Source organism: Janthinobacterium sp. MP5059B, from assembly GCF_001758645.1.
GTDB classification, from domain to species: Bacteria; Pseudomonadota; Gammaproteobacteria; order Burkholderiales; family Burkholderiaceae_D; genus Janthinobacterium; species Janthinobacterium lividum.
Genome location: NZ_LRHX01000012.1, coordinates 57,672 through 234,809 on the forward strand (window position 1 = coordinate 57,672; position 177,138 = coordinate 234,809).

Sequence of the window (177,138 nt, forward strand, 5' to 3'; positions counted from 1 at the left end):
CACTTCATTCATTTGCATGGTATTCATTTCCTGGGGCGGCCACGGCGGCACCGCACAGATTGCGTAGTACGCGCTTCCCGGCCCGGGAAACGCCCATCGTCCAATTTGTAGTAAATTTACCTTATTGCTTCACCTTCCTCTTGATTTCCATCAATAAAAATCCCGCCCAAAGGGCAAGCAAGGGCTAACGAGCTGTTTGCCACGGCAACAATATGAAAATTTACTACGCATTTAAGCGAAAGGCAATCAACTTTTGTCTTTCGAGGCTGAAAAGTGACGGCGCAACACACAGGGCCGGCGCTCTCCTGTATGCTGCGGTTCAAACAAGGATGTAATCCACATCTTATGAATGATACTCATGCGACTGACTGCCTATACCGACTACACCCTGCGCACCCTGATGTACCTGGGTGTGCACCGCGACCGCCTCGTGACCATCCAGGACATCGCCGACCTGCATTCCATCTCGAAGAATCACCTGATGAAGGTGGTGCACCAGCTGGGCCTGTCAGGCATCGTGGAAACGGTACGTGGGAGAAATGGCGGCCTGCGCCTGGCGCGCGACCCGGCCGAGATCAATATCGGCACCGTCGTGCGCGAGACGGAAAGCGATTTTTTCATGGCGGAATGTTTTAACAAGGAAAACAACACTTGCCCGCTGACGCCTGATTGCCTGCTGAAGGCCAAGCTGGGCCAGGCCACGGCCGCCTTCCTGGCCGTGCTCGACACGGTGACCCTCGCATCGATACTCGAAGCGACGCCGGGCGCGCCAGCGCCGATGGCAGGCGTGATCCGCCTGCACGTGGAAAATACCTGATAATTGTCAGGATCAGGCAGGCAGTCCGGATGGGCGATAGGCGCGATGTGCGCCACGCTGCATCGTGGTGAGGGGGCTGCGCATCAGAGCATGCTTGCTATTTTTTACTTTTCTGCTTTGCCTGTTTTGTCTGCTTTTTCGACTTTGTTTTTGAACCGCTGCTCTTGGCACTGGTGGCGGGTTCCTTCCTCCCGGCAATCGCCTTCGCAAAATCCGCATTAAATTTCCCGCTATCTATTAACTCATCCACAATCCCTGGATAATCCTTCAACTCGGGCACCCAATCCCTGATCTCTTTGAAAAGGCCTGCCATATGCCCTTTTTGCCGGTATTTGACCACCATCTCATTCCATTCCTTAGCATAAGTGTCTGGTTTTGAATGCTGAGAGAATGTCTGGTAGAAAATGGCGTTGGTGCGGAACGGGTCTGCCAGCTTACGATCGAAGCTTTGCCTTAATGGGTTATGCTCCTCATGCAGCCCATTATGGATTTTACGTACGTGGGGGCGGTCACCGGGTTTGTCCGGGTGTATGAAAGCATCCGTATTCGATTGAAGATCGTCGCTATTAAAAAATAGCGGCCGCGTTACGCTGGACCGCATTTTCTTGGCATGATAATGAAGTTTGCTGAATTCACCTGCCAATTCTTCGCTTGTCTTCCCGCGAAGCAAGGATTTGGATGCCTCATTGTAAGCGGCGAAGCCGGCATTCAGATTCTCGGGCAAAAGGGCTGCTGCTGTACCGCGTTCCTTTAAAAATACAATATTAGGTTGATCAGCATCAGGGTAAAGCAATGACGAAGGGGAAGCGCCAAGCGACGGCAGTACCGACCCTGGCAATTTGCTTTGCTCCTTGTAATGCCTGAATTTCTCGGGGTCGAGCACGGTGTTGAGATTATCGGCGCCAACAAGTTCCCTCCCGTCGGCCTGTGACACCCCCAGGCCGGTTGAGACGGAAATATGTTTTGGCGCATGCCAAGTTCTGTAGACAAGCCGGGTTTCTTCAAATGCCTTGTCGAGCGTATCGCTAGCCTCATGCTTATCGATATCTTTTTCAAGCAGGCTTCCAAGTTCCTGCAATTGCGGTGCTGACAAGCTTTTCAATTGATGATAAAAATCAGACAGCAGGCGCACTTTCTCCGCCTGTTTTTGCTCTGCCTCCATGTCCGACCCATCGACCGCGGCAAGCGCCTGCATGAATTCACCATACGTGTCTTCGGAATGGTACGGTTGCAACGGCTGGTGCTGGGGAGCCACGCTACGCCATTCCACGCCCAGCTCGATCGGATGTTGATCGCCATCCTTGTACTGCATCTGCGGGCCTATCATATTGGGGTTTTCGTCCAATTCCGGCAATGCGCGTCCCGTCGCCACGGACACCCACGGGTTGAGTTTTGCCTGGATCTCGAAGCGCCCATTCGACACAGGCACGATGCGCGTTGCCTGCGGACGCAGCACGCCCAGCTGATGGGCGATCGCCACCGGATTGCCTGCGCCGCCGATGCCCGGCATCCGCACCCGTCCATTGCCGATGCTGGCCGAGCCCGATTGCAAGGCGTCCGCCACCGGCCTGCCAGGCGCAGTGGCCGTCGCTTCCAGCGATTGCGCGAGATCGCGCAGGTGCATGGCACCGACGTCGGGCCGCTGCGTCATTTCCACCTCGCCATCGCGCAGCCTGCCTTGCCGGGCCCTGGTCAGCATATCGTGCACGCGGGATGGATCGGCCGTGCCATGCATGGCATGGCTGCCCGCACCGCCAGCCCCATCCACCATGCCCGGCCATTTACGCGAGCCTGTGGCTTGCGGCCGCTCACTGCCGGAATGGAATGCCGCGGCCAGCTGCCCTGCCCCGCTGCCAGCGCCGGGCGCGACGAAACGATCCTGGCGTTCCTGTTTTTTTACCGCGTATGTGTGCTTCATTGGCTCTTTCAAGTTGCACTTACTATAAGTAACAACAAGCGGACCTTCTCTGCGCGAGAGTACACCGGCCGGCCAGATCCTGCAAATCGCAGACAAAAAAACACCCCTGCGAAAGGGGTGTTCAAGGTGTAGAGCGATTCAAATGCTCAATGCGCGCTGGCTCCAGCCGCGCCGATACCCGTTTCCGAACGCATTTGCTGCGCTTCGTAGCCGGCGCGGTCGATGCGCGCGCGGGGGCTCTTGTCGAGCACGGAGAACAGCCAGATGCCAACGAAGCCGGCCGTCATCGAAAACAGCGCCGGCGACGCGTAAGGGAACAGCGCTTCGCCATGGCCGAGCACGTCGACCCATACAGACTTCGACACCACCGTCAGCGCGACAGCCGTGGTCAAGCCCAGGAAGCCGCCGATGGTGGCGCCCCGCGTGGTGCAATCCTTCCACAGCACCGACATGAACAGCACGGGGAAGTTGGCCGAGGCGGCGATGGCGAATGCCAGCGAGACCATGAAGGCGATGTTCTGCTTTTCAAAGGCGATGCCCAGCACCACGGCGATGATGCCCAGCACGACCGTCGTCACGCGCGACACTTTCAATTCGTTGGCGCCCGTGGCCTTGCCTTTCTTGATGACGGTGGCATACAGATCGTGCGACACGGCCGACGCGCCCGACAGGGTCAAGCCCGCCACGACGGCCAGGATGGTGGCAAACGCGACCGCCGACATGAAGCCGAGGAAGACGTTGCCGCCCACGGCCTTGGCCAGGTGCACGGCCGCCATGTTGTTACCACCCAGCAGCTTGCCGGCAGCATCCTTGAACTCGGGATTGGTACTCACCAGCACGATGGCGCCAAAGCCGATGATGAAAGTCAACACATAGAAGTAAGCGATCCAGGTGGTGGCCCAGAACACGGATTTGCGCGCTTCCTTGGCGCTCGGTACCGTGAAGAAACGCATCAGGATGTGCGGCAAGCCGGCCGTGCCGAACATCAGCGCCATGCCGAACGAGATGGCCGAGATCGGGTCCTTGATGAAGGAACCCGGGCCCATGATGGCTTCCTTGGTCGCGTGCACGTCCACCGACTTGGCGAACAGCGCTTCCGGGCTGAAGTTGAATTGCGCCAGTACGGCGACGGCCATGAAGGTGGCGCCGCCCAGCAGCATCACCGCCTTGATGATCTGCACCCAGGTGGTGGCCGTCATGCCGCCAAACAGCACGTAGATCATCATCAATGTACCGACCAGGACGACGGCGATCCAGTATTCGAGGCCGAACAGCAGCTTGATCAGCTGGCCCGCGCCCACCATCTGCGCGATCAGATAAAAGGCCACGACGACCAGGGTGCCGGAAGCCGAAAAGATGCGGATCGGCGCCTGCTTGAAGCGGTAGGCGGCCACGTCGGCAAAGGTAAAGCGCCCCAGGTTGCGCAAGCGCTCGGCCATCAAAAAGGTGATGATGGGCCAGCCGACAAGAAAGCCGATGGCGTAGATCAGGCCATCATAGCCGTTCAAAAAGACGGCCGCGGAAATGCCGAGGAAGGAGGCGGCCGACATATAGTCGCCCGCAATGGCCAGGCCATTCTGGAAACCTGTGATACCGCCGCCGGCCGTGTAGAAATCGGAGGCTGACTTGGTCTTCTTGGCCGCCCACTTGGTGACGAACAATGTAAAAATAACGAAGGCGGCGAACATGATGATCGCCGTCCAGTTGGTCGGCTGCTTGACCGCCTGGCCCAGGTCGGCGCCGGCCGCGAACGCGGCATTGCTGGCGCCCAGCAGCGTCAGGGCACTCAGGCAAGACACGCCGCGCAGCGCATGCTTGGCGGCGCTCATGCTTGCACCCGTGCCTGGATGGCGTTGCTCAGATCGTCGAACTGCTTGTTGGCGCGGCGCACATAGATGCCAGTGACCAGCACGGTAAACACGATGACGAACAGGCCGATCGGCATGCCCCAGGTCATCACGCCGGCGCCCGTTTTAGTGGCCAGAAATTCCTTGTTGAAGGCGATGAGCAGGATGTAGCCGTAGTACACCAGCATCATCAGGCCCGTCAGTGCCCAGCCGAAGCGGGAACGCACCTTGACCAGCTGATGATAGCTGGGGTCGCTCTTGATTTTTTGAACCAGATCGTCATGCATTGTGTTGCCTCCTGTTATGTAAAAGCTGCTCTTTTGTTTTCGAGCTTGGATTCACAGTACAGTGCGAGGCTTACCCGCCCCTTACGGCAGTGTTTTTTCTCGCGGGGACAACACAATGCAGAAAAAAATCAATTCAGTGCGGCCGCCGGTCCGAAGAACTCGTGGTGCGTCTGCTGTTCCGGCACGCCCAGCTCGCGCAAGTACTGCTTGATAGCGCGCATGAATGGCTGCGGTCCCAGGAAGTAGGCGTCGACGTCGCGCGAAACCGGCAGCCAGTGACCGAGCTGCTCCTTATTCAGCAAGCCGACGGCGTCCGGCGCATCCTGTTCGCCGCCATGTTCCGCGTAGCAGTAATAGCGCTGCAGCTGCGGGTGCTGCGCGGCCAGTGCGTCGATCTGCGCGCGGAATGCATGCACGCCCTGGTTGCGCGCCGCGTGGATGAAATGCACGGGACGCTTGCCGCGCAGGGCCGCCGTCAGCATGGCCAGGGTCGGCGTGATGCCCACGCCGCCGCTGATCAGCACCAGCGGCTTGTCGCTATCCGTCAGCACGAAGTCGCCCGAGGGCGGCGTCAGCTGCACGGTGTCGCCCGCCTGCACGTGATCGTGGAAGAAATTCGACACCTTGCCGCCCTCTTCGCGCTTGACGCTGATGCGGTAGGTCTGGCCATTGCTGGCGGCCGACAGGGAATACTGGCGGCGCATGGGCACGCCATCGACGGTGGCCAGCACGCCGATATACTGGCCTGGCGCAAAGTCGAGCACGGCCTGGCCATCGGCGGGCGCCATCAGGAAGGACGTGATCTCGCCGCTTTCCACCGTCTTGCTGCGCACTAAAAAATCGCGCGCGCCGCTCCAGCCGCCCGGTGCGGCGGCCTGCGCCTTGTAGATGCGCCCTTCTTCGCCGGCCAGGATGTCGGCCAGCTGGCCATACGCCGCGCCCCAGGCGTCGATGACGGCATCGCTGGCGACCTCTGCGCCCAGCACTTCGCGTATCGCTTGCAGCAGGCTGGCGCCCACCAGCGGATAGTGCTCGGCGCGGATCTGCAGGGCCACGTGCTTGTTGACGATGGTGGCCACCAGGTCGCCCAGCGCCGCAAGCTTGTCGATATTTTTGGCATACATCAGCACGCCATTGGCCAGCGCGCGCTGCTGGTCGCCGCTGTGCTGGTGCGCCTGGTTAAAGTACGGCAGCACTTCGGGATGGTCGCGGAACAGATTCTTGTAGAAGTGGCGCGTCAGCGCTTCGCCGCCCTGCTCGAGGATGGGGACGGTGGCCGTGATGATGGCGCGTTGTTCTTGGGTCAGCATGTAAAACTCCTGTGTATATTTGTAAGCGGTCTCAGGCCAGCGTTTCAACGGCTGGATATAACTCGTGGTCTTCGCGCCGCATGCGCTGGAACAGCGCGTGCAGCACGGTATTGGCTTCGCTGCGGAAGGCTTCCGGTTCGGCTTCCAGGCGCACGGGCGTATTCCAGCGGCCGGCGAAATCCAGGTAGGTGCCGGCGATGCCTTGCATTTCGTTTTCGTACCGGCGTCCCAGTTGTGCCACCTTGGCCACGCCGGACGCTTGCGCAGCCGGATACAGGTAGCGCTGCTCGACGGCCAGGTGCAGCTTGATCAAGCCGCTCATGGCAATGATCTGTTCGGCAATGGCCTGCGCCTGCGCAGCCACACCGCCGCGCGCCAGCCGGCGCAAGTCGTCAATGGCGGCCAGGATGTCCAGGTGCTGCTGTTTGAATTTGTCGATATTCATGGCGTGTTTCTCTTGTTGAGTGTTCCCAGTGTAGTGGAATTCGCTTAAACATGCAAATTACATGCATCTTTAAATGTATAAGTGTTTCCTGAAGGAATCTGGAACGACATGCGCCACTATGTGCGCCAGAGAACACAAGCTACGGCCATGTCTGCCTATAATTTATTTATCACAGCACAGGCCCGTTTGCGGCCGTGCCGCACCCTCCACTCCAGCCAAGGATGAGCATGAAAAACAAGACGGGCACGGGCCAGGCGCAGCAACTGGCAGGCATCATCAACGAGCACCATACGGAATTGCTGGACGGCTGGATGGCCGGCCTGATCGCCCGCCTGGTGCGGCGCGACAAGATCGCCGAGAACGAGCTGCGCCAGCAGGCATCGCAATTCCTGCCGCTGCTGGCGGGCGCGCTGGAAAGCGGCGACTCGTTCGACATCGAAGGCGGCGCCTGGGACGATACGCGCCAGCTGATCGCGGAGATATCGCAGTCGCGCGTGCGCCAGGGCTATTCGCCGATCGACACGGCCAGCTTCATGTTCTCCCTCAAGGAGCCGCTGTTCGCCTACCTGCGCAAGGCAATCACGGCGCATCCGGAGCAACTGGGCGACGCCATCGTCAGCACCAGCAAGCTGTTCGATGAACTGGGCCTGCTGACCATCGCCATCTACCAGAAAGCGCGCGAACAGGTGATTCTGCGACAGCAGCAGGAATTGCTGGAGCTGTCCACGCCCGTGGTGCAGCTGTGGCAAAACGTGCTGGCCCTGCCCCTGATCGGCACCCTCGACAGCGCGCGCACGCAGGTGGTGATGGAAAGCCTGCTGCAAAAGATCGTCGACACGGGCGCCCTGATCGCCATCATCGATATCACGGGCGTGCCTACCGTCGACACCCTGGTGGCGCAGCATCTGCTGAAAACCATCGCCGCCGCGCGCCTGATGGGCGCCGACTGCATCATCAGCGGCATCCGCCCGCAGATCGCGCAAACCATCGTGCACCTGGGCGTCAACCTGGAAGACGTGATGACCAAGGCCACGCTGGCCGACGCTTTCGTCGTGGCCCTGAAACGCACGGGCTCCAGCATCACCTACCAGCAGCAACAACACTGAGGCGCCTATGGAAAGAATCCCCATTTTACGCATGGGCCGGCTGCTGCTGGTGACGATCCAGGTGGACATGCATGACCGCCTGGCGATGACCTTGCAGGACGACCTGACCACCCGCATCGTGACGGACCGCGCCACGGGCGTGCTGATCGATATTTCCGCGCTCGACATCGTCGACTCCTTCATCGGCCGCATGATCAGCAACACGGCGGCGATGGCGAAAATCCTCGACGCGCGCACCGTCGTCGTCGGCATGCAGCCAGCCGTCGCCATCACCCTGGTGGAACTGGGGCTGACGCTGGAAGGCGTGAGTACGGCGCTCAACGTGGAGCTGGGCATCAAGCTGCTGGAACGGGGCGGCGCATGCGCATGACGGAGGCGCCGTGCTAGGCGCGCAGGCACACGAGAGCGCGCAGATCCTGGCCCTGCACAGCGACGAAGACGTCGTGCGGCTGCGCAAGCTGGTACGCGACAGCATGGTCGCCATGGGTTTTGGCCTGATCGAGCAGACCAAGATCATCACGGCGGCCAGCGAACTGGCGCGCAATACCCTGCGCTACGGCGGCGGGGGCGAAGCGCGCATCGCGCGCGTCTGCGATGGCGCGCGCCAGGGACTGGAACTGCGCTTTGTCGATGCGGGACCGGGCATCGAAGATATTCCCCTGGCGCTGACCGATGGCTATACCAGCGGCGGCGGGCTGGGACTGGGGCTGGGCGGCGCCAAGCGCCTGGCCGACGCATTTCACATCGACACGGCGCCCGGCGCGGGCACCACTGTCACCATCGCGAAATGGAAGCTGTTTTGAACCACCTCGACCAAGCCCCTGACATTGCCAGGCAACGCAGTTTTCCCATCGGCGAACCGAGCGAGATCGCCGCGGCCCGCCGCGCCGGCAACGAACTGGCGCGCCGCATCGGCTTCGACGACGTGCGCACGGGCCAGCTGGCCATCATCATCAGCGAGGCGGCGACCAACATCGTCAAGCACGCGCAGCGCGGCGAAATCCTGCTGCGCAAGGTGCTGCGCGGCGGCACCAGCGGCATCGAAGTGCTGGCCATCGACAACGGCCCCGGCATGGCCAACGTGCGCCAGCACATGCAGGATGGTCATTCCACCACGGGCACCTACGGCGTGGGGCTGGGCGCGATACGCCGCCTGAGCCAGGAATTCGACCTGTACACGGCGCCCGGCAAGGGCACGGTGCTGATGATGGTGGTATGGGGACAGCACGCCAGCAGCGCCATCCCGGCCAGTCCGAACTGGCAGATCGGCGCCGTATGCCTGCCGCTGGCCTCGGAACAGGTGTGCGGCGACGCCTGGAACGTCGTATGCGAAGGCCATGAACTGAGCCTGATGGTGGCCGATGGCCTGGGCCACGGCCCCCTGGCGGCGCGCGCTTCGGAATGCGCCAGCGCCCTGCTGGAACACAGCACGCCCGGCTTGCCGCCCCTGCCCGCCTCCTTCATCGAACTGGCCCACGGCGCCCTGCGTGCCACGCGCGGCGCGGCCCTGGCGGTGGCGCATATCGACAGCGCACGCCGCGAATTGCGCTATGCGGGCGTGGGCAATATCGCCGCCTGCGCCTTCGACGCACAGCAGCGCCGGCATCTGCTGTCGCATAACGGCATCGTCGGCAGCAATCTGCGCAAGGTGCAGGAGTTCTGCTTTCCATGGCAGCAGGCCACGACACTGATCATGCATTCGGACGGCTTGCACACGCGCTGGGACCTGGAGCGTTATCCGGGCCTGGCGCAATGCCACCCCAGCCTCGTCGCCGCCGTGCTGTACCGGGATTTTGCGCGCGGGCGCGACGACGTCACGGTGGTGGTGCTGCGCGAACATGAGGAACACCAGGCTGTAACAGCTGAAACAGCGGAAGGAACAGGTGCGGCATGACACAACGCATATTGACAGCCCATATCGGCAGCGAACTCGATGTGGTGGGCGCGCGCCAGCGCGCGCGGCAGATCGCCGCCCTGTGCGGCTTCGGCGTGCAGGACCAGGTGCGCATCGCCACGGCCGTATCGGAACTGGCGCGCAACGTCTACAACTACGCCGGCAGCGGCAAGGTGCATTTCGCCATCGATGGCCAGACGGCGCCGCAGGTGCTCAGCATCCGCATCGAGGACCAGGGCCCCGGCATCGCGCAGCTCGACAAGATACTGGCCGGCACCTACCGCTCGCCTACGGGCATGGGCCTGGGCATCCTGGGCGCCCAGCGCCTGATGGACCGCTGCCATATCCACAGCACGCCGGGCGACGGCACGCAAATCACCCTGCACAAGCTGTTCCCCCGCGACGCGCCCCTGCTCGACGGCGCCACGATCGGCGTGCTGTCCGGCAGCCTGCAGGCGCTGCCGCCGGATATCACGCTGTCCGAAGTGCAGCAGCAGAACCGTGAACTCCTCAGCACCCTGGCCGAACTGAAGACGCGCCAGGACGACCTGCTGCAGCTGACACGCGAACTGGAAGACACCAACCGGGGCGTGGTGGCGCTATTCGCTGAGCTGGACGAGAAAGCCGACCACCTGCGCCGTGCCGACCAGATGAAATCGCGCTTCCTGTCCAACATGAGCCATGAATTCCGCACCCCGCTCAGTTCCATCCGCGCCCTGTCCAAGCTGCTGCTCGACCGCATCGACGGCGAGCTGTCCGAGGAACAGGAAAAGCAGGTGCGGTTCATCCTGCAAAGCGCCGTCAGCCTGAGCGAACTGGTCAACGACCTGCTGGACCTGGCCAAGATCGAGGCGGGCAAGGTCGACGTGCATGCCAACAGTTTCCAGGTGGCCGACCTGTTCAGCGCCCTGCGCGGCATGCTGCGTCCGCTGCTGGTGTCCGAGTCGCTGACCTTGACCTTCATCGACCCCGACCCGGCACTGCACATCCACACGGATGAAGGCAAGCTGTCGCAAATCCTGCGCAACTTCATCGCCAACGCCCTGAAGTTCACGGAAGCGGGCGCCATCATCGTCAGCGCCACGCCCTTGCCGGAGCAGGATGCCATCCGCTTTTCCGTCTCCGACACGGGCCTGGGCATCGCCGCCGAAGACGTGCAGCTGATCTTCGAAGAATTCAGCCAGGTGGAAAACCACATGCAGCGCAAGGTCAAGGGCACGGGCCTGGGCCTGCCCCTGTGCCGCAACCTGGCCACCCTGCTCAATGGCACGGTGAGCGTGGAAAGCACGCCGGGTGAGGGCTCGCTGTTTTCCGTCGTCCTGCCCGCCAGCTACCATGCGCCCGAAGGCAGCCTGCCGCCGTGCACGCCGGCCAACGACAACGGCAACGATCAGCGCATCGGCGTGCTGGTGGTGGAAGACAATCCACCCGTGCGCCTGCTGTATGAAAAATTTTTGGCCGGCAGCGAATTTCGCGTGGTCCCCGCGCGCAGCGTGCGCGAAGCGCAGGAGCGCTGGGAGCAGCAGCGCCCGGCCGCCGTCATCCTCGACATCATGCTGCACGGCGAAACGGCCTGGCACTGGCTGGCCGAACTGAAAAACGACCCGCTGCGGCGCCAGGTGCCCGTCATCGTCGCCACCGAGATCGACGACGTGCGCAAGGGCCTGGCCCTGGGCGCCGACGCCTACTACGTCAAGCCGCTGTCGCGCCAGCAATTGCTGGCGACCCTGCGCGCACTGATCGGCAACCAACACCACCGGCAAGAGCCGGTTCCGCCGCAAGGCACAACCACCTGGGACAATGCGCATGCTACCGGATAACAACAGCGATGCTCTGATCCTGAACGTCGATGACAGCGACGGCGCACGCTACGCCAAGTCGCGCATCCTCAAACGCGCCGGCTTCAAGGTCATCGAAGCCTCGAACGGGGGAGACGCGCTGCTGCGCGCCCGCCAGGACCACCCCAACCTGATCCTCCTCGACGTCAAGCTGCCCGACATCAACGGCCTGGAAGTGTGCCGCCAATTGAAGGGTGGCACCGAGACGAACACCATCCTGGTGCTGCAGACGTCCGCTTCCTGCATCGGCTCGGCCGACAAGATCCGCGCCCTCGACGGCGGCGCCGACAATTACCTGGTCGAGCCGATCGAAGCGGATGAACTGATCGCCAACGTCAAGGCGCTGCTGCGCCTGGGCCGCGTCGAGCGCGCGCTGCGCGACGTGGACCGCCGCAAGGATGAATTCCTGGCCACTCTCGCGCATGAATTGCGCAACCCGCTGGGTCCCATCCGCACGGCGCTGGCCCTGCTGTGCAAGCTCGATCCCGTCGTGCCGGCCATCCAGGACAATGCGCGCCGCACCATCGGCCGCCACACGGACCACCTGGTGCGCCTGGTGGACGACCTGCTCGACGTGTCGCGCATTTCGCAGGGCAAAATCTCGCTGCAATGGGAAAGCGTGAGCCTGGCCAGCGTCATCCGCAGCGCGCTGGAAACGAGTTCGCACAGCGTCGAGGCGCGCGGCCATGCGCTGGACGTGAACCTGCCCCAGGAAGAACTGTGGGTCTGCGGCGACGCCGTACGCCTGTCGCAGATCGTCGCCAACCTGCTGCTCAACGCGGCCAAGTTCACTGCGCCGGGCGGGCGCATCGCCATTAGCGCCGGGCGCGAAGGCGACAACGTGCGCATCCGCCTGAGCGACAACGGCATCGGCATCGCCGCCGCCAGCATCGACAGCATCTTCGGCCTGTTCGAGCAGAGCGGCCATTCGCCCGACCGGGTGCAGGATGGCCTGGGCATCGGCCTGTCGCTGGTGCGCAACCTGGTGACCTTGCACGGCGGCCAGGTCAGCGTGCACAGCCCCGGCGTGGGACTGGGCAGCACCTTCGAAGTCATCCTTCCGCTCGACGCCAACGTGCCGCTGCCGGCCGCGCCAGTGCCGGAGGCGGCCACCGGCGGCAGCCAGCGCATCCTCGTCGTCGACGACAACTGCGATGCGGCCGACACCCTGGCCGAATTGCTGGAAATGTACGGCCACACGGTGCGCACGGCCTACACGGGGATACAAGCCACCGAGCGCACCCTGGAATTCAAGCCCGACATCGTCTTTCTCGACATCGGCCTGCCCGACATGAGCGGCTACGACGTGGCCGTCAAACTGCGCCAGCTGCCGATACCGCAGCAATTCCTGCTCGTCGCGCTGACCGGCTACGGCCAGGAACACGACCGCCAGGCGGCCCTGCAGGCCGGTTTCAACGAACACTTCGCCAAACCCGTCGATTTCGGCAAGCTGGCCATGCTGGGATTGCATATCGCCCCCTGAGCGGGGCGCCGGCTGCCTGCGGCCGGGGCGTCGGCTATAATCGGCGGCCGCCTCACCTCTGGAACCATGACATGACCACCCGCACGCCGCTGCTGCGCATCACCATGATACTGGGCGCCCTGCACGCCCTGCTGGGCTGGCTGCTGTTGCCTTCGCTGCCCGTCGGCCTGGCCGGCTGGCTGCTGGGCGGCCTGGTCTTGCTGGCGTCGACCATGCTCATGCCGATGACGATCTTCGCCCGCGCCGTCACCAACGATGCGCGCCTGGCCGACCGCCTGATCTGGGCCGGCTCGCTGTGCATGGGCTTTTTTTCCTCGCTGTTCGTGCTCGCCGTGCTGCGCGAACTCACCTTGCTGATTCCCGCCGCCCGCCAGCACGCGCAGGCGTCCGCCGTAGCCGTGCTGCTCCTGGCCCTGCTGGCCACCATCGTCGGCTTCATCAACGCCCGCCGCGTGGCGCGCGTGCGCGAAGTGACAGTGCCCATCGCCGGCCTGCCGGCCGCCTTGCAGGGCTTGACCATCGTGCAGCTGAGCGACATCCACGTGGGCGCCACCATCAAGCGCGCCTACGTGCAAGCCATCGTCGCGCGCGCAAATGGCCTGCAGCCCGACATCATCGCCATCACGGGCGACGTCGTCGACGGCACGGTGGCGCAACTGGGCAGCCATACGGCGCCGCTGGGCGAGCTGCGCGCGCGCCATGGCATCTTCCTCGTCACCGGCAACCATGAATACTATTCGGGCGCCGCGCCGTGGGTGGCGGAATTTCGCCGCCTGGGCTTGCGCGTGCTGATGAACGAACATGCGGTGCTCGAACACGACGGCGCGCGCCTGGCGCTGGCCGGCGTGACCGATTTCAATGCCGCCTCCTTCGACCCTGCCCAGAAAAGCGACCCGCAGGCCGCCATCGCCGGGGTACCGGCCGATATCCCCCGCATCCTGCTGGCGCACCAGCCGCGCAGCGCGCCCGAGGCCGAAGCGGCCGGCTACGACCTGCAACTGTCGGGCCACACGCACGGGGGCCAGTTCTGGCCATGGAACCTGTTCGTGCCGCTGCAGCAGCCCTACGTGGCGGGATTGCACCGGCAAGGCCGGCTGTGGATTTACGTCAGCCGCGGCACCGGTTACTGGGGTCCGCCGAAACGCATCGGCGCGCCGGCGGAGATTACGCTACTCAGGCTGGTGGCGGAGTAAGACTCACTCCGCCCAGCTGGCCATCCACGCCTCGAAACGCGCCACCACCGCCGGCGGATTCAGGCGCGCCATGGCTCCGTCCACCGCTTCGCTGTCGCTGACCTCGAACAGCAGCACGCTCCCGTCGCGCCGGGCGCCCGCACCGAATATCCCTTCGGCGTCCAGCTGCGCCAGCGCCGCGATGCAGGCGTCGAACACCCCAGTGCGAAAGGTGGTGAAATCCACGTCGAACGGCAGCCCGCGGTGCGCCTGCAGCAGCAAGCGGTAGGCGCTGTCGAAGTACGCGCCGCCTTCGTCAAACGCCCATTCGGCTGGGTTCCATAGCATCTCTTCGCCGTATTCCGAGGCAGCCAGCGCTTCGCGGCTATTCGCCATGCAGCCTATCGTCATGGCGCTGTCGTCGCTCACCAGCGCGAAGGCGTCGATGTGCTGGTCCGGATGCGCACGGCGCACGGCATCGACAGCCTGGCGCGCGGCGTGCGCCACCAGGGTTTGCAGCAGCGCGAAATCGAAGACGGCCGGGTCGATCAGCATGGCGCGCGCCATGGCATAACCGTCGGCCAGCGCTGCATGGCAGTGGGCCAGGTAGGCGGCGTGCGCCTGCGCCTCGCTGGCATAGTCGTTGCGCGTCTCCGCGCCCCAAGTCATGGCCGCGCCGCTGGCCGTCCAGACGCTCGTGCCGAATACGCGCGCTTCCCGGAAGCGGGCCGGCTGATCGCCGTCAAAGGTGTAAAACAGGCTGTAGTTACTATGCATGGGAATTGTTCATCGTTTAATCGGGCCGTATCTGCGCGGCGAAATCGCGCTGGCGGAACTGCTCCAGCAGGAAATCGACGAACACGCGCGTCTTCGCGGGCAAGAGCTTCTTGCTGGGATAGTACACGGACAGGGGGCCGGAATCGGCATGCCAGCCAGGCAGCAGCCGCACCAGGGCGCCGCTGCGCAGATAGGCCAGCGCGTGCGGCATGGGCAGCAGCGCCACGCCGACGCCGAGGATGGCCGCCTGCGCCATCGCTTCCGGATCGTCGAAGATGGCGCGCGGCCGGCATTCGGCCACGCCTTCGCCACCCGAGCCGTCGCGCAGTATCCAGCTGCGCAATCTGCCGCTGCCGGCCGAGCGGCGCGCCACGCCGTCGAAGTGGGCCAGGTCGGACGGGTGCACAGGCATGGCCTTGCCCTGCATGAAGGCCGGCGACGCCGTGGCGACGATGTGGGCGTGGCCCAGTTCGCGCGCCACCACGCCGGGCGTCAGTTCGATGCCGCCACCGATGGCGACATCGAAACCTTCGCCGATCAAGTCCACTTGCCGGTTGTCGAAATGGCAGTCGGGGATGACGCCAGGGTAGCGCGCAATGAAGTCGCCCAGCAGGGGCACCACGTAGCTGCGTCCGAACGACGGCGCCATGCTGATTTTCAGTATGCCCGCCGGCTGGCCGCCCTCTTCCGCCACGCCGGCGATCGCCTCGCGCAAGGTGGACAGGGCGCCGCCTATCTGCTGCAGGAAGCGCTCGCCCCCTTCCGTCAGGGTCAGGCGGCGCGTGCTGCGCTGGAACAGCCGCAATCCCAGGCTCGCTTCCAGGCGCGCCACGTTCTTGCTGACGGCGGCCGGCGTCAGCCCCAGGCGGCGCGCGGCGGCCGAAAAACTGCCCAGCTCGGCAGACAGCACGAAGGATTGCAAGTGATTGAGAGCGTCCATGCGCCTATTCTACCCGCTCATCTGATAGTAATGGTTGAAAGTAATTGTAGCGATTCATGGCTAGCGCGGCAGGAATGAAAGGCAGATACTGAACTCCTCGACTCCTCACTTAGAAAGCACATCATGCAAACCCAAACCACCACCAGCACCTCTTTGCCACTGCAAGACAAGATCGCGTTTGTGACGGGCGGCTCGCGCGGCATCGGCGCCGCCATCGTGCGCCGCCTGGCCAGCCAGGGCGCCAACGTCGTCTTCACCTATCAAAGCTCCGCCGCCGAAGCGCAGGCGCTGGCCGGCAAGGTGGAGGCCGCAGGCGGCAAGGCCCTGGGCGTGCAAGCCGATGCGGCCGACGCCAGCGCCCTGACGGCGGCCATCGACAAGGTGGCGGCGCAGTTTGGCGGCATCGACATCCTCGTCAACAATGCGGGCGTGTTCCTGCCTGGCGCCATCGATGATTTTTCGCTGGAAGACTTCGACAAGACCTTGAACGTCAACGTGCGCGCCGTCTTCGTCGCCATCAAGGCAGCCGTGGCGCACATGCAGACGGGCGGGCGCATCATCAATATCGGCAGCACGAATGCGCACCGCATGCCGTTCGGCGGCGCGGCTGCCTACGCCATGAGCAAATCGGCGCTGAGCGGCCTGACGCAAGGCCTGTCGCGCGACCTGGGCCCGCGCGGCATCACCATCAACAATGTGGAACCGGGCCCCGTCGCCACGGACATGAATCCGCCCACCGGCGACTTCGCCGACCTGATGCACGGCCTGATGGCCCTGCCCCGCCACGGCACGGCCGATGAAATCGCCGGCATGGTGGCTTACCTGGCCAGCCCGGAAGCGGCGTTCGTCACGGGTGCCGGGCTGAAGATCGATGGCGGTTTTGCCGCCTGATCCAGTCCGAACATCAGCGAGCGGTGTGCTGCCACGCCTGCCATGGCGCCATCGGCCACCGCGAACGCCACGCTGCCAGCCATGCGGCCCGCATCGCCGCAGCAAAAGACGCCGGGCACGCTGCTGGCCTTTTGCTCGTCGGTGCGCACGAACGGTCCCATGGCACCGTCTTCCAGCAAGCAGCCCAATTCGCCGGCCAGGGAAGTGGCCAGGCGGGTGCGGGTCGCCACGAACAGGCCGGCCATGACGTGGCGGTTGCCGTCCGCCATGACCACGTCGGCCACGCCGTCGATCCGCGCCACGGGCGCGCGCACCACCGTCACGCCGCGCGCGGCCAGTTGCGCCAGCTGCGCCGCATCGGGCTCGAATGCGCCATTCAGGAAAAAAGTGACCGTGCCCCAGTCGGGCAGCATCAGGGCATGGTGCATGGACAGGGGGCCGGTGGCCAGCACGCCGATGGCGCCCTGCTCCAGTTCATAGCCGTGGCAATACGGGCAGTGAAAAACGCTGCCGCCCCAGCGTTCGGCCAGTCCATCGACGGGCGGCAGTTCATCGATCACGCCGGTGGCCAGCACCAGGCGGCGGCCGTGAACGACACTGCCGTCCGCCAGGGTCACGCCGAAGCCATCGCCATCGCTGCTGGCGGCTGCCTGCGTGGCCGTGCCGTCCAGCCAGGTGACGGTGGCATACGCCAGCAGCTGCGCCTTGCCTTCGGCCGCGATGGCGGCCGTCCCGCTGCCGTCCTGGGTCAGGAAACCGTGGGAATGGCTGGCGTATCGGTTGCGGCGCTGGCCGCCGTCGATCACCAGCACGCGGCGGCGGGCGCGCGCCAGTTGCGTGGCCGCGGACAGGCCCGCGTAGCTGCCGCCGACGATGATGGCGTCGAACGGGACGGCAGGCGTGCCGCTGCCCGCGCCTTGGAGTTCAGGAATGTGCATGCGGTGCTCCTCTGTGGTTGGCGTATTGTTGGCTGAAACGGTCGGCCAGGTCGGCCAGGGTGACGGCGCCAAAGCGCTGGATCAGCAGCGCCTCGGCTTCGTCGAAGGCGCCGGCCAGCGACTGGTTGACCACTTGCTCGACCAGGCAGCCCGGCTGGTCGACGCGGTTTCCCATGGCGAAGATGGTGGGCGAACCCACGGCCACGTAGATGTCTTGCAGGGTCACGCGGTGCAGGTCGCAAACGATGCGCCAGCCGCCGCCATGGCCCTTGCCCGACGCCACGTAGCCGCGCTCGCGCAAGCCTGCCATCACGCGCCGTACCAGCACGGGGTTGGTGTCCAGGTAGCCGGAGAGTTCCTCGGACGTCATCGGGCGTCCCGCATGGGCCATGTGCAGCAGCACGTGGAGGATCGATGATAGTTTGCTGTCGCGTCTCATGTAACTAATGATAGTACATAATCTTCGCAGATGCAATTTAGTTGCAATTTTTGCGGCATAAAAAAAGGGCCAGACCTTGCGGCCTGGCCCCAGCTTATGCGATCAATTCAAGCTTACACCGGCTTGCGCCGCCGTCCCTGCCACCATACCAGCAAGGCCAGCAGCACCAGCACGCCGACGATGATGCCCGCGCGGGCCAGGCCGATCAGGTTTGACGGCGCGCCGCCATTGCGCAAGGTCGTCACCTGTTCCGCCGTCACCTTGATGGCGGGATTGCCGTACATCTTCTGCACGTAATTGCCGAGGGTGACGATCTGTTCGTCCGACAGGGTCTGGCGGAAGGCAGGCATCAAATGACCCGCATGGGCACCCCTGCCATCCTGCCGCTCCACGCCATCGAGTATCGCCATCACCAGGTTGTTGCTGTTGCTGCGGCCCGTCACCGAGTTATGGAACAGCGGCGGCAAGCTGCCGTCGAAACTGCCCTCGCCCCTGGCCTGGTGGCAGCTGGCGCACTGCGCATCGTACAGCTGCGCACCCGACATCTGGTTCAGGTTTTGCGGCAGCGGCACGCCACGGATGGCGTTCAGCTCGTCGCCCGCCTGGCCCCATTGCGTCACCGGTTTCACGTCCGCCTTGTCGCGGATGGCAGGTACGCTCTTGATGTAATGCGCGATGGCGTTCAAGTCCGCGTCGCTCAGATGCTTCAGGCTATGGTCGATGGCTTCGGCCATCGGTCCGGCCGCCTGCGCCTTGTTGGCCGCGCGGCCCGTGCGCAGGTAGCCGGCCAGTTCCTGCTGGCTCCAGCCGCCGACACCGCTGTTGATGTCCGACGTGATATTCGGCGCATGCCAGGTGCCCAGATCAGCGCCGCCCAGTTCCTTCGACAGCTGTTCCGCCATCAGCGCATTGCGCGGCGTGTGGCAGGTGCTGCAGTGGGCCAGCCCCTGCGCCAGGTAGGCGCCGCGGTTCCACTCCATGCTTTTCGATGTATCTGCCACAAACGGTTTCTTGTCGAGGAAGAACAGATTCCAGCCCGCCATCGACAGGCGGATATTGAACGGGAATGGCAAGTCCGTCTTTTGCGCCGGCGCCGTGTCCACCGCCGCCACGCCATGCATGAAGTAGGCGTACAGGGCGGCCGTATCGTCATCCGTCACCTTGGCGTAGGCCGTGTAGGGCATGGCCGGGTACAGGCGCGCGCCATCTGCCCGCACGCCATGGCGCACGGCGGCGGAGAACTGCGCCAGCGTGTAGTTGCCGATGCCATGCGTTGTCGACGGCGTGATATTGGTGGCAACGATGGCGCCCAGCGGCGTCGCCAGCGCCAGGCCGCCCGCCATCGGCTTGCCGCCGGGTACGCTGTGGCAGGCAATGCAGTCGCCGGCCGTGGCCAGGTAGCGGCCACGTTCGATCGCCTGCACGTCCGCGCCAGGGGCTTGCGCCGCCAGCACCGGCATGGCCGCGAGGGACAGCAAGGCGGCACCGGCCGCCAGTCTGAAGGCCGCCATCATGCTGTGCCTCCCTGTTGTTCGTCGAGGATGTGCTTGACGGTGCGCAGTGCCACAGCCAGGCCGTTTTCCGTCGAATTGCAGGTGCCGGACGTGGGCAGCACGCCGGTGCTGCACAGGAACAGGTTGGCGTGATCGAAGGTGCGGCCCCACTGGTCGCACACGGCCTTGGCGGGATCGGAACCCATCGACAGGGTGCCGCAGATGTGCTGGTTGTTGGCGAACACGCCTTCCTTGCTGTGACGCAGGTTGGTGCCGCCCATCAGTTTGGCGATCTGCTCGAAATCCTGCTTCGAGCGCTCGTGGCCACGCTTGGTGTACTCGTCGATCGCATAGTGCGCCTGCGGCTTGGGAATGCCCATGGCATCCTTTTCGCTGCTCAGGGCGATGCGGTTTTCCGGGTTCGGCAGCACTTCCAGCACGTTTTTCAGGCTCATTTCACGCGCCGAGCGGAAACGCAGCTGCTGCTCGAATTCCTCGCCAAACACGCCCTTGCCGATCAGTTCCTTGGTGGCCCCGTCGACGCGCGAGATGTTCGTGAAATCCAGGCGGTACGGCGAATGCTGGCTGCGGAAGTCACCGTCGCGCATGGTGTTGATGGAATTGGGGCTTTGCGGGCCCCGGCCCAGCCACAGGTCTTCATCGGCGTCGAAGGTGATCGAGGTGCTCGGGTGGTCCATCAGATTGCGGCCCACCATGTCGCTGCTGTTGGCCAGGCCGTTCGGGTATTTGTCCGAGGCGGAAACGAGCAGCAAACGGGGGCTTTCGATGCCGTTGGCCGCCAAAATAAAGGTCTTGGCCGTGACGCGGTGGCTGTTCTTGTCGACGTCGTAGTACAGGGCGGCCGTGATGCGGCCCTGCGCGTCGTGCTCCAGCTTGTAGACGTTGGCATTGCAGACGATCTTCACGCCCGCGTCTTCGGCCTGCTGCGCGGCGATGCCGCCGTGGTATTGCGCGTCGATGGGGCAGATCGGCTGGCAGCTGTTGTTGCCGCAGCAGGCCGGACGGCCATCGTAGCTGACGCTGTTGCGCGCCACCGTGTTGCCGACCACCTTGAACGTGGGGTCGAGGCGTTCGCGGATGCGGCGCATGGCGTACGGCTCCGTCACGGGGTCCATCGGGAAGGCCTGCCTGCGAGGCGAACCCGTATTGTCCGCACCGGAAACGCCCATGATGTCTTCCGCTTCCTGGTAGAACGGTTCCAGGTCTGCGTAGCTGATGGGCCAGTCGACGCCCACGCCGTACAGGGTATGGATGCGGAAGTCGTTCGGCACATTGCGCCACGCCTGCGCGGCCCAGTGCCACGAGGTGCCGCCGAACTGGCGGATGTATTCGGCCGGGTACGGATACGGGCCGGCCTGCACCAGGTAGCCGTTATCCTTCGGCTGGTAGATCGGGTGCGGCGCTGTGGCCACCGATGGATACGGCGACATCCAGTCGCTGCGGCGCGTCGTGTTGCGGAAGCGGGCGACGATTTCGCCGCGCGACACGCGTGGGCCCGCTTCCAGGATCAGCACCGAGGCGCCGGCCAGCGCCAGCTTGCGCGCGGCCAGCGAACCGATGATGCCGGAGCCGATCACGAGGTAATCGGCGGAGAGTTCTTCAGCCATGATGGCTCCTTAAATTGGTTTTCTGGCCCAGCTGCCGTAGGCGCCGTAGGAGTACGTGGGAGGCTTCAGCACGTCTGCCACGACGGCCGCGTTCAATGCCTGCTCGTAGGCGACGCAGACGGCCGCCTCGCCCGTGCCGACGATGCCCAGGTACCAGGCGCTGGCGATCTGGCGCGGCAAGGCCGCCAGCGGCGACTGGGCCGGGTCGAGTCCGTCGAGCGCTTCCTGCAGGCCGGCCGCCTGCAGACCCTGCGCATTGATCAGGGCCAGCAGCGCGCGCACCTTCACGGGGAAGGCCGCGTCCTGCGCCACCAGCGCGTCATACAGGCGCCTGGCCAGCACGGGGTCGAGCACCTGGCGCCCGACCAGCATGGCCGACACGCCCAGGAATGCGCCCTGCTCCGCACTGGCGACCGGTTCGGCCAGCGCCCAGGGGATCAGCGCTGCGGCCGAAGCCGACAGCAAACTGGCCAGCACCATGCGGCGGCCGGGATTCAGAGGGCCGCGGCCCTCCTTATTGTGTGTAGCGTCCAATTGAAGCTCCCGTGAGTTCAGCAACCGTTCAGAAAGAATGCTTGAGACCGACCATCACCACCGTCTGGCCGCCGTTTGACGATGGCGTGCCGTTTTGCGAATCGCCGACCGAGGCGACGGCGTTGACGATGCCGCCGTCCTGGCCCAGGGTCTGGCCGCGCGCCAGCTGGCGCGCTTCGATCAGGTAGATCGCGGTGCGCTTGGACAGCGCGTAATTCTGTTCGAACGACAGCTGGCGGTAGCGCGCGCGGTCCGACACGCCGTTGGCGTGGCTGGCGAAGGTGTCGCTGTAGCCGGCGGACAGGAACCACTGCGGCGTCAGCTGGTAGCTGGAGATCAGGCCGGCCGTGTTGAAGATGGCCGTGTCGCGGAAGGCCGAGCGGCTGCCCGCCTGGTACTGCACGTTGCTGGCATTGGCGCCCACCATCCACTTGCCCATGGTGTAGCGCGCGCTGGCGGCGATGAACGCTATGCTTTCCGCCGAGGCGTAGCCCTGGTTGATGGCGGAGATGCCGAAGCTGCCCGATGCGTTGTCGCTCCAGCCGGCGCCATTCTGTCCATTTTTCAGTTTCAGGTAGCCGAGCGCGAATTCGGCTGGCGACGCGCTGTACTTGACGGCGGCGCTGAAGCTGCTGCCCGCGGCATTGCCGTCGGCCGCCTCGCCAAAGCCGTATTGCGCGCTGGCCTGCAGGCCGCGCCATGCGGGCATGCTGTAGGTGACGGAATTGCTGATGCGCACGGTCGTATCGAGGCCGTCGATATCGCCCGGGTGGGCGCCGGTCGCGCCCGTCAAGACATTGCTCGACGCCAGGGAACCCACCAGCAGGTAGTACGGCGTGTACTGGCGGCCGGCCGTCACGGTGCCGTAGGCTGCCGATTGCAAGCCCACGTAAGCCTGGCGGTTGAACAGGGAGCTGGCGGAACTTTGCGCGCCCGTGTCGCTTTCAAAGCCGTTTTCCAGCAGGAACAGCGCCTTCAGGTCGCCGCCCAGGTCTTCCACGCCCTGGAAACCGATTTTGCTGGCAGACAAGCTGCCGCTGCGCATGTAGGTATTCGAATTGCCGCCCTGGTTGCTCGCGTATGCGGTGGCCGCATCGACCACGCCATAAATGGTGACATTGCTTTGGGCGCAAACGTTTGCGCCGATGAGCGTGGAGACGGCCAGCGCCGCAGCGCGCATGCATGTAGTGTTCATTTTTTTCCTGACTTTCCTGTTTTATCTGGCGAAATACGGGCGTGGCGCCCGTTGCCGCCCCATCCATCGATACGGGCGTCCGCTGTTCTTCTTGATTTGGATCAAGTGCGGCAAATTATACGCTTATTTACTAACATGTAAGTGATTGACTGTAAGGCATAGTCTTATAGCAAAATCGGCAGGAGCACGGCCGCATGCCCCGCAACGTGCGGAAATGCGGGGAACAGATATGGGGAAAGCAGCGGCGGCGCGTGTCGGAAAACACGCGCCCGGTGGATAGTCAGGCGGGCAAAAAAACGGGGAAACCGGGAAGGTCAGCGCAGGATGGCGGGCGCCACCGGCAGGGTTTCGAGGGCAATGAAGGCTTCCAGGGTGCGGCGCATGTCTTCGAACACCTGCTTGCCATAGGCCGCTTCCAGGTGGGCATATTGCAGGTCGATGAGTTTACCCATCTGCATCAGCAAACTGGCGCCCGCTTCCGACAGGTGCACCTTGCGGCGGCGCTGGTCGCCTTCGAACTTGCTGCGCCCGATCAGGCCGATTTCTTCCATCCGCGCCAGGATGCCGCTCATGCTGGGACTGGAAATCTGGCAGATCTCGCACAGCTCGCGCGGTTCCAGGGTCGGACTTTCATTCAGCGCGCGCATGATGCGCCACTGCTGCTCCGTCACGCCGAAGTGATTGAGGATGGGGCGGAAATGCTGCAGCAGGCTGTCGCGGGCCTTCAGCAGCAGTTGCGGCATGTTCGGATAACGGATCGGTAGCTGCAAGTGGAACTCCTGGGTGGCCAGCACAATGAGCGTCATTATACGACTCGCCCGCGGACAATAGCGGCAAAATTCCCCCTCCATGCCGCTCCGGATGGCGCACGCCGTTTGCCGCTGGCATGCGGCGTGCCATCCCCTGCCATCGCGTCAGCCCCTGGCTTTTCTCTGCTCCGGGATGAAGTGTTCGCGCACGGCCTTGGCCAGCAAGTCCGGCGGCAGCAAGCCCTGCCCCAGCAGGAAATTATTGAATGCCAGGCGGTCGAATCTGTCTCCCAACGCCAGCTCCGTTTCCGCGCGCAGCTGCAGGATGCGCGTGTAGCCATAGAAATAGCTGCCCGCCTGGCCCGGCGCATTGAAGGTGTAGCGGTCCAGCTCCTGGCGCGCCATCGGTTTCGACAGCATCACTTCTTCCGTCAGGATACGGCCCGCCTCTTCGCGCGTGACTTGCCCCAGGTTCAGCATCGGGTCGAGCATGGCGCGCGCCGCGCGCAGCATGCGGAACTGCAGCGCGATGAACTGGCCTTCGGCCGGCTCGTAGGGAATCATCTCCGCCTCCGCGTACAGCGCCCAGCCTTCCACGTTGACGCTGTTGAACGCGTACAGGCTGCGCGCCTGCGACACGCCCCGCTCCACCATGGCGCTGAACTGCAGCTCGTGGCCAGGGCGGCCTTCGTGCGCGCTCAGGGTCCAGGCGGCGCCGGCGAAATTGAAATCGTCATAGGCTTCGCCCTTGCCGCTGGCAGCCGGATTGCTGACGGGGAGGACGAACTGGCCGTGCTCGCCCATATTGCCGATCAGCGGAGGCGGACGCATATGCGGCGCCGGCTGGGCCGCCGATTCGGCCGCGGATGCCAGGCGCATGGTCATGGCGCGCGCAGGAATATCGACCACGCGCTGCCGGGCGATGCGCTGCTCCAGCTGCGTATTGACGCCCTTGTAGTGCGCCTCGAGCTGCTCGTTGGGGATGGAATCGGCCTTCAGCGCGCGCAGCACCTGGCGGTAATCACTGCCGTCGACGTCCTTCAAGGCCAGCTTGGCCGCCACCACGGGCGCCAGCGCCTGCATGGCGGCGCGCGTTTCCAGGTAAGCCACCTGCGCCCGTTCGACCAGCGCGCGCGGTTCGATATCGATGCCCACCTGCTTCAGGCGGAATGCGTACAGCTCGGGCGCCATGCGGAAATCCGTGCGCGACAGGGGCAGCACCACTTGCTTTTCCCACGCCGCGTATTCGTTCAACTGCAGCTCCATGGCCGCCAGCGCAGGCCCGGCGCCAGTGATTTTCATGTCGGCGAACAGCTTGCGGATGCCTGCGATATACGTCGGCACGTTTTCCAGCGACTGCTCCACCTGCAGCCGCACGGGGCCCGCCAGGCCAGGCTGGCCGATTTGCTCCGTGAAGCGCGCCTTGGCCTGCTGCGTGATCGGCGTGCTGCCCGGGAACTGGCCCACATAGCGCTGCAGGCGTTCGAGCGCCTTGGCGCGGCGCGCGGCCGGGCGCTGTTCCTGCAGCAGGCTTTGCATGCTGCCAAAGACCATTTGCGGCACATCGACCCACGGCAAGGTGTACTTGGCTTCCAGCTGGATGTCCGTGATTTCCTGGTCGACAGCGCCGATCAAGATTTCCAGATCCTGGCGGATGCGCTCGTCGCGTTCCAGTTCCAGCTTTTGCTGCAATTGCGCGCGCGCCTTCTGCATGGCCGCCACATGGCGCTCGGTGATGTTCGGCCCCAGGTCGGCGGCCAGGCCGTCGTACTGGGCCAGGCCCGTGTCGGAGGCGTCTTCGGGCGAGAACTGCGCCTGGGCCGCCAGCACGATGGCCGCGTTGCGGTTGCTCGCTTCCACCCAGGCCGATGAAGCGCTGGCAGTTGCAGGGGCGGCGGCCATGGCGGGCATGGCAAACGAGACGGAAAGTGCGGCTACCAGCACGGTCTTGGACAATTGCGGAGTGACGGACATCGGGGGATTCCTTCCTGAGGTGAGCGATGAGCGAAGCGGCGAGTATCGGCCAGCCTCGCATGCCTGTCAATTCAGGCCGTTCAGCGCGGGCAGGTTCCACGGCGTGACGATCTGGATCGCGGACAATGGCGGCGCCTGCGCCAATGCCGGCAGCGCGCCTTGCGCCCGCAGGATTTCCTGGCAGGCGCGGCGCATGTCCTGGCCCAGGTCATGGTGCAGCACGGCCTGAATGGCGCCCGACTTGAGCAACGCCACGTTGTCCGCGTCCAGGTCATGACCGATGAAGACCTGGCAAGGCCGGTCCGCCTGCGCGAATGCCTGCACGATGGCGGCATTGCCGCCGCCGATGGAATACACGGCGGCGATATCCGGATGATCTGCCAGGGCTTGCCGCACCAGCGCGCCCGTGGCGCCATCGATGCCATGGCCTTCGCTCACTTCGACGATGCTCAAATGGCGGTGCCGTTCGCGCAGCGCGCGGCGAAAGCCGATCTCGCGCTCTTCCTCGCCATGAAAGCGGTTGCTGCTCAGGGTCACCAGCACTTGCTGCTGCCGCTTACCCGCGCCCAGCCACTGGCCGATCAGGCAGGCGGCAGTTTCGCCCGCCGCGCGGTTATCCATGCCCACATAGCTGCGGCGCGCGGAAGCTGGCAAGTCCGTCACCAGGGTCACCACGGGAATGCCGGCCGCCGCCAGCCGGCTCACCGCCTCGGCCACTGGCGGCAAGTCCGGCGCTTTCAGCAGCACGCCGTGGCTGCCGTTCTTGCGGATGCGTTCCAGCAGGTCGACGATGCTATCCACGTCCAGCGTTTCATGCAGGTGAAAGCGGGAGCGCAGCACGGCCGGATGCAAGGACGGCAGTTCCGTTTCCAGCGCCACGCGCACGGCGTGCGTAAAGCGCTGCGGCGCCACCATCAGCACGTCGAGCATGAATTTTCTGCCGGCCAGCCCCACCTGCGTGCTTTGCCGCGCCAGCTCATCGAGCGCCTGCATCACGCGGCGCACGGTATTGGCGTGCACGCCGCCGCGCTGTTTGATCACGCGGTCGACCGTGGCCACGCTGACGCCGGCCTGCAGTGCCACAACCTTGACGGGAAACGGATGCGTCATGCCATGTCCGATCTAATTGATGGTTTTTTGATTGATTTCTTGATGAAAAATGCGGATTTTCATCCCTATACTGATACTACAACATACAACATCAGGAGACACCGCATGCCCACCACAAACGCCGGCTCAGCGCCGCCCAACCCCTTCTGGCTGTCGCAGCAAGACTGCCGGCTCGATGATTTCATCCGTACCGTCAGCCAACGCACGGCCCTGGCCGACTATCCCCACGCCGCTTCGGTCGATGCGAATATCCTCGTCTACGACTGCGACGCCGTACGTGCGCTGGCCGCCAGTGCGGCGTCGCTGCGCGCGCTGCAGGCAGAATGGGGCAAGGCGCTGATGGATGGTCCCGGCGTCATCGTGCTCCAACGCGCCGTGGACGACACGGCGACTCTGGAACAGGTCAGCGGCGTGTTTCGCGCGCTGATCGCCGAACAGCATGCCAGCGGCCAGGCGGGCGGCGACCACTTCGCCAAACCGGGCGCGAATGACCGCATCTGGAACGCCCAGCAAAAACTGTGTCTGCGCGCGCCCGAGGCGTTCGCGCGCTACTACGCCAATCCCGTCTTCGCCTGGATAGCCGAGGCCTGGCTGGGGCCCGCCTACCAGGTGACGGCGCAAGTGAACGTCGTCAATCCCGGCGGAGCGGCCCAGGCGCCGCACCGCGACTACCACCTGGGCTTCCAGAGCGGGGCCAGCTGCGCCGCCTATCCCGCGCCCGTGCACCAGATGTCGGCCCTCTTGACCTTGCAGGGCGCCGTCGCCCACTGCGACATGCCGCTCGAATCGGGGCCCACCCTGTACCTGCCCTATTCGCAGCGCTACCCGGCCGGCTTTCTCGCCTGGCAGCAGCAGCCTTTCCGCGACTATTTTGCGCGACATTGCGTGCAGCTGCCGCTGTCCCAAGGCGACGCCGTCTTCTTCAACCCGGCCCTGTTCCATGCGGCAGGCCACAACCGCTCGTCCGATATCCGGCGCATGGCCAACCTGCTGCAGGTATCGTCGCCATTCGGGCGCGCCATGGAAGCGCTGGACCGCCGCGCCATGAGCGCAGCGCTATACCCGGCGCTGCAGGCGCTGCGCGCGCAGGGCGACTTGAATGACCTTGGCATAGGCCACGCGATCGCCGCCTGCGCCGAGGGCTATGCCTTCCCCAGCAACCTTGACCGCGACCAGCCCATCGGCGGCATGGCGCCGCCCACGCAGCAGCAGCTCATGCACGAAGCGCTGGCACAACACTGGCCCGCTGCCCGCTTCCTCGATGCCCTGGACAGCCATGCCTGGCGCCAGCAAGCCTGATCCCATCCCCCGTCACCTCCGGAGCAAGCTCATATGCAAGACCTCAACATCGGCCTGATCGGCGCCGGCTACATGGGCAAGGCCCACACCATCGCCTATAAAGCCGTGCGCAGCATTTTTCACACGTCGCTGAACCCCGTGTGCGCCTGCATCAGCACCAGCAGCGAAGCAGGCGCCGCCCGCAGCGCACAGGAACTGGGCTGGCAGCGTTCCACTGGGGACTGGCGCGCGCTGGTGGCCGATCCCGCCATCGGCGCCATCGTCGTCGCCACGCCGCCGGCCACGCACAAGGAGATCGTGCTGGCGGCCCTGGCCCTGGGCAAACCCGTATTTTGCGAAAAGCCGCTGGGCATGACGGCCGCCGAATCCCTGTTACTGGCGCAGGCGGCGGAAGCAGCGGGCGTGGCCAACATGGTGGGCTATAACTACATCCGCACGCCGGCCAGCCAGCTGGCGCGGCAGATCATCGAGTCGGGCGAAATCGGCGAGATCATCCACGTCGCCGCCGAACACGTGGAAGACTACCTGCATGATCCACGCGCCCCCGCCTCGTGGCGCACGCGCGAAGCTACGGCGACCAGGGCCGGCGCGCTGGCCGACGTGGGCTCGCACCTGCTCAACCTGGCCCTGCGCCTGGGCGGCCCCGTCGACTCGCTGGTGGCGGACATGAACACCGTGCACGCGCAGCGGCAAGGGCCGGATGGCATGGAGGCGGTGGAAAATGACGACCAGGGGAATGTGATGCTGCGCTTTGCCAGCGGCGCGCTGGGCGCCCTGACCTTCAGCCGCGTGGCGGCCGGGCGCAAGATGGGTTACACCTACCGCATCACGGGGACGAAAGGCGCGATCGCCTTCGACCAGGAAAACCAGAATGAACTATGGCTGTACGACGCCAGCCGCCCCGCGCAGCGCCAGGGTTTCCAGCGCCTGCTGATGGGACCGGCCCACCCCGACTACCGGGCATTCAGCCAGGGCGCCGGGCACGGCACCGGTTACAACGAGCAGATCGTCATTGAAGCGCGCGATTTTCTGCAGGCGATCGCCAGCGGCCAGCCGGTCTGGCCCACCTTCCGTGACGGCTACGAGGTGGACCGGCTGATCGACGCGGCGCTGCGCTCCGTGCAGGAGCGCAGCTGGATCACGCTGCGCTGACAGCAGGAGCGTTATCAGTACGCCAGGCCGTAACCGAACCTGTACAGCGGATGGGCCGTGTCATACGGCACGTCCGATTTCTGCACCTGCACTTCGGCCATCGACGATGGCAGTTCGAACGGCAGCTTGCCTTGCGGCTTGGCCTTGCCCGTCAGGACGTCGAACAGCGCGCCGTCGCTCACGCCAAAGTTGGCGAGGATGGCGCTGGCCTTGTCCTGCACGTTGCCGAGGATGGCCGGGCGGTCCAGATACACGGTGACCACCGTCTTCGGCGCGTACTTCGCCGCGTTCTTGATCGCCTCGTAGTCGGCGTCGCCATCGGCGTAGTTCAGGCGCCCCTCGTGCTGCATGCTGCCGAAGATGTAGTTCGGGTGCAGTATCTCGAATGGCGCGGCCACGCGCAGCAGGGCCACGTCCGCTTCCTGGGGCGTGGCGACCACCGTGTAGCCATACTGCTTCGCCACGGCCGCATCGATGCCGTACAGGTAGACCTTCTTGACGCTGTCCGCCAGCGGCAAGACCTTGTCCTTGTTTTCCAGCAGGACCAGCGAGCGGCGCTGGGCATCCAGGCCCGCCTCGATGAAGTCCGCCTTGCCCACGGTGGTGGCCGCCGCAGCCGCATCGACGAACGGATGCTCGAACAGGCCCTGTTTGAATTTCTGCACCAGGATGCGGCGCGCCGAGGCGTTGATGCGCGCTTCCGTCAACTGGCCCCGCTGCACGGCTTGCGTCAGGTACGGCGCTTCCGTCACGCCGCCAAACTGGTCCATCCCCGCCGTCACGGCCTTGACATAGCGCTCGGCCTTGGTGGCGTCCTCCATGCCCCACGGCGTGCCGAAGCCGATGAAGGACGGCGCCACGCCAGGCGCCGTGCCGTTGCGGCAATTGGCGTCGCAGTCGGACGTGATGCCCCAGTCGGACAGGATCACGCCTTCAAAACCGTATTTGCCGCGCAGCAGATCCGTCAGCATGGTCTTGCTGAAACCGGCCGCCACCTGTTCCAGGGTGATGCCGTCGATGGTGATGTTCCCATCAGGCAGAGCGTAGGTCGGCATGACGGAGGCCGCCTTGGCCGTGAAGGCGCCCTCGAACGGTTTCACGTGGTAGGCGAAGTTGTTGCCCGGGTAGGTCATGTAGCGGCCATAGTAATTGTGGCCGTCGAAGCCCTCTTTCGTGGCGCCGTAGCCGACCCAGTGCTTGACGACGGCCACCACGCTGCCATCGTGCAAGCCCGTGTTCCCATCCTGGAAGCCCTCGATGTAGTGCTGCACCATGCGCTTGGCCAGGTCCGCGTCTTCGCCAAAGGTGCCGTTGATGCGGGACCAGCGCGGCTCGGTGGCCAGGTCGGCCTGCGGCGACAGCGCCTGCGTGATGCCGACGGCCAGGTATTCCTGGCGCGCGATATCGCCGAAACGGCGCACCAGCGCATCGTCGCCGATGGCGGCCAGGCCCAGGGTTTCCGGCCACTGCGAGAACCCCTTGGTGCCGGCGCTGGCGCCCACCGTGTACTGGAAATGGTGGCGCGGATCCGTGCTGATGGAGACGGGAATGCCGTGGCGCGACGTTTCGCTCAGGGCTTGCACCTTGTTGTACTGGGTCGCCATGTTGGCCGCGTCGCCCGCCATGCGCGTGATGAAGGTGTTGACGTACTGCTTGACGATCAGGTCCTGCAGGGCCGTCAAGTCGTACGCGCCGCCCTGGCCGATGCCGGTGGGGTCGGCCACGGTGGGCGCGGTGCCGTGCATCATCAGGCCCGCTTTTTCATCAAGGCTCATGCGCGACAGCAGGTCGTCGGCGCGCGCCTCGGCCGACAGGCGCCAGTCTTCGTACGGGTCGATCTTGCCGTTGCGGTTCATGTCCTTGAAGGCATAGCCGTCGACCTTGAGCTGGGCATAGGTGGTGGCGCCGAACACGGGCTGCTTGTATTCCTCGCTGACGGTGTCGTTGCCGCAGGCGGCCAGGGCAAGCGTGGCGACGCAGCCGGCGACCATGCGGGCCATCGGTTTCAAAGTGCAATTCATCATTATCTCCAAGACTGTTTTTGTAGGTATCAAGGCGCGGCAGCAAGGCCGGCCGAAAACAATATAGCGTGAGAATGCGTGAGTTTCTTGACCGCGCAGCACGCGTTTTATACCCGCGAGAACAATTTTTGGTTAGACGGCACGACAACCAACAATCTCCTACAAAGTGCTAATATTTGTGAAAAATTACTACAACAAGCAGGAGACACCCTTGCACAAACCCGATACGCGCACGGTTTCGAACCGGATCGCGCAGCAATGCGCGCGCGCCATGCAGGCCGATGGACACGATCCCGCCGACTTTTTTCAGCAAACGGGCATCACGCCGGCGCAGCTCACGGAACCTGGCGGGCGCATCAACGCCGAGCGGCACCGCCGCATGACGGCCTACGCCCAGCAACTGCCGCAGCACCGGGCCCTTCTCGACCTCGACGTGACGCACTGGTTCGCGCATTACTCCGGCATCGCCCACGTCTGCTTCAACCGCCCCACCCTGCGCAGCGCCCTGCACGAGCTGCTGCACTTGCGGGGCCTGATCGGCGAGTTCGACTTCATGCTGATGAGCGAGAATGGCACGCGCATCGAGATCGAATACCTGTCCGAGTTCTGCCCGGCAGGCGGCGCCATGCAGGCGCTGGCCAATTTCCGCATGCTGTCGCTGGTGGCGCGCGCCTACGACGATGGCGCGCCCACCGCCTTCCATGCCGGCTTCCAGGGCAAGGCGCCGTGGTTCGCGCCGGCCATTTCCGAGTGCTTCGGCGCCACCGCCACCTTCGGCCAGGCACGCAACACGCTGACGTTTGACGCGCCGGCGCTGGACCGGCCTTTCGCCCAGTTCAACGCCATGCTGGCGCCGCACGCGCTGCGGCACGCGCAGGGGCAATTGCAGCAGCTGCAAGGCGCGCAGCTGTTTTCGGCCCGCGTGGAGCAAGCCATCATCGATTTGCTGGGCCGGCAAGGTGCAGGAGATGCCGACGGCGCCTCGCTGCTGCCGGCCCTGTGCGACGGCCTGGCGATGAACCGCTGGACCTTGCAGCGCCAGCTGCAGCAGGAGCAGACGTCGTTCCGCGCGCTGGAACTGCGCGCCAAGAGCCGCGAATCGCGCCGGCTGCTGCGCGAAACGAGCCTGAGCGTGGTGGAAATCGGCGAGCGCCTGGGCTTTTCCTCGCAAAGTGCGTTCACCCGCTTCTTCAAGAACCAGTTCGAACTGCCGCCGGCGCGCTACCGGCAGGATGCCGCCGGCGCCTAGAGAAAGAGACAAGTGGCAAGCAACAAGAAACAAGCAAACCTGCAAACCACGAAACGGCCCAAGTCAGGGAGACAGGCTCCCCGGGCCAAGCGGGCCTGAAAAATGTCGAGGGCAAGGCGCAGCGACGCAGACAGTACGCACGTACGGCAAGGAAGCTGCAACGCCGCCATCGGCATTTTCTCAGGCCCGCGTCTCCAGCCCGCTGTTCTCAATCTCTACCCGGCCGTATCCGGAACCAGATCGCATACATGGCGGGCAGAAACACCAGGGTCAACACCGTTCCGGCAAACGTACCGCCGAGCAGGGTGTAGGCCAAGGTGCCCCAGAAAACCGAATGGGTCAGCGGGATAAACGCCAGGATGGCCGCCAGTGCCGTGAGGATCACGGGACGCGCGCGCTGCACGGTCGCTTCAACCACGGCATCGAACGGCGCCAGGCCGGCCGCCTCGTTCTGGTGGATCTGGCCGATCAGGATCAGGGTATTGCGCATCAAAATGCCCGACAGCGCGATCAGGCCGACCAGCGCATTGATGCCGAACGGCTGCTGGAACAGCAGCAAGGTGGGCACCACGCCGATCAGGCCCAGGGGACTGGTGAGGAGCACCATGACCATCGCCGAGATCGAACGCACCTGCAGGATAATCATCAGCAGGGTCAGCGCCAGCATGATGGGAAACAGCGGCAGCATGGCTTGCATTGCCTTGGCCGATTCCTCGATGGACCCGGCCTGCTGGATACGGTAGCCGGCTGGCAGCTTGTCGATGACGGCTTGCAGACGGGTCGAAATGGCGCCCGAAACGTCCGGCGGCTGCAGGCCGTCGGCGATGTCGCCGCGCACGGTGATGGTCGGCTGGCGGTCGCGCCGGCGCATCACGGGTTCTTCCGAGCGCACCTCCACTGTCCCCACCTGCGACAGCGCGATGCGTTCGCCATTCGCGCCGGCCAGGGTCAGGTCGGAGATGCGCGCCGGATCCAGCCGCACGTCGCCGGCCGCGCGCGCCACCACCTGCACCGTGCGGATATCTTCGCGCACGGCGGTGACCGGCATGCCGCTGAGCAAGAACTGCAGTTGCTGCGCCACGGCGCCGGACGTCAGGCCCATCGCCTGCAAGCGCTCCTGCTGCAGGCTGAAATACAGGGTCGGCGTGCGCGTGCCCCAGTCGGTATTGACGGTACGCATCATGGGACTGGCCTGCATCACGCGCTGCACCTCGCCGGCAATGCCGCGCAACACCGCGGGATCAGGGCCGCTGACCCGGTAGGCGACGGGGAACGGCGAATACGGGCCGAACACCAGTTGCGTGACGCGTACCCTGGCCTCGGGCGCCAGCCCGGCGGCCACGGCCACGCGCAGGCGCTGCTTCAGGGCGTCGCGCGCCTGCTGGCTGTCGGTGCGCACGACGATCTTGGCAAACGACGGGTCGGGCAATTCCGGGCCCATCGCCAGGTAAAAGCGCGGCGCGCCCTGGCCGACATAGGCCGTGACGATCTTCGCCTCGGGCTGGCCCGCCAGCCACGCTTCGACCCTGGCCGCCGCGCCGCTGGTCTGCCCGATCGCGCTGCCGTACGGCAGTTGTACTTCGATCAGTACTTCAGGACGGTCCGAGATCGGAAAAAACTGCTTCTTGACGATGGCCATGCCCAGCACGGCCAGCACGAACAGCCCGATCACTGTGCCGAACACCAGCCATTTCCGGGCGATCACGCGTCCCAGCAGCCGGCGAAAGCGTTGGTAGCGCGGCGTGTCATACAGGCCTTCGTGGCCGCCTGCGACCTGTTTGAGCTCGGGCAGCAGCTTCACGCCCAGGTAGGGAGTGAACACCACCGCCACCACCCACGAGGCGATCAGGGCGATGCCGACGATCCAGAACATATTGCTGGTGTATTCACCGGCGCTGGAGCGGGCAAAGCCGTTGGGCATGAAGCCCACGGCCGTGACCAGGGTGCCCGCCAGCATGGGCGCAGCCGTGTGGCTCCAGGCGTACGCGGAGGCGGCGATGCGGCTGTAGCCCTCTTCCATTTTCACGACCATCATTTCGATGGCGATGATGGCGTCGTCCACCAGCAGGCCGAGGCCCAGGATCAGGGAACCGAGGGTGATGCGGTCAAAGTTCTTGCCGGTCGCCGCCATCACGATGAATACCACCGCCAGGGTCAGCGGCACGGCGGCGGCCACCACGATGCCGACCCGCCAGCCCATGCTGATAAAGCACACCAGCATCACCACCAGCAGCGCGGCGAGGAACTTGAGCATGAATTCGTCGACCGCCGCACCGATATTGACGGCCTGGTCGGTGACCTTGGCCAGGCTCATGCCCAGCGGCATGGCGGCGCCGATGGCCGTCACTTCCCCTTCCAGCGCCTTGCCCAGGTCCAGCCCGTTCCAGCCGTCGCGCATGACCACGCCCAGCAGCAGCGCCGGCTCGCCGCCATTGCGCACCATGAAGCTGGCCGGATCTTCCTGGCCACGGCGCACGGTGGCGATATCGGACAGGGTCAAGGTGCGCCCCTGCGCCACCACGGGCGTATCGCGGATCTTTTGCAGCGCCTCGAGCGCGCCCTCGAGGCGGATGAATACCTGCGGCCCGCGCGTTTCCACCGAGCCGGCCGGGCTCAATGCATTCTGGCCGTTCAGCGCGGCGAACACGTCTTGCGCCCGCACGCCCAGGGTGGCCAGGCGCTCCTGAGAAAACTCCACGTAGATGCGTTCAGCCTGTTCGCCGATGATATTGACCTTTTTGACGCCAGGCACATGCAGCAGCCGCTGGCGCAAGGTTTCCGCCTCGCGCACCAGCAGGCGCTGCGGCTCGCCTTTGGCTTTCAGTGCATACAGCGCAAAGGTGACGTCGGCGTATTCGTCATTGATCATGGGACCGATCACGCCGGCCGGCAAATTGGAAGCCTCGTCGCCGGCCTTCTTGCGCGCCTGGTAAAACTCGGCCTGCACCTGCTCCGGCGGCGTGCCGTCAAGCAGGGTCAGTGTCGTGAAGGCCAGGCCTGGCGTGGTGTAGGTCTCGGCCCGGTCATACCAGCGCAGCTCCTGCAGGCGCTTTTCGATCTTGTCGGCCACCTGGTCCTGCATTTCGCGGGCGCTGGCGCCTGGCCAGGCCGTGACGATGGTCATCACCTTGACCGTGAAGGCCGGGTCTTCCGCGCGACCCAGCTTGAAGAACGACAGCAGGCCGGCCAGCGAAATGAGGCAAATCAGGAACAGGGTGACGGAACGCTCGCGCACGGCCAGCGACGACAGGTTGAAGCCCGCCGCGCTCATGGACGCGCTCCGGCGCCAGCGGCCATTGGCGCCTGCTCGACCCTGACCCGTTCGCCCTGATGCAGCAGATGGGCGCCCAGCGCGACGATGCGCTCGCCCGCCTTCAGGCCACTGACGTCGGCGCCGTCATCGTGCAGCCCCTGCACCTTCACGGGCCGCCAGGTGACTTGGGCCGGTGCACCGGCGATGACCCACACGCCCTGCCCCTTGCCCCCATCGTACAGGGCCGCCAGCGGCACTTGCACGGTGCCGCCGGCCGTTTGCGCACCGGGCAGGCGCAAGGTGACGGTGGCGCCCAGCGGCGCGCTTGACAGCGCCACATCGAGCACATAGCGCGCCTCGAAGGTCCGCGTTTGCCGGTCCGCCGTCTGCGACAGCTGGCGCAAGGTGGCCGGCACGCTGGCGCCCGGCCGGCCGAACAAGGTAGCCTGGCCGGTGGAGCCTAGCGCGGGGCGCACGGTTTCCGGCAGCTGGATCGCCGCTTCGCGCCGGCCGTCATGGGCCAGGCGCACCACCACCTGCCCGGCCGCCACCACCTGCCCCGGTTCGGCCAGGGTATCCATCACGACGCCGTCGGCGTCGGCCAGCAGCACCGCGTAATGCAGCGCATTGCGCGCCACCCCGGCCTGGGCTTCGGACGCCTTGAGCTGGGCGCCGGCCGCGTCAGCCGCCGCCCTCACCTGGTCGTAATTTGATGCCGAAATGGCGCCGGTACCGCGCAAGTCGCGATAGCGCGCTTCTTCGTCCGCCGCCTGGCGCGCGCGGGCGCGGTCGGCCGTGACGGACTCCTGCCGCGCCTGCGCCAGCAGCTGCAAGTCGTCGGCGTCGAGGCGCATCAACGGCTGGCCGCGGCGCACGGACTGGCCGGCGTCGACCAGCCGTTCGCGCACCTTGCCGGAAACGCGAAAACCGAGATCGCTCTGCACGCGCGGCGCGACCACGCCCGTAAAGCTGCGCGCGCCCGGTTCGGCGCCCTGCACCGCGACGGCGCGCACCAGCGGCGTGGCGGTGCGCGGATCGGCCTGCGCCTTGTCGGCACAGGCGCTCAAAGCCAGGGGCAAGGTGGAGATGACTACAGATGAAGCGAGGCGGCGCCAGCGCATAAGAATCCCATGAACGAGTGATCAGGGTTCTCATTCTGGTACCAGTGACCAAATAAGTCAATGGTCACAATCTGACTGGAAGGTTATGGCGACAGGCTGCGCAACACCAGACTGGACAGTTGCACCACCGCCGTTTCGCTGCTGTCGACGCTGTGTTGCAACAGCAAGGGATTGACGTAGGGGCGCATCACCAGATAGATCGCGCTGGCCGTCTCGTCGAGCGGCGTCTTGCGTTCGAAGTCGCCTGTCTGGCGCCCTTGCTGCAAGATATCCTGCAGCAAGGCGCCCATCGCCAGCTCGTAGGCCTGCACGGCTGGCCAGCGCTCGGTGGCGGCCGAGGCGGCGATATCGTACAGCTTGCGGTCCTGGAAAAACAGCCGCAAGCTGGCCTCGACGCTGGCCCTGAACATGCGCCGCAACTGCTCTGGCGGCCGCTCGGCCGCCGCGACCGCGCTTCTTACCTCGGTTTCGATCTGGCGCAGGCAGCTGGCGCAGATATGCTCGCCGATGGCCTGCTTGGATTCGAAAAACTTATAGATATAGGCCTTGGAAAAGCCGATCGCCCTGGCCAGGTCGGAGACAGTCGTCTTTTCATAGCCGTAGCGGCTGAAGTAGTCAGTGGCGGCGGCAACGATCTGGTCGCGCACGTCGTGGCCGGCGGGGCCGCGCGCAGGGCTTGGTGTATCGGGTGTAGTGGAATTCATGGAGACAGCTTAACGCGCCGCGCCGGAATGCACAATAAGTGACCAATTTGTATTATAGTCACACATTATTCTCTTTTGAACTGGAAGACCCCATGTCATTGCCGCGCCTGCGCCTCCCCTTTCTGCTGTTCGCCGCCGGCCTGGCCGCTGGCTGCACCGCCGGTGCCGATTACCGCCCGCCCGAGCTAGCGCAAGCGGCGCAGTATCCGCACCGGGCGGCGCTCGGCGCGCGCGAGGGTGCCAACACTGCCGACGCTGCCGAATTGCGGCAGTGGTGGACGGCCTTCGGCGATCCGCGCCTGACCCATCTGGTGACGGTGGCGCTGGCGCAAAACCTCGACCTGGCGCAAGCGCAGGCCAGGGTCAGGCAAGCGCGCGCCGCCACCGGTGCGGCCGACGCAGCGCTGCTGCCGTCGGCCAGCCTTGGCGGCCAGGCGGCGCGCGCCTACCAATCGGTGCAGACGCCGCTGGGCCAGGTCCTGGACGCGACGCCAGGCCATGATCGCGCCGGCAGCGCGCGCGAATTGAACCTGCAGGCGTCGTGGGAGCTCGACCTGTTCGGCGGCCTGCGCCGCGAACGCGAAGCGGCGCGCGCCGATTACGAAGCCAGCGAGGCGGGATGGGCTGCCACGCGGCTGGCCGTGGCGGCGCAAACGGCCGACCTGTACCTGTCCATCCAGGGATTGCAGGCGCGGCTCGACCTGGCGCGCCGGCAGGTCGACACGGAGGCGGCGCTGCTGGAGCTCGCCACGCTGCTATATGACAAGGGATTGGTAAACGAGCCGGCGCTGCGGCAGGCCGAAGCGTCGCTGGCGCAAGCGCGCGCCGTCGTGCCCGGCCTGGACACGGCGCGCGAGGTGGCGCTGCATGCGCTCGATGTGATGCTGGGTGCCGCACCCGGCACCTACGGCGATGAAATGGCCGCGGCAGGGGTAATGGCGCGCGCGCCGCGCATCACGGCCGATGGTGCGCCGGGCGAACTGCTGCGGCGCCGGCCCGACCTGATCGCCGCCGAACGGCGACTGGCCGCGGCCAGCGCACGCACCGGCGCGGCCGTTGCCGAGTATTACCCGAAACTGAGCCTGGGTGCCCTGTTTGGCAGCGCCACGTCCGGCGGCGCCCTATTCGGCAGCGGCTCCGGCCAGGCCGCAGCCATGCTGGGCCTGCGCTGGCGCCTGTTCGATTTCGGCCGCATCGATGCGCAGATCGAGGCTTCCCGTGGCCGGGAAGCCGAGCTGCTGGCGGACTACCGGCTCGCTGCGCTGCATGCCGCCGAAGACGTGGAAAACGCCTGCTCGGCCCTGCTGCGCCACGAAGAACAGGCCGCACTGCTGGCGCAAAGCGTGCAAGCGTTTGAGCGCGCCCGCGCCGCCGCGCTGGCAGCCTACGAAAAAGGCGTGGTCAGCCTGCTCGATGTGTTGCAAGCCGACACGAGGCTGCTGCGCGCAGCGGACGCGCGCGCGCAGGCGCAAACGGCATCGGCGCGCGCTGCTGTCGCCACTTACCGGGCGCTGGGCGGCGGCTGGCAGGCACCGCAGGCCGCAACAGAAGCGATGGCAGCCAGGTAAATCATCGAGCTGGCTTAATCGTCGGCTGGCAACTGCTTCGCTGCCTTGGCATCAAACGCCAGCCGCGCCGCATCGATGGCGTCGCGGTGGCCATGGGCCCAGGCGCCCAGTGCGCTGATGGGGATCAGCAGCGAGCGGCCCAGGTCCGTCAAGGCGTAGTCGACGCGCGGCGGCACGGTGGGGAACACGGTGCGCGTCACCAGGCCGTCGCGCTCGAGCCCGCGCAGGGTCAGCGTCAGCATGCGCTGGGAGATGCCGCCGATCAGGCGGCGCATCTCGTTGAAGCGCTTGGTGCCATTGCCGAGCAATATCACCACCATCACGCTCCATTTGTCGCCCACGCGCGTGAGGATGTCCGTGATCGGGCGGCAGGAAGCGGCCACGCCCGCATGGCCGCCTTCGTCGCGCATGCGCCGTTCCAGCTCCGCCCCTTGCGCGGCGGCGTCGCCAATAGTCACATCCGTGTGCCCCAGTGTGGAAAAAGTGCCTTCTTGTGCGTTCATTTGATAGTCACTATATTTAACTCGGTTACAAAAACATACCACCCGATCATACCACCCAAGAAGGCTCACATGAACATCCTGCATATCGATTCGAGCATCCTCGGCGAGCATTCCATCAGCCGCCAATTGTCCGCCGCCATCGTCGCCCGCCTGCAAGCGGCCGCGCCTGGCGCCACCGCCCAGTACCGCGACCTGGCCGCGCAACCCTTGCCGCAATTTACGGCAGCCCCCAGCGCCGCCGACGGCGCAGTGCTGGTCGGCGCGCTGGAGCAAGTGCTGGCCGCCGATGTCATCGTCATCGGCGCGCCCATGTACAACTTTGCCATCCCCAGCCAGCTCAAGTCGTGGCTCGATGCGCTGGCCGTGCCCGGCAAGACGTTCCAGTATGGCGCCAGCGGCCCCGAAGGTTTGTTGGGCAGCAAGCGCGTGATCATCGCCTCGACGCGCGGCGGCTATTATGGCGCCGACACGTCGATGGCGGCCCTGGAACACCAGGAAAGCCATCTGCGCGCCTTCCTCGGCTTCCTCGGCGTCACGCAGATCGAGATCGTGCGCGCCGAAGGCGTCAAGGTCAGCGACGCAGCCAGGGCGCAGGCATTGACGGGCGCCTTCGAGCAGATCGGCGCACTGCAAGCGGCCTAAGGAGTGCCAGCTGCGCCGCAAGCCGTTGCGGCGCAGCCCCATGGTGGCCGGCCGGCAAGGAAGCGCCAGATGCGCTAAGCTGCCGGAACCCCAACCACAAGGACCACCATGACCCTGATCGTCGTCGCCACCATCGATGCCCAAGCCGACCATATCGACGCCGTGCGCGCCGCCCTGGAAGCCGTCGTGCCGCCCAGCCGCGCGGAAAGCGGCTGCCTGCGCTACGAACTGCACCTCGACAACAAGATTCCCACGCGCTTCATCATGCTGGAAGAATGGGCCGACAAGGCGGCCCTGACGGCGCACTATGCGACACCCCACTTCCTGACCCTGGTGGCCGCCACTGAGGGCAAGGCCGTCAAGATCGACGTGGCGGAATTGAGCAAGCTGAAGTAAGGCCGGGCGCGCTGCGCTAGCGCGTGGCCAGATTGAAAAGTTGCCATCTATAATATGGCAACTTTTCTTTATGGCCATCATGACACCATTTACCAAGATACGCGGCGCCGCAGCGGCAGCCGCCCTGACGCTCTGCATCAGCGCATCGGCGCAATCTCCCCTCCCCCTGGCCAAGCTGGTGGGCGAATACAATCTTGCCTCGTCGGCGACCGTGCCGGCCAGTACCTGGGGCTATTCCAAAGGACGCATTTCGGTCAAGCAACTCGATGACCGGCATCTGCTGATCGCCCTGTCCTGCGAATGGAAACGCGAGCCGAAGGCCGTCTGCGGCGACTATTTTTATGCCCAGCAGCGCGACGACGGCCTGTACCTGCAAGACATGAATACCTTCGCCATGCGCCTGTACTTCGATCCCGCCTCGCGCAAGCTCACCATCATTTCGCGCGGCGCCGATGCCAAGCAAAGCGTGCGGCATGACGTCTTCGCCACCACCACGGCGCCCCTCACGGACCCCGCTTTGGTGCGACGCATGAAACGCGAGCTGTCGAATGCCGACAGCAAGGAAAACCGGCGCGTGTTCGGACCCTACACCAAGTGGGACTATCAGGAAAACCGCATCGAATTCCAGCGCCAGGACTTGACGACGCCGTGATGTCGCGCCTGATCCAGCCCCTGCGGCGCCAGCTGCTGCGCCTCGCCGGCGCCCTGCTATGTTCGCCCATGCTCGCGCGCGCAGCCGACGGCGGCGGCCTGCCCCGCGCCGTGCGACAGCGCATCCTGGCCACCCTCGACGCTCCGCTGCCCAAGGTGCTCAATGTGCACCACCTGGCGTTGATACGGCGTTTCAACATCGGCTGGTCGCCCGTGGAAAGCGGCGCGCCCATGCTCAACCCGGCCTATCCGCTGGGAAAAGGAGACACCCTGGAACTGGCCATGCAAGCGATCGCCAGCAAGGATGCGGCGCTGGCCGCGCAGCGCCTGATGGAAGCGGCACTGCTGCTGCCCCACTTCGTGCAGATGGCCGACCTGAAGCCTGGCAGCTATGCCAACGGCAAGGCGCCGTTCACGTTTACCACCCGGCACCTGCAACTGCTGCGCCAGCAGTCGTGGCTGCCGCTGGAAATGCTGGGCATGGGAGCGGAAGACTACCTGGCCGAAGGCTGTTGGCCCACCCCGTCCGTCGACGGCAAGCGCCCGTATGGAGACTTCACGAATTACCCGGTGGAAATGGCGCAGGCACTGGGCCTGCCCGTGCACCGCCGGGCCGACGGTAGCCTCGTCATCCGGCCCGCGCTGGAAGCGGAACTGGAAGCGCTGCACCAGCAGACCATGCCTGCGCTGCAAGTGTTCGTGCGGGAAGCGGGGTTGAGGCGCAATACCGTCTAAGGGTGTCCCGGACCAACTTGCCCGGCGCTATAGGGAATCGAGCCTGGCCAGCATCGTGGCGGCCTGCTGCCGGAAAGCGGCGACCGTCGCCTCATCCATCTTCTCCAGCTGGCGATACGCCATGCCGATGCGGGGATTGCGTTCCAATGTATCCGCGTTGCGATGGAAAAAATCCCAGTACAGGGCATTGAATGGGCAGGCGCGCTCGCCGATGCGCGCCTTTTTATCGTAATGGCAGCCTTTGCAATAATCACCCATGCGGTCGATATACGCGGCGCTGGAGACATACGGCTTGGTGGCCAGCAACCCGCCATCGGCGAATTGGCTCATGCCGACGGTGTTGGGCAGCTCCACCCACTCGAAGGCATCGATATAAATGCCCAGGTACCAGCCATGCACCCTGGCCGGATCGAGGCCGGCCAACAGCGCGAAATTGCCGATCACCATCAGGCGCTGGATATGGTGCGCATGGGCCTGTTCCAGCGACTGGGTAATCGCCTGCGACAGGCAATGCATCTTTGTCTTGCCATCCCAGAACCAGGAAGGCAGCGGGCGCGCATGGCCGAAGAAATTCTTCTCGACATACCCGGGCATATGGGCCCAGTAGACGCCGCGCACATATTCGCGCCAACCCAGTATCTGGCGGATGAAACCCTCGACTGCGGCCAACGGCGCATGGCCCGCCTGATAAGCCGCTTGCGCCCTGGCGACGACTTCGCGCGGATTGAGCATTTTCACGTTCAGCGCGAACGACAGCAGGGAATGAAACAAGCGCCATGCCTTGACGCTCATCGCATCCTGGAAGTCGCCAAAGTGAGGCAAGGCCCGCTCGATGAAGGCATCGAGCTGCTGCAGCGCCTCATCCCGGTTCAGCGCCCACGCCAGCCGGTCGGCATGCGGCGCACCGAAGCTCTTCACGCCTGCGGCGACGATGCTTTGCCATAGCCGTGAATGATCATGTACGGTGCGCGCATCCTGCGGCTCGGCGGGCGTGCCGCGCCAGGGTTTACGGTTATCGTGGTCGAAGTTCCACTGGCCGCCGACAGGCTTTTTCGCGTCTTCCATCAGCACCTGATGCTTACTGCGCATCTGGCGGTAGAAAAACTCCATCAGCCATTGCTTGCGTCCGGCGAAAATATCGGCAGCCTCATGGCGGGCCGTGTAGAAATGGTCGCTGTCGACCATCAGCCATGGAATGTGCGAGCGGCGCCCTGACTGGTACAGCTGCTGGTCGAGGCGCCACTCGTCGGGTGCCTGGTATTCGAAGGCGCAAGCGTCATAGTGACGAATCAGCGCCTCGATATTCTCCGGTATCGACCGCGTGCTTTCCATGTCGTCGATGGCGATGTAATGCACGGTGTGGCCAAGCTGGCGCAGCTGGCGCGCCAGGTCACGCATGGCGGCGAAGATCGCCAGGATTTTCTGCGCATGATGCAGCACATAATCGGTTTCTTGCCGCACTTCCATCAAGACATAGATGGTGGCGCCATCGACTTCGGTGAACCAGCGATGCTGCGCATTGAGCTGGTCACCGAGTATCAGGCGCAGTGTGGGCTTCGGTGAGGTCATGGTTATCTTTTAATGGTTGCATTCGCCATGGGGGCGGCGACTATCCTTGCGGCGCCGGCACTGGAGCGGGCTGCGGTGCCGGGGCTGGCGCCGGCTCCGGCACCGCCTTGCCATGCGACTCCTGTCCGCCCTCGCCTTCGGCCGGCATGGCCAGCGGTGCCGGCGGTGCGCCTTCCTGCAGCAGATTGCCCGGTTCTTCCACCGGTTCGTCCTGCGGCTCCTCGACCGGCTCCACATGGCGCAGCGGCGGTGGCGGCTTGCCGCCGGGGAAGATGGCGTCGCGCGACAGCTTGCCCGTGTCGAGCGCCGTCTTGAAGAAGTCGCCCACCACCAGCACGGCGTTGTGGCCGCCCTGGCCCCAATAATTGCTGCGCATGGTGACCCGCGCGTCATTGAAACCGACCCAGGCGCCGCCCACCAGTTCCGGGTGCATCAGGATAAACCAGCCATCCGCATTGTTTTGCGTGGTGCCGCTCTTGCCGGCCACGTCGGAGCGGATACCGAAGCGGCTGCGGATGGCCGTGCCCGTGCCACGGTCGATGACGCCGCGCATCATGTCCGTCAAGGTCGACGCCGATGCTTCCTGCATGGCGCGCTTGGGCTTGTCTTCGCCGAAGCGGGCGATGACCTTGCCTTCGCGGTCGGTGATATGCGTGACGACGAACGGCAGGCGGGCTTCGCCCTGGGCCGCGATGCTGGCGTAGGCGTTGACCATTTCCAGCAAGGTGACGGGACTGGTGCCCAGCGCCAGCGAGGGCACTTTTTCCAGCTTGCTGTCGCGGATACCGAGCGCGCGCGCCAATTTGATGATTGGCGGCAAGCCGACGTCCTGCATCACCTGCGCCGTGATGGTGTTTTTCGAGTAGACGAGGCCGTCGCGCATGGTCATGTCGCGCCCCGTGGTGCCGCTCATGTCCGTCGGGCGCCATATCGTGCCGTCGGCCGCCTTGATATCCATCACGGCGTCGCGGTAGACGTGCTCGGGACTCAAGCCCTTTTCCAGCGCGGCGCCATACACGATGGGCTTGAAGGTGGAGCCGGGCTGGCGCGCCGCCTGCGACACATGGTCGAACTGTTCACGCGCAAAGTCGCGGCTGCCCACCCAGGCACGCACGGCGCCCGTGGCCGGATCCATGGCCGTAAAGCCCGCTTCCAGGCGTGTCTTCGACTTGCGCAGGGCCGCCATGAAGGCGCGGTCGCCTTTCAGTTGCGCCAGCGCGTCGTCCGGCGTGGCGCCGGCGGCCGTCAGCTTGCGGTAGTCGCCCGACTCGCGCACGAAGGCGTCCAGCAGGGCCGGATGCGATTTCCAGAAATAATCGAACGGCACGCTGCCGCCCTGCATGCCCGCGTACATGCCTGTCGAGGTGGATGACGGCACGCCCGCGCGGCTCCATTCCACGTCGGCAATCGCCTGCAAGGCATTCGCCTGGCGTTCGACGGCGCGCTCGGCCGCCTGCTGCAAGTCGTAGTCGAGCGTGGTGTGCACCACGAGGGCGTCGAGTTCCAGGTTGTAGTCGTTCTCGTCGGCCCACTGGATCAGCCACTTGCGCACATAGGCCGTGAAATGGCTATCCGATTGCGCCCGTTCGCTCTGGCGCTCGAAATGCAGGCGCAGCGGGCGTTTGATCAACTGTTTGTAGCGCGCCTCGTCGATGACGTCATGCTTGCGCATCTGCCCCAGCACCACGTTGCGGCGTTGCAGCGAGCGTTCGGGATTGCCGACCGGATTGTAATAATTCGTCCCCTTGAGCATGCCGACCAGGGTGGCGCTTTCCAGGATATCGAGGCGCGAGGCGGGCTTGTCGAAGTAGGTGCGGGCCGCCATCTCGATGCCGTAGGTGTTGTACAGGAAGGGTACGGTGTTCAGGTACGCTTCCAGGATTTCCGTCTTGCTGTAGGTGGCCTCGATCTTGAGGGCCGTGATCAGCTCCTTCAGCTTGCGGTTCAGGTTGCGCGAACGGCCGATTTCTTCGGGGAACATATTGCGCGCCAACTGCTGCGTGATGGTGGAACCGCCCTGGGGATTGCCTCCCGCAGTGTGCAAGATGGCGCCCGCCGTGCGCGTGAAGTCAATGCCGTGGTGGTCGTAGAAGCGGTGGTCTTCCGTCGAGATCAGCGCGCTGATCACGTTCGGCGAAATCTGTTTCAAGGTGACGCGTTCCTGCAAGCCCTGGTCGAAGCGGGCCAGTTCCTGCCCATCCGCGCTGACCATGGTGCTCGGCGCGGCCGCGCGCGCCTGGCGCAAGTCGTGGATGCTCGGTGTCAGGGGAATCAGCAGCAGCATGTATGCAGTCAGCAGCGCCAGCACGGCCAGGAAAGACCATAAGGCCAGCACCAGCGCGCGCCGCACGGGCGGCAAGGTCATCAAATGCGCGCGGCCGCGCCGGTACAGCGCCACCGCCCTTGCCCACCCCGCACGCGCCACGCGCCATGCCTGCGCGCGCGCCCGTATGAATGCCTGCCGTGCTTTTTCCTGAAACTGCTCCATGCCTGATGCCATGCCTGTACCTTGTCTGATGCCGGAAAATCCGTTTCAGCAAGTATATAGGGCGGGCAACAAAGCGGGCCGGAATTTACGGCAGGCAAGCATCCAGGCGGGCCAGGGTGACGCCGACATAGGCGCCAATGCAGCGCGCGTCATGCGTCGTAAACGGGTTTTCCAGCTGCAACAGGCCGCAGTCGCAGATGACGGGATCAACCTGGGTCACGACGCCCAACGCCAGGTAGCGCCAGCCATCGAGGCGCTGCAGGCGTTTTTCTTCACCCGGGTTGGCGCGGAAGATGGCGTCCCAGTCATCCATCTCGCCGGGCATGGGCCACAGTTCGAGCTGGACGTGCGCGCCGGCGGCCATCTGCCCGCCACCGAACTCGTCCATCACATGCAGGCGCTGGCCGCCCACCTCGATGATGGCTTCCAGGTACTCGCCCTCGGTCGCGATGAAGGTGGCGGCGACGATGCTGGCCGTCACTTCTGCGCCTGCTCCAGCAGGGCCGGCAATTCTTTCAGCATGGCTTCGCGCGTGCGCAAGCCCGCAGACTGCTGGCCTTTCTGCTCGTCCTGCACCAGGCGCGCAAAGACGATGCTGCGCTCGCCCTTGCTGGCCCAGCCCACGAACCAGCCGTAGCCATGTGCTTCGTCGAAGCTGCCATCTGCCTTGCGCGGGAAAGCGGCGCCCGTCTTGCCATGCACTTGCCAGCCGTCCACGTCTGCCAGGCGGGTCAGGCGCTGGGTTGCTTCCATCGCCTGCTTCGTCACGGGCAGCTGGTAATTGACCAGCTTGCGCAAGAAACCCAGCTGTTCCAGCGGAGAGATTTTCAGCGAAGAGCTGATCCACGAGCGTTCCAGGCTGTTGTCCTTGCCCGGGTCGCCCGAGAGGTCTGCATTGCCATAGCGCAAAGCCTTGGCGTATTTCTGGAAGCGTTCGGCGCCCAGCGCCTGCGTGATCTGCTGCGAATACCAGACGACGGAATACTGCATCCAGCGCGACGGGTCCGTATCCTGGCGCCAGGCTTCGCCGCCCCAGTCCACATAGCCCTGGCGGTATGGCAAGCTGGGCTTGTGCTCGTCCTTGAGGAAACCGGCGTCATAGCCCATCAGGCTAAGCGCGATCTTGAACGTGGATGCGGGGGTGACGCGGTCGAGGCAATTGCCCTCTTGCAGCAGGACGGCGCCCGTTTTGGCATCGGCCATGGCGGTGCAGATGGTGGCGGCCTGGGCCGCCGTGATGGAAAGGGCCGACAAGGCGGCCAGGAACGCGCTTTGCAAAGAAAGATTCATGCGTTTATTTAAGTAAAAGGTGGTCGTCAGTGCCCGGCCAGATGAATGGCCGGGAGCCGGTAGGCGGCACACGCCGCCCACCGCTATTCTACATGCCGATATTGACCACACCCTCGGCGGAACTGCGATAAGTTGCACTGCCCGCTGCCGCCTGCGCCAAAACCAGCTGTTCGCCATCCGGCGTCGCAAGCCGGGTCAACAGGAAGTCCGCGTTGGGCATCAGCCCTGTCGCCAGGATGGTGCTTGCCGAGGCCGGTCCATTCCAGCTCATGCGTGCCGACGGCGTCGCATCGCGGTTGAACGCCACCACCGTCTGCGTGCCGATCAGCACGGCCTCCGTATGGCTGTCCGCCACCAGGCGGCGTGCCGAACCAGTGCCTGCGCTGCCGCTGCCCAGGTCGTTGTCCGCCACGTGCAGGACATGCAGGAAGTACTGGGTGCCGCCAGCGGGCACACTTCCGTCCGCCTGTACTTCCAGGCGCCAGGCGCCGATATCGACCGTGACGCTGGTGTCATAGGCGTCCGTCACGGCCCTGGGCGGATAATTGCGCCATTTATAGCTATTATCAGCTTGCAGAACACGCACTGTGAATCGGCAATCGCCGGTGGGCCCGCCGGGCAGCAAGGTACCCGGACCGAAGGCGGAATCGGCACTGATCTGGTCGCATTGTCCACCCGCGTTCAGCCCCCCTACCTTGGTAATCACGGCCTTCTCGGGCAGCAAGGTCTGGGCGATCAGCATGCCGCCGCCGTTGCGAATGGTAATGCTGCGTGCATCGGTGGCCGCATAAGTAAAACGGTACTGCCCATTACCAAGTGCGGTGGCCGCCACTGCGGCAGCGGGTTCGTTGACCGTATGCAGCAAGAAGGTGGCGGGTGCGGCTTTTGTACGCACGCTGTCAAAGGTCAGGACGATGGGCAGCGAACCGGTCGCCGGCGCCGGCAGGTAGACGACGCTGCGCAGGAAACCATTCGCCTGATCCAGTTTGGATGAAGTATAGGCTTTGCTCGCGTTGCCGCGAGCGTAAGTGTAGCCAGGAGCATATTCATAATTGACAATGCCATCCAGGGCGTTCATCGCGCCAGGCTGGATTTCTTCCAGGGTCGGGTATGCCGCACGCGCACTGCCCACCCATTGCCCGCCGTCATTACTGAAGTCCACCTTGCTCGTCCCGCTGCCGGCCCGCTGGAAGCGCTCATTGGCATCAAACGCAACGACTGTATTATGAGCAATGCTGCGCGTATAGTAATTGGCCCAATGGGCGCTGCCATAGCTGTCATACCTGCCTGAATCGACCAGCAATGGTCCCTTGTAATTGAGAGAAATGCTGTTCTGATCCAGATGATGGTGGTTATCCGTAATGAATGAGGTCGACTTGAATTCCAGTACCGCCGCATCGGGATAAGTCCAGCGATCCCGCATCAGCACCTGCCCCGAACGGCGAAAGTGACGCGACAAATCCAGATCGGCAGGCTGATGCAGACTTGCCTGGTCGACCGGCCAGAACAATTGCTCCAGTACGTACGCCTGGCGATTTCGGCCAGAGCGCTGACCATGCACCTGCTGTTGATAATAGTCCCACGCATTGCCGTCAACGGCATGGGCGGCGGCCCATAACGCAATGCCGCCCACCAGCGCATCGCTCGACAATGTAAGAAAATTGTCGCCACTGGCGGGATAGGTTTTATCGCCGCGCTGACCATATATATACGGATAGATGGTTTTCGGCAGCCACTGCGACACTTGCCCCATCTCTCCTGCATTTTGCACAGAGGTACTCCAGAGCAGCAGGCGGGATGGCAAATCGCTGAGGCTATAGGAAAATCCGGAATGATATCCGCCATCGATCGATATATTACGGCGCACTGCCAGGAAGCCTTCGTTGAAATGGCTATACGCTGTTTCTATCATCGGCAGGACGTCGTCATTCTGCGGCCCGGCAATCGCCAGCAGGCCGACAGCGGCGCCGTAGACACTACTGAAATTCATGCCTGCCATATAGGCGGTAGCGATGGAAGGCTGGGGCGGCGAGGCGTGGCGATTCCAGTTTGTGAAAATGGGTTTGACGGCGCAGTCGAAAGAGGAAGCCGCCATGCCTTGCTGGCCACATATTTCGCTCAGCAGGTTGGTGCCGCCTGGTACTGCCGGTGCAGTAATGGTGTTCCTGATGGTAGTCGCGATGGCCGTTCGATAGCTGGCTTGCGTACTATCGTTGGGTACAGCACTTGCCCCCAATTCCGTGTACAGCCAATCATACAGGATGCCCAATGCGATGACTCTGCCGGCCATGGACATGTCGCCGCCTGCGTTCAAAGGGACAATACGCAGCTTGTCGATATAGTTTAATATCGCCGCATAATAGACGGGATCTTGCGTTATCTTGTACGCCATTCCCAATTGTTGCGCAGATTCGACCATCCCATTTCGATTGCCGACTGCGGTACTGCAAATCCTTGGGGATGTCCATGGCGTAGCGGAGGTTGGGCACGTATTCAGCGACGCGACGTCCAAATCTACCAAACGTGAAAAATCAGACCACGCCGCCGCCAGCACCACATCGAGCTGACCGGGATAATTGACCAGGATATTTCCCTGGCCATCCTTCAATATAAAATTACTGATCGGTTCAGTGGCTCTGCCAGGAAATCGAAACGCTGTCTGATCCGGAGAAAAATCGACTTTCCCCGAACCACTTTCAGACAGCCAGTCCAACCACATCGACATATTCGCACCACCAACTTTCAGGCTCGTGGTTTTCAGGCTGCTATTCCAGCTAAACTCAATTCGCGTTGCTACGCCTATGGGTATTTCAATGGTTCTATATGCAATATAACGTGATTTCTGTGCACCGATGGCCTGCTGCATCATCCCAATCTGAATTCTGGCAATCTCCGGCGTATCACCGCCAACGTGTCGTACAAATATGCCACTTCTCGCATTATTGAAGTCGGATTCACCAAAAACAGGCTGCTCCACAGAATCCACCGCCGGGTTTCTTTCGGCCGCAGTAAAGTCAAATGCAATGGTTCCGCCTGCAGCAGGAAAGACGGCTGGCCCCAGAGGCAATCGGCTCTTCAGATTATCGATTGCCGCCTGGGTTGTTAATATCCGAGGATGTTGTGGAGAAATCGATAGCGATATCGCGTCTGCATTCAAACCTGCAAAGCATAAAGAAAAAAACAATAATATTTTCCCACTAGCACACTTTTTTTGAGAAAGTCGTCCAGTTCTCGTTTGCATAGCATTGAAGACTTCCCGCATACACCACCCATATCAAATATCACTTAATTAATAAAATACTATCATCAATTAATGACGATATCATTTTTTTAAGTATTTGAGGGGATTATTATGAATGTACCCGCACCAGAAGTAGCCGCTCCAGCATTCTTCGTCTACCTGTTCCGGCCATGCTAACTTTGGTGTTTGTCTGGCGACAGGGTTTCCAAATCGCGTCGCAGCCGCTCCTCCTCAAGCTCATCCATCCCCAGCTTTTCCTCATCGATCAGCGCATGCTCTCGCCGCTCCCGTTCCAACTCGTGCTCCAGGCTGTCATCGTTGACTTCCCGCTCGATTTTCTCCGGCATGCTGTCCTCCTTCAGGGGGCTTGACTAAAAAACTCAGGCGATGTTGCCAGCCTGCGCCACGGCATCGTGCGGATGCAGGCTTTCCATATGCCGCACGCTAACGCTGGCCTGCGCGTACCTGGGCGCCAGCGCCGCCTGCACGCGGCGGGCCGCGTCTTCCACATACATCAGATTAGCACCATTCAGGCGCGCAAACGCCTGTTCGTCCGCCCGTTTCACGGCTGTCTGCAGCGGCGTCGCCAGCGCCGCTTCCACCAGGTCGATCAGGGGGAACAGGTCCAGCTCCGCCTGCTGCGTCAATGGCACGGTGACCGTTGCCGTGCTGCGCTGGCTGTGCGGCGTAGCCAGGCTGGCGTGTTCCTGCAGCCAGGCGCGCGCGGCCGCGCCGTCGATGCCGCCCGCGCCGAACTGCGCCGCAAAGGCGTCGGCCAGCAGTTGCCGCGACAGCGCCGCCGAACACGGACAGGTCGACGAGTAGCCGATCTCCACCGCCAGGGATAGCGCAAAGCCCTGTGGCGAGCAGCTGGCCTGCAGGCGCACGGGATACGATTTCCAGCCCGACAGTCCCGCCGTCAGCAGCGCCGGCTGGCGCCGCAGCAGGGGAAAGGCCAGTGCCATGCGCGCCTGCGTGCTGCCGCAATCGGCGTGACTGTCCACCATGCGCCGCAGCACGGCGGCCAGGCCCCCGGCATCGAGCGGCTGCGCTGCGGCAAACGCATCGAGCAGCAGGTACAGGCGCGACATGTGGATGCCCTTCACGCGGGGGTCGGGTAAATCCACGTGCACGTCGGCCCAGGCATGCACTTGCTGCGCCTGCCCGCCCTCCTCCAGCCACAGCGGCAAGGCGATGCCCTGCATGCCGACCCACTCCAGCGGCAAGGGACTGCCCAGATGGGGGCCGGCCGCCACGTCGGGCAGGGGCGAGGAAATCGGATCGCGCTTCATGTTGGTGGCTCCATATGCAAACAAGTTGCATATCATGGAGAAAAATAATCACATTTGCAAGCAACTTGCATTAATGCGGCAAATGGGCAGATCAGCTAGCCTTGCGAAACGTCAAATTGATGCGCTGCGGACCCAGTACCGCGTGTTCGCCCTCCTTCAGGGGCGCCACGCCGTGGAAGCGCAGGCGGTCGGTGCCGCCCCACACCACCACGTCGCCATGCAGCAAGCCGATGCGCGCAGCCTTGTCGGCCCGCTCCGCTCCGCCGAACAGGAAGGTGGCGGGCAAGCCCAGCGAGACGGAGACGATGGGCGCGGTGAAATCGCATTCATCGCGGTCCTGGTGCAGGGCCATGCGCGCACCGGGCGCATAACGGTTGACCAGGCAGGCGTCGGGAGCAAAGCCCGGATAGCCGGCCACCAGCGCCGCCTGCCGTGCCAGGCGCAGGAACACGGGCGGCATCGGCGGCCAAGGCAGGCCGCTGGCCGGATCGAGCCGCGCATACCGGTAGCCGCGTCCATCCGTGACCCAGCCGAGAGGCCCGCAATTGCTCATGGCAACGGACATGCGCAAGCCGCCCGGCGTGGCCATGTGACGCGGGGGCGCCGCCAGCACGATGGCGTCCAGCGCCGGCAGCACCTCGTCCAGATACGGCAGCGCAAAACCGCGCAGCAGCACCGAGGCGGAAGAGCCAGGCACCAGCGGCGCCGGCCCGGCCGGGGCCTGGTCTTCATCGGCAAACAGGGACAGGTTCATGCGGCCTATTTTAGCCGCGCCACGGAAAAAGCGCGCGCGGCTGCCCCATGGTGCGCTACAGTAGCGCTTCCAGCCACTACTACCCGCCTCCACGATGGATCATTACGCCGATTTGCTGCAAACCCTGGCGCAACAGGAAGATTCCCTGCAATTCGAACGCTTCGACAACGATGCCGCGCTGGCCGTGGGCCTGTGGATCGTCGAGGAAGTGCGCAAGCGGGGCAAGGCCGTCACCGTCAACATCACGCGCAACGGTCAAATCCTGTTCCACCACGCCATGACGGGCGCCACGGCGGACCAGGCGGACTGGATACGCCGCAAGAACAATACGGTGCAGCGCTTTTGCCGCAGCTCCTATTACATGGGCATCTCGTATAAAAGCCGCGGCAGCACCTTCGAAGACGTGAAATACCTCGATGACATCGAGTACGCGGGCCACGGCGGCGCCTTCCCCCTGCTGATACGCGGCGTGGGACTGGTGGGCACGGTGACCGTTTCCGGCCTGGCGCAAGCCGACGACCACGCACTGGTGGTGGCCGCGCTGCAGGCGCAGCTGGAACGCTAGGTTTCCAGCGCCCGGCGCAAGGCGGCGCGCGCCAGCAAGCGCGTGGAATCGAGCGTCGGCAGCGGCGAATTGGCGTCGCTGATGATCAGCGGGATTTCCGTGCAGCCGAGGATGACGGCGTCGCAGCCCTGCTCCCGCAAGCCGGCAATGACGGCCTGGAAGCGCGCCACGCTGTCCCCCTTGACCACGCCCGGCACCAGTTCTTCCATGATGATGCGGTTGATCTCGCTGCGCTCGTCCTCGCCGGGCCGCACGCAGGCGATGCCGCGCGCGGCCAGCCTGTCCGGATACACGGCGCTGTCGACCAGCCAGCGCGTTCCCGTCAGGCCCACCCGCCGGACACCGCGCGCCGCCGCTTCGCTGGCCACGACGTCCGCGATATGCAGCCATGGCAGCGGCGAACGGGGCGCCATCAGCTCGAATGCCTGGTGGATGGTGTTGTCGGGGCAGATCAGGAAATCGGCGCCGGCGGCGGCCAGCTTGCGCGCCGACGCCAGCATCAGTTCGGCCACGCCTGCCAGGTCACCCCTGTGCAGGCAATCCACGTAACGCGCCAGCGACGGCGTGTGCATCGATACTTCCGGGTGTTCATATGCCCCCAGCGCATGCGCGCCCTCTTCGCAAATCGTGCGGTAGCACAGGGCTGCGCCTTCGGCCGAGCAGCCGACGATGCCGATATGCCGTGTCATGCGATCTTCCTTTTCAATTAAATACGCTGGCCGCCATCGATGGGGATTTCCGCGCCCGTGATATACGAGGCGCGCTCGCTGCACAGGAACTCCACCAGGTCGGCCACTTCAGCCGTCGTGCCCAGGCGGCGCAGGGGGATTTGCGTGTCGACGATGTGCGAGGTGCCGGGCGACAGGATGGCCGTATCGATCTCGCCGGGCGCGATGGCATTGACGCGCACGTTCAGCGGCGCCATGTCGTTGGCCATTTCGCGCGTCAGCGACGCCAGCGCCGCCTTCGAACTGGCATAGGCCGAGCCGGCAAACGGGTGCACGCGGTAGCCGGCGATCGAGCACAGGTTCACGACGGCGCCATGCGCATTCGACAATTCCTGCGCGAAGCCGCGCGTCAGGGCCAGCGGCGCAAAGAAATTCGTGTTGTACATTTCCTGCCACGTCTGCATGTCGGTGGTCAGCGAATTGACGCGCGAGCCACCCGGTCCCTTCGGCGACACGCCCGCATTGTTGACCAGGGCGTGCAGTTTCGAGTCGCCCAGCATGGGGCGCAGCGTCTCGACCATCTGCCCGATCTGGCTCAGGTCCGACAAATCCATGCATACATGCGTGTTGTGCTCCTGGCTGCGCGGGCAGCCGCCGGGAATCGGGCTGCGCGAGACGGTGATGACCCTCCACCCCAGGCTGCGGAAGCGCTCCGCGACGGCGTGGCCGATGCCGCGGCTGGCGCCCGTAACGATGGCGGTTTTCTGTTCAATCTTGTGCTGGATGTTCGTCATGTTCTTCCTCGTCCTGTTCTTGTCCGGTTGCGCCGGCGTGGATGCGTTCCTGGCGCATGACATAGGCCAGCATCTGCGTCCCGCCGTCGAGAATGTCCTGTTCGATGGCGCGCCGCGCGGCCGCGCTGTCGCGCTGGCGCAGCGCGCTGATGATGGCGTGGTGGTGGCCCACCCGCATGTCGGGCGAAAAACTGGCGTATCCGGCGGCGATCAGGGGCGCCGTCTGCATCCACAGGTGGTCGACGAAGCGTTTTAAGGTCGGCATGCCGGCCGCCTGCGCCAGGCCCAGGTGAAACGCCTGGTTGCATTGCAGGGCCGCCGCCAGGTCGTGCCGCGCGATGGCCTCTTCATTCGCCTGCAGCAGGCGTTCCAGGTCGGCCAGGGTGGCGACGTCGATACGCTGCGCCGCCTCGGCAGCGCCCAAGCCTTCCAGTTCCAGGCGCAGCGCGCGGATTTCCAGGTAGCGCGCCACGCTCAGCACGGGCACGCGGAAGTCGCGCGGCGAGCGCAGCACCAGCGCCTCTTCCTGCACCAGCTGCAGCATGGCGTCGCGCACGGGCGTGACGCTGGTGCCCAGCTGCAGCGCCAGCTCGCGGATGCGCAGCCGGTCATTCGGCTGGAAGCGTCCGGCCGCCAGCGCTTCACGCAGCATGGCGTACACGGACTTGCCCAGGTTGACGTGCACCAGACTGTCCAATGGATGGTTCATGCGTTTTTTTGATCCTTGAAAAATTATGATGCATCATACATCAATGTGAAAAACAGTGTTTTTCCATGCGTGTGCCAGAGACAGGAAGCGCCGCCAGACCGTACAATCAGCCGCCACCGTATCGAAAGGAATGCACTTGAACTGGGATTATCCGCACGCCCATACCCTGCCCGTCACGCCCGAACCGGGTGACATCGACGGTTTGCAGCACACGAATAACGCCGTCTACGTGCGCTGGTGCGAGCATATCGCCTGGCACCATTCGGCCACCCTGGGGCTGGACCTGGACGATTACCGGCGCCTGGACCGGGCCATGGCGATACGCCGCGGCGAATACGATTACCTGCTGCCGACGCGGGCCGGCGAAGCGCTGACACTGGCTACCTGGCTGTGCGCCAGCGATGGCCGCTCCAGCATGGAACGGCGCTTCCAGCTGATCCGCGACAGCGACGGCGCCACCGTCGTGCGCGGACGCTGGGAATTGATCTGCATCGAATTGAGCAGCGGCCGCGCGCGCCGCCTGCCGCCCGAGTTCCTGGCCACGTACGAACCGGCCATCGTCGCGGCCGGCGCATGAACGCGGACGCCTGGAGCGCCGTTTTGCGCGCCGTTCAGCGAAGATGCGGGGCTTTTCTTGCGCCTCCGCAGTGCAACATGCATTTCGCTCCTGATTTGCCCGTTCATGCTTTAGAATCAGCGACCTCAGCCCCGTAAAAACAGGATAAAACATATGACGGCAGTCGGGATTACCGAACCACAAGAGCTCAAGCGCGGCCTGAAAAGCCGCCACATCCAGCTCATCGCCCTGGGCGGCGCCATCGGCACCGGCCTGTTTCTGGGTATCGCGCAAACCATCAAGATGGCCGGCCCCTCTGTCCTGCTGGGCTATGGCATCGCCGGCGTCATCGCCTTCCTGATCATGCGCCAGCTGGGCGAGATGGTGGTCGATGAACCCGTCGCCGGCTCCTTCAGCTATTTTGCCGACAAATACTGTGGCCACCTGCCCGGCTTTTTGTCGGGCTGGAATTACTGGGTGCTGTATGTGCTCGTCAGCATGGCCGAACTGACGGCCGTCGGCATCTACGTGCAGTACTGGTGGCCGGGCGTGCCCACCTGGGTCTCGGCGCTCATCTTCTTTTGCGTCATCAACGCCATCAGTCTGTTGAACGTCAAGGCGTTTGGCGAGATGGAATTCTGGTTCGCCCTCGTCAAGGTGGTCGCCATCATCGGCATGATCGTCTTCGGCGCGTACCTGCTAGCCTCCGGCGATGCGGGCCCGCAGGCGTCGGTGGCCAACCTGTGGCAGCACGGCGGATTCTTCCCGAATGGCTGGCAAGGCCTGGTGATGGCCATGGCCGTCATCATGTTTTCGTTCGGCGGCCTGGAACTGGTGGGCATCACGGCGGCCGAGGCGGACGATCCGAGCACGACGATTCCACGCGCCACCAACCAGGCCATCTACCGCATCCTGATTTTCTACATCGGCGCGCTGGGGATTTTGCTGTCGCTGTACCCGTGGCAAAACGTCGTCACCGGCGGCAGCCCGTTCGTGCTGATCTTCCATGCGCTCGACAGCAACCTGGTGGCCACGGCCCTGAACGTGGTGGTGCTGACGGCCGCCCTGTCCGTGTATAACAGCGGCGTGTACTGCAACACGCGCATGCTGTTCGGCCTGGCCAAGCAAGGCAATGCGCCGCGCGCGCTGCTGCACCTGAACCGCCGCGGCGTGCCGCTCGTCGCGCTGGGCGTATCGGCCCTGGCGACGGGCGCCTGCGTGGTGGTGAATTACTTCATGCCGGGCGAAGCGTTTGAAGTGCTGATGGGACTCGTGGTGTCGGCGCTGATCATCAACTGGGCCATGATCAGCTGGATCCATTTGCGCTTCCGCGCGCAGAAAAAAATCGAAGGCAAGACGACCTTGTTCCAGAGCCTGGGCTACCCGTTCACCAACTACCTGTGCCTGGTCTTCCTGGCCGGCATCCTGGTGATCATGTATCTGACGCCGGGCCTGCGCATCTCTGTCTACCTGATACCCGTGTGGCTCGCGGCGCTGGGCGTCGGTTACTGGATCAAGCAAAGCAAGGCCAAGGCATAGGCTGCTTGCGCCGTATCAAGCTGAAGAAAAAAAGCCCGTCTTCGCAGGAAGACGGGCTTTTTTCTTCAGCTTGGTTTTAAAACTGGCCGCGCAGGGTCAGTTGCCAATTGCGCGGCGTGCCATAGTAGTTGGCATTCGTCACTGAGCCGACGCGCTCGTAATACACGCGGTCGAACAGATTGTTGACATTCAGGCTCAAGGTCCAGCGCGGATCGATCCGGTATTGCGCCATGAGGCCAACGACGGCATAGCCGCCCTGCGTGAAATCGTAGGCATTGCCGTCGACCTTGCCCGCCACGTAGGTACTGCTCTGGATGATGGCATTGCCGCCCACCTTCCATTGCGACAGCGCGCCCGGCAAGGCGTAGGCGCTAGTGACCTTCAACATATGCCTGGGCGTGATGCTGCTGTAATCGGTGTGCGTGCTCTCGTCCTTGGTCTGGTTGTAGGTGTAGCCGGCCGTGCCTTGCCAGCCCGTGCCGAGCTCGCCGCCCAGCTCCATGTCGACGCCCCGGCTGGTGACTTTGCCTTGCGCCAGGTAGCAGCAGTTGCCCGCGAACGGATACTCGGTGTACGGGTAACGCATGTCCTGCACCCCGGTGCCCGTGCGCTGCACGTCAAAGACACTGAAGGTCGCGTTCAGCAGGCCATCCATCAATTCGCCCTTGAGGCCAGCCTCGATGCTCTTGCCGCGGATCGGCGGCAGGGAAGTGCCAGGCAGAGGCGCCGCTTTCAGCAAGGCTTGCGGTTTGAAGATGGAGGAATAGCTGAGGTAGGCAGACCACTTGTCGCTCACATCGACAATCACGCCGCCATACGGCGTGAGCTTGGTCGGTTCGCTGAAGGGCGTGTCCGTATCGAGTTGCAATACCCCTTGTTCATCGGCCAGATACGTCACCTGGCCAAAGCTGTAGCGGCTGGCCCGCGCGCCGGCGATCAGGTGCAAGCGGTCAGTGGGATGCAAGCGCAGCATGCCGTACACGGCCTTCTGTTCCTGCGTCCATGGCTCGAACACATAGCTGAGCGGTACGTCCAGGTCAGGATTCCAGGCATTGCGGTGGAACACATCGGCTGGCACGACCCAGTTATCCACGGGCTTGCCCGTGCCCCAGCGCGCCTTCACCCGCTGCCAGTCGACGCCAGCCAGGAATTCATGGGTGCGGCCCAGCACGGCAAATGTGCCACTGAGGCTGATATCGGCCACGTCCTGCCGGTTCTTCACCTCGTAGCGCCCGCCTCCCCACAAGGGGCCCTGACCAGTCTTCGGATCGACGGCGCCGTTGGCAAACGCCGTATCCGAGATAATATCCATATTGCTGTGGGTCAAATTGACCTTGAGTTTCCAGCGGTTGGCGAACTGGTGTTCGAACTGTCCGAACACCTCGCTGGCCGTGCGGTCATTGAAAGCCCACGGCTGGGTCAAGCTGGCACTGCGCGGCAAGCCGATATTGCGGCCGTCGCTATAGCGCGGCAAGCCGCTGCCGTAGCCATTGTCATTTTGCCGTCCATAGCTGGCGCCCACGGTCAGCAGGCTGCTGCGCCCCAGATCCGCTTCCAGTACGCCGTAGAGCTGCGGCTTTTCCACGCTGCGGTCATCGAGGTGATAGTCGCGCTGTTCATACACGGCCACGGCGCGGCCCCGCAGTCGCCCCTCGTCGGCCAGCGGGCCCGTCATGTCCACGGTGGCGCGGCGGTTATTCCAGCGGCCCAGCGATGCTTCGGTAATGATCTGGCGCTCGGCCAGGGGCTTCTTGCGCGCCAGATTGATGATGCCGCCCGGATCGCCTATGCCGCCCAACAATCCCGATGCGCCGCGCATCACTTCCATGCGGTCATAGAAGGCCATGTCTTGCTGCGCATCGTAGGAAAACGCGCCCAGCGCCAGCGGCGAACCGCCATCGATCTGCATGCTGGTGATCTGGAAGCCGCGCGAATAGAAATTGTAGGCATTGAAGCTGGCGCGGTTGGCAACGATGCCCGGCGTGAGCTTCAGGGTATCGCTGATGTCCACCAGGCGCTGGTCATCCATTTGCTGGCGCGTTACCACCGAAACGGACTGGGGAATTTCGCGGAACGACTGGTCGCTCTTCGAGGCGATGCTCGTCACGCGGCTGGTATAGGAGCCGCTACCTTCCGTGGTGCCATCGTGTGCGCGCCGCTCCATGACCTTGACGGCAGGCAAGACCTGCGGTGCCGCGCCAGCCTCGGCACCCGCTTTCCTCAGCAGATAGCCACCGGTGGCGCCGGGAATGGCGTGCAGGTCCGACCCGGCCAGCAAGGCGGCCAGGCCATCCTGGAGCGCATACCTGCCCTGCAAGCCAGGCGATAATAGGCCTTCCGCCAGGGCCGGCGCGAACGACAGGGTGATGCCTGCCTCGCTGGCGAACTGGTACAGCGCCTGGCTCAGGGGCCCGGCGGCTATGGCGTAGCTGCGCTTGGCGTCGGCCGCCTTGGCCGCTTCGGCCGCCTGTGCGCCAGCCATGCCCACGCCGGCAAGACCTGCCGACAACAGCGCACCGCGCAGGGCGGCTGCCAGCAGATGGAGCCGGAAGCGGTGCGCAGGCTGGCTGGGGGTGCGTGGAGGGTGAAGCTCGATTACTGTTTGCTGCATAACAATCCCTTGGATAATGTCAGTCGAAAAGCTGCTCTCTCTGACTTGCCGGACGGGATGTAAAAAGGGGCCAGTTTTTTTTGATTTCCTGCTACAACAATGGCATCAGCTGGCTGGCGCCGCCACCACGGTGAGCCAGTACGGCGTGCGCGACAGGATGGCGACGGGCAAGGTTTGCTGCAGTACATCGAGTGCCTGGTCAATATTATCGGTTCGAAAGATGCCCGAAATGCGCAAGCCCGCCACGGCTGGATCGCAGCGCAGGATGCCTCGGCGATAGCGGGCCAGTTCCAGCAAAAAATCATCGAGGCGCATTTTGTCTGCCAGCAGCAGGCCACGCTGCCAGGCCGTTTGCGCCGCCCCCGAGCGTTGTGCCGCCCCGATGGCCTGTGCGCTGAAACTGGCATGAAAACCGGCCGGCACGACCACGGGCCGCGCCACGGCACTGGCGCGTACTTCCACCGCATGGGCCAGCACGGCGAGTTCCGTGCGTCCCGCGTACTGGCGCACGGCAAAGCGCGTTCCCAACGCACGCAGGCTGCCTTGCGCCGTGCGCACCCGGAACGGCCGCGCGCGGGCATCGCTCGCCGTCTCGATCAGCATCTCGCCTTCACGCAAGATCACCAGCCGCTGCTGCCCGTCAAACACGACATCGGCTGCCGACGCCGTATTGAGCGTCAGCACGCTGCCATCGTCCAGGATAAAACTGGCTTGCTCGCCCGTTGCGGTGCGATAAGCGGCACGCTGGCTGTAGTGCCATGCCAGCGGCGAAACCAGTGCCACGGCGGCCAATACCTTCAAGGCCGCGCGCCGCTCGCGCTGCCGCCCCAGAGTGGCTTGCCCGATATCGGTCGGCACGGCGCCGAAGGTGCGCGCCAGTTCATTGGCCGCTTGCCACGCGCGCTCGTGCTCCGGACTCTGCGCGCACCATTGCGCCAGCCGGACATGCTCGCGCGCCGTCATCTCGTCGCCATGTAGCTTGACCAGCCAGGCGGCGGCATCGTGCACGATGCGACGATCGACGGGTACCGTACTCACAGCATCAGGCTCAGGCACTGTGCGAAGCCTTGCTGCATATACCGCTTCACCGTGCGCAAGGGAATACCCAACCGCTCGACGATCTGCGGATAGGTCAAGCCTTCCAGCTGCGACAGCAAGAACACGCTGCGCACCTTGGCCGGCATGGCATCGAGCATGGCATCGAGCCGTTGCAAGGCTTCCAGCACCAGCAGGCGCTCTTCGGGGGAAATGGCGACGGCATCGGGCTGGCCGGCCAGCGCAGCCAGCCAGGCTTGCTCCAGCGAGCGGCGGCGGAACAGGTCGATCATCAGTCCATTGGCGACCGTGCGCAAGTAAGCACGCGGTTCGCGCATGGGCACTGCCGCGCCCTGCTTGCCGGTACGGTAGCCCGTGACGATGCGCACAAATGTATCGTGCGCCAGGTCGGCCGCATCGAAGGAACAGCCGAGCTTGCGCTGCAGCCATGTCCTGAGCCAGCCATGGTGTTCGCTATACAGCACCGTGATGGTCGAGCCATGGGGGTCGGCAGAAACAGGCGCGGCAATCATGCGGGCACTTTCAGGAGAGCATCAATAATAAATGAGAATCATTATTAATTGTAGCCATATGCGCGTGCCCGCGCAAGTTTCCCCGAGCAATGATGCTGGTTTGCTCCCTAGACCGCGCCCGCAGTCTTGTCGTCCTCCGCGGGCAGCACATCGGCTTGCCACAGGCTGATGGCATGGCCCGCATACGACTGCAGCAGCACGTCATCGCCCAAGGTCTGCAATAATTTCTCGCGCTGCTCCGCCTTTTTCTCGGGCGTCATGCCCTGCTCGCCCGTCTTGTATGGCCCCAGCACGGAGACCAGGTCGCGCATCAGCGAATGGTCGGTCGGCGTGGTGACATCCGACTCCACCTTGCCCAGCATAAATTTCGTGATGTGGGTCGACTGGCTGGCCGCCTGTTGCAGGCTGGCCTTGACCAGCTTGCCATCCTTGTAGCCTATTTGCACATCGCTGCTGGCCGTATCCTCGATCTGGTGATACGTGTAGTTTTGCGACTCCACCCTGTCGGTCAGGCGCAGGGCCACGCCCGGGACCAGCGTTTCGTGGAAACTGGCGCTCAGCTTAGATTGCTGCTGCTGGCGGATCGAGCGGTCATTCTGGCTGGCGCCGGTAATACTGGTCTTTTGCGACAGTTCGTACTGGAATCCATCTTTTTCCGACGAACGCATGGGATTGCTGAATGCCGCCGTTTGCGTGACCGATGCGCTAAAGTCCGGCAAGCCCGTGACCATGGCGCGGTCTGCGGCGGCCAGCTGCCATTTCCCCTGTTCCGGCAGGCCCGTGCTGGCTGGCGACACGGGCGCATTGCTGTGCACGGCCGTAAACGCATCCTTGAACATGGACATCAGCGCGGCGTCGCCGTGGCCGCGCCAGGAAGCCTGATCGATCTGCTTGATGTAGCTGCTCATGGCCTTCGCCTGGCGCTCCTTGCTGCCCAGGGCGTTCAGCTGGCTGGCGTCGACTTTCACGTCCAGCGAGCCCGCCACGCCCGTGAAGCTGACCTTGCGCTGCGTGCTGTCGGCCTGAAAATCCAGGGTTTGCGTGCTTTGCGGCTCGCCGCGCACCAGCACTTCCGCGTGCAGGTTCACCGATCCCAGCACTTCCTGGTCGAATTGCATCAAGCCGGCCAGCCTGACCTTCGGCGTGCCCTGCGCCATGCCGTCGATGGCTTGCTGGAACGCTTCCGACAAGTCACCCAGGGCCTTGACCTCTGCGTCGCCGAGTTCGCCGCTGGTCGTCATGCGCACGGCCAGGCCGTCATCCTGGCTGTCGAGCGACAGCTTGACCTCGACGCCGCTTTTGGTGGTGATGCTGAGGCTGACCTTGTCCTGGCCATTGCCATGCAGGCTGGCCGGCGCGATGCCGCCCACCTCGGCGTAAGCGGCAGGCTGCGTGCGCGCCGGCGGCTGCAGCAGCGCTTGCGACACATTGCGCACGCCGCCCTTGAGCTGGTCCAGCAAGGCTGCGCCCAAGCCGCCGAAACGCCCGCCAAACGATGCGTACGGGGCAAAATTTTTCGTCATCTGGTCGCTGACGTCGTCGCGCGACGGGCTTTCCCACACCTTGGGCGATGGCAGCAGGTAGGAGATGGCCGGCATCTCCCCTCCTTCCGCCCCAAAGGCAACGATGGTCGATGGCGTGGACGCCGGCACGGCCGGCGCGTCCGCCCGGCTGGCCGTGACGCCAGACACACGGGACGGGGACGCATTCCAGCTCGGGATCGGGGAGACGGAAGTCATGGTGATGTAGCCTTGTAAAACAAAAACAGATACATGGATAAAATATTGCCCATTTTAATTTTCTGGCAACCCCTCATGCGCCCGCAATCCAGCACCGCCACGGATTGAACGTGTTGGCGAGCAATTGCATGGCAATACTGCATTAACGGCAAGAAACGGCAAAGCATGAGCGTCGGGGAAATGAAACATTTTCATGCCGCTGGCCTCGCCTGCTCCCAACAAGTTCAATCACAGCAGGGAATGTCCATTAAAATGCCACTATGGAACACAAGATTCTGCGCGCGCCGCTGGCCAGCTTTACCGACTTGTTGCTCGATGCCGTGTGCATGGTCGACGTGGAGGGGCGCTTTGTCTTCGTCAGCACCGCCTGCGAACGCATCTTCGGCTACACACAGCAGGAAATGATCGGCAAGCGCATGCTCGACATGGTCGCTCCCGCCGACCGCGCCCGTACCCTCGCCGCCGCGCAAGCCATCATGGATGGCCATGCGCAGACGCACTTTGAAAACCGCTACCTGCGCAAGGATGGCAGCCTGGCGCACATCATGTGGTCCGCCCGCTGGTCCGCCGCCGACCAGTTGCGCGTGGCGGTGGCGCGCGACATCACCTTGCTGAAACAGGCCCAGGCAAAGCAGGCCGCGCTGTACGCCATCTCCGAAGCCATGCAGGCGACGCAAGACTTGCCCGCCCTGCTGCACCGCATCCAGCTCATCATCGGCGAACACTTGCCCGCGCGCAGCCTGACCTTGCTGCTGCATGACGAACACGGCATACAGCCTCCCATGACGTCCCATGCCGAGGACAGCGCGCCCCAGCCAACGTCGTCCCTGGCCAGCCTGCTGTGCGACGAAGTCCTGCGCAGCGGCCGTCCCCTGCGTCTGCAGGCGGGACAACTGGCTGGCCTGCCGGCGGCGCTGCAAACGGCAGCCTGCGCCCTGTCATCTTGCTGGCTGGCCGTGCCGCTATATTCCTCCATGGGCAGCATCGGGGCGCTGGCCTTGCAGGGCGGCCAGGATGCCGTCATCGGCACGGAGCAAGACCAGGATTTGCTGCAATTTGTCGCCAAGCAACTTGCCACCGCCATCGAACGCCGGCAGTTGCAGACGCAGATGCAGTTCATGGCCATGCACGACGAGCTGACCCGCCTGCCGAACCGCCGCCTGTTCCACGACCGCCTGCACACGGCGTTCGCGCGCGCGCACCGCCAGGAAGGCCGGCTGTCGCTGCTATTCCTGGACCTCGACAACTTCAAGCGCGTCAATGACGACCACGGCCATGCCTGTGGCGACCTGCTGCTGCAAACGGTGGCGAGCCGCCTGCGCGATTGCATGCGCGAAACCGACACCCTGGCCAGGATGGGCGGCGATGAATTCGTCGTGCTTCTGGAAAGCAATACCGCGCCGGTGGACGTCAGCCTGATCGAGCAAAAGATCCATGCGGCCCTGGCCACGCCGCTGCACCTGGGCAACGGACAGCAATTGCAGATCGCCGTCAGCATCGGCGTGGCCCACTATCCGGAAGATGGCGACACCATGCAACTGCTGCTGCGCCACGCGGACCGGGCCATGTATGCCTCGAAGGTACTGGCGGCCGCCTCGCGCTAGCGGCCGCCAGCTCCTGGCGATAGTGCCTCTATGCTATACTTTTCGGCGATGCTAAGACTCTTCAAAACATGGCTGATCCTGCTGCTGATCACGACGGTGCCGCTGCAAGCGGCCGCCGCGGGCGCGACGCGGCTGTGCGCGCCGTTCGCTGACGAGCCTGCCACCGCGCTGACAGCGGCCTGCCAGCATCATGCTGCGCAGTCATCCGCGATGCCGGACAGCGCCAGCACGCCAGAAGACAACAAGACCCCTGCCAAGCACCCCGCATGCGGCGCCTGCGCCGGCTTTTGCCTGGGCGCGCTGATGCCGCCTTCCCTCGCCCTGCCTGCCGCCGCCTGCAGCGGCGCGCAACAAGTCACCATCGCCACGGCCACCTTGCTGGCGGGATTCATTCCCGACGGCCCGCGCCGGCCGCCGCGACCGCTTTCCGCTTAAATTCCAAGCTCGTCCCAAGCAGGCCACCAAGGTGGCCACGATAACCTTACTGCGTCTGAAAGCAACACATGATCAAACATTTCTTGGTGCGCGGCGCCTTCGCCGCCATGCTGGGCCTGCCCACGTTCGCCATGGCAGCCCTGCCCGTCATCGAAGTCTACAAGAGCGCCTCCTGCGGCTGCTGTTCCGCATGGATCAAGCACCTGGAAGCGAACGGTTTTACGGTACGCGCGAAAAATGTCGAGATGCCGGCGCAATACCGCAAGCTGGCCGGCATTCCCGACGCGCTCGGTTCCTGCCACACGGGCCTCGTCAACGGCTACGCCATCGAAGGCCATGTGCCGGCCAGCGAGATCAAGCAGTTGCTGCGCGAGAAACCCAAAGCCAAAGGCCTGGCCGTGCCGGCAATGCCCATGGGCTCGCCAGGCATGGAAGGACCGCGCAAGGATGCGTATGACGTCTTGCTGGTCAAGAGCAATGGCAGCACCGAGGTCTACAAGCACTACCAATAACCCTGAGGGGAAATGAAAAACGCCGCCGGAATCGCTTCCGGCGGCGTTTTTTTATCAGGCAGCAGTCAGGAACTGACTGCCTTCATGACTGCATCAGATGCTGTCCAGCACGGCATTCAGGCTGGCGCTAGGACGCATGACCGCTTCCGTCTTCGCCGGATCTGGCAGGTAGTAGCCGCCGATATCCGTTTCCTTGCCTTGTACCGCTTTCAGCTCGGCAACGATCTTTTCTTCGTTGTCCGCCAGGGCTTTGGCTACTGGCGCAAAATGCGCTGCCAGTTCCGCATCGTCCTTCTGCGCCGCCAGGGCTTGCGCCCAGTACATGGCCAGGTAGAAATGGCTGCCGCGGTTGTCCAGCTCGCCGGTACGTGGCGATGGCGACTTGTTGTTGTCCAGCAGCTTGCCGGTGGCTTCGTCCAGGGTTTTCGCGAGGATTTTGGCCTTCGCATTGCCCGTCTTGATGCCCATGTCTTCCAGCGACACGGCCAGGGCCAGGAACTCGCCCAGCGAATCCCAGCGCAGATGGTTTTCTTCCACCAGTTGCTTGACGTGTTTCGGTGCCGAACCGCCGGCGCCCGTTTCGTACATGCCGCCACCGGCCATCAGCGGCACGATCGACAGCATCTTGGCGGAGGTGCCCAGTTCCAGGATCGGGAACAGGTCCGTCAGGTAGTCGCGCAGGATGTTGCCGGTCACCGAGATGGTGTCCAGGCCGCGGAAGGCGCGTTCCAGCGTGTAGCGCATGGCGCGCGTCTGCGACATGATCTGGATGTCCAGGCCCTTGGTGTCGTGATCCTTCAGGTAAACCTGTACCTTCTTGATGACTTCATTCTCGTGCGGACGGTAGGAATCGAGCCAGAACACGGCAGGCATGCCCGAGTTGCGCGCACGCGTGACAGCCAGCTTGACCCAGTCGCGGATCGGCGCGTCCTTGACCTGGCACATGCGCCAGATATCGCCCTCTTCCACCGTTTGCGTCAGCAACACTTCGCCCGTTTCCAGGTCGGTGATGTTGGCGATGCCGCCTTCCGGCACTTCAAAGGTCTTGTCGTGCGAACCATATTCTTCCGCTTGCTGCGCCATCAGGCCCACGTTCGGCACGGTGCCCATGGTCTTCGGATCGAAGTTGCCATGCCATTTGCAGAAGCCGATCATTTCCTGGTAGATGCGCGCGAAAGTCGATTCCGGCATGACTGCCTTGACGTCTTTCGGACGGCCATCGGCGCCCCACATCTTGCCGCCGATACGGATCATGGCTGGCATCGACGCGTCGACGATGATGTCGTTCGGCGAATGGAAGTTGGTGATGCCCTTGGCCGAATCGACCATGGCCAGTTCCGGACGGTTGGCGTGGCAGGCGTGCAAATCTTTCAGCACTTCATCTTTTTGCGACGCTGGCAGGGTTTCGATCTTGTCGTACAGGTTGCTCATGCCATTGTTGACATTCACGCCCAGCTTGTCGAACAGTTCCGCATGCTTGGCGAACGCGTCCTTGTAGAAGATGCGCACGCAGTGGCCGAAAACGATCGGGTGCGAGACCTTCATCATGGTGGCCTTGACGTGCAGCGAGAACATCACGCCCGTCTTGAAGGCGTCGTCGATTTCTTTCTCGTAGAACTCCAGCAGCGCTTTCTTGCTCATGAACATGCTGTCGATGATTTCGCCCGCTTGCAGGGAAACCTTCGGTTTCAGCACGATGGTCTTGCCCGAGGCCGTGACCAGTTCCATCTTGACATCGCGGGCCTTTTCCAGGGTCAGCGACTTTTCGCCATGGTAGAAGTCGCCATGATGCATGTGCGAGACGTGCGTTTGCGACGATTGGCTCCACTCGCCCATCGAGTGCGGGTGCTTGCGTGCATACTCTTTGACGGCCTTCGGTGCGCGGCGGTCGGAATTGCCTTCGCGCAGGACCGGGTTGACCGAGCTGCCGATGCACTTGCCGTAGCGGGCTTTCAGGGCCTTGTCTTCGTCCGTCTTCGCATCTTCCGGATAGTCCGGCAGCTTGTAGCCGCGGCCTTGCAATTCGCGCACGCAGGCGATCAGCTGGCCTTGCGAGGCGCTGATGTTCGGCAGTTTGATGATGTTGGTGTCCGGATTCTGGGTCAATTTGCCCAGTTCAGCCAGGGTGTTCGGGACTTTTTGCGCGTCCGTCAGGAATTCTGGAAATTCAGCCAGTACACGTGCCGCCACCGAAATATCGCTGGAAACGACGTCCACGCCAGCCGGCGCGGTGAATTTTTTGATAATTGGCAGCAGGGAATACGTCGCGAGCAGCGGCGCCTCGTCAGTCAGCGTGTAGATGATTTTGGATTTTTGTGTTGCCATGTTCATTCCCTTGTATGCGGTGATGCCTGGTGGTTAACTTTCTTCATTCCAAACACAGGACGGTTAGCCTTGCTTTGGACGGCTAGTGTGCCGGCGGTGACGCCGTGCTTGCCCACCACGTATTTTAGACTGTCCTGCCGCTGTTTGTGTATCCGATGGCGACGAATCTTATATAAGACAGCAAATATCCGGATCTAAAGGCCCAGGATGGCCATTTTCCGTGCGGAAATGCCCTCCAGGCATGCGCGCGGCATGGTCATGAGCGTGGCAGCAATGACTATGCTAATCATTATAAATCGTAATGATTCTCATTTATAATGTCGTGCATGCAATTCCTCCCGACTAACTTCATACACTCGCCCTCGATGCCCATTCCACAGTCCCCACTCCCCCATCCCCGCCTCACCACCCGGCTGATCCTCGCCGGCCTGCTCGTTGCCAGCGTGACGCCGCAGGCGATCGCCCAGGCGGCGGCCGATGCATCCGCCCCGCTCGCCACCGTGCTGGTGAATGGCCAGGCCGAAGCGGATGCCGGCGGACAGATCGCCAAAAGCGCGCGCGCCGGCCTGCTGGGCGAAAAAGACTTGCTCGATACACCGTTCAGCGTCAACAGCTACACCAGCCAGCGCATGCTCGACCAGCAGGCGCTGACCCTGGCCGAGGTGCTGGGCGGCGACCCGTCCACCCGCTTCACTGGCCAGATCGGCGGCGTCACGGATTCCTTCTTCATCCGCGGCTTTCCACTCAACGAAGGTAATCTGAGCGAAGTGGCGTTTGACGGCGTGTATGGCGTGTCGCCCAATTACCACCTGTTTACGGAATACCTGCAAAGCGTGGAAGTGCTCAAGGGACCGGCCGCCCTGCTGTACGGCATGTCGCCGAACGGCGGCGTGGGCGGCGTCGTCAACGCCGTGCCGAAACGCTCGCTGCCGCGCGACCTGACGCGCCTGACCGTCGATTACGGCTCGGGTTCGCAGGCTGGCGCGGCCATCGACGTCAGCCGCCGCTTCGGCGAGGAGCGGCGTTTCGGCATCCGCTTCAATGGCTTGCACCGCCAGGGCCACACGCCGCTCGACCACCAGACCTCGCGCGCGGAAGTGGCCGCTATCGCCCTCGATTACCAGGGACAACGGCTGCGCGCCTCGCTTGACCTGATCGAACAATACCAGTGGATCGACGCGCCCACGCGCCCCTTCCTCGTGGCCGCGCGCCTGCCCGTGCCGGCAGCGCCCGATGGCCGCCGCAATATCGCCCAATCCTGGGGCTGGTGGAAGTCCAACGACCTGGCCACCCTGGGCAAGCTCGAATACGACCTGAACGACAAAGTCACCGTCTTTGCCGATGTGGGCGGCACGCGCTCCGACGTATCGCGCTATTCGGACCAGACGCCGACCATCACCAGCGCGGCGGGCGACATGACGGTCACGCCCATGAACTGGAAATTCCGCGTGCGGCGCGCCAGCGGCGACACGGGCGTGCGCGCGCGCTTTCGCACGGGCGGCATCGAACATGCGCTGGTCGTGATGGGCAATGTCTACCGCGACGAATTTGGCAGCGTGAGCAATTCCGGCAAGCTCATCACTTCGAACATCTACCATCCCGTGGCCGTGCCCGACCCCGGCATTCCCGCGCCGGCACGCGCGCCGAAGCTGTCCGCCTCCACCCTCTCCAGCCTGGCCGTGGCCGATACCCTGGACATGCTGGACCAGCGCGTGCAGCTGACGCTGGGCGTGCGCCGCCAGCTGGTCGAAGCGAAAAACTACCATGCGACGACGGGCGCGCTGACCACGCACTACAAGCAGGGCGCCCTGACGCCGCTGGCCGGCATCGTCGTCAAGCCATGGCGCCACGTGTCGCTGTACGCGAACTATATCGAGGGCTTGAGCAAGGGCGATATCGCGCCGAACATCGCCAGCAACGCGGGCCAGGTCTTCGCTCCCTACAAGAGCAAGCAGTATGAAGTGGGCACGAAGGCCGATTTCGGCATGGTGCTGGCGACCCTGGCCGTGTTCCAGGTGACTAAACCCAGCGGCCAGTTGTATGGCCAGGTGTACCGCATGGACAGCGAGCAGCGCAACCGGGGCTTGGAACTGAACCTGTCCGGCGCCGCCAGCAAGACCGTGCGCCTGCTCGCCGGCATCACCCTGCTCGACGGGCGCCTGGTGAAGACCAACAACGCCGCCACCATGGGCAAGCGCCCCGTCGGCGTACCCACATCGATGGCCAACCTGGGCGGCGAATGGGATGTGCCGTACTGGCCAGGCTTGACGGCCACGGGCGCCGCCAGCTACACGGGCAAGCAGTTTGTGGACCAGACGAATCTGCAGTCGGTGCCGTCATGGACCAAGATAGACCTGGGCCTGCGCTACCGCACGGCCATCGCCGGCAAGGCGACGACCTTGCGCGCCGGGCTGATGAACGCGTTTGACCGCCATTACTGGGCCGGCGTGGCCTCGTATGGCACCGTTTCGCAATCGGCGCCCCGCACCGTGCAACTGTCGGCTGCCGTGGATTTTTGACGGGCGCCGGCATCCGGCATCGCCCGGCTGGCGCGTGCACTGCGCGCCAGCCGCAAAGTCAGAAACAATAAAAACAGCAAGAAGCAGACCAAGCCACCGCCGAAGGTGCCAGGACCCACTACTGATCCTGGCATCATCGGCAAACGGCGACACTCCCGCAGCGGCTCGATACGCCGCACCGCACCGCATTCCAGTCCTCCCTGCCACTTCCCGGCGCAATGCCGCCGCCATCGCGCATGCAGCGCTGCGTGAACACAATCACAACACCGAACGACAACTACATTGATATTTATCAAATTGAGTGCCCGATGCCTGGGCTACTGTCGGTGCCATCTTTGATTTGAAACAGAAACTCTGCTGCCAAGAATCGACCGTACCAGACACAACGCCAGTTCTCGCCAGGCTTTTCACTCCCCAGCCGATAACGCTCGCCAAGTGCGGTAACACCCTGCGTTCCCCCTCCCTTGCCTACACGTGCTGGGGAAACTTTTGCTAGCGATTTTGCGGCTTTTTGATTAATGAACGTTAAAAAGGAATTTCGTATGAGCACGTATTCTGACATTTGCATCGTTGGCGCCGGCATAGGAGGCTTGACTTGCGCCAACAACCTGATCGACGCCGCCGCCGGCAGGAACCTGCGCATCCGCGTATTCGACCTGAATGCCACAGTAGGCGGCCGCATCCAGTCGCGGAAAATAGATGGCGAGGAAATCGCCGAACTCGGCGCCGCCCGCTACTCGCCGCAGCTGCATCCGCATTTTCAGCAACTCATGCAGGGCAGCGGCTTGCCGCATGCGGTCTACCCGTTCACCGAGGTCATCTCCCACGATAGCGTGCTGGAAGAGCTGAAGGCAACGCTGGATGAGCTGAGCCCGATGCTGAAAAGGCATCCGAACGATTCCTTCCTCGAGTTCGTCAGCCATTACCTGGGCGCCGCCAAGGCCAGCCACATCATCAAGGCGACCGGCTATGACGCCCTGCTGCTGCCGATGGTGTCGGCGGCCATGGCCTACGACATCATCAAGAAGCACCCGGAAACGCAGCACTTTACGGAAAACGCCGCCAACCAGTGGCACTATGCCACCGACGGCTACCACGAATTGCTGTGCCAGTTGCAGCACCAGGCCCAGGTCGCCGGGGTGGAATTCAGGCTCGAACACCGCTTGCTGTCCGTTGAAAAATCGGGCGCCGACCATGTGCTCGCCTTCAGCCACCATGGCGACACGCAGATGCACCGCACGCGCCATCTGGTGATGGCCATCCCGCCGTCCGCCATGCCGCGCCTGAACCTGGATTTCCCGAACGCCTGGAGTCCGTTCCAGTACGACTCGCTGCCCCTGTTCAAGGGATTCTTCACGTTCGACACAGCCTGGTGGGATGCGCTGGGGCTGACCGACAAGGTGCTGATGGCGGCAAATCCCCTGCGCAAGATCTACTTCAAGAGCGACAAATACGTGCTGTTCTACACCGACAGCAAAAGCGCCACCTACTGGCGGGACAGCCTGGAGCTTGGTGAAGACGTGTACCTGGAGCGTGTCCGCAGCCACCTGGAAGAAGTCCTGCCGCTCGATGGCCAGCCGCTGCCGCAGATCAAGGCGCACTTTCACAAGTTCTGGCCGCATGGCGTCGAGTTTTGCGTGGAGCCGGAAGCCGACCACCCGGCCATCCTGCTGCACCGGGACGGCATCATCTCCTGCTCGGATGCCTATACCGCGCATTGCGGCTGGATGGAAGGCAGCCTGATCAGCGCCCAGCATGCCAGCGGCCTGTTGCTGCAGCGGCTCGATCAACGGACGGAAGAAGAAGCTGCCAACGATACCTTCATCACTTCCTCGACCGAGCGCGCATGAGCCTACTTGACTTCCCCCGTCTGCATTTTCGGGGTTTTGCCCGCGCCAATGTGCCGACGGGGAATCGCAATACGCACGGCAACATCGATATCGCCACGAATGCGGTATCGATGGCGGGCGAGGCTGTCGACCTGAGCCGGCCGCCAGCCGAATTCCATGCGTACCTGAAACAGCTCGCCCCCCGCTTCAACGCACAGGGCAAGCCCGATCCGGACGGCATCTTCAGCCAGGCGGCAGGCTATAATTTTTGTGGAAACAACCATTTCTCGTGGGAAAACGCGCGGATCACGGGCGTCCAGCTGTGCGATGGCGAAGTCGATACCCAGGACGCGCTGGTGGGCGCCAAGCTGGGCCTATGGGGCCACTACAACGAGTACCTGCGCACGACGTTCAACCGCGCCAGGTGGATCGACAATAACCCGGCGCAGCCCGACACCACGCTGATCTACGCGGGCCAGTTCACCTTGAGCGACAAGCTGGCCACGCCCAATACGCCCACGCTGTTCACGGCCGACATCGCGCAGGCGCACTCGGTGCGCTGGCTCGGCAGCGGCCATATCACGGAACGCAGCGGGCATTTCCTGGACGAGGAATTCGGCCGCGCCAGGCTGTTCCAGTTTTCCGTGGCCAAGCAGGACCCGCATTTCCTGTTCAATGCAGACCTGCCGCTGCCGGCCAGTATGCATGCCTTGCAGCAAGCCCTGGCCGACGACGAGGTGCTGGGCCTGACGGTGCAGTACTGCCTGTTCAATATGTCAACGCCGCAAAAACCCGATTCGCCCGTGTTCTACGACCTGGCCGGCAGCATCGGCCTGTGGCGGCGCGACGAGCTGGCCACCTATCCGGCCGGCCGTCTGCTGCAGCCGCGCCAGGGCAGCCTGGGGCCGGTGCTGGTGAAAGTGCATGCGGACCGCATCTCGTTAAACATGCCGACCGCCATTCCCTTCACTACGCGCGACATAGGCGCCGTCTCGGAACAGCATCCCACGCATGCCCTGGGCGGCAAGCAAGCGCTGGGCGACCTGCTGCTGCATGACGGCGCCGGCACCGTTCTGGCGCGGATTCCCGAGCAGCTGTACCGCGACTACTGGCGCAATCACGGCGTCTTCGACGTGCCGCTGCAGCACGCTGGCGCGGCGCCAGGCTCGCTCAGCCTGGGCAGCGCGCAGGCGCAGTGGGACGAAGCCGACTGGGTGCTGCAATCGGACAGCAACCAGCTGTACCTGGAAGCGCCGAACCGGAACAAGCACGAGCAATTTCCGCAGACCATCACCGTACAAAGCCGCTTCCGCGGCGAGCTGGCGGCGCCTCCGTCCTTGGCGGAGGCGGAAGACGGCGCGCTGCTGGCAGTGGAGCAGCAACCGTCGCCGCTCGGGCACGGCTACACGGCGCTGACGCTGACGGGGCGCAAGCCGGGCGCGACCCGCATCATGCTGGGCACAGGCAAGGCCAAGCAATACCTCGGCGTGCGCGTGCTGCCCGACGACTGGGACCTCGACGACGTACCGGCCGAACAGGTCGACTACGCCTTCCTCTACCGGCATGTGATGAGCTACTACGAGCTCGTGTATCCCTTCATGTCGGACAAGGTTTTCAGCCTGGCGGACCAGTGCAAGTGCGAAACGTATTCGCGCCTGATGTGGCAGATGTGCGATCCGCAGAACCGCGACAAGAGCTACTACATGCCCAGCACCCGCGAACTGTCGCTGCCAAAGTCGCGCCTGTTCCTGAAATACCTGACGCAGGTCGAGGCGGCAGCCGCGGCCAAGGCGGCGGCACCGGAACCGGCCACGCCGTATGCCATCGGCTGCAAGGCGGAACTGATCGACGAGCTGAAAAAAGCCATCGATCTGGAACTGTCGCTGATGCTGCAATACCTGTATGCCGCGTATTCGATTCCCAATTATGCGCAGGGGGCGGCCCTGGTGCAGTCCGGCCGCTGGCTGCCGGCCGAGCTGGAGCTGGCCTGCGGCGCCGAAGACCGGCGCCGCAACAGCGGCACGCGCGGCGCGCTGCTGGAAATCGCCCATGAAGAAATGATTCACTACTTATTGGTGAACAATGTGTTGATGGCGCTTGGCGAACCGTTTTACAGCGGTACACCGCTGCTGGGCCAGCAGGCGCGCCAGCGTTTCGGTCTGGACACGGAATTTGCGTTCGAACCTTTTTCCGAACACGTGCTGGCCCGCTTCGTGCGTTTCGAATGGCCCGACTACATTCCCACGCCGGGCAAATCCATCGCCACCTTCTATATCGCGATCCGCCAGGCCCTGGCCGAGCTGCCCGGCCTGTTCGGAAGCGGCGGCGGCAAGCGCGGCGGCGAGCACCACCTGTTCCTGAAAGAACTGACCAACCGCGCCTATCCCGGCTACCAGCTGGAAGTATCCGACCGCGACAGCGCGCTGTTCGCCATCGATTTCGTCACGGAACAGGGCGAAGGCGTGGCCGTCGATTCGCCGCATTTCGCCTCCTCGCACTTCCAGCGGCTGCGCGCCATCGCCGGCAAGTTTTCGGCCTGCGACAAGCCATTCGAACCGGCGCTGCCGGCGCTGAAGAATCCCGTGCTGGAAGCGCGCACGGACTGCAGCGTGGTGACCGATCAGAAGGCGCGCGCGCTGATGCAGCTGTATCAGGGCTGCTATGAACTGACCTTCCTGATGATGGCGCACCATTTTGCGCAGCAGCCGCTGGGCAGCCTGCGCCGCTCGCGCCTGATGAACGCCTCCATCGACATCATGACCGGCCTGTTGCGCCCCCTGTCTGCGGCCCTGATGAACATGCCGTCCGGCCTGCCTGGCCGCCATGCGGGACCGCCCGTGCCCGAGCCGGTCAGCAGCCGGGTCAGCGGCGACTACAGCCTGGGCTGCGACATGCTGGCGCAGAAATGCCTGGCGCTGGCGCAGTACGCGCGCAGCATTGAGAGCGATGCCATCGGCATGGCGCCGATAGAAATGTTGGAGTTTTTTAATCAGCAACTTACCGATTTATCTCGGGGAAAGATGTCAAGAGAGGCTTGAAATGCATAAAATCATTATCGTCGGCGGAGGCCTGGCAGGCAGCCTCAGCGCCATTTATCTGGCACAACGGGGGCACGATGTCCACGTTGTCGAAAAGCGCGGTGATCCGCTGCTGGAGAATGCCGCCAACGCCGACCCCGTCAACTCGCGCGCCATCGGCGTGAGCATGACGGTACGCGGCATCAAGGCCGTCCTGGCCGCCGGCATCAGCAAGCAGGAGCTCGACCAGTGCGGCGAACCCATCGTCGGCATGGCATTCAGCGTGGGCGGCCGGCACCGGATACGCGAGCTGACCCCGCTCGAAGGCCTGTTCCCCCTGTCGCTGGACCGCACCGCCTTCCAGCGCCTGCTGAACCGGCATGCCGCCCTGCACGAGGTGAAGTATTACTTTGAGCATAAATGCCTGGATGTCGACCTGGAAAGAAAGATCGTGCTGATCCAGGGCCCGGACGGCGCCTTGCAGAAGCTGCATGGCGACCTGGTCATTGGCGCCGACGGCGCCCACTCTGCCGTGCGGCGCGCCATGCAAAGCGGCATGCGCCGTTTCGAGTTCAGGCAGAGTTACTTCCGCCACGGCTACAAGACGCTGGTGTTGCCGAACGCGGCGGATCTGGGTTTCAGGAAGGATTTGCTGTACTTCTTCGGCATGGATTCCAAGGGCCTGTTTGCCGGCCGCGCGGCCACCATCCCGGACGGCAGCATCAGCTTTGCCCTGTGCCTGCCCTACACCGGCACGCCCAGCCTGGGCACGCTCAACCGCGAAGCCATGGCCGACTTCTTCAGCCGCTACTTCGGCACCCTGCCGCCGGACCGTCGCAAGGAAATGCTGGACCAGTTCATGGCGCTGCCCAGCAACGACCTCATCAATGTCCGCTCCAGCACCTTCCACTACAAGGCCAATATCCTGCTGATCGGCGATGCGGCGCATGCCACCGCCCCGTTCCTCGGACAAGGCATGAACATGGCGCTGGAAGACGTCCACGTCTTCGTTTCCCTGCTGGAAAAGCACGGCAATGCCCTGGGCCCTGCCCTGTCCGAATTCACACTGCAGCGCAAGGTGCAGGCGGACGCCATGCAGGACATGGCGATCGCCAACTATGAGGCGCTGAGCAATCCGAACCTGATTTTCTTCCTGCAGACGCGCTACACGCGCTACATGCACAAGAAATTCCCCCGTGTTTATCCGCCAGACATGGCGGAGAAACTGTACTTCACATCGGTTCCTTACGATGAATTGCAGCAAATCCAGAAGAAACAAAACGTTTGGTACAAACTTGGAAGGGTAAATTAATGAAAATTCTCGTCATCGGCGCAGGCCCCGCAGGACTGCTCTTTGCCAGTCAAATGAAACAGGCCCAGCCCGGCTGGGATATCAGCATTACGGAAAAAAACACCCCGGAAGAAGTGCTGGGCTGGGGCGTGGTGCTGCCTGGGCGGCCGCCGCGCCACCCCGCCAATCCCCTCTCCTACCTGGAGCAGCCGGAACGGCTCAATCCGCAGTTCCTGGAAGAATTCAAGCTCGTGCATCACGACCAGCCCAACCTGATGAGCACCGGCGTTACCCTGTGCGGCGTCGGACGCCAGGCCCTGGTGCAGGCCCTGCGCGCCAAGTGCGTTGCGGCCGGCATCGCCATCCGTTACGAAACGCCGCCGGCGGACAAGGCGCAGCTGGAAGCCGAGTACGACCTGGTGGTGGTATCGAATGGCGTCAATTACAAATCGCTGGAGTTGCCGCCAGCACTGGCGCCGCACATCGATTTCGGCCGCAACAAATACATCTGGTACGGCACCACCCAGCTGTTCGACCAGATGAACCTGGTGTTCCGCAGCAATGAGCACGGCATATTCATCGGCCATGCCTACAAATACTCGGACACGATGAGCACCTTTATCGTCGAATGCAGCGAAGAGACGTACGCCAAGGCCGGGCTGGAGGCGCTGTCCGAGCGCGATGCCGCCGCGTACATCGCCAAAACGTTCAAGGCCGAACTCGGCGAGCATGGACTGCAGAGCCAACCGGGCCAGGGCTGGCGCAACTTCATGACCCTCAGCCACGACCAGGCCTGCGACGGCAAGTTCGTCCTGCTCGGCGATGCGCTGCAATCGGGGCATTTTTCCATCGGCCATGGCACCACCATGGCGGTGGTGGTCGCCCTGCTGCTGGTCAAAATCCTCAATACCGAAGACGGCAAGGCCGCCGCACTGGACAGCTTCAATGCGCGTGCCGTGCCCCTGGTGCAATTGTTCAAGGAGCACGCCAACAGCAGCCGCCTGTGGTTTGAAAGCGTGGGCGAACGTATCGAACTGAGCAATGAAGAGCTGACCGCCAGCTTCGACGCCCGCCGCAAGGACTTGCCGTCGCTACAAGAAGCGCTGATGGCCAGTCTTGGCTACGCGCTGGGCCGCTAAGGGAGATACCATGCCGACACACGTCTCCCCGCCGCTGCTGCCGATGCAATGGAGCAGCGCCTATGTTTCCTACTGGACGCCGATGCAGGCGGATGACCAGGTCACGTCCGGCTACTGCTGGTTCGACTATGCGCGCAATATCTGCCGCATCGACGGCCTGTTCAACCCCTGGTCGGAAAAGGAACATGGACACCTGCTGTGGATGTCGGAAATCGGCGACGCCAGGCGCGAACAAAGCCGCAAGCAGAAAGTGGCCTACGCAAGGCAAGCGGAGGCGGCTGGCGAGCAGCTGCAGGGCACGGCGCTGGCCGATGAGGTGACCCCGTTCCATGAGCTGTTCCTGCCGCAGGCGGTGCTGCTGGACGGCGGTGCCCGTCACGACGGCCGCCACACCGTGCTGGGCCGGGAGGCGGACGCCTGGGTAGTCGAGCGGGCGGGCAAGCCGCCATCGGTCTTTTACCTGGAGGCCGGTGGCAACCGCCTGCTGCGCATGGTCACCGGCAATGACCCGCAGCACCAGTCGGTACGCGACTTTCCCAACCTGTTTGTCGGCGACATTCCGGACAGCGTCTTTACGTCTTGCAACACCTGACCGGGCCGTGGCGCGCGCGAGGGCCGCATGCGGCCGGAGCGCGCGCCACGCCTGGCAAGTGTTTTTGTTATTACTCTCGAAGGATATTGATATGCCGCTGGTTGTTTACATTTTGGGGTTGACGATCTTTTCGTTAACGACATCCGAATTCATGGTGGCGGGCATGATGCCGTCGCTGGCCCTGGCCATGGACGAACCGGTGACACGGATCGGCTATCTGATCTCGCTCTACGCCATGGGCATGGTCATCGGCGGACCGCTGAGCACCATTGTCCTGCTCAAGCTGCGCTTACCGAACAAGAAGGGACTGCTGTGGCTGCTGGGCTTTTATGTCCTTGCCCAATCCGTTGCCGCGTCCGCCACCAGCTATGACATCCTGGCCATCGCGCGGGTGGTCACGGGCGTGGCCGCCGCCACCTGCTTTGGCCTGTCCCTGGCGATCTGTGCCGAAATCGTCGCTCCCAACGCGCGCGGACGCGCCGCCGCCGTCGTGATCGGCGGCCTCATGCTCGCTTCGGTGGTGGGCGTGCCGGTCGCCACGCTCATCGACCAGCACCTGGGGTGGCGCGCCAGCTTCTGGCTGGTGGTGCTGCTGGCGCTATTGTGCCTGGTGCTCATCACCATGCTGGTGCCGCGCGCCAAGCCATCCGAAGTCGTCAGCCTCGGCAATGAACTGGGGGAGTTCCGCAACCGCCACCTGTGGGCAGCGTACGCCAGCAGTGGCCTCATCATCGGCGCGATTTTCGCGGCGTTCAGCTATTTCGCGACCATCCTGACGGAAATTACCGGTTTTCCAGCATCTTCAATCCCCTGGCTGCTGGGCATCTACGGCGTCGCCAACGTGGTGGGCAATGGCGTGGTCGGCCGTTATGCGGACCGCTACACCACCGTCATCATGGTGTGGGGCATGGTCATCCTGAGCATCAGCCTGGCGCTGTTCGCCGTCTTTGCGCACGACAAAACCATCAGCGTCGCCTTGCTGGTGGTCACGGGCCTGGTCGGCATGTCGATGAATCCCGCCATCATCGCCCGCGTGATGAAAACGGCCCATCCGGGGCCGCTGGTCAACACGGTGCACACGTCCGTCATCAACATCGGCCTGGGCGCCGGTTCCTGGCTCGGCGGCCTCGGCATCGCCGCCGGCTATGGCTTGCGCTCCCCGCTGTGGGTCGGTGTCGCACTGGCCGTGCTTGGCCTCATCAGCTTGCTGCCCTACCTCGGGCACAGGTCGCGCGATTCGGTGTTGTCGCATTAGCGGCTGACGGGCGGCTGGCATTGCCAACCGCCCGTCAGCACAGCCCCGATGCGTAACGCCTTGTTTCCATCGCGGGATGCTGCTGCGTCATCGTTTCGTTCCTGAGCGGACGGCAACCTGTCTTGACGGCCACGCCCAATCCCGGCAAGATCATGCCGCTGGCGGACAAGCTGCCGGCAACAGCTACCCTCTAGGACTGGAGCGACCACCATTGGGCCAGGAATATTCCACGGCGATGCGCGACCTGCTTGCCGCGCGTGACATCAGGCATGCCCGCACGCCCCCCGTCAGCGGGCTGACGCGGCAGCATTTCAGCGTCGCCAGCGAGCACAAGGAACTGCAGCTGCTGGCCTGGCGCGATTATCTGGGCCGGTTTCTTGACTTGCAGGTACGGCGCCAGCAGTTGGACAATGGATTTCACGCAGAACTCGACACTTACCTGCTGCCGGACATGGCGTATCTGGATAGCCGCACGGATGCGGTGACCCAGCTACGCAGCAATCAGCGCATCTCCACCGACAGCATGCGCGATTTCGTCTTTCACATCGCCGTGCAGGGCATTATCGAGACCAGCACGGCACGCCCCAGCGCTAAAGCGCAGCAATACACGCCAGGCATACTGGCCCTGGACATGAACCAGCCCATGAGCATGGCGCGGCCGACGCGGGCGCATGTACTGGCCTTCTTCCTGCCCCGTGCCGCGGTCAGCGCGCACCTGCCCGATGCCGAAGCCATCCACGGCCGCATCGTCGGCTATACCACGCCGCTGACGCGCATGCTGCCGGGTTACCTGAAGATCCTGTGCCAGCGCCTGCCAGCGCTGCCGGCAGACCAGCAAGAGCAGACGATACGCACCTGCGCCCGCCTGATCATTGCCGCATTTGCCAAGCAGCAGCGCCTGGAAGAGCATGGGCGCGCTGCCGCCCGCGCCGCGCTGCAGGGACAGATCGAACACTATATCCAGGCGAACCTGCACGAGGAACACCTGACGCCGGACGGCGTGATGCGGGCATTCCCCGTCGCCCGCTCGACCATCTACCGCCTGTTTGAATCCCAGGGGGGCCTGGCCGCCTACATCCGCCATTGCCGCCTGCGCGACGCGGCACATGAACTGACCAGCATGCGCCATCTTGCCGTGACGCAGATCGGACTGGGACTGGGATTCAACAGCGCCTCCGATTTCTCACGCGCATTCAGCCGCGCGTATGGCATGTCGCCGCGCGACTACCGTGAACAGTTCGGAATGATATTTCCTCAAAATAATATTTTGAAAAAGTGAAACAGGGTGTCAAGTCGGCGTGAACCAGGGAGGGAGAATCAAGCTCCCTACACGCCCGCGACAGCTGCGGGGCCGGTTCCTACTCTCGACGGAGTTCAGCGCCCATGCTTAACGACAACAACGATGCCAGCGACGCCACCCTCGCTCTGGCGCCATACAATGAAAAGGCGAACGCCGCCATCGTCAAGGCGGTACGCGCCAGTGACTGGACAAGGACGGCGGTGCGCTACGGTGAAATTTGCTTGACTTTAGGCAAGCCGGAGGAGTTCACCGAAGTCTGGAGCCAACTGGACCTGAGCAAGTTCCCCCCCGACCTGAATAACATGCCGTGGATCGGCCTTTACCAGTTCACGGGCAGCGGGCAGCGCGATGCGAATTGCCTGCCTGTCGGCGATATCGCGGTGTCCACCAGACTGGCTCCGCCGTATCAGCCGCCCCGGGCGTCTCCCATGTTTTACCTGTCACCGTGCCCGGAAGCAACGCCTTCCGCCCTGGGTCCCGCATTGGCGCATCCGACGGGGTTCCGTTTTCTGGTCAATGACAGGGGCTCCAAAAACCCCAGGGACATCTGCTACTGGCAACCCATTGCGCCGGATGGCTATTACGCGCTTGGCATCTGCTTTAACCCCAGGGAGCCGGACATAAGCAAGTATTGGTGCGTAAGAAAAGACCTGTGTATGTCCGTCGACAAGATCCGGGTGTGGCAAGAACACGGATGGCAAGGCAGCGGCAGCGTGGAAGCGCCGAAAGCACGGCCGGACAAATGGAAGGATGTTCAGGATGGATACGTCCTGTTGTCGCCGCTGGCGTATACCTATGGCGGCTTGCCGGCATTTTACCTGCGCCTGCCCATGGCCTGCCTCGACGTGGAACCATTTGATTTTCCCGCCCCGCAAAAGCCGGAGCTGGACCCGGCAATTGTGGTCAACCACAAGCTGAAGGCCGGCTTGAGCCCTGTCGTGATCGTGCCGTTTACCGCCATCCCCGGTGATGCCAGCAACGTACCCGACCAGCCTTACACGTCGCCCTTCTACTTCATCGCCGCCCAGCCTTACTATTTTTGCTACAACGTTTTATCGCCGACCGGGGGCGGCACCACGACGACAACCTACCGCGTGGGCGTGACGAAAGAAGAATCCACGACCTTCGAGCGGTCGACGTCGATCACCACGAATGTCGAGGTCGGTGCCGTGTTCGAAGGTCCCAGCGCCTCGGCATCCCTCTCCATGACCAACACGTTTTCATTGACGCAGCTGAGCGGCCGCACGGAAGAGACCAGCGTCGAATACTCGGAACAGCTGATCTTCAAGGAAACAGCGCGTGTATGGCAATGGCAATTGCTGACCGACCTGGTGGTGACGCGCTCGGATGGGACACAGATCAGGCCGATCGCCTACCGGAATCAGGACCGGACCAACATTCCCCCACCGGACAAGGCAAGCCAGCCGGAAGCCATGAAAAATTGAATCGCCTTTCTTTCCCAGCAGTACAACAGTGTGTTTGACATTTCTCATCCAACCAGGAGGTTCATATGAAACTGCAACGTCTGTTTTGCCTTGTCGCCTTGATTTCGGCCGTATCGATGGCGGGTGCCGCCAAGCAGGACAAGGAAACACCCAAGGAAAATGCGGCGGCCAGCCCAGCCACCGCCAAGGCAGAGAAGGATGCCGCCGCGGACCAGGTAGGCCACGCCCCTTGCTGGTCCGCGCGGCAATGCAGCGGCAAATCCAGGCCCAATTTCACGATTGAAGCGTGCAGGCGGGGCAGCTTCGGCAAGTCGTGGGGACCCGCTCCCGGTCCGGGCTGCCGGACTTTCTGACGACGATGCCTGAGCCTGCCCTGCCCGGCGGGCAACCTGGCTGCGTGTATTGCGCCGTTCTAGTTGCTGACTGGACTGATGCGCCCCGCCCGCGTCGCCAGCCAGCACAGGATGGCGCCGCCGCATACCATCGCCGAGCCTTGCCAGAAGGCCAGTGACAGCGGCGTGCGCAGCAGCAGCGACGACAGCGCGGCGGACAGCACGGGGATGAAATACGAGGCGCCGGCCAGGATCGTGACGTTGCCGTGCAAAATGCCCACGTTCCAGGCGCCGTAGCCAAAGCCCATGGCGCCGGCGGCCAGCAGCAGGTAGATGACGGCCTCGGAAGTAAACGCCATGGGGCCGCCGCCTTGCAGCAGGTATTTGATCCACAAGCTGATGGAAACGAGGATAAAGAACAGGGTCACGCCATTCTTGCCCTGCGCGATGCGCGCCGTCACGGTGCAATATGCGGCCCAGATCAGCGCGCCGGCAAAGGCCAGGCCATAGCTGAGCGGGTTGCCGCGCACGTTGGCCACGGTGCCGGCCAGGTCGAAGCCCTGTTCGCTGCCCAGTACCCAGCAGATGCCGGCGACGGACAGCAGGAAACCCGGCACGATGAGGAAATTGCTCTTCTGTCCATTGAACACGATGGCCGCGACGATGGTGAAGGTTGGCCACAAATAGTTCACCATGCCAACCTCGATGGCCTGGCGCGCCGTGCCCGCATAACCTATCGACAGCGCCAGGCACAGTTCATAGGTGACGAACAGCAGGCTGCCCCAGACCAGATAGCGGCGTGGAAATTCGCTCGGCCGCGTATAGCCCACGGACAGCAGCAGGAACACCGAGGCCACGCTGTACATCATCGCCGCCCCGCCCGTGGGTCCCAGCAGGTCGGTGACGCTGCGGATCAGCCCGATAATCGAGCTCCACAGCAGAATGGCGCCCAGCCCGGTCAGGGTGGCCTTGTTGGTATTTTTCATGTTCATGTCATTCAGGTGATGCAATCAAATGCCCGGTGTCGTTCGCCAGGGCAGTCCGCAGTGACAATTGTTGAGATTCCATCAATTATTTGCGGATACTATGTCTTTCAATAACTAAACTTAAACAGGTGCATTCATGTCCGTTCCCAAGTTAGTGTCCGCCAGCCTCGCCGTGTTGTTCTGCGCCACCGCAGCCGCCGGCACGCCAGCCTACCAGCCCTTCCCCAAGGGCTATGGCTATCTGGAACCGGCGGAAACCCGCGCGCTGCAGACGGCCGTAAAGACTGGAGACAACGCCGTCGTGCGCGCGCACGGCTGACGTTTGTGGGCGGGCATCATGCAACCGGCCGCTGGCCTGGACTGGCCAGTCTGGTACACCTGGCCCAACGGCACTGACGCGTTTGCCGACACCACGGCATTGACCGCCACGGCGGCAACCGACACGGCGGGCGCGAAGCCATCCAAGCGCCACATGGGCCGCCTGGGCGCAAGCACCTTGACTCCCGTCAACCTGAAAAACACGCCAAGCTACCCGATTCCGGAACAGGTCATCAAGGCCTATCCGCGCGCCATCACGTACGCAAAGGATGGCAAAGTCAGCGGCATCCTCGATGGCATCCACTTCGCGTTCAACGGCGATATCATGATCGCGACGGAATCGCTGAGCAAAGAAGCGCTCGATTTCATCCGCGATCCCAAACAGCCCGTCTACAAGAAAAGCACCCTGGACGCACTGTACAGCAAGGACGACCCTGCCAAGCGCGTGCATAACCTGAATGCGCCAGCCAGCTATGTCGTGACCAAACACATGTATTGGCCAGTGAAAGCCAAGGGTCTGACCGCCTTGCCCGTGTGGCACGACGACTTCAGCGCCAAATATACCGGTTATGCGGGCTACGAACAGTGGCATACCGCCGTTGCCATCGACCCGGACGGCAAGCAGGTCGGCCGGATGGCGAAGGTCAGCTACCTGCATGGCGTGTACAAGCACGGCGGCACGACGCCATGGCCAAGCATCACCAAACTGGCCAAGGTGTACGGCTTGCAGGACTTCTACCACCACAAGGTAAGCGACGCCGACTGGGCCAGTTTCGACGATGCCGACAAGGCCATCATCAACGCCGCCAGCTACTGGCTGAACGGCCAGCCATTCGGCGCAGGCGACTATCTGGTCACCGTCGCCATGCACATCAATACCAAGGAAATTCCCAGCTGGGGCCTGCAAAGCGTGTGGTGGTCGGACCGCCCCGACAGCATGCCATACGCCGCCAACCGCCCGGCCGACATCCAGGCCACGGGGCCATGGAAACACTATCTGCTGACAGAAGCCTACGGCATCCCGGAAAAAGGCAATCCGGCACTGCTCCCCGTCGCCACCAACCCGTACATCGAACTGGTGACGCACCCCGTCGGCACCAGCTGCTACACCTGCCACGCCAACGCGGGCTGGCCCAGCAGCTTTAAAGCCATGACACCAGGCGTGGCCAGCTATCAAAATCCACAATGCCCGAACCTGCGCGCCTCGCTCAACCCCAGGAGCTCCTGCCTGGCACCGTTCACCCTCACGGATTTCCAATGGATCATCCCGGATCGGGCGGTGGGGAACTAGCATACGCAAGAAATTGCCGCAGTGTAAATTGATGCCGGGAGGCGCATCCTGACGATGCAGGCCGCCCCCTGAACAGTCATCTTTTCCCATACGCCATCATCCCGCCGAGTTCCTGGCCGCCCTGCTCAACAGCCAGCCCATGGTTTTTCATAGCCGCTACTCTCTGGTGTAAGATGGCGCGCCGGCATGACGTCGAGGTAAGGTCCGTCGATGTCTGTACGAGAGGATGGGAAGCATGCCTGGAGCCGATGGCGGACTGGCGGTACGCCTTGGTTTGAATAATATCAACGGGATGGTGAAAGAAGCGGCCTGGCGCATCGAGGAAGCCCGCGCTGCAGCCCCTTCAAAAACACGCGCGATGCGGGGATATGAAGGCCCTGGCGTCGGTCAATGCCCTGGTGACGCTGACGGGCAACCGGCGCATGGCCATGTAGGATGCCGCGGCGAGCGTGCCGGAGCGGGATTGGATGCGCGCGACGACCATTGCCGAACCCGTGCTGGAGCTGGCGCCGCCCACGGAAGCCGATGACATCGTGGCGGACCACCGGCATGTCGGCCTGACAGTGGGCCGGCATCAGCTTGCTCTCTTGCGCGAGCGCCTCAATAAAATGCGCTTTGTGCCGTCAGATATCCTGAACACCTTCAGCGATGGCCAGCTGACCAGGGGCTGCGTACCATGACGTGAAGGTATGACGTACATGCTGTTTCCTACGTGGTAATCAATGGCAAAAAGGTCTGCTTTGGAGCTATTGTGTTGAAGAAGTCAAACGGCAACAATTTCTGAAGGTCTCAGACCTTCAGGCAGTCGCTGATCGTTCAACAGCGGCAGTTCTGGCCAGTCTGGGTTGGCAGGATTTCTATCGTAACGTCAACGTACCCGCGTTTTTCAACACAATAGGCCATAAGCGGTCACTCGTGCGAGCAAGAAAAAATGGAAGATAAAATCATGCTCTTGCGGAAGATTCAATCAGCTATTCAGCAGATTCAGCCTCTGGCAGCGAAAGGCTGGCCACCTGGGCAATCTATCCTACGACAACTAGGTTGGAGTGAGGGATTTGTGTCTGGAGGTCCTTCCGACCCAGCGCCAGGGCCGCTGTCCATGGGATTGATTGCCACTCGCGAACTCGACATGTACGGCGACAATCCCGATCTCGCCTTGTTGATCAACGATATCCAAGACGCTGTGAATTCACTTCATTGATCCGCCTACTTCGGTAATTCTATGACCGCTTCGGGTTGCAGAGCAGACATTCGGCTATGCGGGCGCGTTCTTCAATGCGATTTTCATCTTGAGCCGCTCCCGATTCCTTCCAACCGCACCTGTATCAATTCCAGTAAAGCCCGAACCCGCGCAGTCACGGAATGACGATGGCTGTACACGCCAAGCAATTGCAGCGGCGCAGGGCACAGGTCCAGCGGTACTTCCTGCAATCGGCCCGCGGCAAGATCTTCCTGGCATGGATAGGCCGCCACTATCGCAAAGCCGATGCCTTGCCGCGCGCCCGCCAATGCCAGTTCTCCGCTGTTAACGCGATAGCGGCTACGCACGGATACCTTCACGATTTCGCCTGTGGCGTCGAGAAACTGCCAGGGCTGGCCCTTTAACGCACTCAAGGTGGTAATGCAAGGCAATGACCTAAGTTCGCGCACTTGGCGCGGTATCCCAGTTTTGGCTAGCAGGGCCGGCGCTGCGACCACGATGCTGGGCAGCGTAGCGAGTTCGCGGGTGATGAAGGTACTGTCGTCCTGGCGCCCACGATGGAAGACGATGGACAGGTCCATGTCTTCCCGGAGAGCTTCGAGACCGGTCAGGCGCGTATCGCATTCCAGCTCGACGCCGGGATGGAGGCTGCAGAATTCGGCCAGGATAGGAGCTAGCAGCCTTGGCGCTTCGCCTGGCATGCACATCCTTAGGGTGCCGCGCAGTTCACGCTGCACTGCGCCAAGCTCTTCCTCGGTGGAGAGTAAGGCGTCGAGCAAGGGCTTGGCGCGTTCGTAGAGTAGCCTGCCAGCTTCCGTCATGCGCAGATGGCGGGTGCTGCGTTCCAGCAGGCGGACGCCCAGCATGCGTTCCAGCGAGGCGACGTGGCGGCTGACGTTAGAAGATGGCAGGGTCAGCAGGCGTGCCGCGCCAGCAAAGCTTTGTTCATCGACGACCGCCACGTAGACACGGACGGTATTCAGGTCGAGGGCATTGCGCATGATTATCCCGATTAAGGTATGAAAGCCGCCCATTTTCACATACTAGTACTCCACAGTGGCGGAATTTAAGATGCCGTCTCGTCCGATGTATCGCCGTCGGCGGCGCGTCGGGACGGGTTGAATAGGAGAGCTTCAGCATGGAAATCGGAATACTTGGCGGCGGCATTGCAGGCTTGAGCGTGGCGCTTGCCTTGAGCAAGCAGGGGTACAGTCCCCGCGTATATGAGCGCCGGGCGGGGCCTGCGACGATGGGGGCTGGCGTTACGCTCTGGCCCAACGCCGGCTTTGTGCTGGAGGAACTAGGGCTGCTGCAAGACATCGCTGCAGTGGGAGGCCGGCCAGTGGCCATGCACCGCCAGGATGCCGCAGGCAATTCTTTGGGGAGCATCGATATTGCGCTGCTAGACCAGATTATGGGACATCCGACCCATACGATTTTGCGCCGGGACTTGCAGGCGGTACTGCTGGATCATGCGGCACAGGCCGGGATCCCGGTAGAATTCGGGCATCAGGCGGTGGCGATCGACCTCGATGCTAGCGGCAAAGCCGTGGCGCGGTTCAAAAACGGGGTAAGCATTCGTCCGGATCTGCTGATCGGCGCCGATGGCCGCATGGACTCGGTGGCACGCCGGTTCGTCGCGGGGGACAACACGCCAGTTTATCAGGGCTTCGTGAACTGGGTGGGTGTGGCGCAGGGAAAGAGTGCCTTGGTGGACGATATCGCGATTCAGGATTATTGGGGTTCGGGGGATCGCTTCGGTTGCGTGGCGGTCCGGCCGGATTTGGTCTACTGGGCGGCGGCGCAGGCACGCCCATTGCCGGGGGCGACGCCCGCAGCGGATATGCGTAAGGAGATTGAGGATCTGTTCGCGGGATGGCCGGAGCCTGTCACCCGCATCATCCAGGCGACACCGGCGCATGCCATCCGACTGATTGCCGTGCACGACTTGGAGCCGCTGCACACGTGGAGCCGGGCCAATGTGCTGCTCGTGGGGGATGCGGCGCACGCGCCGTTGCCGACATCTGGCCAGGGCGCCTGTCAGGCGCTGGAAGACGCCTGGCATCTGGCGCGGTGTCTGGTTGGGGCGGACGGCTGCCTCGATGCAGCCTTGCTGCGCTTCGCGGAGATCCGCGGGCCGAAGACCGCGAAGCTGGCCGAGCAGGGTCGCGTTTTCGCGCGCGGTCTGTTTGCCACTGATCCTGAAACCTGCCGCATTCGCAATGAGCGCGCCAAGGCGTCCGATCCCTTGCGTGACGTGCATGCCTTGGCAGCAGGATGGGCGCAGGGTTTGCCAATGGCCGGCTGCACGGATGGCACGCCGGTGGACAGCGTTGGCTTCGGCAGTCTGTACCGTCTCTGAAAGACTGTGCCAATGTAGACACCGCATGGCGTCTCCGGCCGCGAGACGCCTCACTATTGAGCAAGCCTGGCATTTTCGGACTGAATCGCCATCAGTAGCTTAGACTCTCCTGATGCATGGTTGTCGAAAGAAGAAGAGCCGATGATCGTGTTCGGGTCTGGGGTCTTGCCAGGCACCTGGAGTGCAATTTAATAGCAGCCTGATCCAACGACGAGATCGGGTCTGGCCTGTCTATCTCCCCTGCCCTGCTGAGACTCCTGCCGCGTCTTAGCAAAAGCCGGCCTTTGAATCGCCACCAGTAGCGCATGCAAGGCGCTCTACTGTTGCATGAAGGATCTTCTTCATGCAGCAGCCTTAAAGAAGCGCAAGATCGCCGCGACGGTGCGCGGCGGTGGCGTGTAGTGGGAGATCGGGCGGCAACGCGGTCTTTCAATCATCTGAAGATCCCACCGGAAACAGATGTTCAGCCATGAAATCAACGAACGCCCGGACTCTGGGCAACACTTGCCGATTAGACGGCCACAATAGCCAAAAGGTACTGGACGAACCGGCCCATTCGTCCAGCACCGTCACCAGCTCTCCGCGATCCAGGGCCGGCCTGACCGCGAAATCCGGCAGGTAGGCAATGCCGTGGCCCTGGATGGCCATATGCCGCAGGGTCTCGAGGTGATTGCTCGTCATGCTTGCTGCGGGGCGCATGTCGACGTCCTCGTCGCCGCGCCGCAGGCGCCATTTTTCCAGCAGGCCGGTGCTTGGGATGCGATGCAGCAGGCAAGCGTGCCGGGCGATGTCCTCGGGCCGTTCGGGCGTACCGTACCGCTCAAAATAGCGTGGCGCGCCCACGCAGACAAAGCAGCTGATCCCCAGGCGCTTGCTCATCAGGCGGGAATCGCTCAAGTCTCCAGTGCGCACTACCGCATCGAAACCTTCGTCCACGACGTCCACCAGCCGGTCGCTGAAATCCAGGTCGAGTTCGATCTGCGGATAGTGGCTGGCAAAGGCAGACAACACTGGCCACATCAATCCGCTGACCAGCGGCAGGCTCACCCGTAGTCGGCCTTGCGGGCTTGTCGTCGTGCTGGCCAGTTCATTCTCGGCCGCCGCGATCTCGGAAAGGATACGTCGGCAACGGTCGAGGAACAGCGCGCCTTCCGCTGTGAGGCTCACGCTGCGAGTACTGCGCTGGAACAGGCGCACGCCAAACTTCTGCTCCAGCCGTGCTACTCCCTTGCTGACCGCCGACGCGGAGATACCCAACCGCTGTCCCGCTGCCGCGAAGCTGCGCAATTCGGCGACCTGCACAAAGATCGTCATGCCGCTGTGGCTATCCATTCCACCTTCCAATTGATGACCAATCAGTCATGTTAATCATGATATCTGCACTATTTTCCCATGAATAGTTCCATTGTATCCTCAGTTATACAGTAGGGCTGACGCGGCATTGCCGCCACAGCCATGAATCCGAGAGCGTGAGTCACTCTCGGAGGAAGCCTGGAGTGACTCGCCATCTTTAAGGGATACCCGATGAGTACCACCACCATCGCATCTGCGTCGGACGCGAGGGTTCATAAGACCCCGCTGATCGTGACCGGCTGCCTGACCGCGGCGGTCATTCCGTTGAGCATTGCCAGCCCCGCTGTGGTCGTTCCCTCGATCAGCCAGGCGCTTGGCGGCAGCGCGGTCGAGCTAAACTGGATCATCAACGCCTACATCCTGACCTACGGCAGTACGACGCTGGCCGCAGGCAGCCTGGCCGATACCTATGGGCGCAAGCGGGTCTGGCTGTCTGGGATGCTGTTGTTCGCCTTGATAACGGCGGCGATTCCCTTCATGCCGTCCGTGCTCTGGATCGACATCCTTCGACTCATCCAAGGCCTGGGCGCGGCTGCAGCCTTTGCGGGCGCGATGGCTGCGCTGACACAAGAGTTCGATGGACACGCCCGCACGCGCGTATTCAGCCTGATCGGTACGACTTTCGGTGCTGGAGCGGCATTCGGCCCATTTATGGCTGGACTGCTGATCGACACCCTGGGATGGCAATGGGTGTTCTTTCTGCCGGCGCTCGTCGCCATGCTGGCATCCGCACTCATTGCACCATTTGCCCGCGAGACGCGCGCCCCCGACGCCACGGGACTGGACTGGCCCGGCGCCATCAGCTTTACCTCCGGTCTGGCCCTGCTGACCTACGGCATCATTCTTGCCCCCGAGCGAGGTTGGAGCCATGCCTGGGTCCTGGCTTGCCTGGCGAGCGCCCTCATGTTGCTGGCCGCCTTTGTCGTCATCGAACGCCGGCAGACCAAGCCCATGCTCGACCTGTCTCTGTTCGTCAATGCCCGGTTCGTCGGAGTGCAGGTGCTGGCGATTGCGCCGGCCTATGCGTACATCGTGCTGCTGGTCATGCTGCCAGCCCGATTCATCGGGGTCGAAGGATACAGCGCACTGGCAGCCGGGCAGATGATGATTACATTGTCCGCGCCGCTGCTAGTGGTGCCCTTCATTGCCGGTCTGCTGGCGCGCTGGATCAACGTTGGCGTGCTCTCTGGCATTGGCCTCGCCATTGCGGCAACCGGACTTGCCTGGTTGGGCTTGACGCTATCCGGCGATGCGCAAAGCGCGCGTTTGCTGGCGATGCTGGTGATTGGCATCGGCATCGGCCTGCCTTGGGGGTTGATGGATGGTTTGGCCGTGAGCGTTGTTCCCAAGGAACGGGCGGGCATGGCGGCCGGAATCTTCAATGCGGTACGCCTGGCCGGCGACGGGATGGCCATCGCCGCCGTGGGGGCCCTGATGTCCGCCAACATTCTTTCTGGACTGGTGGCTTCAGTGCCGAATGGCACATCAGGGCAAGTGGCGAATGCCGACCTGGTCGAAGCATCGAGCCGGTTGGCGATGAGCGATCTACCGAATGCCCTGGTGCATTTGCCGACGGCCGGACGGTCGCTGCTGTTGCAGATATACGAAGACGCATTCCGTTTTCAGCTTCTTGTCCTTGCGGGCGCTGCGGCAGCGACGGCGATCCTGGTGCTCCTGCTGTTGGGCAGGGTAAGACGGCATGACTGATCGCAAGGAATTAAGACATTTACGATACTTCCTGGCCGTCGTTGAAGAACGACACCTCGCCCGCGCCGCCGAGCAGCTGCACATCGAGCAATCGCCGCTGTCGCGCGCCATACAGGAGCTGGGAGAAGAACTGCGTGTTGTGCTGCTCGCCCGCACCACGCGCAGCACACGGCTGACTCGCGCGGGCAAACTGTTCCTCGATCATGTACCGCGCGTCTTCGCCGCCTTGCAGCAGGCAAGCGATAGCGTGAAAGCGACTGCAAACGGCTTCCACGGCCAGTTGCGCATCGCGTTGTCCGACGGCATCACGCCGTCGCGCTTGAATTGCCACCAGTAGCTTAGACTCTCCTGCCCCATAGTCCTTGAAAGATGAGAAACCCATGGATCGTGTTAGGTCCTGGGTGTTCTGCCAGATTCCTGGTGTGCAATCGCGTGGCTGCCTGATCCACCGATGTGATCGGGGTTGGGTCTATCTTCCCTGCCCCGCAGAGACTCCTACCGCGCGCTAGCAAAAGCCAATCCGGCTTTGGCGGGCTCCTTTAGGATCTCTTCCATGGCTAAACACCTTGCAACGTTATAGCTGAGGTTTTGCGGTGCGCCGACTTTGACTTGATGCGTTGGCGGTAGATCGACAAAGTATTCCGTCATCTCCGATCGATCCAAATTTTGCGCAGCACGGCTTTACCCTGAGCATCTACGCCATGAACCTGAAAAACGTTCTTTGCCAGGTCAATGCCTGCAGTAGTCATCTTCATGGTGGACGCTCCTTTCGGTTAGGGAGATAGCCCCCCTATTTTGGCACCTAGATGCCTGTTTGAAAGAGGGCGTCCATTCCATTAGAACCTTCCGCGATACCGCACGAAGGTTGATGTCGTTCAAAAGTCCACGTATCGGGGCAGCAAGTCTTGATCGACTAATCGGATTTCGATGGAGTTGGCGATCTTGACGTGCTCGGGATTCTCGTCAGAGAATGGCGCGTCGGTGACACTGACGATGATCGTGCCAATCTGCTTCTTGTCGGCTCCCAGAACCGGCACTAGCGCGCGAGCCTCGGGTACTTGCTGAACAGTGAGTACCCGAGGCAGGTACAACATCCAGCCGATTCCTGGGCGGTCTTTGAAAACCTTTTTGTCAAAGTAGCCGGCCGATTCAATCGTCACGAGGGCGGGATGCCATAGTGCTATGGACTTGTGAATTAGGCTTGTGACGAGTCGCCAATCTTTTGCGAAGGCGCCAGGCTTTGCACGCAGTACCACCATACTTGTTTCCGGTATGGGTCGGCCAACGTACTGAACAGACGCACCTTCGCTGCCGTCGCGGCCATTCCACATGCTGACGATACGCGGGTCCACATCGTGCTTCAAGGATTCAGTCAGCACTGCAATTGCTGCTGTGCTCGGGCCAGCAGGCCCAAAGACTTTGTAAAGTAGCGCTTCTGCTTTTGTGTTGCCTTTGAGAAGCCATCCATCCAATATCGGTGAACAAGCAAGAAGCTCAGGTACGAGCCCATGCAGTTCATCCAACATCGTCTTGATCTCAAGCGCGCTGGCATGACGGAATATAGTGGTGAATTCGTAGGGACGTTTCATGGATTGAATACCGTTTCGATTGGAAGCCGCATGGTCATGAGTGCTTTTGAGAAAAACCGATAACTTTTAGATTGCATGAAGTACCAGCGGAGTTGAACCGGTGGCATCGGCTTTGCGACGGCAGATTGCCTGACTGCCTCTGCCAACACTGGTTCATCACCTTTCCACCACTCATGCGGATCGCCGTCATCGTCAAAAAATTGATCATATTTCGCTTTGGCCTCCTTGAGCATGCACTGGCTGGAGTCAAAGCCGTCGAAGGTCACGCCGCCAAACATCCATTCGGTGATGAAGCCTGGCCCGACCGGCAGACCGGCAATGCGCTGCTGGTAGGCAATTGACGTGTTCGACCAACCCGCCGTGGGCCGGTTAAAGGGCACGCCAGTGTCTGGAGGGCACTCCCTGCACTTCTCTTTGCTCTTGGTCTGGGCATCGGTGCGCGCGACCGGCGTGGCTTTGGCTTCATCGGCTTCTTTCTGCCGCTTGCGCACAGCTTCGCCGGCGGCACCCGCAGCCACGCCGACACCTAGTGCCGCGAGCGCGCGCACCGCCACCGCCTCAATTGCAGGAATGGCCAGAGATCCCATCAGTGCGTCCTTTCCAGTTTCTTGTTCAACACCGCAAGCATGTCGTCCAGCCGCTGTTCTGGCGTAGCGCCGGGCTTGTGCAGGTAGGCATCGATCAGCGGATCGTTGTGTATGCCCTGTGCATCCGCCGCCAGGTACATCAGGCACACGATATGCGGTGTCGACGTGAAACCGATGCGTATCGCGTAATCATTCGCCGCTTGCATGCGGTCTTGCACTGCGGCGCGACCAGGGAGGGCCAGCATGTCGGGACGCTTGGCCAGAAACTGATCGCATACGGCAGTCGCGAACTGGCGCGCGTCGCGTGCCTGCAGTTCTTCCCACTGGGATTTACTGAGCTTGAGCATGCTGCCTTCCAATCCATGTCCGTTGGCCCTGATGCAGCAAATGCCATTCGTGGATATGGCCAAAAAAAACTTCACGCTGCCCCGGCTCCAGCAGTTCGGCCAGACTGATCAGCACACGCGGGTCCCAGAAACGCAGCAGCGCGGTACGCCCGTCCGGTAATGCTGTATCGAGGTTCAGTTGCAACAGTTGTGCCAGGCCGGTGATCGTTTGAGGCGCAATCAGCCAAGTGACGGCGGGGGCTGCGTGTTCCAGTGACACCAGTGCGTCAAACAACGCATCGCTGGCTTGCTCGGCATCGACCAGCCATGGCCCGGCATGGGCCAAGGCCGCGTCCGGGGTGCCAGCGAACAAGGAATGGCAACCCTCCCGCGTGGTTAAGGATGTGCCGATTTGTGTGCGATACTGCGCGCCATCGACCAGGGCGTACAGTCTCAACGCAGGCGTGGACTGTTGTAGCTGCGCGAGGCGCGCCACCACATCGATTGGCGCGGTCACTCGCGCACCACAATCGCGCTGCCGGTGGCCGCTGCCTTGAGCAAGCAGTCCAGACATACGCCCGACGTGGTGCGCGACGCGATCAGGGACGCAGCGGCTAAGGAATCGGCTTTGTCGTCGGCAGCAGGATCGCCGATTGACGATTCGCTCGACCAGATCGTCGTGATTTGGCCGGAAATCAGTTTTGCACCGCAAGCGGTCGAATCCATGTGACGCGCATAACCATTACCAGTGCCGTCCACGACGTCGGACGGTCCAGAGGTGATGGGGAACGTGCCCTTGCATTTGGGGCACACCGTCATGTCGCCGACGCGCGCTATATTCTTGCCATTGATGTCACAGGTGAAATCGGCGCTGATGACCGTGCCGCCATGACTGGTCTTGTCGCCCATGACAATGAAAGGTCTGCTCAAATGATGCTCCTGAATGGGTGCTGCAACGCAATAAGTTGCATTTATAGCATATTTTTCAGATACATCAGGTTAGCACGATTCAAAATTAACAATAATGCGGTTGGATCAAAGCGCAATGAACTTTTCTTTGTTCTAAATGCGAATTGTGACATTGATGCCGATGTAAAGGTAGACTTGAACCTTCCCTAGCATAACGGATGGTAAATGGTATTATTTTCGATCGAGCAACCGCGGCAGAATGCCTGCTACTGAGCGCTATAACGACACAGTTGGCTTCGACAGCCTACCCCTCAACTTGAGGCGCGAAATGGGATCGACGATTTTGCATGCTGGCGTTGGAGTTGCCATCACGACTGACGCGACATGGCACCTGGCGGTATCGCGCCAAAACAGAAGCTTGCCATGGCCGCTTACCCCCTACTTTTAGAGTGCTCTAAAAATGGGGAATTACCCCGCCAATCAATAAGCGAGAAAGTTAATCATGTTGGATAAGAAATGGTGGCATAACGCCGTCGTGTATCAGATCTACCCACGTAGTTTTCAAGACAGCAATCACGATGGGGTCGGTGATCTGGCCGGCATCATCGGCAGACTGGACTACCTGCAACATCTGGGAATCAACCTGATCTGGCTGTCGCCAGTGTACCGGTCGCCGATGGACGATAACGGCTACGACATCTCCGACTATCAGGATATCGCCGCTGAATTCGGCACATTGGCCGAGATGGAGCTGTTGATCGCAGAGGCGGCCAAGCGCGACATCCGTATTTTGATGGATCTTGTGGTCAACCACACCTCTGACGAGCATGCTTGGTTCGTCGAGGCGAAGAAATCCAAGGATAGCCCCTACCGTGACTACTACATCTGGCGCAATCGACACAGCGCTACGCCCACCTACAGATTGATGCTCAACGGGCGGCGCTTCATAGGCTGTCAGCGCTGGTTCAAAAAAAGTAAATCAAACCCAGAAATCACACCTACAAAAAAAGCCGCCTATCGGAGACAGGCGGCTTTTATGTAAGTACTTGATTTTATTTCGAATTCTTGGTGGGAAGTGCAAGTTTCGAACTTGCGACCCCTGCAGTGTGAATGCAGTGCTCTACCCCTGAGCTAACCTCCCGAAGCGAGGCGAATTATCGCATAGGTGTTGCGGCATCTGCAAGGGCTGGCGAGAGGAAATTTATCGTGCCCCGCTTCTTTCTCAGGCGGCCGCTGGCGGCGCCGTGACGGCGGTCCAGATGCACTGGCCTTTGGCGGCCTTGTCGAGGCCGGCGATGGTGGCTTCGTGGGCGGCGAGCTCGTCGGCCGTGGCGCTCTGGAAGATGACTTCGGCCAAGGGCACGATTTCCAGGGCGGCGCCATCGGCGGCCACTTCCACCTCTTCTTCCATGCTGAGACTGTTCTGGCCGCGCGTCATGGCCAGGTAGACATCGGCCAGCAATTCGGAGTCGAGCAGCGCGCCGTGCAGCTTGCGGTGGGCGTTCGAGACGCCGTAGCGGTCGCACAGGGCATCGAGCGAGTTGCGCTTGCCTGGATGCATTTCCTTCGCCTGCACCAGGGTGTCGATCACGCCATGCACTTGCTCGTGGACTGGCGGCAGGTTCAGGCGCTTGAATTCCGCATTCAGGAAGCCGATATCGAACGGGGCGTTGTGAATGATCAGTTCGGCGCCGGCGATAAACGCGCGAAACTCTTCCGCGATTTCCGCGAATTTTGGCTTGTCGCTGAGGAACTCCGTCGTCAATCCGTGGACGGCCAGCGCCCCCTCTTCCGAATCGCGCTCGGGATTGATGTATTGATGGAAATTATTCCCCGTCAACATACGGTTGTTCAGTTCAACCCCGCCGATCTCCAGGATGCGGTCGCCCGTGCGCGGGTTCAGGCCGGTGGTTTCAGTATCGAGAACAATTTGACGCATGGCAGATTCAGTCGTAAAAGCAAAAAGCGAAGGGCACAGTATAGCAAACCTGTGCCCTCCGGTTACGGCCTGCCCGCTGCTTCAGGGCAGAAATTTAATTATCAGGCACGTACCGTTTCCACGCCGAGGTTGGCCAGCTGATCGGCCCGCTCGTTACCGGGATGGCCATTATGGCCGCGCACCCAGCGCCATTCCACTTCATGCACGGCCTGGGCCATATCGAGCGCCTGCCACAGGTCGACGTTCTTCACGGGCGCCTTGGCCGCCGTTTTCCAGCCGCGCGCCTTCCAGCCGTGGATCCATTCGCTGATGCCCTTCTGCACGTACTGGCTATCGGTATACAGCACTACCTGGCACGGACGTTTGAGCGCCGTCAAGGCTTCGATCACGGCCTTCAATTCCATGCGGTTATTCGTCGTATTCAATTCCCCGCCGTAAATTTCTTTCTTGGCGCCATCGGCAACCATCAGCGCGCCCCAGCCGCCCGTGCCCGGATTGCCCTTGCATGCGCCATCGGCATAAATCTCAACCTTATCCATCTTGCTGTTCCCGCCTTTTATTCGTGACCGGTGCGCCTGCGGGCGCCGTCGCCGGTTTCTTGGTCCACGCCGGACCGATCAAACGCATCCCTTTGACGCGCTTGATCGCCTGCACTATATACACTGCGCCCAGATATGGCCACCAGCGCGCACCGGCCTTGTCCATGAAGGCGTTGCGGCGCAGCCATTTTTCTGTCCTGCAAGCAGGTGCGTAGCAGCCGAAGTGGCTTTGGCTGACGCCCATGTTCAGCAATTTTAACCAGTCTTTCATGCGCGGCATAGAGATCAGCTCGCCCGCCTGCGGCAGGTAATGGCGTCCCGTGACCCGCCCCAGCCCCTGGCGCGCGCCCCACAGGCTGGCCGGGTTGAAGCCGCAGACGATCACCCTCCCCTCCGGTATCAGCACGCGTTCGACTTCGCGCAAGACCTGGTGCGGCTCGGCAGCAAATTCGAGTACGTGCGGCAAGACCACCAGGTCCAGGCTTTGCGAATCGAACGGCAGCTCATCGAATGCCGACACCAGCGTCAGGCGGCGCTCCTGCGGCGGAAGCGAAGGCAGGCGCGCATCGAGCAGCCATTTGTTGGGCATGCGGTTGGCCGCCAGCGCGTCGAGCTGGGGCAAACCGATCTGCACGGCATTAAAACCGAAGATATCGACAGTCAGGCTGTCGAGACATTGCTGCTCCCAGGCGCGCACGTACAGACCGGCCGGCGTCTGCAGCCAGCCGTCAAGCGCTATAATGGATTTTTCGGATGCCACACTGTCCATTCAGTTTTCTCTTTTGCTCATGACCAATTCCCCTGAACACGCTTTATCGGTACTTGCCGTGCCCGCCTTTGCCGACAATTACCTGTGGCTGATCCATGACGGCCGCCATGCCGCAGTCGTCGACCCTGGCGACGCGATGGCCATTCTCGATGCGCTGCAAGCCCATCAGTTGACCTTGACCGCCATTTTACTCACGCATCACCACGCCGACCACACGGGTGGCGTGCCTGAATTGTTGCAGCATTTCGCCGTCCCCGTCTTCGGCCCGCGCAATGAGGCTATCACAGCCATCACGGAACCGCTTGCCGAAGGCGATGTCGCCTATGTGCCCGAGCTGGGTTTGCAGATGACCGTCATCGACGTGCCCGGCCACACCAAGGGGCATATCGCCTACGTGCGGCAGCGCGACGAGCGCAGTGGCGCGCCGTGGCTGTTTTCCGGCGACACCCTGTTTGCCGGCGGCTGCGGCCGCCTGTTCGAAGGCACGCCGGGCCAGATGGCCGATTCGCTGGGCAAGCTGGCCGCCCTGCCCGACGATACCGAGGTATTTTGCGCGCATGAGTACACCTTGTCCAATCTGCGCTTCGCCAACGCCGTCGAGCCGGGCAATGTGGCCTTGCAGGAACGCATCGCCATCGACACGGAAAAGCGCCAGCAAGGTTTATCGACCGTGCCATCGACCATCGCCTTGGAGAAGGCCACGAATCCCTTCCTGCGCTACCGTGAACCGGCGATCTTGACCAGCCTGAAGGTGGAAGGCAAGCTGGCCACCGACGCTTCTCCCGTGGAAGCATTCGCGGCCTTGCGGATGTGGAAGAATAATTTTTAAGCGGATCCCTCTGCAATAAAAAATCCCGGCAGATGCTTTATGGCATCGCCGGGATTTTTTTATAGATCTATTTGATCAGGATCAGATTTCCTCGTACAGCGGCAAGGTCAGGAATTCGGCGAACGATTCCGACGTCGACATTTCCTCGAAAATCTGGCCGGCGCGCACATAGGTCGGACCGTTGCCGCCCGGCGCATCGCGCTGCACCTTGGCCAGCTCTTCCGGAATCATGGCGCGCACCATCTCGGCCGTGACCTTGCGGCCATCTTCCAGCACGCCTTTGCTGGAACGGATCCACTGCCACACTTGCGAGCGGCTGATCTCGGCCGTGGCCGCGTCTTCCATCAGGTTGTGGATAGGCACGCAACCATTGCCGGCCAGCCAGCTACCCAGGTAATGGATGCCAACGTTGATGTTGTAGCGCAAGCCCGCTTCCGTGATCGGCGCTTCCGGCTGGAAGTTCAGCAGATCAGACGCTTTCACATCGATGTCGGGACGCTGTTTCTCGATCTGGTTCGGCTTGTCGCCCAGCACTTTGGTGAACTCGCCCATGGCCAGTTCCACCAGGCCCGGATGGGCAACCCAGCCGCCGTCGTAGCCGTCGGTGGCATCGCGCGCCTTGTCGTTGCGCACGCCACCCATGGCGATATCGTTCTTTTCCGGATCGTTCTTGATCGGGATCAGGGCTGCCATGCCGCCAATCGCTGGCGCGCCCCGTTTGTGGCAAGTTTTCAGCAGCAGCAAGGCGTAGGCGCGCATGAACGGCGCCGTCATGGTGACTTTCGCGCGGTCGGCCAGGCAGAAATCCTTGTCCAGCTTGAATTTCTTGATGCACGAGAAGATGTAATCCCAACGGCCCGCGTTCAGGCCCGAACTGTGTTCTTTCAGCTCATACAGGATCTCATCCATCTCGAACGCCGCCAAAATGGTTTCGATCAGCACGGTCGCCTTGATCGTACCCTGCGGCAAGCCCAGTTCATTTTGCGTCATGACGAAGATATCGTTCCACAGGCGCGCTTCCAGGTGCGATTCCATCTTCGGCAGGTAGAAATACGGACCAGCGCCGCGCGCCAGTTGTTCCTTGGCGTTATGGAACATGAACAGGGCGAAATCGAAAATGCCGCCGGAAATGCGCTTGCCATCGACCAGCACATGCTTTTCATCGAGGTGCCAGCCGCGCGGACGCACGACGAGGGTCGCGATCTTGTCGTTCAACTTGTAGGACTTGCCATTTTGCTCCAGCGAAATCGTCTTGCGCACGGCATCGAACATATTGATCTGGCCCGTCAGCTGGTTATCCCAGTTCGGCGTGTTCGAATCCTCGAAGTCCGTCATGTAGCTGTCAGCGCCGGAATTGAAGGCGTTGATGACCATCTTGCGTTCGACGGGGCCAGTGATTTCCACGCGGCGGCATTCCAGCGCCTTCGGGATCGGCGCGATCTTCCAGTCGCCGTCGCGGATGTGCGCGGTTTCTGGCAAGAAATCAGGACGCTCGCCCGCATCGAGGCGCTTGGCCCGTTCCACGCGCACGGCCAGCAATTCCTGGCGGCGCGGTTCGAATTCGCGCGTCAGCTTGGCCACCAGCGCCAGCGCCGCCGGCGTCAAAATCTGTTCATAGCCGGGGGCGATTTCCCCTGTGATTTGCATGCCTTCTGGAAGTGCGATCGTATTTTGGGTCATGAAGTTCTCCGGTTTTTAATAAATATAGGCAAAGGTAATCTGGTGATCCAAGTATATGCTGAACGACTGCGCGGACAAGCTGGACAGAGCCGCAAAAACACTCTGCCGGGCGGCGCGTTTGTTCTATAGTATTGCACTATAAGGCATGGAAACGAGATTAAAAATCACTTCATCTATGCGTTTTTATCACAAGTGATGGCATTGCAGGAGCACAAAATGGGCCAGTTCAGACAAATATCAACGTTCGTGGAAGTGGTCGCCAAAGGCAGCTTGTCGGCTGCCGCCCGTGCGGAAGGGATCGCCCCGGCCATGATAGGCCGGCGCCTCGATGCGCTGGAGCAGCGCCTGGGAGTCAAATTGCTGCAGCGTACGACGCGCAAGCTGGCCTTGACGAATGAAGGCGCCGCCTTCCTGGAAGATTGCCAGCGCATCCTTGGCGAACTGGAAGAGGCGGAAGCGGCCGTGGCCGAGCGCAGCGTGAAGGCCAGCGGCCATTTGCTCATTTCGGCACCGGCCGGCTTCGGCCGCCAGCACGTGGCGCCCCTGATTCCCTCGTTTGTCGCCGAGCACCGCGACGTGACGGTGTCGCTGAACCTGAACGACCGGCTCGTCGACCTGATCGGCGAAGGCATCGACGTGGCCATCCGCATCGCCAGCCTGTCCGATTCTTCGCTCGTGAGCACCAAGCTGGCCGACAACCAGCGCGTGCTGGTCGGCTCTCCCGCCTACCTGAAACGGGCGGGCACGCCGCGCATCCCGGCCGACCTGGCGAAACACAATTGCCTGGCGATCAGCAGCGAAGGCAGCCAGCGGGGCTGGACCTTCCGCGAAAACGGCAAGAACGTGATTCTGAAGGTGGCGGGCAATATGGTCTGCAACGATGGCGAAGTGCTGCACGACTGGGCACTGGCCGGCAAGGGCCTGGCCTGGCGCTCGATGTGGGAAGTGGGTGCGGAGATCGCCTCGGGGCAACTGGTGACGGTGCTCGATCAGTTCGCCGCGCCGGGCAACGACATCTACGCCGTGTTCGCCCAGCGCCGCCACTTGCCGCTGCGCATACGGGCATTCGTGGATTTTTTAAGGCATTCATATGCCCAGCCAGATTACTGGCGCGAACGGGCTATTTGAAGACGCGGGACCAAACCTGCTGCGCGTCGGCATAGGCGGCCTGTGATGCTCACTGGCTCGCCCCCCGTACTTTACCCGCTCGCGACGGTTTTGTCCGGCGTCGTGACGTATGAGGAAACAACCTTGGCAGCCGGATCAGCATTAGTTGGCGTAGGTTGGCGTAGGTTGGCGTAGGTTGGCGTAGGTCGGCTTAGCGTAGCGTAAGCCGACACATCCCCATTGTCGGCTTACGCGCAAGCGCTAAGCCGACCTACGTGGCGATGCAAACATGCCAAAAAGAACGCGCAGCCCACGCAAAACCGGTGCCTCACGGAAATTCAGGCGAAAAAAAATCCTCGGAGACCGAGGATTTCTTTATTTCGTTTGATCCAGCGTATTAGATTGGCTGAATGTTCGAAGCTTGCTTGCCTTTAGGGCCAGCGGTCACTTCAAAAGAAACGCGTTGGTTCTCTTGCAGGGACTTGAAGCCGTTCGACTGGATAGCCGAGAAGTGAGCGAACAGATCTTCGCCGCCTTCGTCAGGGGTAATAAAGCCGAAACCCTTCGAATCATTGAACCATTTTACGATGCCAGTTGCCATTACAATTTCCTATTTCAGTTAAGTTGGGCTTGCGCCCGTTATATCGTTTGAAGCAAGAAAGAAATGACAGACAAACTGCACTACTACCTCGAATCCAACGATGCCCAATTATACCAACAAAACTGAGAAAAACCATTCTTTCGCAAAATAAACTTGCGAACACTACTTTAATAGCCAAATCCCCGTCTTGCGGCGCCCTGTACCAGCGGCATGGACACACTATATCCTAATCTGCGACGCGGGTGCTTTGCGTTGCATCAAATGAATCATTGCAACCACATTACTATGACGCGGTCACTCACGCGGTGAAGTGAGTGGCAGCCGCATCGCGCCCTGCCCAGTCCAATAGCGCCACCACTTGCGCCCGCACGGCGGGCCATTCCGCCACCGCTTGCGCAGGGGCATTGAGCATGGCACGCACCAGCTGTTCGATGCGCCGGCATTCCTGGCCCAGCGCGGCAAAGCCAAAGGTAGCGGCAGAGCCGGCCACCGCGTGCAGCGCGCGGTGCAGCTCCGTCAAGGGTTCCAGGCGGGGGCCTTCGCTGTCGCAACGGCCGCTTGCCTGCGTGATCGCCTGCAACAGGGCCGGCACGCCAGCCGCATATTTTTCATTCAAGGCACGCAAACGCGCGCGGAAATCCGGATCGATCAAGGTTGCCATCGCAATACTCGCCTGAGTTGGCTTACTTGGTGCCGAAGATACGGTCGCCGGCATCGCCCAGGCCCGGCACGATATAGGCGTGGTCATCCAGGTGCGAATCGAGCGAGGCGCAGAACATCTTGACGTTCGGATGCGCGTTCTGGAACACGGTCACGCCTTCCGGTGCGGCCACCAGGGCCAGGAAAATGATCTGTTCGTCCGTGACGCCGCGCTTCTTCAGCACGTCGACGGCATACACGGCCGAATTGCCGGTCGCGACCATCGGGTCGCACAAGATAAAGGTGCGCTCGTTCAGGTCAGGCAGGCGCACCAGGTATTCCACCGGCATGTGGGTAGCAGGATCGCGGTACACGCCGATGTGGCCGACGCGCGCCGATGGCACCAGGTTCAGCAAGCCATCGCTCATGCCGATGCCGGCGCGCAGGATCGGCACGATGGCCAGTTTCTTGCCAGCGATGACGGGCGCGTCGATGGTGACCAGCGGGGTCTTGATTTCGCGCGTGGTCAGCGGCAGGTCGCGCGTGATTTCATAGCCCATCAGCAAGGTGATTTCCTTGAGCAATTCGCGGAAGGTGCGCGTCGACGTATCGTGCTCGCGCATGTGGCTCAGCTTGTGCTGGATCAAAGGGTGATCGGTAATGAACAAATTCGGGAAGCGTGGATCTTGTTTCATGTTATTTTTCTTTCTCTGCTATCTGGCGCGGCGGCAAGCCTGGGCCGCAGGCGCGCTGTGTATCGATAAAATGATGGATTGCAGCATTATCCCAGCCCCCAGCCCGCCTGTGGCCGGAATTTTCGAAATAATTGCGTACCCGGGCCGAGGCAAACTCAGTACTCGCGCAGCGCGCGCGCCAGGATCGCCGCACAATCGGTACCGGCCGACAAGCGTCCATACGCTCCGCCCGGCGCCTGCGCCAGCCGCGATTGCAGGAACGCTTGCGCCACGAACGGTGGCGCATGGCGCAGCAGCAAGGCCCCCTGCACTGCCAGCACGATGCGCTCGGATAATTGCCTCGCGCCAAATTCGTCCGTCTGCGGCCCGTCGAGGTCGGCCAGCAGGCGCGCGCGGTAGTCGACCAAAATGGCATCGTCATCGCCGGCCAGCGCCAGCTCTGCCGCCAGGGCGTCGCGCGCGGCCGGCGACTTGCCGAAGGCGCGCAAAACGTCGAGGCACATGACGTTGCCCGAACCTTCCCAGATCGAATTGACGGGCAGTTCGCGGTACAGGCGCGCCAGCGGCGCATCTTCCACATAGCCAGTGCCGCCCAGCACTTCCATCGCCTCAAAGCCGAAACCGGGACCGCGCCTGCAGATCCAGTACTTGCCCGCCGGCGTGAGCACGCGCGCCAGCATCGCTTGCTGCGGATCATCCTTTTCATCGAAACAGCGGGCCAGGCGCAGCGCAAAGGCCGTGGCGGCTTCCGATTCCAGCGCCAGGTCGGCCAGCACGTTCTGCATCAGGGGCTGCTCGGCCAGCGGCTTGCCGAACACGGCCCGCTGGCGCGCATGGTGCAGCGCCTGGCTCAAGGCGGCGCGCATGATGCCGGTGCTGCCCAGCACGCAATCGAGGCGCGTGTGGCTGGCCATTTCCAGGATGGTGGGTATGCCCCGCCCCGGCTGCCCCACCAGCCAGCCATAGGCATTGGCAAACTCCACTTCGGAAGAAGCGTTCGAGCGGTTGCCCAGCTTATCCTTCAGGCGCTGCACGCGGATGGCGTTGCGGCTGCCGTCGGGCAGGTAGCGAGGCAAAAAGAAACAGGACAATCCGCCCTCTTCCGCTTGCGCCAGGATCAGATGCGCGTCGCATTGCGGCGCCGAGAAAAACCACTTGTGGCCGACGATGCGCCAGGCGCCGCCGGCCTCGCTGCCAAACAGGGCTTGCGCCTCGGCCGGCGGCACGGGCACGGCGCGCGTGGTGTTGCTGCGCACATCGGAGCCGCCCTGCTTTTCCGTCATGCCCATGCCCACCAGGGCGCCGCGTTTCTGCTCCACGGGCAGGGAGCGGGGATCGTATTCGCGCGAGAGGATTTTCGGCAGCCAGCGCTGCGCGATGTGCGGCAGGTCCAGCGCCTGGCGCAAGGCAGGCACCGAGGCATACGTCATCGTCACGGGACATTGCGTGCCGTTTTCCACCTGCCCCACTAATAGATAGGCCGCTGCGCGCGCCACCTGGGCGCCGGGACCGGGCGAGGCCCACGGCGAAGCATGCGCGCCCGCGCCCACGAGGATGGCCATCAGTTCATGCCAGGCCGGATGGAACAGCACCTCGTCGATGCGGCGCCCGGCGCGGTCGAACTGCTGCAACTCGGGCGTGTGGATATTCGCCAGGCGCGCCAGCGCATAGGTCTCGGCGCGGCCCAGCTTTTCGCCCAGCGCATCGATCTCCTGCAACGCCGCGCCGCCGCCCTCGCGCAGCAGCGCTTCGATCAGCGCCGGATCGCAGGCGAACAGATTGACATTTTCAAAAGGCGTAGCCTGGTTGAAAACTTCATGCGTGTCAAAGGCATTCATGGGAGTCTCCCGCGATTTGTTATCATGGCGCCCTTGCCGTCGCTGGCGCACCGTCAACACCGTCTGCCAGCCAGACTAGCGCAAAGCGCATGGCGGGGCAAGCGCGCCAGTGAAGGCAGGCGCAGATAAATGTTTCTATGTGGAATGAAAATGCCTGTGGATGTCGCGCGGCATGATTTTTTTCATGGAAGGCAGGAATATTTACAAAACCTGAAGCAATGTTGCTCTATTTCATGTAATCGGGTGCTTTTCAATGATACATTTCGTGTGGATCGCGTTCCGATAGCCGCCCTTTCGGCCCCTATGGCACGCCTCACGCACGATGCACTCTTTCCGTTGGCGCCCTGCCCTGCAGCGAGCGCCGGCACTGATAATAAAAAGGTAAAAGCCAGCACGATGTTTTCCAGTACCCCATCCGCCGCCCACCGCGAGGCTCGCCACGAGTTGGACAACCTCATGGAAGAGGCAGGCGACGTCGTGTTCCGGCTCGATACGGACGGCCTGATCCTGTTTGCCAGCAAGCGTGCGGCCACCCTGTTTGGCGCGCCATCGGGCCTGTCCGGCCACTTGCTGCTGCCGCTGGCCGCCGAAGCGTCCCGCGCTGCGCTGCAAGCGGCGCTGGAAGACGCCCTGGCCGAACCGGGCCGCCTGGAAGTGCGCCTGCAAACGCCGGACCAGGAAATCTGGTTCGAGCTGCGCTTGTCTTCTTATATGAATGCGGCCGGCGTGGCCGAATTGCTGGTGGTCGGGCGCGACACGTCGGCCCAGCACAATACGGAAGAACGGCTGCGCCACATGGCCACGCACGATGCGCTCACGGGCTTGCCGAACCGTTTGCTGCTGTCGGACCGCATCCGCATGGTGATCGCCCAGGCCGCCCGTTCGGGCCAGGGCTTTTCCGTCGCCACCATCGGCCTCGATGGCTTTAAAAAGGTCAACGATGGCCTGGGCCACCCCGTCGGCGACGCCGTGCTGCGCCTGGCCGCCGCGCGATTGCGCAAGACCCTGCGCGACAGCGACACCCTGGCGCGCGTGGGCGGCGATGAATTCGTCGCCGTGCTGCCCGGCAGCGCCACGGACGCGCAGATCAAGCTGGTGACGGGCCGTCTGCTGGCCACCCTGCAGGCGCCGTTCGAAGTGGACGGCCACACGATCTACGTGGGCGCCTCCGTCGGCGTCTCGATCTATCCGCTGCACGCGGAAGATGAAGTGCGCCTGGTGGCGCTGGCCGATGCGGCCATGTCGCGCGCCAAGGAAACGGGCAAGGCCCGCTGCCTGGTCTACAGCCCGCGCCTGAATGGCCCGTCGGAACACGATATTTCGCTGGAAGCGGCGATGTTCCACGCCGTGCGCGAAGGCGAATTCCTGCTCTTTTACCAACCCATCGTCGACGCGCACACGCGGCAAATCCAGGGTTTCGAAACCCTGATGCGCTGGAAGCACCCGACCCTGGGCCTGGTGCCGCCCGTGCGCTTCATCCCGATTGCCGAAGCCAATGGCCTGATCAACCTGCTGGGCGCCTGGGCGCTGAAAGCGGCCTGCGTGCAGCTCAAGCAGTTCCAGGAAGTGGCCAGGCGGCCGCTGTACATCTCCGTCAACATCAGCCCGCGCCAGTTCCGCAACGACAAATTCCTCGACGTGCTCGATGACGCCATCGCGTTTTCTGGGCTCTCGGGCGAACACCTGGTGCTGGAAATTACGGAAGGCACCCTGATGATCGACCCCGTGCATGCGGAAACCATCCTCGTCAAGATGACGGAGCGCCGCGCGCGCATCGCCATCGACGATTTCGGCACCGGCTATTCCTCGCTCGCGTATCTGAAGCGCTTCCCCATTTCCGTGCTGAAGATCGACCGCACCTTCATCAAGGACTTGCCCGAATCGAGCAAGGATGCGGCCATCTGCAACACCATTCTCGACCTGGCCAAGCATTTGAACCTGTCCGTGGTGGCCGAGGGCGTGGAAACCGAGGAACAGATGCATTTCATGGAGTCGCGCGGCTGCCAGTATGTGCAAGGCTACCTGACGGGCAAACCGATGCCGGCCCACGCGGCGCTATCGGCCTTGAGCGACAAAACCTATGCGGCGCTGGTGCCTGCGCCGTCTGCCAATGAACCGCGCGGAGGGGTGCAATGAATCCAGGTCATTTCACGGCGCCGACACAGCTCGGCAAAAACACCCTGGACCTGCTGTGGGCGCGCACGCGCCAGCAGGGCGACATGCCCGGCTTCGCGAAAGCCATCAGCGCCATCCTGGGCGCCATGCGCGGCGAGGATGACCACGAATTCGACATCACGCAAACGGTGCTGTCCGACCCTGTCCTCACGCACAAGGTGCTGCGTCTGGCCAACAGCGGCATGTATTCGGCCTTCGGCCAGCGCGTCAATACGGTCTCGAAGGCCGTGCTGGTGCTGGGCATCGACGCCATCGGCCACCTGGCGCTGGGCCTGAAACTGATCGAGGAGCTGTCGCAGGCGTCGCCCGATTCCGTCAGCGCCCACGTGGAAATGGAAAAGGCCGTGCTGGCCGGGATGGTGGCGCAGCAGGTGGCCACCAGTGCCGGCAGCCTGCAGGCGGAACAGGCTGTCGTCTGCTCGATGCTGCACACCCTGGGCCGCATGATGGTGACGTTCTACATGACGGACTTCTGGGCGCGCATGCAGGCGCATGCGGGTCCCGGCAACGAGGCGGCCGCCGCGCGCGAAATCCTCGGCCTGTCGTTGCCGGAAGTGGGCTATGCCACGGCCGCCCACTGGGGCTTGCCGCAGCACCTGATCAACGGGATGCGTCCGATGGATCCGTCGCCGGACAACTCCCCCGTCAGCGGCGCCGACTGGATGGCAGGACTGTCGACGATGGCGGCGCGCTGCGCCGACTCGCTGTGGCATGACGATGCGGCCGGCGCGGCGCAGGTGCACGCACTGATCGACGATTATGCGGGTACCCTGGGCATCACATCGACCGATCTGGTGATCGCCGTGGACAAGGCCAAGGCGATGGCGGCGGCCGACCTGTCGATTGCGCCCCTGTCGAAACCGGCCGAGCGGCGCGCGCGCCAGCTGGCATCGACGCGCATGCGCGCCGAAGGCAACCGCGTATTAATAGGCGGCCTGGCCGACCTGCGCGGCGCCATCGGCAGCGCCAGTCCGGGACAGATGGTCTCGATGGCGCTCGAAACGCTGCACCAGGGCTTTGATTTTTCACGCTCGGTGGCGTTCGTGCGCAACCACAGGGATCATCTGTATTCGGCGCGCATCAGCATGGGCGAAGGCATGGCCGACCTGCAGGACCTGATGGTGTTTGGCGACGCGTATGAACCGAACGTCTTCCACGCGGCCCTCAACAGCGACCGCGTGATCTTCATCGACAATGCGCGCGACCCGAAATTTGCCGCCAAGCTGCCGCAATGGTGGAAAGCCACGCTGTCGGAAGCACGCAGCTTTGTCGTGCTGCCCCTGTCGGCCAACGGCCACCCCACGGGATTCCTGTACGGCGACTGGGACGACAGCTTCCCGCCGATCCAGCTGAACCAGACGGAGTTCAACCTGATCAACGATATCCGGGCGTTATTGGTGCAGTCGGTGGAGATGCGGCACCAGCTGGAGCTGGTGGCAAATAAGGTGGCGTGACAGGAAGCGCCGACTATGGTGTCGGATTACGCGCAAGCGCTAATCCGACCTACATGGCATGGGGCGTAGGTCGGATTAGGGCCGCAGGCCCGTAATCCGACAACATTCAGCTTATTTCAACTTCGGCGTCGATACCGACACATCGCCGCATTGCGCGCGGTGCATCAGGGCGTGGTCGATCAGGACCAGCGCCAGCATGGCTTCGGCGATCGGCGTGGCGCGGATGCCCACGCACGGGTCGTGGCGGCCGAACGTTTCCACCATCACGGGATTGCCTTCTTTATCGATCGAGCGGCGCGGCGTGCGGATCGACGAAGTCGGCTTGATGGCGATCGAGACGCTGATATCCTGCCCCGTCGAAATACCGCCCAGTACGCCGCCGGCGTTATTGCCGATAAAACCTTCCGGCGTCAGTTCGTCGCCGTGCTCGGAACCCTTTTGCGCCACCGAATCGAAACCGGCGCCGATTTCCACGCCCTTGACGGCATTGATGCCCATCATGGCGTAGGCGATGTCGGCATCGAGCTTGTCATAGATGGGCTGACCCAGGCCGACAGGCACGTTTTGCGCAATCACGTCGATGCGCGCGCCGATGGAATCACCATCGCGGCGCAACTGGTCCATCGCCGCTTCCATGCGCGCGATCAGGTCCGCGTCGCCGCTGGCGGCAAAGAATGGATTCGCATGCACGTGCTCCCAGGACTGGAACGGCACGGGAATGTCGCCCAGCTGACTCATGCAGCCCTTGAAGGTGGTGCCGTATTGCTGCAGCAGCCATTTCTTGGCGATCGCCGCCGCACCCACCACGGGTGCCGTCAGGCGCGCCGAGGAGCGCCCGCCGCCGCGCGGATCGCGCACGCCGTATTTATGCCAGTAGGTGTAGTCGGCGTGGCCGGGGCGGAAGCTTTCCGCGATATTGCCGTAATCCTTGCTGCGCTGGTCTTCATTGCGGATCAGCAGGGCAATCGGCGTGCCCGTCGTCACGCCCTGGTACACGCCGGAGAGGATTTCCACCGTATCGGATTCCTGGCGCTGCGTCACGTGGCGCGAGGTGCCGGGCTTGCGGCGGTCCAGTTCAGGCTGGATATCGGCTTCCGACAGGATCAATCCTGGAGGACAGCCATCGATCACGCAGCCGATGGCCGGACCATGCGATTCGCCGAAAGTGGTAACAGTAAACAGCTTGCCAAAAGAATTGCCGGACATAGTAGGAAGTGTAAGGACTGGAAAACTCAATTCTACCAGCCTGCGGGACATGCCATGCCGCTAATGCCGCAGCAAGGCCGGATATTCCCCACCGATCTCGCCATTTTAAAATCCCGCGTATTTTTTCATATAAAAAATACCAAATAAGAGTTGCAATCATGCAATACAAGAAATATTGCACTCCACAGGATACTTAAAAAAACATTTTGCTTATTAAATAGCTATATACTTGGATGATGGGCGATCAGAAAATGGGCGAGTCTCGGCAACACTTGAGTGCTGCTTTTTCGATGTGCCCTGAGTGCATCAGAAATGGCCAGGGCCAGGCGCGCCGCCGAAGACAGTCGCGAGTACGGCGAGGCGGTGCAACAACGCCATGGACATTTCTGATGTGCTCACATCCCGTACTGAGTCATCCTGGAGAAGCTATACATGCCCGCACCGATCATCCCCCTTGACGCCAACAAGGACGATCACGACGACCTGGTATTCCTCGATGAGCAACCAGCGCCGTCGCTGGCCGTCGCACCGCGCAGCGTCTGGCGGGTGATGATCATCGACGACGATGAAGACGTCCACTCCACCACCACTTTCGCCCTGGGCAACCTGGAAATGCAGCACCGCCCGCTGGAATTCGTGCATGCGTATTCGGCCGGCCAGGCGCGCGAACTGCTCAAGCATGAAGACGACATCGCCGTCATCCTGCTCGACGTGGTGATGGAACAGGATGACGCGGGCCTGCACCTGGTGCGCTACATCCGCGAAACCCTCAAGATGACGGACGTGCGCATCATCCTGCGCACGGGCCAGCCCGGCTACGCGCCGGAAATCGACGCCATCCGCGATTTCGACATCAACGACTACAAGACCAAGTCCGAATTGACGCGCATCAAGCTGTTTACCACGGTGACGGCCGCCATCCGCTCGTACGAGCAGATCCGTTCGATCAGCAGCAGCCGGCGCGGCCTGGACCGTATCGTCCACGCCAGCACGCAGCTGATGGCGCTGCATGGCGTGCAGAATTTCTCGGCCGGCGTGCTGGCGCAGATCGCCGACCTGCTGGGCATCCGCGCCGACGGCGTGCTGTGCGTGCAGGACTTGCAGGACAGCGGCGCCAGGGAGCTGCTCGTCTCGGCCTGCACAGGCAGCTTTTCCAGCTTGCCGCACAGCGCCCTGTGCGGCCTGCAAAACCCCCGCGTGATGGCCGCCATCGAACACACGCTGGCGCAGCGGCGCAATGTGTACGCGCATGACTACGCCACCCTGTACTTCGCGGGCAAGGCCAGCCGCGACGCGGCCGCCTACCTGGTGCTGCCGCGCCCCCTCTCGGCCATCGATGAAAGCCTGCTGGAAGTCTTCTGCAGCAACGTCGCCGTGGGCCTCGACAACGTCGAGCTGGTGTCGCACCTGCACAATGCCGCCTTCTACGATCAATTGTCGAAGCTGCCCAACCGCACGCGCCTGGTGGAGATCCTCGACGCCACCCTGGCCGGCCCCGCGCGCGACGACGCCACCCTGTCGCTGGTCGACCTCGACCATTTTGCCGAGACCAACGACGCGCTGGGACACCAGTTCGGCGACATGCTGCTGGTGGCCGTGGCCGGACGCCTGCAAACCCAGCTGGGGCCCCACCTGACGGTGGCGCGCCTGGGCGGCGACATCTTTTGCGTGCTGGGCGACTCTTCGCAAGTCAACCCAAGCAAGATCCTGGCCCTGTTCCAGGCGCCGTTCTGCATCGATGGCCAGGACGTGCAACTGTCCGCCACGCTGGGCCTGGTGCGGCTGGGCGAGCATGCGGGCACGGGCGCCGACGCGCTGAAGGATGCCGATATCGCCCTGAAACGGGCGAAAAGCCAGCAACGCGCCGGGCACTTCTATTTCTCGCGCAGCATGGGCATCGAAATCCGCGAACGGGTGCGCATGATGCATGCGCTACGCACGGCCTTCAGCCAGGACCAGCTGTTTGTCGTGTATCAACCGCAGATCGACCTGACCACGCGCCGTCCCGTGGGCGCCGAAGCGCTGCTGCGCTGGCAGACGCCGGACGGCAAGTTCATCTCGCCCGACCGTTTCATCCCGATTGCCGAGTATTCGGGCATCATCATCGACCTCGGCGAATGGGTGCTGCGCACGGCTTGCCGCGAACTGGTGCTGCTGCGCGAGCAGGGCCACCGCAATTTCGTCATGTCCGTCAACGTGTCGCAAGTGCAGTTCCGCCACCCGCTGTTCCTGGAAATGCTGCGCGCGGCGCTGGAAGAGACGCAGGCGCCGCCCGAATTCATCGAGCTGGAAATCACGGAATCGATGGCCATGGAAGAGCCGGACCTGCTGATCAAGATGCTGTGGCAGATCAAGCAGACGGGCGTGAGCATCGCCATCGACGACTTCGGCACGGGCTTCTCGTCCCTGTCCTACCTGCAGCGCCTGCAAGTCGACCGCCTCAAAATCGACCGCGCCTTCGTCACCGAGATCACGGGCTCGGCGCGCGGCAGCAGCATCGCCGAAATGGTCATCCAGCTGGGCCGCAACCTGGGCCTGGCCGTGATCGCCGAAGGCGTGGAAGACGAGCGGCAAGCACAAATCCTGCAGGCGCTGGGCTGCCCCATGGCGCAAGGCTTTTTGTTCGCCCGCCCGATGACGGCCACGGCGCTGGGAACTTGGCTGAACAACGAAGCGCTGCAGGGCGCCGCATAGGCGCCACCTTGGCTAGCCAATGCAAAACGCCGGCGGTTGCCGGCGTTATTTTTACTGCATGGGCGAAACTTAGTCGGTGGTTTCAGCCGGCCAGTCGCGGATGTAGGCCTTGAGCATCTGGTTTTCAAAGCTTTGCGCTTCCAGCACGGCGCGCGCCACATCGTAGAAAGAAATGACGCCCAGCAAGGTCTTGGCATTCATGACGGGCAGGTAGCGCGCGTGTTTTTCCAGCATGATGCGGCGCACTTCATTGACTTCCGTGTCCGGAGTCACGGTGATCGGGTGGTCATCCATGTGCTTGCGCACGGTGCCGCCGCCGATCTGGCCCGCGTTTTCATGCAGCGCGTTCAACACTTCGCGGAAGGTCAGCATGCCGACCAGGTCGCCAAATTCCATGACCACCAGCGAACCGATGTCTTTTTCAGCCATGGTATTGGCCGCGTCAAGCAGGGGCTGGTCAGGCGTGACCGTGTAGAGGATATTGCCCTTGACTTGGAGAATTTCAGATACTTTCATATTGGCCGTCCTGTCCGCGTGATTGGTATTTTAGTTATTCTAGCCCTTACTGCGACTGTAGCCTATGCCTGCGGAAAAATCCAGCCTTGCGCGCAATCAAATCGAGGGGGATTGCGCGCCACTTTGCATCACGTTCTGCGGCGGAACCAGCCGGCGATGGACAGGCGCTCGCGCGCCGTCGGCAATACTTCGTGCAGCATCTCGCCCGACATGAACATCGCCATGCGGCCCGCTTGCGGCAAGACGTCCACCACGGGCCCGCCCTGCGGGTGCAGGCGCAGCGCGCCGCCGTGCTCGGGCAGCCAGTCGTCGTTCAGGTACAGCACGACGGACACGGTACGCTTGTCGTCGTCGCGGAAACGGTCCAGATGGGCCCGGTAAAAGGCGCCCGGCGCGTACAGGGCAAAATGGCTTTCGTACTCTTCCAGTCCCAGGAACAGCTCACGGTTGAGCATGCAACGCAGCGCTTCCATCTGTTCCAGGTAGCGGTCGCAAGCGGCTGAGCGGCCCGTTTCCAGCCACTCGATATGGTCGCCGCGGATGTCCGGCTGCAGCAGCGGCGCATGGCCGCTGCCTACGCCTGCGCCCTTCATCTTGCCGCTGAGCATGGATTGCACGCATTCGGCGGCCAGCTGGCGGCTCAGTTCGGGGGAGATGAAATGCTCTTGCATGAGCCAGCCTGCGTGGCACAGGCCGTCGACGATAGATGGTCCGGGAACGGCAAGGGCGCCGTCGAACGATATTGCGGGCATAAAATCTTTCCTGGTGGACATGCGATGAGAGTTCGCCTGAAGCCCAGGATTTCGCTTGCACGCAGCAGCCTCTCCTGCGGCGCGGCGCACGCGCGCAGGTAAAACAGCCCGAATATCGCTGATCCGGTATCCTACCACCGCCGTGCCGCGCCGGTCACTTTTTTTACACTTCAGGTTACACGCGCAGCCCGCCAGCACGGCGCCATGCGCCCTGCACAGGAGCTCTTTTGCTCGGCTGCAAATCAGGTTACGATCTTGCCACTATAAAACTTGGCGGAGACACCATGAGCGGCCCGAAATACCCCGGTTTCGATACTTTATCCCTGCACGCGGGCGCCGCGCCCGACCCGGCCACGGGCGCGCGCGCCACGCCCATCCATTTCACGTCCTCGTTTGCCTTCAAGAGCTCGGAGCATGCGGCCTCGCTGTTCAATATGGAGCGGGCCGGCCACGTGTATTCGCGCATCTCGAATCCCACCAACGCCGTACTGGAAGAGCGCATCGCCGCCCTTGAAGGGGGCGTGGCCGGCATCGCCACGGCCAGCGGCCAAGCCGCCATGCATCTGGGGCTGTCCACGATCGCGGGCGCGGGATCGCACATCGTCGCTTCGCGCGCCCTGTACGGCGGCTCGCACAACCTGCTGGCCTATACCCTGAAACGCTTCGGCATAGCCACCACCTTTGTCGATCCGCGCGACGTGGACGCCTGGCGCGCCGCCATCCGCCCAGATACAAAAGTGCTGTTTGCGGAAACCCTGGGCAATCCCGGCCTCGACGTGCTGGACATCCCGAGCATCGCCGCCCTGGCGCACGAACACCAGTTGCCGCTGATGCTCGATTCGACGTTTACCACGCCGTATTTGCTGCGCCCCTTCGAGCATGGCGCCGACCTGGTGTTCCACTCGGCCACCAAGTTTTTATGCGGCCACGGCACGGCCATCGGCGGCCTGCTCGTCGATGGCGGCACCTTCGACTGGCAGGCGGCGTACGACAGGACGGGCCGTTTCGCCGAACTGTGCGAACCGTATGAAGGCTTCCACGGCATGGTCTTTGCCGAGGAATCGACGGTGGCGCCGTTTGCCCTGCGCGCGCGGCGCGAAGGCTTGCGCGATTTCGGCGCCGTCATGAGCCCGCACAACGCCTTCGCCATCCTGCAGGGCATCGAAACCCTGGGCTTGCGCATGGACCGCCACGTGGCCAACACGCGCAAGGTGATTGAATTCCTGCTGGCCAATCCGGCCGTGGAATCCGTGTCCTATCCCGAACTGCCGTCGCATCCCGACTACGAACTGGCGAAAACCCTGCTGCCGAAAGGCGCGGGCGGCGTGTTCACTTTCCGCCTGCGCGGCGACCGCGCGGCGGGCCAGCGCTTTGTCGACAGCCTGAAGATCTTCTCGCACCTGGCCAATGTGGGCGACGCCAAGTCGCTCGTCATCCACCCCGCCTCCACCACGCATTTCCGCGTGCCCGACGATCAGCTGGAACAGGCCGGCATCACGCAGGGCACCATGCGTTTATCGGTGGGCCTGGAAGACGCCGATGATTTGATCGAAGACCTGGCCCGTGGCCTGAAACTGTCGCAGAAAGGCGCCTGAGATGCTGTTCACCATCGACAATACCGTCGCCTACTGCTACACGGGCGGCAAACCATACAACCCGGGCCAGCCGACGGCCGTCTTCATCCACGGCGCGCAGAACGACCATTCCGTGTGGGCCCTGCAAACGCGCTATTTTGCCCACCACGGCTGGAACGTGCTGGCCGTCGACTTGCCCGGCCACGGGCGCAGCCTGGGTACGGCAAAGGATAATGTCGCAGACCTGGCGCGCTGGGTACTGGCCGTGCTGGATGCTGCCGGCGCGGCCAAGGCCATGCTGATCGGACACAGCATGGGTTCATTGATCGCGCTGGAAGCGGCGCACCTGGCGCCGGAGCGGGTCAGCCACCTGGCCATGCTGGGTTCCACCTACCCGATGAAGGTCTCGCCGGCGCTGCTGGAAACGTCATTGAGCGATGAACAGGCGGCCATCGACATGGTCAATATCTGGTCGCATTCGTCGATCGCGCAAAAGCCGTCGTTTCCCGGCCCCGGCTTTTACGCCATGGGCGGCGCGCGGCGCTTGAAACAGCGCATCGCCGCCCTCAATCCCGATCACGTGTTTCACACGGATTTTTTTGCCTGCAATGCCTACGCGAACGGCGAAATCGCCGCCGCTTCGGTACACTGCCCGACTTTATTCATTTTCGGCGCGCGCGACATGATGACGCCGCCCAAATCGACCCGGCTGCTGACAGCGGCAATCGCGCATAGCACGGTGGTGCAGGTCGACAGCGGGCACGAATTGATGGCCGAGCAGCCCGACGCCGTGCTCGACGCGCTGTTTGCGTTTGCGCAGGCAGCGTGAGCACATGTTTTTTTAGGATAGATGGACGATGTTGCTGAATACCCTGTTTTGACGAATTTTGTACTTTGGCCGCGGGCAGCGGCACGGAAGATGAACGCTACGAACGCTATAAATGGCTGGAACAGCTGCGCTTCACCAACCCGCTGGCGGACGAAGGCGGTCCCATGGCCGGCATTCCGTATTACCAATGGTGCCGGCTGCCGCAGGCGCTCGTCGTGGCGGGCCAGCACACGGATCTGCTGGTCGGCACCACGAGCTCCCAGTACCTGGTCTTCGAGGGCCGCCACGCGGCAGCCTTCGCGGCCGAACTGGGCCTGCAATACGACGCCAACAACCGCATCGACCGCCCCGGCGGACTCGACGAGCTGCTCGACGCCTATGAAGAGCAGGCGGACGGCAGCTGGAGCACCCTGCCGGATGAACCGCCAACGCCACAGCTGGCCGGCTGGGACGACGTGTACTTCCGCGTGCGCGACCTGAGCGACGGCAGGACCATCCAGAGCGTGACGACCATCGCCTACGAGAGCAGCCGCTTCCCTGGCTACACCCTGCTGGGCACGACGATGGTGGGCGTCGGCGCCATCATCCACGACGACGAAACGGCGCAGCATATGCAGCAAATCTTCGCCGACTGGGCCATCCAGCGCGATTGCGCCGCCACCTGCCCGGCGTCGTCCACGCCCTGGCCCCACACGCCGCGCCAGGTGCCGCCCTCTCCGTTCGACTTTAGCCGCAACCTGGCTTACCTCGACGCCCTGCTGGTCGCCTATGTCCGCGCGCAGGCGCAGGCGGAAAACGATGGTGGCGACGCGGCCTACTGGGCGTGCGTGGCCGCCAGCACGGCTTACCAGGTCTTCTCGCTGCGCTACACGGCAGGCTTGCCCTTGCCTGACGTGGAAACGGCGCTGGAAGCGGCCGTTGCCGCCTGCGAAACGGCGCGCACGGCCCTGGCCGATGCCTACGATGACGACGCCTTGCCCGCCTTTGATTTCGAACAATTGACGGATTATGCGCGCACGCTGCAGCTGCTGGGCGCGACCCTGCTGTTCGGCCGCCACGACCTAGCCGCGCGCCTGACCGCCCTGCAGACGGCCTTCGATGGCGAAGATGGCGTGTACGAAGCGCTGTTGTCCGCCATCGATCCGCAGCGTCCCGCCGTCGACGAATGGTATTTCGCCGAGCCCTATTCGGCCCTGTACGAGTGCCTGGACGCGGACGATCCCGCGCAGCAGCGCGAGCACCTGCGGCATTACCTGGCTACCTGGCATGGCGCGCTGGTGCGCGAAGACTGGTTCAACGGTCATTTGCGCGCGCAGGGCCTGGGCGGCTATTACGGCCTGTGGGCCTTCGAGGCCGCCGCCGCGGCAAAGCAGCTGGGACTCGATCGCGGAGCGCTGGCGCACTGGGTCATGCCGCCGGCGCCCTGACCATCCAACATTTTGAACGAAGAGACATGATCAATACCGCAGCCCTGTTCAGCACCGCCTTTTTGCCCGGCCAAGCCGGTTTCGACGCCGACGCCATCACGGGCCTGGCCGAATGGCGGCTGGACATACCGATGCTGTTCAAGCTGCTCGTCGGCGCCGGTGCTCAAGCCACCGCCTGGCCCATCTACGGCGATGGCGAGGACTGCTCCTGCGTGCTGGCCGCGCCAATGATCCAGGCGCAAGCCAGCTGGCAAGCCTTGTCCTCCCTGATGGACAAGCCGCGCGACGCGGCCGCCATCGTTGCGCGCAGCGCCATCAGCACCCTGCTGGCGGGCGGCCAGCCGTGGCTGATCCTCGATTGCGTGCAGCTGATCCCGCACGATATCGACACGCCGGAGTACGCGGCCAGGCTCGAGGGCCTGCGCGCCGAGGCGCAAGCCCTGCACCTTGCCCTGCAGCGTGGCGAGCGGGAAGCGCTGGCGCCCCTGCTGGCCGCCAGCGCCGCATCGCCCGCCACCGGCTACTGGTCGGCCACGGCCGTCGCGCAACTGGCCGATGTCGAGGAACTCGCCGCGGACGAACTGCCTTTCCTGCAAGGCCTGGAAGTGGTGGGATGGGAGGAAGACGTGTTATGCCATGAAGTGAGCGCCGCCGGCGAACCGGATGTTACCGGCCTGGTCACGCCCTATGGCCGCTGGATCGTGCCGCTGTCGCAGCGCTATGTCGACCTGGGCGTTTACTACGCGGACGATGGCTGGATCACCTTTGCCACGGCGGATGCCCCCGATGCGCACGGCGTGCTGGACCTCAACGGTACGGTGGTGCTGCCGCCCGCCCCCGGCGCCCTGTATGTGATCAGTCCTCATCTGTTGCAGCAGATCGATGCGGACGGCGCCAGCCGCCTGCTGCGCCTGCCCGATGGCGCGCTGCTCATCGACAGGGTGGATAACATGTGCGAGCGCGAAGACGGCTATATCGACATCGAGCGCCAGACAGGCAATGACGACGAGCGCAATGTCTGTGGCGTGCTCGACAAGACAGGCAAGGTCGTGGTGCCGCCAGCCTACAGCTCCGTGCAGGATTTCGGCACGAAGAAAAAAATCGCCGTCGTCAGCCAGCGCATCGCCGGGCGCTTCCTGTTTGGCCTGGTCAATAGCCAGGGCGAGCTGCTGGCGCCCTGCCAGTACGAAGCCATCGACTGCGCCACAACCTCGTCGCCGCCCAAGCTGCGCAAGAACCTGATCTTCGCCATCGATGCACAGGGGCTGGCCTGCATGCTGACACTGGATGGAAAACAGGCCTTCACGCCCCTGTATCCACCGGCCCACCATCTGCGCGGCGTGGCCGTGCAAAGCGATTTTTTATATGTCGTCAAGGATGGCATGGCCTGGAGCATGGATTTCACGGGCCAGCTGCTGGAACAGTTCGACACCGTGGAAAACTTCAAGGCGGCCGTCACGGCCCAGCTGAGCGCGGCCCTGGGCCTGAGCAAGAAAAAGCCCGTCAGGCGCCGCAGCTTTACGCCGCCGCAAATCCTGGCAAAGGCCGACCGCGAGCAGTTGCGCGCCATGGCCGCCCTGCTCTTGCTGGGCGATGCGGAACTGGCCGCACGCTGCGTGGACATCACTTTGGAAGAGCTGGCGGAGGACGACCCCGAAGAAGAATACGAAGGCGACACGCCCGAAGCGGCGTGCTTCTTCCTGCTCTGGTCCACGGCCGCCGATGTGCTGGGCCACGGCACCACCCTGGACTGGAAAGCCGTCGATGAAGTGCCGCGCATCGGCCAGCATATCGGCCTGCCCGCGCTGCGGGACTTCCGCTGGACGGAGCGCGAAGATGACGATGCGATGGCCGAAGGCCTGGCCGCCATCGCCGCCCACCTGGCGCCGCACCAGCTGCGCCTGGTGAACGTGCAAGGCGGCGAGGACACGTATTACCTGGGCGTGGTGCGGGAGCAGGATGCGGCCGCGTTCAGCAAGGTGGCGCTGCAGGCGGCCTTGCGGCCCGTGGTGTACTAAGACCGCTCAGTTAAGACCGCTCAGTTGCATTTGACGGCGCCGAAATGCTGCGCCAGGGTCAGGCCCAGCCCCTGCTCCACGGCGTTTTCCACCTGCGCCGCCAGAGCGGCTGCATCGATGGCCGCCTGGATATCGCGTTCATTGGTGGAGCCGGCCGGATAGCCGGAGTTCACGCGCATGCCGCCAAAGACGAACAGCCGGTAGACGTCGGCCAGGCTGATGCGGTTGACGTTGCCCAGCAGGACCCAGTGGTCGGAACTGTCGGCCACGCGCTTGCCCCACTGTACCCGCACGGCGCCCTCCACGTTGACTCTTCCTACCCAGCCCTGCTGCACCATCTTGTCGAGCAGGGTTTCCATCTCTTCGAAACCCAGGCGCGTGCTGCGGCGGATCTCGGCCGCGCCCACCAGGGCCGAATCGGCGCAGTGGCAAGCCTGGTGCAGCACTTTCAAAATGGCGACAGCATCGACGAATTCGCTGCCAGGCACCGCTTCGTACCACCAGCGTTCATATTTCACGACGGGCAAGGCAGCCACCAGCAAGGCACCCACCAAGGTGATCATCCAGCTCAGGTAAATCCACACGAGGAACAGCGGCAAGGCGGCCAGTGCGCCGTAGATGCGCGAATAGGTGGGGAATTCCTGGATGAATTCGCCGAAGCCCCGCTTGGCCACCTCGAACGCCAGCGCCGCCAGCAGGCCGCCCCAGGCTGCGTCGCGCCAATCCACGTCGCGGTTCGGCACGGCGATGTAGAGCAGGGTAAACGCCAGCATGGTCAGGCCAATCGACACCAGGGTATAGAACACGGTGCCGAGGAACGGCACGGCGCCCACCACGCCGCTGGTGGCGATGAAGACGCGCGAGGTCACCGTCAGCGACACGCCGACCAGCAAAGGCCCCAGGGTGACGATGGCCCAGTAGACCAGCAGGCGCTTGGTCCAGCGGCGCTCCTGGCGCACGCGCCAGATGCGGTTGAAGACGCGCTCGATCAAGCCCATCATGCCCACCGAGGTGACGATCAGGGCACCGGCGCCGATGGCCGACAGGCGCGTGGCCTTCGAGGCGAACGTCGTCAGGTAGCCGAGGATGGTGTTCGATATGCCCTTGGGCATCACGCTTTGCACGAAATAATCTTCCAGCGCGTGGCGGAAGGTATTGAACAGGGGGAAAGTGGTGAAGATCGCCAGGGCCAGGGTGAGCAGCGGCACCAGCGCGAACACGGTGGCAAACGTCAGGCTGCCGGCCACTTGCGGCAGGCTTTCTTCGCGCACGCGGCGGCGCGCGAACTGCAGCAGGTCGCGCGTTTCGGACCACGTCAGGCCGCGCACGACGGCGAGCCCCATGCTCAAGGTGCGCCACAGGTATTGGAAGATGGGGAATATATATTTTGAAAACATGTGCTAAATCAGAACGGCGCCATGACAGCAGTCGTATCAGGCTGTAAAGCGCCCTATAATACCAATGATGAAGCCAACCAATCTGATTATTCTCGTATTGTTTTATTCACGCCATGGCGCCACGCGCCAGCTGGCCGAGTTGATAGCCCAGGGAGTGGAAAGCGTGCCTGGCTGCGATGCGCGCCTGCGCACCGTGCCCGCCGTCTCGACGGTGGCCGAAGCGACGGCGCCGGAAGTGCCGCTGGACGGCGCGCCCTACGTGGAACTGGAAGACTTGCAGGAATGCGCGGGCCTGGCCCTGGGGTCGCCCACGCGCTTCGGCAACATGGCCGCCGCCATGAAGTATTTCTGGGATGGCACGGCCAGCGACTGGCTGGCCGGCAGCCTGTCCGGCAAGCCCGCCTGCGTGTTCACGTCCACGGGCAGCCTGCACGGCGGCCAGGAATCGACCCTGCTGTCGATGATGATCCCCCTCTTCCACCATGGCATGCTGGTCATGGGCCTGCCCTACACGCATCCTGAACTGATGACGACGTCCACCGGCGGCTCGCCCTACGGCGCCACGCACTGGTCGGGCATAGACGGCGACAAGGCCTTGAGCGAAGATGAAAAACGCCTAGCCATCGCCCTGGGCCGGCGCCTGGCGGAAAATGCCGCGAAACTGGCAGGCGCATGATGCACGGCGTACTGCACAAGTATTTCCACTGGGGCGCCATCGCCAGCCTCGTCAGCCTGATCGTCTGGTGCGTGCTGTGGGAAACCGTGATCGCGCCGCTGCAGCCGGGCGGCTCCTGGGTCGTCCTGAAGGCCGCGCCCCTGCTCATCCCCCTGTACGGCGTCATCAAGCGCGACGTCTACACCCTGCAATGGTCGTCGATGGTGATCCTGCTGTACTTCACGGAAGGCGTGGTACGCGGCTACAGCGACACGAACGCCACCTCGGCCCGGATGGCCTGGGGCGAGGCGGCCATCGTCTGCATCTATTTTGTCTGCGCCGTGCTGTATCTGCGCCCGTATAAAAAGGCGGCCAAGCGCATGGCCAGGGAACTGCTGGAAAAAGTGAATAAAGTGAGCATCAAGAAATGAGCGACAAGCCTATGACTGACCAAGCCGACTTCCTCGCCGCCTGCCGCGACCTGCTGGGCGACACCTACGTCCTCACCCAGGACGCCGACACGGCACCCTTCCTCACCGACTGGCGCGACAGGTTTACCGGCAAGGCCCTGGCCGTGCTGCGCCCCGCCACGGTGGAGCAAGTGGCCGGCGTGCTGCGCGCCTGCGCGCAATGGCAGGTTCCCGTCGTGCCGCAAGGCGGCAACACGGGCCTGGTACTGGGCAGCATACCCGATGCGGCCGGCACGGCCGTCGTGCTGTCGCTGGCGCGCCTGAACAGCATCCGCGCGCTCGATCCCGTCAACCGCACCATCACGGTGGACGCGGGCTGCATCCTGCAAACCATCCAGGAAGCGGCCAGCGCCGCCGGCTGCCTGTTCCCCCTGTCGCTGGCGGCCGAGGGCAGTTGCACCATCGGCGGCAACCTGGCGACGAATGCGGGCGGCACGGCCGTACTGCGCTATGGCAATACGCGCGAGCTGTGCCTGGGCCTGGAAGTGGTCACGCCGCAGGGCGAAGTCTGGAGCGGCTTGCGCGGTTTGCGCAAGGACAATACCGGCTACGATTTGCGCGACCTGTACATCGGCGCCGAGGGTACTTTGGGCGTGATCACCGGCGCGGTGATGAAACTGTATCCGCAGCCGAAAGCCTGCATCACGGCGCTGGCCGCCATGCCCTCGCCCGCCCATGCGCTGCGCCTGCTCTCGCTGATGCAGGACCATTGCGGCGCCAGCCTGACGGGTTTTGAACTGATGTCGCAGTACTGTTTGCAGCTGGTGGCGGAGCAGTTCCCGCAGCTGCCGCGCCCATTCGCCGAAGCGCACGGCCAGTATGTGCTGCTCGAACTGTCCAGCAGCCAGTCCGAGGCGCACGCCGTGGAATTGCTGGAAGCGAGCATCGGCGCGGCCCTGGAAGACGAGTTGATCGAAGACGCCGTCGTCGCCAGTTCCGTGGCGCAGTCCGGGGGACTGTGGCAGCTGCGCGAACACATCCCGCTGGCGCAGGCGCAGGCGGGCAAGAACATCAAGCACGATATCTCGCTGCCCATTTCCCGCATCGCCGATTTCATCGCCGTCACGGATGCGGCCCTTGAATCGGCCTTCCCCGGCTGCCAGCTCGTGTGCTTCGGCCACCTGGGCGACGGCAACCTGCATTACAACGTGGCGCCGCCAGCCGGCATGACGGACCAGGATTTCCTGTCCAACCAGGATGCCATCAACCGCATCGTGCACGACCAGGTGCACGGCTTTGGCGGCTCGATTTCGGCCGAACACGGCATCGGCGCCCTGAAAAAGGACGACCTGGCCCGCTACAAGTCGCCGCTGGAACTGCAGCTGATGCGCGCCGTGAAGCAGGCGCTGGACCCGCAGAACATCATGAACCCCGGGAAGATATTGTGAAGCCGTCGTCCCTCCTGCTATGCGCCATGGCCTTGCTGGCCGGTTCCGCCAGTGCGCAGGACGTCTACAAGTGCGTGAAGGATGGCCAGAGCAGCTACAGCGCCACGCCCTGCACGGCCGGCCAGCTGCAAATCCTGGAAATCCCCGCGCCGCCGCCCGCCGTCGACAAGGGCGCGACCACGCGCCAGGAACGGGTAGCCAGCCAGATGGAAGCGGCGCGCAAGCAGCGCGAGAAGCTCGAAGACCAGGCCCGTGAACGGGCCGCCAAACAAAAGGACATGCACGAGAAGCATTGCGCCCAGCTGCGGCTGGAGCAGAAATGGGCGGCGCAGGACGCCGTCGGCGCCGGCGACAAGAACCGCGATGCGGCGCAACTGAAAGCGCGGCGCGCCGGCGAACGCCTGGCCGTCGAATGCCTGAATTGATTGCGCCGCTGGCCAGCCCGGCGACGACGCGCCTGCTGTCGCGCTGGCTGCTGCTGGGCGAATGGCGCGCGCATCCCGTGCGCGCCCTCGTCGCCATCCTCGCCATCGCCATCGGCGTGTCGCTGGGCTTTGCCATCCATCTGATCAACGCGGCCGCCTTCAATGAATTTTCCACGGCCGTCAAAAGCCTGTCCGGCCAGGCCGATGTGCAGGTAGCCGGGCGCGAAGCGCTGTTCGACGAATCCATCTACCCATGGCTGGCGCAGCGCGACGGCGTGGCCGTGGCTTCGCCCGTGCTGGAGCTGCAGGCTACGGTGGCCGGCAAGAAGGACGGCGGCCCGCTGCATGTCCTCGCGCTCGACGTCTTCCGCGCCGGCTTCATCTCGCCCGACCTGATCGGCGCGCCGGCCGAAGGCCAGCCTTTCGACACCCTGGCCGACGACGCCCTGTTCTTATCGCCGGCCGCCCTGCGCTGGCTCAATGTGGCCGAAGGCGGCCAGGTCGCCCTGCAATCGGGCACGGGCACGGTATCCCTGCGCGTGGCCGGTTCGCTGCAGCGGGCGCGCGCCGGCCAGCGCATCGCCGTGATGGATATCGGCGCGGCGCAGTGGCGCTTCGAAAAAACTGGCAAGCTGTCGCGCATCGATTTGAAACTGCGCCAGGGCGTGAACCGCGACGCCTTCCAGGCGGCTCTTTCCCGCGCGCTGGAAGCGCAATACCCGGGGCGTTTCCAGGTAGGCCAGCCCAATGACGAAAACCAGAATAGCCGCAACAATAACCTCAGCCGCGCCTACCGGGTCAATCTGACGGTGCTGGCCCTCGTCGCCCTGTTTACGGGCGCGTTTCTCGTGTTTTCCACGCAGGCCCTGTCCGTCATCCGCCGCCGCGGCCAGTTCGCGCTGCTACGCGTGCTGGGCATGGAACGGGGCCAGCTGCTGCGCCAGGTGCTGCTGGAGGGCGCCAGCCTCGGTATCGTCGGTGCTGCGCTGGGCATCGCCGGCGGCTATGCCATGGCGGCGGTGGCCCTGCGCTTCTTCGGCGGCGACCTGGGCGCCGGCTATTTCGCGGGCGTGCAGCCGCAGGTGCAGTTCACGCCCGTCGCCGCCTTCGTCTACTTCGCCCTGGGTCTCGGTGTCGCCTTGCTGGGCTGCGCCGCGCCCGCACTGGAAGCGGCGCGCGCCGCCCCCGCCATCGCCCTGAAATCGGGCAGCGAGGAAGTCGTGACGACGCGCCTGGCGAAAACATGGCCCGCACTGGCTTGCCTGCTGCTGGCCGGCGCCTTGACGTTCTTGCCGCCCGTGTTCGAGCTGCCCCTGTTCGGCTATCTGTCCATCGCGCTGCTGCTGATCGGCGCCATCGCCCTGATGCCGCAGCTGGCGGCCGTCGTCTTCCGCTTCCTGCAGCGCGCCTGGCTGCGCACGGAGACCAGCCTGCATGCGCCCGTGCGCAGCCTGACCCTGGCCCGCCTGGCGAACGCCTCGGGCCAGGCTGGCATCGCCCTCGGCGGCGTGCTGTCGAGTTTTAGCCTGATGGTGGCGATGGCCATCATGGTGTCGAGTTTCCGCGTTTCCGTCGACGACTGGCTGCTGCAGATCTTGCCGGCCGACGTGTATGCGCGCACGTCCGCCAGCGGCGGGACGGCCGGCCTGAATCCGCGCGAACAGGCGAGCATCACCGCCCTGCCCGAGGTGGCCAGGGTGGACTTCCAGCGCCTGCGCTCGCTGTCGCTGGCGCCCGACCGCCCGAATGTGGCGCTGCTGGCGCGTCCCGTCAATCTGGCCGATCCGGGCAAGAGCATGGTGCTGGTGGGCGATACACTGCCCGTGCCGGCAGGCAGCCGGCCCGTGTGGCTGTCCGAAGCGGCGGCCGACCTGTATAACGTCAAACCTGGCCAGTCCATAGCCCTGCCGCTGGCGGGCGGCTTGCACACCTTCTTTGTTGCCGGCATCTGGCGCGACTATGCGCGCTCTTCCGGCGCCATCCAGATGCCGCTGGACGACTACCGCGCGCTGACGGGCGACCTCGATGTCAGCGATGCGGCCCTGTGGCTGGCCAAGGACGCCACGGGCGACGCGCTGCAACAGCGCCTGAAAGCGCTGCCGTTCGGCGCCAACCTGGAAGTGTCGAATCCGTCGGCCATCCGCGCCCTGAGCCTGCAGATCTTCGACCGCAGCTTCGCCGTCACCTATCTGCTGGAAGCCATCGCCATCGTCATCGGCCTGTTTGGCGTGGCCGCCACGTTCTCGGCCCAGACCCTGGCGCGCGCGCGCGAATTCGGCATGCTGCGCCACGTGGGCGTGACGCGCGGGCAAATCTTGTCCATCCTGGCGCTGGAAGGCGGCGCGCTGACGGCACTGGGCATCGCCACCGGTTTCATCCTCGGCCTGTTGATCAGCTTTGTGCTGGTCTTCATCGTCAATCCGCAATCGTTCCACTGGACCATGCAGCTGCACCTGCCGTGGCCCTTGATCGCCACCGTGGCCGGCGCCCTGCTGACGGCAGCCGCCGCGACGGCGCTGATCGCGGGCAGACAAGCCATGTCCGCTGGCCCCATACGCGCCGTCAGGGAGGACTGGTAATGCGCCGTTTGACTCTTTTACTCGCGTTCTGCAGCGTCGCCGCCACCGCCGCGCCGCCCGCCTTCGCCCCCGTCACGCCGCTGCCGGCCGGCCAGACCCTGCGCATGCCGCACGACTTCGGCGCCCATCCCGCGTACAAGACGGAATGGTGGTACGCCACGGGCTGGGTCAAGACCGCCGCTGGCGAGCAGCTGGGCTACCAGGTGACCTTCTTTCGCAGCGCCACGGCCACCGATGCGGACAACCCCAGCGCATTTGCGCCGAAACAGCTGATCATCGGCCACGCGGCCCTGTCTGACCCGAAAGTAGGCAAGCTGCTGCACGACGAGAAAAGCGCGCGCGAAGGTTTCGGCCTGGCCTACGCCAAGGTGGGCGACACGGACGTCAAACTCGACGACTGGCGCATGCAGCGGCAAGCGGACGGCAGCTACCGGGTCAGCCTGGCGGCGCGCGAATTCAACTTGCAGCTGACCCTGGCCCCCACCCAGCCCGTGCTGCTGCAGGGAGAAGGCGGCTACTCGCGCAAGGGCGCCCGGCCCGCGCAATCGAGCTACTACTACAGCGAACCGCAGCTGGCTACCCGTGGCACGATTGCGCGCGCCGGCGGCAAGCCGGAAGCCGTGACGGGCACTACCTGGCTCGATCACGAGTGGTCCAGCCAGGTGCTTGACGCGGATGCCAGCGGCTGGAACTGGATAGGCGCCAACCTCGATGATGGCGGCGCCCTGATGGCCTTCCAGATCCGCAGCAAGACAGGTGCTAAACTATGGGCACACGCGACATGGCGCGACGCGTCCGGTAAGATGACGCAGTTCGCGCCCGGCGACGTCGATTTTACGCCCACGCAGCTGTGGCGGTCGCCGCGCACGCAAGCCGAATACCCGGTCGCCACCGAGATCCGCACGGGTGCCACGCGCTGGCAGATCAAGCCGCTGCAGGCAGACCAGGAACTCGATTCGCGCCGCTCGACGGGGGCCGTGTACTGGGAAGGCGCCGTGACGGTGGAGCGCGGCGGCCAGCCGGTGGGCCGCGCCTACCTGGAAATGACGGGCTACGTGCAGCCGATGAAGTTATAAGCAGTACAAAATACAGTAAATACTAAGCGAAAAACAATGACAACCAGCACAGAAACAGGCAGTACGAGTACAGCAACCGCCGCAAGCACCGCACCGACTCCCGACACCGGCACCAGCCGCGAACTGAAAAAAGGCAGCCTGGCCGCCTTCAAGGGCTTGATGCCCTTTCTGACGCCGTACCGCAAGCAGTTCTTCCTGGCCGGTATCGCGCTGGTGGTGGCCGCCGCCTCGACCCTCGCCATTCCCGCCGCATTCAAGCAGATGATCGACCTCGGCTTCGGCGGCGCGGCCGGATCAAAAAGCATCCAGCACGTCGACCTGGTGTTCCTCGCCCTGTTTGGCGTGGCGTCCATCCTGGCGCTGGCCACGGCGGCGCGCTTCTATACGGTGTCATGGCTGGGCGAGCGCGTCACGGCCGACATCCGCAGCGCCGTGTACCGCCACGTCGTCACGCAAAGCCCCGCATTCTTTGAAACCACGCAGACGGGCGAAGTCCTGTCGCGCATCACCACCGACACGACCCTGATCCAGGCCGTGGTCGGCACCAGCATTTCCATGGCGCTGCGCAATGTGCTGCTGTTCCTGGGCGGCCTGGTGATGCTGTTCGTCACCAGCGCCAAGCTGGCCGGCATCATCATCGGCCTCTTGATCCTTGTCGTCGTGCCCATCATCGTGTTTGGCCGCAAGGTGCGCAAGCTGTCGCGTGATTCGCAGGACCGCATCGCCGACGCGTCGGCCATGGCCGGCGAAATCCTCAACGCCATGCCCACCGTGCAGGCGTTTACGCACGAGAAGATCGAATCGAAACGCTTCGGCGACTCCGTCGAAGGCGCCTTCATGACGGCCATGCGCCGCATCCGCGCCCGTGCCTTGCTGACCATGATCGCCATCCTGCTGGTCTTCGGCACCATCGTGTTTGTCTTGTGGCTGGGCGCGCGCGCCGTGCTGGAAGGCTCGATGACGGGCGGAGACCTGGGCCAGTTCATCCTGTACGCGTCCATCGTGGCCGGCGCCATCGGCGCCCTGTCCGAGGTGATGGGCGAAGCGCAGCGCGCCGCCGGCGCCACCGAGCGCCTGCTGGAACTGATGGCCGTGAAATCGGAAATCGCATCGCCGGCCACGTCGCTGCCGCTGCCCGCGCGCGCCGCGACTGGCGCCGCCCTGTCGCTGGACGATGTCATGTTCTCGTATCCGTCGCGTCCGGACACCCACGCGCTGGACCACGTCAGCCTCGACATCCGCGCCGGCGAAACCGTGGCCGTCGTGGGTCCGTCGGGCGCCGGCAAGACCACCCTGTTCCAGCTGTTCCTGCGTTTTTATGACCCGCAAAGCGGCAGCATCCGCCTCGATGGCGTGGACATCAAACAGCTCGACCTGCACACCTTGCGCGACGCCATCGGCATCGTGCCGCAAGATACGGTGATCTTCTCGGCCGACGCCATGGAAAACATCCGCTATGGCCGCGCCGGCGCCAGCGACGAGGAAGTCATCGCCGCCGCGAAGATGGCGGCCGCCCACGAATTCATCGAACGCCTGCCGAACGGCTACAAATCCTTCCTCGGCGAACGGGGCGTGCGCCTGTCCGGCGGCCAGCGCCAGCGCATCGCCATCGCCCGCGCCCTGCTGAAAAACCCGCCGCTGCTGCTGCTCGACGAAGCGACCAGCGCGCTGGACGCGGAATCGGAACGCCTGGTGCAAAAGGCGCTGGAAGCGGCCATGGTGGGCCGCACCACGGTCATCATCGCGCACCGCCTGGCGACCGTGCAGCGGGCTGACCGCATCATCGTCATGGAAGACGGCAAGATCGTCGAGACGGGCACGCACGCCTCGCTGGTGGCCATGAAAGGCATCTATGCCAACCTCGCGGCACTGCAATTTCATCACGCACAAATCAATTAAACAGAACCATCATGAACGCACTTTTCCACGCCAACCTGGGCATCACCGATTTCTGGACCTTTTTATTGGGGACGATCTTCATCGTCATCCTGCCCGGTCCCAATTCCATGTATGTGCTGTCGGTCGCCGCCCAGCGCGGCGTGCGGCCGGCCTATCAGGGCGCCTTCGGCATCTTCGCCGGCGATCTGATATTGATGGTGCTGTCGGCCTGCGGCGTGGCCTCGCTGCTGAAAGCCAGCCCGGCCCTGTTCTACGTGGTGAAATACATCGGCGCCGCCTACCTGGGCTGGATCGGCCTGCAAATGCTGATCGGCTGCTGGCGCAAGCTGCGCGCGCCAAGCTCCGTCGACGGTGAAGCGGCAGCGGCGCCAAGCCCCGTCAAGGAAAGCGATCCATTCCGCAAGGCGCTGATCATCAGCCTGATGAACCCGAAGGCGATCCTGTTCTTCATCTCGTTTTTCATACAGTTCGTCGACCCTGCCTTCCCGAACCCAGTACTGTCCTTCATCGGCCTGGGCCTGATCTGCCAGGTGATCAGCTTTACCTACTTGACGGCCATCATCTTTGTCGGCGCGCGCCTGGCCGAGACCTTCCGCCGCCGTCGCCGCCTCTCGGCCGGCATGGGCGGCGGCGTGGGCGCCATGTTCATCGGCTTTGGCGCGAAGCTCGCCACTGCCACACTGTAAGGAATTCCCGTGAACGAACTTGAGCTGCGCCAGCGCTGCCATACCGTCCTGCCTGGCCACCGCCAGCCCACGCCAGCGGCCACCTTCGCCGCCATGGCCGCCTGGTGCGACGCCAACCACGTTGCGCACGACACCTATGGCGAAGGCGCGCTGATCGAACAGTTCGAGAACAAGATCGCCAGCCTGCTCGGCTTCGAGGCGGCCGTGTTCTGCATCACGGGCACCATGACGCAAGTGACGGCCCTGCGCCTGGCCTGCCAGGACCGGGGTTCGCCCCTGGTGGCGCTGCACCCGACCTCACACATCCTGCGCCACGAACGGGGCAACCATGAACTGCTCGAGCACTTCAAGGGCTTGATGCTCGGCGACCCGCACCGCCCGTGGACGGTGGACGACTTGCGCGCCGTGCCCGATGCGCTGGGCGCCGCGCAGGTCGAGCTGCCGATGCGGGAAATCGGCGGCCAGTGTCCATCGTGGGATGAATTGAATGACATCAAGCGGCACTGCCGCGAGCACAACATCCATTTGCACATGGATGGCGCGCGCCTGTGGGAAGCACAAGCCGGTTTCGGCCAATCCCTGCCCGCCATCTGCGATGGCTTTGATTCCGTGTACGTGTCGCTGTACAAGGGCATCGGCGGCCTCGGTGGCGCCATGCTGGCCGGCAGCCGCCCGTTCGTCGAGCGGGCGCGCGAGTGGTTCCGCCGCCAGGGCGGCAATATCGTGCACCGCACGCCGTACGTGGTGGCCGCCGCCATGCAGTTCGACGCGCGCCTGGCCGCCATGCCGCAGTATTTTGCACGCACACAGTGGCTGTACGCGCTGCTGCGCGACTTCCCGTCGATTGCCGTCAATCCCGCCCAGCCGCAAGCCAACATGCTGCACCTGCACCTGCCCGTCTCGCGCGAGCGGGCCGTCGCCATCCGCAATCAGCTGGCCGAAGACCACGGCATCTGGCTGTTCGGCCGCGCCAGCCACGCAGCGCTTCCCGGGCACAGCGTGGTGGAATGGTATGTGGGAGACCAGTTGCTGGAACTGCCGGACGACACCGTGCGGCTGGCATTGACCTTGCTGGATCAGGCGATGCGCGGCACGGCATAATCGGCGCAAGCCGGCAGCGCCACAGTCGCGACACCCCAAAAAAAAGCGCCCGAAGGCGCTTTTTTCATTTCATGGCGGCCGGGTTGGCCGCCACTACCTGCTTAGAACTTGTAGTTGTAAGCGAGACCGATCAACTGCATGCGGGTCTTGAACAGGCCCTTGGTGGTTTCACCGTTGCCGGTGCAGCCAGGGGTCACCGGCGAGCAGTCATTCTTGTAGTTGACAGTGGCATCCTTGAAGTCGATGAAGCTGTAAGCCAGGTCGAGCGAGGAGTTGGCGTTCAGCTTCCAGTTCGCGCCGATCGAGTACTGCATGCGGTCGCTGTCCGGCAGCGCTGGATGACGCAGCTCGGCGCTGCGCACTGGCGCCTGGTCATGCGCGATACCGGCGCGCAGCAGCAGGTTTTCGCTGTACTTGTAGTTGGTGCCCAGCGACACGCGGTAGGTGTTCTTCCACTGCTGGCGGATGCGCTCCGGGCCTTCGGCCGTCGGCGGGAACTGGATGTCCAGGTTCTGCAGGCGCGAAGTGCGCGTCCAGGTAACGTCGCCCATCAAGGCCCAACGATCATCCATCTGATGGAAGGCGTTGACCGACAGGGTTTCCGGCGTGCGCACTTCGACCAGCGCCTTGGAATTGACCTTGTTCGATGCCTTGGCGATGAAGGCATTCACGGCGGCGTTGTCCGACACTTGCGAGAAGTCCCAGATCGTGTCGCCTTTCAGCTTGTGCGAAATCGACGAACGGTAGGAAATGCCGAAACGCGTGCCTTCATTCATCTGGTACAGGTAGCCCAGGTTGAAGCCGAAGCCCCAGTCATCGCCATCCATCGAGGCATGGCCATCCTTGGCGCCCTTCAGTGCGGCGCCGGCTGCCTGCGCGGCGGCCAGGCCCTGCGTCTTGGCGATATTGGCCAGGAAGGCTTGCGACGCGGCTGGCGCGTGCTGGGCCAGGAAGGCCACGGAACCCGGCACGTCGACTGCCTGGCCCAGTTCCGCCTTCATGTGTTCAGCGGTGACGCCGAAGCCGAAGGAGTGGTGTTCATTGACCTTGAAGGAAACGGAAGGATTCAGGGCGATGGCTTCGAGCTTGATGTTGGTGATCGCATAGCGGCCGCTCCAGTCATTGCCGTAGTCGAGCTTGGCGCCGTATGGCACGAACAGGCCCATGCCGACCGTCCATTGATCATTGACCTTCTTGCTGGCATACAGGGCTGGCGCAAAGACGGCGTCCGGCGCATAGTCCTTGGTCGTGCCGCCCGGCGTGCGGCCGGTGAACGTCCTCGAACCCGTGTCTTCATAGGTCGAATGCGGTACCACCAGGGTGCCGCCGCCCATGAACTGCGTGCCTTCCAGGCGCGACAGACCGGCCGGATTGTAGAAAATGGTCGATGCATCGGCCGCTTCGGCGCCGCTGGCATCGGCCGTGCCCTGGGCGGAAACGCTTTGCGAACCGAAACGGTAGCCCGATGCTTGTGCGGTGGAGGAAATGCCGGCGAATGCGGCAACGATCAGGAGGGGCAGATATTTATGTTTCAAGTTAGTCTCTCTTTATTATATGAAATTGTCTTCGGCACACTATCGCGGGCATATCCAGCTGCCCCGTCTTGCACTTTTCTTGCCGCCGTGAACTCCAATTCACTGACGGCATGAGCGAAGCATATAATATTTTTTAGAAAAAAGCGAACGTTCGCTCTTTTTATGAAACGGCGTTGTTTTTCTTGCGCATACGACCTTCTACAGTGCCAGCGCAGGGGCTGGAAGCGGTATCAGAAAGCGCTGATGCATCAGCGACAGCATCTGTTCGGCGGGCACGGGGCGCGAGATGAAATAGCCCTGCACCTCGTTGCATTGCAGGGCGCGCAGGATGTCGAGCTGCTCGCGCGTCTCCACCCCTTCGGCCACCACGCTCATGCCCAGCGCATGCGCCATCGACAGGATGGCGCGCACGAACACTTCGCCCTGCTCCGAGCGGCCCAGCTCCATGGTGAAGGCGCGGTCGATCTTCAAGCCATCCATGGCGAACTTCTGCAGCTGCGACAGCGAGGAATATCCCGTGCCGAAATCGTCGACCAGCAGGCGCACGCCTAGCGCGCGGATGGCGGACAGCTGCTCCACGGCGCGGTTCTGTTCATCCATCATGGCCGATTCCGTGATTTCCACCTCGATCAGCCGCGCATCGATGCGGTGGCGCGTCAGGGCCGAGGCCAGCACCTGGTGCACGTCGCCACGGCCGAACTGGCGCGCCGAGACGTTGATGGACACGGGCACCAGTTCCAGCCCGCTGGCTTGCCAGCGCGCCATCTGCAGGCACACCTTTTCGATGACGACTTCGCCCAGCTGCGAAATGAGGCCGCTGCTCTCGGCCACGGGGATGAATTCCAGCGGCGGCACCATGCCATGCTGCGGATGGTGCCAGCGCACCAGCGCCTCCATGCTGCACAGCTGCCCGCTCATGGCATCGACCCGCGGCTGGTAGACGACGAGGAACTGGTCCTGCTCCAGCGCCGCCACCAGGCTTTGCTCCAGTTCGCGGCGGTTGCGGATGGTTTCAAACAGTTCCGGCTGGAAGAAACGGTGATGGCCCTTGCCCGCCACCTTGACGGCATACATGGCGATATCGGCGTTCTTCAGCAGCACTTCCGTCTCGGCGCCATCGCGCGGATACAGGCTGATGCCGATCGACGCACCCATCTTGTGGCGCTCGCTGCCCAGGTAAAACGGTTCATCGAAGGCGATGGCGATGCGCTGCGCCACCTGCTCGGCGCGGCTGTCGTCCTCCACCGGGTCGAGCACGACGACGAATTCGTCGCCGCCCAGGCGCACCACGTGATCGCCGGGCCGCAGCACCGCTTTCAGGCGCAGCGAGGCGGCACGCAGCACCTTGTCGCCCTCGGCGTGCCCCTGCGTGTCGTTGATATCCTTGAAGCCGTCCAGGTCGATGAACAGCAGCGCCAGCATGTGCCGCGCGATGGCGGCACGGCCCAGGGCGCCGGGCAGGAATTGCTGCAGCCAGTAGCGGTTGGGCAAGCCCGTCAAGCCATCTTCATTGGCCAGGCGGCGCAGGTCGCGCTCGTGCTCCTTGGCCGTGCTGATGTCTTGCAGCGTGACGGCCAGGCGGTCGCCGCTGCGCACCAGGCGCCGGCGTATCCAGCGCAGCTTGAAGGGGTTGCCTTCCGGCAGCTCGATCTCTTCCTCGGAAAAGCCGGAGACCATGGCGGCCCGGTAATTATGGATCAGGTCGCGGAAATACGGCTCGTGGGCGCGCGATTGCAGGCGCATGCCCAGCAACTGTTCGCGGCGCACGCCAAAGTAGCCGGCGCCCGGCTCGTTGCAGTCGACGATCTCGAAATCGAGGATGCTGCCATCCGTGCCGCGCAGGGCGGCAATGATGTAGAAGCCGTCGCTCGTGCCTTCGGTGGCCATGCGGTAGGCATTGCGCACGCCCTCGGACTGGTGGTGGCGCCACGCCAGGCGCAGCGACAGCACGGTGGCGACGGCGGCAAAGGCCAGCAGCAGCAAGGTGACGGCAAAGGCGATGCCGATATATATCGTGCGCGTTTCCTCGTAGGGATGCAGCATTTCGCCGTCCGACAATCCGACCACGGCCGTAAACGGATAGGCTTTCAGCGCCTGCCAGCCCACGTAGCGGCTTTGCTGGTCGGAAAAAGCGATCCTGCCGCCCGAATGCAGGGCACCGCTCTCCGTTTCTAGGAAGCTGGTGTCGAGAAACGGCGTGTCCTCGCCGCTCGGGGTCGGCAACACGCGCGAGCCAAGGCGCGTGCTGAACAGCTCACCCTCCTCGCCCACCATGGCCGACATGCCGAACTTGCCAAAACTGACGCTGTTGTAGAATTCGGAAAAATAGCTGGAATGGATGGAGATCAGCAGCACGCCGTCAAAATTGCCATCCTCGTCTTCCAGCCGGCGCGTGAAATGCACGAGGCTTTCATCGGCGCCCGGCACCGCCGCCTCGCTGGCAGCATTGGCCCTCCCCAGCGCGATGCGCAGCGCACTGGAATTGCTGCGCCAGTGGCGCAACAGAAAATCGCTGCGCTCGTTGACCCGCAGGCGCTGCAGCGGCGCCGTGGCCGTCACGGCGTGGCCCTTGCGGTCGAGGATGGCGACGATGGCAAATTGCGGCAAGGCATACATGCCCTGCGTCTTCAATTGGTCGAGACGCAGCTGGCCGCGCGAATTCTCCCACTCGTATTTGAGCTGCAAGGTCAGCTGGTCCATCTGCTCCAGGGTGCGCAGCAGATACTGGCCATACGCTTTCGACAAGGAAGACACGCTGTCGAGCGCCTGCTGCTGCGCCACCTTCTTTTCCGCCTCCAGCTGCAGCAAGGTGGCCGTCCACAGTACGGCGCACAGGATCAACCCCAGCAAGGGCCAGGCCAGGATCAGGCGCAGGTTGGCCTTGAGAAAATCGGCCCTGCTCATCTCCACCACGGCGGCGTTATTATTATTTACAAATTGTCGCAAGAACATGGTGCAGCATCTGCCGTTTCTATGTATTTCTTCAAGGACACACAAATTACCACAGAGTCATGTTTGCAGGTAAGACAGCAGCGTAATTATGTGTGCGGGCCGCAGCCCGCCTGTCGCGCCTGCGTTACAATCACCATCCTTACCGTTGGAGAAATACATGCAGCAATATCAAGATTTGATCAAGACCGTGCTCGAAACGGGCAGCTGGCAAGACAACCGCACAGGCATCCGCACCCTGAGCGTGCCGGGCGCCATGATGCGTTTCGACTTGGCCAACGGCAATTTCCCTGCCGTGACGACCAAGAAACTGGCTTTCAAATCCGTGATCGGCGAATTGTGCGCCTTCCTGCGCGCCTCGCGCAACGCGGCCGAGTTCCGCGCACTGGGCTGTAAAGTCTGGGACCAGAACGCCAATGAAAATGCGCAATGGCTGGCCAACCCCTACCGCGAAGGCGAGGATGACCTGGGCCCCGTGTACGGCGTGCAATGGCGCCAATGGCCCGCGTATAAACTGCTGGACGCCGACCAGCCGGCACAGATCGCCGATGCACAGGCTAACGGTTTCACCCTGATCGCCCCGATCGCCGAAAACGGCGTGCAGAAAGTGCTGCTGTACAAGGCCGTCGACCAGTTGCGCGAATGCCTGGACACCATCATGCACAACCCCGGCAGCCGCCGCATCCTGTTCCACGGCTGGAACCCGGCCGTGCTGGACGCCGTCGCCCTGCCCGCCTGCCATTTGCTGTACCAGTTCATCCCGAACGCCAGCACGCGCGAAATCTCGCTGTGCTTATATGTGCGCAGCAACGACATCGGCTTGGGCACGCCGTTCAACATCGCCGAAGGCGCGGCCCTGCTGCACCTGGTGGCGCGCCTGACGGGTTACACGCCGCGCTGGTTCACGTATTTCATCGGCGACGCGCACATTTATGAAAACCACCTCGACATGGTGGAAGAACAGCTCAAGCGCACACCGTTCCCGGCGCCGCGTTTCGTCATTTCCGACCGCGTGCCCGACTTTGCCAATACCGGCAAGTACGAGCCGGAATGGCTGGAAAAAATCGAGCCATCGGATTTCTCGCTGGAAGGCTATGAACATCACGCGCCCATCAAGGCCGCGATGGCCGTCTGATGGCGGTCGCACCGCTGGCAGCCCTGCACCGCAAGCTGTTTGATGAAACCGACGGAAACAAGTTTGCCCGCCTGAAGGACAGGCTGCTGAAAAAGCATGCTGCCGACGAACGGCAAGCCGTGCTCGCCATCCTGAGCGCCTACGCCAGGGACGGCCAGCTGCTGCACTGGCGCGCCTTCCTGATGACGGATATCGTCGCCCTGGCCGAGCCGGGCGAATACGGCGATTTTTTCAGCTGGAGCCTCGATATGGACGGCCTCGCCTACTGGGGCGTAGATGGCATGCTCAAAAGCATGGGCAAGGCGGCGTATGCTCCGCTCGTGGCCCTGGCCACTGCGGAAAATGCCAAGCTGAGCGTGCGCGCCAAGGCCGTCAAAAGCCTGGCCGTGTTCAGCCGCCAGCCTTTCGATGCGGGGTTGCCTTACGATCCCGGCCACTGGAAGGCAGAACAGCTACGGCTGGCCGACGTGCTGGCCTGGCAGCACGACGCTTATCCGGATGGCGCAGGCCATGCCGTGCCCGCCACCCACGCGTCGCTCGAGGATCCCCGCACACCGCTGGAAAAAGCCGCGGCCAGGCTGGAGAAAAAGCTGGCCGCCAGTCGCAAGAAGGAGCAGGACCTGGCGCAGCCATCGAACTGGCTGACCATCGCCAGCGCCGCCGACATGGCCGGCATCGCGCAGCGCTGGGCCTTGCCGGAGCACTACCGGCGCTTCCTGGCTTGCCATTCGCCGCTGCGCGTGTTTATCGACAGCCGGCAGTATTTCCAGGGTTTGAGCCTGTATGGCGCGGCCGGGCTCATCAAGGCCCAGCACGGTTACGCCTGGAATCCCGTCAGCGGTGAAGCCATCGCCGGCTGGCCGGAGCAGTATCTGGTGATCGCCGATGCGGGCGCCGATCCATATTGTCTGGACCTTGGCGCCGTCGCCGATGGCGATGCCCCCGTGTATCGTGCCGAACATGGCATGGGTACATGGCGCTTCGAGCGCCATGCGGACAGTTTCATCGACTTCCTGAACGAGATCGCGACAGCGACCTAGCCTGCTTCGCCTCCCGGACCGCCCGGGCCAGGGCCGGGGCCGCCTGAGCCGCGTCCGCCCGGCGGGCCGAAACGCGGTTCGCGCTCGCCCTCTTTCGCCGCCGACGTGGCGCCGCCCAGGCGGTACGACAGCCCCACATAAATCATGCGTCCATCGAAGCGCCGCGTGCTCGTCTCGCGCAGGGAAGCACTGTTGATGACGGTTTCCATCTTGTTGCTACTGAACACATCGGTCACATTCATGACCAGGCTCAACTGCGGCGTCACCGTATGGCGCCAGCTCACATTCAAGGTGTTGTTCGGCGAGCGGTAGCCCTGTCCCGACAGCATCTTGCCTTGCATTTGCAGGGCCAGCTGCAGCTGGTTGGCGGGATTGACCTGGTAATTGAGGCGCGCGCGGCCGCTCAGGGCATTCGCCGTGCGCGTGCTGCGGTTGCCCAGGTCGTCCGAACTCGTCTGCTGGCTGCGCGCCAGGTTGCCGCTCGTGTTCAGGGTCAGCGATGGCGTCAGCTTGCCGCTGACGCTGAATTCCAGGCCGCTCGAATGGCTGCCTTCACCGTTTTCGCGCGTGGTCAAGAGCACATTGTCGCTGATAAAGTAGCGGTAATCGACGATGGCGTCCGTGTCGCGCCGGTGGTAGGCGCGCAAGCTGCTTTCCAGGCCCGCGATCTTCGTTTCATAACCGATCTCGAACGAGTCCGTCTGCGTGGGTTTCAGCTTGGGATTGCCGGCCGACACATTGAACTCGTCGCGGTAGACCACGTAAGGATTCAGGTCGCCCGCATTCGGACGGCGGATGCGGTGCGCATAGCTGAAGCGCAGGTTGCTCTCGTCGCTAACCTTATAAGTAGCGAACAGGCTGGGAATATAGTTGACGTAGTTGTTGCTGGCCTCGACGCCGCTGGTGATCTGGCGCACGTTCAAGTCCGTGTATTCGGCGCGCAAGCCGGCCAGCGCGCCCCAGCGCTCGGTCAGGCGCATCTGGTAGGAACCGTACAGCGCGATGGTGCGCTCGTCTAGCTCGAAACGGTTGCTGCGCATTGGATTGACGGTCTCCAGCAGGCTGCCCGGATTGATGTCCGTATATAAGGTATCGAAACTGCTCTTGTTGTCGGCTAGCTTGTAGCCCAGCTTGGCCGTGCCGCCCGCCAGCGGACGCTCGTAGTCGCCGCTGAAGTCGACGATGCGGTTGCCCGTCTCGCTGTGCTGGCGCGCGCGGCTGTCGAAGGCATTCACGGGCGTCACCGCGTAGGTATTGGCGTAATCGCTGTCGCTCTCGTTGGTCGACGACGAAACGCGCAAGTCGATCTTCAGCGATTCTCCCGGCAACTCTCCCTTGTGGTCGTAGCGCGCGCCCCAGCTGTAGTTGCGGCTGTCGCCGTTGCGCACGGTGCTGCGCACATAGTCGCCGATGGTGCTGCCCGTGCTGTCGCCATTGATGTAGCGGTCGAGCGAGCGCTGGTCGTTGCTGCGCCCGTTATACGACACGCTGGCGGCCAGGGTATCGTTGGCGTTCAGGTTGTAATTCACGGTGCCGTGCAAGCCCAGCGAATCGTTCAAGCCATTGTTGCTGGACTGCTGGCTGCTGGGGGCAAATGCCCCCGTGCCGCGTTCCAGGCGCTCGCGGCTGACCTCGCCCACGGAATTGCGGCCGTCGTGGCGTACATTGATGCCGCCCTGGTAGCCCCACGGCCCTTCGTTGTAGGTGCCGGACACGGCACTGTTGTAGCGCCCCGCGATGCCCGCATTCGCATTGACGGTGGCAAAGCCGCCCGGCTTGCGGTTGCGCCGCATCACCAGGTTCAGGATGGGGCCGCCACCGGCTTCGTTGCCGAACTGGGCACCGGGATTGTTGATCACTTCCACGGACTCGATATCGTCGGCCGCCATGGCGTTCAGGGTGGCGCCGCGCGAATCGCCCTGCAACATGGCTGACGGCTTGCCATCAATCAATATCTGCACATTGCTGCTGCCGCGCAGGGAAACGCTGCCATCGGGGTCGACGGCCACCGACGGCACATTGTTCAAGGCATCGGCCGCCGTGCCGTTGCTGCTGCCCACGTCGGACTTGACGTCGTAGACTTGCCGGTCGATGCGGCCCGTGGGACGCTCGGCCGTCACGCTGACGGAAGGCGGTGCATCAATGGCGGGCGCCTTGGCCGGCGCCGGCTTGACGACGGCGTCGCCGGTGGCCGCGGCCTGTGCCTGAGCGGAAACATTGGCAGACAGCAGGCTGCCGCCAGCCAGGCAGCAGAGAACAATTTTATGCATGAAATAAATAGCCCAGGAACTGTGAGGCGCAACGCAAACGCGTGGCAACCGGGAATCGAATGCCATGATTCTAGGGGCCAACGCATAGGCAAACAATTGCAATTTACTTCAATTTACAAATCTCTTGCGCTTGTGGCATTACAGCCTCACACCTTGGGGAGCAGCTAGGTCAGCAAGCCATTGCTACGTGCCAGTTTCAGCCAGCCCGGATACTCCGTCATCAGCAAGTCATACAGTTCCTCATCGCTGTGCTCGTCGGGCGAGCTGACGGAAAAGTAATTGGCATTATCGACCAGGCGTCCCTGCAATTCGTCGAGCTTTTCCAGGAAGGGGAAGTCGGAATCGGCAAAGGCGGCGAGGAACTTGCTTTTCGATTTGCGCCCTTTGCCGATGCCCATGAATTGCCAGAAGATCGGTTCATTGCTGGCCCAGCGCAATTGTTTCTCCGTCGTCGCCTGGTCGCTGGTGCCGCCATCGGTAACGAACATGACGTACACGGGCAATTCGGCCGCGACGGGGCGCGTGCGCTCGCCGCCGGCCGCGTCAGGGAAGTAAAACGCGCGGATCGCCTGCATGGCGGCGCCATAGCGCGTGTCGCCTTCCAGCGGGTGGCGGATGATCGCCCGTCCCACATAAGTGTTGCAGTTGCTCAAGTCCATGGGTGCCGGATGATGGACGTTCTTGCCGAACAGGAAAACATCGATCTCGCCATCGTCGTCGAACTTGCAGCCCAGGGCCAGGATGCGTTCGGCAAAGCGCTGCACCAGCCCCTCTATATACAGCCGCCCCATGGAACCGGAAATATCCAGGCACAGGCAGACCTTGGCGCGGTGGTCAAGCAAGCCCACTTTTTGCAGCGACACGCCCGCCTGCTTGACCAGGCTGACCAGCTGCGGCGCTTCGCGTTCGACGCGCTTTTCCAGGTTGATCTTCGCCTGCATGACGGCAGACGCCGCCGCAGGGCTAGCAAGAGCGGCAGGCGCAGCCTGGTCGACTTCGCCGCCGAAGTGGCGCACCAGGGAGTCGAGCCCCCCCATTGAAACCTTGCCCCACGGCCATGCAGCGCCAGCCGCCATCCTTGCGGTACAGTTCGGCCAGCATAACGGCTTTTTCTTGCGCGAAATCACTACCCGCGAAGGCGAAGCGGGCCAGTTCGCGTCCTCCCGCCTGCAGGCGCACGTGGCCAGATTGCAGCTGCGACATCACGCCGCCGCCATCGATGGATGCCGTCACGACGAGACGGTCTATGCTGGCCGGCAAGCGCGCCAGTTGCATGGCAAATTCGGTCATGTCGCCAGCGCTGCCCGAACGCGCTTCCACGCCGCCGCATGGCGTGCGCGGCTGGTTGAAAAAGGTCATGTAGCGCTCGTCGGACAGTTTGCCGTTGGCATCGAGGCCGAAACAGGCCACGTCGAGCGCCAGCCCCTGTGCGGCCACGCCGACCTGCAGCACGCCGTCGGGAACGAGATTGGCCAGCGGCAAGCGCTGTCCTTTGGACAAGGTTTCCATCAGTGTCTCCTAGGCGATGTAGCGGCGCGGATTGTCCGCATTGAAATCATCTTCGTCTTCCTTGTCCTCGCCCTTGAAGACGACGGGACCATTGAAGGCCAGCTGCAGGTTCTCGCCCTGCCAGCTCAGCCACGGCGTCGCTTCGCTGCCCGGTTCCGACGTCTTGCCCGACGGCTCCAGAATGATGCTGTCGGGCGTGATGCGCGCCATGCCGATCACATAGGTATAGACGGAATCGTCGTCGGCCGCCTTGGACAGGCGGAAATCGAACGCGCACTCGACGATCTGCTCGCCATATTGCATGACCATCTTCGGCCGCATGGAAGCGACGGAGACGGCGCCATTGGCCAGCGCCGAATACACGCTGAAGACAAGCCCCACGGTGCCGCCGTAATGCTGCGCCAGAGCGGGATTGACTTCCACGGTTTCCGTGGCGGGCTCCTTGCCCGATGCGCCCGCCACGTCGCCCAGGTGGCGCACGAAGGGCATGGCGCCAAAGTTGCCGGGCGTATCGGGCGCCTGGATGAAGCGCATCTGGCCATTCGGCAAGAGGATGCCGACCCGCAAATCAAGGTCGTCGTTGTCGTCGTCGCCATCGCCGTTATCGACCCAGGTAGCCTTGACGGTGAGTTTGCCCGGCGCGCCGGCGCCCTTTTCCAGCGACACCTTGTGCGTCTGGCCTGCCTTGGTCAGCGAGATTTTCGACAGGGAAATCTTGGGTGATGGCGCCGTTTCCGCTGCCGCCTGCGCCACTTCACCGCCAAAATGGGCGACCAGCGCGTCCAGCCCGCCGTTAAAACCCTGGCCCACGGCCATGAAACGCCAGCCGCCGTCCCTGCGGTAGAACTCGCCCAGCATGACGGCTTTTTCTTGCGCAAAATCAGCGCCCGCATAGGTGTAGCGGGCCAGTTCGCGCCCGCCGTCGAGCAGGCGCAGGTAACTGCTGCCCAGCTGCGCCATGGTGGCAGCGCCATCGATGGCGGCCGTGACGACCAGGCGCTCGATGGAGGATGGCAAACGCTCCAGCTGGTAGCTGAAACCGGCCGCATCGCCGGACGGCGCCACGGTTTCCACGCCGCCACACGGCGTGCGCGGCTGGTTGAAGAAAGTCATGTAGCGGTCGTCGGACAGCTTGCCGTTGGCATCGAGGCCGAAACAGGCAAAGTCCAACGCCACGCCAGCGCTGGCGAGGCCCAGTTGCACGACATTGCCCGTGACGAGGCCGGACAGCGCCAGGCGCTGCCCCTTGATCAGGTTTTCCATGCGATTATTTATTCAGGTGTGGGAGCTTCGGACAAGGGCTCAAGGCAAGGCCCGTCGTCCGAAGACAGTACGAATGTACAGTCAGTCCATGGCGGAGCAACGCCGCCATGGACTGACGTTCTGGGTTCTATGCAAAGCTAAAAGAGCTTCGGACAACGGTTCAGGGCAAGGCGCGTCACCGAAGACAGTACGAATAGTACGGCGAGGTGACGCAACGCGGCCATGGGCCGTTTTCCGGAGCTCTTAAGCGTTGATACCAAAGGAACGTGCAAGTGGGCCCAGGCCGCCCTTGAAGCCTTGGCCGATGGCCTTGAATTTCCATTCGCTGCCGGCGCGGTAGATTTCGCCGAAGATCATGGCCGCTTCCGTCGAGCCGTCTTCCGACAGGTCGTAGCGGGCGATTTCCGCGCCGTTGTCGCCATTCAGGCAGCGGATGTAGGCCTTGCCGACCATGCCGAAGTTCTGCTTGCGGTTTTCCGCGTCGTGGATGGTGACGGCCACGGCGATCTTGTCGATATCGGCAGGCACGTTGGCCAGGTCGACGGCAACCTTCTCGTCATCGCCATCGCCGCCGCCCGTGGTGTTGTCGCCCGCGTGGACGATGGAGCCGTCAGCCGACTTCAGGTTGTTGTAAAAAATGAAATCGGCATCGGAGCGGGCCTTGCCATCCGTTTTCAGCAGGAAGGCGCTGCCGTCCAGGTCAAATGCGGCGCCATCGGTGGCGCGCGGGTCCCAGCCCAGGCCAATCACGATTTTCTTCAAGCCAGGAGCTTCCTTGCTCAGGTTGACATTGCCGCCTTTTTGCAAACTGATCGCCATGGTAATTCCTCTTTAATGTGGGGGTTGCATTCGGTGTTTCAGGTCACGTCGCCAGCGTACCGGCTTGATGAGCCATGAGCCTACCATAAAGTTACTGCTTGCCAGCCGCGCACTATTGAAAATAATGCCATGCGGAAAAGACCGTGCCGCTGCCCCAATGCGCAAAATGACGGATAATGCCGCTCGACAAAAATTTTTACCATCCTGACCCCAGGCTTGTCCTTGAACAATACCAAGATACGACTCGACTGCATTCCCGGCACCCTGTGCGACGAGCGCCTGTGGTCGCGCCTGGCGCCTGCCCTGGGCGACGCCTTTGATCTGCAGCACATGCCCCTGCACCAGGCGCGCACGCGCCCGCAGATGCAGCAGATGATCGCCAGCCACAGCGCTCCTCAAGCCCATCTGGTGGGCTTTTCGCTGGGCGCCTACCTGGCGCTCGAACATGCGCTGGCACACCCGCAGCGCGTCCAGTCCCTCACTTTGATCGCCAATTCGGCCAAAGGTTTGCTGCCGGCGGAAATTGAAGCGCGCCAGCGCATCGTCGCCATGCTCGAGCGCAATGCCTATGCGGGCATCACGCGCCAGCGCCTGCGCGAACTGCTGCACCCGTCGCACTTGGAAGACACCGGCATCACGGGCCTGATCCGGCAGATGGGGATCGACTTGGGCAAGGACGTGCTGCTGGCGCAATTCATCACCACCATCGCCCGCCCCGACCTGATGGCGCGCTTGCCGGAACTCGGTTTTCCCGTGCTGATCGTGGGTGCCGAAGAGGACAAGCTCGTCGATCCCGACGATCTGCGCGCCATGGCGGCCCGCTTGCCGCAAGCCACCCTGCACCTGCTGAAAGACAACACCGGTCACATGATTCCGCTGGAAGCACCAGGCGCGCTGGCCGACGCCATGCGTGCGCATCTGGAGACCGCCGGCAATTTCAACGATAATGGCGGGCATCGGGCATCGCCCCCACCTTTTTCACGGAACCAATGAGCTTACTGACCATCATCGTCGCCACCGACCAGCAAGGCGGCATCGGCATCGACAACACCCTGCCGTGGAAACTGCCGGAAGACCTCGCGCATTTCAAGCGTCTGACGACGGGCCATCCCATCCTCATGGGCCGCAAGACCTTCGATTCCATCGGCCGTCCGCTGCCGAACCGCCGCAACATCGTCATCACGCGCAATCCGGACTGGCGCCATGAGGGCGTGGAAGCGGTGTCGTCGCTGGAAGCGGCCATCGCGCTGCTGGACGGCGCCGAAGGCTATGTCATCGGCGGCGCGGAAATCTACCAGCAGTCGCTGGCACTGGCGCAGCGTTTGATCATCACGGAAATCGGCCAGACGTTTGACTGCGATGCCTTTTTCCCCGCCGTTGATCATGCCGTGTGGCAAGAAACCGCGCGCGAAGCGCATGTTTCGGAGAAATCCGGCCTGCCTTACGCCTTTGTCACGCTGCAACGCAAAGCCTGATAAGGTTATATTGACTAGCAGAATGTTGCTGTAATACCCCTGTCACACCCATGCGTCACGCTAGCGCACGCTTGTGACGCTTTGCTACGATATTTTTTTCCCGCAGACGCCGCATTTCTGCGAGAATCCCGTTCTTATTTTTTTTCTGCGGCTGCCGGGTTGCACTACCGCCTGACCGTCGCGCCCTAGTCCGCCCCTTCACATCTGTCAGGGGCGGCTTGCTTTTTTGGAGACATGCATGAAATTTCGTTTCCCTATCGTCATCATTGACGAGGATTTCCGTTCTGAAAATACGTCCGGCCTGGGCATTCGCGCCCTTGCCGCCGCAATGGAAAAAGAAGGCATGGAAGTGCTGGGCGTGACCAGCTACGGCGATTTGTCGCAATTTGCCCAGCAGCAATCGCGCGCGTCAGCCTTCGTGCTGTCGATCGACGATGAAGAATTCGGCGCCGGTTCCATCGAGGAAACCGATCACGCCTTGAAATCGCTGCGCGCCTTCGTCGAGGAAATCCGCTACAAGAACGCCGATATCCCTATTTATCTGTACGGCGAAACGCGCACCTCGCGCCATATCCCCAACGATATCCTGCGCGAACTGCATGGTTTCATCCACATGTTCGAAGATACGCCGGAATTCGTCGCGCGCCACATCATCCGCGAAGCGAAATCCTACCTGGACGGCCTGTCGCCGCCATTCTTCCGCGCACTGGTGCACTACGCCAACGACGGTTCCTACTCATGGCACTGCCCCGGCCACTCGGGCGGCGTGGCGTTCCTGAAGTCGCCGATCGGCCAGATGTTCCACCAGTTCTTCGGTGAAAACATGCTGCGCGCCGACGTCTGCAACGCCGTCGAGGAACTGGGCCAGCTGCTCGACCATACGGGCCCTGTCGCCGCGTCGGAACGCAATGCCGCGCGCATCTTCAATGCCGACCATTGCTATTTCGTCACCAACGGTACGTCTACCTCGAACAAGATGGTGTGGCACTCGACCGTGGCGCCGGGCGACATCGTCGTCGTCGACCGCAACTGCCACAAGTCGATCTTGCACTCGATCATCATGTGCGGCGCGATTCCCGTATTCCTGATGCCGACGCGCAACCACCTGGGCATCATCGGCCCTATCCCGCTGCATGAATTCACGCCGGAAAGCATTGCCCGCAAGATCGAGGCGAATCCGTTCGCGCGCGAAGCGAAGAACAAGAAGCCGCGCATCCTGACCATCACGCAATCGACTTACGATGGCGTGATCTACAACGTGGAAACCCTGCGCGAAATGCTGGACGGCAAGATCGACACCCTGCACTTCGATGAAGCGTGGCTGCCGCACGCCACCTTCCACGATTTCTACAAGAATATGCACGCCATCGGCAAGGACCGTCCGCGCGCCAAGGAATCGATGATCTTCTCGACCCAGTCCACGCACAAATTGCTGGCCGGCCTGTCGCAGGCCTCGCAAATCCTCGTGCGCGAATCGGACACGGTCAAGCTGGACCAGGACGCCTTCAACGAGGCTTACCTGATGCACACCTCGACGTCGCCGCAGTATTCCATCATCGCTTCGTGCGACGTGGCCGCGGCCATGATGGAAGCGCCGGGCGGCACGGCCCTGGTGGAAGAGTCGATCATGGAAGCGCTCGATTTCCGCCGCGCCATGAAGAAGATCGACCAGGAATGGGGCCAGGACTGGTGGTTCCAGGTGTGGGGTCCGGCCACCTTCAACGACGAAGGCATGGGCCAGCAGGAAGACTGGATGATACGCGCCGAGGATGACTGGCACGGCTTCGGCGACCTGGCTCCCGGCTTCAATATGCTCGACCCGATCAAGGCGACCATCGTCAACCCGGGCCTGTCGCTGGATGGCCAGTTCGGCGACACGGGCATCCCCGCGTCCATCGTCACGAAATACCTGGCCGAGCACGGCGTGATCATTGAAAAATGCGGCCTGTACTCGTTCTTCATCATGTTTACCATCGGTATCACCAAGGGCCGCTGGAATACCCTGCTGACCGCCTTGCAACAGTTCAAGGACGACTACGACAAGAACCAGCCGATGTGGCGCATCCTGCCGGAATTTGCGGCGGCCAACCCACGCTACGAAAAAATGGGCTTGCGCGACCTGTGCCAGCAAATCCATGATTTCTACAAGGCCTACGACGTGGCCCGTTTGACGACGGAAATGTATCTGTCGGACATGATCCCGGCCATGAAGCCGTCGGATGCCTTCGCCAAGATGGCGCACCGCGAAATCGAGCGCGTGGCCATCGACGAACTGGAAGGCCGCATCACGTCCATCCTGCTGACGCCGTACCCGCCGGGTATTCCGCTCTTGATCCCGGGCGAACGCTTCAACAAGACCATCGTCGACTACCTGCGCTTCGCACGCGACTTCAACGAGCGCTTCCCCGGCTTCGAGACGGATGTGCATGGCCTCGTGAAACGCGAAGTCGATGGCAAACGCGGCTATTTTGTAGATTGCGTGAAATTGGATGAGAACGCCTAAAAATCGTCCATGGCGGCGTTGCATTGCCCTGAACGTTTTTAGCCATTCTCGTGACGTTCGTTGAACTTCATTAAATAGCGCCGCCTGATGCAGATCAGGCGGCGTTTTTCATTGTGGGCCAGCGCGCACGCTTGCGCCAGATCAAACGGCTCGGGTATCGGGCTCCTAAGATGGGCGACTCGTGCCCTCGTGATGGCTGGCATATGACGCTCAAGGTGTGGCTGGAAATCATGCAGCAGGCGGCGGCTGGCAGTGGCGCCTTGCTGATGACGGCCTTGAAGCAGGCTCAGGTAACTGTAGCCCGGCGGCACGATGGCGAGGAAGACGGCGCGGGCATCGTGCTGTTTGCCGAGACCGACAAGGCGCTGCTGCAAGCGCTGCCGGCGCTGTGCGGCCATGCCCGCGTGCTGGCCATTGCCGCCTGTGGCCGCCCCCCCAGCTGCGCGCAACAGCGGGCCCTGATGGCGGCAGGCGCGCTCGATGTGCTGCTGTGGCCTGGCGGCACCGTCGATGCGGGCCAGGTGCTGGCGCGCCTGCAGCGCTGGCAGGCCGTGGCGCAGATGCTGGCGTCCAGCGCCGTGCGCCAGCATCTGGTGGGCGACAGCGCGGCCTGGACCGCCTTGCTGCACCAGGTAGTGGAAATGGCCGCCTTCAGCCAGGCGTCGATGCTGATCACGGGCGAGACGGGCACGGGCAAGGATTTACTGGCGCAACTGGTCTACCGCCTCGGCAACTGCAGAGGCGACTTCACCATCCTCGACTGCACCACCCTGTCGCCGGAACTGGCCGGCAGCGAACTGTTCGGCCATGAACGGGGCGCTTTTACGGGCGCGGCAGCTGCGCGCGACGGCGCTTTTGCCATGGCCGACGGCGGCGTGCTCTTCCTCGATGAGGTGGGCGAACTGCCGCTGCTTCTGCAGGCGCAGCTGCTGCGCGCCATCCAGGAGCGCAAATACAAGCGCGTGGGCGGCAATACCTGGCAGCCGACGCAATTCAGGCTCGTCTGCGCCACCAACCGCGCACTGGAAGGCGAGGTGGCGCGCGGCGCCTTCCGTGCCGACCTGTATTACCGCATCGCCGGCTGGCGCTGCCAGATACCGCCCTTGCGCGAACGTCAGGACGACATCCTGCCGCTGGCCCGCCATTTCCTCGCTGAACTGGCCCAGCAGCCGCCGCCCCCGCTGGACGCCGCCGTGCGCGAATACCTGCTGCTGCGCGACTATCCGGGCAATGTGCGCGAACTGCGCCAGACCGTCACACACATCTGGCACCGCCATTGCGGCCCCGGCCCCATCACCATCGGCGCCCTGCCCCAGGAAGAACGGCTGCTGGCGCCGCACTGGCCCGACCAGCACTTTGAAGCGGCCGTGCGGCGGGCCCTGGCCCAGGGCTGCACGCTGTCGCACATCACGCGCTGCGCCACCGACACGGCCATCCGCCTCGTGCTGGCCGATGAGCACGGCAACAACCAGCGCGCCGCCGCCCGCCTTGGGGTGACCGACCGCGCCCTGCAGTTACGCCGCAAGGCGGCCGCTTGCGCTGCACAAGCGGCCACCACCACTGTCGCGGCAGCGCCGGTCACGCCAGCCGCGCGGTAAGCCGCGTCACGCCAGCCGCGCCAGCCGCAAGAAATTGCCGCCCGTGATCAGCGCCATATCCTGCGGCGGCAAGCCCAGCAACTGAATCTTGTGCAATTCCAGCCCCGGATGTAGCCAGGGACCATCCGAACCGAACAAGACCTTGTGCGGTCCCGCGCGGCGCACGGCCTGCTGCAGCAAGTCAAAACGCCGCACGCCCGAGCTATCCGTATGGATGTTGCGGTGGCGCACCAGATGGTCGATCAGCGCCAGCTGCGCGGCCCAGTCGTCGCCAAAGCTGCCCAGGTGCGGCAGGATGAAATCGACGTCGGGATACTGCTGCGCCAGCAGCTCGGCCACGGCCACCTCGCCGGCCGGGTCGTACAGCACGGGCAAGCCGAAGAAACGGGCCGCCTCGCACACTTCGCCGCTGATGCGCGCGTCCAACCGGTGCGCCTTGACGCCGACAAAGCCGTACCGCTCGACGGCCGTGCGCACCAGGTCCATGATGCGGCCCCGGTCGCGCCGCGCATGCACGAAGGCAAAGCCGTAGAAACGCTGCGGATCGGACGACACCAGGCGCGCCACGCCATGGTTGGCGATGGCGTAATCGGAGTGAAAGGTGGCGAACAGCACGCTGCGGGCGATGCCGGCCGCCTGCGCGCGGCGCAGGTAGGCTTGCAGCGGCGCATCGCTGTCCCACGGCCCGCTCAAGCCGTCGCCCGGTCCCGCATGACAGTGGCAATCGATGATCATCTTGTCGCGCTATTGCCAGTCGCCCATGACGACGATGCGGTTGCCGCGCCGGCGCCAGCGCCCGCTCTCCTCCTCGCTCTGCGGCGCGGCCGAACGAAAATGCGGCAGTTGCTGATGCAGGGCCCGCGTCAGCGCGCTTTCCACGGCACGCGCGCTGCCGTCGCCGTCGGCAGCCAGGCGTGCCGCCTGCCCCGCGATGCGCACGAAGCGGCGCGCCAGCTCCAGTTCGCGGTCGGCCGGCGCCTCGGCTTCCATTTCCAGTTCCAGCGCATTGCTGGCGGCGCGTCCCAGGGCCGAGCCGAGCGCCGTGCCCACGCCCGGTATCGGGATCATCGAGCCCAGGGCGCCGCCGACAAAGGGCAAGGCCGTCTTGGCCACGGCCTTCAAGGCGCCACCCAAGGGCTTGGCCACCTTGGCAATGGTCGAGCCCACCTTCTTGACACCCTTCCACACGCTCTTGAAGACAGTGCCGAGAAACTGTTCCAGCTCCGCTTCGCTGGACACTTGCAGCAATTCCATGGCCAGCTGCAGTTCTTCCTCTTCGCTGAAGACGGCCGGCGCGCGGCCCTTGCCGGACCAGTCCTGGCCGAACTCCAGCACTTCAAACGCAGCGCCGGCCCGCTGCCGGCATTGCGCGCATTCGCATTCGAGTTGGTGCATGATGTTCTCCTTCGCAGTCGTCAAAGCGCTGTCGTCAGCCCCACATTTCACCCAGCACGGCCAGTTCCAGTTCGCGCCGCTGGTTCGTCAGCACGCCGCGCTGGTTGGCGAACATGTCGTCGTGGATGCGCTGTTCGATCCGGCGCCGCTGCGCCGCCGAGGACAGGGGCGCCACATACACCTGGTGCGCGCTCACGTCGACGGCCAACATCTGGCCGCACAGCCGGTGCTGCAGCAAACGCCGGTGCAGATCGTCCGTCTGGCCGCTGTAGGCACGGCGCCTTCCACCCGCATCGAACTCGATGACGTACAGGCCCGGCCCCCGGCCATTCGCGTCGCGCAAGGCGTCGGCGAGCGTCCCCAGCGCCTGGTAGCGCAGGGCGGCCGCTTCCGGCACCCGGCCCATGGTGCCGGCCAGGGTTGGCGGGACTTCGCCCTGCTGCTGGTCATCGTCCTGCCCCTGATCCTGGCCCTGGTCCGTATCCACTCCCTGGTCCGGCCCCTGCTGGTCGCCAAAGGCCGGTTCCGCCACAGGATAAGCCGCAGGATAAATGGTCGGATAGATGGGCGCATAGCCGCCCCAGCCCCGGTAGCGCGGCGGCAGGTAGGGCATGGGCTGGGGAGCAAAGCGGGGCAGACGGCGGCCCTGCCCCTCGTAGCGCGGTGGCGCGGGACGGCGCGCGCCTCGCAGCGGCGGCCTTGCACGCAGGCCGCCTCGCCCGCCGCCAGGACGCATGCGCTCTTCCTCCCATTCTCCCTCTTCCTCCCCTTGCCACTCCTGCGACCACTCTTGCGACCATTCCTGTTCGCCGGCCGCCCCTGGCTGCCCCGCAAAAGGCAGTATTTCAAACGCTTCGTTCATATCGCCTCCTGATGTGATGTTCAAGCAAGCCCATCGCCTGCTCCAGTTGCCGCGGCGTCTGGTCGGCCCGCAGCAAAAAAGTCAGCGCGCCGGGACCGTCTCCCGCTTGCGCCAGCGCCAGCACGCCCGCCGCGCGCAAGGCTTGCCGCAAATGGGCGCGGCCGGGCAAACGCTGCACGGGAAAGCTGCCACCGCAGCAGGCAATGCCGGCCGCCGCCATCCCTGTCCGCCATTGCGCCACCCTGTCCGCCAGCCTGGCGCGCAGGGCGTCGCCATGGCGGGCATTGAGCGCCATGGCGCGCCGCGCCGCCGCCAGCACGGCTGCCGAAGGCGGACTGGCATGCACGCGCGTCTGGCTGTGCGCCGCGAAGCGCCGCAGCAGCTTGCGGCTGCCGGCCAGCACGGCCAGCGGCACGCCAAATCCCTTGGCCAGCGAGGCGCCGACGATCACGTGGCCGCCGCCCTTGTCGTAGCCGCCCGGCAAGCCATGCAGCCGCACCGAGCCGCCACCGGCCGTGCCCGCCACGCCCAGCACCTGCGTGTCATCGAGCAGCAGGTAACCGCCTCCCTGGCATGCGAGGGCCGCATAGCCGGCCAGCGGCAAGACCTGTTCGCTGCCCGGCACATAACCATCGGCCAGGATCAGGGGGCGCCGCCCTTGCCTGCCCCAGGCCGCCGCCAGTTGCCGCAACGCCGCCATCTCGCCGCTGGGAAACAAGCGCAAGGGCAAACCCAGCGCCTGCGCCCGCTCGGCGCCCCAGCGCGCTATGGCGTAGCTGCCGCCATCGACGAGGATCACCAGGCGCTCGGCAGCCAGCATGCCGAACAGGTCCCAGAACAGGTGCAAGGTCGACGGCAGCACGCAGGCCGCCTCGCAGCCTTGCAGCGCAGCCAGGCTTGCTGCCAGGGCCTGCGCGCCGGGCGGCTCCTGCAGCGCGGCCGGCTGGCCCAGGCTCAAGCTGCTCCACGGCGCCAGCGCGGCCGCCGGATGGCGCATGCCCAGGTAGAGGGCGCTGGTAAAGTCGAGCATGCACCCGCCCCGCCCCCGTACTAGACACTGCGCAGCTGCTGGCTCAGGCGCTGGCGCAGCAACACCGAGGGCATCGTCGACTCGATCGCCGGGTCGCTGCTGTCGACGGACAGGTCGACCCCGGTGGCGGCGCGGTAGCCGTGGATGTAGCCTTGCACTTGCGGGCGCCAGAAGCGCGCCCAGTTGAATGCCTGCGTCGGTTCATAGATGTCGCTCCAGTTGCCATAGCGCACGGACAGCAGCAATTGCTCGCCGAAGATGGCTAGGTTACGGAAGTGCATCACGCTCGTATCCGTCCAGCCCTGCAATTTCTTCATGGCATCGACCCTGTCCATCCACGGTTCCGGATACGCCACCATCACGCGCGTAGGCAAAAATTCACGGAATTCGGGGCGCGCCAGCATCCATTGCTGCATCAGCATTTCGATGCGCGCCGTCGACGGCAAATCGCCGAACTGGTTGTGCGCGCCCTGCGACAGGATCAAATGAATTTCCTTGAGCGCGTTGAGCACGGGGAAGGCGTCCGCCTTCACGGTGGTGTCATCATCCTGCTTGTAGAACGAAGTGAGCAGGCGCAGCAAGTGGTGGAACGCTTCCAGGAATTTGGAGCGGCTATCGGCTGGCCGGAAGTGCTGCACTGCCTTGCCGTCCAGGCGCACACCGTAGTGATGGTCATATTCATAGTTCCGGCGCATCACGGTCAGCCGATGCTGCTCATCCTGCGTGTATCCCCAGAGTAAATTATTCAACGGACGCAACATGTCGATTTCCGTGTTCGACAGGGGATCGAGTTGCTTGCCCGGCGCGCGCAGATTCTGGAAGCGTTGCGCGATGGCATTCATGGTTTGTACCAGCATGCCCTCTTCGTGCCAGTACGACCAGATCAGTTCCAGCAGGCAGGGATTGGCCAGCTTTTCCTGGATGATGCCAAAGCACAGGTCCACTTCGCCTTCCTGGCCGCGCGGGATGCTGATGGGGATGTCGGGCAGCTTGCGGCGGATCACGGCCAGGTAGGGCAAGGTCTGGAAACCATCGATGTTTTCCAGGTAATCGTTGCGCAGCACGGTTTCCAGGTCGCGCCCCTGGGGGATGTCGCGCCGGTCCAGGTAGGCGTTGTCTTCCGCGGGATTGAAGGCCAGCGGCTGGTTCAGCACGCCGCAATTGACCATCACGAACGCCTCCGTCGCCACTTTCAGCACGCGGTAGGAATCGGCATCCGAGAACGGCAGTGCGCGGCGCTGCTTGAGCTGCTGGAACACGTCGGCCTTTTTGACGAAGCGCTCCTGCTCGAAGCCGCGCACATTGGCCAGGTCGCCGCAAAACAGGCTGTCCATGAAATGCAGGTAATTCGTAAACGACATCGCTTCAGTGCTGTTGCGTATCAGGGTCCACAGCGGCAAGTCTTCCGTCGGCTCCGTTTCCGTGCGCGTCAGCGACACGCCCACATTGCCCGAGATGGGCTGCGGCTGGCGCTCCTCCGCCTCGTATTCCGCGTCCACGGCCAGCATGGCGTTCGGGCTCAGCCCTTCCGGCACGGGCAAGGCATTGCGCAGTTCTGGACGCTGCGACAGCATCATCTGCCCCGTGAAACGGTGCATGCCGGCGCGCCGCACGGGGGTGGAAAAGGCATTCGGCGCACCACGCATGGGTACCCACGGGGCGGCGGCCAGCACCTGCACCTGGTCGCGCCCGTCTGCGCTTTGATCGCCGTCAAACGAGACGGTGGCCACGGCACGGTCACCCACCCTGCCAAAATTGCAGTCGCTGGGATGGCAGTCCGCCGTTTCAAAAACCAGCCCCACCTGCGGATTGAGCTGCGGCTTGAAACACAGCACGGCGCTGCAGCCGGACTGCACCGTCACGCACTGCGGCGCCGTGGCGGGGAAATTGCCATACACCCCCACGTAGCTGCCCGTGGCCAGGTCGGCAAACACGGTACTGCCATGACCATCCGTCCAGCGCACGCCCACCAGCATGGCGGGATCGGCTACCCAGGTGGCGGCATTGAAATCATGGCAATCCGCCTCGGCTCCCCGGTACAGGCTGATGGCGGCATTGACGACCATGGCCCCGCTGTCCTGCTCGTGCACGGTGACAGCGATGCTGCCGCCGTGGTGCTTCGGCCCCGCCTGGCCCGCCGCCCCGCTCCTGCTGCTCATCTTGCCACCCATATTGCTGCTCATCTTGCTGCTCATGTCATTCTCCTCAATGGATAATCAAACGCGATGCCAGGGGCGGCAGCGGCCTGCCCGGCTGGCGGCCATGCCGCACGACATCCGCGCACAGCTCCGACGTGTCCAGGGTGCTGCGCAGGGCCCAGTGGGTCAGCAAACGCCCCAGCAGCTCGCTTTCGTCTTCCGGGCTCAAGGCACCGCTGGCGCGCGCCTGGCCCAGCACGGCGAACACCAGGGTCGGCGTCGCCCGGTACATCTGCCCCGGCGCCAGGCTCCAGCTGCGAAACAGCTGCGCCAGCATGGCCGGCTGGCGCGTGTGCACGGCCATGGCTTCGGCCAGCGAGCCGCCGCGCAAGGCCGGCGGCCGGTGCTGCACCAGCAAGCCCACCAGGGCAGCCATGCTGGCCTGCAACTGTTCCAGCAGCCGCTGCCGGGCCGGCGGCAGGCCGGCCAGCGGGTAGTACGACAGCCACAGCTGCTCCAGCCGGTCCCACTGCGGATGCGGATACAAGGCCCGTCCCATGGCGCAGCTCAGGCGCACCCGCAGCCATGGCACTGGATGGGGATCGTCGATATTGAGGCGGAAGACAAACACGCGCGGCAGGCTGACCACGCCGATCAGACCCAGGGTGGCGGCCACGCCGACCCGCGCCAGCGACCAGAAATCGGCCACGATCTCGGAAATCCACCGCTCCCACAATTGCCACACGTGAACAAAGCCGCTGCCGCCATGCTGCATCGCTTGCAGCACGGGCCGCAAGGACGCCACCAGGTCCAGTAGCGCAGCCCCCTGGTGGCCTATTTCGTGCACCAGCGACGAGGCGATGCTGCTGCCGATCATGCGTTCGCGCGGCAGGCGGATGATGGCGACGGGATTGTCGCCGCCGCCGGGCAGGCGCGTGCGCGCACGGCGGATGGCCGCGCCCGGCCCCCGGTCCAGGTAGCAGATCACGGGCGGCGCCTGGTACACATTGCCGGGCAGCGCCAGCGCGTCGGCGGCAACGATGTCCAGGCCGGCCAGCCACACGCCCGTCTTGTACTCGCTGCGCTGGGTGATGACTTCGTTGAACAGGTCGAACTGGGTCAGCGCGGCATTGAACTTCAGGCGCAGGAAGGTAAAACGGCGCTGCGCCTCGGCGGCCGTGGCCATGCTGGCGCCATCGGCGTGCTCGCGCCGCAGCCACCACTGGAACTGGGCCACCATGCGCCGCAATGCGCGCCGGCCCTGTACCAGCTGGCTTTCGATGGCAGACTGGGCGCTGGGCATCAGGGCCGCCGCCAGCACCGTCGGCTCGATCAGCGCGAACGGCTCCAGCCGCGCCAGCCGCGTCAGCAGCGAGCGCGCCTCCTGCTCCAGCATCCAGGCAGCATAAGCGCCGATGGCCATGATGTCAGACCCCGTACAGGACGATTTTGTGACCCTGGCGCGCCCAGCGACCGCTGGACGGACGCATGCCGACGCCGCTGCGCGCACCGCCCTGCGCCATGCTGCCACCCGCACCAGCGCCGCTGCCGTTCTGCGTGGAGACCTGGCTGCCGGGGCGGCCCAGCAAGCCTGGCGCGAACTGGCGCGCCGCCGCGCTGACCGCCGACTGGGCGATGGCGCGCGGATCGCCCGCACCGCGCGCTTGCGCGGCGCGGTTGACGGTATCGGCGGCCAGGCGCACGAACTGCTTGGCGCCCTCGAATTCGCGGTCCTCGTTCGACGACGCTTCCGCTTCCAGCCCCAGTGCGCCGCCAGCGGCCGAGGCCAGGCCGCTGCCTATCTTGGCCCCCAGCGGGCCACCGAAATAGCCGCCGATGGCGCCGCCGGCCAGGGGAATGGCCTTCTTCGCCACGCCCTTGAGCACGCCGCCGATGGCTTGCCCCACGGGCGACTTGATGATGCCGCCCGCGACGGAAGCAGCCTTGCGCAGGAAATTGCCGAGAAACTGCTCGAGTTCGGCTTCATTGCTGACCGACAACAATTCATTCGCCAGTTCCATCTCCTCGGTCTCGGAAAACATGGCGTTCGCGCCGCCCTCGCCGCTCCACTCGCCCTGGCCAAACTCGAACTGCTCCGCTTCAAAACCGGACATCTCCTGTCCGTATTCCAGGGTCGTACGATCCAAGTCATGCATGATGAGCTCCTCAAAGTTATAACCTCGGTTGGGACTACCTTGCCGGACAGACTGGCCGTCCGGCTAACAATCGAGCACGACGATGTGCCCACCCTCGCGGCGCCAACGGCCAGCGTCCCGTCCTGGCGTTTGCGCCGCCTGCCTGAGCAAACCTGGCGCCACGCTGCGTGCCACTTGCAGCAGGGCCGTTTCCACCCGCGCCTTGGGAGCGCGCGCGCCAGTGGCGCCGTCCTGCGCCAGCTCCGTATTGACGGCATCGATCAGATGCACGACCTGGCGCGCCAGTTCGAATTCCTTGTCTTCCGGGCTCAAACCTTCCAGTTCCATGCCGAAGATGCCGGCAGCGCGCCGCTTGAGCGCCTGCGGCGAACCACCGTGCAACGGCAACAGGGGCGCCACCACCTTGTCCAGCAGCTGGTGCAGCGGTCCTTCCAGCGGCGTACCGCGCACTTGCCGGCCCGCCGCAGTGGCGCCCAATTGGCGCGCCAGGAAAGCGTCGAACTGGGCCGGCGTCTGCAGTTCCAGCAACTGCGCCGCCAGTGCCAGCTCGTCTTCCTGCTGCAGGGGCAGCAAGCCCGGCGCTTCAGGCAATTCCATTTCGGGACGATAGGCGAGCAGACGGCTGGTCATGGCAGGCTCCGGTGAAAGGCGGGCGGGTGGCCCATGCCTCCCTGACGCAAGGGCCATGCCAGCCATGCGCAGGGAAAGGACGCGGGGAAAAAACGGAGCGGGTGGCGAACGGCATTTCGCCGATGACGTAAAAACCATGGTTTCCGGCGAAGCGAGTTTCGTTGCCAAGATGAGCTTTCAAACAAGCTTAATTGGCGGGAATGATTACGTCGCCTATCCGCCACAGTACGCGTAATCGGCAAAAAATATTTTTCATTTTCAAAGAATAAAGTTCGCCCTACAGCGCCGAAAACAGCATCAACACCACGCCAACGTCAGGCAAATGAAAACGTGGCCAACACGTAAATAGTTAATTGAAAACAGGATTGTGGTAGCTAGGGCCTACAATTAATGGGCTAAAATTTGATTGCCCGAGAGAAACTAAATGACTGACCCAACTTTGCGCCGTTTGCTGGCCATCACATTGCTCAGCCTGCTTGCCGCCTGCGGCGGTGGCGGCGACAGCAACACCGGCGCCATCCAGAATCCGGACATCTCGGTGGTTCCTCCAGGGACCACCGCGCCCGGCGATCCGGCAGCCCCCGGCACCACGCCAGGCGATACCATTCCTCCGCCGCCACTGACCACGCCTCCGGCCGGCCAGGCGGCCACCACCTTCACGCGCCAGGAAGCGTCGCGCTTCCTGGGCCGCGCCACGTTCGGCCCCAACATGGCCGCCATCGATGCGCTGGCGGCCAGCGACAGCGATGCGTGGTTCCGCGCGCAGTTCTCCAAGCCGCAAACCTTGCACCGCAAATATATCGACAGCATGCTGGCGGCGCAGGCTGCCGGCGGAGACCGGGTTAACTTCGTCACCGTATACGAGACATTCTGGAAGCAGGCTATCCAGGGCGAAGATCAATTGCGCCAACGGATGGCCTTTGCCCTGTCAGAGATTTTCGTCATTTCCATGCAAAACGAATCCGTGCATGCGCAAGCACGCGGCGTAGCCAGTTACTACGACATGCTGGGCCAGCGGGCCTTTGGCAATTTCCGCGACCTGCTGGAGGGCGTGGCCCTGCATCCGATGATGGGGCTGTACCTGTCCCACATGCGTAACCAGAAAGAAACGGCCACGCGCACACCCGATGAGAATTTCGCCCGCGAATTGATGCAACTTTTCACCATCGGTCTGTACCAGCTGAATCCCGATGGCAGCCTGAAACTGGCCGGAGGCAAACCCATCGAGACTTACACGCACGACGATGTGGCGGGCCTGGCGAAAGTGTTTACGGGCTGGAGCTGGGCGGGCCCCGACCTGAGCACTACACGATTCCACAGCGGCACACCGGATCCCGACCGGGACTGGAAACCCATGCAAAACTATCCGCTCTTCCATTCCAGCGGTGAAAAGCGCTTCCTTGGCCAAACCATATCCGGCGCCACCAGCGGCGAAGCGGACTTGAAAGTCGCGCTCGATACCCTGTTCAACCACCCCAATGCAGGCCCCTTCTTTGGCCGCCAGCTGATCCAACGCCTCGTCAGCAGCAATCCCAGCGCCGCCTATGTGGGCAGGGTCGCTGCCGCCTTTGCCAACAATGGCAGCGGCGTGCGTGGCGACATGCAGGCCGTCATCCGCGCCGTGCTGCTCGATCCGGAAGCGTTGGCGCCGGCCACCACGGCCATGCGCACTGGCAAGTTGCGCGAACCATTGCTGCGCCTGGCCGGCTGGATGCGTGCTTTCGACGCAAAAGCAGCCAGCGGGCGCTACCGCATCTATTATCTGGACGATCCACTGAGCGGCTTGGGCCAGAATCCCCTCAACCCCGCCTCCGTCTTCAGCTTCTTCCGGCCAGGGTATGTGCCCCCCAATTCCGCCCTCGCAAGCGCAGGGCTTGTGGCCCCAGAGCTGCAGATCACGTCCGAACCGTCGGTGACGGGTTACCTGAACTATATTCAGGACGCCATTATTGCCGGTGTCGGCGAAGGCCGCGACGTCCAGGCCAGCTACCCGCGCGAACTGGCGCTCGGCGCCGACACAGCCGCCCTGCTCGACCGCATAGACTTGCTCTTGATGCATGGCAGCATGCCCGCCAAGCTGCGGGGCCAGATTATCTCGGCACTCAACACCATCACCATCCCCACGGCCACGGCCAGCAATGCCACGCAAGTTGCCGCCGCCCAGGCCAACCGCGTCAAACTGGCCATTTTCCTGACCATGGCCTCGCCTGCCTATCTGGTGCAAAAATAAGATCGATCACATGCAAAATCTCCCATTTTCCCGCCGCCGTTTCCTCGGTTCCATGCTGAGCCTGGCCGGCACCACCGCCGCGCCGTTCGCCCTGAACCTGGCCGCCATGGGCAATGCCGCCGCGCAATCGGCCGGCGACTACAAAGCCATGGTGTGCCTGTTCATGGCAGGCGGCAACGACACCTTCAATACGGTGCTGGCCACGGACAACACCTCATGGAATGAATACCTGCGCCTGCGCAACACCGGCGGCGGCGATTCCATCCATCTGCCCGGCGTGGGCGAGACGGGCGGCGTGCTGCCTGTCGTACCCGCCACCGCGCAAACGGGCCGCGCCTTCGCCCTGCACCCCCAACTGGGGCCATTGAAGAATTTGTTCGACAATGGCCGCGCCGCCATCGTGGCCAATGTGGGCACGCTGATCCAGCCCACCACCCTGGCGCAGTACAAGGCAGGCAGCGTCGCCTTGCCAGCCAAGCTGTTTTCGCACAGCGACCAGCAGTCGACATGGCAATCCGGGGCGCCGGAAGGGGCCAGCACGGGCTGGGGCGGACGCATCGGCGACGTGGCGGGCGCGGGCAACAGCAACGCCACCTTCACGGCCATCTCGGCGGCCGGCAACACCGTTTTTCTCAGTGGACGCCAGGTGCGCCAGTTCCAAGTGGGCCAGGCGGGCGCCGTGCCCATCCGCGGCTTGAGCGGTAACCCGTTTGGCAGCACGGGCGGTGCGGGCGCGCTGCAAGCCATCATCAACGATGCGGGCAGCGACCTGATCGAACAGGAACACGTGGCCGTCGTGCAGCGCGCCATTTCCAGCCAGAGCATCCTCAGCGGCGCCATGCTGGCAGCCGGCGCGGGCGGCGTGCCCAATCCCCCGCCCTACATCAATCCGAACACAGGCGCTTCCAGCGTCAATCCGCTGGCCGTGCAATTGCAGACGGTGGCGCGCATCATCGGCGGACGCGGCGCCCTGGGAGCGAAACGGCAAGTGTTTTATGTAACCCTGGGCAGCTTCGACACGCATGACCGGCAGAAGGAGCTGCATGGCGACCTGATGGCGCGCCTGGCCCATGCGCTGGCGTACTTCGACACGACCCTGGCGGCCCTGCAGGGCGCGGACCTGCGGCGCCAGGTGACGACGTTTACTGCGTCGGACTTCGGCCGCACCTTCAGCAGCAACGGCGACGGCACGGATCACGGCTGGGGCGCGCACCACTTTGTCGTGGGCGGCGCCGTGAAGGGCCGCGACATCTACGGCGCCTTCCCCGTCACGGGCCTGGGCCATGAGCTGGACGTCGGTTCCGGCGCCCTGCTGCCGACCACCTCCGTCGACCAGTACGGCGCCACCCTGGCCAAGTGGTTCGGCGTGGCCGACAGCCAGCTGGCCGGGGTCTTCCCGAACATCGGCAACTTCAGCCGGCGCGACCTGGGTTTCATGACAGCAATTTAACCGTTCACGGCGACAATCAGGGTGACGACATAGCCCTGCGTGGCATTGCCCGTCACCGTGGCCATCTGCAAGCTGGTGCCGTCGCTGAAGACATTGTCGGCGGCATAGCTGATCTGCGACAGGTTGCGCACGCTGGCTGTGTAGCCGCTGGCCGTGTAGGCCTCGCTCAACGTTGCCATCGGGAAAGTGAATTGCGATGTCTTGATGCGGTTCGCGGCAGAGGCCGCCTTGACCAGGCTGGGATAGACCTCGAAATGCACGTGCGGCATGCGTCCCGCGTAGCAGCCGGGAAAGATGGTCGTGAAGCTGAGGTTGCCGGCGCTGTCCGTTTCCTGCACGCCGCGCAAGTAATTCTGCGCCGTCACGCCGCTCGAATACAGCGAATACAAGCCTTCGCGGTCGCAATGCCACAGATAGACGGCGTAGCCGGCCAGGCTGGCGCAATTGCCGCTGGCGTTAAGCAACTGCAAATTGATCGTCAATGGCACGCCCGCCGCCATGCCCGTGGCGCCATTGAAACTGGCGCGGATATCGCTGCGCACGACGCCCGACTGGTTCAGCACGTTGATGATGCTGCCGCCATTCGTGTTCGTGCCGTCGGCCGGATACGGCCCGCCCGTTTCTTCGGGAATCACCGTACAGGCGCCCGTGGTCGGTATCGTGACGGTGCCGGCGCTGCCAGTGGCAGCGCTGCTGCTTCCCGTGCTGCTGGCGTCCGACCCGCCGCCGCAACTCATCAAAGGCAAGGTGGCGGCGCCGGCCAGCAGCCAGCGCAACACTTGCCGCCGCTCAGCCGCCTGCTGCCGCATCATTTCGAGGTCGGATGCCAGGCCGTGATCATGTAATTCCATACATACTCCATTAAGAGCCTATCCCAGTAGATGAATACATCCACTGCTGGCGCCCCTCAGAAGCGGGGACTGCGTTGTTCGTCGTTGCGTGGCTCGCCACGCGTCCTCCTCACGCCTTGTCCGCGCTCCTGATACGCTGCCAGCAGAAGACGCTCCCTACTGGGATAGGCTCTAAGTGAGGCAAGCCCGCCAAGGCGGGGCTCGGGCTGGCGCACAGGAACAGCGCCTGTGTCGCATGTCGCGAGAGCGCCTGCAAGCTGCTGCCCGGACGCAAGGCATGGATGCGCATGCTGACTCTCCCTGTGATCGCGCGTGTGTTTTACGGGAGGCGCCGGGGGCCGCGCGGAACTTGGCGGCTGTCGTGCCACTGCTGAGCCTGCTGGCGCTGTTCCGGCGTCAGCACGGCCAGCAATTGCTGCTCCAGCCGCGCCTGCTGCAAGCTGATCTTTGCCATGGCTTGCGCTGCCGTATTCGCCAGCGCACTGGCCTTGGCATCGTCGTAGGCGCTGGATCCGGCCAGCGCGCGCAGCTGCGCATGGGCCTTGAAGGCGATCTTTTCCTGTTCCCGCAGCAAGGGCGCCTGGGCATAGGTGGCGGCGAAGACCTTGTCCTGCTGCGCTTCGCTCAAATCGATGCCGTGCAGGAACGGCGGCAAGCCTGGCGCGCCCGGGCCATGGCCAAAGCCGGGCGGCGGTCCTTCCACGGTGCGCGCTGGCGGGCCGTCCGGTGCAGCTTCTTGCTGGGCCAGCGCCAGCAGCGGCATGCTGCAGGCGGACAGCAGCAACAGGGATACGGCAATACTCAGGTATTTCATCGGGCTTTCCTTTCGTGACGGTCAGCCCTGATTGTCGGCGCCTGGCGTGTAAAGCAACGTTAGGGTCGCGTAAAAGCGTGTAAAGGAAAGGGGCGAAATGTAAGCAGACGTATGTAAAAGCGGGTAAAACCACCGTGAACAGCCCCCTTTGACTGCTATCATCGGGCGATATTCACCCGAAAAAGCACAGGCATGAGCAAGGTTTTGTTAATCGATGACGACGTGGAACTGGTCGGCATGTTCCAGGAATACCTGACGCAGGAAGGTTTTGGACGTCCGCGCCGTGCATGACGGCGAAAGCGGCGCGGCCGAAGCACTGACGGGCCTGTACGCCATCGCCATCCTCGACGTCATGATGCCGCGCATGAATGGCCTGGAAACCCTGCGCCGCATCCGCGCCGGCAGCAACCTGCCCATCTTGATGCTGACGGCGCGCGGCGACGATACGGACCGCATCGTGGGGCTGGAGCTGGGCGCCGACGATTATGTGACCAAACCGTGCACGCCGCGCGAGCTGACGGCGCGCATCCGCGCCATCCTGCGCCGTGCGCAAGCGGCGCCGCCCGATACGTCGGGCCTGGCGCCGCTGACCGTGGGCCAGTTGACGATGTGGCCCGAACAGCGCCGCGCCGCCTGGGCCGGCATGCACCTGGAGCTGACGAGCACGGAATTCAACCTGCTGGAAGTGCTGGTGCGCCATGCGGGCAAGCCCGTCAGCAAGAATCAGTTGTCGGAACTGGGCCTGGGCCGGCCCATGGCCCGCTTCGACCGCAATATCGACGTGCACCTGAGCAGCCTGCGCCGCAAACTCGGCAGCCTGGCCGACGGCCGCTCCTGCCTGCAAACCGTGTACCGTCTCGGCTATCAGCTGATCAAGGAGTAAGCGTGGGCCGCCTGTTCTGGAAGTTTTTTTTGTGCATCATGCTGGCGCAAGTGACGGCCACCATCGGCATCGGCGGCACCTTCTGGCTGAAAAACCGGGCCGCGCAGCAGGAACGGGCCCTCGACATCGATACCAGCCCGCCCGCGCAAATGATCATCGAGGCCGCCAGCGCCACCCTGGAAGCGGGCGGCAGCCAGGCATTGCGGCAATTCCTGGGCAAGCTCGAACGCATGCGCGTGTTTGCCGTCGATGCCAAAGGGCAAGAATTGATGGGCCGCGCCGTGCATCCCGCCATGCTGGACAAGGCGCGCGCCATGCTGAAACAGGGCCAGGCCCATCCCGTCGTGCGCGAAGCGGCCGGCAGCGATGGCCAGCGCTACCTGCTGTTCCTGCCCTCGTCCGAACGCTTCCGCAATGCCGAGGCGGGCGCCGCGCGCGACACGCTCATCGCCGTCGCCATGAGCGGCCCGCGCGCCATGGGACCGGGCCCGCGGCCCAACGAAGCGGGTGCCCCGCCGCCACGCGGCGAATTCGGCCGCGGCATGCCGCCGCGCATGGACAGCCCCTACCGCACCTTCATTCCCCTGGCCGCCGCCATCGCCGCCAGCCTGCTGTTCGCCTTTTTGCTGGCCTGGTATTTTGCGCGCCCCATCCGCGACTTGCGGCAAGCGTTCGAGGCCGCTTCGCACGGCAACCTGGCGCCGCGCTTTCACGCCAGCGGCAAGCGCGGCGATGAATTGACGGACCTGGGACGCGATTTCGACCGCATGACGGGCCGTTTGCGCAGCCTCATGGATAGCCAGACGCGTTTGCTGCATGACGTCTCGCACGAGTTGCGCTCGCCGCTGGCGCGCCTGCAGGCCGCCATCGGCCTGGCGCACCAGCAGCCGGAAAAGATGGCCGCCTCGATGCAGCGCATCGAACGCGAAAGCGAACGCATGGATAAACTGATCGGTGAACTGCTGACCCTGTCACGGCTGGAAGCGGGCGCCGTGCAAGCGGGCGCCGGGCACGCGCACAGCGAAGACGTCGGCATCGCCGACCTCGTGCACGACATCGTGGACGACGCCCGCTATGAAGCCAGGGCGCGCCTGATGGGCATCGACCTGGCGGTCGATGCGGCCATGGCCGACGCCAGCGTCACGGGCCAGCCCGAACTGCTGGCGCGCGCCGTGGAAAACGTGGTGCGCAATGCCGTCAAGCATAGCCCCGATGGCGGTACGGTGGACGTGGAGCTGTCGCGCCTGCATGATGGCAAGCAGGATTGGCTGCGCATCGCCGTGCTGGATCGTGGCCCCGGCGTGGCCAGCGCCGACCTGGCCCGCATTTTTGAACCGTTCTTCCGCGCCAGCAATACCCAGCACAGCACGGATGGCCACGGCCTGGGCCTGGCCATCGCCCGGCACGTCATCAACGCCCATGGCGGCAGCATCGGGGCCAGCTTGCGCAGCGGTGGCGGCCTGTGCGTGGAAATGCTGCTGCCCGTCAAAACGCCAGGCTGACCTGTCGGCGAGCCTGGCGTCTTTTATGCGCGGAGAATGCTGTTACGCCTGCGTATCGATGATGCTGCCCAAGGTGGACGAGGTCGATTTGGCCGGGCTCGTCGCCGTATCGGCGCTGCTGGCCGGCTGAGCATCCTGCTGCGCCGCCTTCTGTGCGGCGGCCGCCTGTAACTGGGCAATTTGCGCCTGCAAGGCCTGGATTTGCTGCGCCAGCTGCTGCTGCAGCTTTTGCGACGCCTCCGTCTGCTCGCCCTTCTGCGACTCCGTCAACTGCTTTTGCGCCGCCGTGATCTGCTTTTGCAGCGCCGCGATCTGCGAACTGCTGCCCGCACTGGCGCTACTGGCTGCGCTGACCGCGCCGCCTGAACCGATTGCCGCTACCATACTGCCTCCTCAGTGTTTCAATACCAAGGTTAACGGCAAGCATGGAGGGCGGATGTAGGGCGGCAGGTGTAAAGGCAGGTAAAGACGGCTGGCGCCCCTCCCTGCACGGCGATCAGGTCTTCGGCAATGTCACGCCAACCTGGCCCTGGTACTTGCCGCCGCGGTCCTTGTACGACGTTTCGCACACTTCATCGGACTCGAAGAACAGCACTTGCGCCACGCCTTCGTTGGCGTAGATTTTCGCCGGCAATGGTGTCGTGTTGGAAAACTCCAGCGTCACATAGCCTTCCCATTCCGGTTCGAACGGGGTGACGTTGACGATGATGCCGCAGCGCGCATAGGTGCTCTTGCCCAGGCAAATCGTCAGCACATTGCGGGGAATGCGGAAATATTCCACGGTACGGGCCAGCGCGAACGAATTCGGCGGAATGATGCAATAGCCCTTGCCCGACACGTCGACGAAGTTGTTCGCGTCAAAATCCTTCGGGTCGACGATGGTCGTGTTGATGTTGGTAAATAACTTGAACTCGTCGGCGCAGCGGATGTCATAGCCATAGCTGGACGTGCCGTAAGAAACGATACGGTTGCCGTCGCGTTCCTTGACCTGGCCCGGTTCAAACGGCTCGATCATGCCCGTTGTTTCCGCCATGCGGCGTATCCATTTATCGCTTTTAATCGTCATCGCAGGGGTATCTTTCTAGAATATCGGAATGGCTGGGGCCGCACGCTTGCTGCAGGCGCGGCCCGGATGGCAGGATTTTACGCGAAAATCCGCCGTTGTTGGCCCCCATCCCCTGAAAATCCTTGGCGATATTCTATTGCTTCGCCAGCAATGCCGTGATCATCTCGCGCACCACTTGCGCCGTCAGTTCCGGGTTCTCCATGGGAAACAGATGCCCGCCCGGCACCTGGCGGAAAAACTTGCCGACCAGCTTGCGCGTGGCCTTCAAGCCCGCTTGCCGGCATTCCACCGATTCCGTGCCGCCGATAAAACCGATGGGAACAGGAAAACCGTCCTTGACGAGGCCGCCGATGTGGTGCGGCAGGCTGCGGTAGACCTGCGTTTCCACTTCGCGCGTAAAGCGCAGCTGCACCCCTTCCGGATGGGGAGCCAGGCCGCTGTCGATGTAGTCGCGCAACACGTGCGGCGCCCAGATGGCGAACATGTCCTTGGCCGCGAAGTGTTCATACGCGGCTTGCGCGTCCGGCCACAGCTTGCGCCGCCGGGCGGAAAAACGTGACGGCGAGAACCGCTCGCCCAGCGCCGTGTTGCGCGCCAGCCGCACCAGCAAGGCGCGCCAGCCCGCCACCACAGGCGAATCGAGCAAGACCACGCAGCGCACCAGGTCGGGCCGCTGCTTGGCCACCATCACGCTGAGCATGCCGCCCAGCGAATGGCCGACGAGAATCACGGGCGTGCTGTAGCGCCGCTCCAGCTCATCGATATACTCGCGCACCAGCTCGGGCCAGCCCGTGCTGACGGGGTAAGCGGGGTCGTGCGCATGCATGTCGAGCGCCTGCACGGTGTAGTGCTGGCCCAGCAAGCCGAACAGCTTGCGGTAGGTGCCGGCAGGATAACTATTAGCGTGGGCAAAGTGCAGTTGCGGGAGGGTCATCGTGGGACGGTGCCGGTGAATGCGATAGACAATTGTAATGGCATGCCGGCAAGGCGTATCAGAGGAAGGACTCTAATTGCCGGGGCGCATGGGCCATGCCGGGCACGAACGCCGCCAGCACTTCACCCAGCTCGGCATTTGAATCCACCACACAAAAAGCGTCGTCAAACGCGTGGTGACGGTTCATGTGATTGCGCACAACGATGCATTCCAGTCCGGCCGCATTGGCGGCGCGCAAGCCGCGCGGCGAATCTTCCACGGCCACGCAGTCGGCGGCGGCCAGCCCCAGGCGCTGCAAGCCCAGCTGGTAGCCGTCGGGCGCCGGCTTGCTTTCGCCATACATTTCCCGCGTCAGCACGAAGTCGAAGTGGCCGAGCAAGCCCGTGGCAGCATGGCTGATGTCAAAGTGCTGCGCATACGCGCTGGTGACGACGCCCATGGCCACATGCGGGCGCAGCGCCGCCAGCACTGGCCCGATACCGGGCATGGCCAGTTGGCGCGCCTGGCGCAGGCGTTGCGCAAACAGCACGGTGCGCTCGGCCCGCAGGCGCTCGACCAGCTCGATCTCATGGCCCTGCCCAAGCAGCACATGCCAGGCGCCGTAGTTATTGTCCAGGAACCAGTCAAAGAATTGCTTCGGCGTCAGGTCTATGCCGTAGGGCAAGAGCAAGTCGCGGTTGCTTTCGTAAAACAGCTGCTCGGTGTTGACCAGCACGCCATCGTTGTCCCACAGCACGCCCTGGATGGTTTTCATGGCTTGTTGTCGTTCAAAAACTTACTTGAAGAAAATGTCGTAAGACAACTTGACGATCAGCAGCACCAGCAGCACGAGGAAGAGGATGCGCACGAAGGCGGCGCCGCGGCGCACGGCGATCCAGGTGCCCGTCAGCGCGCCCAGGATATTGCACACAGCCATCGGTGCGGCCACGGCGTACACCACGTGTCCGGCAGGGATGAAGAAGGCCAGCGCGGCCACGTTGGTGGCGATATTCACCAGTTTCGAGCAGGCCGAGGCGAGGATGAAATCGAAGCCGAAGACGCGGATGAACAGGAAAATCAGGAAGCTGCCCGTGCCCGGCCCGAACAGGCCGTCATAAAAGCCGATGGCGCCGCCGATGACGATGGCGAGAATACGTTCGCGCGATCCGATGGGGCGCGCTTCGCGCGTCGTGCCGAAATCCTTCTTGATGAAGGTGTAGATGGCCATGATGATGATCAATACCAGCACCATGGGGCGCACCACCTGTTGCGGCACGTAGGACACGGCGGCCGCGCCGATGAAGGACATGACGAAGGCGCTGGCCACGGCCGGCAGCACCAGCAGCCACGGGATGTGCACCTTGCCGACAAACGAGCGGGCGGCAAACGTGGTGCCGCAGGCGGACGCCAGTTTATTCGTGCCCAGCAAGGAGGTCGAGGCCATGTTCGGCATCAGGTTGAACAGGGCCGGCAGCTGTATCAGCCCGCCCCCGCCCACGGCGGCATCGATCAGGCCGGCAAAGAAGGCAAATAAACACAGCAGCGAGATGGTCAGCATGATAGGCAGTAAGGAATGGGCGACAGCGGCAGTATAGGCGCCGTGGATTTTTCCGGATGCAACTTCATATTGCGGAAAACGCAATCAGGCGTAACGCTTGACGGAATGCGCCCCATGCGGTCTACTGGCCTCTTTTGCCGGGAGCCGCACGATGTCGATGAAACTGATGTGGGAGATCCGCGCCTTTTGCACCGTGGTCGAAAAGCGCAGCTTCATCCACGCGGCGCGCATGCTGGGACGCTCGCCGTCGGCCGTCACGCGCGCCATCCAGTTCCTCGAGGACGCCATCGGTGCCGAGCTGATCCTGCGCACGCAAAAGCAGTTCACCCTGACGACGGCCGGCGAAACGTATTACGCGTCGGCCAAGCACTTGCTGGAAACGCAGGCCGAGGCGGAAGACCAGTTGGCAGAATTGAGCAACTCGCCGCAAGGCTGGGTGCGCCTCTCGGCACCGGAAATCCTGTCGCTGGGGTTCTTGCCGAAAGTGGTGGCGCAATTTTCGCGCGACTACCCGAACGTGTCGGTGGACATCCACTTCTCGGACAAATCGATCGACCCCATCCAGGAAAAGCTGGACTTCGCCATCCGCGGCGCCTTCCCTCAGTCGAGCGAGCTGATCGGCTATCCCCTGTGGAATTACCGCCGCTACATGTATGCCTCGCCCGGTTATATCGACCGCATGGGCGCGCCCGGGGAACCGGAAGAGCTGGCCGGCCACGACATCATCATGCACTCGGCCCCCCGCATCCTGCGCGACTGGCATTTCGTTTCCAGCGAGCGCAACGTGCGCTACCAGGTGCAACCGCGTTTCCGCTTCACCTCCGGCATCGCCACCTTCCAGGCGGCCCTGGAAGGCGCCGGCATCGTGCGTCTGGCCAGCTGGCTGGCGGAACCGGCCGTGGCAGCGGGCACCTTGCGGCGGGTCTGCACGGCATACCGTCTCACGTCGTCGAAGGAGCTGGACCCCAGCATCCACGCCGTGTATGGCACCTCGCGCATGGCCAAGGGGGCGCGGCTGTTTCTGGAGTATGTGCGGCAGCGGGGGCTGGAAATACCGGATGAACGTGTAATTTAAGGACTATTTCCCGACGATAACATCGCTATACACGGCGAACTGCGCGCCATCGAAGTCAAAAGCGGCCACCTCATACATGCCCAGCCGTTCATGCGCGCGCAGCGAGCCGAGATTGTCGCGCCGGATGAACAGCACTGCTTCCTTGCCCGCATGCTGCTCGCGCATGGCAGAGTACAGCAGCGCCAGCAAACCCTGCCCCCGCTCGGAATCCGCAATGCAGACGGGGCCGTACACATAGGCGTTGCCACTGTTCGCATAAGCGGCCAGCATGGCCAATACCACGGGCGCCTGCGCAGCGGCTGGCGCCGCGCTGAACAACACGCCAACGACAGGTCCGTCCGCTGCGCGCCGCGCCACGATGACGGGCGACGCGCCATCCGCCATGCTGGCCACCTTGTCGCGTGAAAACTCCCCCGTCAGACTGCCGCCCTGCGAGGGGGAATTGGCTTGCAGCAAGGCTGTGATGGAGTCGATGTCGGCGGCCTGGGCCGTGCTGACAAGATAAGGATGGCTGGAATGGCGCAATCTGGACTCCTGGGACGATGTTGCGGGAGCGTAGCATGAAAGCGCTAGCGCCCATGCCAGTAACGCGGCCGGCTTGCCCGATACAAGGTCACGCCGATACCATCGCCAAACGCCAGCACCACCGTCCCCTCCACATCCGTGCGCAAGCGGGTAATGCCCATGTCGCCATAGCGCGCATACACCTGCGCCTTCGGATGTTTATAACGGTTCCTGTGTCCCACTTGGAAAATCGCCAGATCGGGATGGACGGCGTTCAAGAACGCCTGTGTCGACGAGGTGCCGCTGCCGTGATGGGGCGCCAGCAATACGTCGGCGGCCAGGTCGCCCTCCGCCGAGCGCGCCAGCAATTGCGCCTCTTGCGCCGCTTCGATGTCGCCAGCCAGCAAGATTGCATGCTTGCCTGCCGTGATTTTCACGGTACAACTGCGGGCATTCGGCGTCAAGCTGATGTCCGTGTGGCTGGCCGGCAAGGGGTGCAGCATGGCGAAGTGCACGCCTTCCCACGTCCAGCTCTGGCCCGCCATGCAGTGCAGATAGGGTTTGTGCAACGCCCGTCGCGCCTCGATGGCGGGATGGCCATCGAACAGCGACGAGGCCAGCCAGCCCACTTGCACGTTCTCCAACAGAGACATGGCGCCGCCTGCGTGATCGAGGTCGCTGTGGGAAATGATCACGCCGTCCAGCTTGGCTATGCCGCGTGCGCGCAGATAAGGCACGATGACCCGGCTGGCGCCATCGGAATCGAGACTGTAGGCAGGGCCCGTGTCATACAGCAGGCGGTGGCCGTGCGTTTCCACCAGCACGGCATGCCCTGCCCCACGTCAAAGGCCGTCACCCACATGCCACCCGGTGGCGGACTGGACGGCAAGGCCGTCAGCAGCGGCAGCCAGCCCAGCATGCCCGCCCAGCGGTGCGGCCATCCCCGTGGCGCCAGCAGCCAAGCCGTGCCAAACAATGCCCAGCAAAAACTCCACATTGGCGGCGCGGGCGCCGTCCACACGGCAAAGCGGCGCGCGCCCAGCCATTCGAGCACCTGCGCCAGCATCTGCACGATGGCGTGCGCCAGCAGCAGCAATCCGTCAGACAGGGGCGCCGGCAGCAGGCTGCCAGCCAGCGCCAAGGGAGTTACCACCAGGCTGATGACGGGAATGGCCAGCGCATTGGCGACAGGCGACACGAGAGACACTTGCGAGAACAGCAGCATCGTCAACGGCACCAGCCCCACCGTCACCACATACTGCGTGTGGGTGCCCAGCGCCACGGCAGCACGCAAACGGCGCCAGCGTCCGGCATGCGGCGGCATGGAAGCCGTGGTGCGCCCTGCCGTTGCGTACAGCATGGTGGCGACGGCGCCGAACGACAGCCAGAAGCCGGGCCACAGCACGGCCCACGGATCGAGCAGCACGACCAAGCCCAGCGCCAGGCACAGGATATGGACGATGCTGGTGATGCGTCCCAGCCACAGGGCCAGCGCCACCACCAGCAACATATACAAGGTGCGCTGCGCGGGCACGCCAAAGCCGGCCAGCAGCACATACAAAAATGCCGCCAGCGCGCCGGCCAGCGCCGCCACCTTTTGCGCCGGCAGCCGCAGTGGCAACTGCCAGCCGGTAAAAAACGAGCGCCGCCACAGCGTGCCGGCACCAAGCGCAAAGAGTCCCGCGATCATGGTAATGTGCAGACCGGATATCGAAATCAGATGGCTCACGCCAGTGCGGTTGAACACTTGCCAGTCCGACTGGGGAATCGCGCGCTGGTCGCCCACCACCAGCGCCACGATCACGCCCGCATACTGCTTGCCTTCCAGGCTGCGCACGATGCGCGCGCGCAATGCCGCCCGGCTGGCCTCCACCACGTTGCCGAAACAGGGCACGAAGGCAGCCAGGCGCACGTTCGGCGTATCGGCGCGCGGCTGCGGCCGCACATAGCCCGTGGCGCGCACGCCCTGCTCCAGCAGCCACGCCTCGTAGTCAAAACCCATCGGGTTCGCATTGCCGTGCGGACGCTGCAAGCGCACCGTCAGGCGCCAGCGTTCGCCCGGCTGCACGTCGCCCACCTCGTTCGTCACTTCATCACGAAAACCTGCGTACCAGGACAGGGCGATCAGGGGCGGCACCTTCGCCCCGACAGCCTTCTCCACGGCAAAATTGAAGCGCACGCCCTGCTCGAAGCGGTACGGCAGGCTGGCAACCGTACCCGTGACAACAATGTCCTGGCCTTCATCAGCCAGCGCCAGTTGCGGCGCCATGGCGGCCTGGGCCAGCCAGGCGGCCCAGTAAAAGCCCAGTCCCACGCCAGCAGCAAGCGCAACAGTGGAATGCAAGCAGGAACGCCAGCGCGCATGGCGGCACAGCAGCAGTGCCGCCAGCAGCGACACGCCAGCGGTCACCCACAGCAGCACGCCCCCGTACGGCGGCAAGCTTGCCTGCGTCTGCAACCAGGCGGCGCCAGCGGCAAAGCCGAGTATCAGGGTGCGCATGGGAGCTCGCTGCGAAAAGGGCTCAGCAACTGTGCCCCCTTTCTACTCTTTACCGTCTGATCTGGCGCAATGGTGCCCTGAATAAGAACGTTCAGTCACGCCATCCGGCACCACCGCTGGCGAAACTTTCCGCATGCTAAGATGGCCATCCGGCGCAAAGGCGCCACGACTTTGCGGATCTTGCATGACCCTACTGACAGCGGCAGAAACCTATTTACAGGACTTTCATCAAAGGCAAGTCGGCGTGACCAGCACCGCGTTTGGCCATCTGCCGGCCAGTTCCCCGGCCGGCAACTGGGCCTCGTCCTACGACGTGCTGACCAGCCTGGTACCGGCCGTGGACACGCCATTGAGCGTGCTCGACCTGGCCTGCGGCGACGGCCATCTGCTGGGCTTGCTGGCAGCCAGACGGCAGCGCCGGCTGCAACTGCTCGGCGTCGACATGAGCCAGACTGAACTGGCCGCCGCGCGTGCCGCCCTGCCCCCGTCCGTGCATCTGCTGCAAGGCCGGGGCCAGGCTCTCGACCTGCCATCGGCCAGCGTCGATTATCTCGTCTCGCACATGGCGCTGATGCTGATGGACGACATCGAACAAGTCATGCGTGAAATCCGCCGCGTGTTGCGCCACGGCGGCCAGTTCGCGGCCATCGTCGGCCGGACGTTCTTGCTGGGCGAAGTGAACGACGTTTTCATGCGCGTGTTCAAGCCGGTCGCCAGCACCGAGCTGCCGCCGCTGCGCTTCGGCGATCGCCGCACGGGCTCCGAAGCGGGCTGGCGGGAACTGCTCGATGCCGGTTTCGCAGACGTTGAAGTCGACGACATCGACGTCCCATGGTCCCCCACGCCGGGCGAACTGTGGACGGCCCTGCTGGACACCTACGATATCGACCGCCTGGACGATGACGCCAGGCAGCGCCTGCGCGAGGTGTTCCTGGATGCCGCAGCGCCGCTGCAAGCCGATGACGGATTGATCGCCACCGGCTGGGGGCTGCGCGCCGTGCGCGCACGGGCAGCCTGAACTGCCATCGATGCCGTGGCTTGCCAGCGTCAGCGGCAACAGGCTACGATAGTGGCTGCCGCAGCGCGCGGTGCTTCTCCGGTCAATTGCAGGCTTGCTGGCAAGCGGACCGCTCGGCGTTGCACTCGGCTTGAGCGGTACCGCCAGCAATGCAAGCCTTCCATTCGACAGCGCAGTAGTGATAGCAGCTTGCGAAGGCTGGCGTCGCAGTCACAGCCAAACCGAGACCTGTCGCGAAAAGAAATGCAGCAAGCTTTTTATTCATAGTGCTCTCCTTAAGTCGGATGGCTGATGAATCCCTGCGCGCGCCATCCACCGGCGCAGGGCCACATACACAGGTATGTCGGGTGTCATCGCAAGCTGGCTATGCGCCAGCGCGAATTAAAAAGTCCTGCGGCCACCAGCGGATCCTGGAGTGCCGTCAAATCATAGCCGTTCATATAAACGCGACGCGCTCCAGGCGATAGCCAGGCCGGCAGCCAGAATAATGCCGTACCTCGCCGCCAATTTCAGCTATTGTGAAAACATGCCAAAAATCCTCTCGCGAGATCTGAGGCCATGATCAGCTCACCATTATTAATTGTCAAGGTAATTCAATTCATTCCGCACCAGCGGATAATTTCTCGTGCAATGAAAAATACAGGCGCAATACGGAAACGGTCCCGCCGTGCTTAATTTCAACTCCACAGCGTGGGAAGGCGCATTCGGTCGTGCCGGATGCTGCCGGCGCCATGGGAGCGTGGCGATAATTACCCGTTGCCGGATGCGCGCAAGAAAATACGTGCGACCTCGCATCCAGAAAAACAATCTGCACATGATGCGAATATCATCATCGTGGATACCAATAGAAACTTACTCTTTGTTATTATCGATGCTGCGGTAATCAAATTTTCACAATCAATTTCAACAAATAAAAAAACTTAATAAAAATATATTCTTAAAATTTCCAGATAAATAAAATAGAACAGGGAAAAATATGATAAGCGAAAAGCACCAGATAACGCATTCCCATTCCACGCTCTAGCAAAGTGATTCGCCAGAATGGAAGCGCGGCTCTCAATGCCTGCCAGTTGCTCATCCGGCCCAGGGAATCATCGCTTTCAAGATCAACGCCACCCGCAACAGCCGCACCGCGCACGGGGCAAAGTCTTTGTCCTGCACACGGTATAATCGGCCTCGCTTACTTCAACACCCAGGCACGACATGACTTCCTCCGCACTTCCTCCCGATACTTCCACCGACATTTCCGACAGCAGCGAAGACAATAACGATGCCACCCTGGTCGCGGAACTGGGGGAACTGGCCGAGCATATCCGCCTCGTGAAGATGGAAGGCCGCGTCTTCGTGCGCTTTTCCGGCGTCGTCAAGGCGGGCCATCTGGTGGTGCCGTATGCGCTGGTACCAAGCCAGGGCGTGCTGGCGCGGCCGGCCAAGTGGCGCAAGATGGACCGCGAAACCAAGCTGGCACTGGTGCGTGAACGGGCAAGCGCGGCCGTCTTCGAGGAACTGCGCCAGCATGTGATCGATTTCGTCGCCGATATCGCGGGCCTGAGCGAAGACGTCGACACGGACCCGATGGTTTTCCTGCATACCCTGGCCGACATGCAGACGTCGGAGCCGGCCGGTATGGTGTTCGACCGCATCCGCCAGCGTTTCAATCACGCCATCGAGCGCCAGCAGGAAGAACAGCACGCGGCGCGCACGCGCCAGAGCATCAACCTGGCCGAGTATCCGGCCTCGTTCGAGATGGCGCGCCGCGTGCTGTTCTTCCTGCTGGCGCTCGATGGCGTGATTGAAACGCTGGCGGATGCGGTCGAACACCAT

The 177,138-nt window shown here is 63.4% G+C and carries 150 protein-coding genes, 1 tRNA gene and 4 pseudogenes (1 of these 155 cut by a window edge); 72 read left to right on the plus strand and 83 right to left on the minus strand.

The genetic code is table 11. The features are described from left to right. Positions 1-18, minus strand: the 5' portion of a protein-coding gene (locus tag JAB1_RS30315; protein ID WP_254672114.1) for a phosphoenolpyruvate carboxylase. Its footprint begins 825 nt before the window's first position; 18 of the gene's 843 nt are visible here — the first part of the coding sequence; it begins with the start codon at positions 16-18; the stop codon falls past the left edge of the window. A 340-nt stretch (positions 19-358) separates the two neighbouring features. Here JAB1_RS30315 and JAB1_RS15300 point away from each other — a divergent pair, with 340 nt between their 5' ends. Beyond that, positions 359-817, plus strand: coding sequence for an Rrf2 family transcriptional regulator (locus tag JAB1_RS15300; protein ID WP_034785762.1), 459 nt, complete (start codon positions 359-361; stop codon positions 815-817). A gap of 97 nt (positions 818-914) precedes the next feature. Here the strand turns inward: JAB1_RS15300 and JAB1_RS15305 are convergent, their stop codons facing one another. From JAB1_RS15305 to JAB1_RS15325, 5 genes are all read right to left on the minus strand, one after another. After that, positions 915-2,735, minus strand: a complete 1,821-nt coding sequence (locus JAB1_RS15305; RefSeq protein ID WP_070280581.1) for a hypothetical protein — start codon at positions 2,733-2,735, stop codon at positions 915-917. 146 nt (positions 2,736-2,881) lie between these two features. Then, a complete protein-coding gene (locus tag JAB1_RS15310; protein WP_070280584.1) occupies positions 2,882-4,564 on the minus strand; it encodes a cation acetate symporter in 1,683 nt (560 codons plus the stop codon). Next, positions 4,561-4,869: a DUF485 domain-containing protein gene (locus JAB1_RS15315; protein WP_034755744.1), complete on the minus strand. Its 309-nt coding sequence runs from the start codon at positions 4,867-4,869 to the stop codon at positions 4,561-4,563. Before JAB1_RS15315 ends, JAB1_RS15310 begins: the two co-directional genes overlap by 4 nt. Positions 4,870-4,997: 128 nt before the next feature. After that, a complete protein-coding gene (hmpA, locus tag JAB1_RS15320) occupies positions 4,998-6,179 on the minus strand; it encodes an NO-inducible flavohemoprotein (RefSeq protein WP_070280586.1) in 1,182 nt (393 codons plus the stop codon). Between the two features lie 31 nt (positions 6,180-6,210). Continuing rightward, a complete protein-coding gene (locus tag JAB1_RS15325) occupies positions 6,211-6,624 on the minus strand; it encodes a hemerythrin domain-containing protein (RefSeq protein WP_070280588.1) in 414 nt (137 codons plus the stop codon). 227 nt (positions 6,625-6,851) lie between these two features. On the opposite strand from JAB1_RS15325, the gene JAB1_RS15330 reads away from it, so the two are divergent. From JAB1_RS15330 to JAB1_RS15360, 7 genes are all read left to right on the plus strand, one after another. Next, a complete protein-coding gene (locus JAB1_RS15330) occupies positions 6,852-7,730 on the plus strand; it encodes an STAS domain-containing protein (protein WP_070280787.1) in 879 nt (292 codons plus the stop codon). Positions 7,731-7,737: 7 nt separating this feature from the next. After that, on the plus strand, positions 7,738-8,100 hold the full coding sequence (locus JAB1_RS15335; protein ID WP_034785745.1) for an STAS domain-containing protein: 363 nt from the start codon (positions 7,738-7,740) through the stop codon (positions 8,098-8,100). Between the two features lie 10 nt (positions 8,101-8,110). Further along, positions 8,111-8,533 (plus strand): ATP-binding protein, encoded by a 423-nt coding sequence (locus tag JAB1_RS15340; protein WP_070280590.1) that lies wholly within the window; start codon positions 8,111-8,113, stop codon positions 8,531-8,533. Further along, a complete protein-coding gene (locus tag JAB1_RS15345) occupies positions 8,530-9,624 on the plus strand; it encodes an ATP-binding SpoIIE family protein phosphatase (RefSeq protein ID WP_225317332.1) in 1,095 nt (364 codons plus the stop codon). Before JAB1_RS15340 ends, JAB1_RS15345 begins: the two co-directional genes overlap by 4 nt. Further along, the gene (locus tag JAB1_RS15350) at positions 9,621-11,444 is read left to right on the plus strand and encodes an ATP-binding protein (RefSeq protein ID WP_083299768.1); all 1,824 of its coding nucleotides are present in this window, start codon (positions 9,621-9,623) and stop codon (positions 11,442-11,444) included. The genes JAB1_RS15345 and JAB1_RS15350 overlap by 4 nt, the downstream gene beginning before the upstream one ends. Next, positions 11,431-12,945 (plus strand): response regulator, encoded by a 1,515-nt coding sequence (locus tag JAB1_RS15355; RefSeq protein ID WP_083299782.1) that lies wholly within the window; start codon positions 11,431-11,433, stop codon positions 12,943-12,945. The genes JAB1_RS15350 and JAB1_RS15355 overlap by 14 nt, the downstream gene beginning before the upstream one ends. Before the next feature lie 71 nt (positions 12,946-13,016). Continuing rightward, positions 13,017-14,138, plus strand: coding sequence for a metallophosphoesterase (locus tag JAB1_RS15360; protein WP_070280596.1), 1,122 nt, complete (start codon positions 13,017-13,019; stop codon positions 14,136-14,138). 3 nt (positions 14,139-14,141) lie between these two features. Here the strand turns inward: JAB1_RS15360 and JAB1_RS15365 are convergent, their stop codons facing one another. Together JAB1_RS15365 and JAB1_RS15370 are read right to left on the minus strand one after the other, a co-directional pair. Next, positions 14,142-14,894: a DUF4303 domain-containing protein gene (locus JAB1_RS15365; protein WP_083299769.1), complete on the minus strand. Its 753-nt coding sequence runs from the start codon at positions 14,892-14,894 to the stop codon at positions 14,142-14,144. A gap of 16 nt (positions 14,895-14,910) precedes the next feature. Further along, on the minus strand, positions 14,911-15,834 hold the full coding sequence (locus JAB1_RS15370; protein ID WP_070280598.1) for a LysR family transcriptional regulator: 924 nt from the start codon (positions 15,832-15,834) through the stop codon (positions 14,911-14,913). Between the two features lie 123 nt (positions 15,835-15,957). Between JAB1_RS15370 and JAB1_RS15375 the strand changes: the two genes are divergently transcribed. Beyond that, positions 15,958-16,725 (plus strand): SDR family oxidoreductase, encoded by a 768-nt coding sequence (locus tag JAB1_RS15375; protein WP_070280600.1) that lies wholly within the window; start codon positions 15,958-15,960, stop codon positions 16,723-16,725. On the opposite strand, the gene JAB1_RS15380 is transcribed toward JAB1_RS15375, so the two are convergent. The 9 genes from JAB1_RS15380 to JAB1_RS15420 form a co-directional block, all read right to left on the minus strand. Further along, positions 16,653-17,663, minus strand: coding sequence for an NAD(P)/FAD-dependent oxidoreductase (locus tag JAB1_RS15380; protein WP_083299770.1), 1,011 nt, complete (start codon positions 17,661-17,663; stop codon positions 16,653-16,655). The genes JAB1_RS15375 and JAB1_RS15380 overlap by 73 nt on opposite strands. Next, positions 17,650-18,102 (minus strand): Rrf2 family transcriptional regulator, encoded by a 453-nt coding sequence (locus JAB1_RS15385; RefSeq protein WP_034786412.1) that lies wholly within the window; start codon positions 18,100-18,102, stop codon positions 17,650-17,652. Before JAB1_RS15385 ends, JAB1_RS15380 begins: the two co-directional genes overlap by 14 nt. A 113-nt stretch (positions 18,103-18,215) precedes the next feature. Then, positions 18,216-19,616: a cytochrome c gene (locus tag JAB1_RS15390; protein WP_070280603.1), complete on the minus strand. Its 1,401-nt coding sequence runs from the start codon at positions 19,614-19,616 to the stop codon at positions 18,216-18,218. Next, positions 19,613-21,223 (minus strand): GMC family oxidoreductase, encoded by a 1,611-nt coding sequence (locus JAB1_RS15395; RefSeq protein ID WP_070280605.1) that lies wholly within the window; start codon positions 21,221-21,223, stop codon positions 19,613-19,615. The genes JAB1_RS15390 and JAB1_RS15395 overlap by 4 nt, the downstream gene beginning before the upstream one ends. 9 nt (positions 21,224-21,232) lie before the next feature. Beyond that, complete coding sequence (locus tag JAB1_RS15400) at positions 21,233-21,757, minus strand: sorbitol dehydrogenase family protein (protein WP_254672115.1); 525 nt, start codon at positions 21,755-21,757, stop codon at positions 21,233-21,235. Positions 21,758-21,785: 28 nt separating this feature from the next. After that, positions 21,786-22,952: a porin gene (locus JAB1_RS15405; protein ID WP_343215992.1), complete on the minus strand. Its 1,167-nt coding sequence runs from the start codon at positions 22,950-22,952 to the stop codon at positions 21,786-21,788. A gap of 314 nt (positions 22,953-23,266) precedes the next feature. Further along, positions 23,267-23,758: a homoprotocatechuate degradation operon regulator HpaR gene (hpaR, locus tag JAB1_RS15410; RefSeq protein ID WP_240317709.1), complete on the minus strand. Its 492-nt coding sequence runs from the start codon at positions 23,756-23,758 to the stop codon at positions 23,267-23,269. A gap of 108 nt (positions 23,759-23,866) precedes the next feature. Next, a complete protein-coding gene (locus JAB1_RS15415) occupies positions 23,867-25,675 on the minus strand; it encodes a DUF885 domain-containing protein (protein ID WP_070280610.1) in 1,809 nt (602 codons plus the stop codon). A 66-nt stretch (positions 25,676-25,741) separates the two neighbouring features. Then, the gene (locus tag JAB1_RS15420; RefSeq protein ID WP_070280611.1) at positions 25,742-26,785 is read right to left on the minus strand and encodes a LacI family DNA-binding transcriptional regulator; all 1,044 of its coding nucleotides are present in this window, start codon (positions 26,783-26,785) and stop codon (positions 25,742-25,744) included. A gap of 105 nt (positions 26,786-26,890) precedes the next feature. Between JAB1_RS15420 and JAB1_RS15425 the strand changes: the two genes are divergently transcribed. Then, a complete protein-coding gene (locus JAB1_RS15425) occupies positions 26,891-28,084 on the plus strand; it encodes a phytanoyl-CoA dioxygenase family protein (protein WP_070280613.1) in 1,194 nt (397 codons plus the stop codon). 33 nt (positions 28,085-28,117) lie between these two features. Beyond that, positions 28,118-29,236 carry a Gfo/Idh/MocA family oxidoreductase gene (locus tag JAB1_RS15430; RefSeq protein ID WP_070280615.1) on the plus strand — a complete coding sequence of 373 codons (1,119 nt, stop codon included), beginning with the start codon at positions 28,118-28,120 and terminating at the stop codon, positions 29,234-29,236. A gap of 14 nt (positions 29,237-29,250) precedes the next feature. Here the strand turns inward: JAB1_RS15430 and JAB1_RS15435 are convergent, their stop codons facing one another. Continuing rightward, positions 29,251-31,257, minus strand: coding sequence for a glycoside hydrolase family 3 N-terminal domain-containing protein (locus JAB1_RS15435; protein ID WP_254672116.1), 2,007 nt, complete (start codon positions 31,255-31,257; stop codon positions 29,251-29,253). Positions 31,258-31,468: 211 nt separating this feature from the next. Between JAB1_RS15435 and JAB1_RS15440 the strand changes: the two genes are divergently transcribed. Next, complete coding sequence (locus JAB1_RS15440) at positions 31,469-32,506, plus strand: AraC family transcriptional regulator (protein ID WP_070280619.1); 1,038 nt, start codon at positions 31,469-31,471, stop codon at positions 32,504-32,506. A 208-nt stretch (positions 32,507-32,714) separates the two neighbouring features. On the opposite strand, the gene JAB1_RS15445 is transcribed toward JAB1_RS15440, so the two are convergent. The 3 genes from JAB1_RS15445 to JAB1_RS15455 all read right to left on the minus strand — a co-directional run bounded on the left by JAB1_RS15445 (position 32,715) and on the right by JAB1_RS15455 (position 37,584). Further along, entirely contained in the window at positions 32,715-35,777 is a 3,063-nt protein-coding gene (locus JAB1_RS15445; protein ID WP_070280621.1) for an efflux RND transporter permease subunit, read from the minus strand. After that, entirely contained in the window at positions 35,774-36,880 is a 1,107-nt protein-coding gene (locus tag JAB1_RS15450; RefSeq protein WP_070280622.1) for an efflux RND transporter periplasmic adaptor subunit, read from the minus strand. Before JAB1_RS15450 ends, JAB1_RS15445 begins: the two co-directional genes overlap by 4 nt. A gap of 83 nt (positions 36,881-36,963) precedes the next feature. After that, positions 36,964-37,584 carry a TetR/AcrR family transcriptional regulator gene (locus tag JAB1_RS15455; protein WP_070256955.1) on the minus strand — a complete coding sequence of 207 codons (621 nt, stop codon included), beginning with the start codon at positions 37,582-37,584 and terminating at the stop codon, positions 36,964-36,966. Positions 37,585-37,676: 92 nt separating this feature from the next. Between JAB1_RS15455 and JAB1_RS15460 the strand changes: the two genes are divergently transcribed. Next, a complete protein-coding gene (locus tag JAB1_RS15460) occupies positions 37,677-39,152 on the plus strand; it encodes an efflux transporter outer membrane subunit (RefSeq protein WP_070280624.1) in 1,476 nt (491 codons plus the stop codon). Positions 39,153-39,166: 14 nt separating this feature from the next. Here JAB1_RS15460 and JAB1_RS15465 read toward each other — a convergent pair whose 3' ends face one another. Continuing rightward, on the minus strand, positions 39,167-39,562 hold the full coding sequence (locus JAB1_RS15465; RefSeq protein WP_070280625.1) for a helix-turn-helix domain-containing protein: 396 nt from the start codon (positions 39,560-39,562) through the stop codon (positions 39,167-39,169). Positions 39,563-39,724: 162 nt separating this feature from the next. On the opposite strand from JAB1_RS15465, the gene JAB1_RS15470 reads away from it, so the two are divergent. The 4 genes from JAB1_RS15470 to JAB1_RS15485 all read left to right on the plus strand — a co-directional run bounded on the left by JAB1_RS15470 (position 39,725) and on the right by JAB1_RS15485 (position 42,079). After that, positions 39,725-40,297 (plus strand): NAD(P)H-dependent oxidoreductase, encoded by a 573-nt coding sequence (locus tag JAB1_RS15470; RefSeq protein ID WP_070280627.1) that lies wholly within the window; start codon positions 39,725-39,727, stop codon positions 40,295-40,297. A gap of 108 nt (positions 40,298-40,405) precedes the next feature. Next, positions 40,406-40,693, plus strand: a complete 288-nt coding sequence (locus JAB1_RS15475) for a putative quinol monooxygenase (protein WP_070256952.1) — start codon at positions 40,406-40,408, stop codon at positions 40,691-40,693. A gap of 79 nt (positions 40,694-40,772) precedes the next feature. Further along, positions 40,773-41,345 (plus strand): hypothetical protein, encoded by a 573-nt coding sequence (locus JAB1_RS15480; RefSeq protein ID WP_070257089.1) that lies wholly within the window; start codon positions 40,773-40,775, stop codon positions 41,343-41,345. Further along, the gene (locus JAB1_RS15485; protein WP_070280629.1) at positions 41,345-42,079 is read left to right on the plus strand and encodes a hypothetical protein; all 735 of its coding nucleotides are present in this window, start codon (positions 41,345-41,347) and stop codon (positions 42,077-42,079) included. Before JAB1_RS15480 ends, JAB1_RS15485 begins: the two co-directional genes overlap by 1 nt. A 27-nt stretch (positions 42,080-42,106) precedes the next feature. Here JAB1_RS15485 and JAB1_RS15490 read toward each other — a convergent pair whose 3' ends face one another. From JAB1_RS15490 to alkB, 8 genes are all read right to left on the minus strand, one after another. Continuing rightward, a complete protein-coding gene (locus JAB1_RS15490) occupies positions 42,107-43,648 on the minus strand; it encodes a cryptochrome/photolyase family protein (RefSeq protein ID WP_070280630.1) in 1,542 nt (513 codons plus the stop codon). Between the two features lie 40 nt (positions 43,649-43,688). Beyond that, the gene (locus tag JAB1_RS15495) at positions 43,689-46,148 is read right to left on the minus strand and encodes a transglycosylase domain-containing protein (RefSeq protein WP_070280632.1); all 2,460 of its coding nucleotides are present in this window, start codon (positions 46,146-46,148) and stop codon (positions 43,689-43,691) included. A 73-nt stretch (positions 46,149-46,221) separates the two neighbouring features. After that, positions 46,222-46,617 carry a hypothetical protein gene (locus JAB1_RS15500; RefSeq protein ID WP_052140493.1) on the minus strand — a complete coding sequence of 132 codons (396 nt, stop codon included), beginning with the start codon at positions 46,615-46,617 and terminating at the stop codon, positions 46,222-46,224. Continuing rightward, positions 46,614-47,426: a class D beta-lactamase gene (blaOXA, locus tag JAB1_RS15505; protein WP_070280634.1), complete on the minus strand. Its 813-nt coding sequence runs from the start codon at positions 47,424-47,426 to the stop codon at positions 46,614-46,616. Before blaOXA ends, JAB1_RS15500 begins: the two co-directional genes overlap by 4 nt. An 88-nt stretch (positions 47,427-47,514) precedes the next feature. After that, positions 47,515-50,610, minus strand: coding sequence for a heparinase II/III family protein (locus tag JAB1_RS15510; protein ID WP_175445074.1), 3,096 nt, complete (start codon positions 50,608-50,610; stop codon positions 47,515-47,517). Positions 50,611-50,840: 230 nt separating this feature from the next. Then, entirely contained in the window at positions 50,841-51,014 is a 174-nt protein-coding gene (locus JAB1_RS29950; RefSeq protein WP_175445075.1) for a hypothetical protein, read from the minus strand. Between the two features lie 33 nt (positions 51,015-51,047). Further along, on the minus strand, positions 51,048-51,959 hold the full coding sequence (gene folE2, locus JAB1_RS15515; protein WP_139144572.1) for a GTP cyclohydrolase FolE2: 912 nt from the start codon (positions 51,957-51,959) through the stop codon (positions 51,048-51,050). A gap of 91 nt (positions 51,960-52,050) precedes the next feature. Next, positions 52,051-52,713, minus strand: a complete 663-nt coding sequence (gene alkB, locus JAB1_RS15520; RefSeq protein WP_070280638.1) for a DNA oxidative demethylase AlkB — start codon at positions 52,711-52,713, stop codon at positions 52,051-52,053. A 94-nt stretch (positions 52,714-52,807) separates the two neighbouring features. Between alkB and JAB1_RS15525 the strand changes: the two genes are divergently transcribed. After that, the gene (locus tag JAB1_RS15525; protein WP_070280640.1) at positions 52,808-53,278 is read left to right on the plus strand and encodes a heme-degrading domain-containing protein; all 471 of its coding nucleotides are present in this window, start codon (positions 52,808-52,810) and stop codon (positions 53,276-53,278) included. Here JAB1_RS15525 and JAB1_RS15530 read toward each other — a convergent pair. The 3 genes from JAB1_RS15530 to JAB1_RS15540 are packed head-to-tail and all read right to left on the minus strand — an operon-like array spanning position 53,275 to position 55,449. Next, the gene (locus tag JAB1_RS15530; RefSeq protein WP_070280641.1) at positions 53,275-53,967 is read right to left on the minus strand and encodes an amino acid racemase; all 693 of its coding nucleotides are present in this window, start codon (positions 53,965-53,967) and stop codon (positions 53,275-53,277) included. The genes JAB1_RS15525 and JAB1_RS15530 overlap by 4 nt on opposite strands. 17 nt (positions 53,968-53,984) lie before the next feature. Continuing rightward, positions 53,985-54,740 carry an SDR family oxidoreductase gene (locus JAB1_RS15535; protein ID WP_070256933.1) on the minus strand — a complete coding sequence of 252 codons (756 nt, stop codon included), beginning with the start codon at positions 54,738-54,740 and terminating at the stop codon, positions 53,985-53,987. Then, positions 54,715-55,449, minus strand: coding sequence for a GntR family transcriptional regulator (locus JAB1_RS15540; protein ID WP_083299772.1), 735 nt, complete (start codon positions 55,447-55,449; stop codon positions 54,715-54,717). Before JAB1_RS15540 ends, JAB1_RS15535 begins: the two co-directional genes overlap by 26 nt. Before the next feature lie 136 nt (positions 55,450-55,585). Here JAB1_RS15540 and JAB1_RS15545 point away from each other — a divergent pair, with 136 nt between their 5' ends. Then, positions 55,586-56,026 carry a thioesterase family protein gene (locus tag JAB1_RS15545; protein WP_205412592.1) on the plus strand — a complete coding sequence of 147 codons (441 nt, stop codon included), beginning with the start codon at positions 55,586-55,588 and terminating at the stop codon, positions 56,024-56,026. 153 nt (positions 56,027-56,179) lie between these two features. After that, a complete protein-coding gene (locus JAB1_RS15550) occupies positions 56,180-57,544 on the plus strand; it encodes an amino acid permease (RefSeq protein WP_070256931.1) in 1,365 nt (454 codons plus the stop codon). 76 nt (positions 57,545-57,620) lie between these two features. Here the strand turns inward: JAB1_RS15550 and JAB1_RS15555 are convergent, their stop codons facing one another. The 4 genes from JAB1_RS15555 to JAB1_RS15570 all read right to left on the minus strand — a co-directional run bounded on the left by JAB1_RS15555 (position 57,621) and on the right by JAB1_RS15570 (position 63,462). After that, positions 57,621-60,155, minus strand: coding sequence for a TonB-dependent receptor (locus JAB1_RS15555; RefSeq protein WP_083299773.1), 2,535 nt, complete (start codon positions 60,153-60,155; stop codon positions 57,621-57,623). Between the two features lie 105 nt (positions 60,156-60,260). After that, positions 60,261-61,193, minus strand: a complete 933-nt coding sequence (locus tag JAB1_RS15560) for a FecR domain-containing protein (protein ID WP_070280645.1) — start codon at positions 61,191-61,193, stop codon at positions 60,261-60,263. Then, positions 61,190-61,723, minus strand: coding sequence for a sigma-70 family RNA polymerase sigma factor (locus tag JAB1_RS15565; protein ID WP_070280647.1), 534 nt, complete (start codon positions 61,721-61,723; stop codon positions 61,190-61,192). Before JAB1_RS15565 ends, JAB1_RS15560 begins: the two co-directional genes overlap by 4 nt. A gap of 107 nt (positions 61,724-61,830) precedes the next feature. Continuing rightward, the gene (locus JAB1_RS15570; protein WP_139144573.1) at positions 61,831-63,462 is read right to left on the minus strand and encodes a hypothetical protein; all 1,632 of its coding nucleotides are present in this window, start codon (positions 63,460-63,462) and stop codon (positions 61,831-61,833) included. A 260-nt stretch (positions 63,463-63,722) separates the two neighbouring features. On the opposite strand from JAB1_RS15570, the gene JAB1_RS15575 reads away from it, so the two are divergent. The 3 genes from JAB1_RS15575 (at position 63,723) to JAB1_RS15585 (ending at position 66,013) form a co-directional block, all read left to right on the plus strand. Then, on the plus strand, positions 63,723-65,066 hold the full coding sequence (locus JAB1_RS15575) for a diguanylate cyclase (RefSeq protein ID WP_070280651.1): 1,344 nt from the start codon (positions 63,723-63,725) through the stop codon (positions 65,064-65,066). Positions 65,067-65,114: 48 nt separating this feature from the next. Next, entirely contained in the window at positions 65,115-65,501 is a 387-nt protein-coding gene (locus JAB1_RS15580; RefSeq protein WP_070280653.1) for a hypothetical protein, read from the plus strand. A gap of 68 nt (positions 65,502-65,569) precedes the next feature. Continuing rightward, positions 65,570-66,013: a DUF411 domain-containing protein gene (locus tag JAB1_RS15585; RefSeq protein ID WP_034786439.1), complete on the plus strand. Its 444-nt coding sequence runs from the start codon at positions 65,570-65,572 to the stop codon at positions 66,011-66,013. A 93-nt stretch (positions 66,014-66,106) separates the two neighbouring features. Here JAB1_RS15585 and JAB1_RS15590 read toward each other — a convergent pair whose 3' ends face one another. After that, entirely contained in the window at positions 66,107-68,338 is a 2,232-nt protein-coding gene (locus tag JAB1_RS15590) for an NADP-dependent isocitrate dehydrogenase (protein ID WP_070280799.1), read from the minus strand. 365 nt (positions 68,339-68,703) lie between these two features. Between JAB1_RS15590 and JAB1_RS15595 the strand changes: the two genes are divergently transcribed. The 10 genes from JAB1_RS15595 to JAB1_RS15640 all read left to right on the plus strand — a co-directional run bounded on the left by JAB1_RS15595 (position 68,704) and on the right by JAB1_RS15640 (position 83,078). Then, positions 68,704-70,857, plus strand: a complete 2,154-nt coding sequence (locus tag JAB1_RS15595) for a TonB-dependent siderophore receptor (protein WP_139144574.1) — start codon at positions 68,704-68,706, stop codon at positions 70,855-70,857. Between the two features lie 542 nt (positions 70,858-71,399). Beyond that, a complete protein-coding gene (locus JAB1_RS15600; protein ID WP_139144575.1) occupies positions 71,400-72,707 on the plus strand; it encodes an FAD-dependent oxidoreductase in 1,308 nt (435 codons plus the stop codon). Continuing rightward, complete coding sequence (vioB, locus tag JAB1_RS15605) at positions 72,704-75,724, plus strand: iminophenyl-pyruvate dimer synthase VioB (protein WP_070280657.1); 3,021 nt, start codon at positions 72,704-72,706, stop codon at positions 75,722-75,724. The genes JAB1_RS15600 and vioB overlap by 4 nt, the downstream gene beginning before the upstream one ends. 1 nt (position 75,725) lies before the next feature. Next, the gene (locus tag JAB1_RS15610) at positions 75,726-77,015 is read left to right on the plus strand and encodes an NAD(P)/FAD-dependent oxidoreductase (RefSeq protein WP_070280658.1); all 1,290 of its coding nucleotides are present in this window, start codon (positions 75,726-75,728) and stop codon (positions 77,013-77,015) included. Beyond that, positions 77,015-78,133 (plus strand): tryptophan hydroxylase, encoded by a 1,119-nt coding sequence (locus tag JAB1_RS15615; RefSeq protein WP_034786445.1) that lies wholly within the window; start codon positions 77,015-77,017, stop codon positions 78,131-78,133. Before JAB1_RS15610 ends, JAB1_RS15615 begins: the two co-directional genes overlap by 1 nt. A gap of 10 nt (positions 78,134-78,143) precedes the next feature. Next, entirely contained in the window at positions 78,144-78,725 is a 582-nt protein-coding gene (vioE, locus tag JAB1_RS15620; protein ID WP_070280661.1) for a violacein biosynthesis enzyme VioE, read from the plus strand. Between the two features lie 91 nt (positions 78,726-78,816). Then, entirely contained in the window at positions 78,817-79,980 is a 1,164-nt protein-coding gene (locus JAB1_RS15625) for an MFS transporter (protein ID WP_070280663.1), read from the plus strand. Positions 79,981-80,215: 235 nt separating this feature from the next. Then, the gene (locus tag JAB1_RS15630) at positions 80,216-81,259 is read left to right on the plus strand and encodes a helix-turn-helix domain-containing protein (RefSeq protein ID WP_083299785.1); all 1,044 of its coding nucleotides are present in this window, start codon (positions 80,216-80,218) and stop codon (positions 81,257-81,259) included. A gap of 104 nt (positions 81,260-81,363) precedes the next feature. After that, positions 81,364-82,725: a Vps62-related protein gene (locus tag JAB1_RS15635; protein ID WP_070280667.1), complete on the plus strand. Its 1,362-nt coding sequence runs from the start codon at positions 81,364-81,366 to the stop codon at positions 82,723-82,725. Between the two features lie 65 nt (positions 82,726-82,790). Then, positions 82,791-83,078 carry a hypothetical protein gene (locus tag JAB1_RS15640; protein ID WP_070280668.1) on the plus strand — a complete coding sequence of 96 codons (288 nt, stop codon included), beginning with the start codon at positions 82,791-82,793 and terminating at the stop codon, positions 83,076-83,078. Between the two features lie 59 nt (positions 83,079-83,137). Here the strand turns inward: JAB1_RS15640 and yddG are convergent, their stop codons facing one another. Next, positions 83,138-84,043, minus strand: a complete 906-nt coding sequence (yddG, locus tag JAB1_RS15645; protein ID WP_070280802.1) for an aromatic amino acid DMT transporter YddG — start codon at positions 84,041-84,043, stop codon at positions 83,138-83,140. A gap of 136 nt (positions 84,044-84,179) precedes the next feature. Here yddG and JAB1_RS15650 point away from each other — a divergent pair, with 136 nt between their 5' ends. From JAB1_RS15650 to JAB1_RS29610, 4 genes are all read left to right on the plus strand, one after another. After that, positions 84,180-84,362, plus strand: coding sequence for a hypothetical protein (locus JAB1_RS15650; RefSeq protein ID WP_070280669.1), 183 nt, complete (start codon positions 84,180-84,182; stop codon positions 84,360-84,362). Positions 84,363-84,380: 18 nt separating this feature from the next. After that, positions 84,381-85,652 carry a hypothetical protein gene (locus tag JAB1_RS15655; protein ID WP_139144576.1) on the plus strand — a complete coding sequence of 424 codons (1,272 nt, stop codon included), beginning with the start codon at positions 84,381-84,383 and terminating at the stop codon, positions 85,650-85,652. A gap of 467 nt (positions 85,653-86,119) precedes the next feature. Further along, positions 86,120-86,332 carry a hypothetical protein gene (locus JAB1_RS15660; protein ID WP_070280671.1) on the plus strand — a complete coding sequence of 71 codons (213 nt, stop codon included), beginning with the start codon at positions 86,120-86,122 and terminating at the stop codon, positions 86,330-86,332. A gap of 251 nt (positions 86,333-86,583) precedes the next feature. Continuing rightward, complete coding sequence (locus JAB1_RS29610; RefSeq protein ID WP_034784458.1) at positions 86,584-86,853, plus strand: hypothetical protein; 270 nt, start codon at positions 86,584-86,586, stop codon at positions 86,851-86,853. 83 nt (positions 86,854-86,936) lie between these two features. On the opposite strand, the gene JAB1_RS15665 is transcribed toward JAB1_RS29610, so the two are convergent. Continuing rightward, positions 86,937-87,854 (minus strand): LysR family transcriptional regulator, encoded by a 918-nt coding sequence (locus JAB1_RS15665; RefSeq protein ID WP_070280803.1) that lies wholly within the window; start codon positions 87,852-87,854, stop codon positions 86,937-86,939. Positions 87,855-87,991: 137 nt separating this feature from the next. Between JAB1_RS15665 and JAB1_RS15670 the strand changes: the two genes are divergently transcribed. Beyond that, the gene (locus tag JAB1_RS15670; RefSeq protein WP_070280672.1) at positions 87,992-89,215 is read left to right on the plus strand and encodes an FAD-dependent monooxygenase; all 1,224 of its coding nucleotides are present in this window, start codon (positions 87,992-87,994) and stop codon (positions 89,213-89,215) included. A 429-nt stretch (positions 89,216-89,644) separates the two neighbouring features. Here the strand turns inward: JAB1_RS15670 and JAB1_RS15675 are convergent, their stop codons facing one another. Beyond that, positions 89,645-90,547 carry a LysR family transcriptional regulator gene (locus tag JAB1_RS15675; protein WP_070280673.1) on the minus strand — a complete coding sequence of 301 codons (903 nt, stop codon included), beginning with the start codon at positions 90,545-90,547 and terminating at the stop codon, positions 89,645-89,647. A 192-nt stretch (positions 90,548-90,739) separates the two neighbouring features. Between JAB1_RS15675 and JAB1_RS15680 the strand changes: the two genes are divergently transcribed. Together JAB1_RS15680 and JAB1_RS30560 are read left to right on the plus strand one after the other, a co-directional pair. Continuing rightward, complete coding sequence (locus JAB1_RS15680; RefSeq protein ID WP_083299774.1) at positions 90,740-92,275, plus strand: MFS transporter; 1,536 nt, start codon at positions 90,740-90,742, stop codon at positions 92,273-92,275. Beyond that, a pseudogene (locus JAB1_RS30560) lies at positions 92,268-92,597 on the plus strand (LysR family transcriptional regulator); the annotation flags it as partial. The gene JAB1_RS15680 and the pseudogene JAB1_RS30560, both read left to right, overlap by 8 nt. A 553-nt stretch (positions 92,598-93,150) precedes the next feature. On the opposite strand, the gene JAB1_RS15690 reads toward JAB1_RS30560, so the two are convergent. From JAB1_RS15690 to JAB1_RS15710, 5 genes are read right to left on the minus strand one after another with little or no spacing between them, the layout of a single operon-like run. Next, positions 93,151-93,864 (minus strand): immunity 52 family protein, encoded by a 714-nt coding sequence (locus JAB1_RS15690; RefSeq protein ID WP_070280675.1) that lies wholly within the window; start codon positions 93,862-93,864, stop codon positions 93,151-93,153. Next, a complete protein-coding gene (locus tag JAB1_RS15695; RefSeq protein ID WP_070280678.1) occupies positions 93,861-94,451 on the minus strand; it encodes a restriction endonuclease fold toxin 5 domain-containing protein in 591 nt (196 codons plus the stop codon). Before JAB1_RS15695 ends, JAB1_RS15690 begins: the two co-directional genes overlap by 4 nt. Then, entirely contained in the window at positions 94,451-94,798 is a 348-nt protein-coding gene (locus JAB1_RS15700) for a hypothetical protein (RefSeq protein ID WP_034784454.1), read from the minus strand. Before JAB1_RS15700 ends, JAB1_RS15695 begins: the two co-directional genes overlap by 1 nt. Then, complete coding sequence (locus JAB1_RS15705) at positions 94,782-95,294, minus strand: DUF4123 domain-containing protein (RefSeq protein WP_240317670.1); 513 nt, start codon at positions 95,292-95,294, stop codon at positions 94,782-94,784. The genes JAB1_RS15700 and JAB1_RS15705 overlap by 17 nt, the downstream gene beginning before the upstream one ends. After that, positions 95,291-95,707, minus strand: coding sequence for a PAAR domain-containing protein (locus JAB1_RS15710; RefSeq protein WP_070280680.1), 417 nt, complete (start codon positions 95,705-95,707; stop codon positions 95,291-95,293). Before JAB1_RS15710 ends, JAB1_RS15705 begins: the two co-directional genes overlap by 4 nt. A 481-nt stretch (positions 95,708-96,188) precedes the next feature. Here JAB1_RS15710 and JAB1_RS15715 point away from each other — a divergent pair, with 481 nt between their 5' ends. Beyond that, positions 96,189-96,728 (plus strand): alpha-amylase family glycosyl hydrolase, encoded by a 540-nt coding sequence (locus JAB1_RS15715; RefSeq protein WP_070280682.1) that lies wholly within the window; start codon positions 96,189-96,191, stop codon positions 96,726-96,728. Between the two features lie 24 nt (positions 96,729-96,752). On the opposite strand, the gene JAB1_RS15720 is transcribed toward JAB1_RS15715, so the two are convergent. The 4 genes from JAB1_RS15720 to JAB1_RS15735 all read right to left on the minus strand — a co-directional run bounded on the left by JAB1_RS15720 (position 96,753) and on the right by JAB1_RS15735 (position 98,933). Next, positions 96,753-96,827 (minus strand) — tRNA-Val (locus JAB1_RS15720). A gap of 81 nt (positions 96,828-96,908) precedes the next feature. After that, complete coding sequence (gene dnaQ, locus JAB1_RS15725; RefSeq protein ID WP_034784448.1) at positions 96,909-97,625, minus strand: DNA polymerase III subunit epsilon; 717 nt, start codon at positions 97,623-97,625, stop codon at positions 96,909-96,911. Positions 97,626-97,726: 101 nt separating this feature from the next. Beyond that, positions 97,727-98,164 (minus strand): ribonuclease HI, encoded by a 438-nt coding sequence (gene rnhA, locus JAB1_RS15730; RefSeq protein WP_070280684.1) that lies wholly within the window; start codon positions 98,162-98,164, stop codon positions 97,727-97,729. Next, the gene (locus JAB1_RS15735) at positions 98,157-98,933 is read right to left on the minus strand and encodes a class I SAM-dependent methyltransferase (RefSeq protein ID WP_034784446.1); all 777 of its coding nucleotides are present in this window, start codon (positions 98,931-98,933) and stop codon (positions 98,157-98,159) included. Before JAB1_RS15735 ends, rnhA begins: the two co-directional genes overlap by 8 nt. Before the next feature lie 19 nt (positions 98,934-98,952). On the opposite strand from JAB1_RS15735, the gene gloB reads away from it, so the two are divergent. Further along, positions 98,953-99,762 (plus strand): hydroxyacylglutathione hydrolase, encoded by an 810-nt coding sequence (gene gloB, locus JAB1_RS15740; RefSeq protein WP_070280686.1) that lies wholly within the window; start codon positions 98,953-98,955, stop codon positions 99,760-99,762. Between the two features lie 81 nt (positions 99,763-99,843). Here gloB and aceB read toward each other — a convergent pair whose 3' ends face one another. Continuing rightward, positions 99,844-101,442, minus strand: a complete 1,599-nt coding sequence (gene aceB, locus JAB1_RS15745; RefSeq protein ID WP_070280688.1) for a malate synthase A — start codon at positions 101,440-101,442, stop codon at positions 99,844-99,846. 216 nt (positions 101,443-101,658) lie between these two features. Between aceB and JAB1_RS15750 the strand changes: the two genes are divergently transcribed. Next, entirely contained in the window at positions 101,659-102,570 is a 912-nt protein-coding gene (locus JAB1_RS15750) for a LysR family transcriptional regulator (RefSeq protein WP_034784477.1), read from the plus strand. Between the two features lie 376 nt (positions 102,571-102,946). On the opposite strand, the gene JAB1_RS15755 is transcribed toward JAB1_RS15750, so the two are convergent. The 4 genes from JAB1_RS15755 to JAB1_RS15770 form a co-directional block, all read right to left on the minus strand. After that, positions 102,947-103,150: a cold-shock protein gene (locus JAB1_RS15755; RefSeq protein WP_010398811.1), complete on the minus strand. Its 204-nt coding sequence runs from the start codon at positions 103,148-103,150 to the stop codon at positions 102,947-102,949. Between the two features lie 298 nt (positions 103,151-103,448). Next, positions 103,449-103,811 carry an Hpt domain-containing protein gene (locus JAB1_RS15760; RefSeq protein ID WP_070280690.1) on the minus strand — a complete coding sequence of 121 codons (363 nt, stop codon included), beginning with the start codon at positions 103,809-103,811 and terminating at the stop codon, positions 103,449-103,451. A gap of 22 nt (positions 103,812-103,833) precedes the next feature. Further along, positions 103,834-104,484, minus strand: a complete 651-nt coding sequence (gene upp, locus JAB1_RS15765) for a uracil phosphoribosyltransferase (RefSeq protein ID WP_010398816.1) — start codon at positions 104,482-104,484, stop codon at positions 103,834-103,836. A 155-nt stretch (positions 104,485-104,639) separates the two neighbouring features. Then, complete coding sequence (locus JAB1_RS15770) at positions 104,640-106,322, minus strand: isovaleryl-CoA dehydrogenase (protein ID WP_070280692.1); 1,683 nt, start codon at positions 106,320-106,322, stop codon at positions 104,640-104,642. 396 nt (positions 106,323-106,718) lie between these two features. Here JAB1_RS15770 and JAB1_RS15775 point away from each other — a divergent pair, with 396 nt between their 5' ends. Further along, complete coding sequence (locus JAB1_RS15775; RefSeq protein ID WP_034784441.1) at positions 106,719-108,458, plus strand: EAL domain-containing protein; 1,740 nt, start codon at positions 106,719-106,721, stop codon at positions 108,456-108,458. Further along, on the plus strand, positions 108,455-109,951 hold the full coding sequence (locus JAB1_RS15780) for an HDOD domain-containing protein (RefSeq protein ID WP_070280694.1): 1,497 nt from the start codon (positions 108,455-108,457) through the stop codon (positions 109,949-109,951). Before JAB1_RS15775 ends, JAB1_RS15780 begins: the two co-directional genes overlap by 4 nt. A gap of 111 nt (positions 109,952-110,062) precedes the next feature. Here the strand turns inward: JAB1_RS15780 and aroC are convergent, their stop codons facing one another. Continuing rightward, positions 110,063-111,157: a chorismate synthase gene (gene aroC, locus JAB1_RS15785; protein WP_070280697.1), complete on the minus strand. Its 1,095-nt coding sequence runs from the start codon at positions 111,155-111,157 to the stop codon at positions 110,063-110,065. Positions 111,158-111,589: 432 nt separating this feature from the next. On the opposite strand from aroC, the gene JAB1_RS15790 reads away from it, so the two are divergent. Beyond that, a complete protein-coding gene (locus JAB1_RS15790; RefSeq protein WP_070280701.1) occupies positions 111,590-113,851 on the plus strand; it encodes an EAL domain-containing protein in 2,262 nt (753 codons plus the stop codon). Between the two features lie 69 nt (positions 113,852-113,920). Here JAB1_RS15790 and JAB1_RS15795 read toward each other — a convergent pair whose 3' ends face one another. After that, the gene (locus JAB1_RS15795) at positions 113,921-114,367 is read right to left on the minus strand and encodes a CBS domain-containing protein (RefSeq protein ID WP_010398828.1); all 447 of its coding nucleotides are present in this window, start codon (positions 114,365-114,367) and stop codon (positions 113,921-113,923) included. 128 nt (positions 114,368-114,495) lie between these two features. After that, a complete protein-coding gene (locus JAB1_RS15800) occupies positions 114,496-115,119 on the minus strand; it encodes a 2OG-Fe(II) oxygenase (protein WP_070280704.1) in 624 nt (207 codons plus the stop codon). A gap of 284 nt (positions 115,120-115,403) precedes the next feature. Here JAB1_RS15800 and JAB1_RS15805 point away from each other — a divergent pair, with 284 nt between their 5' ends. The 4 genes from JAB1_RS15805 to JAB1_RS15820 all read left to right on the plus strand — a co-directional run bounded on the left by JAB1_RS15805 (position 115,404) and on the right by JAB1_RS15820 (position 120,967). Continuing rightward, positions 115,404-116,714, plus strand: coding sequence for an O-acetylhomoserine aminocarboxypropyltransferase (locus JAB1_RS15805; protein WP_070280708.1), 1,311 nt, complete (start codon positions 115,404-115,406; stop codon positions 116,712-116,714). 1 nt (position 116,715) lies between these two features. After that, entirely contained in the window at positions 116,716-117,522 is an 807-nt protein-coding gene (locus JAB1_RS15810; protein ID WP_070280710.1) for an alpha/beta hydrolase, read from the plus strand. Positions 117,523-117,587: 65 nt separating this feature from the next. Further along, the gene (locus JAB1_RS15815; protein ID WP_070280712.1) at positions 117,588-118,949 is read left to right on the plus strand and encodes a PoNe immunity protein domain-containing protein; all 1,362 of its coding nucleotides are present in this window, start codon (positions 117,588-117,590) and stop codon (positions 118,947-118,949) included. Positions 118,950-118,975: 26 nt separating this feature from the next. Then, the gene (locus JAB1_RS15820; RefSeq protein ID WP_070280714.1) at positions 118,976-120,967 is read left to right on the plus strand and encodes a WG repeat-containing protein; all 1,992 of its coding nucleotides are present in this window, start codon (positions 118,976-118,978) and stop codon (positions 120,965-120,967) included. A gap of 20 nt (positions 120,968-120,987) precedes the next feature. On the opposite strand, the gene JAB1_RS15825 is transcribed toward JAB1_RS15820, so the two are convergent. Beyond that, a complete protein-coding gene (locus JAB1_RS15825; RefSeq protein ID WP_254672117.1) occupies positions 120,988-122,364 on the minus strand; it encodes a YihY family inner membrane protein in 1,377 nt (458 codons plus the stop codon). 67 nt (positions 122,365-122,431) lie between these two features. Between JAB1_RS15825 and wrbA the strand changes: the two genes are divergently transcribed. From wrbA to JAB1_RS15870, 9 genes are read left to right on the plus strand one after another with little or no spacing between them, the layout of a single operon-like run. Next, entirely contained in the window at positions 122,432-123,040 is a 609-nt protein-coding gene (wrbA, locus tag JAB1_RS15830; protein ID WP_070280806.1) for an NAD(P)H:quinone oxidoreductase, read from the plus strand. Further along, positions 123,037-123,450, plus strand: coding sequence for a DUF2069 domain-containing protein (locus tag JAB1_RS15835; RefSeq protein ID WP_139144578.1), 414 nt, complete (start codon positions 123,037-123,039; stop codon positions 123,448-123,450). Before wrbA ends, JAB1_RS15835 begins: the two co-directional genes overlap by 4 nt. Before the next feature lie 11 nt (positions 123,451-123,461). After that, positions 123,462-124,877, plus strand: coding sequence for an FAD-binding oxidoreductase (locus JAB1_RS15840; protein ID WP_070280810.1), 1,416 nt, complete (start codon positions 123,462-123,464; stop codon positions 124,875-124,877). Then, on the plus strand, positions 124,874-125,302 hold the full coding sequence (locus JAB1_RS15845) for a DUF4124 domain-containing protein (RefSeq protein WP_083299777.1): 429 nt from the start codon (positions 124,874-124,876) through the stop codon (positions 125,300-125,302). The genes JAB1_RS15840 and JAB1_RS15845 overlap by 4 nt, the downstream gene beginning before the upstream one ends. Beyond that, complete coding sequence (locus JAB1_RS15850) at positions 125,290-127,881, plus strand: FtsX-like permease family protein (RefSeq protein ID WP_070280716.1); 2,592 nt, start codon at positions 125,290-125,292, stop codon at positions 127,879-127,881. Before JAB1_RS15845 ends, JAB1_RS15850 begins: the two co-directional genes overlap by 13 nt. Further along, positions 127,881-128,957: a carotenoid 1,2-hydratase gene (locus tag JAB1_RS15855; RefSeq protein WP_070280718.1), complete on the plus strand. Its 1,077-nt coding sequence runs from the start codon at positions 127,881-127,883 to the stop codon at positions 128,955-128,957. The genes JAB1_RS15850 and JAB1_RS15855 overlap by 1 nt, the downstream gene beginning before the upstream one ends. A 36-nt stretch (positions 128,958-128,993) precedes the next feature. Further along, a complete protein-coding gene (locus JAB1_RS15860) occupies positions 128,994-130,856 on the plus strand; it encodes an ABC transporter transmembrane domain-containing protein (protein ID WP_070280720.1) in 1,863 nt (620 codons plus the stop codon). An 11-nt stretch (positions 130,857-130,867) separates the two neighbouring features. After that, complete coding sequence (gene leuE / locus JAB1_RS15865; RefSeq protein WP_070280722.1) at positions 130,868-131,542, plus strand: leucine efflux protein LeuE; 675 nt, start codon at positions 130,868-130,870, stop codon at positions 131,540-131,542. 9 nt (positions 131,543-131,551) lie between these two features. Beyond that, a complete protein-coding gene (locus JAB1_RS15870) occupies positions 131,552-132,643 on the plus strand; it encodes a beta-eliminating lyase-related protein (protein ID WP_070280724.1) in 1,092 nt (363 codons plus the stop codon). 101 nt (positions 132,644-132,744) lie between these two features. On the opposite strand, the gene JAB1_RS15875 is transcribed toward JAB1_RS15870, so the two are convergent. Next, the gene (locus tag JAB1_RS15875; RefSeq protein ID WP_034784427.1) at positions 132,745-134,178 is read right to left on the minus strand and encodes an OmpP1/FadL family transporter; all 1,434 of its coding nucleotides are present in this window, start codon (positions 134,176-134,178) and stop codon (positions 132,745-132,747) included. A 198-nt stretch (positions 134,179-134,376) separates the two neighbouring features. Further along, positions 134,377-137,130, minus strand: coding sequence for an EAL domain-containing protein (locus JAB1_RS15880; protein WP_083299778.1), 2,754 nt, complete (start codon positions 137,128-137,130; stop codon positions 134,377-134,379). 157 nt (positions 137,131-137,287) lie between these two features. Between JAB1_RS15880 and JAB1_RS15885 the strand changes: the two genes are divergently transcribed. Further along, the gene (locus JAB1_RS15885; protein WP_070280726.1) at positions 137,288-138,262 is read left to right on the plus strand and encodes a thymidylate synthase; all 975 of its coding nucleotides are present in this window, start codon (positions 137,288-137,290) and stop codon (positions 138,260-138,262) included. Further along, on the plus strand, positions 138,262-139,302 hold the full coding sequence (locus tag JAB1_RS15890; RefSeq protein ID WP_070280728.1) for an SMI1/KNR4 family protein: 1,041 nt from the start codon (positions 138,262-138,264) through the stop codon (positions 139,300-139,302). The genes JAB1_RS15885 and JAB1_RS15890 overlap by 1 nt, the downstream gene beginning before the upstream one ends. Here the strand turns inward: JAB1_RS15890 and JAB1_RS15895 are convergent. From JAB1_RS15895 to JAB1_RS15910, 5 genes are all read right to left on the minus strand, one after another. After that, the gene (locus JAB1_RS15895) at positions 139,299-141,572 is read right to left on the minus strand and encodes an outer membrane beta-barrel family protein (protein ID WP_070280730.1); all 2,274 of its coding nucleotides are present in this window, start codon (positions 141,570-141,572) and stop codon (positions 139,299-139,301) included. The two genes, JAB1_RS15890 and JAB1_RS15895, sit on opposite strands and share 4 nt — an antisense overlap. Before the next feature lie 164 nt (positions 141,573-141,736). Further along, entirely contained in the window at positions 141,737-142,609 is an 873-nt protein-coding gene (locus tag JAB1_RS30325; protein WP_254672118.1) for a VWA domain-containing protein, read from the minus strand. Further along, complete coding sequence (locus JAB1_RS30330; RefSeq protein WP_254672119.1) at positions 142,536-143,081, minus strand: TerD family protein; 546 nt, start codon at positions 143,079-143,081, stop codon at positions 142,536-142,538. Before JAB1_RS30330 ends, JAB1_RS30325 begins: the two co-directional genes overlap by 74 nt. 9 nt (positions 143,082-143,090) lie before the next feature. After that, positions 143,091-144,344, minus strand: coding sequence for a TerD family protein (locus JAB1_RS15905; protein WP_070280732.1), 1,254 nt, complete (start codon positions 144,342-144,344; stop codon positions 143,091-143,093). A gap of 243 nt (positions 144,345-144,587) precedes the next feature. Then, on the minus strand, positions 144,588-145,163 hold the full coding sequence (locus JAB1_RS15910; RefSeq protein WP_034784423.1) for a TerD family protein: 576 nt from the start codon (positions 145,161-145,163) through the stop codon (positions 144,588-144,590). Between the two features lie 222 nt (positions 145,164-145,385). Here JAB1_RS15910 and JAB1_RS15915 point away from each other — a divergent pair, with 222 nt between their 5' ends. The 4 genes from JAB1_RS15915 (at position 145,386) to JAB1_RS15930 (ending at position 150,739) form a co-directional block, all read left to right on the plus strand. Next, positions 145,386-146,156 (plus strand): alpha/beta fold hydrolase, encoded by a 771-nt coding sequence (locus tag JAB1_RS15915; RefSeq protein WP_083299779.1) that lies wholly within the window; start codon positions 145,386-145,388, stop codon positions 146,154-146,156. Beyond that, positions 146,153-146,638 carry a dihydrofolate reductase gene (locus JAB1_RS15920; RefSeq protein ID WP_034784422.1) on the plus strand — a complete coding sequence of 162 codons (486 nt, stop codon included), beginning with the start codon at positions 146,153-146,155 and terminating at the stop codon, positions 146,636-146,638. The genes JAB1_RS15915 and JAB1_RS15920 overlap by 4 nt, the downstream gene beginning before the upstream one ends. A 238-nt stretch (positions 146,639-146,876) precedes the next feature. After that, complete coding sequence (locus tag JAB1_RS15925; protein ID WP_070280737.1) at positions 146,877-149,141, plus strand: arginine/lysine/ornithine decarboxylase; 2,265 nt, start codon at positions 146,877-146,879, stop codon at positions 149,139-149,141. Between the two features lie 203 nt (positions 149,142-149,344). Beyond that, positions 149,345-150,739 carry a sigma 54-interacting transcriptional regulator gene (locus JAB1_RS15930; RefSeq protein ID WP_254672120.1) on the plus strand — a complete coding sequence of 465 codons (1,395 nt, stop codon included), beginning with the start codon at positions 149,345-149,347 and terminating at the stop codon, positions 150,737-150,739. Between the two features lie 6 nt (positions 150,740-150,745). Here the strand turns inward: JAB1_RS15930 and JAB1_RS15935 are convergent, their stop codons facing one another. The 8 genes from JAB1_RS15935 to JAB1_RS15970 all read right to left on the minus strand — a co-directional run bounded on the left by JAB1_RS15935 (position 150,746) and on the right by JAB1_RS15970 (position 158,950). Beyond that, positions 150,746-151,474: an amidohydrolase family protein gene (locus JAB1_RS15935; RefSeq protein ID WP_070280741.1), complete on the minus strand. Its 729-nt coding sequence runs from the start codon at positions 151,472-151,474 to the stop codon at positions 150,746-150,748. Between the two features lie 9 nt (positions 151,475-151,483). Beyond that, positions 151,484-152,134 carry a hypothetical protein gene (locus JAB1_RS15940; RefSeq protein WP_070280743.1) on the minus strand — a complete coding sequence of 217 codons (651 nt, stop codon included), beginning with the start codon at positions 152,132-152,134 and terminating at the stop codon, positions 151,484-151,486. 34 nt (positions 152,135-152,168) lie between these two features. Then, on the minus strand, positions 152,169-152,996 hold the full coding sequence (locus JAB1_RS15945; protein ID WP_139144579.1) for a GIY-YIG nuclease family protein: 828 nt from the start codon (positions 152,994-152,996) through the stop codon (positions 152,169-152,171). Next, positions 152,980-154,026, minus strand: a complete 1,047-nt coding sequence (locus JAB1_RS15950; protein ID WP_070280747.1) for an aminotransferase class I/II-fold pyridoxal phosphate-dependent enzyme — start codon at positions 154,024-154,026, stop codon at positions 152,980-152,982. The genes JAB1_RS15945 and JAB1_RS15950 overlap by 17 nt, the downstream gene beginning before the upstream one ends. Before the next feature lie 20 nt (positions 154,027-154,046). After that, positions 154,047-156,221 (minus strand): hypothetical protein, encoded by a 2,175-nt coding sequence (locus tag JAB1_RS15955; RefSeq protein WP_070280749.1) that lies wholly within the window; start codon positions 156,219-156,221, stop codon positions 154,047-154,049. A gap of 10 nt (positions 156,222-156,231) precedes the next feature. Further along, positions 156,232-157,587 (minus strand): hypothetical protein, encoded by a 1,356-nt coding sequence (locus tag JAB1_RS15960; protein ID WP_070280751.1) that lies wholly within the window; start codon positions 157,585-157,587, stop codon positions 156,232-156,234. Between the two features lie 4 nt (positions 157,588-157,591). Next, complete coding sequence (locus tag JAB1_RS15965) at positions 157,592-158,320, minus strand: hypothetical protein (RefSeq protein ID WP_071653362.1); 729 nt, start codon at positions 158,318-158,320, stop codon at positions 157,592-157,594. A 63-nt stretch (positions 158,321-158,383) separates the two neighbouring features. Further along, positions 158,384-158,950 (minus strand): hypothetical protein, encoded by a 567-nt coding sequence (locus tag JAB1_RS15970; RefSeq protein ID WP_070280755.1) that lies wholly within the window; start codon positions 158,948-158,950, stop codon positions 158,384-158,386. A gap of 424 nt (positions 158,951-159,374) precedes the next feature. Here JAB1_RS15970 and JAB1_RS15975 point away from each other — a divergent pair, with 424 nt between their 5' ends. Beyond that, the gene (locus JAB1_RS15975; protein WP_070280757.1) at positions 159,375-161,180 is read left to right on the plus strand and encodes a DUF1800 domain-containing protein; all 1,806 of its coding nucleotides are present in this window, start codon (positions 159,375-159,377) and stop codon (positions 161,178-161,180) included. A gap of 10 nt (positions 161,181-161,190) precedes the next feature. Beyond that, complete coding sequence (locus JAB1_RS15980; protein ID WP_070280758.1) at positions 161,191-162,630, plus strand: DUF1501 domain-containing protein; 1,440 nt, start codon at positions 161,191-161,193, stop codon at positions 162,628-162,630. On the opposite strand, the gene JAB1_RS15985 is transcribed toward JAB1_RS15980, so the two are convergent. Both JAB1_RS15985 and JAB1_RS15990 read right to left on the minus strand, forming a co-directional pair. Continuing rightward, positions 162,627-163,481 carry an intradiol ring-cleavage dioxygenase gene (locus JAB1_RS15985; protein WP_070280760.1) on the minus strand — a complete coding sequence of 285 codons (855 nt, stop codon included), beginning with the start codon at positions 163,479-163,481 and terminating at the stop codon, positions 162,627-162,629. The two genes, JAB1_RS15980 and JAB1_RS15985, sit on opposite strands and share 4 nt — an antisense overlap. 319 nt (positions 163,482-163,800) lie before the next feature. Further along, entirely contained in the window at positions 163,801-164,295 is a 495-nt protein-coding gene (locus JAB1_RS15990; protein WP_070280762.1) for a periplasmic heavy metal sensor, read from the minus strand. Positions 164,296-164,487: 192 nt separating this feature from the next. Between JAB1_RS15990 and JAB1_RS15995 the strand changes: the two are divergent. Together JAB1_RS15995 and JAB1_RS16000 are read left to right on the plus strand one after the other, a co-directional pair. Continuing rightward, positions 164,488-165,178: pseudogene (locus tag JAB1_RS15995) on the plus strand (response regulator transcription factor). A gap of 2 nt (positions 165,179-165,180) precedes the next feature. Then, positions 165,181-166,680, plus strand: coding sequence for an ATP-binding protein (locus JAB1_RS16000; protein WP_070280764.1), 1,500 nt, complete (start codon positions 165,181-165,183; stop codon positions 166,678-166,680). A 42-nt stretch (positions 166,681-166,722) separates the two neighbouring features. On the opposite strand, the gene JAB1_RS16005 is transcribed toward JAB1_RS16000, so the two are convergent. From JAB1_RS16005 to JAB1_RS16025, 5 genes are all read right to left on the minus strand, one after another. Further along, entirely contained in the window at positions 166,723-167,064 is a 342-nt protein-coding gene (locus JAB1_RS16005) for a FlxA-like family protein (protein WP_070280766.1), read from the minus strand. 112 nt (positions 167,065-167,176) lie between these two features. Further along, a complete protein-coding gene (gene dcd / locus JAB1_RS16010; RefSeq protein ID WP_034755486.1) occupies positions 167,177-167,746 on the minus strand; it encodes a dCTP deaminase in 570 nt (189 codons plus the stop codon). A 133-nt stretch (positions 167,747-167,879) separates the two neighbouring features. Continuing rightward, complete coding sequence (locus tag JAB1_RS16015; RefSeq protein ID WP_070280768.1) at positions 167,880-168,680, minus strand: alpha/beta hydrolase; 801 nt, start codon at positions 168,678-168,680, stop codon at positions 167,880-167,882. 58 nt (positions 168,681-168,738) lie between these two features. Further along, entirely contained in the window at positions 168,739-169,434 is a 696-nt protein-coding gene (locus JAB1_RS16020) for an HAD family phosphatase (protein WP_070280770.1), read from the minus strand. 21 nt (positions 169,435-169,455) lie between these two features. Continuing rightward, positions 169,456-170,217, minus strand: a complete 762-nt coding sequence (locus JAB1_RS16025) for a TSUP family transporter (protein ID WP_034784407.1) — start codon at positions 170,215-170,217, stop codon at positions 169,456-169,458. Between the two features lie 151 nt (positions 170,218-170,368). Here JAB1_RS16025 and JAB1_RS16030 point away from each other — a divergent pair, with 151 nt between their 5' ends. Further along, positions 170,369-171,292 (plus strand): LysR family transcriptional regulator, encoded by a 924-nt coding sequence (locus tag JAB1_RS16030; RefSeq protein ID WP_070280773.1) that lies wholly within the window; start codon positions 170,369-170,371, stop codon positions 171,290-171,292. A 3-nt stretch (positions 171,293-171,295) separates the two neighbouring features. Here JAB1_RS16030 and JAB1_RS16035 read toward each other — a convergent pair whose 3' ends face one another. Both JAB1_RS16035 and JAB1_RS16040 read right to left on the minus strand, forming a co-directional pair. Then, the gene (locus tag JAB1_RS16035; RefSeq protein ID WP_070280775.1) at positions 171,296-171,817 is read right to left on the minus strand and encodes an N-acetyltransferase; all 522 of its coding nucleotides are present in this window, start codon (positions 171,815-171,817) and stop codon (positions 171,296-171,298) included. A gap of 44 nt (positions 171,818-171,861) precedes the next feature. After that, positions 171,862-174,296 (minus strand): annotated as a pseudogene (locus tag JAB1_RS16040) (DNA internalization-related competence protein ComEC/Rec2). Between the two features lie 184 nt (positions 174,297-174,480). Here JAB1_RS16040 and JAB1_RS16045 point away from each other — a divergent pair. Together JAB1_RS16045 and JAB1_RS29615 are read left to right on the plus strand one after the other, a co-directional pair. Beyond that, positions 174,481-175,314, plus strand: coding sequence for a class I SAM-dependent methyltransferase (locus tag JAB1_RS16045; RefSeq protein ID WP_070280776.1), 834 nt, complete (start codon positions 174,481-174,483; stop codon positions 175,312-175,314). A gap of 1,203 nt (positions 175,315-176,517) precedes the next feature. Continuing rightward, positions 176,518-177,138: pseudogene (locus JAB1_RS29615) on the plus strand (RNA helicase); the annotation flags it as partial.

Coding starts and splice junctions, on each gene's coding strand:
- JAB1_RS15820 (WP_070280714.1), top strand. CDS start 118,976: ATGATCAATACCGCAGCCCTGTTCAGCACCGCCTTTTTGCCCGGCCAA.
- JAB1_RS15970 (WP_070280755.1), bottom strand. CDS start 158,950: ATGACCAGCCGTCTGCTCGCCTATCGTCCCGAAATGGAATTGCCTGAA.
- JAB1_RS15760 (WP_070280690.1), bottom strand. CDS start 103,811: ATGGCAACCTTGATCGATCCGGATTTCCGCGCGCGTTTGCGTGCCTTG.
- JAB1_RS30330 (WP_254672119.1), bottom strand. CDS start 143,081: ATGGAAACCTTGTCCAAAGGACAGCGCTTGCCGCTGGCCAATCTCGTT.
- JAB1_RS29950 (WP_175445075.1), bottom strand. CDS start 51,014: ATGCCGGAGAAAATCGAGCGGGAAGTCAACGATGACAGCCTGGAGCAC.
- JAB1_RS15860 (WP_070280720.1), top strand. CDS start 128,994: ATGACAACCAGCACAGAAACAGGCAGTACGAGTACAGCAACCGCCGCA.
- JAB1_RS15435 (WP_254672116.1), bottom strand. CDS start 31,257: ATGAATTGCACTTTGAAACCGATGGCCCGCATGGTCGCCGGCTGCGTC.
- JAB1_RS15475 (WP_070256952.1), top strand. CDS start 40,406: ATGACCCTGATCGTCGTCGCCACCATCGATGCCCAAGCCGACCATATC.
- JAB1_RS15655 (WP_139144576.1), top strand. CDS start 84,381: ATGCAACCGGCCGCTGGCCTGGACTGGCCAGTCTGGTACACCTGGCCC.
- JAB1_RS15750 (WP_034784477.1), top strand. CDS start 101,659: ATGGGCCAGTTCAGACAAATATCAACGTTCGTGGAAGTGGTCGCCAAA.
- JAB1_RS16015 (WP_070280768.1), bottom strand. CDS start 168,680: ATGACCCTCCCGCAACTGCACTTTGCCCACGCTAATAGTTATCCTGCC.
- JAB1_RS15790 (WP_070280701.1), top strand. CDS start 111,590: ATGCCCGCACCGATCATCCCCCTTGACGCCAACAAGGACGATCACGAC.
- JAB1_RS15855 (WP_070280718.1), top strand. CDS start 127,881: ATGCGCCGTTTGACTCTTTTACTCGCGTTCTGCAGCGTCGCCGCCACC.
- JAB1_RS16020 (WP_070280770.1), bottom strand. CDS start 169,434: ATGAAAACCATCCAGGGCGTGCTGTGGGACAACGATGGCGTGCTGGTC.
- JAB1_RS15850 (WP_070280716.1), top strand. CDS start 125,290: ATGCCTGAATTGATTGCGCCGCTGGCCAGCCCGGCGACGACGCGCCTG.
- JAB1_RS16045 (WP_070280776.1), top strand. CDS start 174,481: ATGACCCTACTGACAGCGGCAGAAACCTATTTACAGGACTTTCATCAA.
- JAB1_RS15335 (WP_034785745.1), top strand. CDS start 7,738: ATGGAAAGAATCCCCATTTTACGCATGGGCCGGCTGCTGCTGGTGACG.
- JAB1_RS15780 (WP_070280694.1), top strand. CDS start 108,455: ATGAATCCAGGTCATTTCACGGCGCCGACACAGCTCGGCAAAAACACC.
- blaOXA (WP_070280634.1), bottom strand. CDS start 47,426: ATGAATCTTTCTTTGCAAAGCGCGTTCCTGGCCGCCTTGTCGGCCCTT.
- JAB1_RS15800 (WP_070280704.1), bottom strand. CDS start 115,119: ATGCCCGCAATATCGTTCGACGGCGCCCTTGCCGTTCCCGGACCATCT.
- JAB1_RS15460 (WP_070280624.1), top strand. CDS start 37,677: ATGTCATTGCCGCGCCTGCGCCTCCCCTTTCTGCTGTTCGCCGCCGGC.
- JAB1_RS15890 (WP_070280728.1), top strand. CDS start 138,262: ATGGCGGTCGCACCGCTGGCAGCCCTGCACCGCAAGCTGTTTGATGAA.
- JAB1_RS15300 (WP_034785762.1), top strand. CDS start 359: ATGCGACTGACTGCCTATACCGACTACACCCTGCGCACCCTGATGTAC.
- aceB (WP_070280688.1), bottom strand. CDS start 101,442: ATGACCCAAAATACGATCGCACTTCCAGAAGGCATGCAAATCACAGGG.
- vioB (WP_070280657.1), top strand. CDS start 72,704: ATGAGCCTACTTGACTTCCCCCGTCTGCATTTTCGGGGTTTTGCCCGC.
- JAB1_RS15795 (WP_010398828.1), bottom strand. CDS start 114,367: ATGAAAGTATCTGAAATTCTCCAAGTCAAGGGCAATATCCTCTACACG.
- JAB1_RS15470 (WP_070280627.1), top strand. CDS start 39,725: ATGAACATCCTGCATATCGATTCGAGCATCCTCGGCGAGCATTCCATC.
- JAB1_RS15925 (WP_070280737.1), top strand. CDS start 146,877: ATGAAATTTCGTTTCCCTATCGTCATCATTGACGAGGATTTCCGTTCT.
- JAB1_RS15610 (WP_070280658.1), top strand. CDS start 75,726: ATGCATAAAATCATTATCGTCGGCGGAGGCCTGGCAGGCAGCCTCAGC.
- JAB1_RS15980 (WP_070280758.1), top strand. CDS start 161,191: ATGCAAAATCTCCCATTTTCCCGCCGCCGTTTCCTCGGTTCCATGCTG.
- JAB1_RS15370 (WP_070280598.1), bottom strand. CDS start 15,834: ATGGACGCTCTCAATCACTTGCAATCCTTCGTGCTGTCTGCCGAGCTG.
- JAB1_RS15905 (WP_070280732.1), bottom strand. CDS start 144,344: ATGGAAAACCTGATCAAGGGGCAGCGCCTGGCGCTGTCCGGCCTCGTC.
- JAB1_RS15550 (WP_070256931.1), top strand. CDS start 56,180: ATGACGGCAGTCGGGATTACCGAACCACAAGAGCTCAAGCGCGGCCTG.
- JAB1_RS15945 (WP_139144579.1), bottom strand. CDS start 152,996: ATGAACGAAGCGTTTGAAATACTGCCTTTTGCGGGGCAGCCAGGGGCG.
- JAB1_RS15615 (WP_034786445.1), top strand. CDS start 77,015: ATGAAAATTCTCGTCATCGGCGCAGGCCCCGCAGGACTGCTCTTTGCC.
- JAB1_RS15715 (WP_070280682.1), top strand. CDS start 96,189: ATGTTGGATAAGAAATGGTGGCATAACGCCGTCGTGTATCAGATCTAC.
- JAB1_RS15680 (WP_083299774.1), top strand. CDS start 90,740: ATGAGTACCACCACCATCGCATCTGCGTCGGACGCGAGGGTTCATAAG.
- JAB1_RS15455 (WP_070256955.1), bottom strand. CDS start 37,584: ATGAATTCCACTACACCCGATACACCAAGCCCTGCGCGCGGCCCCGCC.
- JAB1_RS15535 (WP_070256933.1), bottom strand. CDS start 54,740: ATGACGAACATCCAGCACAAGATTGAACAGAAAACCGCCATCGTTACG.
- JAB1_RS15695 (WP_070280678.1), bottom strand. CDS start 94,451: ATGGGATCTCTGGCCATTCCTGCAATTGAGGCGGTGGCGGTGCGCGCG.
- JAB1_RS15530 (WP_070280641.1), bottom strand. CDS start 53,967: ATGACACGGCATATCGGCATCGTCGGCTGCTCGGCCGAAGGCGCAGCC.
- JAB1_RS15755 (WP_010398811.1), bottom strand. CDS start 103,150: ATGGCAACTGGCATCGTAAAATGGTTCAATGATTCGAAGGGTTTCGGC.
- JAB1_RS15965 (WP_071653362.1), bottom strand. CDS start 158,320: ATGCATGACTTGGATCGTACGACCCTGGAATACGGACAGGAGATGTCC.
- JAB1_RS15600 (WP_139144575.1), top strand. CDS start 71,400: ATGAGCACGTATTCTGACATTTGCATCGTTGGCGCCGGCATAGGAGGC.
- upp (WP_010398816.1), bottom strand. CDS start 104,484: ATGAAACAAGATCCACGCTTCCCGAATTTGTTCATTACCGATCACCCT.
- JAB1_RS15575 (WP_070280651.1), top strand. CDS start 63,723: ATGGAACACAAGATTCTGCGCGCGCCGCTGGCCAGCTTTACCGACTTG.
- JAB1_RS15910 (WP_034784423.1), bottom strand. CDS start 145,163: ATGGCGATCAGTTTGCAAAAAGGCGGCAATGTCAACCTGAGCAAGGAA.
- JAB1_RS15735 (WP_034784446.1), bottom strand. CDS start 98,933: ATGGACAGTGTGGCATCCGAAAAATCCATTATAGCGCTTGACGGCTGG.
- JAB1_RS15630 (WP_083299785.1), top strand. CDS start 80,216: ATGCGCGACCTGCTTGCCGCGCGTGACATCAGGCATGCCCGCACGCCC.
- JAB1_RS15495 (WP_070280632.1), bottom strand. CDS start 46,148: ATGGCATCAGGCATGGAGCAGTTTCAGGAAAAAGCACGGCAGGCATTC.
- JAB1_RS15555 (WP_083299773.1), bottom strand. CDS start 60,155: ATGCAGCAAACAGTAATCGAGCTTCACCCTCCACGCACCCCCAGCCAG.
- JAB1_RS15650 (WP_070280669.1), top strand. CDS start 84,180: ATGTCCGTTCCCAAGTTAGTGTCCGCCAGCCTCGCCGTGTTGTTCTGC.
- wrbA (WP_070280806.1), top strand. CDS start 122,432: ATGAAGCCAACCAATCTGATTATTCTCGTATTGTTTTATTCACGCCAT.
- JAB1_RS15445 (WP_070280621.1), bottom strand. CDS start 35,777: ATGAGCGCGGCGGGCTTCAACCTGTCGTCGCTGGCCGTGCGCGAGCGT.
- JAB1_RS15590 (WP_070280799.1), bottom strand. CDS start 68,338: ATGGCAACACAAAAATCCAAAATCATCTACACGCTGACTGACGAGGCG.
- leuE (WP_070280722.1), top strand. CDS start 130,868: ATGAACGCACTTTTCCACGCCAACCTGGGCATCACCGATTTCTGGACC.
- dnaQ (WP_034784448.1), bottom strand. CDS start 97,625: ATGCGTCAAATTGTTCTCGATACTGAAACCACCGGCCTGAACCCGCGC.
- JAB1_RS15895 (WP_070280730.1), bottom strand. CDS start 141,572: ATGCATAAAATTGTTCTCTGCTGCCTGGCTGGCGGCAGCCTGCTGTCT.
- JAB1_RS15690 (WP_070280675.1), bottom strand. CDS start 93,864: ATGAAACGTCCCTACGAATTCACCACTATATTCCGTCATGCCAGCGCG.
- JAB1_RS15355 (WP_083299782.1), top strand. CDS start 11,431: ATGCTACCGGATAACAACAGCGATGCTCTGATCCTGAACGTCGATGAC.
- folE2 (WP_139144572.1), bottom strand. CDS start 51,959: ATGAAGCGCGATCCGATTTCCTCGCCCCTGCCCGACGTGGCGGCCGGC.
- JAB1_RS15675 (WP_070280673.1), bottom strand. CDS start 90,547: ATGGATAGCCACAGCGGCATGACGATCTTTGTGCAGGTCGCCGAATTG.
- JAB1_RS15885 (WP_070280726.1), top strand. CDS start 137,288: ATGCAGCAATATCAAGATTTGATCAAGACCGTGCTCGAAACGGGCAGC.
- JAB1_RS15960 (WP_070280751.1), bottom strand. CDS start 157,587: ATGGCCATCGGCGCTTATGCTGCCTGGATGCTGGAGCAGGAGGCGCGC.
- JAB1_RS15430 (WP_070280615.1), top strand. CDS start 28,118: ATGCAAGACCTCAACATCGGCCTGATCGGCGCCGGCTACATGGGCAAG.
- JAB1_RS15975 (WP_070280757.1), top strand. CDS start 159,375: ATGACTGACCCAACTTTGCGCCGTTTGCTGGCCATCACATTGCTCAGC.
- JAB1_RS15770 (WP_070280692.1), bottom strand. CDS start 106,322: ATGAATGCCTTTGACACGCATGAAGTTTTCAACCAGGCTACGCCTTTT.
- JAB1_RS15805 (WP_070280708.1), top strand. CDS start 115,404: ATGAGCGGCCCGAAATACCCCGGTTTCGATACTTTATCCCTGCACGCG.
- JAB1_RS15670 (WP_070280672.1), top strand. CDS start 87,992: ATGGAAATCGGAATACTTGGCGGCGGCATTGCAGGCTTGAGCGTGGCG.
- alkB (WP_070280638.1), bottom strand. CDS start 52,713: ATGAACCTGTCCCTGTTTGCCGATGAAGACCAGGCCCCGGCCGGGCCG.
- JAB1_RS15565 (WP_070280647.1), bottom strand. CDS start 61,723: ATGATTGCCGCGCCTGTTTCTGCCGACCCCCATGGCTCGACCATCACG.
- JAB1_RS15395 (WP_070280605.1), bottom strand. CDS start 21,223: ATGGCTGAAGAACTCTCCGCCGATTACCTCGTGATCGGCTCCGGCATC.
- JAB1_RS15305 (WP_070280581.1), bottom strand. CDS start 2,735: ATGAAGCACACATACGCGGTAAAAAAACAGGAACGCCAGGATCGTTTC.
- JAB1_RS15935 (WP_070280741.1), bottom strand. CDS start 151,474: ATGATCATCGATTGCCACTGTCATGCGGGACCGGGCGACGGCTTGAGC.
- rnhA (WP_070280684.1), bottom strand. CDS start 98,164: ATGGATAAGGTTGAGATTTATGCCGATGGCGCATGCAAGGGCAATCCG.
- JAB1_RS15595 (WP_139144574.1), top strand. CDS start 68,704: ATGCCCATTCCACAGTCCCCACTCCCCCATCCCCGCCTCACCACCCGG.
- JAB1_RS15465 (WP_070280625.1), bottom strand. CDS start 39,562: ATGCGCGACGAAGGCGGCCATGCGGGCGTGGCCGCTTCCTGCCGCCCG.
- vioE (WP_070280661.1), top strand. CDS start 78,144: ATGCCGACACACGTCTCCCCGCCGCTGCTGCCGATGCAATGGAGCAGC.
- JAB1_RS15940 (WP_070280743.1), bottom strand. CDS start 152,134: ATGCACCAACTCGAATGCGAATGCGCGCAATGCCGGCAGCGGGCCGGC.
- JAB1_RS15380 (WP_083299770.1), bottom strand. CDS start 17,663: ATGCACATTCCTGAACTCCAAGGCGCGGGCAGCGGCACGCCTGCCGTC.
- JAB1_RS15360 (WP_070280596.1), top strand. CDS start 13,017: ATGACCACCCGCACGCCGCTGCTGCGCATCACCATGATACTGGGCGCC.
- JAB1_RS15540 (WP_083299772.1), bottom strand. CDS start 55,449: ATGAACCATCCATTGGACAGTCTGGTGCACGTCAACCTGGGCAAGTCC.
- JAB1_RS15330 (WP_070280787.1), top strand. CDS start 6,852: ATGAAAAACAAGACGGGCACGGGCCAGGCGCAGCAACTGGCAGGCATC.
- JAB1_RS15350 (WP_083299768.1), top strand. CDS start 9,621: ATGACACAACGCATATTGACAGCCCATATCGGCAGCGAACTCGATGTG.
- JAB1_RS15665 (WP_070280803.1), bottom strand. CDS start 87,854: ATGCGCAATGCCCTCGACCTGAATACCGTCCGTGTCTACGTGGCGGTC.
- JAB1_RS16025 (WP_034784407.1), bottom strand. CDS start 170,217: ATGCTGACCATCTCGCTGCTGTGTTTATTTGCCTTCTTTGCCGGCCTG.
- JAB1_RS15485 (WP_070280629.1), top strand. CDS start 41,345: ATGTCGCGCCTGATCCAGCCCCTGCGGCGCCAGCTGCTGCGCCTCGCC.
- JAB1_RS15490 (WP_070280630.1), bottom strand. CDS start 43,648: ATGACCTCACCGAAGCCCACACTGCGCCTGATACTCGGTGACCAGCTC.
- JAB1_RS15415 (WP_070280610.1), bottom strand. CDS start 25,675: ATGTCCGTCACTCCGCAATTGTCCAAGACCGTGCTGGTAGCCGCACTT.
- JAB1_RS15840 (WP_070280810.1), top strand. CDS start 123,462: ATGACTGACCAAGCCGACTTCCTCGCCGCCTGCCGCGACCTGCTGGGC.
- JAB1_RS30325 (WP_254672118.1), bottom strand. CDS start 142,609: ATGGGGGGGCTCGACTCCCTGGTGCGCCACTTCGGCGGCGAAGTCGAC.
- hpaR (WP_240317709.1), bottom strand. CDS start 23,758: ATGACGCTCATTGTGCTGGCCACCCAGGAGTTCCACTTGCAGCTACCG.
- JAB1_RS15525 (WP_070280640.1), top strand. CDS start 52,808: ATGGATCATTACGCCGATTTGCTGCAAACCCTGGCGCAACAGGAAGAT.
- JAB1_RS15625 (WP_070280663.1), top strand. CDS start 78,817: ATGCCGCTGGTTGTTTACATTTTGGGGTTGACGATCTTTTCGTTAACG.
- JAB1_RS15450 (WP_070280622.1), bottom strand. CDS start 36,880: ATGCGCTGGCGCCGCCTCGCTTCATCTGTAGTCATCTCCACCTTGCCC.
- JAB1_RS15700 (WP_034784454.1), bottom strand. CDS start 94,798: ATGCTCAAGCTCAGTAAATCCCAGTGGGAAGAACTGCAGGCACGCGAC.
- JAB1_RS15385 (WP_034786412.1), bottom strand. CDS start 18,102: ATGAGACGCGACAGCAAACTATCATCGATCCTCCACGTGCTGCTGCAC.
- gloB (WP_070280686.1), top strand. CDS start 98,953: ATGACCAATTCCCCTGAACACGCTTTATCGGTACTTGCCGTGCCCGCC.
- yddG (WP_070280802.1), bottom strand. CDS start 84,043: ATGAAAAATACCAACAAGGCCACCCTGACCGGGCTGGGCGCCATTCTG.
- JAB1_RS15570 (WP_139144573.1), bottom strand. CDS start 63,462: ATGACTTCCGTCTCCCCGATCCCGAGCTGGAATGCGTCCCCGTCCCGT.
- JAB1_RS29610 (WP_034784458.1), top strand. CDS start 86,584: ATGGAAGATAAAATCATGCTCTTGCGGAAGATTCAATCAGCTATTCAG.
- JAB1_RS15985 (WP_070280760.1), bottom strand. CDS start 163,481: ATGGAATTACATGATCACGGCCTGGCATCCGACCTCGAAATGATGCGG.
- JAB1_RS15365 (WP_083299769.1), bottom strand. CDS start 14,894: ATGCATAGTAACTACAGCCTGTTTTACACCTTTGACGGCGATCAGCCG.
- JAB1_RS15825 (WP_254672117.1), bottom strand. CDS start 122,364: ATGTTTTCAAAATATATATTCCCCATCTTCCAATACCTGTGGCGCACC.
- JAB1_RS15640 (WP_070280668.1), top strand. CDS start 82,791: ATGAAACTGCAACGTCTGTTTTGCCTTGTCGCCTTGATTTCGGCCGTA.
- JAB1_RS15635 (WP_070280667.1), top strand. CDS start 81,364: ATGCTTAACGACAACAACGATGCCAGCGACGCCACCCTCGCTCTGGCG.
- JAB1_RS15920 (WP_034784422.1), top strand. CDS start 146,153: ATGAGCTTACTGACCATCATCGTCGCCACCGACCAGCAAGGCGGCATC.
- JAB1_RS16005 (WP_070280766.1), bottom strand. CDS start 167,064: ATGGTAGCGGCAATCGGTTCAGGCGGCGCGGTCAGCGCAGCCAGTAGC.
- JAB1_RS15955 (WP_070280749.1), bottom strand. CDS start 156,221: ATGAGCAGCAAGATGAGCAGCAATATGGGTGGCAAGATGAGCAGCAGG.
- JAB1_RS15950 (WP_070280747.1), bottom strand. CDS start 154,026: ATGCTCGACTTTACCAGCGCCCTCTACCTGGGCATGCGCCATCCGGCG.
- JAB1_RS15835 (WP_139144578.1), top strand. CDS start 123,037: ATGATGCACGGCGTACTGCACAAGTATTTCCACTGGGGCGCCATCGCC.
- JAB1_RS15880 (WP_083299778.1), bottom strand. CDS start 137,130: ATGTTCTTGCGACAATTTGTAAATAATAATAACGCCGCCGTGGTGGAG.
- JAB1_RS16030 (WP_070280773.1), top strand. CDS start 170,369: ATGTCGATGAAACTGATGTGGGAGATCCGCGCCTTTTGCACCGTGGTC.
- JAB1_RS15405 (WP_343215992.1), bottom strand. CDS start 22,952: ATGAACACTACATGCATGCGCGCTGCGGCGCTGGCCGTCTCCACGCTC.
- dcd (WP_034755486.1), bottom strand. CDS start 167,746: ATGACGATTAAAAGCGATAAATGGATACGCCGCATGGCGGAAACAACG.
- hmpA (WP_070280586.1), bottom strand. CDS start 6,179: ATGCTGACCCAAGAACAACGCGCCATCATCACGGCCACCGTCCCCATC.
- JAB1_RS15390 (WP_070280603.1), bottom strand. CDS start 19,616: ATGATGGCGGCCTTCAGACTGGCGGCCGGTGCCGCCTTGCTGTCCCTC.
- JAB1_RS15425 (WP_070280613.1), top strand. CDS start 26,891: ATGCCCACCACAAACGCCGGCTCAGCGCCGCCCAACCCCTTCTGGCTG.
- JAB1_RS15775 (WP_034784441.1), top strand. CDS start 106,719: ATGTTTTCCAGTACCCCATCCGCCGCCCACCGCGAGGCTCGCCACGAG.
- aroC (WP_070280697.1), bottom strand. CDS start 111,157: ATGTCCGGCAATTCTTTTGGCAAGCTGTTTACTGTTACCACTTTCGGC.
- JAB1_RS15420 (WP_070280611.1), bottom strand. CDS start 26,785: ATGACGCATCCGTTTCCCGTCAAGGTTGTGGCACTGCAGGCCGGCGTC.
- JAB1_RS15930 (WP_254672120.1), top strand. CDS start 149,345: ATGACGCTCAAGGTGTGGCTGGAAATCATGCAGCAGGCGGCGGCTGGC.
- JAB1_RS15310 (WP_070280584.1), bottom strand. CDS start 4,564: ATGAGCGCCGCCAAGCATGCGCTGCGCGGCGTGTCTTGCCTGAGTGCC.
- JAB1_RS15375 (WP_070280600.1), top strand. CDS start 15,958: ATGCAAACCCAAACCACCACCAGCACCTCTTTGCCACTGCAAGACAAG.
- JAB1_RS15580 (WP_070280653.1), top strand. CDS start 65,115: ATGCTAAGACTCTTCAAAACATGGCTGATCCTGCTGCTGATCACGACG.
- JAB1_RS15480 (WP_070257089.1), top strand. CDS start 40,773: ATGACACCATTTACCAAGATACGCGGCGCCGCAGCGGCAGCCGCCCTG.
- JAB1_RS15585 (WP_034786439.1), top strand. CDS start 65,570: ATGATCAAACATTTCTTGGTGCGCGGCGCCTTCGCCGCCATGCTGGGC.
- JAB1_RS15990 (WP_070280762.1), bottom strand. CDS start 164,295: ATGAAATACCTGAGTATTGCCGTATCCCTGTTGCTGCTGTCCGCCTGC.
- JAB1_RS15810 (WP_070280710.1), top strand. CDS start 116,716: ATGCTGTTCACCATCGACAATACCGTCGCCTACTGCTACACGGGCGGC.
- JAB1_RS15315 (WP_034755744.1), bottom strand. CDS start 4,869: ATGCATGACGATCTGGTTCAAAAAATCAAGAGCGACCCCAGCTATCAT.
- JAB1_RS15325 (WP_070280588.1), bottom strand. CDS start 6,624: ATGAATATCGACAAATTCAAACAGCAGCACCTGGACATCCTGGCCGCC.
- JAB1_RS15660 (WP_070280671.1), top strand. CDS start 86,120: ATGCGCGCGACGACCATTGCCGAACCCGTGCTGGAGCTGGCGCCGCCC.